Source organism: Streptomyces sp. NBC_01298 (genome assembly GCF_035978755.1).
Taxonomy (GTDB): domain Bacteria; phylum Actinomycetota; class Actinomycetes; order Streptomycetales; family Streptomycetaceae; genus Streptomyces.
The window spans coordinates 4,730,443-4,957,987 of sequence record NZ_CP108414.1; the positions used below are offsets into that span (position 1 = coordinate 4,730,443).

Sequence of the window (227,545 nt, forward strand, 5' to 3'; positions counted from 1 at the left end):
GCTCTCCTCCGCGGCGGCGCGTGCCGCGACACGCTTGCGACTGGCGTACATCTTGATGCCGGCCAGCACGAGGAGGAGGACACCGCCAGCGATGACGAGCATGACGGTCGGGGTCACCTCGGTGGCTTCGACGGTGAACTTGCGGGCCTTGCCGTAGGGCACGCCGTCGGTGGTGAAGAGCTGGGCCGTCACCTCGACCGGGCCGCTCGCGGTGGCGTTGGCGGGGAACTTCACGGTCTGGCTGTGCCCGCCCTGGATCGCGACTTCCTGCTGGGCCTCACCGCTGTCGCCGAACATCAGCCGGGTCGGGTTGGCGGACCGCAGCCGCAGGACCAGGTTGTGGGTGTCCTGGACGAGGCTGTTCTGGACCGTGACCGGGATGGTCGCGCTGTGTCCGGAGAGCGTCGCGTCGGACTTGGGGATGATCTTGACCTTCTCGGTGAGCCGGATCAGGTACTCCTGCACCTGGTCCCGGTACTCGCGCGCCGCGTCGGGGCGGCCGCGCCACGAGGAGGACATCTCCCGGTTGGTGGTGTTGCCGAAGGGGATCTCGACGCGGTCGGGCGCCGTCAGGATCACCTTGAAGTGGTCCAGGGTGGTCTCGGTGGTGCGGATCTTCTCGAAGGCGGAGACCGGCAGTTCCTGCTTGCTCAGCGCTTCGGGGTACTGGCCGGCTCCGGGCACCTGGGTGGCGGCACGGGGGTCGGGAGTCGCGGCGGCGGCCGCCTCCAGGTCCACGGCCTGGCTCCAGCGGCCCGACTGCAGACCCCGGATGGCGGCGGCCATCGTCTGCGCCTGGCTGGCGCTGGGCATGCGCTGCGGGGCGACGACGAAGCTGCGCTGGCTGTCGGCCTCCTGCAGGTTCAGGGCGAGGGACTGGGCGAGGAACTGCTGCACCGCGGCGGTGGAGTTCCCGGCGCGGAGCATGTCGCCCTGGAAGGCGGTGGACAGGTCGGCGTCGGCGACGACGGCCGTGGTGCCCGCGCCGATGGGCCGTGCGGCCGACGGGGTGTAGCCCAGGGAACCGGTCTCCTGGAGGCTGTCGCTGCGGGTGAGGACGTTGTGGGCGCCGGCCGACGTCGCGACGTTCACGATCGACGGGTCGATCGCCCCGTCGACGGGCCAGGAGAAGTCGGTGGTCGCGGGGACGTGCAGGACCGTCTCGACGGCGTCCTTCGCCTTGTCGGTGGCGGGCCGCAGCTGTCCCAGGGTGCCGGAGACGTCCTTGCCGCGGTGGGCGAGCGAGGCGATGTCCGGGTCCGCGAAGGGCAGTGCCACGACCTTCTTGCCCTGGACGGCGCTTTCCAGGGCGCTCAGCCACTGCTCGGCGATGGCCTTGTTCTTGCCCTGGACGGTCCGGCCGTCGGGGGTGCGGACCCGGTAGCCCTTGGTCATGGCGTCGACGGTGTAGAGCAGGTCCGGGTCGATCACCCAGGTGATCGGAAGGTCCTTGCCGAGAGCGACCATCTGCTCCAGGCGGCCGCCGGGCCTCAGCTCGTCGGCGAGGCCGTCGTCGAGGAAGACGGGGGTCTGCAGCTCGTCCGAGCCGGTCTCCGAGGTCAGGTGAGTGGTGGAGATCAACGGCCAGACGTACGCGAGCTGGGAACGCTTGGCGGCGGCCTCCGGCTGCCAGGGCAGGAAGGTCCGCTTGATGCCGAGGACCTGCTCGTACTGGCGGCTCTCGGTCTCCCCGGACAAGGAGACGCCGAGCTGGTAGACGCCGTCCTCGTCCAGGTCCAGCTTGTTCACCGGCACCTTGAGGGTGAAGGGCTGGCTGACCTTGGAGGGCAGCGAATCGATCTTCACGGCGAATTCGGCGCCGACCTCCGCCGGGTCGGCGCCGGCCCGGAACGCGCCGCGTTCCGCGGCCTCGTCGATGGAGCTGCGGTCCCCCAGGGCCGGCCCGACCCGCAGACCCACGTGCGCGTCGGTGATCTTCTCGGAGCCGTTGTTGACCACGGTGCCCGTGATGGTGAGGGTGTCGCCCTTGACCGGGGCGGTGGGAGCCAGGCCGTCGAGCTGGATGTCGACGGCGGCTGCCGCCGTGTCGGTGGCCTGCGCTTCGGGAGCGTGCGAGTAGACCAGGCCGGCGAGTACCGGCGTCCCGGCGAGCAGGACGACCGCGCGCCGCAGCCAGCGTCGCCGGGCAGGAGCGGGCGCCCCCTGGATGTCTGCCGCCTCGGCCAACGCGCTCGCCCGTCCCTCGGAGTGTCAGTGGTCGTCGTTTGTGCGTCCACGCATGGTAACGAGGCCCGCTGTGCGCGAGTGCCGCGCCTTGCTCCACATGATCGGGTCCGCCCCGGAGCGGCCGTGGGCCGGGGTGGCCGCAAAACACGGGCGCTCATGGCGGGCCGGGCACGTACCCTTTTCTGTTGTGCCGAACGCCAACGAAGACAACCCCAGTGTCCTGAATCACGGGCAGGCCCGCGCAGTGAGCGAACTGCTGCGGATCGCCCCTGTCGCCGACGAGCTCGGCCGCCGTTTCCAGGAGGCGGGTTTCCGTCTCGCCCTGGTCGGCGGGTCCGTCCGCGACGCGCTGCTCGGGCGCCTCGGCAACGACCTCGACTTCACCACCGACGCCCGCCCCGAGGACGTCCTCAAGATCGTCAGGCCGTGGGCCGACTCGGTCTGGGACGTCGGCATCGCCTTCGGCACGGTCGGTGCGCAGAAGGAGGCCCGCGTCGGAGACGCTGATAAGAGCTTCCAGATCGAGGTGACCACCTACCGCTCGGAGTCCTACGACCGGACCTCGCGCAAGCCCGAGGTCTCCTACGGCGACTCCATCGAGGAAGACCTCGTCCGCCGCGACTTCACGGTGAACGCGATGGCCGTCGCGCTTCCCGAGAAGGAGTTCATCGACCCGCACGGCGGTCTGGAAGACCTCCGGGCGGGGGTGCTGCGTACTCCTGGCACCGCCGAGGACTCCTTTTCCGACGACCCGCTGCGGATGCTGCGGGCGGCGCGGTTCGCCGCCCAGCTCGACTTCGAGGTCGCCCCGGACGTGGTGACGGCGATGACGGAGATGTCCGGCCGCATCGAGATCGTCTCGGCCGAGCGGATCCAGGGCGAGCTGAACAAGCTCCTGCTGTCCGCGCACCCGCGCAAGGGCCTGGGCCTGCTCGTGGACACGGGACTGGCCGAGCACGTGCTGCCGGAGCTTCCGGCGCTGCGCCTGGAGAGCGATGAACACCACCGGCACAAGGACGTCTACGACCACTCGCTGATCGTGCTGGAGCAGGCGATCGCGCTGGAGGAGGACGGCCCGGACCTGGTCCTGCGGCTCGCGGCCCTGCTGCACGACATCGGCAAGCCCCGGACCCGAAAGTTCGAGAGCGACGGACGGGTCTCCTTCCACCACCACGAGATGGTGGGCGCGAAGATGACCAAGAAGCGCATGACCGCGCTCAAGTACTCGAACGACATGGTCAAGGACGTGGCCCGGCTGGTGGAGCTGCACCTGCGCTTCCATGGCTACGGGGACGGGGAGTGGACCGACTCGGCCGTGCGGCGCTACGTCCGCGACGCCGGTCCGCTGCTGGACCGTCTGCACAAGCTGACGCGTTCCGACTGCACCACGCGCAACAAGCGCAAGGCGAACGCGCTCTCCCGCACCTACGACGGGCTGGAGGAGCGCATCGCCCAGCTGCAGGAGAGGGAGGAGCTGGACGCGATCCGGCCCGACCTCGACGGCAACGAGATCATGCGGGTCCTCGACGTGGGACCTGGACCGGTGATCGGCAAGGCATACGCGTTCCTGCTGGAGCTGCGGCTGGAGAACGGTCCCATGGAGCACGACGCGGCGGTCGCCGCGCTCAAGGAGTGGTGGGCCGCACAGGCCTGAGGGGCTCCGCGCCGCGATGTTTCACGTGAAACATCGCGGCGCGGAGCCGGTCGTACCGCGATCAGGGCGATGTTTCACGTGAAACATCGCCCTGCCTCATGAGGAGTGCCGCGGTCGCGGCGTAGAGCATCGCCACCCCGAGGATCAGGGGGACGGAGTGCCCGTCGAGGGGGAGCACGAGAGCGGCCACCCCGGCGGCGCCGACGAAGGCGGCGTTGAAGAGCACGTCGTAGACCGAGAAGACGCGGCCGCGGAAGGCGTCGTCCACCTGGGACTGCACGATGGTGTCGGTGGAGATCTTGGCCCCCTGGGTGGCCAGGCCCAGCACGAAGGCTGCTGCCAGCATCGGTCCGGGCGCGAAGAACAGGCCGAGCGCCGGCACCAGCACCGCGGCGCCCGCGGCGCACAGGGTGATGGCGCCGAGGGAGCCCAGCCGGCCCACCAGCCAGGGAGTGACGACGGCGGCCGCGAAGAATCCGGCGCCGGAAACTCCGACCGTGATGCCCAGCAGCGCCAGCCCGTCGGCCTCGGTGTCCGACCAGGCGTAGCGGCAGAGCATGAGCAGCGTGACGAACAGGGCCCCGTAGCAGAACCGCATGACGGTCATGGCGGTGAGCGCCCGGGCCGCCTCGCGCCGGGAGGCCAGGTGCCGCAGTCCCTCGATCAGGCCCCGTACGGTGAGGGCGATCCCCTGCCGGACCGTCGGGTTGATCCGGCCGGGAGGATGGTCGGGCCCGAGCAGGTCCAGGGCGAGGCGCAGGGAGGCCAGGGCCGCACAGAGGTAAAGGCCGGCTCCGAGGAGCACGACCAGGGCGTCGGACTCGTCGGCCAGGATCCGGACGAGGAAGGCCAGGCCCCCGCCGGCGACGGCGGCGAGCGTTCCCGCGGTGGGTGACAGGGCGTTCGCGGTGACCAGCTGGTCGGGTGCGACGACCCGCGGCAGGGAAGCGGCCAGCCCGGCCAGGACGAAGCGGTTGACCGCGGTCACGGACAGGGCCGAGGCGTAGAAGAGCCAGTCGGGGACGTGCGCGACGATCAGCATGCCGGTGATGCAGGCGAGGAAGGCGCGCAGCAGGTTGCCGTAGAGGAAGACCTGGCGGCGGCGCCAGCGGTCCAGCAGGACTCCGGCGAAGGGGCCGATCACCGAATAGGGCAGCAGGAGGACCGCCATGGCCGAGGCGATGGCCGCGGGTGAGGCCTGCTTCTCCGGGGAGAAGACGACGTAGGCGGCCAGCGCGACCTGGTAGACGCCGTCGGCGGCCTGGGACAGCAGCCGTACGGCGAGCAGGTTGCGGAAGTCCCGCAGACGCAGGAGTACGCGCAGATCACGTACGACAGCCATGAGGGAAAGGGTCACATACGCGGAGGGTCCCCGGGCATATTGCCCGGGGACCCTCCGCGGAAGAACTGCCGAAGTCCAGGTGTCCTCGCGGACGCCGGGTTCGACTAGCGCTCGACCTCGCCCTTGATGAACTTCTCGACGTTCGCGTAGGCCTCGTCGTCGAAGTACTGCACCGGCGGGGACTTCATGAAGTAGCTCGAAGCCGACAGGATCGGGCCACCGATGCCGCGGTCCTTGGCGATCTTCGCGGCGCGCAGGGCGTCGATGATGACACCGGCGGAGTTCGGGGAGTCCCACACCTCGAGCTTGTACTCGAGGTTCAGCGGGACGTCGCCGAAGGCGCGGCCTTCGAGGCGGACGTAGGCCCACTTGCGGTCGTCGAGCCACGCCACGTAGTCCGAGGGACCGATGTGGACGTTCTTCTCGCCGAGCTCGCGGTCGGGGATCTGCGAGGTGACGGCCTGAGTCTTGGAGATCTTCTTCGACTCGAGGCGGTCGCGCTCCAGCATGTTCTTGAAGTCCATGTTGCCGCCGACGTTGAGCTGCATGGTGCGCTCAAGACGGACACCGCGGTCTTCGAACAGCTTCGCCATCACGCGGTGCGTGATGGTGGCGCCGACCTGCGACTTGATGTCGTCGCCGACGATCGGGACACCGGCCTCGGTGAACTTGTCCGCCCACTCCTTGGTGCCGGCGATGAAGACCGGGAGGGCGTTGACGAACGCGACCTTGGCGTCGATGGCGCACTGGGCGTAGAACTTCGCCGCAGCCTCGGAACCCACCGGCAGGTAGCAGATCAGGACGTCGACCTGGCGGTCCAGAAGGGTCTGGACGATGTCGACCGGGGTCTCGGCCGACTCCTCGATGGTCTCGCGGTAGTACTTGCCGAGACCGTCCAGGGTGTGGCCGCGCTGAACGGTCACGCCCGCACTCGGGACGTCGCAGATCTTGATGGTGTTGTTCTCGCTGGCGCCGATGGCGTCCGAAAGGTCGAGGCCGACCTTCTTCGCGTCGACGTCGAACGCGGCGACGAACTCGATGTCGCTGACGTGGTAGTCGCCGAACTGGACGTGCATCAGACCGGGGACCTTGGCCGCCGGGTCGGCGTCCTTGTAGTACTCGACGCCCTGCACCAGCGAGGCGGCGCAGTTGCCTACGCCGACGATGGCTACGCGAACCGAACCCATTCCGGTTGCTCCCTGTTTGTTCTCGGAGGAGGCCTGCGAGATGCAGACCTCACTTTGCAGTTTCGTCGGACGGACCGGGTCGTCTCTGATCCCGTCCCGCCCGCTCACTCTCAATGAGCTCGTTCAGCCAGCGCACTTCGCGCTCCACGGATTCCATGCCGTGGCGTTGCAGCTCGAGCGTGTAGTCGTCGAGCCGCTCGCGTGTGCGAGCCAGCGAGGCGCTCATCTTCTCCAGGCGCTCCTCAAGGCGGCTGCGACGGCCTTCCAGCACCCGCATGCGTACGTCTCGTTCGGTCTGACCGAAAAAGGCGAAGCGGGCGGCGAAGGACTCGTCCTCCCAGGCATCGGGGCCCGTGTGGGAGAGGAGCTCCTCGAAGTGCTCCTTACCTGCGGCCGTCAACCGGTAGACGATCTTGGCGCGGCGCCCTGCGAGTGAAGCGGCGAGAGCGTCCTCCGGGGCATTGCCCGGCTCTTCGATCAACCAGCCGTTGGTGACGAGCGTCTTGAGGCAGGGGTAGAGCGTCCCGTAGCTGAACGCTCTGAACACCCCCAGCGAGGTGTTGAGCCGCTTGCGCAGCTCGTAACCGTGCATGGGGGATTCGCGAAGCAGGCCGAGAACAGCGAACTCAAGAATGCCTGAGCGCCTGCTCATCAGCTTGCCCTTCCCCTGCCTCGGAGTCTTTATGTCGAGCTGATGTATCGACTCGATACATCCAGACGATAGAACGGGTAGCCCTCAGCTACAAGTGGTGACACGGTGACCGGCGTCACATCGTCGATTTGGGTGAGGCAAGTTGCCTGATTTGGGGTGAACTTCGGCACTGATTCGCTTTTGCGCGTGCGTAGTCTGTGCGCCATGACACCGGGGGGACCGGAACTCACCTGCCGCTTCCAGGCCACTCGCCTGCCCGAGGAGTAGTCGTTCGATGAGCGAGCACCGCCGCAAACCGCAACAGCCCCAGAGCGGTGGCCGCGCCGCCGCCCGTAGGGCTGCCCAGCAGCGCCCGTCCAGGGGCGCCGGGCGCGACGTCCCCACCGCGTCACCCAGCGGGTCGTACGGGCAGCAGCCGGGCCACGGCAGCCGGGCGGACGCCCGGAGGGCCGCCGGCCGCGCCCCGGCGGGACGGGGCCGTGGCGCCGCGGGCGCCGGCCGCCCCAAGCGGTTCATCAACTACCCGCGGGGCGAGAAGACCGGCTGGCAGCGCTTCGTCCCCTCCTGGAAGCTCGTCTGCGGCAGCATCCTGGGCTTCTTCGCGATGATCACGGCAGGCGCCGGCATCGGCATCGCCATGGTGAACACGCCCGACGTGAACAAGACGGCCAAGGCGCAGAACAACGTCTTCTACTGGGAAGACGGCACCCAGATGGTCGCGACCGGCGGCTCAGTCAACCGCCAGATCGTCCCCATCGACAAGATCCCCCGGTCCATGCAGAACGCCGTGATCGCGGCGGAGAACGAGTCCTTCGATTCGGACAAGGGCGTCGACCCGATGGGCATCGCCCGCGCCGTGTGGAACATGGCCAAGGGCGGCTCCACCCAGGGCGGCTCCACGATCACCCAGCAGTACGTGAAGAACCAGTACCTGGACGCGGACCAGACGCTCAAGCGCAAGGTCACCGAACTCTTCATCTCCATCAAGCTGGGTACCACCGAGGAGAAGAACGTGATCCTCGCCGGCTACCTGAACACCGCCTACTACGGCCGTGACGCCTACGGGATCCAGGCGGCCGCGCGCGCCTACTTCGGCAAGGACTGCAACGACCTCACGCCCTCCGAGAGCGCCTTCCTCGCGGCCGTGCTCAAGGGCCCGAACCTCTACAACCCCGACGGCGGCATCGGCTCCGCGGCCACGCCCGAACAGAACACCAAGCGGGCCCAGGACCGCTGGACCTGGGTCCTGAACCGCGAGGTCACGGTCGGGCGCATGCAGCAGGCCGAGCGGGACAAGTACAAGACCTTCCCCACCTTCGTCGAATCCGCCCAGGCCGCCGGCATGACCGGGCAGATCGGCTACCTGGTCGACACCGCCAACCTGTACCTGGCGAAGAAGGGCGTCAAGGCCGAGGACCTGGCCAAGGGCGGCTACCAGATCCACACCACCTTCAAGAAGAGCAAGGTGGATGCGCTGGTAAAGGCAGTCGAAAACACCCGCGACGGGCTGCTCGACGAGAAGAAGCGGCCCAAGACCGACACCTTCGTGCAGTTCGGCGCGGCCTCGGTGGACGTGAAGACCGGAGCCCTCGTCGCCCTGTACGGCGGTCCCGGCATCGACAAGAAGCACTTCAACAACAACGCCAACACCTCGGGCGTCCAGGTCGGCTCGACCTGGAAGCCGTTCGTGCTGGCGGCGGCCATGGAATACGGCACCCAGAACTCCAAGGGCCGGGGGATCTCGGCCGACAGCAAGTATCAGGCGAACGACCTCACGGTGATCAACAACCGTGCGGGCGAGCCGCTGCGCGACGGCTCCGGCAAGCCGTTCCGGCAGAAGAACGAGAGCCCGACCGCTTACGGCTACGTGACCCTGAACGAGGCGATGGAGAAGTCCATCAACGTCCCCTTCGCCCAGCTCGTCTTCGACGTCGGACACGACAAGGTGAGGGACGTCGCCGCGGCTGCCGGCATCCTGCCGGACTCCATGGACCCGAACCCCAACGCCTCCTTCGCCCTGGGCACCTCGACCCCCAGCGCCATCCGGATGGCCAACTCGTACGCCACCTTCGCCGCCTCCGGCGTTCACCACGAGCAGTACTCGGTGACCAGCGTCCAGAAGATGGGCAAGGACCTGCCGGACTTCGGTCCTCCCAAGGGCAAGCGGGCCATGGACGACTCGATCGCGGACAACATCACCAAGGTCCTGGAGAACGTCGTCGAGAACGGCACCGGTACGAAGGCCAAGAAGCTCGGCCGGCCGGCCGCGGGCAAGACCGGTACCACCGACAAGAACATGTCGGCCTGGTTCGTCGGCTACACCCCCGAGCTGTCCACCTCCGTGGCGCTGTTCCGCTCGGACCCGAGCGCGAAGAAGAAGGAACTGATCTCGATGGAGGGCGTGGCGGGCATTCCCTCCGTCCACGGTGGCGACATCCCGGCCGAGATCTGGACCAAGTACATGAAGGAGGCGCTGAACGGCGTCAAGGAGTCGAAGTTCCCGGAGCCCGAAGACCTCGGTGTCGTCGCGGACGCCTCCGGAGCCCCCTCGCCCACGCCGTCCCCCTCCCCGTCCCCCTCCCCTTCGCCGTCTCCGTCGAACTCGCCCTCCCCGAGCCCGTCCCCCAGCCCGAGCCCGTCGCGCGGCGGCAAGCCGACCTGCAAGCCGTGGGCCATCTGCGACCCGGACCCCAGCCCCAGCTCCTCCAAGTCCCCCTCGCCCTCACCCAGCAAGTCGAGCGGCGGAGGCCGGCCGGGCGGCGCGACGAACGGCGGCGGTGACGGCTTCCCGATAGGGGGCTCCACGGGCGGCTGACCGGCCGCCCCAGGACACGGCAGGAGAGGGCCGTCGCACCGAGTGCGGCGGCCCTCTCGCACGCTGTCCTGGGAGGGGGCGGCGCCGTACGGCAGGATGTGCGCATGACGAAGGTGCACGAGGACAGCCCCGTACTGCCCACCCAGCAGGACGAGGTGGCCGCCGCGGGGAGCGAGCTCATCGGCGGCCCGCTGGGCCGCTACGCCCGGCTGGGCGGCCATTGGCTGAACCCGGTACGGGTCGTGGTCCTCGTGACCCTGGGGATGTTCGCGCTCGGCATGGCGCAGAAGCTGCCCTGCTACAACTGGGCGTGGTTCCGCGGGGCCGGCTCCCAGTACACCCACGCCTGCTACTCGGACATCCCGCACCTCTTCGTCGTACGCGGCTTCGCCGACGGCCTCGCCCCGTACTTCGACCGGATCCCCGGCGACATGCCGTTCCTGGAGTACCCGGTGCTCACCGGGCTCTTCATGAAGGTCGCCTCGTGGATGACCCCCGGCAGCGGCTCCATGCAGCACCGCGAGCAGATGTACTGGATGGTCAACGCGGGCATGCTGATGGTCTGCGCCGCCGTGATCGCGGTGTGCGTGGCCCGCACCCACCGCCGCCGGCCGTGGGACGCGCTGCTCTTCGCCCTCGCGCCCGGTTTCGCGCTGACCGCGACCATCAACTGGGACCTGATGGCGATCGCGCTGACCGCCGCAGCGATGCTCATGTGGTCGCGGAGCCGGCCGCTGGCCTTCGGCGTGCTGCTCGGCCTGGCCACCGCCGCCAAGTTCTATCCCCTGCTGCTGCTCGGGGCCGTGTTCGTGCTCTGCTGGCGGGCCGGGAAGTGGCGTGCCTTCGGCGCGGCGGTCGGCGGCACCGTGGCCTCCTGGCTCGTGGTGAACCTGCCCGTCATGCTCTTCGCCTGGGAGGGCTGGCAGAAGTTCTACACCTTCAGCCAGGAGCGGCCGATCGACTTCGGATCCGTGTGGCTGCTGATCTCCCAGCGCTCCGGGAACCCGCTCGAAGACGCCAACACCTATGCGACGGGCCTGACGCTCCTGCTGGGCGCGGCCATCGGCCTGCTGGCGCTCACCGCGCCCCGCCGCCCCCGCTTCGCCCAGCTGGCCTTCCTGCTGGTGGCCGCCTTCATCCTGGTCAACAAGGTCTACTCGCCCCAGTACGTGCTGTGGCTCATCCCGCTCGCCGCGCTGGCCCGGCCGCGCTGGCGGGACATCCTGATCTGGCAGACCGGTGAGGTCATCTACTTCCTGGGCATCTGGTTCTACCTCGCCTACACGACCAGCGGCGACAAGCACCAGGGCCTGCCGCTGGAGGGATACCAGCTGTCGATCGCGGCCCACTTGCTGTGCACGCTCTACCTGTGCGCGGTGGTCGTACGCGACGTCCTCCTGCCCGATCGGGACGTGGTGCGGCGCGACGGCTCGGACGACCCCTCGGGGGGCGTCCTGGACGGCGCGGAGGACGTGTTCACGCTCTCGCAGACGGCGAAGGCGCCGCAGGACGCGGCGCCTTCGGAGGGTCAGCGGGTCGACTGGGGGGCACGCCCCGGGGAGTGACTCAGGCGTCGAGCACCCGGTCGAACTGCGTGGTGGTGTGGCGCAGGTGCGCCACCAGCTCGTCGCCGACCTTCGGCTCGGGAGAGTCCGACGGCACGAACAGGATGGACACCTGCATGTGCGGCGGCTCGGCGAACCAGCGCTGCTTGCCCGCCCACACGAACGGCGACAGGTTCCGGTTGACGGTGGCGAGTCCGGCGCGGGCGACGCCCTTGGCGCGCGGCATCACCCCGTGCAGGGCCTTGGGAGCCTCCAGGCCGACTCCGTGCGAGGTGCCGCCGGCGACGACGACCAGCCAGCCGTCGGAGGCGGCCTTCTGCTGCCGGTAGCCGAACCGGTCACCCTTGGCGACGCGGGTGACGTCGAGGACCGCGCCGCGGTACTCGGTCGCCTCGTGGTCGCCCAGCCACAGCCGGGTGCCGATGCGGGCCCGGAAGCGCGTCTGCGGGAACTGCTGCTGCAGCCGCGCCAGCTCCGAGGCCTTCAGATGGCTGACGAACATCGTGTGCAGCGGCAGCCGGGCCGCGCGCAGCCGGTCCATCCAGCCGATGACCTCCTCGACGGCGTCCGAGCCGTCCGGGCGGTCCAGCGGCAGGTGCAGGGCGAAGCCCTCCAGCCGGACGTCCTCGATCGCCGAATGCAGCTGGCCGAGCTCCTGCTCGGAGATGCCGTGTCGGCGCATCGAGCTCATGCACTCGATGACCACCCGGGCGCCGACCAGGCCGCGCACCCCGTCCAGCGAGGACACCGAGCGGATGACCCGGTCCGGCAGCGGCACCGGCTCCTCACCGCGCCGGAACGGGGTGAGGACGAGCAGGTCACCCCCGAACCAGTCCTTGATGCTGGCGGCCTCGTAGGTCGTGCCGACCGCGAGGACGTCGGCACCCATCCGGGTGGCCTCCTCGCAGAGCCGCTCGTGACCGAAGCCGTAGCCGTTGCCCTTGCAGACGGGGATCATCCCCGGGAACTGGTCCTGGATCTGCTTCTGGTGCGCACGCCAGCGCGCGGTGTCGACGTAGAGCGTGAGCGCCATGCCCGTCCGGAGCCTTTCTCGAAAAGCTGCGTGGTGCAGCGGTGCGGTGTGTGTGGATGGGGCGGGGTCAGCGACGCGACATGTAGATGTCGAGCGCCTTGTGTAGCAGCTTGTTGAGCGGGAAGTCCCACTCGCCGACGTATTCGACGGCCTCGCCGCCCGTGCCGACCTTGAACTGGATCAGCCCGAACAGGTGGTCGTTCTCGTCCAGGGTGTCACTGATGCCGCGCAGGTCGTAGACGCTTGCGCCGAGCGCGTAGGAGTCGCGCAGCATGCGCCACTGCATCGCGTTCGAGGGACGGACCTCGCGCTTGTGGTTGGCGGAGGCGCCGTACGAGTACCAGACGTGCTGGCCGACGGTGAGCATCGTGGCGGCGGCCAGCGGCTCCCCCTCGTGCGTGGCGATGTAGAGCCGCATCCGGTTGGGGTCCTCGGAGTTGAGGGCCGTCCACTGGCGCTGGAAGTAGCTGAGCGGGCGCGGGCGGAACTTGTCGCGCTCGGCCGTGACCTCGTACAGCTTCTGCCAGGTCGGCAGGTCCTCGTAGCCGCCCTGGACGACCTCGACGCCGGCCTTCTCGGCCTTCTTGATGTTGCGGCGCCACAGCTGGTTGAAGCCCTTGAGGACGTCGTCCAGCGAGCGGTTGGCCAGGGGGACCTGGAAGACGTACCGGGGCTGGACGTCGCCGAAGCCGGCGCCGCCGTCCTCGGCCTGCTGCCAGCCCATCCGGCGCAGCTTGTCGGAGACTTCGAAGGCGCGGGGCTCGATGACGGAGGCCTCCACGTCGCGCAGGCGCTTGACCTCCGGGTCCTGGATCCCGGCCTTGATGGCGGTCGAGTTCCAGCGGCGGATGACGACGGGCGGGCCCATCTTCACGGTGAAGGCGCCCTGCTGCTTGAGGTGCGCCAGCATCGGCTGGAGCCACTCTTCGAGATTGGGGGCGTACCAGTTGATGACCGGGCCCTCGGGGAGGTACGCGAGGTACCGCTTCACCTTGGGCAGCTGTCGGTACAACACGAGTGCGGCGCCGACGAGTTCGCCGGACTGGTCGAACCATCCGAGGTTCTCGGAACGCCACTCGTTCTTCACGTCGGCCCACGCCGGGACCTGGCAGTGGCTAGCCGACGGCAGGCTCTGGAGGTAGCCCAGGTGCTGCTCTCGGCTGATGGTCCTCAGGGACAGGCTCATGCGGGGCGTCTCCTCGGCGGCTTCGCTGGCTATGGCGCGAAGCCTACTGCGACGGGGGCGCCACCCATCTGGGGGACAGGCCGTGCCTGGGCCGGTGGGAGGCCGGCGCCCCGTCGCGGAGCACCCGGTCAGCCCAGCCAGCCGCCGAAGAGACCGCCGTGCGCCATGCCCAGGAAGAAGCCGATGGCCGAGGCTCCGAGGCCGATGATCAGTGCTGTGCGTTCGCGTGTCGTGACGGAGATGAACTGGCCGTAGAGCCCGGTGGCGATCCCGATCAGCCCGGTCCACGAGCTGAGCAGGTGCAGATGGTGGAAGAAGCCCGTGACGAACGCCACGGCGCCGAGGACCAGGGTGACGGCCACCAGGGTGTCCTGGAGCGGATGGGGCTTGCCGTCGGTCGCGAAGAGCGAGATGGAGGACTGAGGACGCATTGCCTGTGCCATCGGAAGGCACCTCCTGGCTGCAGCAGAGCGGTGCTGCGGGCTTCCTGCGGCAGGAGCCGAAGGCATAGCACCGAGCACACCCGATGCATACAGATTGTGGCCTCCTGCTGCCGGATTTCAACCGGAAGGAGTCGAGGAGGTAGTCTGTACAGCTGCGCGGTGTCTGCTCTGCAGATGCCGTGCGCACGCATCACGACCCTCCTGCCACGGAACGACCGTGGCCGCTGAGTCCAAAGGAGGTGGGTTCCACATGCGTCACTACGAAGTGATGGTCATCCTCGACCCCGATCTCGAGGAGCGCGCTGTCTCCCCGCTGATCGAGAACTTCCTTTCTGTCGTCCGTGAGGGCAACGGAAAGGTCGAGAAGGTCGACACCTGGGGCCGTCGTCGTCTCGCTTACGAGATCAAGAAGAAGCCCGAGGGCATCTACTCGGTCATCGACCTCCAGGCCGAGCCTGCGGTCGTCAAGGAGCTTGACCGACAGCTGAACCTGAACGAGTCGGTTCTCCGGACCAAGGTCCTCCGCCCCGAGACCCACTGAACTTCGGTTCAGCGGTAATCGGGACCGAGTAGCACAGCAGCCCAGCAGCAATCCCCGCCGAGAGGTTCATCCATGGCAGGCGAGACCGTCATCACGGTCGTCGGCAATCTCGTCGACGACCCCGAGCTGCGCTTCACCCCCTCGGGTGCGGCGGTCGCGAAGTTCCGTGTCGCGTCCACTCCCCGCACCTTCGACAAGCAGACCAATGAGTGGAAGGACGGCGAAAGCCTGTTCCTGACCTGCTCGGTCTGGCGTCAGGCGGCTGAGAACGTCGCCGAGTCCCTTCAGCGGGGCATGCGCGTCATCGTGCAGGGCCGGCTGAAGCAGCGGTCGTACGAGGACCGTGAGGGTGTCAAGCGCACGGTCTACGAGCTGGACGTCGAGGAAGTCGGCCCCAGCCTGAAGAACGCCACGTCCAAGGTCACCAAGACCACTGGTCGCGGTGGTCAGGGTGGATACGGCGGCGGTGGCGGCGGTCAGCAGCAGGGCGGCGGCGGTGGCAACTGGGGCGGAGCCCCCAGTGGCGGCGCTGCTCCCCAGGGCGGCGGAGCACCCTCCGACGACCCCTGGGCGTCCAGTGCGCCGGCCGGCGGCCAGCAGCAGGGCGGCGGCGGTGGCGGTTGGGGCGGAAGCTCCGGCGGCTCCGGCGGTGGCTACTCGGACGAGCCGCCCTTCTAGGGCAGCTCGCACCCCCACTTCTTGATTTCACAGGAGAGACACAATGGCGAAGCCGCCTGTGCGCAAGCCTAAGAAGAAGGTCTGCGCGTTCTGCAAGGACAAGACCGCGTACGTGGACTACAAGGACACGAACATGCTGCGGAAGTTCATTTCCGACCGTGGCAAGATCCGTGCCCGCCGCGTCACCGGCAACTGCACGCAGCACCAGCGTGACGTCGCCACGGCTGTGAAGAACAGCCGTGAGATGGCACTGCTGCCCTACACGTCCACCGCGCGATAAGGAAAGGGTGACCGAATAATGAAGATCATCCTGACCCACGAGGTCTCTGGCCTCGGCACCGCTGGCGACGTCGTCGACGTCAAGGACGGTTACGCTCGCAACTACCTGGTCCCGCGTGGTTTCGCGATCCGCTGGACCAAGGGTGGCGAGAAGGACGTGGCGCAGATCCGCCGCGCCCGCAAGATCCACGAGATCGCGACCATCGAGCAGGCCAACGAGTTCAAGGCCAAGCTCGAGAATGTCAAGGTCCGTCTGGCCACCCGCGCGGGTGACGCCGGTCGTCTCTTCGGTTCCGTCACGCCCTCCGACATCGCCACGGCGATCGAGGCGTCCGGTGGCCCGAAGGTCGACAAGCGCCGCGTGGAGCTGGGCTCCCCGATCAAGACCCTCGGCTCGTACCAGGTCTCCGTGCGTCTGCACGCTGACGTGGCCGCGACCGTCGGCATCGAGGTCGTCGCCGCCTAAGGGCTGCGCATGAAGGGCCGCACCCCTGTGGGGGTGCGGCCCTTCTTCGTTGTTTCACGTGAAACAGAGCCGCCGAGCCGCTCATGTTTCACGTGAAACAACGCCTCGGGGCTCTTACGGGCTACCGCGTGGCCCCGGCGACCAGCCAGCGGCCCGAGCGGGCACGCAGCTGGAGGGTGACCATCCGGACCAGCATCATCAGGGTCATGGCGCACCAGAGGGCCGTCAGACCGCCGCCCAGGGCCGGTACGAGCAGGGCTGCCGGGGTGAAGACCGCGAGGGTCAGGAGCATGGCCCAGGCCAGGTAGCGTCCGTCGCCCGCGCCCATCAGGACGCCGTCCAGGATGAAGACGATTCCGGAGACGGGCTGCGAGACGGCCACCACGAGCAGGGCCGGCAGCAGGGCGTCCTCGACGGCGGGGTCGCTGGTGAAGAGCGGGATGAACACCGGTCGGGCCGCGATCACGAGGAGTCCCAGGACGATGCCGGAGACGATCCCCCACTGCACCATGCGGCGGCAGGCGGCCTCGGCCCCCTCGGTGTCGCCCGCGCCGAGGTAGCGGCCGATGATGGCCTGCCCGGCGATCGCGATCGCGTCGAGCGCGAAGGCGAGCAGGCTCCACAGGGAGAGCAGGATCTGGTGGGCGGCGATGTCGGCGTCCCCGAGGCGTGCGGCCACGGCGGTCGCGATCAGCAGGACGGCCCGCAGGGACAGGGTGCGGACCAGCAGCGGTGCACCGGCCTGAGCGCAGGCCCGGATGCCCTCGGCGTCGGGCTTCAGGGAGGCGCCGTGCTTGCGGGCGCCCCGGACGACCACGATCAGGTAGGCGGCGGCCATGGCGCACTGGGCGATCACCGTGCCCCAGGCGGAGCCCGCGATGCCGAGGCCGGCCCCGTAGACGAGGGCGACGTTCAGGCCTCCGTTGAGGGCGAAGCCGCCGATCGCGACGTAGAGCGGGGTACGGGTGTCCTGGAGGCCGCGGATGACGCCGGTGGCGGCGAGGACGATGAGCATCGCGGGGATGCCGAGGGCTGAAATCCGCAGGTAGGTGATCGCGTACGGGGCGACGGTGTCGGAGGCCCCGAAGAAGGAGATCAGGGTGGGTGCCGTGGGGAGCACGACGGCGACGACGGCCGCGCCGAGGAGCAGGGCGAGCCAGATGCCGTCCATGCCCTGCCGGATGGCGGCCTGGAGGTCGCCCGCACCGACGCGGCGGGCCACGGCCGCGGTGGTGGCGTAGGCGAGGAAGACGAAGATGCTCACGGCTGTGGTGAGCAGTGCGGCGGCGATGCCGAGACCGGCCAGCTGGGGTGTGCCGAGGTGCCCCACGATGGCGCTGTCGGCCATCACGAAGAGGGGTTCGGCGACGAGGGCGCCGAAGGCGGGGACGGCGAGTGCGAGGATCTCGCGGTCGTGCCGTCTCGGGGCAGCCTTCGGTGCGGTGGGGGCCTGTCTCATGTGCTCAATCTAATCTTCCACAGGTAATAGACGCAAGGCCTCTGGGATCCTTACCGATACGCCGATTCGCGCGTTCGTCCCACCTCGTTGGAGGCGATCTCGAGACAGTGGCGAAAAATTTTCTCCCCCACAGGCGGTGGAGGGGGAAATCCCAGGTCAGATGGGGTATCTGGGTAGGGCAGGTGATTTTGTCCACAGCACCGTCCCCCGGTCCGTGCACAGCTTCCGGGGAGTTACCCACAGCATTGGCGCCGTCATCCACACCTCATCCACACAGCCTGTGGATAACAAGATTGGCTGACGTCGCCGACGGCCCTACCGTTGGTCGTTGTCCGACTCGCCGAGAGCCGATTCGGGTGCCCCAAATGTCAGAGCCGTGTCGTAGAAAGAGTGACACGGCAAGGTCCGCGTTGCGGACGGGAGGAGGCGGCCCGGTGAGCATGTCCGAGCCCATGGACGACCCCTGGGCCGACAGCGGTCCAGGTGACCGTCTGCCCGCCCGCCCGCGCCGCAACGGCGAAGGCCGTGGCCGCGGGGACGAACAGAGCGATCGGGGCCGTGAGGGCGGCTCCTGGGACGGTGGTGGCGGCGGCTTCGAGCGGGTCCCGCCCCAGGATCTCGACGCCGAGCAGTCCGTCCTGGGCGGCATGCTGCTGTCCAAGGACGCCATCGCCGACGTGGTCGAGGTGCTGAAGGGCCACGACTTCTACCGCCCGTCGCACGAGACGATCTACCAGGCCATCCTTGACCTCTACGCCAAGGGAGAGCCGGCCGACCCGATCACCGTCAGCGCCGAGCTCACCCGGCGCGGTGAGATCAGCAAGGTCGGCGGGGCCCCCTACCTGCACACCCTGGTCCAGTCGGTCCCCACGGCGGCGAACGCCGAGTACTACGCGGAGATCGTCCACGAGCGGGCGGTCCTGCGCCGGCTGGTCGCCGCGGGCACGAAGATCACGCAGATGGGCTATGCCGCCGACGGGGACGTCGACGAGATCGTCAACAGTGCCCAGGCAGAGATCTACGCCGTCACCGAGCAGCGGACGTCCGAGGACTACCTGCCGCTCGGCGACATCATGGAAGGCGCCCTCGACGAGATCGAGGCGATCGGTTCGCGCAGCGGCCAGATGTCGGGCGTCCCGACCGGGTTCACGGACCTGGACTCGCTGACCAACGGTCTGCACCCGGGCCAGATGATCGTCATCGCGGCCCGACCCGCCATGGGTAAGTCCACCCTCGCGCTGGACTTCGCCCGTGCCTGTTCCATCAAGGCCAACCTGCCCAGCGTCATCTTCTCCCTCGAAATGGGCCGCAACGAGATCGCGATGCGCCTGCTCTCGGCGGAGGCCCGGGTGGCCCTGCACCACATGCGCTCCGGCACGATGACGGACGACGACTGGACCCGGCTGGCCCGCCGGATGCCGGACGTCTCCGCGGCCCCGCTCTACATCGACGACTCCCCGAACCTGTCGATGATGGAGATCCGGGCGAAGTGCCGCCGGCTCAAGCAGCGCAGCGACCTGTCGCTCGTCGTCATCGACTACCTCCAGCTGATGCAGTCGGGCGGCTCGCGCCGGCCCGAGAGCCGCCAGCAGGAGGTCTCCGACATGTCCCGAAACCTCAAGCTCCTGGCGAAGGAGCTGGAGGTCCCGGTGATCGCGCTGTCCCAGCTGAACCGTGGTCCCGAACAGCGCACCGACAAGAAGCCGATGGTCTCCGACCTGCGTGAGTCCGGTTCGATCGAGCAGGACGCCGACATGGTGATCCTGCTGCACCGCGAGGACGCGTACGAGAAGGAGTCCCCCCGGGCGGGTGAGGCCGACCTGATCGTGGCGAAGCACCGTAACGGTCCGACGGCGACCATCACCGTGGCCTTCCAGGGCCATTATTCGCGGTTCGTGGACATGGCCAACACGTAGCATCCGCAGCATGGATGCCGCGTTGAATGATCTTGTCCTGCTGCCCGCGACCAGGCGTGCGCTGAGTCATCGAATCGCGGTGGCGCAGCGCGAAGGCCGCGCTCCGTCCCTGGTGGCGTCCGTGGTGAGGGGCGGAGAGGTGGTCTGGGAGGGGTCCCGGACCATGGTCGAGGGGCATGGCCCCGACGGAAACGTGCAGTACCGGATCGGGTCGATCACCAAGACGTTCACCGCCGTGCTCGTGATGCGGCTCCGGGACGAGGGCCTGCTCGAACTGGGCGACCCGATCGAGAAGTTCCTTCCGGGTACGGGCGTCGGCGAGGTGACGGTGGGGCAACTGCTGTCCCACACCTCCGGACTGGCGGCGGAGACGCCCGGCGAGTGGTGGGAGCGCACGGCGGGCACCTTGCGGCCCGAGCTCTCGGACGTCCTGGGCGAGCGCCCCTTCCGCTTCGAGCCCGGACGGCGCCACCACTACTCCAACCCGGGCTACACCCTGCTCGGTTCGCTGGTGGAGGCCGTCCGCGCGAGGCCGTGGGAGGAAGCGCTCCGCACCGAGGTGCTGGAGCCGCTGGGGCTGGAGCGCACCACCGCGCAGCCGGTGGCCCCGCATGCCGGCGGCTGGGCGGTGCACCCGTGGGCCGACGTGATGATGCCGGAACCCATGGAAGACCTCGGCCTCATGGCCCCGGCCGGCCAGCTGTGGTCCACGACCGGCGACCTGGCGAAGTTCGCCGCGTTCCTCGTACGGGGCGACGCGCGCGTGCTGAGCGCCGGGTCCGTGCGCGAGATGCGGACGGCGGCCACTCCCCCGGAGCCGGGCATCGCCGACCTCGGATACGGGCTCGGGATGCAGCTGACGCTGAACGGCGGGCGCCGGCTCGCGGGCCACAGCGGCTCGCTGCCGGGGTTCGTCGCCGGGCTGTGGCTGAGCGAGGAAGACGACGTGGCCGCGGTGGTGCTGGCCAACTGCACCTCGGGGCTGCCCGCTTCGGCCCTCGCGGCCGATCTGGTGGGCATCGTCGCCGAGGCCGAGCCGCGGATCCCCGAGCCGTGGCGGCCGCTGCGGGAGGCCGATCCCGTCGCGCTGGAGCTGTGCGGCCCCTGGTACTGGGGCACGTCCGCCCAGGCCGTACGGCTGACCTACGACGGGTTCCTGGAGCTGGGCCCGGTGGGCGGGAGCGGCCGGTCCGCGCGTTTCCGGCCCGAGCCGGACGGCAGCTGGACGGGACTGGCCGGCTACTACGCGGGTGAGTCGCTGCGGGCCGTACGGCGGCCGGACGGATCGGTGAGCCACCTCGACCTGGGCTCGTTCGTGTTCACTCGCGAGCCCTACGACCCCCAGGCACCGGTGCCCGGCGGGGTCGACCCGCAGGGCTGGCGGGGCATCGGCTAGCGGAGCGCCCTCATCCCGCTACGAGTTGACGCTCCAGCGGGGTGCGGAAGCGGGGGGTGACGCGGGCCTCCCCCAGCCAGGCGGCGAGCCGGACGCCCTCGGCGGCGATGGCCTTCGCGGCTTCGCCGCCGGGGTCGCCCAGCAGCCGGTGGACGATTTCTCCGTCGCCGCGCTGGGCCCAGCCGCCGACGATCTCGCCGTTCCACCACACGGTGGGGCCGATGTTGCCGGAGTGGTCGAAGAGCGGCGGGCGGTGGGCGGGGTCAAGGTGGAAGCCCCGGTCCGCCCAGCCCATCGCACTCGGGTCCAGGGCGGGCAGCAGGGCGGCCCAGGGCTCCTGCTCGGGTTCGGGCCCGGTGTCTCCGGGGCAGACCAGCGCGGTGGCGCCGTCCTCGAGCCGGACCTCGTCGGGGCCGACGGCCGCGAGCGCCTTGCGTACCTCGGTGAGGGTCCACCCCGTCCACCACTTGAGGTCGGCCTCGGTGGCCGGGCCGTAGGCGTGGAGCCAGCGGCGGGCGATCTCGGCGCGGGCCTCGGCCGCGAGCGCGGCGGGCCAGGGTTCGGTGTGGATCCAGCGGTATTGGCTGGAGGTCCACGATCCCCGGGGCCGGTCCCTGCGGATCCTGCCGTCGGCGGCCAGCAGCCGGATGACACGGGTGGCGACACCCGTCTCGGTCTCGTACTTCTTGCCCCGGCCGTAGACGAACTTCCGGCGCAGGGCGGGGACGGCCGAGGAGAGCTGGCTTCCGGTGGAGGGGCCGTGCGCGTCGAGCGCGTCCAGCACGGCGGCCTCCACCTGGGCCAGCCACTCCGCGTCGAGCCCCTGACCGTCCTCGTCGAGGTGCTTGAGGAAGGTGCGGCGCTCCTTCACGGCGATCCCCCGGGCCGTGGAGGCGTCCACGTACGGGGCGAGCTCGGCGGAGACGGCGAAGAGCGTGTTGCGCATGCTGAGCAGCCGTACGAGGGTCACGTCCTCGTACAGGGCCCGCTCGATCGTGGCGGGCGTGCCTTCGCGCAGTCGGGCGCGGGCGGAGAGGAAGACGGTCGCGGCATCGGTGGCGTGCAGCGCGACGACGGAGTCCGCGGCCTCGGACACGGTGGCGGCGCGCGCCGACGGGGCCAGGCGGTGCCGGCGGCCGAGGCGCCGGCGGCGCTCCGCGGTGGTGACGAGGGGAAGACTGCTCATCCTCCCGATCGTAGGCCGGGCCGCCGACGGCGACCCGGCCCACACGGGATCTCAGAGCTGGAGCTTGAACCCGACATGGGAAGCGGTGAAGCCGAGCCGCTCGTAGAAGCGGTGGGCGTCGGTGCGGCTCACGTCCGAGGTGAGCTGGACGAGCGCGCAGTTCTCGGCACGGGAGCGCTCGATCGCCCATTCGATGAACTGAGTGCCCAGTCCGCTGCCGCGTTCGTCGGCGTGGACGCGTACGCCCTCGATGATCGAACGGGTGCTCCCCTTGCGGGAGAGCCCGGGGACGATCGTCAGCTGGAGGGTGCCGACCACGCGGCCCGCGCGGACGGCGACGACCACGTGCTGGTGCGGATCGTCCGTCAGCCGCTTGAGCGCCGCGACGTACGGGCTGAGATCGTCCGGGGACTCCCGGGTGGCGCCGAGCGGGTCGTCCGCGAGCATCGCGACGATCGCGGGCAGGTCCTCCTCGGTGGCGGGACGGATGAACAGCCCGGAGGTGCTGTCGGCCATGGTCTGGTGCTCCTTGCTCAGCCGGCCGCGACGGTGAGCGGGGCCCAGCGGCGGGTCCAGTCACCGGGCGGACCGGGGATGTCCCGGGTCATCACGGCATTGAAGGCCACGGAGCCGAGACCGCGGTCCTTGAGCCAGCCGAGCAGCTCTTCGTGGCGTACGTCGACATCGGTGCGCAGGTCCCGGTCGGTGGTCGCCGCGAGGGCGGTGACGAGGGCCTGGGCCGCGCCGGTGTCCTGGGCCACCAGCGGTCCGATGACATGGGTGTCCATGTTCGGCCAGATGGCTCCGTAGCCGATCAGTTCCCCTGAGGGGTCCTCGGCGACGAGCAGCCGGTCCGTGAAGGCGGGCAGCCGGGTGACCAGATGGGTCCGGTCGGCGCCGAAGACCTCGGCGTCCAGCCGGAGGATCCGGGGGATGTCCCCGGCGCCGGCGGGCCGGACGCGGACGGTGTTCCGTGCGGGAGCCGCGGCATCCGGGCTGAAGGAACCGCGGAGCATTTCGGCGCGGCCGGTGGTCTCGAAGCCGAGCTCCTCGTAGAGGGGCCGTCCGTACGGGGTGGCGTGCAGGGTGAGCGGAACGCCCTTGAGGACGTCGTCGCAGATGTACGTCATCAGGCGCCGGCCCAGACCCTGGCGGGCGTAGCGCTCGGCAACCAGGACCATGCCGATCGCGGCGAGTTCCGGACCGGCCTGCGGAGGCCCGTAGTGGGTGACCACGCAGGCGGTGGCGAGTCCCCGGCCGTCGGGGGCGTCGATGCCGTAGCCGTGTCCTGCGGCGAGCAGCAGGCCCCACTTGTGGTCCTCGCGGGGCCATCCGCGGTCTTCGGAGAGATCAGCGCAGTGGTGGAGGTCGTCCACGGTCAGTGCGCGAATGGGGAGGTCGGTGAGATGGGGTGGTGTCACGGCCTCAGACTGGTTCATCGAACCGGGCCGGGTCCAGGGGATTTGGGGTGCATGTTTCACGTGAAACATCGACGCGTCCGCGGCCCACTGTTTCACGTGAAACCAACGCACTAACCTCGTTGGCTATGACCCTCCTCCACCTGTTCGACCTCGACGGGACCCTGATGTACGGCTCGGCCTCGCCGGTCGAGATCTCCCGGCAGCTCGGGCTGTCCAGTGAGATCGCCGAGCTGGAGCGGGCCTTCATGGCGCAGAAGCTCCAGCCGCACCAGTTCGCACTGGCGGTGCAGGAGCTCTGGACGAACCTGACTCAGGCCCATGTCCGGGCGGCGTTCGACGGGGCTCCGTGGCTGTCAGGGATCCGGGAGGTCTGGCAGGAGATCCGGGAGCGCGGGGACTACTGCGCGGTGATCTCGCTGTCGCCGTCGTTCTTCGTGGAGCTCCTGCTGGAGTGGGGCGCCCACGCCGCGCACGGCTCGGTCTTCCCGGAGGTGCCCTTCACCCGGCTGGTGGACGTGGCCGGGATCCTGACGCCGGCGGCGAAGGTCACGGTCGCCGACAGGCTGTGCGCGCAGTTCGGTGTGACCCGTGCCGACTGTGTCGCGTACGGGGACTCCAGCACCGACTTGGCGCTCTTCGAGGCGGTCCCGCTCTCGGTCGCGGTGAATGCCCGGCCGTACCTGGTGGAGCGGGCGACGCACGTCTACGAGGGCCGGGACCTGCGCGAGGCATACCAGCTGACAGGGGTGGCGCGCACGGGAGTTGAGGCATCTTAAGGGGAAAGTGGGTTCGAAACGCGGATTTCCCGCATTTCCCCGCAGGCTCTGGGGCGGACTGGCACGCTGTGAAACCCGGAACCACGGATTCGAAGGCCGTGGCGTGTGCAGACCTACCGAGATGCTCGAAGCGAGGCACCGCATGGACGCTCCGCCCACCAGATCGGCAAGACGGGGGCCGTCCCGGATACCGTCCGGGGGCGGTGAGCCCGAGACCTCTCCCGAACCTTCCCCCGAGCCCTCCCCGGACGCCGTCCTCATCCGCCGGACCCTCGCGGAGATCGCACCCGTCGCCGACAAGGTGACCTCCTACTTCTACGCCGTCGTCTTCACCGGACATCCGGATCTGCGGGGGCTGTTCCCCGCCGCGATGGACGTGCAGCGCGATCGGCTGCTGAAGGCACTGCTCACGGCCGCGGAGCACATCGACAACCCCGAGGTGCTCACCGCCTACCTGCGCAGGCTGGGTACGGGGCACCGCAAGTACGGAACCCGGCCCGAGCACTATCCGCCGGTGGGTGAGGCCCTGATCGGGGCGCTGGCCAGGTACGCGCAGGACACCTGGGGGCCGGAGACCGAGGCCGCCTGGGCCCGGGCGTACACCGCGATCTCCCAGATCATGATCGACGCGGCGGCAGAGGACGAGCCCAAGGCGCCGCCGTGGTGGCACGCGGAGGTGGTCTCGCACGATCTGCGCACCTCCGACATCGCGGTGATCACCGTTCGCCCCGACCAGCCCTACCCCTTCCTCGCGGGCCAGTACACGAGCCTGGAGACCCCGTGGTGGCCGCGGATCTGGCGGCACTACTCCTTCGCCTCGGCCCCGCGTGCGGACGGACTGCTGTCCTTCCACGTCAAGGCCGTTCCCGCGGGATGGGTCTCCAACGCGCTCGTGCGGCACGCCCGGCCCGGCGACGTGCTGAGGCTCGGTCCCCCGACGGGTTCGATGGTGGTCGACCACAGCACCGACAACGGAATGCTGTGCCTGGGCGGCGGCACCGGCATCGCGCCGATCAAGGCGCTGATCGAGGACGTGGCTGAGCACGGGGAGCGGCGACCGGTGGAGGTCTTCTTCGGGGCGCGCAGCGACGACGACCTGTACGACAAGGACACCCTGCTGGGGCTGCAGCGCTCGCACCCCTGGCTGTCGGTGCGTCCGGTGGTCTGCGACGAGGGCCTTGCCGGGCAACTGCCGCAGGCCGTCGGCACCCACGGGCCGTGGAGTTCGTACGACGCGTTCGTCTCGGGGCCGGCCGCGATGATCCGCAGCGGGGTGGACGCGCTGAAGAGGATCGGGATCCCCGATGAGCGGATCCGCCACGACGAGGTCGAGGAACTGGCGGGCGTCGCCGGCTGATTGCGGCGGCGCCCGCGTGCGGTGGGTCAGCCCAGGTCGGGGGCGTGCATCGCGCGCACGCCCTCGATGTTGCCGTCGAGGTAGTGGCGCAGGGACAGCGGGACGAGGTGCACCGCGGCGATGCCGACGCGGCTGAAGGGCACGCGGACGATTTCGTACTCGCCCTCGGGCTCGTCGATTTCGGGGCCGTGCCGCCGGCTGGGGTCCATGGATTCGAGATGGCAGACGAAGAAGTGCTGCACCTTGACGCCGGTCACTCCTCTGTCGGCGATGTGCTCGACGGTGTCGACGAAGCAGGGCACGACATCGGTGATCTTCGCGCCGAGTTCTTCGTCGAGCTCTCGGTGGAGGGCGTCGACGACGGTCAGGTCCGAGGGCTCCACACCCCCGCCGGGGGTGAGCCAGTAGGGGTCGACGCCGGGTTTGGTCCGCTTGATGAGGATCAGGTCGCCACCGTCGAGCAGGATCGCGCGGGCGGTGCGTTTGACCACTGGACGTTCGGTCATGGGAGAAGAGTGGCCCAGACTTCCGCTTCTGAAACGCCTGCCGGTGAAACCCGCCGGGCGGGGCACCGGGCGGGCCGAGCCGCCCCAGGGCGTGCTCGGACCGCCGTCGGCCGGCCGGTCAGCTCTTCCGGGACGCCAGCTCGAGCGCTCGCAGCACGTCCGCGACCAGGTCCTCGGTGTCCTCGGCCCCTGCGGAGAAGCGGATGAATCCCTCGGGCACGTCGTCGCCGCCCCACCGCCGGCGGCGCTCCGCGGTGGACCGGACGCCGCCGAAACTGGTGGCGTCCTCGACGAGCCGCAGGGCGGCCATGAACCGTTCCGCGTACGCGCGGTCGGCCAGGGTGAAGGAGACCACGGAGCCGAAGCCGCGCATCTGCCGTGAGGCCGTCTTGTGGGACGGATCCGACGGCAGGCCCGGGTAGCGCAGCCCGGTGACGTCGGCGCGGTCGCGGAGGGCCTCGGCGACGGCGAGCGCGTTGGCCCACTGGCGCTGGGCGCGCAACTGGATGGTGGACAGGGACCGGTGGGCGAGCCAGGCCTCCATGGGGCCGGGGATCGCGCCGACCACCTTGCGCCAGCGGCGGATGCCCGCGGCGAGTTCGGCGTCGCGGCAGACGACGTAACCGAGCAGCAGGTCGCCGTGGCCGGTCAGCCCCTTGGTGCCGCTGGCCACCGAGAAGTCGGCACCCAGTTCGAGGGGGCGCTGGCCGAGCGGGGTCGCGAGGGTGTTGTCGACGGCGACGAGGGTTCCGCCGGCGTGCGCCGCGTCCACGAGGCGTCGTATGTCGCAGACGTCGAGTCCGGGGTTGGACGGGGTCTCCAGCCACAGCAGGCGGGCTCCGTCGAGGACCGAGAGCTGGGCGTCCTCTCCGGTGGGTGCGGTGCGCACGTGGACCCCGTACGCCTCCAGCTGCTCCCGTACGAGGGGCAGCACCTGGTAGCCGTCGTCGGGCAGGACGACGGTGTCGCCGGCACGTGCCTGGGAGAGGAGTACGGCGGAGACCGCGGCCATGCCGGAGGCGAAGACGACCGTGTCGATCCCGTCCAGGCCGGGGGCCTCCAGCTCCCCGATGGCCTGCTCCAGCAGGGTCCAGGTGGGGTTGGTGTCGCGGGCGTAGGCGTAGGGGCCCTCGACGTCGCCGGGCAGGTGGAAGTGGGCGGCGAAGACGGGGCCGGGCAGCGGCGGCTCGTTCTTGACGGGCTCCGGCAGACCGGCGCGGACGGCGACGGTGCCGTCGCCGAGCCGCTCCCGTCTCGGGGTCGCGGGGTCGGGGGCGCTCATGGGGTGTGCTCCTTCACGGCTTCGCTTACGGCGGCCAGCAGGCCGGGGCTCGCCGCCTCGACCAGCTGCAGGCACTCCTCGAATCCGTCGAGGGAGCCGTAGTAGGGGTCCGGTACGTCGGTCTGGCCGGCGGAGGCCGCCGGGTCGTAGGACCGCAGCAGCCGGACCTTGGCGGCGTCCTGTGGGGTGGGGGCGAGCGCCCTCAGGTCGCTCAGGTGCCCGGCGTCGAGCGCGATGACGAGGTCGAGGCCGGCGAACCAGGAGGCCCGGAACTGCCGGGCCCGGTGGCCCGACTCGTATCCCGCGGCCTCCAGGACGGCCGCGGTGCGCGGGTCGGCCCCGTCCCCCTCGTGCCAGCCGCCGGTGCCGGCGCTGTCGACCTCGACCAGGCCCGAGAGCCCGGCGTCGGCCACGTGGGAGCGGAAGACCGACTCGGCCATGGGCGAGCGGCAGATGTTGCCGGTGCAGACGAAGCACACGCGGTACATGGGCCCCTGCTTCAGTTCTTGTCGGGCAGGACCATGTTCAGGGCCCAGGAGACGACGGAGATGATCAGGGCGCCGACGATCGCCGACCAGAAGAAGTCTTCGACGTGGAAGCTGAGGTCGAACTGCTTCGCCAGCCATGAGGTCAGCAGCAGCATCGCCGCGTTCACCACGATGGTGAAGAGGCCGAGGGTGAGGACGAACAGGGGCAGCGAGAGCAGCTTCACCACGGGCTTGACGATGAGGTTGACCAGGCCGAAGATCAGCGCGACCAGGATCAGGGAGAGCGCTTGGTGGCCCGTGCTGCTGTCGTCCTCCAGCGTGATGCCCGCGACGAGCCAGATGGCGACGCCCAGGGCTGCCGCGTTGGCGAGGGTCTTGACTACGAAATTCGTCATGTGTCTGATCGTTGCAGAGATGGTCGCGGTGGAACATCTGCTGATCTGCGGATGCTTGCCGGACGAGAGAGCACAAGGGGTACGAAAAGATGAAGGCCTTCCGGCTGGACGCGCTAGAGGCCGAGCGGGCCGCGAACGAGGGTGCCTACCTTCAGTTCCTGCGCGAGCGGAACATGTCGGTCGGGCTGTACGCACTGGACGCCGGGCAGAGCGACCCCCAACAGCCCCACGGCCAGGACGAGGTGTACTTCGTGGTGAGCGGCCGGGCCTCGATCACCGTCGGGGAAGAGACGACGACGGTCGCCAACGGGAGCGTGGTCTACGTGCCTGCCGGGGTCCCGCACAAGTTCCACCACATCACCGAGAACCTGAAGGTCATGGTCGTCTTCTCTCCGCCGGAAGGGTGAACGGCTCCCCTGGGCCTGAGGGGCCTGAGGGTCCGCGGCATCCTCCCCCTAGGGGGAGGATCAGGGGAGTACAGGGGCTCGCGGGCCCCCGCCGGGCGCCGCGGCCTCCTAGCATCGAGAGCAGGAAGTCACGGACCGTACGCACTAGGAAGAAGAGGTCGAGGACATGGAAGGCATCCGAGGGATATTCGAAGGCATGCCCTGGTGGGTCAAGTGGGTCGCCGTTCCGCTGCTGGTGCTGTTCGTCTTCGGTGGTGTGATCACCAGCATCATCGGTGCGCTGATCGGCTTCCTCTTCAAGGCGCTGCTCCTCGTGGCCCTCGTCGGCGGTCTGATCTTCGTCGTCAGGAAGTTCAAGGGCACCGAGTCGAAGTCCTCCGCCGGGGAGTGGTAGAACTGGCGCAACCAGGGTCACACCGGGATTAACCCAGCTGAGGGAACGTGAAGCCCTAAACCGCTCACAGCCCGGGAATCGGCGGATAGAGTGGCAATCTGTGCTGTTCCCTGGGCACCGAACGCCGGTAGTGCCGCTCTGACCTGCGGTTCTGTGTTAAAGCCACCGAGCACGACCCCCAGGAGTCACGGCGCACGCGGGGGCGGCCCCCGCAGGGCGGGCCCCCCCACGGCCCGCCGCCACGCCTGGGGGTGAGCTTTGTCTTCGGTTCACAATGCCGGTGTGCCGACTCTGATCGGTTCGGTGCAGCGGGCGCTGAGGCTGCTCGAAGCGGTGGGCTCCCATAGTGAGGGAGCCCCGGCGAAACAACTGGCGCGCGAGGCCGGGCTCCCGCTTCCCACCGCGTACCACCTGCTGCGCACCCTGACGCACGAGGGCTATCTGCGACGGGAGAGCGGAGTCTTCGTTCTGGGCGACGCCGCCGGCCGACTGGCCGGTGGGGGGCTTCAGCAGAAACGTCGCAGCATGATCCTCGACTCCCTCGCGCACTTCCGCGACGCGGTCGGGGCCCCCGTCTACTTCGCGGTATACCGCGAGGGTGAAATCGAGGTCGTCGGTGTCTCGGACACCCCGGCGCACCCTGCCTGCGAGGAGTGGGCCGATTTCCGCGAGACCGGCCACGCGCACGCCATCGGGCAGTGCCTGCTGGGCCAGCTCGACGAGAAGACGCGCAAGGACTACTACGACCGGCACCCGGTCGAGGCCATCACCCAGTACACCGTGCGGGATCTGCAGGCTCTGGAGCAGCGGATCGGCTCCATGGAGCGGATGCAGCCGGTGACCGAGCGGCAGGAATACGCCCTGGGTACGGTGTGCGCGGCCATCCCGATCACGGCCGGCGACACCGCCGCGACCATGGCGATTTCTCTCCCTCTGCACCAGGAAAATCGATTGCTGTATGCGGTCGATCGGCTACGGAGTGAAGTAGGCGCGCTGTTGAGCACCCTCTCGTTCTCTATCAGTATCTGAAAACTCACTCCTTGTGATCTGCAAGCGCTTCCACCACTCTTGTCAAGAGGGCCTTGGGGGATCATTCCTGGCCACTTCCACTACAGCGGGGTAGGCAATGCGCGAGTCGGTACAGGCAGAGGTCATGATGAGCTTCCTCGTTTCCGAGGAGCTCTCGTTCCGGATTCCGGTGGAACTCCGGTACGACGCTCGTGACCCCTACGCAGTCCGCCTGACCTTCCACCTTCCCGGAGATGCGCCCGTCACCTGGGCGTTCGGCCGGGAGCTCCTTCTGGACGGCATCAACAAGCCGTGCGGCGACGGCGATGTCCACATCGCTCCGACCGACCCGGAGGAGCTGTCCGATGTCCACATCCGGCTGCAGGTAGGCGCAGACCGGGCACTCTTCCGCGCGAGCGCGGCGCCACTCGTGGCGTTCCTCGACCGTACCGACCGGATCGTTCCGCTCGGCCAGGAGCGCAACCTCGGGGACTTCGAGGAGAACCTCGACGAGGCGCTCGACAAGATCCTCGCGGAGTCGCAGCAGAACGAGCAGAACGCGGGCTGACCGAAGCCCGGCCTTACGTCCGCTGACCAGGGCGTGCCGGCAAGCAGTACGGCACCATCCGCATCAACGCATCAACGCATCAACGCATCAACGCACCATCCGCATCACCACGCACCACGGCTCAGCGTGCCGACGCGCTGAGCGCTCCACCCTGCCGTTCCTCACGACCGGCCGCGTGCGCGAACTGACCGGCCGCGCCCGCCGGTCCGCCATTCAGCGCTTGCGTCGCCGGCCCCGGCCGCCGCGGAGCGGCCCCGAGGCCGCTGTGGCCGCCGGGGATTCCGCGCGGTCGGCGGACACCACGAGTGCGGCCAGCGCCGTCGTCACGGGTACCGAGGCGACCAGTCCGATCGAGCCCACGAGGGTACGTACGATCTCCTCCGCCACCAGCTCGCTGTTGGCCACCGAACCCATGCTGCTGTTCGCGATCGAGAACAGAAGAAGCAGGGGCAACGCCGCGCCCGCGTACGCCAGTACCAGGGTGTTCACCACCGAGGCGATGTGGTCGCGCCCGATGCGGATGCCTGCCCGATAGAGCCCGCGCGGGCCCATCGACGGGTCTGCCTGGTGGAGTTCCCAGACCGCCGAGGTCTGAGTGACGGTCACGTCGTCGAGTACGCCGAGCGATCCGATGATGACACCCGCAAGCAGCAAACCGCTCATGTCGATGTTCGGGTAGAGCCCGTGGATCAGCCCGGTGTTGTCGTCCGTGTTGCCGCTGAGGAACGCCCAGTCGATGAACAGGGAACCCAGCAGGCCGATCAGCAGCAGCGAGATGATGGTGCCGAGGACCGCGACCGAGGTACGGGCCGTCAGCCCGTGGCACATGTAGAGCGCGATCAGCATGATCGCGCTGGCTCCGACCACGGCCACGACCAGAGGATTCGACCCCTGCAGGATCGCCGGGAGGATGAACAGGGTCAGCACAGCGAAGCTGACGACGAGGGCGATGAGCGCGAACAGCCCGCGCATCCGCCCGACGAGGACGACCGCGAGGGCGAAGATGCCGGCGAGCAGGGCCATCGGCAGCTTGCGGTTCACGTCGATCACGGAGTACTGGAGATCCCGGGGCGCGTCGGGGGCGTAGGCGACCACCACGTCCTGGCCGTCCGTCAACTGTCGTGGTGCGCCCGGCTGGACGATCTCGAAGAACTCGCGTCCCTTGTCGGGACCGCTGCCGACCCTGATGGTGGCCTTCTTGCACTCGCCGTTCTGTTCGGCGAGAGCCTCGCGCCCCTCGGGAGTGGAGGTGTCGCCGGTGGCGGGCACCTGAGCGGCGTTCACGGATTTGCAGTCGACGTGCTGGAGCGCGACGACCGTTCCCTGCTGGGTCTGCCGGTCGAAGCCCACTCCGGTGCGCGCGTGGTCCGGCGCACCGCCGGGCCAGAGCACCGCCATGCCGATCACGACGGCGGCCGCGAAGGGGATCAGGACGGCCGCGATCACCTTGCGCAGGTGCTTCGAGACGGGGGCCGCCGGGCCATGGCTGTGCGTGTGGCCGTGGGAGTGTCCGGGAGCGTGGCCGGGCGAGTGACCGGGATCGGCGTGCGCGTGGCCCGAGTGGTCGGTGTGACCGGCGGGATCCGTGGGGTCGGTGGGGGGCTGCGGCGAGGACGTCACTGGCTGATCATCGCAACAGATGAGGGGGCCCACTGTTCAGCACGCCACACATGACGCTAGCGTGGGGGCTACTTTGCACAACGCGGGAGCTCGGAGCACCGGGCTGAGAGGGCGCTGATCACCGTTCGCATTCGAATATGCGTACGGGAGGAGGCTGCGTCGACCGCCGAACCTGTTACCGGGTAATGCCGGCGTAGGGAGATTAGGTCTCATGACCATTCAGGACGCACGCACGCCTGCCGTCAGCCAGGACGCCGACGGCCAGACCGAGCGCCAGCCCGGCTGGCACAAGGGATACGTGGCGGGCTCCCGCCCCGACATCCGGGTGCCGGTTCGTCAGGTCCACCTCACCAACGGCAAGGACGTGACGCTCTACGACACGTCCGGTCCGTACACCGACCCGCAGATCGAGACCGACGTGCGCCGGGGCCTGCCGCCGCTGCGCGAGAACTGGATCATCAGCCGCGGTGACACCGAGGAGTACGCGGGCCGCCCCGTGCGCCCCGAGGACGACGGCATCAAGCACACCTCCCCGCGCGGTGGCCTCAAGAACCTCGACGCGGTCTTCCCGGGCCGTCCGCGCCAGCCCCGCCGCGGCCGTGGCGGCGCCGCGGTCACGCAGCTCGCGTACGCCCGCCGCGGCGAGATCACCCCGGAGATGGAGTACGTCGCGATCCGCGAGAACGTCTCCCCCGAGGTCGTCCGCGAGGAGATCGCCGCAGGTCGCGCGGTCATGCCGGTCAACGTGAACCACCCCGAGATCGAGCCGATGATCATCGGCAAGCGGTTCCTGGTGAAGGTCAACGCCAACATCGGCAACTCCGCGGTCACCTCCTCGATCGAGGAGGAGGTGGACAAGATGACCTGGGCGACCAAGTGGGGCGCCGATACGGTCATGGACCTCTCCACCGGCCGCAACATCCACACCACCCGCGAATGGGTGCTGCGCAACTCCCCCGTGCCGATCGGCACCGTGCCGCTGTACCAGGCGCTGGAGAAGGTCGACGGCCGCGCCGAGGACCTGACCTGGGAGATCTACAAGGACACGGTCATCGAGCAGGCCGAGCAGGGCGTCGACTACATGACGGTCCACGCCGGCGTGCTGCTGTCGTACGTGCCGCTGACCGCCCGCCGCAAGACCGGCATCGTCTCGCGCGGCGGCTCGATCATGGCCGCCTGGTGCCTGGCGCACCACAAGGAGAACTTCCTCTACACGAACTTCGAGGAGCTCTGCGAGATCCTCGCGGCGTACGACGTCACGTACTCGCTGGGTGACGGCCTGCGCCCCGGTTCCATCGCCGACGCGAACGACGCGGCGCAGTTCGCGGAGCTGAAGACGCTGGGCGAGCTGAATACGATCGCCAAGCGCCACAACGTGCAGACGATGATCGAGGGCCCCGGGCACGTCCCGATGCACAAGATCAAGGAGAACATCGACCTCCAGCAGGAGATCTGCGAAGAGGCGCCGTTCTACACGCTCGGCCCGCTGACCACCGACGTCGCGCCCGCGTACGACCACATCACCTCGGGCATCGGTGCCGCGATGATCGCCTGGTGGGGCACCGCGATGCTCTGCTACGTCACGCCCAAGGAGCACCTGGGCCTGCCGAACCGCGACGACGTGAAGACCGGTGTCATCACGTACAAGATCGCGGCCCACGCGGCGGACCTGGCCAAGGGCCACCCGGGCGCCCAGGAATGGGACGACGCACTGTCGGACGCGCGGTTCGAGTTCCGCTGGGAGGACCAGTTCAACCTGGCCCTCGACCCGGTCACGGCCCGCGAGTTCCACGACGAGACCCTCCCGGCCGAGCCGGCCAAGACCGCGCACTTCTGCTCCATGTGCGGTCCGAAGTTCTGCTCGATGAAGATCTCCCAGGACATCCGCCGCCAGCACGGCGGCGACCTGGGCGCCGAGGAGATCGAGGCGGGCATGGCGGAGAAGTCCGCCGAGTTCGCGGCCGCGGGCAACCGCGTGTACCTGCCGCTGGCGGACTGACCCCCCGTCCCGGCACATACGGACGGCCCGCGACACCGAGGGGGGAGTCGCGGGCCGCCGTTGCGTACGTCGTGTCGTGTCGGGCCGGGCAGGTACCGGTCCGGCGCGCGAGGTCAGGCGAAGGCCCGGGAGCCCACGCCCAGCTTGCGGCGGGCGAACTCGAGGTTCGCGAGGACCCGGTCCTGCTGGTCGTCGGGCAGTTTGCCGTCCTGGAGCAGGAGTTCGCAGCAGTCCAGGGACTCCTGGTACTCGCCGGCCCAGTAGGCGGCCACCGCGAGTTCGTCGAGCGCCCGCCAGTCGTGCCACGCGAACTCGACGAAGAGGATGTCGTCCGGGCGCGGCACCCTCACCGCTTGCCGGGCGAACAGGTAGGCGAGGGGCCAGCGGTTTTCGAGGCGGCAGAGCCGGGCGAGATCGCCGAGCGCCTCGACGCGTGAGGGGCGGCTCTCGTGTGCGCGGAGGTAGCGGTCCATCACCTCGGCCGACGGCCTGTCGAGGGTGACCGCGAGCCGTGCGGCGTAGAGCCGCGCGCAGTAGGTCTCCTCGGCCCAGCCGCCCATGGCGACCCGGTGGTCGTAGGCGTCGAGTGACTTCTCCGGCTCGCCCGCGTCGCGCCAGCTCTGGGCCAGGTAGAAGGCGTACCGGGTGTTGTCGGGCTCCTTCGCGAGGCCCTCGGTGAGGACTTCCGCGTCGCGCAGGTACTTCGCCCGCTGGCCCTCTTCCCGGAAGCGGGCCCCACCGCCGACGGAGAGGATGTTGAAGCCCTCGATCACGTCGCGGCCGTACTCGGTGCCGCAGTCGATGTACTCGTGGAGCACGCCCACGTACCGCCAGGGCAGCCGGGTGGAGACCAGCGCCGGCCGCCAGTGGACGATCGGACCGTCGTGCAGCGCGACCTGGTACGCGTCGTGCGTCAGGTCCGGCATGCGGAACCCGGGCCGGATCTGCATCTCGTCGTCGCCGTCGATGAACAGAAGGTAGTCCGCGCTGGAGCGCGCGAGTTCGACCGCCTCGCTGCGGCTACCGTCGAAACCCTTCCACGGCCGCTCGTGAAGGGTGCCGGGCAGGTCGGCGAAGCAGTCCCGGATGACGTCCTGGGTGCCGTCGGTGGAGCCCGTGTCCACGATCACCCAGGTGTCGATCAGAGGGCGCACCGACTCCAGGCACTTCCGGATCGTGGGCGCCTCGTTCTTTACGATCATGTTCAGGCAGATGGTCGGCCTCACCGCAGCACCCTCTCGTCGGACGGATCGCGGGCGACGTTAGGGAGTGCGGCTGCCGATGGGTCGGCGGCACGCCGGTGGCGCTACCACCCGGTGGGCGGCGGAGCAGCCGTTCGGGGGCGTCTGATAAGCCGTCCTGCTGATAAAAACCCCGGCCATCTCAAGATTCGGGCGGCGCCGTCCGTAAGTCCCAAGGACGTTCGAACTCGCAGCCGGGGCGGCACCCGTTCCGGCTCGCATTCCGTTCCGAAGGAGCGCTGCAGATGAGTCGTGAGCACCAGACCAAGCTTCAGCTTGGTCCCGTCCCCCGCAACCGCGCCTGGATCGCGGGAGGTGCCCTGGCCTCGCTGTCCCTCGTACTCGTGGGCATGGCCACCCCCGTCGTCGCGGTGGCCAAGCCGACGCTCACTGCGGTGAGAGCCGCTGTCCCGTCGGGCGGGGGCGGAGGCGAGGACTGTGAGCCGCACGACGGGCCGCCGCAGGACAGATACCGCGGCGGCGGTGGTGGGGACGAGGACGAGCACGAGCACGGCGGCTGGGGGGACGACGAAGGCCGCGAGCACCACGACGGTCACGACCACGGGTGTCCGCCGGCCGGCCCGACCGGGCCAACGGGACCCACGGGACCGGCAGGACCCTCTGGCGCGACGGGCGCCACCGGCGCCACCGGCGCGACGGGCGCGACGGGCGCGACGGGCGCGACGGGCGCCACGGGGGTTGATGGTGCGACGGGTCCGACCGGCCCGACGGGTCCGGCGGGTGTCGATGGTGCGACGGGCCCGACGGGCCCGACGGGCCCGACGGGTGCTGACGGGGCGACGGGTCCGACGGGTCCGACGGGTCCGACGGGTGCCGATGGTGCGACCGGTGCGACAGGCGCTACGGGTGCTGACGGTGCGACCGGCCCGACGGGTGCTGATGGTGCGACCGGCGCTACGGGTGCGGACGGTGCCACGGGCGCTACGGGTGCCGATGGTCCGACCGGCCCGACGGGTGCTGATGGCGCGACCGGTGCTACGGGTGCGGACGGTGCCACGGGTCCGACGGGTGCTGATGGCCCGACTGGGGCGACGGGTGCTGATGGTGCGACCGGTGCCACTGGCGCGACGGGTGCCACGGGTGCGACCGGCGCCACCGGTCCTGTCTCGCAGTGCAACGCCATCGCCGCCTACAAGCCCAGCGCCTCCCGCGAGATCAAAGCGGTGATGATCAACGGGATCGCGCACGTCGGTATCCGAGGTCTCGGGAACCCCAACACGCCCTTCGACTGGCACAACTTGACCAACGCCGCGCGCAACCCGAACTACCCGTCCGGGATCGCGTGCGGCATCGCCGTCGACGAGCACGCCAACGGGGCGAACATCGAGATCTCGACCACCACCGGGCAGGTATGGGAGACCTTCTGCGCGATCGATAACCCCACTCCGTCCCTGGATTGCGGGACCGCGGCGCCGGGAACACCGCACCCGTGGGTGCAGATCACCCCCGGCCCCACGAGCGCCCCCGCGCGGACCGTGGCGGCCAGGGACATGTTCCTCCAGAAGCCCCAGGCGATGAAGCCCGACTTCAAGAACAAGGTCGCCAAGAAGCCGGCGGCGAAGACGCCGGCCGCCAAGCACACGGCGCCGAAGGGCAACAAGCACCGCGGGTAGTCCCGGACCGGTGAGCCCGGTGTAAGCAGCAAGCGGCCCGGAGCGCCGCCGGACCTCGGTCCGGCCGGTGCTCCGGGCCGCCGCACGTTCGGTACCCACAAGGGGCTTGGCGGGGGCTTGCGCTCGAGCGCGCTCCAACTTTTACAGTGCGGCCCATGAGCATGCGATACCGAATTCTGGGTGGGACCGGCATCGAGGTCAGCACGCACTGCCTCGGCACGATGATGTTCGGCGCGGTCGGCAATCCGGATCACGGGGACTGCGCCCGGATCATCCATGCCGCGCTCGATCACGGGATCAACTTCGTGGACACCGCGGACATGTACTCGGCCGGGGAGTCCGAGACGATCGTGGGCAAGGCCCTCAAGGGCCGGCGGGACGACGTCGTACTCGCGACCAAGGTGCACTTCCAGATGGGCGAGGGGCGCAACCGCAGCGGGAACTCCCGGCGCTGGATCGTGCGTGCCGTCGAGGACAGCCTGCGCCGGCTGGACACGGACTGGATCGACCTCTACCAGGTGCACCGCCCCGACCAGGGCACGGACGTCGAGGAGACCCTGTCCGTCCTCGGTGATCTGGTCCGGGCCGGCAAGATACGCGCCTTCGGCTGCTCCACCTTCCCGGCCGAGGAGATCGTCGAGGCGCACCACGTCGCCGAACGGCGGGCTCTGCCGAGGTTCCGGACCGAGCAGCCGCCGTACTCGATCCTCGCGCGCGGGATCGAGAGCAGTGTGCTCCCGGTCGCCCGGAGATACGGGATGGGCGTCCTGACCTGGAGCCCGCTCGCGTCGGGATTCCTGAGCGGGAAGTACCGGCTCGGCAACGCCATCGACATGACCTCGGGGCGTGCGGCTCTGGCGCCCGCCCGCTTCGACCCCGCGATCCCGGGCAACGTCGCGAAGCTGGAGGCCGTGGAGCAGCTGGTGGAGCTCGCCGACTCCATTGGCTGCACGCTGCCCGAGCTGGCAGTGGCCTTCCCGCTGGCGCATCCCGCCGTCACCTCTGTGATCACGGGGCCGCGGACCATGGAGCAGCTGGAAGCCCTGGTGAAGGGCGCGGCACTGGTCCTCGATGACGCGACCCTCGACCGGATCGACGAGATCGTGGAGCCGGGCCGGAATCTGTACCACCCGGACGGCGCGTGGCGCTCCCCGGCGCTGGCGGACGTCACGCAGCGCAGGCGGCTGCCGGGAGACCGGTCCGCCGGTTGATCGGGCAGCCGCTCCGATGTTTCACGTGAAACAGCGACGGGTGTTTCACGTGAAACATGGCGTATGCGACGCGGCCCCGGGTGGCCGTGCGGCAGGCCGCCAAGTGGCCGTGTGCGCTGCGCCGTTCCGCTGACAGATGGGCGCGCCGGTCGGACTCGAGGCGTCGGGGTCCTCAAGATGGCCCGCGGAGACCGGTCGTACGTCCGGGCTTCGCAGGTCGATTCGATCCGGTGTGTGCGAGGAGCGGTACATGAGTTCTGAGAACAAGGCCCGCGTCTACCTGGGGCCGCTGCCCCGACGAGCCGGCTGGCTGACGGGAGGCACGCTCGCCACGGTGGCGCTCGTGCTGGCCGGTCTGGCGACCCCGGCGGTCGCGCTGGCCGAGGCGCCGGCGGGAGGGGACCACTGCAAGGCCCAGCGCCACCGAGCGGGCGTACCGGCGCAGGCGCCGGTGGCCGGTGGTGGTCACGGAGACGACTGCAAGGTGGGTCCGACGGGCCCGCGCGGCCCGCGCGGACCCAAGGGTGCGACGGGTCCCACCGGCCCCCGGGGCGCGACCGGAGCGACGGGCCCGACCGGGCCGCGCGGCTACCCCGGTGCCACCGGCGCGACGGGAGCCACCGGTTCCACGGGCGCCACCGGTCCGACCGGTCCGACGGGTCCGACGGGTGCGACCGGCGCCTCGGGTACCAACGGGGCGACGGGCGCGACCGGACCCACCGGTCCCTGCAGTGACATCGACAGCTACTCGCCCTCGAACACCGAGGACTTCCACGCCGCCCTCACGGGCGGCGTCGCCTACGCCGGGCGGGCGTCCACGCCGGGCGGCGTGCCGGTCTGGCAGAACATCAGCGACGCTGACGACAATCCGGGCTTCCCCGTCGGAATTGCCTGCGGCATCTCCATCGCGGCCCAGGGCAATGACGCGTACATCAAGGTGCTGACCACGACCGGTCAGGTGTTCCAGACGCACGGTGACACCATGGGCGGCACCTTCGTCTGGGACGAGGCCTGGACCCAGCTCCTGCCGGCGCCGAACCCGGCGATCGGACTGCGCGGCAAGAGCGTCGAGTGGAAGGGCGACCTGGCCTACTCGGGCTCGCCGAACGGCCAGTAGCGCTCACTTCGGATCGGTCTCCGGGCCGCCGAAGTCCGGACTGGTGAAGTCCGGAGACGAGTAGCCGGGACGGGGCCCCTCCGCTGGGGCGCCCGGACTGGTGAAATCGGGCCGGGTGTATCCCAGGTTGGGGATGCGCCCGGCTCCCGGCTTTCTGGGGGCCGGGAGGCCGGCCCCGGCGCTGGGATCGGCCAGCGCGTCCCGGAGGAACGGCACGATGCCCCGCTCCAGCAGGGCGTTGCGCCAGGCTTCCCGGGCTCGTGCCACTTCGTCGGGTACCGCCTCGGTCTCGTCCGCAGCCACCTCGGTGGAACTGTTGCGGACGGCCGTGACGAGCAGTCCGATCACGGCGAAGAGCAGCGCGGCGGCGGTGAGCCCGCCGAACAGCCAGCCCGCCGTCAGCATCGTGTCGGCGAAGGCGGGTTCGGGTTCGATCATCTTCAGGATGTAGCCCACCAGCAGGAAGATCAGCATGGCGGTGCCGGCCAGGACCGGCGCGAGGACCGCGACCACGGCGCTGACGCCCGCGCCGCCGCCCTGCCCGTCGCCCTCCTCCCCCGTGCTTCCGGGGGTGGACAGGATCTCGTTCTGCCGTTCTTTGCGGACCTTCACGTAATGGTCGTACTCGGCCGCGGCCGCGGCTGTCAGCAGCCCGGTGGCCCCCATGGCCATGGTGCGCAGCTGTTCGGCGTTCAGCCGTTCGCCGAGGGCGGCGAGCTCGGGCCTGGCGTTCGCCGTGCGCAGCGCCTCGTCGAGGAGCCGATCGAACTCCGGTCGGTCTTCGGTGAGCAGGTGCGGAGCGCTGGTCATGTGCATCCCCCGATGCTCCGTAGGGACCGGTATGCCCGCGTAGAACGGGGCGCCGGCACAAACGGAGGAGAGCCTGCTACGGATAGAGCGATGGTAGAGCGCCCACGCCGTACGTAGACAGGGGCTTTCCGGAAATACCCAGCTCCGGGAAGCCTCAGTCGTTCAGCGGGAGTTGCACGACGAGCAGTTTGCCCGCCATCGTCACGCCACCATCCATCGCGATGGCCAGGCCTTCCGCGTAGACGTGCGGGCCGACGACGGCCTCGGGGCCGTGTGCGCCGTCACCGTCCTCGGTGCCCACCTCGCCCAGCAGGTACGGGATGGGGCTGTGGCCGTGTACGACGCGGCTGCCGCCGTAGGTGCCGATGAGTTCGCGGACGGCCTGGGGGCCGGTCTCCTCGTCTCGGAAGGCGAAGCGCTTGGTGAACTTGCGGAACAGGTCCCAGGTGATGTCGGCGTCGTTGCGGTTGAGCAGCTCGTGGATGGTGTCGTTGACGTCCTCGACCGAGTCGCCGTAGTCGAGGTAGGCGGTGGTGTCCGAGTGGAGGAGCAGATGGTCCTCCACCAGGACCGCCGCGTCCAGCCGGGACATCCACTGGAGGTGGACGTCCTGCAGCCGGTCCATGTCGGTGCGCTGGCCGCCGTTGAGGAGCCAGGCGGCCTGGAAGGTGGCGGTGCCGGCGCCGGAGACGATGGGAGTGTCCCCGAACCGCTTGGCGCCGATGAGCAGCAGCTCGTGGTTGCCCATGAGGGCCTTGCAGTAGCCGCCCGCCGCGGCGGCTTCGGCGGAGAGCCGCATGACGAGGTCGATGACCCCGATGCCGTCGGGGCCGCGGTCGGTGAAGTCGCCGAGGAACCAGAGCCGGGCGTTGCCGGCGGACCAGTTGCGGTCGGCGTCGATGAGCCCCTGGAACTGCAGTTCGGCGACGAGTTCGTCGATGTAGCCGTGCACGTCGCCGACGACGTAGAGCGGGCCGGGACCCTCGCCGGGCGTCTCCTGCGGTACGTACTGGATCTGGACGGTGTCGCCGGGGCCGCCGAGGGCGCCGCGCCCGATGATGGGGAGGTCGCGCTGGGTCGGCGTGTACTCCTCGGGGTCGCTCTCCTCGGAGACGTGACCCATCGGGCGTCCGACGGGCTCCCCGTGGGCGCCGTACGGGGCTTCGTGGCCGTATCCGTGCTGCGCGGGAACGGGAAGCGGGACGGGAGCCGGCACGGGAGCCGGGCCCGCGTCGTAGTACGCGGGGTACTCGCCGTAGACGGGGGCGTCCGCCCCGAGCCCCGCGGAGCCCGCCGCCGCGATTGCTGCGGATCCCGGGAGCGCGGTATGCGAGGCGGGTTCGGCGACCGGCAACCGGAAGTCCCGCTCGGTGTCCGTCCGCACCGCGGGTCCCTGACCGGCCCCCTGAGTCATCGACCCCTCCACCACCGTCGCGCTGCCGTACACCTGCGGACCCTCCCGCTACTGGGCGGAGGGTCCGTGATGTCGTGCGCCCATCATAGGAATGCAGCTCGCGCTCTGTGACGCACCAGGGGTGGTGAATCCTGGCGGGCGCCGGTCTTTCCTGCTGGTTTCTCCCGATATGGGTGTTGCTGAAATCCTCGGCGGGACCTGCGGCCCCGCCGTTGGGCCGGCGCGGGGGTCAGTCCTGGGCCGGGGATCGGGGCGGGCTGACGGTCGTACGGGGCTGCCTGCGCTGGGACGAGGTACGAATGATCAGCTCGGTCGGGATGACCTGTTCGACGGGTCCGTCCGTGTCGACGCCCTCGATGGCGTCGATGAGCAGCTGGACGACGGCGGTGCCGATGCGGCGCGGTTTGAGGGACAGGGTGGTGATGGGCGGCTCGGTGGTGGCGTACACGGTGGATTCGCTGCAGCACACGAGCAGCAGATCCTCGGGAACGCGCAGGCCGTAGCGCCGGGCGGCGGCGAGCAGGTCGGTGCCGTTGGGGTCGAACAGGCCGTAGACGGCGTCGGGCCGGTCGGGCCGGGCCAGGAGCCGGTCGGCGGCGACGGCGCCGGCGCACGGATCGTGGGCGGGGTAGGACTCGTAGACGGGGTCCTGGCCCACGCGCTCGCACCAGCGCAGGTAGGCCGTCGTGGAGAGGCGGGTGTAGGTGTCGGTGGTGGTGCCGGTCAGGAGCCCGATGCGGCGGGCTCCGGCGGCGGCTAGGTGGTCGAGGAGTCCGAGGACGGCGGCCTCGTGGTCGTTGTCGACCCAGGCGGTGACGGGGAGTGAGCCGGCGGGGCGTCCGTCGGAGACGACGGGCAGACCCTGGCGGACCAGTTCGGTGACGACGGGATCGTGGTCGGAGGGGTCGATGACGACGGTGCCGTCGAGGGCCACGTTGGACCAGACGTCGTGTCGGGAGGTGGCGGGGAGGATGACGAGGGCGTAGCCGCGAGCGAGTGCGGCGGAGGTGGCGGCCCTGGCCATCTCGGCGAAGTACGCGAATTCGGTGAAGGTGAAAGGTTCATCCCCGTACGTGGTCACGGTCAGGCCGATGAGGCCCGACTTGCCGGTACGGAGGGTGCGGGCCGCCGCGGAGGGGCGGTAGCCCAGTCGGTCCGCGACTTCGCGGACGTGGCGGCGGGTGGCGTCCGGCAGCCGTCCCTTCCCGTTGAGGGCGTCGGAGACGGTCGTGATCGAGACGCCCGCCGCGGCGGCCACGTCCCTGATGCCCGCCCGGCCTTGTCGGCCGGCGGCCCGCCGGGTGGTCTCGGTCCGGCTCACCTGATGCTTCCCTGCTGCTGTCATGGCGAGCCGATAGTAGGGCTCGGTGGGCAGGGCGGTCCGGATGCATATGCACGCGTTGACAGGCACGATTCTGCATGGTTCGCCACCCCCAATGACCTTGGAAATGAAGGCGATTGGTCACGAGGGGTGTCTGGTGCCCTTGTCGACGGGACCGTGCATGCCAAAACGGAGCGCTCTCGTGCTCGGCTCAACTCACCTGTACGAGGGACGCGCGCCACGGCGCAGGCCACCGGCGCACGCATATATGCGTGCGCTCTCCCGCATTCCAGGCGCCCGCCGTTCTCGGATGGACGGAATCCTCATAAGGTGAGGAGTATTGAGTCGACGGCGACGTCGTACGGGACGGTCGAGGAGGACCTGCGGTGAGCGAGAAGAGCCCGAAGCTGCGCGCCGAGCTGGACGGCATCCCCACCTACAAGCCCGGGAAGCCCGCGGCAGCGGGCGGCCCGGTCGCGTTCAAGCTGTCCTCGAACGAGAACCCGTACCCGCCCCTGCCTGGGGTGCTGGAGAGTGCGGTCGCCGCGGCCGGCCACTTCAACCGGTACCCGGACATGGCGTGCACGGGTCTGGTGAACGAGCTCGCCGAGCGGTTCGGGGTCCCGGTCGAGCACATCGCCACCGGCACCGGCTCGGTCGGGGTCGCGCAGTCGCTGATCCAGTCGACGGCGGGCCCGGGCGACGAGGTCATCTACGCCTGGCGGTCTTTCGAGGCTTATCCGATCATCGTGCAGATCTCGGGCGCGACCTCGGTCCAGGTCCCGCTGACCGAGGGGGACGTGCACGACCTGGACGCGATGTTCGAGGCGATCACGGAGCGGACCCGCCTGATTTTCGTCTGCAACCCCAACAACCCCACCGGTACCGCTGTGCGCCGTGCCGAGCTGGAGCGCTTCCTGGACCGGGTGCCCTCCGACATCCTCGTCGTCCTCGACGAGGCCTACAAGGAATTCGTCCGCGACGTCGAGGTTCCGGACGGCATCGAGCTCTACCGCAACCGCCCCAACGTCGCCGTGCTGCGCACGTTCTCCAAGGCGTACGGCCTCGCCGGCCTGCGCGTCGGCTTCGCGGTGGCGCACGAGCCGGTGGCCGCGGCGCTGCGCAAGACCGCGGTGCCCTTCGGTGTCAGCCAGCTCGCCCAGGACGCGGCGGTCGCCTCGCTGCGGGCGGAGGACGAGCTGATGGGCCGGGTCGGGTCGCTGGTGAGCGAGCGCGCCCGGGTCTACGGGACGCTGCTGGCCCAGGGCTGGACCGTGGTGCCGCAGACGCAGGCCAACTTCGTGTGGATGCGGCTCGCGGAGCGCACCGCCGACTTCGCGGCGGCCTGCGAGAAGGCCGGCGTGGTGGTCCGGCCCTTCGCGGGCGAGGGCCTGCGGGTCACGATCGGCGAGCCCGAGGCGAACGACCTCTTCCTGCACACGGCGGAGGCGTTCTTCAAGGAGCTCTAGGGCTCCAGGGGACCGGCCGGGCCGTGTGCGGTCAGGCCAGTTCCACGCGGATGGGGTCACCGTCGCGGACGGTGGCCAGCAGGCGGGGGTCGCCGTCGAACGAGCCGAGGACGTTGCACGGGCTCGCCAGGCGGCTCTCGCCCCCGCGGGAGATCGGGGTGGGGCCGTAGGGGAGCGCGAGCGCGTCGCCCTCGGTCCAGAACGCGACCGTGCCGGGCTCGACGACCTGCTGGGCGTCGTGCTCCAGGGCCACGGAGACGCCGGTGTCGAAGTAGACCTCCTCGCCCCAGGTGTTCGCGGAAGCGGAAATGGGGAGCGCGTCGGCCAGGGCCTTGGCGGTCGGGGTCTCGTCGAGCGTTGCGGTGAGCTGGCCCGCGGGCCACAGGAATCGAATCTTCATGGGTCGCATTCAACAATCTGTTGAATTTATTCGCTAGGGGGGACCCCCCTGAAAGATGCCGACAGCGGTACGACATAATGCTTGTGAATGTGAACGCGTTCACAAGCGTGTCCTGCTTCCTCCCGGATTGAGTGGGATACAAGAGGCAAACTGCGGCTGTGACCACGGCGAAACGAAGGAGACGACGACGTGGACCTAGCTTTGGCGCCAGAGACCCTGGCGCGATGGCAGTTCGGTATTACCACCGTCTATCACTTCCTCTTCGTTCCCTTGACGATCTCGCTGGCCGCGCTCGTCGCGATCTTGCAGACCGCCTGGGTGCGTTCGGAAAAGGAGAAGTACCTCAAGGCCACCAAGTTCTGGGGCAAGCTCTTCCTGATCAACATCGCGATGGGTGTCGTCACGGGCATCGTCCAGGAGTTCCAGTTCGGCATGAACTGGTCCGACTACTCGCGGTTCGTCGGTGACATCTTCGGAGCCCCGCTGGCCTTCGAGGCGCTCATCGCCTTCTTCTTCGAGTCGACCTTCATCGGCCTGTGGATCTTCGGCTGGGACAAGCTGCCCAAGAAGATCCACCTGGCCTGCATCTGGATGGTCTCGATCGGCACCATCCTGTCCGCGTACTTCATCCTCGCGGCGAACTCCTGGATGCAGCACCCGGTCGGCTACCGCATGAACCCCGAGCGCGGCCGGGCCGAGCTCACGGACTTCTGGCTGGTGCTCACGCAGAACACCGCGCTGACCCAGTTCTTCCACACCATGACGGCGGCCTTCCTGGTCGGCGGCGCGTTCATGGTGGGCATCGCGGCCTTCCACCTCGCCCGCAAGAGGCACATCCCCGTCATGCGGACCTCGCTGCGACTCGGCCTGGTCGTCATGATCATCGCCGGTCTGGGCACCGCCATCAGCGGAGACCTGCTCGGCAAGGTCATGTTCAAGCAGCAGCCGATGAAGATGGCCGCCGCCGAGGCCCTCTGGGACGGCGAGGCGCCCGCGCCCTTCTCCGTCTTCGCCTACGGCGACGTGGAAAAGGGCCACAACACGGTCGCCATAGAGATCCCGGGCCTGCTGTCCTTCCTGGCCAACGACGACTTCAGCTCGTTCGTCCCGGGCATCAACGACGTCAACAAGTCCGAGCAGGAGAAGTTCGGGCCCGGTGACTACCGGCCCAACATCCCCGTCGCCTACTGGGGCTTCCGCTGGATGATCGGCTTCGGCATGGCCTCGCTCGGCGTCGGCATGCTGGGGCTCTGGCTGACCCGCAAGAAGTTCATGCTGCCGCCGGGGCTGCGCACCGGTGAGGAAGAGGTACCCCACCTGGTCCTCTTCAAGAAGGCGCTGAGCCCCAAGTTCACGAACTGGTACTGGATCATCGCGCTCTGGACCATGGGCTTCCCGCTGATCGCCAACTCCTGGGGCTGGATCTTCACCGAGATGGGCCGTCAGCCCTGGGTGGTCTACGGGGTCCTGCGCACCCGGGACGCGGTCTCGCCGAACGTCTCCCAGGGCGAGGTGCTCACCTCGATGATCGGCTTCACGCTGCTCTACGCCGTGCTCGCCGTGATCGAGGTCAAGCTCCTAGTGAAGTACGTCAAGGTCGGCCCGCCCGAGCTCACCGAGGCCGACCTCAACCCGCCGACCAAGATCGGCGGGGACGACAAGAACCCCGACCGGCCGATGGCCTTCTCGTACTGAGGCTGAGGAGACCACACCATGCAACTCCACGACGTCTGGTTCGTGCTCATCGCCGTTCTGTGGATCGGCTACTTCTTCCTGGAGGGCTTCGACTTCGGAGTCGGCGTCCTGACCAAGCTGCTGGCCCGCGACCGCACGGAGAAGCGGGTCCTGATCAACACGATCGGGCCCGTGTGGGACGGCAACGAGGTCTGGCTGCTCACGGCCGGCGGTGCGACGTTCGCCGCCTTCCCCGAGTGGTACGCCACCCTCTTCTCCGGCTTCTACCTGCCGCTCCTGCTCATCCTGATCTGCCTCATCATCCGCGGGGTCGCCTTCGAGTACCGGCACAAGCGGCCCGAGGACAAGTGGCAGACCAACTGGGAACACGCGATCTTCTGGACCTCGCTGATCCCCGCGTTCCTGTGGGGCGTGGCCTTCGCCAACATCGTGCGCGGCGTGAAGATCGACCAGGACATGGAGTACGTCGGAAACTTCTTCGACCTGCTCAACGTCTACTCGATCCTCGGCGGCCTGGTCACCCTGACCCTGTTCACCTTCCACGGCGCGGTGTTCACCTCGCTCAAGACGGTCGGCGACATCCGGGACCGCTCGCGCAAGCTGGCCATGCGGCTCGGGGTGGTGACCGCCGTCCTGGCGCTCGCCTTCCTGATCTGGACCCAGGTCTCGCGCGGTGACGGCTGGAGCCTGATCGCCATGATCGTGGCGGTACTGGCCCTGGTGGGTGCCCTCGGCTTCAACTTCGCCGGCCGGGAGGGATGGGCGTTCGGCCTGTCGGGCGTCACCATCGCGGCGGCCGTCGCGATGCTCTTCCTGACGCTGTTCCCGAACGTCATGCCGTCCTCGCTGAACGACGCCTGGAACCTCACGGTCACCAATGCCTCGTCCAGCGCGTACACCCTGAAGATCATGACCTGGTGCGCGGCGGTGGCGACCCCGCTCGTCCTGCTCTACCAGGGGTGGACGTACTGGGTGTTCCGCAAGCGCATCGGCACGCAGCACATCGTCGACGCGCACTGAGTCCGGCCCCGCCCGCCTCGCCTGCTCCGCTCCGCCTGCTCCTGCCTGGGGGATGTTTCACGTGAAACCGATCGACCCGCGCCTGCTTCGGTACGCCCGGTCCACCCGACTCTTCCTGGGAGCGGTGGTGGCCCTCGGGCTCGCCGGGGCGGGGCTGGTCGTCGGCCAGGCCATGCTGATCGCCGAGATCGTCGTCGGTGCCTTCGAGGACGGGCTGGACGGCGGAGCCCTGCGGACGCCCCTGCTGCTGCTCGCGGCGGTGGCACTCGGCCGGGGCCTGGTCGCCTGGCTGACCGAGCTGGCCGCGCACCGGGCGAGCGCGGCGGTCAAGTCGGAACTGCGGGGCCGACTGCTGGAGCGGGCCGCCGACCTCGGGCCTGGCTGGCTGAGCGGACAGCGGACCGGCTCTTTGGTGGCCCTGGCCACCCGGGGAGTGGACGCCCTCGACGACTACTTCTCGCGGTACCTGCCCCAGCTGGGGCTCGCGATCGTCGTCCCCGTGGCGGTGCTCGCGCGGATCGTCACCGAGGACTGGGTGTCGGCGGCGATCATCGTGGTCACGCTTCCGCTGATCCCCCTGTTCATGATCCTGATCGGCATGGCCACCCAGTCCCGGATGGACCGCCAGTGGCGGCTGCTGTCCCGGCTCTCGGGGCACTTCCTGGACGTGGTGGCGGGCCTGCCGACCTTGAAGGTCTTCGGCCGCGCGAAGGCCCAGGCGGAGTCCATCCGCAAGATCACCGATGACTACCGGCAGGCCACGATGCGCACGCTGCGCATCGCCTTCCTGTCCTCGTTCGCCCTCGAACTGCTGGCGACCCTGTCGGTGGCGCTGGTCGCGGTGACCATCGGCATGCGGCTCGTCCACGGGGAGCTGGACCTCTACACCGGGCTGGTCATCCTGGTCCTGGCGCCCGAGGCGTACCTGCCCTTGCGTCAGGTCGGGGCGCAGTACCACGCGGCGGCGGAGGGACTGGCCGCCGCGGAAGAGATCTTCGAGGTGCTGGAAACCCCGGTCACCGCATCGCGGGGGACGGCCGCCGTTCCGGCGTCCGAACTGCGGATCGAGTTCGACGCGGTGGCCGTCCGGTACGAGGGCCGGGGCGAGGACTCCCCCGGACCCGTCTCGCTGACGGTGGAGCCGGGTGAATGCGTGGCCCTCACCGGGCCGAGCGGCGCGGGCAAGTCCACGCTGCTGCAGGTGCTGCTGGGCTTCGTCACGCCGAGCGAGGGGCGCGTCCGGGTCGGGGGCGCCGACCTGGCCGGGCTGGCGCCCGAGCAGTGGCGGGAGCGGATCGCGTGGGTGCCGCAGCGGCCGCACCTGTTCGCGGGGACGATCTCGGAGAACGTACGGCTGGCGCGGCCCGGCGCCGACGATGCCGAGGTGACCGCCGCGCTGGTGGACGCCGGGGCGTGGGAGTTCGTACGGGCCCTGCCGCGCGGGGCGGACACCCCGCTCGGTGAGGGCGGGGTCGGACTGTCCGCCGGACAGCGCCAGCGCCTCGCGCTGGCGCGGGCGTTCCTGGCCGACCGGCCGGTGCTCCTGCTCGACGAGCCGACGGCGGCACTGGACGGCGAGACCGAGGCGGCCGTGGTCGAGGCGGTACGCCGCCTCGCGGTCGGGCGGACCGTCCTGCTCGTGGTGCACCGGCCGGCCCTGCTGGCGCTGGCCGATCGGGTCGTACGGGTCGGGGCCGGCCCCGCCGGGCCCTCCCCCGCCGCCCCCCTTCCCGCCGCGCGGGCGGGGCAGCCGGCGCCGGGACCGGCGCCGCGCGATCCCGGTGAATGGATCCTTGGAGACGCCCCGGAGCGGGCGGGCGGCCCGGGCGGCGGCGACGCCGGCGGCGGCGATCCGCTGAAGCGGGTAAGGGGTGTGGCCAAGGCCTGGCAGGGACGGTTCCGGCTCGGGCTGTTCCTCGGGGCGCTGGCCGTCGGGTGCAGCGTCGGGCTGATGGCCGTCTCCGGATGGCTGATCTCGCGCGCCTCCGAACAGCCGCCCGTGCTGTACCTGATGGTGGCCGTCACCGCGACGCGGGCGTTCGGCATGGGCCGGGCCGTCTTCCGCTACGCGGAGCGCCTCGTGTCCCACGACGCGGTCCTGCGGATGCTCGCCGACCTGCGCGTCTCGGTGTTCCAGCGGCTGGAGCGCATCGCGCCCGGCGGGCTGCGCACCCACCGGCGCGGGGATCTGCTGACCCGGCTGGTGGCCGACGCCGACGCCCTTCAGGACTACTGGCTGCGCTGGCTGCTGCCCGTCGGCACCGCGGTGCTCGTGGGCACCGGTTCGGTGGCCTTCACCGCCTGGCTGCTGCCGGGGGCCGGCGTGGTGCTCGCCGTCGGGCTGCTGGCCGCCGGTGTCGGTGTACCGCTGGTCAGCGCGGTCTGCGCACGCCGCACGGAACGCCGCCTCGCGCCCGCCCGGGGAGAGCTCGCCACCCGTGTGGCGGATCTGCTCACCGGAACCGCGGAGCTCACCGTCGCCGGAGCGCTCGGCGGGCGCCGGGCCGCCGCGAAGGAGAGCGACCGCACGCTGACCGGGATCGCGGCCCGCGCGGCCGCCGTCACCGGGCTCGGGAGCGGGCTGTCGGCCCTGGTGACCGGAGTGACCGTGGTGTGCGCGGCCGCCGTCGGGGCGGACGCCGTCGCCGGGGGCCGGCTCTCCGGGGTGGCCATGGCCGTGGTCGTGCTGACACCGCTGGCCGCCTTCGAGGCCGTCAGCGGGCTTCCGCAGGCAGTCCAGTACCGCCAGCGGGTCCGGCGCAGCGCCGAGCGGGTCTACGAAGTCATCGACGCACCCGTCCCGGTCACCGAGCCGGAGCGGCCCGAAGCCCTGCCCGCCTCCCCCTTCCCGTTGCGGCTGACGGGGCTCGCCGCCCGCCACCCCGGGCAGGAGAAGGAGGCGCTGAGCGGGCTCGACCTGACCCTGGAGGCGGGCCGCCGGATCGCGGTCGTCGGGCCTTCGGGGGCCGGCAAGACCACGCTGGCACAGGTCCTGCTGCGCTTCCTGGACCAGCACGAAGGCTCGTACACCCTGGGCGGGACCGACGCGCGCGCCCTCGACGGGGACGACGTGCGCCGGGTGGTGGGCCTGTGTGCCCAGGACGCGCACATCTTCGACAGCTCCGTACGGGAGAACCTGCGCCTGGCCGCCCCGGGGGCGAGCGAGGCACGGCTGCGCGAGGCCCTCGCCGCGGCCCGGCTGCTGGAGTGGGCCGACGGGCTCCCGGACGGGCTGGACACGCTGGTCGGCGAGCACGGCGAGCGGATCTCCGGGGGACAGCGCCAGCGCCTCGCCCTGGCGCGGGCGTTGCTCGCCGACTTCCCGGTCCTCGTCCTGGACGAGCCCGCCGAGCACCTGGACCTGGCCACCGCCGATGCGCTGACCGCGGACCTGCTGGCCGCGACCGAGGGCCGTACCACCGTGCTGATCACGCACCGGCTCGCCGGTCTGGAAGAGGTCGACGAGGTGCTCGTCCTGGACGCCGGCGCGGTGGTCCAGCGCGGTGCCTACGCGGAGCTGGCGGCGGCCCCCGGCCCGCTGCGCGCGCTGCTGGAGCGGGAGCGGGAAGCGGACGAGACGGGCAGCTCAGTGCAGGCTCGACTTTCCTCGCCAAACGGGACTAACTAGGCTCAAGGGCATGTCAGCGCAGGAGTCCCAGGAATCGCCCGAGTACCCGCCGGAGTCCTCGGCGCAATCGCCCGACCCGATGGAGGCCGCGACGGCGGCCACCCGGAGCCTCCAGGGGCTGTCCACCGAGCTGACGGCCCGGGTGCCGCAGCTGCTGGAGGCCATGCGGTCGGTCGGTACCGGCCTCGAACTGCACTCCACGCTGGACCGGATCTGCGAGACGGCCGCCGAGCTCGCGGACGCCCGCTACGCGGCCATCGGCGTGGTCGACACCGAGGGCCCGGGGCTCTCGGACTTCGTCACCTTCGGGATCAGCGACGCGCTGGCCAGGAAGATCGGGCACCGGCCGGACGGGAAGCGCGGCCTGCTGGGCGCGCTGATCTCGAACCCGGACCCCGTGCACCTCGCCGACCTGACCAAGGATCCGCGCTCGTCGGGCTTCCCCGCCCATCACCCGCCGATGAAGACCTTCCTCGGCGTGCCGATCCGGGTCCAGGGCGAGATCTTCGGGAACCTCTACCTCGCGGAGAAGAACGGCGGCGGCGAGTTCAACGACTACGACGTCCACATGGTCCGGGTGCTGGCCACCGAGGCGGGCATCGCCATCGGCAACGCCCGGCTCTACGAGGCCGCCACCCAGCGGGAGCGCTGGATCGACGGTTCGGTCGCCGTCACCACGGCCCTGCTGTCGGGCGGGGACGCGGACGACGCGCTCGCGGTCGTCGCCGAACAGGCACGCAGGCTCGCCGATTCGGCTGCCGGGATCGTGATGCTGCCGGCTGAGGAGGGCGGGATGGAGATCGTCGCGGTCTCCGCCGAGAACCCGGCTACCTCGCTCGGCATCGTCATCCCGGCCGAGAGCCCGGTGGTGGCCAGGCTGCTGGAGGGCGAGCCGGTCTTCGTGGACGACGCCGCCTCCGACCCGCGCATGATCAGCCGCCTGACCAGCCAGTACGGGGCCTGCATGATGCTTCCGCTGCAGAGCGGGGGCCGGGTGCTGGGGGCTCTCGTCACGCCGCGGGCACGCGGAAAGCGGCCCTTCACCGAGGCGGAGCGGACCCTGGCCACCCAGTTCGCCTCGCAGGCGGCCCTGGCGCTGATGATGGCGGAGGCCCAGCGGGACCGGGAGCGCCTCGCGGTGTTCGAGGACCGTGACCGGATCGCCCGGGACCTCCACGACCTGGTCATCCAGCGGCTGTTCGCCACCGGGATGATGCTGGAGGGCGCCCAGCGCCGTTCCATCGTCCCGGAGGTCCGCGACGGCGTCGGCAAGGCCGTGGACGAGCTCGACGTGACGATCCAGGAGATCCGCACCGCGATCTTCGCGCTCCAGCAGGGACCGGCCGAGGCCCCCTCGGGCCTGCGCACCCGGGTGCTGCGGGAGATCAACATGGCCGCCGTGCCGCTGGGCTTCAAGCCCGCGCACCGCTTCCTCGGACCGATCGACGCGGTCGTCGGCGAGCTCGTCGGCAAGAACCTGATCGCCGCCCTGCGCGAGGCCCTGTCGAACGCGTTCCGGCACGCGGAGGCGTCCCGGATCGAGGTGGTGCTCGACTCCACCGTCAGCCTGGCCGACGGGCGGCCCGGGGTCCGGCTGGAGGTGGCCGACGACGGAGTGGGCATCCCGGAGGGCGGGCGGCGCAGCGGGCTGCGGAACCTGCGCCGGCGGGCCGAATCGCTCGGCGGCTCCAGTTCGTACGGCCCCGGCCTGGGCGAGGAGGGCGGCGGGACCACCCTGGTCTGGGAGGCCCCGCTGTAGCCGAGGCTGTGGCCACCGCTGTGGCCACAGCGGTGGGCTACGCCTCGGTGCGGGACGTGCGGTCGGCCAGGATGCGCTCGATGACCAGGGCGACGCCGTCCTCGTTGTTGGCGACCGTACGGCCCGACGCGGCCGCGATCACATCGGGATGGGCATTGCCCATCGCGTACGAGGTGCCGGCCCAGCCGAGCATCTCCACGTCGTTCGGCATGTCGCCGAAGGCGACCACCTCGGCGGGCGAGATGCCGCGCTCCTCACAGCACAGTGCGAGGGTGCTCGCCTTGGAGACGCCCGGGCCGCTGATCTCCAGCAGGGAGGTCGGGCTGGAGCGGGTGATCGAGGCGTACGCGCCGGCGACGGAGCGCGCCAGCGTCAGGAACTCGTCCGGAGCCAGCTCGGAGTGGTGCGCGAGCACCTTGAGCACGGGCGCCGCATCGTCGTCCGTGGCCTCGTGGAGCAGCTCCTCGGCGGTGGCGACATTGGCACCGGGGTCCTGGAAGAACGGCGGGTACTGGGGCTCGTAGTTGATGCCGGTGGTCAGCTCGACGGCGAAGGAGGTGCCGGGGGCGGCGGCCCGCAGGGCCTCCACCACCTTGAGCGCGGTGATCCGGGGCAGCGGCCTGACCTGGACGAACTCCCGGCCCGCAGGTTGCCGTTCGGAACTGTGCCGGTCGGCGGTGTGTCCGTCGGCGGCGTGCCGCTCCATGGCGTGCAGGTCGACGACGGCGGCGCCGTTCGCGCAGATGGCAAGGCCGTGGCCCTGAACGTGGTCGCTGACCACACCCATCCACCGGGCCGGGCGTCCGGTCACGAAGAACACCGCGATGCCGGCCTCCTCAGCGGCGGCGAGTGCGGCGACGGTGCGTTCCGAGACGGATTTGTCGTCGCGCAGCAGGGTGCCGTCGAGGTCGGTGGCGATGAGCCGGGTCGCGGGGGTTGGCCCGTCCGGGCGCTGGGGAGCCGAGGTCACGGCTCCATCTTCGCCCATGCCGGCGGTCGGCGATGTTTCACGTGAAACATCGCCACATGGTTGTCAGTGGGCGGTGGAAGGATCTCCTCGCCGGTTCCGCCGGTGTTCGCGCCGCCGGCTCGGTGCCGGTTCCGACGACCTCACTCGGGGGCGACGTGCTCATCCCTTCAGCCCGTACGCGGGACTGCGACGCCTGTGGCGGCCCGCACGCCAAGTGGGTCCCGAGTCTGACGATGGCCCTGTGCTCGGTGTGCGAGCGGGAGGGCACCCACCATCCGGAGCGGGAACCGGTCCTGGTGGGCGAGGTCCTGCGCGTCCTCCTCTTCACGCCGTAGCGACAGCATCGGGCGTAGGGTCCGTGCACACCGAAGGAACGTGACGACGCCGGGGGTTTGCATGGGAGGTCTGGTCATCGATACGCGATCCGACCAGGAGGGTCCGCGGGGCGAGGGCGGTCCCGCGCGGGAGGACGCACCTGTTTCCGGTCGGGGGTCGAAACGGCGCCGCCCCTTCTGGACGGAGCTGCCCCTCCTCGTCGGTGTCGCGCTGGTGCTGGCCTTTCTGATCAAGACGTTCCTGCTGCAGGCGTTCCTGATCCCTTCGGGCTCCATGCAGAACACCTTGCAGAAGGACGATCGCGTTCTCGTCGACAAGCTCACCCCGTGGTTCGGCGCGAAGCCTGCCAGGGGCGAGGTCGTGGTCTTCCGTGATCCGGGCGATTGGCTCGCGGGGCATCCGGTGGAGAAGCCCAACGTGGCGCAGAAGTTCCTGAGCTCTGTCGGGCTGATGCCCGCGGCCGGGGAACAGCACCTGATCAAGCGAGTGATCGGGATCGCCGGCGACACGGTCGAATGCGAGGGCACGGGACCACTGAAGGTGAACGCCAAGCCGCTCGCCGAGCCGTACGTCTTCGCCGGGAACACCGCTTGCAGCACGGACGCGGGCGGTCAGTTCAAGGTGACGGTGCCCAGCGGCCACATCTGGGTGATGGGCGACCACCGGCAGAGTTCGCAGGACTCCCGCTACCACCAGCTCGACCCCCGCGGGGGCATGGTGCCCCTGACGGACGTGGTGGGCCGTGCCGTGGTGCTCGCCTGGCCGGTCGACCGCTGGACGACCCTGCCCGTGCCGGACACGTTCGACCAGCCGGGTCTCTCTCCCACACCGTGACACCCGGATGTGCCGGGGATCGCCGTCGCGTCCCCGGCCTCCTGGCGGTCAGCCCAGCTGGGCGAGCGCCTCGGTGGCGATCTCCTCGAAGACGCCGGGGTCGGTGGCGAAGTCCGAGTCGGGGATCGGCCAGTGGACGACGATCTCGGTGATGCCCAGGTCCCGGTGGATGCCCGCGAAGTCCACGAAGGCGTCGAGGGATTCCAGGGGGCGGCCCGGCTCCGGCGTGAAGCCGGTGAGGAGGATCTTGTCCAGCTCGTCCACGTCCCGGCCGATGTCCGCGCAGGCCTTGCCGAGCCGCTGGATCTGGCCGCGGATGGCCTCCGCCGACTGCTCCTGAGTGCCTGCCTCGAACAGCTTCGGATCGCCGGTGGTCACCCATGCCTGGCCGTGCCGGGCGGCGAGCTTCATGCCGCGCGGCCCGGTGGCGGCCACCGCGAAGGGCAGCCGGGGGCGCTGGACACAGCCGGGGATGTTGCGGGCCTCGTCGGCGGAGTAGTGCGTGCCCCGGTGCGTTACGGAGTCCTCGGTGAGGAGGCGGTCCAGCAGGGGCACGAACTCTGCGAAGCGGTCGGCGCGCTCGCGCGGGGTCCACGCCTCCTGGCCGAGGGCGGTGGCGTCGAAGCCGTTGCCGCCGGCCCCGATGCCGAGTGTGATCCGGCCGCCCGAGATGTCGTCCAGGGACATCAGATCCTTGGCGAGCGTCACGGGGTGCCGGAAGTTCGGCGAGGTGACGAGCGTGCCCAGGCGCAGGCGCTCCGTGGCCGTCGCGGCGGCAGTGAGCGTGGGCAGCGCGCCGAACCACGGACCGTCCCGGAAGGTTCGCCAGGACAGGTGGTCGTAGGTGTACGCGGTGTGGAAGCCCAGCTGTTCGGCCCGCTGCCAGCGGTCACGGCCTCCCTCGTGCCAGCGGGTGAGGGGAAGGATCACGGTGCTCAGGCGCAGGGTCATACCCACGAGCCTACGACCGTCGGGCAGGGTCCTCGCATGACCGCCGGCCCGCGTCGCCCGGCGTAGCCGCTGCCGCCGCCGTCGTCCCGGGCCTCGGGGCGACGGCGGCGGGCCGCCTCAGGAAGAGGTGCGCAGCAGGTGCTCCGTGGTGCGTTCGGCGCTCTCCAGGAGCCACTCCGGGGCCACGCCCTCGGGCAGCGCGCGGACCTCGGCCGCCAGGGCCGAGACCCGGGCGGCGCCGGCCTCGGGCCGGCCCAGCTCGTGCTCGGTCCAGGCGGCGTTGTTCACGCACTGGAACCGGGCCTGCAGGTGCTCCGGGCCGAGTTCCGCGTGGAGGGCGGCGGCCCGCTCCCAGAGCAGGATCTCCTCCAGCCGCAGCGCCTCCAGCTCCGCCGCGCCCAGCGGTTCGGCGTACCCCGGGCCGCGGTTCTCCGCTTCTCCGTCCTCCGCTTCTCCGTCCTCCGCTTCCCTGTCCTCCGCTTCCCCGTTCTCCTCCCGCGCCTCCTCGTCGGCACGCACCCGGCGGTCGAGCACCTGGGCGAGCTGGTTCCAGGTCTCGGCGAGTTCGGCCCGTGCCTCGGGGGCCCCGGGGCCGTCGGGGGCCTGCGCGAGCGCGGCGGTCAGCACCTCGGCCGCCTCGTCCATCCGGGCCCGGGCCCCGGCGACCGCCGCGTCGGTGACCTCTTCGCGCAGCCCCAGCCAGGCCAGCGACCGCAGGATCCGTACCTCGGCGACCGGTGCGTCCTTCGACCGCCTGCGCAGCTCCAGGGCACGCTCGTACGCGGCGACGGCCTCCGGTACCAGCCGTGCCTCGGAGAGCTGATCGGCGGCGGTCTGGGCGAAGCTCGCCTGCGGACGCGGGTCCTCCCAGTCCTCGGCGAGCTCCGCCGCCAGCAGGTACTGCTCGGCCGCGCCCCGGGGGTCGTGCAGTTCGCGCAGCAGGTCGCCCAGGAACTCCCGTACCGAGACGGCCTGGCCCGCGCCGTGCTCCAGCAGGTCCGGCAGCGTCGACTGCAGCACCTCGGCCGCTTCGGCGGTACGGCCCTCACGGGCGTGGCACCGGGCGAGCAGCAGCCGCGCCTGGGCGCCGCCGTCGGCGGTGAGCCCGGCCCGGTCGAACCAGTGCGCCGCCTCCAGAGCGAGCCGCGCGGCCTCCGCGTCGGCCTCGCCGCGTCCCAGCAGGATGTCGGCGAGGGTCAGCCGTACGAGGCCCTGTGCCTCGGGGTCGGTCACCTCTGCGGCATGCGCCAGCCCGGCGCGGGCCGACTCCTCGGCCTCCGCCGCACGGTCCAGCGACATCAGTACGCCGGCCCGCAGCACGAGCGGGTCCACGGCGAGCCACGGCCGGGCCAGGGCCACCGACCGCCCGGCGGATCCGGCGAGCAGCGTCACGGCACGTTCCGGCTCGCCCTGCGAGAGGGCGAGCCGGCCCAGCATCTCCTCGGCCTCCGCCGCCAGGTCGGGCAGGACCGCGCCGTAGGCATCGGCGAAGGCGGCCAGTTCGGCGGCCAGCTCGCCGTGCCCGTGCTCGGTGTCGTGGCCGTTCCCATGATCGTGCCCGTGGCCGTCGCCGTGCCCGTGTTCGGGGTCCTCGGTGGCCTCGACCGAGCGCAGGTACGACTCCACCCGGATCCCGGTCAGCTCCGCCAGGGCGATCCGCCGGGTCCGCAGTGGCTCGTCCGGGTCCAGCGCCTCGGCGGCGCGCAGGGCGACGGCCAGCAACTCGCGCAGCTGCCCCGCCCCGGCGCCCGACTGCGCGGCCACGGTCGCCAGCCGCAGCTCGGCCAGCGCGGCACGCTGCGCGAGCCCCAGCTCCCGGTAGCGCTCGCGTACGGCGGCCAGCAGTTCCGGCGCGTTCGCGGCGCCGGCCCGAGCGGCCGTCAGGGCCTGGTGGTCCGCCACATCGGCGGTGGCCAGCGGATCGGACCCCTCCGTCGCCTCGGGGCGCAGGGCGACCCTCGCCCACAGGGCATCCGCGCCGGGGTGCCCGATGTCGCGTGCGGCCCTGGCCCGTTGCACGAGTTCCGCGAATTCCTCGGCCGGGGCCGCCTCGGGGACCGGGACCCGGGCCGGGCCCTGCGGGAGCGCCGCGAGCGCGGAGCTCCGTACGCCCAGCGGCAGGACCTCGGTCACCGGGGCCGCGCCGATCCGCGCGAGGAACCGCTCGGAGACGCGCTTGGAGCCGTTGCGCGCGTCGAACCACATGGCGATGTCGAGCGAGCCTGCGTGCAGCACCTCGTACAGCTCGGACACGGTGCACGGGCTGCCCTCGAAGGCGACGGTGGGGTTCTGCCCGTGACCCAGTTCCGTCAGCCGGCGCAGCAGGACGAGGACTCCCCCGTGGAAGGCCAGCTGGTCGGAGAGGTTGGCGAGCGGGGCCACGTGCACCGCGTGCTCGGCCAGGATCTCCAGGCCCCGGGACTCGTTCCCGGTGAGGGCGCAGAACTCGATGTGCCGCCCCACCGAGGGCAGCAGGCTCTCCTTGTCCCGGGCCAGGCGGTATCCGCGCAGATGGGCCGAGCGGGCCTCGTCGAACCGGCCGAGCCGCAGCAGCGGCAGCAGCGAGGCGGCCAGGACCCGGTGGGGTTCCTCGGCGCAGGTCTGCTCGCCGGACAGCACCGGCTGCCAGACCTCCAGGGCCTCGGCGTCGTCGCCGCGCAGTGCGGCGTACTGGCCCTGGCCGTTGAGTTCGCAGGCGTGGCAGTCGCTCATGTCGTCGCGCTCGGCGGCCTGCCAGCGGGCGTACGCGCGTCCGGCCCGCGCGTCGTCGCCGATGGCGTCGGCGAGCCACAGTTCGGACTCGCGCACGGGACGCTCGCTGTAGCCGGCGATCCGGTAGCGCCGCTCCATCTCGTCCAGCCAGCCGGCGGCCGACTCCAGCGAGATCTCCGGCGAGTTGCCGATGGCGCCGGCGATCCACTTGAACTGCCAGAACAGCGAGTGGGTGTCCCACTCGTCGAAGGCGCCGGGGTCCTTGTCGTACTCCTGGAGCAGCCGGGCGAAGGGGACGAGCATCTTCGTCGATTCGGAGCTGTACAGGTAGGCGTTGATCAAGTTGTCCAGAGCCGCACGGAACAGCGGACGGTCCCCGGTCGCCTCGGCGGCGGTGCACAGGGCCTCGGCGTGCGCGTTGCGTGCGGTCCCGCCCGGAGCCTGGCGGTTCTCGGCCAGTGCGTGCTCGATCTCCTCGCGGGTCATCGTGCTCACTTCTGCTCCTCCTGGGTGCCGGTGCCGGTGCTGTCCGTGCTGCTGACGGGGTGCGTCGCCCATTCCAGGAGTCCGAGGAAGGCCCGGTTGAGCAGGGTGGTGTCGGCCGCGCGCAGTGGCCGCTGCGACCTCAGCAGGGCCTGGCCGTACAGCGATTCGACGGCGGTGCCGGTCAGGGCCTCGTCGGGGAGGGCGGCGATCCGGCGGATGAGCGGGTTGTTGTGGTTGAGCACGAGGCGGGCGCGCGGGGCGGAGCCGCGCAGCGAACCGAGGATGCCGCTCCACAGCGAGTCGGCGCTTTCGAGGGCGGCGGTGCGGTCGCGCTCCTGACGGGCCTGGCGGTCGTCGAGGTAGAGCGCGGGGACGGCTGCGGGCTGGAAGGCGCGCAGGACGACGTCGCAGCTCTGCGGTTCCAGGCGGGTCCGGGCGGTGGCCAGGAAAGGGGTCAGGGCCAGTTCGGCGGAGGTCGGCACCGGATCGAGCCGTTCGGTGACGGCTCCCGCGTCGAGCTCGGTGACCTTGAGCTCCGGCCGGACGGCGGGCAGCAGCGCCAGCAGGTCGGCGTCGTAGGTGTAGCCGGCGTTGATGACTCCGAGACCGTGGGCCGCCGCGATCGGGGCGATCTGGCGGAACTCCTCCACGGTCCGGGTGAAGTGGATCTCGGTGTGCGCGGAGGCGAACTGCTCCAGGCTCATCGAACCGTCGCTGGTCTCGAACGGCAGCCAGGGCAGCATCAGGCCGAGCAGTTCGGCGTCGTGCCGGGCCAGCGATTTCACCCCGAGGTGGTGGACGGCGAGGAAGGCGGCCAGCCGCTCGGGTTCGCTGGTGGCCAGCTCTGCGAGCCAGGCGCGGACTCGGGCACCGAGGGCCTCGCGGACGGCGGCCAGGGTTTCGTCGTCGTACAGGTTCTCGCGGGAGGCGGTGGGCCGCAGGGTGTCGGTGTCGAGGACGGCGCGGACGAAGAACGCCCAGTCGGGCAGCAGGTTGTCGGCCTTGTCGGTCAGCAGCATGCCCTTGAGGTGGACGCGGTGTCCGGACCGGTGGGCGGGGCTGGTCGGCTCGGGCAGGACGTACGCGACTCCGCGCACTCCCGCCACGGGAAGGTCGAGGTCGATGCTGTCGAGGGGGGTGAAACCGAAGAGCCGCGCGCAGTGCCCGGCGAGCGCGACGCGGCGGGCCGCGGGGGTCGGGAAGGGCCGGTCCCAGACGGCGGGCCGGTCGGTGACCGGGCGGGGCCCGGTGGCGGAGCCGTCGTCGAAGGTGATGTCGTAGGGCAGCAGGGAGCCGTAGTCGCGGGCCAGCCGCTCGACCTTGGCCGGGACGGTCCACTCCTCGGCGCCGGGGCGGGCTTCCAGGACGACGGTGGTGCCGGGCTCCGGGCGGGCGTCGGAGGGGAGTTCGCGGACGGTGTAGGAGCCGTCGTCCGTGGCCAGCCATTCGACGGGCGCGGCCAGCGGATCGCGGGCGGAGCGGGTGACCACGCGGATCTCGCGGGCGACGACGAAACAGGCGAGCAGTCCGATGCCGAACTGGCCGAGGAACTCCTGGCGGGTGGTCTCCAGGCCGTGTGGGCCTCCGCGCTTGGAGCTGCGGCCGATGGTCGCGAGGAGGGAGTGGGCCTCGTCGGCGGTCAGGCCGATGCCGCTGTCCTCGATGGTCACCCGGTTTCCGGTCGCCGACAGCCGGATGCGGATCTCGGCGGCGGGGTCCAGGGCGTGGCGGGCGGTGACGGCGTCGACTGCGTTCTGGAGAAGCTCGCGGACGTACACGCGGGGGCTGGAGTAGAGGTGATGGGAGAGCAGGTCGACCAGGCCGCGCAGGTCGACCTGGAAGGTGTTCGGATGGGGCTCTTCGGACGTCATGGGGTGTCACCTCGCGTGCTGGTACGGGTTGTTCGGCGACCGCGAGGTACCCCCCTCACAGATCCCGGAGTGAGGAACAGCGTAGGGGGATGATCTGACAATCCCTCCGTGAATTCCGGGGCCTTCGGGGCTTCTCCGAAGCCCGCCGGAGCTTCTCCGAAGATCATTCCGCTTATTGGAACCGAAGGAATTGCGGCGGCACCGCGTCCGCCAGCCACACTCCATTGGCGCTGATCCGAAAGACGTGCCCCGCGGCGCGCATCGCTCCCGCGTCCACGGCGAGGACGACCGGCCGGCCGCGCCGGGCGCCGACGCGGGTCGCGGTCTCCCGGTCCGGGGAGAGGTGGACGTGGTGGCGGGCCATCGGACGCAGTCCCTCGGCGCGGATCGCGTCCAGGGCGGCGGCGACGGTGCCGTGGTAGAGGTACGCGGGCGGTTCGGCCTCCGGCAGGCCCAGGTCCACGGCGACGGTGTGCCCCTGGCTGGCGCGGATCCGGCTGCCGTCGACGGCGAAGCGCTGCTTGTCGTTGGCGGCGACCACGTGGTCGAGCTCGGCCCGGCTGATGGGGAAGCCGTGGGCGGCGGTGGCGTTCAGAAGCTCGTCGATCTCCACCCAGCCCTGCGGGTCGAGCACCAGTCCGATGCGTTCCGGCTGATGGCGGAGGTGTTTCGAGACGTATTTGGACACCTTGACGGTGCGCTTGTCATCCATTCGCCCAGCGTGACGGCTCGGCCGGGTCCGGCGCAGCGATTTTTCGCCCTTCTTCCGAACCTGGACTCCCTCTATCGCGTTTCCAAGATACGGAATACATTTTCCGCTGAACTGCCACTCAAGGGGAAGAAAAGTATGACAAACAGTGCGTCTCTGTCTCTGTCTCGGCGGGCCACCGCCGAGCTCGTCGGCACCGCCGCCCTCCTCGTGGTCGTCATCGGATCGGGAATCCAGGCCGCGGCCCTCACCTCCGATACGGGCGTCGCCCTAGTCGCCAACTCGCTCGCCTCGGCCATCGGGCTCGGGCTGATCATCACGCTCTTCGGGCCGCTCTCGGGCGCCCACCTCAACCCGGTGGTCACCCTCACGGCCTGGTGGGGCCGGCGCAGCGGTGGCGAAGGAGTCGGCGGCCGGGAGGCCCTGGTCTACGTGGCGGCCCAGACCGCCGGGGCCATAGCCGGCGCGGTCCTCGCGGAAGCGATGTTCGGCCGCGTCCCCGGAGCCTTCTCCACCCAGGTCCGCGACGGCGGACACCTGCTCGTCGGGGAGGTCGTGGCCACCGCCGGGCTGGTCCTGGTGATCCAGGGCCTCGGCCGCATCGGCCGGCCGAAGCTGATCCCGGCCGCGGTCGCCGCCTACATCGCCGCCGCGATCTGGTTCACCTCCTCCGGGTCCTTCGCGAACCCGGCCGGCACCATCGGGCGCAGCTTCAGCGATTCCTTCACCGGCATCGCCCCGCAGTCGCTGCCGGGGTTCGTCGCCGCCCAGCTCGTCGGCGGGATCCTCGGCCTGATCCTCGCGGCAGTGCTCTACGGGACCATCGGCCGGGCGGCCGCCGACGCGACCGCCGAAGCGGCTGACGCCACGGGCACTGCCAACACCAGCAGCACCGTCGGTACCAGCAGCACCGTCGGTACCAGCAGTACCGTCAGCACTGTCGGCACCGTCAGCACCAGCATTCCGGTGGCCGAAACCAGCACGCCCGGACCGGCGTTCCAGACCGCCGTCTGACGCTCCGGGACAGGTTCCCCACAGGTCTGGCTGACTTGTCCACAGCCCTTTGTGTCGGTTTCGCCGACAAAAGTGCGATCCGGCCTGTGGACTACTGAGCGAGCACTACCGGCCTCCGCGGTTGGCCAGATCGTTCATCGTCCGGGCCTGCAACTCCCGCTCCGTGGCGGCCCGGACGAACTCCGCCACATGGTCGGGCCCCACCAGCTCCTGCACCGCCCGTACGGTCTCCGCGGGCAGGGCCACCGGAGCCGGCCCGGACGGCTGCGGGGTTCCGACGGCCCCGAGGTGGCGCTGCAGGTGCCGGGTCGCGAAGAGGCGCATCGCCCGGGCCAGTTCCGCGTCCACCGTCTGCTGCGCCAGCGGCCGCAGTCTGCGCACCATCGTCGCCGCCTCGGCCGCGTCGGAGTCCGTGGGGGGCACGGCCCCCAGGTACCGGGCGAAGACGTGCTCCGTGGTGAACTCCAGGAAGCGCGAGGCGATGAGCTCCACCTGGCCGCGCAGCTCCCGCAGATGACCGGTGATCGCGGGCAGCGGGACCCCCGCGGCGTACAGCTCGGCCGCCACGGACAGTTCCTGCGGAGACGGTACGAGGAACTGGTCCGGTCGATCCGGGATCCGCTCCAGCACGCCCAGTTCGCACGCCTCGCCGACCGCTTCGTCGTCGGGCATGCCGCCGAACCGTTCGTTCAGCTCGTCCCGGCTTATCCGGGCCGCCTCCTCGTCCGTCCACGGCCCGTGCACCTCGGCCACCAGCCCGAGGACCCCGCCGAGCCCGCGGCCCGCGTCCCAGGCCTCCAGCAGTTCCTTGATCGAGGCCAGGGTGTACCCGCGGTCCAGCAGGTCGGCGATCTGGCGCAGCCGCGCCAGATGCGTGTCCCGGTAGACGTTGGAACGGCCTCGCCGCTCCGGCTTCGGCAGCAGACCGCGGTCCTGGTACGCCCGGATCGTGCGGACGGTCGCACCGCTGTGGTGCGCCAGATCCTCGATCCGGTACTCGGCTACTGCCTGCTCGGACAATCCCGGCTCCCTACGACATGGCGGCTCGGCCGACCGCGCCCGCAGCTGACCGGGCGGCAGGTGAAGCCGCGAGGTACTCGACCGCCCTGCGCAGCGAGCCCTCCTGCGAGGGATGGTACGACCGCCGCAGGTAGCGGGGTATGGCCGCGGCGAGCTCTCTCCAAGTGGGCAGCAGACCCTTGGCCACGGACCGGTTGTGCTCGCGCAGCGCATAGCGGGTCCGTCCGCGCAGTTCGGGGTCGTTGCGCAGGAGGTACGAGGCCCCCGCGATCCACAGCCAGCCCATGACCGGCGCGACCACGGCCATGCCCCCGACCCGGCGGGCGTAGCGGGGCAGGCCGGCTCCGCCGCAGTGCTGGTACATGTCGAAGGCGACCGAGCGGTGCTCCACCTCCTCCGCGCCGTGCCAGCGCAGCAGGTCGAGCATGACCTCGTCCGCTCCGGCCGTGTCCAGCCCCTCGGCGCCGAGCACCCAGTCCCCGAGGACCGCCGTGAACTGCTCGATCGCGGCGACCAGCGCGAGCCGGAAGCGCAGCCACTCCTGCGCGGTGATCGGGGCGCCGAACGGCGGGGTCTCCCCCAACAGCCTCTCGAAGAGGAAGTCCACGTACTTCGTGTACGCCTCGGTGGGCAGCCGCTGTTCGGAGAGGTGGTCCAGGACGTAGGAGTGCTGCACGCTGTGCGTGGCCTCCTGGCCCATGAACCCCTTCACGTCGCCGCGCAGCCGCGGGTCCGTGACCAGGGGCAGGGCCTCCTTGAAGACCTTCACGAACCACCGCTCACCGGCCGGCAGCAGCAGGTGCAGCACGTTGATGACGTGGGTGGCGGTGGGCTCGTCCGGTATCCAGTGCAGCGGGGTGGTCTTCCAGTCGAAGGCCACCCGGCGCGGTGCGATCGGGCCCTGGGCAGCCCTGCCCAGGGCCGCCCCGCTCACAGCTTGGGCTCCAGTTTCGCGAACCGCCGCAGGGCCCCCGGCGCGAACCGGGACATCCACAGGGCGCCCTTGGACTCGGGGGTCACCGGAACCACGGCCTGGTTCTTCACGACCGCGAGCAGGATCGCGTCCGCGACCTTCTCCGGCGGGAAGTTGCGCAGCCCGTAGAGGCGCGAGGACTTCTGCTGGCGCCGCTTCTCCTCTGCCTCGTCCACTCCGGCGAAGCGGGAGGTGGCGGTGATGTTGGTGTTGACGATGCCGGGGCAGATCGCCGACACCCCGATCGACTTCGAGGCCAGCTCGGCCCGCAGGCATTCGCTGAGCATCAGCACCGCCGCCTTGGAGGTGCTGTACGCGGGCAGCGTCTTGGAGGGCAGGTAGGCGGCGGCGGAGGCGGTGTTGACGATGTGCCCGCCCTGGCCGCGCTCGGCCATCTGCCTGCCGAAGAGCCGGCAGCCGTGGATGACGCCCCACAGGTTGACGTCGAGGACCTTCTTCCAGTCCTCGGCGGTCGTGTCCAGGAACGGTCCCGACAGGCCGATCCCGGCGTTGTTGACCAGGACGTCCACGATCCCGTACTCGGAGGCGACCTTCTCGGCGAGCTTCTCCATGGCCTGTTCGTCGCTGACGTCGACGCACTCGCCCCAGGCCTGCGGGGAGCCGACCAAGCGCGCCATGTCGGCGGTACGGGCGGCGCCGTCGGCGTCCCGGTCCACGCACACCACACGGGCGCCGGCCTCGGCGAACGCGAAGGCGGTGGCCCGTCCGATGCCGCTGGCGGCTCCGGTGACCAGGACCAGCTGGCCACCGAAGCGGTCCGCGTACCGGCCCGGGGCCTTCTGCTCCGGTGCCCGCGTGGCGGGCTCCTCCCGGGAGGTGACGAACTCGGTGATCCACGCGGCCAGCTGGTCGGGCCGGGTCCGCGGCACCCAGTGCTTGGCCGGCAGGGTGCGGCGCACCAGGTCCGGGGCCCACAGATCCAGATCGTCGTAGAGCCGCTCGGAGAGGAAGGCGTCCCCGGTGGGGGTGATCAGCTGCACCGGTACGTGGGCGTACGCGTCGGCGCGCGGCCGGCGCATCCGGGGCCGGACGTTGTCCCGGTAGAGCCAGGCACCGTGTGCGGCGTCGGAGGGCAGGGAGGCCGTGGGGTAGTCCCCGGCCGGGACCTTCTCCAGCCGCTCCAGCATCTTCGGCCAGCGCTTGCCGAGCGGACCGCGCCAGGCCAGCTCCGGCAGTACGGGCGTGTGCAGCATGTACACGTACCAGGACTTGGCGCCCTGGTTCAGCAGCTGGGCCGCCCGGCGCGGGGTGGGCCGGGCCATCCGCTTCTTGATCCAGTGCCCGAAGTGGTCCAGGGAGGGCCCCGACATCGAGGTGAAGGAGGCGATCCTGCCCTCGGTCCGGGCGACCGTCGCGAACTCCCAGCCCTGTACGGAGCCCCAGTCGTGGCCGACCAGGTGCACCGGGCGGTCCGGGCTGACCGCGTCGATGACCGCGAGGAAGTCGTCGGTCAGCTTCTCCAGGGTGAACCCGCCGCGCAGCGGCTGCGGCGCGGTGGAGCGCCCGTGGCCCCGTACGTCGTAGAGCACGACGTGGAAACGGGAGGCCAGCCGCTCGGCGACCGGCGACCAGACCTCCTTGCTGTCCGGGTAGCCGTGCACCAGGACCACGGTCGGCCGGTTCGCGTCGCCGAGTTCGACGACGCACAGCTCGACCCCGCCGGTGCTCACCCGGCGCTCGCGCCCGCCCGCCAGGCCCGCGTCCGTCATTGCGCTCATGCCGCCTTCTCCTCAGCCCAGCGCCGCACGTGCGGCAGATCGTCGTCCAGCCAGTACGCGCTCTCCTCGGGGTCCCGGGAGTCGGTGACGACCAGGATCTCCTCGAACTTCGCGCCGGTGCCCCGGAAGCCCAGGTGCGGCTCCACCGCCCACAGGCCGGGTTGCGGCGGGTGGTCGGAGAAGCGGTACGGGCTCCACAGCGGGGACCAGCCCTCGCGGTGGCCGCGCAGGGCGTCGGAGGCCAGCCCCTTCAGGGCCTGGGTGCCGAACCCGAACGCGGTCGGGGCCCAGCTCCGCTCCTTGACCCGGTCTATTTTGTGCGCGATGACGCCGAACGGGTAGGCCCGGTGCCGGTTCGTGTACCCCTGGGCGATCATCAGCCGCTCCACCTCCTCGTAGATGTCGCGCAGGGAGCGGCGCTCGCGGACCTGGTCGAGGATCAGCACGCGGTGCGCCTGCAGATCTGACATGAGCCGGTCCTGCACCGGGTTGAGGCCGAGGCTGCCCGAGTACCCGATGTCCGCGGTGTGGCCCTTGTAGACCGGGGCCATGTCGAGGATGAACGGCATCCCCGGCTCCAGGGCCCGGTTCGTCGGGAAGAACTGCAGGGGGATCTTGAAGCCGGTGAAGGCGGTCCGGTCCCCGAACCACGCGAACGGCATGTGGAACCAGTCCCGCACCCCCCGCTCGCGCAGCCAGTCGCGCTGCATCCGCGCGGCCTCGCGCTCGGTCACGCCGGGGCGCAGCTGCGCCGCGACGGCTTCCGCGCACTCGTAGGAGAGGCGCTGCACCTCCTTGAACCCGCGCAGCTCGGCGGAGAGCTCCGTGGTGCGTCGCTTCGTGCGTTGCCTGGTGTCCCCAGCCATGCCAGCCGTCCGTCCATGTAGCCGTACGCGCCCGTAACTTGACACTGATGAATGTGACAATGACCGGAGATCACGTCAAGGCCCGTGCACGGACCTGTGGACAAACTTGTCCGGTACGCATCAGCCCTACGTCAGCCTTATGTCGGGGTCCGTAGTCCTGAAGGCGGAGAAGGGATCCAGCTCCAGGTCTGACGATCCGGGCCCGGTGCGCCACTAACGTCGTTCACGTGACTGTCATCGCGACCGAAAGCCTGAGCAAGCGGTACCCCCGAGTGACCGCCCTCGACCGGCTCTCCCTGGACATCGGACCCGGAGTTACCGGGCTCGTGGGTGCCAACGGAGCCGGCAAGTCCACGCTGATCAAGATTCTGCTGGGACTGTCCCCCGCCACCGAGGGCACCGCCGCCGTGCTCGGACTCGACGTAGCCACCCATGGCAGCGCGATCCGCGAGCGCGTCGGCTACATGCCCGAACACGACTGCCTGCCCCCCGACGTCTCGGCCACCGAGTTCGTCGTGCACATGGCGCGCATGTCGGGGCTCCCGCCGACCGCCGCCCGCGAGCGCACCGCGGACACCCTGCGCCACGTGGGGCTGTACGAGGAGCGGTACCGCCCCATCGGCGGCTACTCCACCGGCATGAAGCAGCGCGTCAAGCTCGCCCAGGCGCTGGTCCACGACCCGCAGCTGGTCCTCCTCGACGAGCCCACCAACGGCCTCGACCCGGTCGGCCGTGACGAGATGCTGGGCCTGATCCGCCGCGTCTACACCGACTTCGGCATCTCGGTCCTGGTCACCTCCCACCTGCTCGGCGAGCTGGAGCGGACCTGCGACCACGTCGTGGTCGTGGACGGCGGCAAGCTGCTGCGCTCCAGCTCCACCAGCGACTTCACCCAGATCACCACGACCCTCGCGGTCGAGGTCACCGACTCCGACACCCACCCGGACGGCACCGCCGCCCTGCGCAAGGCGCTCACCGAAGCGGGAGTGACGCTGCACGCGGGCGAGGAGGCGGGCCTGCCCGGAGCCGGCCACATCCTCCTCGTCGAGGCCGACGGTGAGGCCACGTACGACATCGTCCGCGACACGGTGGCCGATCTCGGCATCGGGCTGGTCCGCATGGAACAGCGCCGCCACCACATCGCGGAGGTCTTCCGCGACAGTGACGCGGCGGCCGCCCGGGCCGAACAGTTCGCAGCCCAGTCCGCCCAGGCCGCCGCCTGGGCCGCCACCCAGCAGAAGGGAGCCGGTTCCGATGGCGCCTGACACCTCGACCCAGATCCACAACATCGGCTACCGGTCCTACGACGGCCCCCGGCTCGGCCGCTCCTACGCCCGCAAGTCGCTCTTCGCGCAGTCGCTGCGCGGCGCCTACGGACTCGGCCGCTCGGCCAAGTCCAAGGTGCTGCCGATGCTGCTCTTCGCGGTGATGTGCGTCCCCGCGCTGATCATCGTCGCGGTGGCCATCGCGGTACCCGGCTCCACCTCGCTGCCGATCAAGTACACGACGTACGCGATGACCACGCAGGTGATCGTCTACCTCTACCTGGCCTCCCAGGCCCCGCAGTCCGTCTCGCGGGACCTGCGGTTCAAGACGGTGCCGCTCTACTTCTCGCGGCCCATCGAGCGCGTCGACTACGTCCTGGCCAAGTTCGCGGCCATGGCCTCGGCCCTGTTCATCCTCACCGCCACCCCGCTGCTGATCATGTGGATCGGCTCGCTCCTGGCGAAGTTCGACTTCGGGGACCAGACCAAGGGATTCGGGCAGGGACTGGTGTCGGTACTGCTGCTGTCACTGCTGTTCTCCGGCCTCGGCCTGGTCATGGCCGCGCTCACCCCGCGCCGCGGCTTCGGCGTCGCCGCCATCATCGCCGTGCTCCTGATCCCCTACGGCGCCGTGTCGGCCGTCCAGGCCATCGCCGACTCGACGGGCTCGACCGGGGTCATCGAGTGGCTGGGCCTGTTCTCCCCGATGAGCCTCATCGACGGCCTGCAGACCGCCTTCCTCGGCGCCGACTCCGGCTTCCCCGGCGGCGCGGGTCTCTCGGGCGCCGCCGGCTTCGTCTACCTGCTCGTCATCCTCGGCCTCATCGCCGGCTCCTACGCCGCCCTGATGGCCCGCTACCGGAAGGCCGGGCTGTGAGCATCATCGACATCGACCACACCTCCCGCTGGTTCGGGAACGTCGTCGCCGTCAACGACGTGACCATGCGCATCGGTCCCGGAGTCACCGGCCTGCTCGGCCCCAACGGCGCCGGCAAGTCCACCCTCATCAACATGATGGGCGGCTTCCTCGCGCCCTCCACGGGCACCGTAACCCTCGACGGCACCGCGATCTGGCAGAACGAGCAGGTCTACAAGCAGATCGGTGTCGTGCCCGAGCGCGAGGCCATGTACGACTTCCTCACCGGCAAGGAGTTCGTCGTCGCCAACGCCGAACTCCACGGTCTCGAAGAGGCGGCCGCCCAGCGGGCCCTGGCCACGGTCGAGATGGAGTACGCGCAGGACCGCAAGATCTCCACGTACTCCAAGGGCATGCGCCAGCGCGTGAAGATGGCCTCCGCCCTGGTCCACGACCCCTCCGTGCTCCTGCTCGACGAACCGTTCAACGGCATGGACCCGCGCCAGCGCATGCAGCTCATGGAGCTGCTGCGGCGGATGGGTGACGACGGCCGCACCGTGCTGTTCTCCTCGCACATCCTGGAGGAGGTCGAACAGCTCGCGTCCCACATCGAGGTGGTCGTCGCCGGCCGGCACGCCGCCTCCGGCGACTTCCGCAAGATCCGCCGCCTGATGACGGACCGCCCGCACCGCTACCTCGTCCGCTCCTCCGACGACCGGGCCCTCGCCGCGGCCCTGATCGCCGACCCCTCCACCGCCGGGATCGAGGTGGACCTCAAGGAAGGCGCCCTGCGCATCCAGGCCGTCGACTTCGGGCGCTTCACCGAGCTGCTGCCGCGGGTCGCCCGCGAGCACAACATCCGGCTGCTGACGGTCTCGCCTTCCGACGAGTCCCTCGAGTCGGTCTTCTCCTACCTCGTCGCGGCCTGAAGGAGCTGGCACCCATGTACAACCCCACCGTTGCCCGGCTCACCTACCGGGCCCTGCTCGGCCGCCGCCGCGCACTGATCCTCTGTGCGCTGCCGGTCCTGCTGATCGCCATCTCCATCGCCGTGCGCGCCTTCACGGGCCTCGACGACAAGGTCGCCGCCGACCTCCTCGGCGGCTTCGCCCTGGCCACGATGGTCCCGCTGATCGGCGTCATCGCCGGCACCGGAGCCATCGGCCCGGAGATCGACGACGGCTCGATCGTCTACCTGCTCTCGAAGCCGGTGAAGCGCCCGACGATCATCATGACGAAGCTGACCGTCGCGATCGCCGTCACCATGGTGTTCTCCGCGATCCCGACCCTGATCGCCGGCTACATCCTCAACGGCAACGGCCAGCAGATCGCCGTCGCCTACACCGTCGCCGCCCTCGTCGCCTCGGTCGCCTACAGCGCCCTGTTCCTGCTGCTGGGCACCATCAGCCGGCACGCCGTCGTCTTCGGCCTGGTCTACGCCCTGATCTGGGAGTCGCTCTTCGGCAGCCTGGTCGACGGAGCCAAGACCCTCAGCGTCCAGCAGTGGTCGCTGGCCCTCGCGCAGAAGGTCGCCGGTGAGGGGTACGTGGACGCCACCGTCGGGCTGCCCACCGCGGCGATCCTGCTCGTCGCGGTCACCGTCGGCGCCACCTTCTACGCCGGACAGAGGCTCCGCCGCCTGACCCTGGCGGGCGAGGAGTAGGACGTCCGCACCGGCGTCCCCGGGGGCTCCGTCCGCGGATGTTTCACGTGAAACAGTGCCCCGCCCGGCCCACCGGCCAGGCGGGGCACAGCTTTGCGCGAGATCATCGGTGCATGATCGAGTACACCGAGCCCGAAGCGTCCAGGCCGGTACGGTCCTGGATACGTTCCGCGCCCGGTACCCACATATGGCTGCTGATCATCGCGGTCACCAGCATCGTGGTCGTCATCGTGCCCGACCATCTCGAACACGTCCTGCTCCACCGCAACAGCAGCAATATCCACGAGCTCGCCCGCCACCCCGTACGGGCCCTGCTCAGCAGCGCGTTCTGGATCGAGGACCCGGCCTCGCTCCCGCTCTACTTCGTCCTCTTCGAGGTCTTCCAGGCCAACGTCGAGCGCTGGCTCGGCACCCTGCGCTGGCTCTTCATCATCGCGACCGGACACATCACGGCCACGCTGATCAGCCAGAAGCTGGTCCTGATGGCCATCCAGGACAACCGAGCCCCGCGCAGCATGGTCCACGTCGTCGACATCGGCGTCAGCTACGGACTCGCGACCGCCGTCGGAGTGCTCACGTACCGGCTGCCCGGCCCCTGGCGCTGGCTCTACCTGGCCGGGTCCGTGGCCTTCTTCGGGCTCCCGCTCGTCAGCGGCGGCACCTTCACCGACTTCGGCCACGCCATCGCGCTCGCCGTCGGCCTCCTCGCATGGCCGCTGACCCGCCACCCGAACCCGCACCGCGACCTCCGCTGACGCAGGGAAATTCACTGGTACGAGGCGTGCGGCAGAGGCAGAGTGAGCCGTGCGGGGAGCAACAAGAAGGTCCGGAACAGCCACTTCGAGCGCGCCTCGCGGCGCGGGCCGTTCCGGACCTTCCGTTCGTCTTCCGCCTGGTTACGCGGCGCCCAGCAGACGCTCCAGGACCACGGCGATGCCGTCCTCCTGGTTGGAGGTGGTGACCTCGTCCGCCACCGCCTTGAGCTCCGCGTGCGCGTTGGCCATCGCCACTCCGTGCGCGGCCCAGCCGAACATCGGTATGTCGTTGGGCATGTCGCCGAAGGCGATCGTCTCCGCCGCCTTCACCCCCAGCCGGCGCGCGGCCAGCGAGAGGCCGGTGGCCTTGCTCAGCCCCAGCGGCAGGATCTCCACGACACCCGGACCGGCCATGACGATGCCGACCAGGCTGCCCACGGTCTCCCGGGCCACCCGGACGAGGGCGTCCTCGTCCAGCTCGGGGTGCTGGATGTACAGCTTGTTCAGCGGAGCCGACCAGACCTCGGCGGTGTCCTCCAGGTAGATCGCGGGAAGGCCCTCCTGGACCTGGTAGCCGGGGCCGATGAGCACCTCGCCCTCGACTCCGTCCCGGCTGGCGGCGATCGCCAGCGGACCCACCTCGGCCTCGATCTTCTCCAGGGCCAGCGCGGCCAGCTTCCGGTCGAGCGTCACCGAGGTCAGCAGCCGGTGCGCGCCCGCGTCGTAGACCTGCGCGCCCTGGCCGCAGACGGCGATGCCCTTGTAGCCGAGGTCGTCGAGGACGTGCCGGGTCCACGGCACGGCACGGCCGGTGACGATGATGTGCGCTGCGCCCGCCGCGGTGGCCGCGAGGAGGGCCTCACGGGTGCGCTCCGAGACGGTGTCGTCGCCGCGCAGCAGCGTCCCGTCGAGGTCGGTCGCGACGAGTTTGTACGGGAACGGGGCCGTGCTCACTTGGCGATCGGCTCCAGGATTTCCCGACCGCCCAGGTAGGGCCGGAGCACCGGGGGAACGTGGACCGTGCCGTCGGCCTGCTGGTGGTTCTCCAGGATCGCGACGATCGTGCGCGGGACCGCGCACAGCGTTCCGTTCAGGGTGGACAGCGGAGCGGTCTTCTTGCCGTCGCGGTAGCGGATCGACAGGCGGCGCGCCTGGAAGCCGTCACAGTTCGAGGCGGAGGTCAGCTCGCGGTACTTGCCCTGGGTGGGGATCCACGCCTCGCAGTCGAACTTGCGCGAGGCGGAGGTGCCCAGGTCTCCGGTGGCGACGTCGATGACCTGGAACGGCAGCTCCAGGCTGGTCAGCCACTGCTTCTCCCAGTCCAGGAGGCGCTGGTGCTCGGCCTCGGCCTCCTCCGGCGCGACGTACGAGAACATCTCGACCTTGTCGAACTGGTGGACGCGGAAGATGCCGCGGGTGTCCTTGCCGTACGTGCCGGCCTCGCGGCGGAAGCACGGGGAGAAGCCGGCGTAGCGCAGCGGCAGCTTGTCCGCGTCGATGATCTCGTCCATGTGGTACGCGGCGAGCGGTACCTCGGAGGTGCCGACCAGATAGAGGTCGTCGCCCTCCAGGTGGTACACGTTCTCCGCGGCCTGGCCGAGGAAGCCGGTGCCCTCCATGGCGCGCGGGCGGACCAGCGCCGGAGTGAGCATCGGGGTGAAGCCGGCCTCGGTGGCCTGGGCGATGGCCGCGTTGACGAGCGCGAGCTCCAGCAGGGCGCCGATGCCCGTGAGGTAGTAGAAGCGCGAGCCGGACACCTTGGCGCCGCGCTCGACGTCGATGGCGCCCAGGGACTCGCCGAGCTCCAGGTGGTCCTTGGGCGCGAAGCCCTCGGCGCCGAAGTCGCGGATGGTGCCGTGCGTCTCGAGGACGACGAAGTCCTCCTCGCCGCCGACGGGCACGTCCGTGTGGACGACGTTGCCGAGGCGCAGGAGCAGCTGCTTGGCGGCTTCGTCCGCCTCGTTCTGCTCGGCCTCGGCGGCCTTGACGTCCTGCTTGAGCTGATCGGCCTTCTTCAGCAGCTCGGCCCGCTCCTCCGGAGAGGCCTTGGGGATGAGCTTGCCGAGCGACTTCTGCTCGTTGCGGAGTTCGTCGAATCGCATGCCGGAGGACCTGCGGCGCTCGTCGGCGGAGAGCAGTGCGTCGACGAGGGCGACGTCCTCTCCACGGGCGCGCTGCGAGGCGCGGACACGGTCAGGGTCTTCACGGAGCAGCCGGAGGTCAATCACCCCTCCAGGCTACCGGGCCGGGCTTCGGGGGATCGCACCGATATCACGCTGCGTGTCGCTTTGTCCTAATTGCCGCGAATGGAAAACTTCGGGCGGGAGAGTGGAAGCACCCCTTCCGCGGGGCCCGATAAAACCGGCCCCATTCCCCGAAAAGGGGCGCCCCGGCAGCGATCGGGCAGCCTCTGAGCAGGGTGGAAGGGTCTTCCTTGTCCACAGGAATTCCCCAGGCGACCGGCTTATCCACAGGCTGTGCGCGGGATCTGTGGACACAGGAATAGATCAATCCCGGCTGTGGAGCGAGCGGGCCCAATCAGGGTTCAAACCACCCTCACACACTCATTCGGGTGGGAATGACTCGCCCCAAAGAGTTGATCGGTGATACAGGGGTGACGCCGTTCACCTCCCGCTCGTCAGCGCGAAACCTGCGCCACCCGACCGATTTGTCGACCTTGTCGTGTTGCTCTGTCGACTTGTCCCCAGGTCCGCACCGATACCTGTGGATAACTCTGTGGACAGTGGACAGAGCGTCAGGGGCGCCCGTCGAGGCAACGCGTCAGCCAGTCCGAGGCCGCGGTGAACTCGCTGTCGGAGGTGCCGGCCCGGGCGGCCTGGACGTCACCCTGAGCGACACCGGCGCGCGGGTAGGAACCGAGGAACCGGATCTGGGGGCAGGTGCGCTTGAGGCCCATGAGCGCCTCGCCGACCCGGCGGTCGGAGATGTGCCCCTCGGCGTCGACGGCGAAGCAGTAGTTGCCGATTCCCGCACCCGTCGGACGGGACTGGATCAGCATCAGGTTGACCCCGCGGACGGCGAACTCCTGGAGCAGCTCCAGCAGCGCGCCGGGCCGGTCGTCGCCCATCCACAGCACGACGGAGGTCTTGTCGGCGCCGGTCGGCGCGGCCGGACGGGCGGGACGCCCGACGAGCACGAAGCGGGTCTCGGCGTTCTGCGCGTCGTGGATCTCGGTGACCAGCGGGACCAGTCCGTAGGTGGTGGCCGCGAACTCACCCGCGAAGGCGGCGTCGAAGCGGCCCTCCTGGACCAGCCGGGCACCGTCGGCATTGGACGCCGCCGACTCCCACAGGGCGTCCGGCAGGTTGGACCGCAGCCAGTTGCGCACCTGCGGCTGGGCGACCGGGTGCCCGGTGACGGTCTTGACGTCCGACAGCTTGGTCCCGGGACGCACCAGGAGCGCGAACGCGATGGGGAGCAGCACCTCGCGATAGATCATCAGCGGTACGCCGGCGGCCAGCTCGTCCAGGGTCGAGGTGACCCCGCCCTCCACCGAGTTCTCGATCGGGACGAGGGCCGCCGCGGCCTCGCCGTTGCGCACGGCGTCCAGAGCGGCCGGGACCGAAACCATCGGGACGAGCTCCCGGGTCGCGGCTTCGGGCAGGGTGCGAAGGGCGGCTTCGGTGAACGTGCCTTCGGGACCGAGATAGGTGAAGCGGGTGGCCGACATGCGATCAGCCTAATGCCGGGGCCCGGACGCCACCCGGGCTGTTCACCCTTCGAGCAGCCGCTGCCCCACGTACTCCCCGGCGCCCGCGCCCGGCGGCACCGCGTACAGGCCGCTCGACTCGTGCCGGATGAATTCCGACAGGGCGTCGCCGCGGTCGAGCTTGCGCTGAACGGGGACGAAACCGCGGGACGGGTCGGCCTGCCAGCAGATGAAGAGCAGCCCGGCGTCGGGGGTTCCGTCGGCGGCGATCCCGTCGTGGAAGGAGAAGGGGCGCCGGAGCATGGCCGCTCCGCCGTTCTGAGCGGGAGCGGAGATCCGGGCATGAGCGTTGGAGGGGATCACCGGCTTCCCGTCGGCGCCGATCTTGTCGAAGGCCGGGGCGGTGGTCTCGTCGCCGCCGGTCAGTGGGGCGCCGGTGGCCTTCGTACGGCCGATGACCTGTTCCTGCTGGGCGAGCGACCGCTGGTCCCAGTGGTCGAGGAGCATGCGGATGCGGCGTACGACGGCGTACGAGCCCCCGACCATCCAGGCGTGCTCCGGGGGCACGGCGCCCTGGACGAAGATCCGCCGGTCGAAGTCGGCTTCTGTGGGCTTCGGATTGTTGGTCCCGTCGACCTGACCCATGAGGTTGCGGGCGGTCATGGGCGAGGCGGTGGCACCGGGAGAACGGTTGAAGCCGTTCATCTGCCAGCGCGGCCGGGCGGCCTCTCCGGCGTCCTTCTGCAGCGCGCGCAGCGCGTGGAAGGCGACCAGCGCGTCGTCGGAGCCGATCTGGACCCAGAGGTCGCCGTTGCTGCGCTGCGGGTCGAGCCGGTCGGCGGAGAAGTCCGGCAGCGGGTCGAGGGCGGCCGGACGGCGCGCGGCGAGGCCGGTGCGCTCGAAGAAGGAGTGCCCGAAGCCGAAGGTCACCGTGAGGGAGGAAGGGCCGGAGCCGAGCGCGATGCCGGTGTCGGCGACCGCTGCGGTCTCGCCCGCCGTCAGCCGCCGCGCGGTATCGGACCAGCGCCGCATCAGTGCGGCGGCCTCGGTGCGCCCGGCACCGGGCGCCAGATCGAAGGCGAGTACGTGTCCCTTGGCTTGGAGGGGTGTGGTGATGCCGGCCTGGTGATCCCCGTCGAAGGCGACCCGGGTCGCGCCGAGGCTGCCGGAAGCGCCGCCGGAGCCGGTCGTACGGGACCCCGTGACCCCGGACTGGACGAGGGCTCCGCCGGCGGCGCCGAGTGCGAGCCCGGCGGCGCCCGCGGCGCCGACCGTGCCCAGCAGACGGCGCCGGGAAATCTCGATGCCGGGGAGCTCCGTGCCGGTCCCGACGTTCTCGACGCTCTCGCCGGTCTTGGTGTTCTTGGTGCTCTCGGTCGTCTCGCTGTTCTGGGTCACGCTGGTCAGCCGATCTTCACGTTCTTCTGGACGGTCGTCTGGTCGATGTCGGAGGTGCGGACCGTCACGTCGATCCGCCAGTCGCCGGTCAGCGGCAGCTGGACGCCCGACGCGGTCCAGTGACCGGGAGCCGCGCGCTCGGGCAGGACCGGAAGGGGGCCGATCTCCTTGGCCTCCAAGGTGAAGGACACCCTCAGCTCGGGCAGGTCGAGCGGCTTGCCGTCGGGGGTCTCGGCCCACACGTGGAGCGTGTTCGCACCGACGCGGCCCGGGTCGAGCTGGAGCCGGACCGAACCCTGGCCGTTCTGGCCGCCGGTGTCGAAGGGCAGCGTGACCTTGACCGCGCGGTCGGGAACGGCGGTGGCGGTGGAGCCCCGCCCGGCCTCCAGCTCCGCGGCACGGCCGGGCTCGGTACTGGTGAGGATGGTGGTGACGGCCAGCAGGACCACGGCGACACCCGCCTCGGCGAGGACGGAGCGGCGCAGGCCGGAGCGGTCCGGGTCGGCGTCACGGACCTGCTTCTCCCGCGCGGTGCGCCGGGCGGCGCTCTGGCGCGCGAGCTGCGCGGCGCGCCGGGGGTCGGAAGAGACGCTGTCGGACACGGCGGTGGTGTTCGGGGCGGCGGTCACGGGCGATGTTTCACGTGAAACATCGGAGGCGTGCTCCCCCACCCCCTCCCCTTCGCTCTCGCCCGGGCCCCCGGCCAGCCGTCCGGTCCACTTCCGGGAGGTATAGGCGATGGCGACGACGAGGGTGACGAGTCCGATCTTGACGAGCAGCAGCCGGCCGTAATCGGTCCCGGTCAGTGCGGACCAACTGCCGACCTGGCGCCAGGCCTGGTAGGTGCCGGTGCAGGCCAGGACCACAACGCTGGTGAAGGCGACGGTGGAGAAGCGCCGGATGGCCGTGCGCTCGATCCCGGGAACCTTGTGCAGCGCGACGAGCAGCGCGGTGAGTCCACCGAGCCACACGGCGACGGCCAGCAGGTGCAGGATGTCGACGGGCATGGCGAGGGCGGGCTGGATGCCGGTCGAGGCGTGCTCGGACAGTGCCCAGGTGGCGGCGATGCCGCCGGCGACGACGGTCCCGCCGATACCGAGTCCGAAGACGAGGTCGCTCTCCCCCTTGGCGTCCTCTTCGGAGGTCTCGGAAGCAGCGTCCGTGCCGTCCGATCCTTCCGTGTCCGCCGTGTCCGCCGTGTCCTCCGTGTCGTCCGCACTAGCGTCGCCGTCCGTGCCCGCCGACGTATGACGCCGGGCATAGGAGCCGAAGAGCACGGTGATGAACAGTGCGGCGGCGCCGAGGAGCAGCAGCCGCGAGACGAGCGAGGCCCCGGACTTCGTCTCCAGGACGGCCTTCAGCCCGGCGAGGTCGAAGGCGTCGGCGAAGTTCCCCGACCCGGTGTACGGGTTGCGGAGCAGCAGCATCACCAGGGTGGCCACGGTGAGCGCGACCCAGGCGCGTACGACCAGCCTCTGCATCGGCCGCTGCGCGGCGCCCCGGCGCCAGCACAGAAGGATGAAGGCGGCGGCGCCGACGAGCACGGCGAACCCGGCGTAGGCCACGTAGCGAGCGATGCCGTAGGCGACGGCGACGGGACCGTCGCCCGCCGTCCGCGAGGGCAGCGAGACGTCGGTCTCGGAGGGGGCTCCGATGGAGAAGGTGAAGGCGCCGGAGACCGGGTGGCTGTCGGCGGATATGGCCTGCCAGGCGACGGTGTAGGTGCCGTCCGGCAGTCCGGGGCGCAGGGCGGTGCCGTAGCGGATGAGGTTCCCGCTGCAGAGGTCGCGCAGTTCACCGGTGTCGACGCGCTTGCCCCGGGGGTCCAGGACGCGGATGGAGTCGCCGTTCATGGCGACCCCCTCCGAGAAGGAGAGGGTGATCTGGGCGGGCGCCGTGGCGACCACCGCCCCGTCCGTGGGGTCGCTCGCGGTCAGCGCGGCGTGTGCCGAGGCCGGCGCGGCAGCGGCGAAGAAGGCTGCCAGCAGTGCGGCGAGGACCAGCGTGAGCCGCGGCAGGAGTGCCGTGGCACGGACGCGGGCCGTGGATGGGGTCGGGGCGGTGGCCGTCATGGCGTGTCAGTCCCTCGGTCCGTCAGTGGGCGGTGCCATCGGTGGATGTCGGAGCCTTGTACGTCCGCTCCTTGACGTCCAGCTCGACCTTGACCGGGCCGGACTTCTCGAAGCGCAGTTCGACGGTGACCTTGTCGCCGACCTTGGGGGTGTTCTTGAGCCCCATGAACATGATGTGGTTCCCGCCGCGCGCCAACTTCAGCTCGCCGTTCCCGGGCACGTCCATGGAGTGCACCTGCTGCATCTTCTGATCCTTGGTCGCGTGGACCTGGAGATCGTCGGAGAGCGGGCTCGTGGCACCGGTCAGCTTGTCGGCCGTCTTGGAGTCGTTCTTGATGACCATGAACGCGCCGGCCATCTGGTCGTTCACGGGCTCCGGCATGTAGCCCCCGCTGACCGTCAGCTTCGGAGCGTCGCCCGAAGCCGAGTCGGAGTCCGAGGAGCAGCCGGATATGGCGAGCGCGGCCGTCAGGGAGAGGGCGGCGGCGAGGGTGCGGGTGGTGCGGGCGTTCACGGGTTCTCTCCCTTGACGACCTTCGGCAGGTCCTTGGTGTAGTCATCGACGGTGGTGCTCTCGCCGTAGAGGAGGTACCCCTCGTCGGTCTTGGGCGAGAAGGCGATGACCTGGGCGCCGTGCATGGAGACGACGTTGCCGTTGGCGTCCTTCTTGGCTGCCTCGATACCGATGCCGAGCGTGCGTGCGGCCGCCTGGATGGTGGCGAAGTCCCCGGTCAGCCCGGTGAACGCCGGGTCCAGGCCCTTGAGCCACGAGCCGAGGGACTCGGGAGTGTCCCGTTCCGGGTCGGTGGTGATGAAGACGACCTGGAGCTTGTCCTGGTCGGCCTTGGGAAGTGCCTTCTTGGCGACGGCGAGGTTGCTCATCGTCAGGGGGCACACGTCGGGGCAGTGGGTGTAGCCGAAGTAGATGAGCGTCGGCTTGCCCTTGGTCTGCTCGCGCAGGTTCCACGGCTTGCCGGTGGTGTCCGTGAGGACGACGTCCGGCTTGTCGAAGGGGCGGTCGAGCACGGTGGCGGACCCGGCTTTCGCCTGGCTCTCGCTGATCTGGGTGACCTGGCCGGTCGTGGCCGGTTCGCCACCGCAGGCGGTGAGGGTGAGGGCGGCCGCCGCCACGAGGGCGGCGAGCGTCACACGTGTGGTGCGCATGGGAAAGTCCCTGAGATCGGGGGTGGTACGGGTGGATCCACGAGCCCGGCCGGCCCGGTTGGCCGACCGGCTGCGCGGGATCGTCGGTTCAGGAGGTCGTGCGGGTCAGGAGGTGCGGCGGCGCGAGGCGACGCCGAAGGCCACGCCGCCGAGCCCGATGACGATGCCGGCGACGCCGAGGGCCCGCGCGGTCGTGTCGGATCCGCTCTTGGCGGCGGCCTCGTGGCCGTCCTTGTGGTCGGCGTCGGAGTTCTTCGCCTCGTCCGCGGGCTTCTTGGCGGCCTCGTCGTGGTGGTCGGCGCCGGCGGCGGTCAGCTTCAGGACGGGCGCCGGGTTCTGCGGTTCGGCGGCGCCCTCCTTGGGCTCCTCGATCCAGCGGACGACCTCGCCGTTGTCGTAGGTCTGGATCGCCTTGAAGACCATCTGGTCGGCGTTCTCGGGGAGCTTGCCGACGGAGACCGGGAACTGCTGGAACTTGCCCTTCTCGATCTTGCCGCCGGACCAGGTCACCTTGGTGACGACCTCGTTGACCTGCTTGCCGTGCACGGTCAGCGGCTTGTCGAGCTTGGTCTTCTCGACGGTGGACGTCCAGCCGGGGATGTCCTGCGGCATGACGGACGTCAGCGGCTGGTCCACGGGGAAGTTGACCTCGAGCTGCGTGGTCGCGGCGTTGTCGCGCTCGTTGGGGACCTTGAAGTTGAGCGTCGCGTAACCGCCCTTGGCGGCCTCCCCGACGGGCTGCACGCCGACGTGGGCGAAGGCGGTACCAGAGAGGAGGAGGACGGAACCGGCGGCGAGGGCGGCGGCGAAGGAGACGCGAGAGGTCTTCACGGCAGAAACACTCCACGGAAGCTGTGGTGACGATGGCTCCGCGCGCGGCGCGCACGGAGTTCGCGGCACCGGTGCTCCCGTCGTGAGTCCCGGGGAGGAGAGGTGCCGCTTCAGGCTGCGAGGGCGAATGCCGTGGGCGGCCCGCGCCTGGTCACCGTGTGCTGGAGTGCGTCCCGGCCCGTGGAAAGGGCGGGACCGGTACCGTCGCCCGCTGCCCGGGGGGTCCTGGCGGGCCGGTCCTGAAGGCCCGCGCCGAGGGCTCGTACGTAGGCCAGCGCGGCGCGCAGCGGGCGCACCGGCCCGGCTCCGGCGGAGAGCCTGGACAGTTCGAGGAGGCGGAACAGCGCGGCGTCGCCGCGTCCGAGCAGCCAGCCGGCGGCGAGTGCGGCCAGCAGGTGCCCGATCAGCATGGCCGGGCTGAGCAGCCCCACCAGTCCGCCGGCCGGTTCCACCAGGCCCTGCCCCATGTGGGCGTGGGCCATGTGTCCCTGAGCCCCGGCCTGCGCGGCCACGGCATCCGGGTCCAGCCCGGCGCTCTCGACGATCCGCCGGGCATCCGCCGGGAGGAGCGGGACGGAGTTGCCCCCGCACACCAGTTGGGCGGCCAGCGCCGCGAGCGAGGTCTCCGAGGAGGTGCCGCCGCCCGCCGACGTGTTGTGCTGGCCGAGGCCGAACAGCGTGTGCAGTGCGAGCTGTCCGCCCGCCAGTGCGGCGGCGATGCCGGGCAGCGAGCGGCGCCGTCCGGCGAGCGCGGCCGCACCCGCGAAGACGGCGAGGAAGCCGGCGCAGAGGGACCACCAGGGCACCGTCGCGCAGGAGGCCAGTGCGTGCCCGGCCGCGGACAGCACGACACAGACCGCGGTGAACACCGCGGCCCGGATCAGCCTGAGGCCGGGTCCGGCCTGCGTCGCGTGGGGGGCAGTCATGGCCGGGCCATCATCGCACTGGGCTTAGACGACGCATACGGCAGGTGCGACAGCCGGTTTGCATTCCCGCGCACGGATGCCCGGCGTGTGTCCGCATACACCGCCGCCCGGGAGCGCCGCATCGGCCGAACGAGGGCTCTGTCGGCCTTCGGGGGCTTAGCCCCGGCCCCTGGCGGCAATAGGTAACCGTATGAGCATCTGGTGGTCTCTCCACTTGAGGCGCGAAGCAGCGAGTGTGCCCCTGGCGAGGCGACTGCTGTTGGGGACGATGGAGACGGCGGGGGTCGACCCGGACATCTCCTTCGACCTGTCGGTGGCGCTGAGCGAGGCGTGCGCGAACGCCGTGGAGCACGGCGGTCGCGAAGCCGTCCCGTGCTCGGGTCGCACGGACGACGCGCCCTCGGGCGGCGGATCCCCGGACGGGACCGGGGCGTACCACGTCACGGCCTATCTGGACGGGGACCGCTGCCGCATCGAGGTCAGCGACTCGGGGCCGGGGTTCCCGGCCGCGACGGTGGCCCGCCGCAGACCGGCCCTGGCCGAGCACGGCCGGGGCCTGCACCTGATCGAGGAACTGGCCGACCACGTCCGCTTCCGCAACCGGCCGGGCCGGGGCGCCGTGGTCAGCTTCGACAAGATGCTGAAGTGGCGGGACGACTCCCTGCTGAAGGTGTCGTAGAAAAGAAGTCGTAGGTGTCGTGGACGCGCCGATGGGCGGAACCCGTGGAGGGTTCCGCCCATCGGCGCGTACGAGCGGTGGCGTCAGCCCTTGAGCCGCGCCATCCAGGCCTCGACCTCGTCCGAGGTGCGGGGCAGGCCGGCCGACAGGTTCCGGTTGCCGTCCTCGGTGACGAGGATGTCGTCCTCGATCCGGACGCCGATGCCGCGGTACTCCTCGGGCACGGTCAGGTCGTCGGCCTGGAAGTACAGACCGGGCTCGACCGTCAGGCACATTCCGGGCTCCAGCGTGCCGTCCACGTACGCCTCGGTGCGCGCCGCGGCGCAGTCGTGGACGTCCATGCCGAGCATGTGACCGGTGCCGTGCAGGCTCCAGCGGCGCTGCAGACCGAGCTCCAGGACGCGCTCGACCGGTCCCTCCAGCAGGCCCCACTCGACGAGCTTCTCGGCGAGCACGTGCTGCGAGGCGTCGTGGAAGTCGCGGAACTTCGCACCCGGCTTCACGGCGGCGATGCCGGCTTCCTGGGAGGCGTACACCGCGTCGTAGATCTTGCGCTGGATGTCGGTGTACGTGCCGTTGATCGGCAGCGTGCGCGTGACGTCGGCGGTGTAGAGGGAGTGGGTCTCCACACCGGCGTCGAGCAGCAGCAGGTCGCCGGAGCGGACGTCACCGTCGTTGCGGACCCAGTGCAGGGTGCAGGCGTGCGGGCCGGCGGCGCAGATGGAGCCGTAGCCGACGTCGTTGCCCTCGACACGGGCGCGCAGGAAGAAGGTGCCCTCGATGTAGCGCTCAGAGGTGGCCTCGGCCTTGTCGAGCACCTTCACGACGTCCTCGAAGCCGCGGACGGTGGAGTCGACGGCCTTCTGCAGCTCGCCGATCTCGAAGGCGTCCTTCACGGCGCGGGCCTCGGAGAGGTAGACGCGCAGCTCGTCGTCGTGCTCCTTGGTGACCTTGTCGGTCAGGGCGGTCTCGATGACGGAGTCGTGACCGCGCACGGCGCGGACCGGGCCCTCGGACTCGGCCAGCTCCTCGGCGAGCTTGCGCACGTCCTTGGCCGGGATGCCCAGGAGCTGCTCGGCCTCGGTGAGGGAGTGGCGGCGGCCGACCCACAGCTCGCCGCTGCCGGAGAGCCAGAACTCGCCGTTCTCGCGGTCGGAGCGGGGCAGCAGGTAGACGGTGGCCTGGTGGCCGGTCTCCCCCGCGGGCTCCATGACCAGGACGCCGTTCTCGGTCTGGTCGCCGGTGAGGTACGCGTACTCGGTCGAGGCGCGGAAGGGGTACTCGGTGTCGTTCGAGCGCGTCTTCAGCCGCCCGGCGGGGACGACGAGGCGCTCACCGGGGAAGCGCCGGGACAGCGCGGAGCGGCGGGCGGCGGTGTGCGCGGCCTGAGCGATCGGCTCCAGCCCGCGCAGCTCGGTGTCTGCCCAGCCCGTGCGCATGCTCGCGGCGAGCTCCTCGCTGACACCCGGGTACAGCCCGTTCTTGCGCTGCTTGTGCTTCTTCTTGGGCTGCTCTTCTTCCGGGGTCTCCGGGGTGAGCTCGTCAGCCACGTCTTCTCCTCAGTACGACGGACACGGACCGGGTATGGACCTCTTCCATCGTATGTGTGAGCGGACGCCCCCCGAGAGGTCGTGTGACAAATCAGCTAAACCCGGCCACACCACCACACGCCCCGTCTCCTATGCCTTCGTCACTCCGTCCGCGTCACTCGAACCGTGCCGCGAGCAGCACGATGTCCTCGGAGGAGTCCGCCGGTGCGGCGGGCCCGTCCCCTTCGCCGTCCGGGAGCACCGTGCGCAGGATGTGGTCGCAGATGGCGCCCGGGTCCTCACGGGCGCTACGGGGGATCCCCGCGGCGGCGGCGTGCAGCCGCGCGTATGCCCGGTCCATCGGGTCCCCGGTGCGCCGGAGCAGCCCGTCCGTGTAGAGCAGCACCGTTTCTCCGGGCGCGGGCTCGATCTCCACGCTCGGCGCCTCCCAGCAGGACAGCATTCCGAGGGGCGCGGAGAGGGTGGTCTCCACGTACTCGGTGCGCCGCTCGCCGATCAGCAGCGGCGGGGTGTGCCCGGCCCCGGCGAGGATGAGCTTCCTGCCCGGGCCGTTCGAGTTCGGGCCCCCGGCGGGCTCGCAGTAGGCGAAGAGCGCGGTCGCCGAGCGCGCGGGCTCGGTCAGGCGCAGCAGCAGTTCCAGGTCGGAGAGCACGGCGACGGGGTCCTCGCCCTCCATGACGGCGTACGCCCGCAGCGAGGCGCGCAGCCGGCCCATCGCGGCGACGGCGCTCGGTCCCGAGCCGGTGACGGAGCCCACGGCCAGGCCGAGGGCGCCCTCCGGCAGCGGCAGTGCGTCGTACCAGTCGCCTCCGCCGTGCGGGCCGGTGTGGTGGCGGGCGGCGAGCTGGACCCCGGAGATCCGGGGGAGCCGGCTGGGCAGCAGTTCCTCGGCGACGGTGGCCAGGCTGGAGCGGGCGCGCTCCACCTCCAGCATCCGGGCCAGGTGTTCGGCGGCGTGCCGGACGTACAGCCCGGCCAGGTCGCGCTGGCGGTCGCCCGGCTCGGCCTGTTCGTCGTAGAGCCAGACGGCCGCGCCGAGCCGGCCGGTGGCCTCGGCCGTCAGCGGCAGCGCGTAGCTGGCGGCGTAGCCGAGGCGGGCGGCGACCTCGCGGTGGCGGGGGTCGACGGGGGTGGCGTAGCCGCCGGCACCGGGGCCGGGGACCGCGCCGGGCTCGGGCAGGAACTCCGAGCCGCCGTGGGCGTCGGGCAGGCCGTCGAGGATGCGGCCGTAGGAGGTGGCGCTGCGCGGCACGGTCTCGATGTGCCCGAGGTCGGCGTGGCCGAGGCCGAGGCCGATGGTGCTGGTGGGGCCGAGTCCGTCGGAGGGCTCCAGGACGATCAGGCCGCGCCGGGCGCCGACGAGGGCCGCGCCCGCCCGCAGGAACTCCTGGAGGGAAGAGGTGAGGTCACTGGCGCGGGCGAGCCGCTCGGTGAGCTCGTGGAGGGTGGTGAGGTCGGAGACCATCCCGGCGAGACGGTCCTGAATGACCGAGCTCGCGGCGGGGTTCTGCGCCGGCGCGTGGGCCGATCGCGGGCTCGTCGAGGTGGACACGGCCGTGGGCGCCGGTGTGGGCGCCACAGTGTGCGGGGACGCTGTGACAGCTGGATCGATTCCAGCCACTTTCGGCAGATGCGGGGCGCTCATGGCGTCCGCCTTTCCAGCTGGTGCGATTCGCCATATAGCATCGCAAACCCCCAGATCATGCTGCGCCGCTATCAATGAATCCACATCTACACGCACACGAGGAGCGATGTCCAGCATTGCCCAGGTGGGAATCCTGGTGTCCGTGGGACGGCAACTCACTGTCCGGTCAGGGCTAGAACTTGGCCGGAAAAAGCGGGAAGCGGACGGTTTTTGCGGTCGACTGGGCGAGTCCGTCGGCCGGTCCGGGTACGTAATCCGTTGCACCCGGGGAGAGTTGGCGCATCCCGGCACCCGTCGGGAACCGCCGGGCGCGGCCCGTCGTCCCCATCGACGACAGCCGTCCCCCGCACGGTCCCGGGTCGCGCACCGCCCCCGACGGACGTTTCATGGACCCGTAAGAAAACTGCACGAACCGTGTGAACCTGCTTCAGGCGGACAGTGACGCGAAACGTGTACGTGTGGTGAACCACCGCTTACATGGTGTGATGTGGCCCTCGGCGTTCAACGGAAAGGAACGAGCGCTCATGCGCGAGATCCTCGGAAGGCGTCTCCAGCGGCTCCGCAATCGCTTGCAATCCCTGCGCCCCGCCCCGCCGCAGGGTGATGCGCCGGACCTCCTCGACGCGGCGCTGACCTGCGCCGCCACCTGGCACTGGCCCGTGCTGCCGGGCGTCGGACGCTCCGGCGCCGACAGCGCGCGGTGCGCCTGCCCCGACCCCGACTGCGTCGTACCCGGCGCGCACCCCTTCGATCCCGGGCTGCTCGCGGCCACCACCGACCCCCGAATGGTGGCCTGGTGGTGGGCCAACCGGGCGGGCGCCCCGATCCTGCTGGCCACCGGCGGGAGCGCGCCCTGCGCGGTGAGCCTGCCCGCCGCGGCGGCCGCGCGCGCCGTCGTACGACTGGACGCCGAGGGGATGCGGCTCGGGCCGATCGTGGCCACGCCCACACGGTGGTCGCTGCTCGTGGCGCCGTACTCACTGGAGCGGCTCGGCGAGATCCTCTACGCCAAGGACCACGTGCCCTCCTCGCTGCGTTTCCACGGCGAGGGCGGCTACTTGCTGCTCCCGCCCTCCCCCGCGGTGGGCGGCGGTCAGGTGCGGTGGGAGCGCGAACCGGCGGGGTCCGGGGAGATCTGGCTGCCGGAAGTGGAGGCGGTCGTGGACGCGCTGGTGGAGGCGAGCAGCGGGGCGCCGGGCGGCGGGAGCCGACTCGCTTACTGAGCTCGTGCGCTGACGGATCACTCGTACGGGTGCCAGCGAGACGAGTTTCCAAGGGAATTGGGCGCGGGGATCTCCGCGCCCCATTCCCGCATCGCTATCTTCGGCGAATGAATCTCCGCCTGATCGGTATCGGCGCCGGTGTGTTGATCATCTTGTCGCTCCCGCTGGCGGGAGCGATCGCCGGGCCGGATTTCGCCGGTCAGAGCGATGGAAAGGGTGGCGGGTTGCTCTCCACCTTCGGCCTCGGGCACGCGCCCGAGGACGCCCCGGGAAGATCCGGTTCCGGGGATCACGCCGATTCGGCGGGCTCGGGCGCGAGTTCCGCCCACGGCCGGTCCCGTACGCCGGCCCCCGCCGCGGCGCCGGCCCGCCCGGGCCCGGCCGAGCAGCCGCGCACGGACGCCCGCTGCGGACCCGAACTGTCTTCCCCGCAAGGGGTGGAGGCGCAGACCTGCGTCCTGTCCGGCGAGGGCCGGACGTGGGGGCGCAGCTACTACCGGAACACCAGCGGCCGCGCGCTCGACGCGGTGCTCACGGTGATGGGTCCGGCGGGGCGCACGGTGCAGATCCGCTGTGCGGTCGGCGCGGGTGACGAACCGGGGCTGTGCGAGACGCCGGGGGAGGAGTCGGCCGGGGTTCCGGCGGACTACTCGGCCGTAGCGGAGTTTGCAGTTCCGGATGATGAAGGAGCGCTGCTCCTGCGGTCCGGGAGCAACTCACCGGTCCGGGGTGACGGTTGAGCGTCACCGGAAAATCAAGGGCCCGGTCGCTGGCGACGGGGGATGCACCAGCGACCGGGCTACAAGAACGGTAACAAGAGATCGCCTGTTCGCAAATTCGATCTCTAATATTCGGACACCGATTTGCAGGCGATTAGCGGGAGTTGTGACTCCGATCACCGGTGGCCGGCCCGCGAACGGGCCGGCCGCCCGGTCAGCTGAGCGTGACCTGGCGGTTGGTGAGTCCGCCGCGCGCCCGGCGCTCCTCCGTGGTCAGCGGCGCGTCCGTGGCGAGTGCCGCGGCGAGCCGCTCCGCGAGCTCGGCCGCGGGCTTCTCCACGTCGTCGGCCGAGACTCCGGTCGGGAGGTCCCAGACGGGGACCATCAGGCCGTGGGCGCGGAAGGAGCCGACCAGCTTGGTGCCCTCGCCGAGCGAGGACGTGCCCGCGGCGGACAGGCGCGCGAGCGCGTCGAGCAGCTTCTCCTCGGGGTGCGGCATGACCCAGCGCAGGTGGTTCTTGTCCGGGGTCTCGCACCAGTAGGCGGCATCCACGCCGGTCAGCTTGACGGTCGGGATGGCGGCCGCGTTGGCGCGCTCCAGGGAGGCGGCGACCTCCGGGGAGGCGTTCTGGGCGTTCTCCGCTTCCGGAATCCAGAATTCGAACCCGCTGTGGACAACCGGCTCGAAACCGCCGTCCACGGACAGGAGATCCTGAAGTCGCGGACCCTCGGCCGGAACCCGGCGGGCGGCGACGACGGTGCCGGGCTCGGCCACGAGGGCGCGCTCCAGGGTGTCGGCCATGTCCCGGGCGAGGTCGCCGCTGGTCGAGTCGTTCTGCAGGCCGAGCAGGACGGAGCCGTCCTCGCGGCGCAGCGCCGGCGAGGCCAGCGGGAGCACGGTCACCAGAGTGACGGAGGGGACGCCCTCGGGCAGTCCGTCCTTGAGGGTGAGCGGCACGGTGGCGGCGGGGACGAGCTCGCGCAGTGCCACCCAGTCGCACTCGCCGGGCAGGCCTTCGAACGGGCGGGCCACGTGCTCGGTGACGGCGTGCGCGGCGGCCGCGCCGTGGCAGGCCTTGTAACGGCGCCCGGATCCGCAGGGGCAGGGCTCGCGGGCGCCCACCACCGGGATCTCCCCGTTGTTGAGCTGCGGCTTTGCGGACTTCGCGGCGGGGCGCTTCTTGGCCATCGTGGGTGTCTCCCGGTTGCGGCGGTACGGCGTCGGTCTGGGCGCGAGCCTAGCCGTTCGTACCGCCACAACCGGTGGGGTGCGGCCGGGAGCACGGTCGGCGTGCGCTCCCGGACGGCCGCCATCCGTCCACCCGCGGTCGGGGACCGGTCGGATCAGGGATCCAGATCGCCGAAGGCCGTACTGAAATCGATCGCCGGGGACGCGACGCGCGTAGCGAAATCCTCGTGCCGGGTCCCACAGGCAACGGTCGCCCATACGGTGACCTCACCCGCCGCTCCGTCCCGGACACCCCAGTCCTGGGCCAGGGCGCTGATGATGTTCAGCCCCCGCCCGCCCCGTGCGGTGACCGAAGGCTTGGCCGGGATGGGGCGGGTGGGCCCGCCGCCGTCCGTGACCTCGACCGTCAGCCGCCCCGCCTTGTCGACGCGCCACGACGCGTGTATCCCGCCGTCGCCGATCTCCCGCGTGCCCAGTGGTCTGCCGTGCCGGCAGGCGTTGCTGAGCAGTTCGGAAAGGATCAGTACGGCGTCATCCACGATCGATTCGGACACCCCGCTGATGCGCAGCTGCTCGCGCATCCGGTGCCTCGCCTCGCCCACGCCCGCAGGACCATGGGACACGTCCATGCACGACGACGTGGGCACTTCTTGTGCCACCATCAACGCCACCCCCGGAACCTCCTTAGCCCCACGCATGGTCTGGATGCCCCAATGGCCTGGACCGGAAACCGTCGGACCGGCGCCCTCTGACGCATTCACGGCGACCGAACGCGGAGTGGATGCGCCGGTGCACACCCTGTAACGGGTGGTTCGCGTGGGACGGATGCGCAAAACGGGATGTCAGCGGCCCAGCTGTGACAAAACTTGTCGAGGTCGGTTCGTGATGATCGCTTCCACACCCAGATCAGCGCAGAGCTGAACGTCTTCCGGATCGTTCACGGTCCATACGTGAACGGAGTGCCCCGCGGCCTGAAGTTTGCGGATGAAGCCCGGGTGGTTGCGCACGATCCGCATCCCGGGCCCGGCGATCCGCACTCCGGCGGGCAGCCGCCCGTCTCGCATCCGGGGCGAGATGAACTGCATCAGGTACACGGTCGGGACCGTCGGCGCGGCCGCTCGCATCCGGTGCAGGGAGCGCGCGGAGAAGCTCATCACCCGGACCGGGTGCGGCCCCTCGGCGGGCGGGGCGTCCAGCGCGAAGCGCTTGAGGAGGAAGAGCAGGCGCTCCTCCACCTGTCCGGCCCAGCGGGTCGGGTGCTTCGTCTCGATCGCCAGCTGTACCGGCCGCCCGGCGTCCGCGACCAGCTCCAGCAGGCGCTCCAGGGTGAGCACGGAGGTCCGCTCGGGGTCCGCGTCCCAGTCGGGAGACTCCTCCCGGTCCTTCCACGAGCCGAAATCGAGGGCGGCCAGATCGGCCAGCTCCAGGGCGGAGACGGCGCCGCGGCCGTTGGAGGTGCGGTTCACCCGCCGGTCGTGGACCAGGACCAGGTGGCCGTCGGCCGTGAGCCGGATATCGCATTCGAGGGCGTCGGCCCCGTCCTCGATGGCCTTGCGGTAGGCGGCCAGCGTGTGTTCGGGGGCATCCTCCGAGGCGCCGCGGTGGGCGACGACCTGGATGGGGCGCGGCGTTGCGTGGGTCACCGGCTCATGGTGCCACCGAGAGGGCCCCGGGTGTCGCGGAGGGCTCGGCGGGTGCTTCTGGGGATGCGCCCGAAATGTCGCAGATAAAGGATGGGGGAGACTCACAGGTCCGGCTTACAGTGCTCTGACGGGTCATGGGAAAGGCTTTGCCCAGGAACTTGTACGGCACGTCGAACGTTCAGTCGGACCGATATCGCCCGTATTTCTGAAGCCGTGTGTGACGAGGAGAGAGCGCTGTGAGCACCGAGAACGAGGGCACCGCGGCCCCGACGCCCCCCGCGGCTCCGCCCGTACCCCCGGTGGCCGCGCCCGTCGACGCCGCGCCGGCCGCGCCCGCCGCGCCGACGCCCGCGGAGCCGGTGACGCAGCAGCTGCCACCGACGGCCGCGCCCGGCGCCGAACCGACCCAGCAGCTCCCCCGGACCCCGGCGGCCCAGCCCGCGCCGGTCCAGCCCGCGCCGGTCCCGCCCGCCGCGGCCGCCCAGCCCCCGGCCCCCGCGCCGGCTCCGGCCCCGTACCCGGCTCCCGCGTACGCCGAGAGCCCGGTCCCGCCGGTCACCCCGGCCTACGCCGAGGCCCCCGCTCCCGCGCCGCAGGCGATGGGCGCCGAGGGCTGGCCGCCCCCGCCGCCGGCGGCTCCCGCGTACGGGGCCGGTGACGGCCAGGGCGGTGGCGGCTGGGGCGTGCCCCTGGCCACCGACGGCGCCCCGCAGCCCAAGCGGAAGGGCAAGGGCGGCCTGATCGCGGGCGTGCTCGCGGCGGCCCTCATCGCGGGCGGCGTCGGCGGCGGAGTCGGCTACTGGGCCGCCGACCGCAGTGCCAACGGCTCCGGCTCGACCACGGTCAGCGCCGGCAACACCCCCAAGGACCTCAAGCGCGATGCCGGCTCCGTCGCCGGCCTGGCCGCCGGCGCGCTGCCCAGCGTCGTCACCATCGAGGCCTCGGCCGGCGACGGCGAGGGCGGCACCGGCACCGGGTTCGTCTACGACCAGCAGGGCCACATCCTCACGAACAACCACGTGGTCGCCTCCGCGGCCAACGGCGGCAAGCTCAGCGCGACCTTCTCCGACGGCAAGAAATACGAGGCCGAGGTCGTCGGCCGGGCCCAGGGGTACGACGTCGCCGTCATCAAGCTGAAGAACCCGCCGTCCGGACTCAAGCCGCTGCCCCTCGGCGACTCGGACAAGGTCGCCGTCGGCGACTCGACCATCGCCATCGGTGCTCCGTTCGGCCTGTCCAACACGGTCACCACCGGAATCGTCAGCGCCAAGAACCGCCCGGTCGCCTCCGGTGACGGCTCCGGCGGGAAGAACTCGTACATGAGCGCCCTCCAGACGGACGCCTCGATCAACCCGGGCAACTCCGGCGGTCCGCTGCTCGACAGCCGCGGCGCGGTCATCGGCATCAACTCCGCGATCCAGTCGGCGGGCAACGGCGGCTTCGGCGGCGGCCAGGCCGGCTCCATCGGCCTCGGTTTCGCCATCCCGGTCAACCAGGCGAAGAACGTCGCCGAATCGCTGATCAAGACGGGCAAGCCTGTCTACCCGGCGATCTTTGTCTCCGTGGACCTCGCGGCCAAGACCGAGGGTGCCAAGATCTCCGAGACGGGTGCCTCGGCCAACGAGCTGGTCGAGCCGAACGGTCCGGCGGGCAAGGCGGGCCTCAAGCCCGGCGACGTCATCACCGAGTTCGGCGGCAAGCCGATCGACAGCGGCCCGACCCTGATCAGCGAGATCTGGACGTACAAGCCGGGCGACACGGTGAAGCTGACCTACCTGCGCGGCGGCAAGCCGACCACGGTGGACATCACGCTCGGCTCGCGGGTCGGCGACAAGTAGCGGCGGGACCAACTGGCTTGATGGTGAGGGGCCGTAGGCGCGATTGTGCCTGCGGCCCCTCCCAACGTCCGCTTATGCTTCAACCGTGTTCGATTCGCGGCACATACGGACGTTCCACGAGGTGGTCGCCTCGGGGTCCTACTCGGCCGCCGCCCGGGTCCTCGGGTACACCCAGCCCGCGATCACCCAGCAGATGAAGGCCCTCGAACGCGCCGTCGGCACCCCGCTGTTCACCCGCGTGGGACGCCGCATGCAGCTCACCGAGGCCGGGGAATCGATGGCCCGGCACGCGGAGGCCATCCTCGGCAGCCTCTCCGCCGCAGAGGCCCAGCTGAAGGCGTACGCCCGGTTGCGCACCGGCCGCGTCCGGCTGTGCGGCTTCCCCAGCGCCAACGTCACCCTGGTCCCCGAAGCGCTGAGCAGCCTGGCCAAGGAGCATCCGGGCATCCAGGTCGAGCTGCTGGAGGGGGAGCCCCCGGACTCCTTGCGCAGGCTGGAGCGGGGCGAGTGTGACATCACCCTGGCCTTCACCTATCCCGGCCTGCACGAGGAGGTCCCGGAGGAGGTCGCCGAGGTCAGGCTCATGGAGGACCAGCTGACGGTGCTGCTGCCGACCGGGCACCCGCTGGCCCGGCGGCGGGCCGTGCACCTCGCGGACCTCTCCGAGGAGCGGTGGATCGCCGGCTGCCCGCGCTGCCGGGCGAACCTTCTGCACGAATGCGCGGGGCTCGGCTTCGTCCCCGACATCCGCTTCGCCACCGATGACAACCTGGTGGTCCAGAGCCTGGTCGCACAGGGCCTGGGCGTGGCCATGATGCCCGCGCTGGTGCTGCCCTCGCTCTCGCTGAGCAAGGTGTGCGGTCGGGCCCTGCTGCCGGCCGCGCGCCGTCACATCGCCGCACACGTGTACCGCGACCATCTGCGGGTCCCCGCGACGGCGGTGGTGCTGGAGGCCCTGAGGCAGGCGGCCTCGAACCGCGTCGGCTGCTGAACCGGTCCGCCGGAGGCTCTCCCTCCTCCCCCAACCCATAAGCCGGGCTTGGGATTTCAGCTCATAACTGTCGTTGGACGTGATGGGTGGGTTCCTCGACGCTCCCCCTATGACCACCACCACGCCGGCCCGCACGACCGCGAGGACGGCCGCCCTCGTCAGTGAGATCCGTACGGTCGTGGAGCGGGGACTGGCCCCCGACCTGACCGCCTACCTGGTCGGCGAACGCCTCGCCCCGCATCTGGCAATGCCCGGTCTGCTCACCGCCGGGCAGCGCGAGGGCCACCCCGACCGCTACCGGCAGCACGTCCTGCACGCGGAGCCGGACGGGAGCTTCTCCGTGGTGGCCCTGGTGTGGCTGCCGGGCCAGGAGACCGCCATCCACGACCACGTCTCGTGGTGCGTGGCCGGGGTGCACGAGGGCGAGGAGAGCGAGCTCCGCTACCGCCTCGCCCCCGCCACGGCCACCACCGGAGCCCGGCTGGTAGCGACCGAGCACGTGGTCAACGGCCCCGGCGACGTCTGCGGGTTCGCCCCGCCCGGCGATATCCACAAGGTCCGCAACTCCTGTCGCACGAAGGCGATATCCCTGCACGTCTACGGGGCGGACGTCATACGCCTCGGCAGCAGTGTCCGCCGCGTCTACACGCTGCCGACCGACTGATGGCCATCCTCAACCGCCCGGTGCGCGGGGCGGGATCCTTGGTTCCGGTCGATGTTTCACGTGAAACAACGTCATCGCGGCCCGGGTTGGCCCTCGCGGCGGCCGGAGTCCTGATCGCCTGGTCGGTGCACCGGCTGGTGCCCTGGGCTCCGATGCTGACGGTGTCGGTGGTGCTCGGCATCGCCGCGGCTCACCTGCCCGGCCTACGGGGCTTCGTACGGGGCCCCGCGCGCCCGGGACTCTCCCTGGCCGGGCGTCGCCTGATGCGGATCGGCATCGTCCTGCTGGGCCTGGCGCTGGGGCTGGACGAGGTGCTCGGGCTGGGCTGGGCCACCGTGACGATGGTGGCCGGGGTGGTGGCGGCGACCTTCCTCGGCACCCTCTGGCTCGGCCGGCGACTCGGACTCCCCGGGGACCAGCCGTTGCTGATCGCCACCGGGTACTCGATCTGCGGGGCCTCGGCCATCGGGGCCGTCAGCCAGGTGTCGGGCAGTGACGAGGAGGACGTGGCCTCCTCGGTGGCCCTGGTCACCCTGTGCGGGACCCTCGCCATCGCCGTACTCCCGCTCCTCCAGTCCCCCCTCGGCCTCTCCGACCCGGAGTTCGGCCGCTGGGTGGGCGCGAGCGTCCACGACGTCGGCCAGGTGGTGGCGACCGCCCAGACGGCCGGCCCCGGCGCCCTCGGCGAAGCGGTGCTGATCAAGCTGATGCGCGTGGCGCTGCTGGCCCCGCTGGTCGCGGCGGTGGCCTTCTCGGTACGGGCCCGCCGGCGCGGAGCACGCACCTCCTCGGGGCGCCGACCGGCTCCGGTGCCGCTGTTCGTCGCCGGGTTCCTCGCGGCGGCCGCGCTGCGCGCCACCGGCATCCTGCCCGAGGTGGCGCTGGAAGGGGCGCACACCGCCCAGGAACTCCTGCTGGCCGCCGCCCTGTTCGGTCTGGGCAGCGCGGTCCACCTGCCCACCCTGTCCCGTACCGGCGGCCGGGCGGCCCTCCTGGGCCTCGCGGCCTGGGTGGTCGTGGCCGGAGCCTCGTACGCGGGCGTCCTCCTCACCACCTGACGGCAGCGCACCCTCACGAAGATCGCCCCGCCCCTCTCATCCCCAGCGCCGCCCACCCCCACCGCCCGGTACTCTGTACCCGCCAGGTGGGTTGCCCGAGCGGCCTAAGGGAACGGTCTTGAAAACCGTCGTGGCGCGAGTCACCGTGGGTTCAAATCCCACACCCACCGCCAGGTCAGAGAAGTAGCAGCTCAGAGGGCGGGTACCCGAATCGGGTGCCCGCCCTCTGAGCTTGGGTTCTCAGTCCTTGGCCAGGGCGTTCGCGGTGGCCAGGGCGAAGCCCTCGGGGTTGTCGAGCATGATGTTGTGCCCGCAGTCCGGGATGGGGACGACCACCACTCCGGCCGCCTCCAGGGCCTCGGTCCCGGGGAGGACGCCGTCCTCGGCCGGGAGGAGGTAACTGCGCGGGATCTTCAGCTCCAACAGCAGCTCCCGCATCGTCGGCGTCGTGCCAGCCGCCAGGTGGACGGCGCTGCGGTGCAGGGCGACGCGGCCCGCCAGCCGCATCGTGGACCACCAGTGCGCGCCGACCCGGTCGCGCACCTCGGCCCAGCCACCGGCCAGGAACTCCTCCTCGGTGTAGGTGGCGAGCCCGCTGCTGCCCGCGACGGCGGGGTCGGGCGGGGCGGGGTCCAGATTGGCGTCGACCAACACCAGCCGGGACACGAGGTGGGGGTGCCGGTCGGCCAGCACGATGGCGACCGCGCCGCCCATGCTGTGTGCGATCAGCTCGGCGGCGCCGGTGCCGGCCTGCTCCAGTACGGCGGCGAGAGCGTCGGCGTGGGCCTCCAGCGTGTACGAGAAGTCCTCGGGCCGGTCGCTGTGCCCGTGCCCCAGCAGGTCGACCAGCAGGGAGCGCCGCCCCGCGAGCAGCGGATGCACGGCGCTCGCCGCGAAGTACGCGGGCGAGGTGGATCCCAGCCCGTGCAGGTAGACCCGAGCCGGCCCGGCCCCGGGCAGTTCCACCCAGCGGATCCGGTCACCACCCGCTGTGACGACGGCACTTTGCATCCCGAACTCCCCCAAGCCGATGTGAAGCACGAGCGTAATGGCTCCGCCTCACCCGCGAGCCGTGGAGTCAGCCGAACCGGACGACCAGGCGGACGCCCTCGTCCCCGTGCAGGCCGGCCAGGGTCCGCATGACGGACCAGACGGCGCCCCAGTCGCTGTCGGGCACGGCGTCCCGGCGGCACAGTCGGCAGGACGAGCCCCTAGAGTCCACTCCCCACGCCTCGAAGGCGACGTAGGAACGGCCGTTGTAGAGGTCCGCGATGTGGGCGGCCTTGCTCCAGCCGCGGTCTTCCTCGTCCAGCTCGTCCAGCCAGCGATCCCAACGACACTCGATGAAGCCGTGGATGTCGGTTCCCATGACCGGTCTGCGTGGCGGGGCAGGGAGGAGCGAGCGGATTTGTGGCGTGCCGGCCGTCGGCAGGGGTGGGTGCCCGGCTGGGTACCCACCGTCCGGACCGGTCAGTAGTCCTTGAGGGTGATGGAGTTCGCGGCCTTCTGGATGGGCTCCATGACCTTGTTCATCATCCGCTCCTTGCCCGGCAGGCGGCCCAGGAGGGAGAGCAGGGTCAGCTGGATGGAGATCTGGCGCTTGGTCCGCATGACCATGTGCTTGATGTTCGAGGGGCCGAGCTTCTGGTTCTCCTCCGCGAAGTGGCGCATCTCGCGCTCGTACGCCGCGAAGGCGGTCGTGTGGTCGCCGCCCGCCGCGGCGAGCTCGCCCGCCAGGACGTAGGCGCCGACCAGGGCCAGGCTCGTGCCCTGTCCGGAGGCGGGCGAGGCGCAGTACGCGGCGTCGCCGACCAGGGCGGTGCGGCCCTTCGACCAGTGGTCGAGGTGGGCCTGGCTGAGGGAGTCGAAGTAGAAGTCCTGAGCCCCGTCCAGCGCCGCGAGGAGCCGGGGCACCTCCCAGGACTCCCCCGCGTACGCCTCCGCGAGCAGCTTCTTCTGCTGGGTGACGTCGTGGTGGTCGTACTCCAGCGGCTCCGAGGCGAAGAAGAACATCGCCTTCGCGCCCGTGTCCTTGGCCGTGCTGTACGTCAGGGCCGTGCGCAGGGGGGAGACGTAGGTCAGCTCCCAGCGGTCGAGATCGAGGTGGTTGGGGACGCTGTAGATCGAGACGTAGTAGCCGAGGTCCCGGATGAACCGCTCCTCCGGGCCGAAGACCAGGGCCCGGGTGTGGGAGTGCAGCCCGTCGGCGCCGATGACCAGGTCGAAGACGCGGCGCGCCCCGCTGTCGAAGGCCACCTCGATGCCCTCGGCGGTCTCCGCGGCGGAGGCGATGGAGTCGCCGAAGAGGTACTCGACGCCGTCGGCTCCGTCGACGGTGAGGTCGTAGAGGATCCGGTTGAGGTCACCGCGCAGGATCTCCGCGTCGTGGCCCGCGCGGCCGCCGAAGGTGTCCCCGTCGAGCGTCGCCACCCGCTTGCCCGTCGCGTTGACGATGGAGCCGCCCTGGACGTCGGTCCGCTGGGCGCGAACCGCGTCGAGGACCCCGGCACGGGAGACCACGTCGAGCGCGGCACCCCGGATGTCGATCTTGTAGCCGCCCTCCCGGAGGGCGGAGGCGCGCTCGACCACGGTGGGCCGGAAGCCGTGGTGGCGCAGCCAGTGGGCCAAAGCGGTGCCCGCGATGCCTGCGCCGGAAATCAGTACGTCTCGGTTCTGCATGGAAACCTGGTCCCCCGACCATGAGAAGAAGATCCGCCGCGCCGTCGGTGGAGCATGCTGGGCGGGCTGAGCGAATGTCAACATCCTTCTGGAGATGGGGAGATGGCATTCCTCCGGCGGGAGTCCGGCCCTGGTCCGCTGAAGGTTCCAGGGGTGGGCCCACGGGGGGTCGGCGGGGGATCCGTGGGGGGATTCAAGGGGCGGGAATTATGCGATTAGCCCCTTTGGGTGGTGTTTGTCGGAAGATCGGCGCGCGTCGTGGAGGTGTTCCGGTTGCGCCCGCATCATCACGAATGTAGTCAGATCCACCCGTCGGAACATCGCGAAAAGAGGGACCCGTCATGGCTCACCGCAGCACCATCACGTCGATCTGGACCACCGTCCTCGCGGCCCTCGTAGCCGTCCTCGCCTCCTTCGGCTTCGGCGCCAAGGTCGCCCAGGCCGCCGCCACCCCGCTCTCCTCCTCCCCCGCCGCCGCCCCCGCGGCCGTCGCGGTGAACCGGCCGGCCTTCATGGCCCGGCGGACCTGGAGGGCGATGATGCGCGGTGGTTCGCTCCCGCCCACCATCAAGCAGCGCATCCGCGCCGAGGCCCACGGCAAGACCCCGTCCGTCCGCCGCTCCACCACCGCCCTCGCCGCCGGCTCCGGATCCGAGTCCGCGTACGGAGTGGACGAGAGCGTCCGTAGCGCCACGCTCGCCGCAGCGGTCCGCGTCGGAGCCGCCCGCCGTGAGATGGCGCTCGCCGCGTAGTGCGCGGCACGGAGCGCTCGTACCGCGCAGACGCGGGACCCGATGACTGAGGGAACGGTTGGCCACGGAACCACTGACCGTGTGATCCGTTGATCGCAGGACGCAGGACGCAGGACGCAGGACGCAGGACGCAGGACGCAGGACGCAGGACGCAGGACGCAGGACGCAGGACGCAGGACGCAGGACGCAGGACCCCTTACCCGCAGGACGCAGTGCGCGCAGGTGCAAGCAGTAGGGCCCAGTGCGCGGCGCCCCGTAGGCACGACACGACAGCACCCGGTACGCCTACCCGGATCGGCACCCAGGTCCGCCGATACGCCGCGGCACGCAGGAGCACGCAGGAGCACCGCAGGACAGACGCAGCAGAACGCGAGAGCAGCACAGCGCACAGGCGCTGGAGCCCGGTCGGTCGGTGTGAGCAGGCCGCGACCGCGGATCGCGCCGTGAAGGTGCCCCGGAGCGGGGCACAGTGGGAAGGCCCCGGCGAGCGCCGGGGGCGTGCGGGGGGCGTGAAGCTTGGCAGCGCAGGGCCGCAGGCCCGGGAGACGGTGGGGTTCCCGGACGGCGCGGCCCTCTTCGGCATGTCCGGGGCCGGCCGGTTTGGCGGAACGGTTCGCCCCTTGCCCGGCAGGGGTTTCAGCGGGTCTCAAGACGCTGACCTGGGGTGTCGGGGGCGCGAATGGGGTTTATCCGATGTTGGTCATGCTTGCGGGGGAATCGGGGACTCCGGGGTGGTTCGCCGGGGATTCGGTGGGCAACTCTGGTGTCGCGACGTCGTCACCACACGGAACGACCGAGGCGGTCGGCCAACTGCCTTGGAGTGAACCCCACTTCGGTTTTCTGGAGGATACAGACATGGCAAGCATCCGTACCGCCCGCGTCATCGCCGCCGTCGCCGCTCTCCCCCTCGCCGTCGCCCTCTTCGGCGGGGTGGCATCGGCCGACAACGGCTCCTTCGCGAACGACGGATCGAATGCGAGCGTCGCCAGCATCATCGGCAGCGGCGTGGGTGGCAGCAATCACGGCAACTCCTCCACCTCGCAGCAGGTGGCCACCGGATCCGGCGCGTCCAACCAGAACAACACCGCGCAGGTCAACGGCTCGGCCTTCACGGCGATCGAACAGCACAACTCCAACGTCGCCGTGAACTTCTACCCCTGGTGGTAGCCGCGGCCTGAGTCGCACCGACTGCTGAGGGCGCCCGCGCGACCGGACCGGCTGGGGTCCGGTAGTGCGGGCGCCCCCGTGCGTTTACGTGCTCCGTCACAGCGCCCCGGCCTTGACATCCACCTGGAATCTGACGGACAGTCAGGTCCATTCGATGATGTGATGCCGGGAGGCCAGCGCCGTGCACCTCGCCCCGACCGAAGGCCAGTTGCTGCTCCGCTCCGAGCTGCGGGAGTACTTCGGAAACCTGCTGCCGGACGGGGTGCCCGCGGACCCCGCCGAGCAGCGCGCACTACTGCGCCGGATAGGCGCCGACGGACTGCTCGGGCTCGGCTGGCCCGTCGAGTACGGAGGCCAGGGCCGCGGCCCGGACGAGCAGTTCGTGTTCTTCGACGAGGCCTACCGGGCCGGCGCCCCCGTCTCCATGGTCACCCTCAACACCGTGGGCCCGACCCTGATGAAGTACGGGACGCAGGAGCAGAAGGATTTCTTCCTGCCCCGGATCCTCAAGGGCGAACTCGTCTTCGCCATCGGCTACTCCGAGCCCGAGGCGGGCACCGACCTGGCCTCCCTGCGTACGAGGGCCGTCCGTGACGAAGAGGGCTGGCTGATCGACGGCCAGAAGATCTTCACGTCCAACGCCCAGAACGCCGACTGGATCTGGCTCGCGTGCCGCACCGACCCGGAAGCCCCCAAGCACAAGGGCATCTCCATCATCCTGGTGCCCACCGAGGCCCCCGGCTTCGCCTGGACCCCGATCGACACGGTCGGCGGCCTGACCACGACCGCCACGTACTACGACTCCATCCGCGTGCCGGCCGGCAACCTGGTCGGCCCCGAGCACGGCGGCTGGGGACTGATCACCAACCAGCTCAACCACGAGCGCGTCGCCCTCGCCGCCATCGGCATGCAGGCCGAGGACTTCTACCAGGGCGCGCTCGACCACGCCCGCACCCCCGACCCGCTCACCGGTGAGCGCCCCGCCGACCGTCCCTGGGTGCAGTCGCGGCTCGCGGAGGCCCACGCGCGGCTCGCCGCCGTACGCCTCCTCAACTGGCGCCTCGTCCAGGACGTCGGCGCCGGCACCCTGGCGCCGGGCGACGCGAGCGGCGTGAAGTTCCTGGGCACCGAGTCCACCGTCGAGGTGTACCGGATCTGCCAGGAGGTGGTGGGGGAGGAGGCGCTCATCCGGGGATCGGGCCCCGAGGTCTTCGCGGGCGGCGAGCTGGAGCGGATGAACAGGGCCGCCCAGATCAACACCTTCGGGGGCGGCGTCAGCGAGGTCCAACGGGAGATCGTCGCCATGATGCGGCTCGGTATGAAGGGAAGGAAGCGATGACCGCCAGGCCCGCCACCGACGTCGCCGCGGAAGCCGCGGCACCAGCCGAAGAGACGGAAGCGGCGCGCTTCCACACCCTCCTCGCGTCCTTCGAGGGACAGCCCGCCGCCACCGCGGGCCGGGGCAAGGACCCCGTCAACGAGCCGATGATCCGCCACTGGTGCGAGGCCATGGGCGATGCCAACCCGGCCTACACCGGGCCGGAGGCCATCGCCCCGCCCACGATGCTCCAGGCATGGACGATGGGCGGGCTCTCCGGACACACCGGCCGCTCCTCGGCCTACGACGAGCTCCTCGCGCTGCTCGACGGCGCGGGCTGCACCTCCGTCGTCGCCACCGACTGCGAGCAGGAGTACCTGCGACCGCTGCGCCCCGGCGACGCGATCACCTTCGACGCCGTGATCGAGTCGGTGTCGCCGCGCAAGACGACCAAACTGGGCACCGGCCACTTCGTCACCACGCGCATGGACGTCCGGGCGAACGGCGAACTCGCCGGGACCCACCGCTTCCGGATCCTCAAGTACGCCCCGGCGGCGAAGAGGGCCACCGAGCCGGCGAAGGCCACCGAGGCGGCGAAGCCCGCCCAGCCCGCCCGGCGCCCCCGCCCCGTGATCAACCGCGACAACCAGGGCTTCTGGGACGGCGTCCGCGAGCACAAGCTGCTGATCCAGCGCTGCACCGCCTGTGCGACGCTCCGTTTCCCCTGGCTCCCCGGCTGCAATACCTGCGGGGGCCCGGACTGGGACAGCGTCGAGGCGTCCGGCGCCGGCACGGTGTTCAGTTACGTGGTCATGCACCACCCGCCCTTCCCCGCCTTCGACCCGCCCTACGCGGTGGCCCTCGTCGAACTCGCCGAAGGGGTCCGCATGGTCAGCAACATCACCGGCGTCCCGTACGACAAGGTCCGCATCGGGCTGCCCGTGCGCCTGGAGTTCCTGCGCGTGGACGAGGAACTGGAACTGCCCGTCTTCCGGGGGAGCGAGGCCTGATGGACTTCCACCCCACCGAGGAACAGGCCGCCGCGGCCGGACTCGCCGCCCAGATCTTCGGCGACCTCGCCACCCACGACCGCCTCGGCGCCGCGGGCACCGGCAGCGACGCCGAGCTGTGGAAGGCCCTCACCACCGCCGGACTGACCGCCGCCGTCGAGGACGTCGGCCTGCTCGGCCTGGTGCTCCTGCTGGAAGAACAGGGCCGCACGACCGCGCAGGTCCCGTACGCCGCCACGTGCGTGTACGGGATCCTCGCCCTGGCCCGGCACGGCACCGACGAGCAGCGTGCCCGGCTGCTCCCGGCGCTCGGCTCCGGCGACGCGGTCGCCACCGGAGCCTTCCCGAACCGCGGCCGGATCACGGCCTCGCCGGACGGCCGGCTGAGTGGCACCGCCCCCACCGTGCCCTGGCTGCGCGAGGCCACGCACGTCCTGGTCCCGGACCGGACGGGAGCCCTGTGGCTCGTACGGACGGACGCGCCCGGGGTGCGTACGGAGCCGGTGGAGACCACCGCTCCCTGGTCGGCCGGAGGCCTGACGCTGACCGGCGCCGAGGCGGAACGGGTCGGGGCGGAGGGCGCCTACGCGGACGTACTGGCCGTCGCCCGAACCGCCTTCGCCGGACTCCAGGCGGGCGTCTGCGCGGGCTCGCTGGCCCGCGCGGTGGAGTACACCTCCACCCGCGAGCAGTTCGGCCGGCCGCTCTCCACCAACCAGGGGGTCATGCTCCGCGCGGCCGACGCCTACATGGACACCGAGGCGATACGGGTCACCGCGTACGAGGCGGCCTGGCGCGTGGACGAGGGCTTGCCGGCGGGGGAGCACGCGCTGACGGCGGCCTGGTGGGCCTCGGAAGCGGGCAAACGGGTCGTCCACGCGGGCCAGCACCTGCACGGCGGGATGGGCGCCGATCTCGACCATCCCGTCCACCGGCACTTCCTGTGGGGACGCCAGCTCGACGCGTACCTGGGCTGCGGCAGCGAACTGCTGGCCGAGCTGGGCGCGGTCCTGTCCGAAGACACGCCCGAGGGGGACGAGGCATGAACATCGGCGACACGCTGCCGCCGCTGGAGATACCGGTCAGCCGCACCCTGATCGTCGCGGGCGCGATCGCCTCCCGGGACTACCAGGACGTGCACCACGACGCGGAGCTCGCGCGGGAGAAGGGCTCCCCGGACATCTTCATGAACATCCTGACGACCAACGGCCTGGTCGGCCGGTACATCACCGACCACCTCGGCCCGCGCGCGGTCCTGCGCAAGGTCGCGATCCGCCTCGGTGCCCCGAACCACCCCGGCGACACCATGACGCTGACCGGCACCGTCATCGCCCTCGACGGGGACACGGCCGAGATCCGCGTGGTCGGCGCCAACGGCGTGGGCCACCACGTCACGGGCACCGTCACCGTCACCCTCGCCGCCCCGGAGGGCACCGCATGAGCGTCCGCACCCGTGACCAGCTCGGCGGCCGCGCCGCCATCGCCGGCATCGGCGCGACCGAGTTCTCCAAGGACTCCGGCCGCAGTGAGCTCAAGCTGGCCGTCGAAGCCGTGCACGCGGCCCTCGACGACGCCGGGCTCACCCCCGCCGACGTGGACGGCATGGTCACCTTCACCATGGACACCAGCCCCGAGATCACCGTCGCCCAGGCGGCCGGGATCGGTGACCTCTCCTTCTTCTCCCGCATCCACTACGGCGGCGGCGCCGCCTGCGCCACCGTCCAGCAGGCCGCGCTCGCCGTGGCCACCGGGGTCGCGGAGGTCGTGGTCTGCTACCGCGCCTTCAACGAACGCTCCGGCCGCCGCTTCGGCTCCGGCGTCCAGCAGCGCGAACCCTCGGCGGAGGGCGCGGCGCTCGGCTGGTCGCTGCCCTGGGGGCTGCTCACCCCCGCCTCCTGGGTGGCCATGACGGCCCAGCGCTATCTGCACGCCTACAACCTGACCCCGGAGGCCTTCGGTCACGTCGCGGTCACCGACCGCCGGCACGCCGCGAACAATCCGGCCGCCTACTTCTACGGCAAGCCCATCACCCTCGCCGACCACGCGGCCTCGCGCTGGATCGTCGAGCCGCTGCGGCTGCTCGACTGCTGTCAGGAGACGGACGGCGGCCAGGCCATCGTCGTCACCACCGCCGAACGGGCCCGTGACCTGCGGCAGAGACCCGCCGTGATCACGGCGGCGGCGCAGGGCGCGGGCCGCCGGCAGGAGGCCATGTCCTCCTTCTACCGGGACGGTCTCACCGGGCTCCCGGAGATGGACGTGGTCGCCCGCCAGCTGTGGCGGACCAGTGGACTGCGGCCCTCGGACATCGACGTCGGGATCCTCTACGACCACTTCACGCCATTCGTCCTGATGCAGCTGGAGGAGTTCGGCTTCTGCGCACCGGGGGAGGCGGCCGATTTCGTGGCCGCCGACGCGCTGCCGCTGAACACTCACGGAGGCCAGCTCGGGGAGGCGTACCTGCACGGCATGAACGGCATCGCCGAGGCGGTCCGCCAGTTGCGCGGCACCTCCGTCAACCAGGTCTCCGGCGCCGCCCACGCCCTGGTCACAGCCGGTACCGGCGTCCCGACCTCCGGCCTGATCCTGGGCGCGGACGGCTGATCCGTCCCTTTTGGGAAGCACCGGTGAAGCACCGGGGAAGCCTCGCGGAAGCCCCGCCTCCTCCACCTTCAGGAGGTGGGGCGGGCCCCGCCCCTACAACCTGAGGGGGATCCCGCTTCGGCACTTGCGGCCGATCCGGTGGGGCCGCTCCGCTCCTAGCGTGGAGGCATGACCACGCCTGTGTGCACGCTCGCCTCGAATCCGACGCCGTACCCGTCGTTCTCGGCGTACGTCCGGACCCGCGGCACGGTCCTGATGCGCACCGCGCGCTCGCTCACCGCCAACCCCTGCGACGCCGAGGACCTCCTCCAGACGGCGCTGGCCAAGACCTACGTCGCCTGGGACCGCATCGAGGACCACCGCGCCCTGGACGGGTACGTCCGCCGGGCCCTGGTCAACACCCGCACCAGCCAGTGGCGCAAGCGCAAGGTCGACGAGTTCGTCTGCGACGAGCTTCCCGAGGCCGACGAGCCGCCGGCCGCCGATCCCGCCGAGGCGCAGGCGCTGCGCGACGCGATGTGGCGCGCGGTGACCCGGCTGCCGGACCGGCAGCGGGCGATGGTCGTCCTGCGCTACTACGAGGACCTGAGCGAGGCCCAGACCGCCGAACTGCTCGGCGTCTCCGTGGGCACGGTCAAGAGCGCCGTCTCCCGGGCACTGGTCAAGCTCCGCGAGGACCCGGAACTGGCTCCCGTCCGCTGAGCCGACGCGAGCCCGGCCCCTCCCGGCCGATGTTTCACGTGAAACAACGCCCGCGTTTCTACTCTTGGGTAGTGACAGACCGAGCGGTACGTGCGCAGAATCGCAGCATCCGTAGCCGCCGCAGCGCCGCAGCGCTCACCGGGAGGACGCTTTGCTGAGCACCATGCAGGACGTACCACTCCTCGTCACCCGCATACTGCAGCACGGGATGACGATCCACGGGAAGTCCCAGGTCACGACCTGGACCGGGGAGGCCGAGCCGCACCGCCGCAGCTTCGCCGAGATCGGGACCCGTGCCACGCGCCTGGCCAACGCCCTGCGCGACGAGTTGGGCGTCCGGCAGGACGACCGTGTCGCGACCTTGATGTGGAACAACGCCGAGCACGTCGAGGCGTACTTCGCGATCCCGTCCATGGGCGCCGTCCTGCACACGCTGAACCTGCGGCTCCCTCCCGAGCAGCTGGTCTTCATCGTCAACCACGCGGCCGACAAGGTCGTCCTGGTCAACGGCACCCTGCTGCCGCTGCTCGTCCCGCTCCTGCCGCACCTGCCGACGATCGAGCACGTCGTGGTCGCGGGCATCGGCGACCGCTCCGCCCTGGAGGGCCTCGGCGTGCGCGTGCACGAGTACGAGGAGCTCCTGGCGGGCCGCCCGGACACCTACGACTGGCCCGAGCTGGACGAGCGCCAGGCCGCGGCCATGTGCTACACCTCCGGCACCACCGGGGACCCCAAGGGCGTCATCTACTCCCACCGCTCGATCTACCTGCACTCGATGCAGGTCAACATGACCGAGTCGATGGGCCTGACCGACAAGGACACCTCCCTCGTCGTCGTCCCGCAGTTCCACGTCAACGCCTGGGGCCTGCCCCACGCCACCTTCATGACCGGCATCAGCATGCTGATGCCGGACCGCTTCCTGCAGCCGGCCCCGCTCGCCGACATGATCGAGCGGGAGAAGCCCACGCACGCCGCGGCCGTCCCCACGCTCTGGCAGGGACTGCTCGCCGAGGTCACCGCCAACCCGCGCGACCTGACCTCGATGAAGCAGGTCACCATCGGCGGCGCCGCCTGTCCGCCGGCCCTGATGGAGGCGTACGACAAGCTGGGCGTGCGCCTCAACCACGCCTGGGGGATGACGGAGACCTCCCCGCTGGGCACCATGGCCCACCCGCCGGCCGGTCTGACTCCCGAGGAGGAGTGGCCGTACCGCATCACCCAGGGCCGTTTCCCCGCGGGCGTCGAGGCCCGTCTGGTCGGCCCCGGCGGTGACCTCCTGCCCTGGGACGGCGAGTCGGCGGGCGAGCTGGAGGTCCGCGGCAGCTGGATCGCGGGCGCCTACTACGGCGGCGCGGCCGGCGAACCCTTCCGCCCCGAGGACAAGTTCAGCGAGGACGGCTGGCTCAAGACCGGCGACGTCGGTGTGATCAGCACCGACGGCTTCCTCACCCTCACCGACCGCGCCAAGGACGTCATCAAGTCCGGCGGGGAGTGGATCTCCAGCGTGGAGCTGGAGAACGCGCTGATGGCCCACCCCGAGGTCGCCGAGGCGGCGGTGGTCGCCGTACCCGACGACAAGTGGGACGAGCGCCCGCTGGCCACCGTCGTCCTGAAGGAGGGCGCCACCGTGGACTACGCGGGACTGCGCGCGTTCCTGGCCCTTTCGATCGCCAGGTGGCAGCTGCCGGAGCGCTGGGCGATCGTCGAGGCGGTGCCGAAGACGAGCGTCGGCAAGTTCGACAAGAAGGTGATCCGCAGGCAGTACGCGGACGGCGTCCTCGACGTCACCAAGCTCGACTGATCCACCGGCCCCGCCGGGGGCTACTGGCCGCGCGTGAGCCAGGGCCGCAGCACCTTGCTGATCGCGGGCATGGCCACGTAGGTCATCAGGGTGCTGAAGACGACGGCGAACGCGGCCGTCCGCAGCACGAAGTGCAGGTTCACCAGGTACGGCCCGAGCAGCGCGTTGCCCGCGAGCGAGATCGGGAAGATGGCCAGCCCCGAGCTGATCGCCATCTTCCACCGCGGCGGCGCGGGCCGGGCCGTACCCGGCTTCGCGAACCAGGTCTCCATGCCGTGCAGTTCGCGCCGGGCTATCTCGGTGTGGTGGTGCCCGAGGCAGTTGGAGAACCAGGCGGCGCGCTCGGCGGAGTCCTGCCAGCGCTGGAAGGCCGCCTGGTTGCGGAACCGGTGCACCAGGAACCAGGGCCCGCCCTCGACGGCCGGGCGGAACAGGCCGTACCCCAGGTGGTCGGGGAAGGCCGCGGCCGTCTCCAGGATCCCGTGGGCCCAGGCCTCGAAGTTCTCCTCGTGGCCAGGATCAACCTGTCGCGCGATGAGCAGGCTGACCTCCCCGTTGTCGGCGGGGACGGTCTGCTCGCTCGTGTCGATGATGGCCATGCGGCCAGAATGACTAGTTGGTGCCGATCTTGGCCAGCAGGTCCACGATGCGGCCCTGCACGTCCGCCGTGGTGGACCGTTCGGCGAGGAACAGCACGCTCTCGCCCGAGGCCAGCCGCGGCAGTTCGGCCGGCTCGATCCCGGTGGCCGTGTAGACGACCAGCGGGGTGTGGTTCAACTGCCCGTTGGCGCGCAGCCAGTCCACGATCCCGGCCCGGCGGCGGCGCACCTGCATCAGGTCCATCACCACGAGGTTCGGCCGCATCCGGGTCGCCAGTTCCACGGCGTCCGTATCGGCGTCGGCCCGCGCGACCTGCATGCCGCGCCGTTCCAGGGCGGCGGTCAGCGCGGTCGCGATCTCGTCGTGCTCCTCGATCAGCAGCACCCGGGAAGGGTGCTGCTCGCTGTCGCGCGGCGCGAGCGCCTTCAGGAGGACGGCCGGATCGGCGCCGTACGCGGCTTCGCGCGTGGCGTGCCCCAGCCCGGCCGTGACCAGTACGGGCACCTCGGCGGCCACCGCGGCCTGACGCAGCGACTGCAGGGCGGTCCGGGTGATCGGCCCGGTCAGCGGGTCCACGAACAGCGCGGCGGGGAACGCGGCGATCTGCGCGTCGACCTCCTCGCGGGAGTGCACGATCACCGGGCGGTAGCCGCGGTCGCTGAGCGCGGCCTGCGTCTGTGCGTCCGGAGCCGGCCACACCAGGAGCCGGCGCGGGTTGTCCAGCGGCTCGGGCGGCAGTTCGTCGTCCACGGGACGCGGCACGGTCCGGTTGACCACCTCGACTGCGCCACCGGGCCCGTCCAGCGGCTCCGGGCCCTCGGCGGAGCCCTCCTCGGGGGCTCCTATGGCGAAGGCACGGCCCTCGGGCGCGGGCTCCGCGAGCCGGCGCCGCCGGCCGGAGCCGTTGGTGTCGGTGGACCCGCCGCCCTGGCCGAGGCTGCCCAGCGCGCGGACGCTGATCGGCGCCCCGGTGGCCTCCGCCGGGGTGTCCTGCGGCTGCCGGGCTCCGGGTACGGCGATCTGCCCGCTGCCGTCGGAGTCCTCGGGCGCGGTACGGGCCGCCGGAACCGGCCAGGCCGGGGTGGCGGGCAGCGCACGCCGCCGCCCGGTGGGATGCGTCTCGGGGCCTACGGGGCCCTGCGCGCCCGCGTCGGGCCGCCCGGCGGCGGCTTCGCCGCCCTCGGAGTCCGCGACGGGCGGTGCCCCCAGTACCCGGCGCCCGCGCCGCCCGCCCGAGGCGTCGGCGTCGGCCTCGGCGGAGCCGGCCATGGCGGGAGCCTGCGGCGGCTGCGGAGCCGGCGTCGGCCCGGCGGGCAGTGCGAAGCCGCCCTCGGGGGCGATGGGCCGTGCGGGAGCGGGGGAGGACGGAGCGGAGGGCACCGGAGCCGGCATCGGCGCGGGCGTCGGCCCGAGCCCGGTCGCCGGCACCGGGCCGCCGGGCTGCGCCGGTCCCGCCGTGCCCAGGGCACGCCGCCGCCCGGCGGGGTGCTCCGTCAGCGGAACGGGAAGCCCGGGGAACGGGGGCACCGGCACGGGAGCGACCGGCATGGGCGGGAGCGCGGGCACGGCGGTCCCCTGCGGGGGCACGGGCCGCCCGGGGCCGCCCGGACGGTCGTTGCCGCCACCGGAGTCGTTGTTGCCGTTGCCGTTGCCGTTGCCGTCGCTGCCGTCGCCGTTCTGGCCGCGCCGCCGTCCGGTGCCGCTTCCACCCAGACCCGCCGGGTTCACGGGGGACTGGGCGAGCTCCGCGGGAGCGCCGTCGCCGGGCCGTGCCACGGCCGCGGCCTCGCCGCCCCTGCGCCGCCCGGACGGCAGCGCGAGCGCGCTCCCGCCGTCGGCCGCCTGTCCCGCCTTCGCCAGGCCGGTGCCGCGGTCGGCTCCCTTACCGCCGGCCGCCTCATCGGCGTCGTCGGTGAGGAACGCGTCCACGCCGCGCCGGGCCCGCCGGCCGCCGGAGACCTGCCCCGGGCCGCCCTCGGTTCCGGGCTCGGTTCCGGGCTCGGCCGGGGGAGCCTCCTTCGGCTCGGGCAGGGTGACCGCCCCGGCTCCCGCGCCCAGCGGCAGCTCCAGTACGTACGCCCCGCCGGGAGCGCCGGGTACCTCCACCGTCTGCAGCACACCGCCGTGCGCCTCCACGATGCCCCGCACGATCGGCTCGTGCACCGGGTTGCCGCCCTCGTACGGGCCGCGCACCTCGATCCGTACGACCTCGCCGCGCTGCGCGGCGGCCACGACGATCGTCGAGTCGCCGTACCCGCTGCCCTGGCGGGTCTTGCCGGTGGCGTCCACTCCGGCGACGTCCGCGACCAGGTGCGCGAGGGCGGTCGCGATCCGCTCCGCGTCCACCTCGGCCTCGATGGTCGGGGCGTGCACGGCGAACTGCGCCCGCCCGGGGCCGATCAGCTCGACCGCGCCGTCGACACCGGCCGCGACGACCCCGTCGATCAGCACCTTCTTCTTGTCGAGCTTCTCGCCGCCCGCGTCGAGGCGCTGGAAGGAGAGCACGTTGTCGACCAGCGTGGTCATCCGGGAGTAGCCGGCGGCCAGGTGGTGCAGGAGCTGGTTGGCCTCGGGCCACAGCTGTCCCGCGTCGTCGGCGGCCAGCGTGGCCAGCTCGCCGCGCAGCTCCTCCAGCGGTCCGCGCAGGGAGTCGCCGAGGACCGACAGCAGCTGGGCGTGGCGCGCGGCCAGCGCGTCGTAGGAACGCCGGTCGGTGAAGGTCATGACGGCGCCGACGAGCTGCTCCCCGTCCCGTACGGGAGAGGTGGTCAGGTCCACGGCGACGGGCTGCCCGGCCTTGTTCCACAGCACCTGGCCGCGGACCCGGTGCTTGCGTCCGCTGCGCAGGGTGTCGGCGAGCGGGGACTCCTCGAAGGGGAACGGCGAACCGTCGGCGCGCGAGTGCTGGACCAGCCCGTGCAGTTCGCGGTTGCCGAGGTCGGTGGCGCGGTAGCCGAGGATCTGGGCGGCGGCCGGATTGACCAGCACGACCCTGCCGTCGGTGTCCGTGCCGACGACGCCCTCGGCGGCGGCGCGCAGGATCATCTCGGTCTGGCGCTGGGAGCGGGCCAGCTCGGCCTCGGTGTCCACCGTCTGCGAGAGGTCCCGTACGACGAGCATCAGCAGCTCGTCGCCGGTGTACGAGGGCTGCGGCTCGCGGTAGGCGTCACGGCCGTCGAGATGGGCCGCGGTGACCTCGACCGGGAACTCGCTGCCGTCGGTGCGGCGGGCGACCATCCGTTTCGGGCGGGCCCGTCCGCCCTCGTCCTCGCCGGGCCGGCGCATGGAGCCGGGGATCAGCTTGGAGTCGAACTCGGGCAGGAGGTCGAGCACGCCCCGGCCGACGAGCCCGGTTCCGGGGCTCTCCATGACCTCTAGGGCGATCGAATTGGCGTTGACGACCGTGCCGTTGGCGTTGACGAGCAACAGCGCGTCCGGAAGAGCGTCGAGTATTGCTGCGAGGCGAGCAGCGCCTCGGGATGGCCTGCTGCTCACGACGAGCTTCCTCCCTGACCACAACTACCGGCATGTCACGGGAGGAGTCTATGCGCACGGGCTCCCGGTGAGAGGGCGGATGTCCGGCGCATACCGCCCGAGCGGTGCATCCTCCCAGGTCAGGCACGCCCACTCGGAAGCACAGGTTCCAAGTCGTTCCACCGGCGGATCTCGCATCCGTTCGTCCGGCGGAACCGGGAATCCACCCTGTGGCCGTGCCAGGTTCCGGTGATCCGGGCGGTGGCGCGGCCGCCGTCCTGCAGGGTGCACAGCTGGTTTCCGGGCTCGGGAGCGAAGGGGTCCTTGCCCTCGCGCGCGAGGGCTTCGAGGCGGGCACAGGCGTCCTGGGCCTGCGGGTGGTTCCCGCCGGGCGGGGCGCACTCCAGCCGGTACTCGCCGTCCGCCCGCGGGTTGCCCGTGTCGGCCACCACGATGGTGAGCCGGTCGGGGGCCGGGGCGGGGGCGGGGGCGGTCAGGAGCCGGCTCAGGGGTGGCAGCGGGGGCAGGGGGCCCGCCGGGCCCGCCGCCGCGGCGGCCAGAGCGGAGGTGACGGCGAAAGCGGCGAGACGCAGCATGGGGAACTCCAGGTCGTCCGTACGTCGTACGACAGACCAACGACGAGCAGGCGCCGACGTTTCGCACATGAGGGTGCTTAAGGCTTTGCTCTGCGGGCCGCCCTCCTTGTACCGTGGGAGCGGATTGGTGACCAGCCCCTGGCCTGTGTCATCATCTGCACGCACCTTCGTACGCGGGGGTGTGCTGGAGGCGTCGCCTAGTCCGGTCTATGGCGCCGCACTGCTAATGCGGTTTGGGGTTTACGCCCCATCGAGGGTTCAAATCCCTCCGCCTCCGCACTTCACGAAGCCCCGGTCCTTGCGGACCGGGGCTTCGGTGCGTTCGGGGTCCGGTGCGTTCGGGGTGCGGGCCGTTCGGGGATGGCGGGTTCGGGGGATGGCGGGATCTGCCCGGGCAGAGCTGCCCCGAGGGCGCCGCGGCACCCAACCGGATGATCTTCTTCCAGGCCGTTTCCGCAGGTCAGGGCGGGTGGGACTAATGGATTTCGCGTCCCGGCGAGGTCCATGTATTGTTGTTCTCGCAAGGCCAACGGGGCGCAAAACCCCGGCCAGCCAAGCACTCGTAGCTTAACGGATAGAGCATCTGACTACGGATCAGAAGGTTGCAGGTTCGAATCCTGCCGAGTGCACAGCCCAAGAGGCCCCCCGGTTCACCGGGGGGCCTCTTGCGTTGCTCTTCCTCTTCTCCCCTTCTCCTCTTCTTTCCTTCCCCTCCGTCCCTGCCTCCCCCTCTCCCCTCCTCCTCAGTGATGAGACCTGGCTCCGGGGGGTTACGGGGTGAGATGGCTCTGCCGGGGGACGCGGGGCAAGGCCGGGCGAGGCTACGGTTTCTTGGAGATCGACTCGCCAGGGACCGGCTCACCGGGAAAGCAGGGGGAACGCACATGGGACTGTTCGGGAACGCGCACGCAGTGGATCCGGAGTCGGCTCACCGCGAGTACGCGCGGCTGCTGGGGCAGGGGGAGCAGGTGCACGCCGCGTACCTGCTGATCCGCGACACGATCCTGTTCACCGACCGTCGGCTCGTGCTCATCGACAAGCAGGGGCTCACGGGCAAGAAGGTCGAGTACCACTCGATCCCGTACCGGAGCATCACGCACTTCTCCGTGGAGACCGCCGGACACTTCGACCTGGACGCGGAGCTGAAGATATGGCTCTCCGGTAGCTCGGCGCCGATAGCGAAGACCTTCACCAAGGGCGTCGACATCTATGAGGTGCAGGCGATCCTGACGCAGTTCGTCGCCCGCTAGCCGGGCGGGGGGAGGGAAGCAGGGAAGAGCCGGCCGAATGCTGTTCGGCCACAGGGGGTGAATTCAGGATCAGGTAGCGTCTCCGCCAGGGCGTGCAGGGACGTAGGAGGAGTTCGGTGGACGACATCGACCGGGCGCTGATCCAGCGCCTCCAGGATGACGCGGGCCAGTCGTACGCGGCGCTGGCGGCCTCCGTGGGGCTCTCCGCGGGCGCCACCCACGAGCGCGTGCGCAAGCTGCGCGAGCGGGGGGTCATCCGGCGGACCACGGTCGAGGTGGATCCGGCGGCCGTCGGCAGCGGGGTCCTGGCCTACGTGATGGTCGACTCCACGGCCTGGATGGGCGACTCGCGGGCCGCCTTCGAGGGCATCGCGGAGATTCAGGAGGCGCACATCATCGCCGGCAGCGCCTCGGTGATGGTCAAGGTCCGCACGGCCACCACCGAGCAGCTGCAGGACGTGCTGCGCCGCCTCTACGCCATCGACGGTGTCAGCGGGACGCAGGCCACCGTCGTCCTGGAAACCTTCTTCGAGCGACCGCTTCCCCTGTGACCTGGTGGTGCACCGGGCTTCGGTGGAACGACGGCCGGCCCGCCATGGGCTGGTACGGGCCGGGACCGGGACGGGGCGAGCGCACCAGCCTCCTCGGGTACGGGCAGCCGCTCGCCTTCGCCGCCCGGGGAGAGCGCCGCTGCCTCGGCATCCGGCGGGCCGGACGGCGGACGCCGTGCCCGACGGGGCGGACCGTGCCCGGCCGGGCCGGGAACGCCCAGTGCCCCGAGTGCGCCGGCCTGGACCGCTCCTTCTCGGTGGCGGCCGACACCAACGCCGGTGATCCGCGTACCTACCGGGTGTACCTCGCCTGGTTCGGGGCCGGACTGGTCAAGGTGGGCATCACCGCCGAGGAGCGCGGGTCCGTCCGGCTGCTGGAGCAGGGCGCGGTGGCCTGGGCCTGGCTGGGGCGCGGGCCGCTGATGGCGGCCCGTCGGACCGAGGAACTGCTGCGGGCCGCGCTCGGAGTGCCCGACCGGATCGCCTATGCCCGTAAGCGGGCCGTGCGGGGGGACGTGCCGCCGGTGCCCGAGCGGGCGGCGGAGGTCGCCGCCCTGCACGCGCGGGCGGCCGCGCTGGAGGGGTGGCCGGAGTCGCTGGAGAGGCTCGAGTGCGAGGTGACCGACCACGCGGGGGTGTTCGGGCTCGACGTGCTGCCCGCCCCGGCCCGGGTGATCACCGAGATGGTGCCCGGCGGAAGCGTCGCCGGCCGGCTCGTCGGCGCGGCCGGGCCCGATCTGCACTTCGCCGACGGGCTGGTCGTGGACACCCGGCTGCTCGCGGGGTGGGAGCTGGTGGCGCCCGGGGAGGGCAGGGAGGGCGGTGCCACCGACGTGCCCGTGGCGGGGATCCCGGCTCCCGGGCGGGACGCCGCGGTCGCGCAGGACGGGCTGTTCTGATCCGACCGGCGCAGGAGGGGGGGCAAGGTCAAAACTTGGATCCCTTTGGTGCTCCGGGCCGTTTTCCGGTGGACATGCCACGTACCGGCCGCAGAGGGTGGTGGGCATGAGCATCCAGCCCGTACAGGCCTTCGAACCGCCTTATGTCATGAGCGTGTTCACCAGCGTCCGGACCGCCGAGGACGGCGGATACCCCGAGACGCTCGAGCGGATGGCCGAGCTCGTCAGCGGCAATCCGGGGTTCCTCGGCTACGAGTCCGCGCGCACCCCCGGCGGGCTCGGCATCACCGTCGCCTACTTCCGCGACCACGAGTCCATGGCCCTCTGGCGCAAGGACATGGAGCACCAGGCGGCGATGAAGCAGGGCCGCACCGACTGGTACGAGAGCTACACGCTGCACGTCGCGACGGTCGAGCGGAGCCACGGCTTTGTCCGCGAAGACGGCTGAGGCCGTCCGGGCGTTCCGGGAACGGCTCGGGGTGCCCGGGCTGGTCGACGTACACACGCACTTCATGCCGGAGCGCGTGCTGGACAAGGTGTGGGACTACTTCGACGCGGTCGGACCGCTGACCGGCGTCGAGTGGCCCATCACGTACCGGCACGAGGAGGAGCAGCGGGTCGCGCTGCTGCGGGAGTTCGGGGTCCGGGCCTTCACCGCCATGCTCTATCCGCACAAGCCCGCCATGGCCGCCTGGCTCAACTCCTGGTCCGCCGATTTCGCCGCGCGCACCCCCGACTGCCTGCACACCGCGACCTTCTTCCCGGAGGACGGGGTGCGGGAGTACGTCGGCCAGGCCGTCGCCGCGGGGGCCCGGGTCTTCAAGGCCCACCTCCAGGTGGGCGGGTACGACCCCACCGACGACCGGCTCGATCCGGTCTGGGGGCTCCTCGCCGAGGCCGGGATCCCGACGGTCGTGCACTGCGGTTCGGGGCCCGTCCCGGGGAAGCACACCGGACCCGAGCCGATCGCCCGGCTGCTGGCCCGCCACCCCCGGCTGCCGCTGATCGTCGCGCACATGGGGATGCCGGAGTACGCGGACTTCCTCGACCTCGCCGCCCGGTACTCCGAGGTCCGCCTCGACACCACCATGGCCTTCACCGACTTCTCGGAGCAGTTCAGCGGCTTCCCGCCGCAGGACCGCGGCCGGCTCGCCGACCTCGGCGACCGGATCCTGCTGGGCACCGACTTCCCGAACATCCCCTACCCCTACGAGCACCAGCTCGAGGCCCTGGAACGCCTCGGCCTCGGCGACGCCTGGCTGCGCGCCGTCTGCCACGACAACGCCGCCCGGCTCTTCCGCCTGGCCTGAGGGGCGGGAGGGGTTTCTCAGGGAATTCACAGCTTCAGGCAAGAGGGCTCTCACGGGCGGCGGCCAGCGTGTACGCATGACTGCGACGACCACATCCCACGCGTCCACGTCCACCGGCAACCACGCGGCCCTCGTCCGGCCCGACGGCAGCCCGTGCCGGGTCCTCGTCGTGGACGACGAGGCCGCCCTCTCCGAGCTGCTCTCCATGGCCCTGCGCTACGAGGGCTGCGAGGTCCGCAGCGCGGGTGACGGTGCGGGGGCGGTGCGCGCGGCACGGGAGTTCCGGCCCGATGTCGTCCTGCTCGACATCATGCTCCCCGACATGGACGGGCTGGCCGTCCTGGGCCGCCTGCGGCGGGAGCTCCCGCACGTCCCGGTGCTGTTCCTGACCGCGAAGGACTCGGTCGAGGACCGCATCGCGGGTCTGACGGCGGGCGGCGACGACTACGTCACCAAGCCGTTCAGCCTGGAAGAGGTCGTGGCCCGGCTGCGCGGCCTGGTCCGGCGTTCCGGGGCGGCGCAGGCCGCGCGCGGCGGGTCGGTGCTGGAGGTCGGCGACCTGCGGCTCGACGAGGACAGCCACGAGGTGAACCGGGGCGGTCAGGACGTCCACCTGACCGCGACCGAGTTCGAGCTGCTGCGCTACCTGATGCGCAACCCGCGCCGGGTGCTGAGCAAGGCGCAGATCCTGGACCGCGTGTGGTCGTACGACTTCGGCGGGCAGGCCAACGTCGTCGAGCTCTACATCTCCTACCTGCGGCGCAAGCTGGAGGGCGGTACCGGCCTTCCGCCGATGATCCACACCCGCCGCGGCGCGGGCTACCTGATCAAGCCGGCCGACTAGTGGCGGCCGGCGAGCCCCGGGGCTCCCGCCGCCCGCGCCGGCCGGGCCGCCCGGCGCGTCCCCCCGGACCCCGCCGCCCCCGGTGGAGCCGGCGGCCCTGGTCGCTGCGGACCCGGCTCGTCGTCTCGGCGGTGGCCCTCATCGCCGTCGTCGGCGCTGCCATCAGCACCGTCACCACCGTCGCGCTGCGCTCGTACCTGGTCGACAAGGTCGACGAACAGCTGCGCGCCTCCGTCGAGATAGCGAGCCACCCCGGCGCGGGCAAGTTCCCCCGGGCGAACGACCTCGGCGTCGTCATGGGACCCGGATCCCCGCTGGCCGCCGTCGGGGTCCGCCTCGACGCCGCGGGCAAGACCGTCGACAGCCTCCGCAGCCAGCGCAGCGCGGCCATCGGCGGTTCCGGTGACGGGTCCGGGTCCAGCGGCCGCCTGCCCCTCACCACGGAGCAGGCCTCCGTCCTCGCCGCGGCCGCGCACAAGGCCGCCGACGGCAGTCCGCGCGATCCGGGTGATCCTGGCGATCCGGTCGAACTGCAGCTGCCCGGCCTCGGCGGATACCGGGTGCTGACGTCGCCCGACGCGAGCATCGTGATCGGCTTCCCGCTCACCGAGGTCGACTCCACCGTGCACACCCTGATCGCGGTGGAGGTCTTCGTCACCCTCGCCGGGCTGATCGCGGCCTCCCTCGCCGGACAGGCCCTGGTCGGTGTCGCCCTGCGCCCGCTGCGCCGCGTCGCCGCCACCGCCACCCGGGTCTCCGAACTCACCCTGGACAGCGGCGAGCCCGCCCTCCACGAGCGGGTACCCGAAGCGGAGGCCGACCCCCGTACCGAGGTCGGGCAGGTCGGCGCCGCCCTCAACCGGATGCTGGGCCACGTCTCCTCGGCCCTGACCGCACGCCAGCAGAGCGAGACCCGGGTCCGCCAGTTCGTCGCCGACGCCAGCCACGAGCTGCGCACCCCGCTGGCTTCCATCCGCGGGTACGCCGAACTGACCCGCCGGGGCCGCGAGGAGCCCGGCCCCGACACCCGGCACGCCCTCGGGCGGATCGAGTCCGAAGCCACCCGGATGACCGGTCTGGTGGAGGACCTACTGCTGCTGGCCCGGCTCGACGCGGGCCGCCCGCTGTCCACCTGCGACACGGATCTGGCCCCGCTGGTCGTGGACGCCGTCAGCGATGCCCGGGCCGCCGGCCACGACCACCACTGGCGCCTGGAACTGCCCGAGGATCCGGCGCCCGTCCACGCCGACCCGGCGCGGATCCAGCAGGTGCTGGTGAACCTGCTGGCCAACGCCCGGACCCACACCCCGCCCGGCACCACCGTCACGGCGCATGTTTCACGTGAAACATCCGTCGTCCGGCTCCGGATCGAGGACGACGGCCCCGGCATCCCGCCCGAACTGCTGCCCCACGTCTTCGAGCGCTTCGCCCGCGGCGACGCCTCCCGCTCCCGTTCGGCGGGCTCCACCGGCCTCGGCCTGGCCATCGTGGCCGCCGTGGTCTCGGCCCACGGCGGCCACGTCGACGTCCGCAGCGCCCCCGGCCACACCTCCTTCGAGGTCCTGCTCCCCCTGGCCGACCCCGCCGCTCCCGTTCCGGCCGCGCAGCCGCACTCACAGACGGGCCACAGGGTCAGCACACAGCGGTGACAGCCCGCCCCGGGAGGGTCGGGTCATGCCTACCGACACCTCTTCCGGAGCGCTCCCGGTCCGGTCGCCCCTCGCGCCCGTACCGGGTGAGCCCGTCCTCGACGTGGTGATCCCGGTCTACAACGAGGAGACGGACCTCGGCCCCTGCGTGCGCAGGCTGCACGAGCACCTGACCCGGACCTTCCCGTACCCCTTCCGCATCACCATCGCCGACAACGCGAGCACCGACCGCACCCCCGAGGTCGCGGCCGCCCTCGCCGCCTCCGTGGCCGGCGTACGCAGCACCCGGCTGGAGCAGAAGGGCCGCGGCCGGGCCCTGCGCACGGTGTGGGGGGAGTCGGAAGCACCCGTCCTGGCGTACATGGACGTGGACCTCTCCACCGACCTCAACGCCCTGCTCCCGCTGGTCGCCCCGCTGATCTCCGGCCACTCCGACCTCGCCATCGGCACCCGCCTGGCCCGCTCCTCGCGGGTGGTCCGGGGAGCGAAGCGGGAGTTCATCTCCCGCGCCTACAACCTGCTCCTGCGCTCCTCGCTCTCCGCCCGCTTCAGCGACGCCCAGTGCGGCTTCAAGGCGATCCGCCGCGAGGTCGCGACCCGGCTGCTGCCGCTCGTGGAGGACTCCGGCTGGTTCTTCGACACCGAGCTGCTGGTCCTCGCCGAGCGGGCCGGGCTCCGCATCCACGAGGTCCCGGTGGACTGGGTCGACGACCCCGATTCCACCGTGCACATCGCCCGCACCGCCGCCGAGGACCTCAAGGGCGTCTGGCGGGTGGGCCGGGCCCTGGCCGTCGGCGCGCTCCCGCTGGACCGGCTCGCCCGCCCCTTCGGGGACGACCCGCGCGACCGCACCGCCCTGCCCGGGGTCCCGCGCGGGCTGGCCCGCCAGCTCCTGGGCTTCTGCGCGGTCGGCGCCCTGTCCACCCTCCTCTACCTGCTCCTCTACTCCGCGGCACGGAACGCCGCCGGCCCCCAGCTCGCCAACGCCGCCGCGCTGCTGCTCTCCGCCGTCGCCAACACCGCCGCCAACCGCCGGCTCACCTTCGGCGTCCGCGGCCGGGCCCGCGCCGTCCGCCACCAGGCCCAGGGGCTCGTGGTGTTCGCCATCGGACTGGCCCTGACCAGCGGATCGCTCGCCGCCCTCGGGGCCGCCAACTCCACACCGGGGCACAGCACCGAGCTGGCCGTCCTGGTCACCGCCAACCTCGCCGCCACGGTGCTGCGGTTCCTGCTCTTCCGCGCCTGGGTCTTCCCCGAACGGCGCGCCACTCCCGCGAAGGACCACTCCTGATGACCACGGCAGCCCTACCGCTCCACCCGCCCTCCCCGGCCGCCCCGTCCCCCAGGACGGCCGGGGCGCACGCCGCGCGCCCCGGCTGGGAACGCCCCGCGTTCCTCGGGCTGCTCCTCGCCGCCGCCGTGCTGCTGCTCTGGGACCTGGGTGCCTCCGGCTACGCCAACTCCTTCTACTCCGCCGCGGTCCAGGCGGGCGGGGAGAGCTGGAAGGCCTTCTTCTTCGGCTCCTCCGACGCCGGTAACTCCATCACCGTCGACAAGCCCCCGGCCGCGCTGTGGCCCATGATGCTGTCCGTCCGGCTCTTCGGGCTCGGTGCCTGGCAGATCCTCGTCCCGCAGGCCCTGATGGGCGTCGGCACGACCGCCGTGCTCTACGCGGCCGTGCGCCGCCAGTTCGGCCCGGCGGCGGCCCTCATCAGCGGAGCCGTCTTCGCGCTGACGCCCGTGGCCGCGCTGATGTTCCGCTTCAACAACCCCGACGCGCTGCTGACCCTCCTGATGACCGTCACCGTGTACTGCGTGCTCCGGGCCCTGGACGGCGCGCACACCACATGGCTCGTCTGGGCCGGGGTCGCGGTCGGCTTCGCCTTCCTGACCAAGACCCTCCAGGCCTTCGTCATCCTGCCGCCCCTCGCCCTGCTGTACGCGGTCTGCGCGCCGACCCGGCTGCGCAGGCGCCTCGGACAACTGCTGCTCTCCACCCTCGCCATGGTGGCGGCCGGCGGCTGGTGGGTGGCGGTCGTCGAACTGTGGCCCGCCTCCTCCCGCCCGTACATCGGGGGCTCGCAGACCAACTCCTTCCTGGAACTGACCCTCGGCTACAACGGCCTCGGCCGGATCAACGGCGAGGAGACCGGCAGCGTCGGCGGCGGAGCCCGCACGGCGGCCGCCGAGGGCATCGCCGGCGCCCCCGGAGCCGGTGGTGGCGGCGGTGGCGGAATGGCCTGGGGAGAGACCGGCATCGACCGGCTGTTCTCCTCGAACATCGGCGGTCAGATCGGCTGGCTGCTGCCCGCCGCGCTGATCCTGCTCGTCGCGGGCCTCGTGGTCACCTGGCGGGCCCGCCGGGCCACCGACACCCTGGAGGGCATGGCCCGCGCGGCCTTCCTGGCCTGGGGCGGGGCGCTGCTGATCACCGCGGTGGTCTTCAGCTTCATGCAGGGCATCTTCCACGAGTACTACACCGTCGCCCTGGCTCCGTACATCGCCGCCCTGGTCGGCATGGGCATCGCCGTCCTCTGGGAGGAGCGGGGCAGCCGGGCCGCCTCCCTCACGCTCGCCGGGACCCTCGCTCTCACGTCGTACTGGGCCTTCGCCTTGCTCGGTCGCTCCGCGGAGTACGTGCCGTGGTTGCGCTGGTTGGTCCTCGCTGTCGGACTCGGCACGGCCCTGCTGCTGCCGTTCACCGCGCGGCTGGGCCGCCGCACCGCACTCGGCGTGGCGGCAGTCGGCCTGGGCGTGGCCCTGGCCGGACCCCTCGCGTACTGCCTGACCACGGTGACCACCCCGCACACGGGCTCGATCGTCACGGCGGGCCCCGCGGTCGCGGGCGGCCGGGGCGGTCCCGGCGGCGGGATGCGCGGCTTCGAGATGCCGGGCGGCGGCGGGATGCCCGGGGGCGGTGGCGGAGCCGCACCGCAGGGCATGCCCCCGGGCGGAGCACCCCAGGGCGGCCAGGCCCCCGGCGGGACCGGCCCCACCGACGGCGGCCGGGGCACCCGGACCGGCGGCGGACCGGGCGGTGGCATGGGCCGGGGCACGGGCGGCGGCGGCACCGGCGGCGGCATGGGCGGCCTGCTCGGCGGGACGCGGACCAGCGCCGAGGCCACGGCCGCGCTGCGCGCCGACGCGGACCGGTACACCTGGGCGGCGGCGGCCATCGGCTCGCAGAACGCGGCGAGTTACCAGCTCGCTTCGCAGCAGCCGGTGATGGCCCTCGGCGGCTTCAACGGCAGCGACCCCTCCCCGACCCTGGAGCAGTTCAAGGCGTACGTGAGCGCCGGGAAGATCCACTACTTCATCGGCCAGAGCGGCGCGGGAGCCGACGGCGCCGTGGCCGACGGCGCCGCGGCCGGCGGCGAAACCGGCGGCGGCGCGGAGACCGGCACCGCGGCACGCGGCGGGGGCGGCCCCGGCGGGGGCGTGAGCAGCTCCATCGAGACCTGGGTCAAGGCCAACTTCAAGGCCTCCACCATCGGCGGAGCCACCTTCTACGACCTCACCGCGCCGACGTCACCGGCATCCTGAAACCCGCCGGACCCGGTCCCACTAGCATCGAGGGGGCGGACCGGGCATCGCGGGCCGGTCCCGTGCGCGTGAGGAGGATGCCTCCATGGCCACCCCGGCGGATCCCGGCACGGCCCGGACCAGCGTCTGGCTGGCGGTACGGCCGGCCGCACGCGCCCGGCGGCGCAGCGAGGCCCCCGCGGGACTGGACCGGGAACGGATCACGGCCGCGGCCGTACGGCTGCTGGACGCCGACGGGCTGGCCCGGTTCTCCATGAGGCGGCTCGCCGCCGGGCTCGGGGTCACCGCGATGTCCCTGTACTGGTACGTCGACACCAAGCACGATCTGCTCGAACTCGCCCTGGACAGCGCCCTGGGCGAGCTCGGTGAACGGCAGGAGCCGGCCGGGCCGCCCGTGGAGGGCTGGCCCGGCCGGCTCCGTTCGCTGGCCCGGGGCTACCGGAGGCTGCTCGCGGACCATCCGTGGGTGGCTCCGCTCACCGCCGCGTATCCGAACATCGGCCCGCACGCCCGGGCCTTCGACGCAGCCCTGCACCGGCTGCTGGAGGCCACGGGCCTGCCGGACGCCACCCGTGCCGGGGCCCGGCTGGCCGTCTCCCAGTTCCTGCACGGCTGCGGGGGCACGGTCCGGCGGCCGGCCGACGGGGAGTTCTGCCTCGCGCTCGACGTCCTGATCGCCGGGATCCAGGCGCACACCGGGCGACCGGCGGCCGGGGCGCCCACCGCGCCCGCGCCCCCCGCCGCCACCGCGCCCGGACACCTCACCGCCCCCGCCGCGCCCGCGGCCCCGTAGACCGCCCGGCTACTCCGCCGCGGCGGCCGCCGGCTCGTGGGCCGCCGGCTTCGACCTCAGGGCGACCTCCTTGATGAACACCACCAGCACCAGCGCCAGCAGCGCGGTGGGGGCGGCGTAGAGGAAGACGTCGCCGACCCCGTGCCCGTACGCGGACTCGACGACCGTGCGGAAGGGCTCGGGCAGCTGGGCGAGGTCGGGGATCGCACCCCCGCCGGTACCGCCGTGGCCCATGGCCGCCGCCTTCGGGCCGAGCTCGGCGAGGCCGTCCTTGACGTAGTGGGTGACCCGGTTGGCCATGACCGCGCCGAGGGCGGAGACGCCCATCGCGCCACCGAGCGAGCGGAAGAAGGTGACGACCGAGCTGGCGGCGCCGAGGTCCTCGGGGGCCACTTGGTTCTGGGAGGCGAGGACCAGGTTCTGCATCATCATGCCGAGGCCGAGGCCGGTCAGCGCCATGAAGATCGCGATGTGCCAGTACGGGGTGTCGTACCGCAGGGTGCCCAGCAGGCCGAGTCCGGCCGTCAGGAGCACGCCGCCGGAGACGAGCCAGGCCTTCCACTTACCGGTCTTGGTGATCACCTGACCGGAAACGGTGGAGGAGACGAAGAGCCCGCCGATCATCGGAATCGTGAGGATTCCGGACATCGTGGGGGACTCGCCGCGGGCCAACTGGAAGAACTGGCTGAAAAACACGGTGCCCGAGAACATCGCGATGCCGACGAAGAGCGAGGCTGCCGAGGCGAGGCTGATGGTCTTGTTGCGGAAGAGGCGCAGCGGAATGATCGGGTCGCTCGCCCTGGATTCGACCAGGAGGAAGAGCAGGCCGAGGACGAGGGCGCCGCCGGTCATCGCCGCGCTCTGCCAGGACATCCAGTCGTACGAGGTGCCGGCCTGCGTCACCCAGATCAGCAGGGCCGAGACGGCGCCGCTGATCAGGAAGGCGCCCAGCCAGTCGACCTTGACCTCGCGGCGCACGACGGGCAGGTGCAGGGTGCGCTGGAGCACGATCAGGGCGATGACGGCGAAGGGGATGCCGACGTAGAAGCACCAGCGCCAGCCGAGCCAGCTCGTGTCGGTGATGACCCCGCCGAGCAGCGGGCCGCCGACGGTGGCGACGGCGAAGACCGCGCCGAGGTAGCCGCTGTACCGGCCGCGCTCGCGCGGGGAGATCATCGCGGCCATCACGATCTGGGCGAGGGCGGAGAGCCCGCCGACGCCGATGCCCTGGACCACGCGGCAGGCGATGAGCATGCCGGTGTTCTGGGACATGCCCGCGACCATCGAGCCGAGGACGTAGATCACCAGGGATATCTGGACCAGCAGCTTCTTGCTGAAGAGGTCGGACAGCTTGCCCCAGAGCGGGGTGGCCGCCGTCATCGAGAGCAGGGCGGCCGTGACCACCCAGGTGTAGGAGGACTGGGTGCCGCCGAGGTCGCCGATGATCTGGGGCAGGGCGTTGGAGACGATCGTGGAGGACAGGATCGCCACGAACATGCCGAGCATCAGCCCGGAGAGCGCCTTCATGATCTGCGGGTGGGTCATGGGCGCGCTGTCGGACGTGGTCTCCGGCCGGCCGCCTCCCCGCACACCGGTGGGTGTGGTCGTAGCCATGTGTTTCCTTCGGTCTAGCTGTCTGGAAGCGTGAAGCCCGACCGGAGCCGGGCCAGCAGGATGTTGAGGTGGTCGACGTCCGCGTCGGACCAGTCGGCCAGGGCCTTCGCCAGCGCGGTGGTGTGGCGGGTGCCGAGCTCGGTGAGGAGCGCGCGGCCGGCCGGGGTCAGGCGCAGGATCCGGCAGCGGGCGTCGACGGGGTCGGTGTCGCGGGTGATCCAGCCGCGGTCGGTGGTGTGCGCGACGTGCCGGCTGGTCACGGAGATGTCGATGGCCAGGTACTCGGACAGGCGGCCGAGCCGCATCTCGCCGTGCCGGTCGAGCACGGTGAGCACGGCCGCCGAACCGGGCGGGCAGTCGGAGGGCAGGAGGCGGGCGAGGTCGCGCTTGACGGCGCCGATGCCGGTGAGCTGTCGGGCCAGTTCGGCGTAACGCGTTGCGGGTGTGGTCACTGCGGGCGCTGTGGTCACCGGGACCCCCCTCCGAATGTCGTTGCTTCGGGCAACCATAGAAGCAGATGGTTGTTACAGGCAAATGAATCGGAGGCCCGGGCGGTAAAGGAATCGGAAAACCCGCTAGGGTCCTGCGCATGGCTGCGAATCACGACTCGAACCACAACTCACAGGCTCCCGAGGGTGACTACGACCCCGCGGGCAGCACCCAGATGTTCCGGGCGTTCGTCGACGAGCCGGTACCGGCCCCCGCCGTCCCCGGTTCGCGCATGCAGAACCGTGCCGCGCGCAAGTCGGGCCCGGGTGCGGGCCTGTGGATCGGCGTCGGCCTCGCCGCGGTGGTCCTGATCGCCGTGGTGGCCTGGCTGGCGCTCTGAGGCCCGGCCCGCGCGGCGACGGCCGTCAGTTCCCGACCGCCGTCAGTTCCAGGTGGCCGTGACCCTCTGGGTCTCCACGTGCATGCCCAGGGGGACGCGCCAGGCCTCGACGCAGATCCGGTAGGTCCGCGTCTTCGTCGTGCCGCCCGCGATCGGGGCGGGCAGCGGCTGGGTCGAGATGATGGTGTTCCAGTCGACGCCCAGGGCGCCGATGATGTGCGTCGCGAAGCTGACCGTGCCCGAACGGGCCGCCGTGCCTCCGGTGTTGGTGAAGGGCACCGCGACCTGCTCGCACCAGCGTTCCGCGGCCGCGGTGCGGGTCGGCGCGCCGATGCTCAGCTTCGCCGGCGTGGCCGGAGGCGGCGCGGGCGTGGACGGCCCGGGCTTCGGCGGCGGGCTGGACGGGCTCCCGGGCTTGCCGCCCGGGGCGGTCGGAAGCGTGGTGCCGGGTGCGGTGGCGGGCGGGTTCCCGGAGCCGCCGGGGGGTGTGGCCGCGCCTCCGCCCGAGGCGGAGCCGGCCGGGGGCCGCGATCCCGGGGCGCCGGGCGGCGTACCGCCGGGGCCGCCCGATGTCCCACCGGAGACTCCGCCCGTGACTCCGCCCGAGCTTCCGCCCGGAGTACCGCCGGGCGTGCCGCCCGGGATGTCCGCCGAGGCGCTCCCCGACGTGCCGTCGCCGGCCGCGGAGGAGCCGGGCGACGCCTGCGGGAGCGACTGGAACTCGACCCCGGCCCTGGGTGCGACGTTCTCCCCGGCGCCCCGATCCGGGCCGGGGGCGGCTGCGCCCACGGCCACGTAGGCCTCGCGCGCGGGGCCGCCGCAGCCGGTCAGGGCGACGGCGGAAGCCGTGGCACACAGGGCGAGGACGGCGGCCTGCCGGGATACCTTTCGCATCCCGGCAGTTTTACTGACGTGCCGTCAATTGTGAAGCCGCTGCGGAGGATTGGCCGAGCGTGCTCGTGCCGGTCCGCGCGGCCGCATCCCGGTGGCCGCGGAGGCTACTCGCCGATCAGGCCGACGCGGAGCTGCGCGAGCGTGCGCGTGAGCAGCCGGGAGACGTGCATCTGGGAGATGCCGACCTCCTCGCCGATCTGCGACTGGGTCATGTTCGCGAAGAACCGCAGCATGATGATCTGCCGTTCCCGGGGCGGGAGCTTGGCCAGCAGCGGCTTGAGCGACTCGCGGTACTCGACGCCCTCCAGCGCGGTGTCCTCGTACCCGAGCCGGTCCGCGAGCGAGCCCTCGCCGCCCTCGTCCTCGGGGGAGGGCGAGTCGAGCGAGGAGGCGGTGTACGCATTGCCCACGGCGAGGCCGTCGACGACGTCCTCCTCCGAGACCCCGAGCACGGCCGCGAGCTCCGGCACGGTTGGCGAGCGGTCGAGCTTCTGGGCGAGCTCGTCGCTGGCCTTGGTGAGGGCGAGCCGCAGCTCCTGGAGCCGGCGCGGGACGCGCACGGACCAGGAGGTGTCCCGGAAGAACCGTTTGATCTCGCCCACGACGGTCGGCATGGCGAAGGTCGGGAACTCCACCCCGCGCTCGCAGTCGAACCGGTCGATGGCCTTGATCAGCCCGATCGTGCCGACCTGGACGATGTCCTCCATGGGCTCGTTGCGGCTCCGGAAGCGGGCCGCGGCGTAGCGCACGAGGGGGAGGTTCAGCTCGATCAGGGTGTCGCGCACGTAGGTCCGCTCGGGACTGTCCGCGTCGAGGCCTGCGAGCCGCTTGAAGAGGGAGCGGGAGAGGGTGCGGGTGTCGATCCGGGTGTCGATGGCTTCCGAGCGGTGGGACACTGCCGGCACTTCACGCTGCTTGACGAGCGTGAGCACCTGTGAGCTGCCCTGGTCTACGGACATGCCACCCCCTTGAGGTCGCGGACGGTCGCGCTTCATCTGCGCGCCCGTCGGAGGAACGCAGCCTCCACCTGAATACCGGAGGCGGGGCTGCGGCAAACGCGGTTCCAGCAGAATGTCACATGTCGGCAACACGCTGTAGCGCCATGTCGACAAGTATCTCCAGCGACAGAACCCGATAGGCCTGCTCTAGGGCGGGAATCTGCCGCTCTGTCAGGAAACGCGGAGAATGATCTCCACTCGATTCGGTTAGGCCTCGATCCTGTTTGCGGATCTCAGCCGGGCGAAGCTCCGGGCGAGGAGTCGGGAGACGTGCATCTGGGAGACGCCGAGCTCGGCGCTGATCTGCGACTGGGTCAGATTGTTGTAGTACCGCAGGAGCAGGATCCGCTGCTCGCGTTCGGGCAGCTGTACGAGCAGGTGGCGGACCAGGTCGCGGTGTTCCACGCCGGCCAGCTCGGGGTCCTCGTAGCCGAGGCGGTCGAGCAGGCCGGGGAGCCCGTCGCCCTCCTGGGCGGCCTCCAGGGAGGTCGCGTGGTAGCTGCGGCCGGCCTCGATGCAGGAGAGCACCTCGTCCTCGCCGATGCGCAGCCGCTCGGCGATCTCGGGGGTGGTCGGGGTGCGGCCGTGCAGGGTGGTGAGGTCCTCGGTGGCGGCGTTGACCTGGACCCACAGCTCGTGGAGCCGGCGCGGCACGTGGACGGTGCGGACGTTGTCGCGGAAGTACCGCTTGATCTCGCCCACGACGGTCGGCATGGCGAAGGTCGGGAACTGCACCCCGCGCTCGGGGTCGAACCGGTCGATCGCGTTGATCAGCCCGATCGTGCCGACCTGGATCACGTCCTCCATCGGCTCGTTGCGGCTGCGGAAGCGGGCGGCCGCGTACCGGACGAGCGGGATGTTGGCCTCAATGAGGGCCCCGCGGACCCGCGCGTGCTCGCTGGTGCCCGGCTGCAGGTCCTTCAGCTGCCCGAACAGGACCTGGGTGAGGGCCCGGGTGTCGGCGCCCCGGCTCTGCGGCCTGGGGGCGACCGGAGGCTCCTCGGGAGCCTCCTGCTGGGGCGGTACGTGGGACTCCTGCGGCTGGGGCTGCGGGGAGACCTGCGACTGGCCCTGCGGGGTCACCTGCGACTGGCCCTGCGGGGTCACCTGCGGCTGGCCCTGGGGGGACACCTGCGGGGAGGCCTGCGGGGACACCTGCGGGGAGGCCCGGTGCGGGGCCTGCGCGGAGTTCCCGCGGGGTTCGTGCGGATGGTGGGGCTGCTCCTGCTGTGGGTCCTGCTGGGGCGGCACCTCAGGCGCAGTACTGGCCGGCACGGTCACGCCACCCCTTCACTTCACGTCATCAACTCATCCGTCAAAAGCGGTCATAGCATCACAAGACATGTGCACTGTGTGCAAGCACCGTATAACGCCGTGTTGGGAGTAACTTGGGCATAACAGGGCATCTTGCCCCGTCTGCGCGAACGCGAAAAGCCCCCCATCCGTCGGAGTGGGGGGCCGGGAAGTCCGGAAACCGCTTCAGCGTACGGGTTCAGCGCACCAGTTCGGTCATGAACTCGCCGATCGCCGTTGCGGCATCCGAGATCCCCATGAAGCCTATTTTGACCATGTCGGCGGCTTTTTCGGGCTGGGTGATGATGACGAAGAGGACGAAGACGACAAGGGCGCCCGAGATCAGCTTCTTGGTTTCCACGTGCGCTGTCGGCCTCCCCAACCGGTCCTGCAAGGTCGGCAGAGTCTAGCCCGTCGTGTTCGAACACTCACCCGGCCTTTAGGGACCAATGACCTGGCGGCACAGGCCCTTTGCCGGTGTGCCGACGGCCCCGGAAGGCGCAGGATTGAACACAAGCCCACCGGTTCTGGCAGGAAATCGGTGAGCGAGGGACAGGACCTCACTGCGGGGTCCGAGCCGCAAGCTTCCCCCCTGACTGCGGCTTGGACTGGCAGGTTCCGTCCTCATCGGGGGAAGTGGCTTGTCCCCCCGATGCCACTTCCCCCGTCCCAACCGTTGAAGGTCCCGACTCAGGTCGGGGCCTTCTTCGCGTTTGGCGCCTTCCGGGCCGGGGGAGCGCCTACTCCAGCCCGCCGGCCAGGTCGGCGATCGGCTGGACGGGGGCGATCACGGGCGCGAGCTGGTTCGGGAGCTCCATCAGCTGGTTGAGCTGGTTCAGGCCGCCGCTCACCTGTCCGCCGATCTCCTGCACCGAGGACGGGCTCGCCCCCTCGGGCATGCCCTGCGGGGCCGGCAGGTCCGGAAGGGTGAGTGGGGAGACCGGGGCGGCGGAGGCGGCGGGAGCCGCGAGGCCGGCGGCGGCCCCCGCGAGGGCGAGGGCGGCGAGGATGCGCTTGGTCTTGGTCATGCCGTGACAACGGCCCAGGGCGCGGGCAGTCACGCGGATGTCCCTCGGACGCCGGAACCCCCGGAACCCCCGGAACCCCCGGAAACACCGAGAGCCCCGACCCTTGCGGGGCGGGGCTCTCGATCAGAGCGGTAGCGGTGGGATTTGAACCCACGGATAGCTTGCACCATCACACGCTTTCGAGGCGTGCTCCTTCGGCCGCTCGGACACGCTACCGAGAGAGAGCTTAGCCCAAGGAGAGCCGTGCTCTGAAATCCATCCGCGCGACAGCGCTCAGAGATCGCGGAAGAAGTCCGTGAGCTGCCGCGCGCACTCCCCCGCGAGCACGCCCGCGATCACCTCGGGACGGTGGTTGAGCCGGCGGTCCCGTACGAGGTCCCACAGCGACCCCGCGGCGCCCGCCTTCTCGTCGGCCGCCCCGTAGACCACCCGGGCCACCCGCGACTGCACGAGGGCGCCCGCGCACATCACGCACGGCTCCAGGGTCACCACGAGGGTGCACCCCGGGAGCCGCCATTCCCCGAGGGCGGTGGCCGCCCGGCGCAGCGCCAGTACCTCGGCGTGTGCCGTCGGGTCGCCGGTCGCCTCCCGTTCGTTGTGCCCGGTGGCCAGGAGCGTGCCGTCCGGGCCGAGCACCACGGCGCCGACCGGCACGTCGCCGGCCGGCACCGCCCGGGCGGCCTCCCGGAGCGCGAGGCGCATGGAGTCCTGCCACGGGTCCCGTACGGGATCGGGCGTGTACGGGGTGGTGTGCGGGGTGTGGTGGTGCTCGGGGATCACTAGCGGACGGCCTCCAGGACCTCGGTGGCGCCGAGCGAATCGGCGATCTCCGAGAGGGCGTCCCCGTCCAGGGTCATCAGCTGTTTGTGGCTCACCCCGAGGTCGTCGAGCAGCCGGGGGTCGCCGAGCGGGCCGGCGGGTGCCGGTTCGGCGCCGGCCCGTACGTCGTGGCCGTCGTCCGCGTCAGCGTCGTCCTCCTCGTCTCTGTCGGCGGATCCGCCGTCCGAATAAGAGGCGATGACCTCGTCCTCGCCGTCCTCGGTGCCGTCGAGGTCCAGCTCGTCGAGTTCGTCGTCCTCGTCGTCCTTGCCCAGCAGCTCGTCGGTCAGCATCGAGCCGTAGGAGCTGCGGGAGGCGGCGGAGGCGTTGGACACGTAGTAGCGCGGGTCCTCCTCGCCGTCCACCCGGACGACCCCGAACCAGGTGTCCTCCTGTTCGATGAGGGCTACCACCGTGTCGTCGTCGACAGAGGCGGAGCGGGCGAGATCGATCAGATCACTCAGAGACTCGACATCGTCGAGTTCCATGTCGCTCGCTTCCCACCCGTCTTCGGTGCGCGCGAGCAGTGCGGCGAAATACACCGTGACTCTCCCACTGGTCATAGGTGTGCCGGTTGGAGTTCCCCCCGGCCGGAGGTGGGTGGGGGTGGAACGGTCGCCGTGCTCACCGTTTCGTACCCCGCCCAGTCGGCATCGTGGCAGAAACGGAGCCATTGCGAGAGGTCTTCGGCGCCGTGGCGCTGGCCGCGCGTGTTGTACGGGGTCTCGTGCCGGGGGCGCGGTGGCGGCCGGACGGCGTCACGGGCGGCGTTTCGGGCGGGGGCCCGACGGGGGCCCGACGGGTGCCGCGCGGCAGCCGGGAGGCACCCCGCCGGGGCCGAAGGCGGGGCTCACCAGCGAAAGGTGCGCATGCGCATCTGCTGGCGCATGCGGGCGGCGCGGGCGCGCCTGGGCTGGACCCGGTCGCGCAGTTCCCGGGCCTCGTGCAGGTCACGGAGGAACTGCGCGCGCCGGGCTCTGCGCTGCGCCGTCGTCTCCAGTGGCTCGTGATCGTCGTCGGGCATGGGTCACCGCCCCTGGCTGGTCCGGTCCGGTCCGTCCCCCCGAATCCCCACCTTCCCCCGGACCAGCCGTTTGATGCCACCTTCTGTCACGACTCCGCAGGAATTCAGTCGGATTCCGACAAACCCGGCTACGCGGACTCCTCGGTCTCCTCGGTCTCCGACAGCGTCGGGACGATCGCCACCGGCCCGTGCGCGTGCTGCAGCACGGCGTTCGCGACCGAGCCCATCATCAGGGACCGGATGTGCCGGCGCGGGTGGTGGCGGCCCACGACGACCAGCGCCGCCGAGTTCGAGGTGGCGACGAGGCGCCCGGCCGCGTCCCCGGGCACCGCGGCCTGCTCGACGGGCACGGTCGGGTACCTCGCCCGGAACGGTGCGAGCCGCTCCGTCTGGGAGCGGAGCATCTCCCGCTCGGCCGGCACCGCGTTCTCGTCCTCCCCCACCAGCGCCTCCGGCGGGATCACCGCGAACGGGCTGTCGATCACCATCGTCGGCGACGGCGGGATGCTGTACGCCGAGACCACCTGGAGCGTGGTGCCCCGCGCGGCGGCCTCCGTGAACGCGAAGTCCAGTACGTTGTCGGGCGTCTCCGCGGCGTGCAGCCCCAGCACGACCCGCCCGGCCGAGGCCTGGGAGGCCGCGTCCACTCCGCGCGCCTCGTGCGCGACCACGACCACGGGGCAGCCGGCGCTGGTGGCCACGGCCCGGCTGTTCGAGCCGAGCAGCAGCGCGGCGAAGCCGCCGCGGCCCCGGGAGCCCATCACCAGCATCCGGGCGCCCTCCCCGATGTCCCGCAGGGCCTCCGGGACGGAGCCCTCCAGGGACGCGTAGCGGACTTCGGCGGGCAGTTCGCCCCCGGTGGCCAGATGGGCCCGTATGCGCACGCTGACGGGGTCCTCGGCCTCCTCGGGCTCGCCGCGGTCCTGGAGGGAGGAACGGCGTGCCGCGTACAACTGGACGCTGTCGGACAGCACGTGGGCGACGACGAGCCCGGTGCCGTGGCGCACTGCCGCAGCCCTTGCCCACTCCAGGGCCTTGAGGCTGTGTTCGGATCCGTCTACGGCGGCGATCACCATTGCGTGGCTCATCAGTCCAGCGTGCTGGGGGTCCGGGCGGGTCGCATCTCCAGGGCTTTCCGGGCGTGGCCGCCGCTTCGGGCGCGAAGGGGTGGGCGCAGCGCGTAGCCTTTTGGATGTGGGTCGCGTGTTTGCGGCCGTTTTCGCAGGTAGCGGCGTCGCGGGCCGTGGCTTTTGCTGCGGCAGTCAAGTCTTGGAGGATGTTGTGCGTTTGCAGGTAGTGGATCACCCCTTGGTGGCGCACAAACTCACCACTCTGCGCGACAAGCGCACCGACTCCGCCACCTTCCGGCGGCTCGCCGACGAGCTGGTGACCCTGCTCGCGTACGAGGCCACCCGGGACGTGCGCACCGAGCAGGCCGACATCGTCACCCCGGTCGGCCCGACCACCGGCGTGAAGCTCTCCTACCCGCGGCCGCTGGTCGTACCGATCCTGCGCGCCGGTCTCGGCATGCTCGACGGCATGGTGCGGCTGCTGCCGACCGCCGAGGTCGGCTTCCTCGGCATGGTCCGCAACGAGGAGACCCTGGAGGCCTCCACGTACGCGACGCGCATGCCGGAGGACCTCTCGGGCCGCCAGGTCTACGTGGTGGACCCGATGCTCGCCACCGGCGGCACGCTCGTCGCGGCGATCAAGGAGCTCATCAAGCGCGGTGCGGACGACGTGACCGCGGTGGTGCTGCTGGCCGCGCCGGAGGGCGTCGAGGTCATGGAGCGCGAGCTGGCCGGCACGCCGGTGACGGTGGTGACGGCCGCGGTGGACGAGCGGCTCAACGAGCAGGGCTACATCGTGCCGGGGCTGGGCGACGCGGGCGACCGCATGTACGGCTCGGCGGAGTAGCGGAGTATCGGCGCAAGCTCGAAGAAGCCCGGCCTCCCCCAGGGGTAGGCCGGGCTTCTTCATGCGGTCAGCACTTCTTGGCGGGCGCGGGCTGGGGGTTGGCCAGGGCGGCGAGGGCCTTGTCGGCGTCGGCCTTCGGCGTGAGCGTCTGGAAGGCGTCGCCCAGGATCAGGTCGATGTCCGCGGTCTCGCGGGCGTCGGTCTGGTGGGTGGCGCCGGCGAGGTTGGTGCCGAGGACGGAGAAGGCGGCCTTGTCCGTCTGCGGCGAGCCGACCAGTATCCCGGCGCCCGGGACCTTCTTGTCGAAGTCGGCGGGGGCGTTGCCGACCTTGCCGATGGCGAAGCCGCGGCTCTTGAGCTCATCGCCCACGGCCTTGGCGAGGCCCGCGCGCGGGGTCGCGTTGTAGACGTTGACCGTGATGCCGCCGGGCGCCGGGAGGACGACCTTCGGCGCGGCGGCGGGGGTGGCGGCGGAGCCCGCCTTGGGCGCGGGGGTGGCGCAGTCCTTGGCCGCGGCGGCGGTCTTGCGTTTGTCGGCGTCACCGCCGAACACGTCGATGAGCTGCACGGCCCCGTAAGCGATCAGGGCGAGCCCGATGATCGATCCGAGCACCACGAGGACGATCCGGCGGCGGCGTCGAGGGCGGGTCATGCGGGGGTAAGCCGCTCCCGTGACCTTGTACTTTCCGCCCATGCCAGGGGGAGTGAGCATGCTCATGTGCGCAGCGTAATGCCGACCGCTGCCGATGCCCACCGAATCATCTGTTGATAGGGCAAGGCTGACCCGAAAGGCGCAACCGGGACCTATCCGACACCGGCCGGAGCGGGTCAGCCCAGTTCGAGGACGCGCGCGTGCAGGACCTGGCGCTGCTGGAGCGCGGCCCGGACGGCGCGGTGCAGACCGTCCTCCAGGTACAGGTCGCCCTGCCACTTCACGACATGGGCGAAGAGGTCCCCGTAGAAGGTCGAATCCTCGGCGAGCAGCGTTTCGAGGTCGAGCTGGCCCTTGGTGGTCACAAGCTGGTCGAGCCGGACCGGGCGCGGGGCGACATCCGCCCACTGACGGGTGGTTTCCCTGCCGTGGTCGGGGTACGGCCGCCTATTTCCGATGCGCTTGAAGATCACACGGAAAGCCTACCGGGCAGGGGCCTGCGGGCGCAGCCTTGCGATGACGGTGCAAAGGTGGCGAATAGTGCTATTTCGGGAGTGATATATGAGTCAGAGCACCGACCCCGCGTCCCCTGCCGAGTCCCCTTCCCCGTCCCCCGCCCCGTCCCCTGCCGACTCCCCCGCCGGCCGGATCGCCGCCGGGTACGCCTTCACCGGACCCGCGCTCGATCTGGGGGCCCTGCTCTGGGACGGGGCCTGCCTGCCGGAGCATCAGATCCGCATCCCGCTGTCGATGCTCAACCGGCACGGCCTGGTCGCGGGCGCCACGGGAACCGGCAAGACCAAGACGCTGCAGCTCATCGCCGAACAGTTGTCGGCCAACGGCGTCCCGGTCTTCCTCGCGGACATCAAGGGCGATGTCTCGGGCATCTCCGCCCCCGGCGCGGCCAACGAGAAGATCGGGGAACGCGCCAAGGACGTGGCCCAGGAATGGGAGGGCGCCGGATTCCCCAGCGAGTTCTACTCGCTGGGCGGGATCGGCCCCGGAATCCCGCTGCGGTCCACCGTGACGAGCTTCGGCCCGGTCCTGATGTCCAAGGTGCTCCAGCTCAACCAGACGCAGGAGCAGTCACTGGGGCTGATCTTCCACTACGCCGATACCAAGGGCCTGGAGCTGATCGACCTCAAGGACCTGCGGGCCGTCGTCGCCTTCCTCGTCTCGGACCAGGGGAAGCCCGAGCTCAAGGGCATCGGCGGACTCTCCACGGTGACCGCCGGAGTGATCCTGCGGGCGCTCACCGCCTTCGAACAGCAGGGAGCCGCGGAATTCTTCGGCGAGCCCGAATTCGACACCAGTGAATTCCTCCGGACGGCGGCGGACGGGCGCGGACTGGTCTCCGTACTGGAGCTCCCGGCGGTCCAGGACAAACCGCAGCTCTTCTCCACTTTCCTGATGTGGCTGCTGGCGGACCTGTACACCGACCTGCCGGAAGTCGGTGATCTGGAGAAGCCCAAGCTGGTCTTCTTCTTCGACGAGGCGCACCTGCTGTTCAACGGGGCCTCGAAGGCCTTCCTCGAAGCCATCACGCAGACGGTCCGGCTGATCCGATCCAAGGGCATCGGCGTCTTCTTCGTCACCCAGACCCCCAAGGACGTGCCGGCCGACGTGCTGGCGCAGCTCGGCAACCGGGTGCAGCACGCCCTGCGCGCCTTCACCCCGGACGACGCGAAGGCGCTGAAGGCGACGGTGAAGACCTTCCCGAACTCCCCCTATGACCTGGAGGAGCTGCTGACCCAGCTGGGGACGGGCGAGGCGGTGATCACGGTGCTCAGCGAGAACGGCGCGCCGACCCCGGTGGCGGCGACCCGGCTGCGGGCCCCCCGGTCGCTGATGGGGCCGATCGACGCGGCCGCGCTGGACCAGGCGGTGAAGTCCTCGCTGCTCTACTCGCGCTACGCGGAGCCCATCGACCGGGAATCGGCGTACGAGAAGATCAGCGCCGAGCAGGCGGCGGCGGAGGCGGAAGCCGAGGCGGCGGCCGCGGCGGCGGAGGCCGAGAAGCAGGCGAAGGCGGCCGCGAAGGCCGCTCCGAAGCCGGATCCCTCGCTGGCGGAGCAGGTGGTGGGCAGCGGGCTCTTCCGCTCCCTGGCCAGGTCGATCGGCACGCAACTGGGCCGCGAGATCTCCCGGTCCATCTTCGGCACGGCCAGACGGCGCCGCTGACCCCGCACCGGGGCCCCCGCACCGGGGACACCGCACCCGGGACACCGCACGCCGGAATGCGTACCTGAGGCCCCGTCCGGCCTGCGAGACTCGGAGCATGCGGACCGAACTCACCGATACGACCTCCAGCAAGGTCAACCGGGCCCTGCTCGACGCGCGACGGGCCATCGGGAGCCCCACGATGGGGCTCGTGCTCAACCTCCTCGTCGCCACGGACGAGGAGAACGCCTACGACGCCGTCCGCGCGGCCTCCGAGGCCTCGCGCGAGCACCCCTGCCGGATCATCGCGGTGATCAAGCGCACCGCGCGCGGCTCGCACCGGCTGCGTCAGAACCGGCTCGACGCGGAGCTGCGGGTCGGCGCCGACGCCGGGTCCGGGGAGATCGTGCTGCTCCGGCTGCACGGGACGCTCACCGAACACGCGGGCTCCGTGGTGCTCCCGCTGCTGGTGCCGGACGCGCCCGTGGTGGCCTGGTGGCCCGCCGAAGCCCCGGACGCGCCCGCCCGGGACCCGCTGGGCGCGCTCGCGCAGCGCCGGATCACGGACGCCGAGGCGGCCCCCGACCCGGTCGCGGCGCTCGACGCCCGGGCCGGCGCCTACGAGCCCGGGGACACCGACCTGGCCTGGACCAGGGTCACCCCGTGGCGTTCGCTCCTGGCCGCCGCCTTGGACCAGAAGCCGCTCCCGGTGACGGGCGCGGCCGTGGAGAGCGAGCCCGGCAACGCGAGCTCCGAGCTGCTGGCCCGCTGGCTGGAGGACCGGCTGGGCGTGCCCGTGGAGCGGGTGGCGACCGGGGGCCCGGTCATCACCCGGGTCCGGCTGACGACCTCCGCCGGGGAGATCCGCGTGGACCGCCCGGACGGTGTCCTGGCCACCCTGCTCCTGCCGGGCAGCCCCGACCGCAAGGTCGCGCTGAAGATCCGCAGCAGCGCCGAGCTGATAGCGGAGGAACTGCGAAGGCTCGACGCCGACGAGATCTACGCTTCGGCGCTGCGCTTCAGGCGGCCGGCCCAGGCGTCGCTCTCCGCGTAGTGGTTGTCGTAGACGGGCTGGCTGTCGATGATGTCCTGCACCGTGGCCTCGCCGGCCCGGACCCGGCCGAGCAGCCGGTAGTAGTCGAAGCGGCCCATGCCGGGGGTGAAGCCGACGAAGACCTCGGCCGTACTGTCCGCGGCCGGGGCGAAGGCGTGCTTCACGCCGGGGGGCACGGCGAGGAAGTCGCCCTTGGTCAGGGTGTGTATCTCGTCGCCGAGCAGGACGTCGAGCGTGCCGTCCGTGACGTGGAAGAACTCGGTCGCCTTGGTGTGGAAGTGCACCGGGGCACCCGCGGCGCCGACCTCGAAGGTGGCCGTGTTGCAGGTGAGCTCGGCGGTGTCCGTCAGGAGCGTGATCAGGCTGCCGGGGCCGTCGGAGATGATCTCGGCGGTGGCGGCGCGGGTCAGGTTCTCAGTCATGATCACGAGCTTATAGGCCGGGTCTGACAACGGGCCCGGCACTCGCCCGAACGGTCAATTCCGCTTGCCGTCACCGGTATTGGCCGCTTTCCCGGTCGTCGTGGCCGCCTTCGCGGCGGCCTTCGCCTCCTGCTTGTGCGCCCGCACCTTGGCCAGCGATTCCGGGCCCGTGATGTCCGCCGCCGACCGGTAGACGTTCGCCGGCCCGTACCCGCCGGCCGCCTCGCGCCAGCCGCGCGGCCGCACCCCGAACCGCTTGCCGAGCAGCGCCAGGAAGATCTGCGCCTTCTGCTCCCCGAAGCCGGGCAGCGCCCGCAGCCGCGCCAGCAGCTCGGCGCCGGTCCCCGCGTCGGTCCACACGGCCGCCGCGTCCCCTCCGTAGTGCTCCACCAGGTACGCGCACAGCTGCTGCACCCGCTTCGCCATCGCGCCCGGGTAGCGGTGCACGGCCGGTTTCTCGGAGAGCAGCGCGGCGAAGGCCTCCGGGTCGTAGGCGGCGATCGCGTGCGCGTCCAGGTCGTCGGAGCCCAGCCGCCGGGCGATCGTGTAGGGCCCCGAGAACGCCCATTCCATGGGCACCTGCTGGTCCAGCAGCATCCCGACCAGTGCGGCGAGCGGGCTGCGCCCGAGCAGCTCGTCGGCCTCCGGCTGCTGGGCGAGACGGATGGTGACGCTCTTGTCCTTGTCGTCCATGGCTCCAGGGTCCCGCGCGCGGGCGCTCCCCGCGCGATTGTCGGGGCCCCCGCCTAGCGTGTGTACCGAGACGGGTCACGTCGTACACGACACAGGAGTCGATCGATCATGGCTGAGTTCACGGAAGGCGCGCCCTGCTGGGTGGACGCGATGTTCTCCGATCTTGAGGGCGCGAAGACCTTCTACGGCGACGTGCTGGGCTGGACCTTCGGGGAGTCCAGCAGCGAGTACGGGAACTACACGCAGGCCTATTCGGACGGCAAGGCCGTCGCGGCCGTGGTGCCGCCGATGCCCGGGGCGGAGGGCCAGTCTCAGTGGTGCCTCTACCTCGCCTCGCCCGACGCGACCGCCACGGCGGCGAAGATCAAGGCGGCCGGCGGCGAGGTCCTGATGGAGCCGATGCAGGTCGGCTCCTTCGGCACGATGGCCATCGCGAAGGAGCCCAGCGGCGCCGTCTTCGGCGTCTGGCAGCCGGGCGACCACAAGGGCTTCGAGAAGTCCGGAGAACCGGGCGCGTACTGCTGGGCCGAGTTCTTCTCGCGCGACGTGGCCAAGCCGGACGCGTTCCTCCCGCGGGTCTTCCCGTACGGGACCCGGCAGATGGACCTCGGCGACGACCCCGAGGCGGCCGGCATGGACTTCAAGGTCTTCAGCCTGGGCGGCCCGGAGAACCCGGTGCTGGGCCGGATGAACATGGGCACCGACTTCCCGCCGGAGATCCCCTCGTACGTCCAGGTCTACTTCGCCGTCCCGGACTGCGACGAGGCGGTCGCGAAGACCCAGGCCCACGGCGGCAAGCTGCACTTCGGCCCGATGGACAGCCCCTTCGGGCGCTTCGCGGCGGTGGCGGACCCGCAGGGCGCGGCGTTCGCCGTGATCGACATGGCGAAGACGGTCGGCGAGATGCCGAAGTTCGCCTGACGAGACGACGAGACGACGAGACGACGAGACGACGAGACGGCGGGACGGCGGGACGGCGGTGCGGGCCCCGCCCTACAGGCCCAGGCTCGGCGGCGACAGCGCGCCGAACCACACGTGCGTGACCGCGCTGACGTAGCGCGCCCCGCACCGGTCCGAAGGGACCACCAACTGCGCACCCGTCTCGTCGAGGTCCTCACCGTCGAGGCGGGTCGCCAGCAGCACCGGGCTCGCGCCGAAGTCGGCGTCCAGCTCGGCCCAGGACAGCATCGAATGGTGTCCGTCCCCGCCGGTCACGGCGAGCAGGAACCGCGAGCGGTCCTTGCGACGGCGGGCGTCGAAGGCCGGGCCGGCGTCCGCGATGACCTCGCGGAGCAACGGGCCCTCGAACACGTGGTGCTGCGGCCCGTTCGTCGCGCAGTCGAACGTGACCGCGGCCCGGTGCTGTGCCCAGTCCCGAAGGTCCGCGACGCTGAGCGCAACCGGGTGGTCCAGGTCTCCGTGCAGCATGAGTTTGGCCATGGCTCACTCATGCCCGGCACGAGGCTGTCCAGAACCTCATCTGCAAGGTTGGTGACATGATATGAGCCGCAACTGTGCCCATGTTTGTCGTATCTGCCTGGCAGATCGTGCGACCTTCAGGATCGCCCCCCGCCCCCCGCTTCGTGGATCTTCTGCCAGACCACGTCCCGCGTCACCGGCAGCTCCGTGAAGCGGATCCCCGTCGCGTCCCGCAGCGCGTTGGCGAAGGCGGGGGCCACCGGGTTGAAGGGGCTCTCGGACATGGACTTGGCGCCGAGGGGGCCGATCGCGTCGGAGGTTTCCATGAAGTGGACCTCGGTGCGCGGGACATCGGCGTACTGCGGGAGGCGGTAGCGGCGGAAGGCGGCCGTGGTGACCTCCCCGCGCTCGTCGACCCGTACGGTCTCGAAGAGGGTGGCGCCCAGGGCCTGGGCCACGCCGCCCTCGACCTGGCCGCGGCACTGCATCGGGTTCATGACCTTGCCCGCGTCGGCCGCGTGGACGCTGCGCAGGATCCTCATCTCGCCCGTGCCGGGGTCGACCGCGATCCGGAACCACTGGGCGTTGAAGGCCACCGAGCGCGGGGAGCCGCCCCAGTGGCCGTCGGCGGCGGTCTCCTCCAGCTCGCCCTTGTCGTACGCGGCCTCGTAGAGCTCCTTGAGGGTGACGACCCGGCCCGCGCAGTCGAAGGCCTCGGCGGACAGCTCGCACAGGTGCCGGGCCACGTCCGTGTGGCGGGCGGCGAAGGTTTTGAGCCGCTCCGCGAGCGAGTCGGCGGCCAGCAGTACGGCCTTTCCGGCCACCACCGTGCCGGCCGAGCCGAAGGCGCCGGTGTCGTGGCGGACGACGTCGGTGTCGGACTGGCGGACGGTGATCCGGTCGACCGTGGTGTTCAGGGCTCCGGCGGTGATCTGCCGGTGGACGGTGGTGGTGCCGTTGCCGAACTCCGCCGTGCCCACCGCGATGTCGTACGTCCCGTCCCGCAGCAGGCTGACCCGGGCGTCGGCGTAGTGGCCGCCGGGCGGACCGGTCGCGATCATCGCGACGGCCGTGCCCGTGCCCGTGAGCCAGCCCTCGGGGACGTCCTCGTGGCTGCGGTCCTCGGCGATGGCCTTGCGGACGACGTCCATGCACTGCTTCATCCCGTAGGAGGCGATGAAGAGGTCCTCCTCGTGACCGATCGGGGTGACCATGGGGTCGCCGGGGCCGATGACGTTCTTCTCGCGCAGTTCGAGCGGGTCCATGCCGAGCCGGACGGCGAGCTCGTCCATGACCGATTCGAGGGCGAAGAGGACCTGGCCCAGGCCGTAGCCGCGGAAAGCGCCCGCCGGTACCCCGTTGGTGTAGACGGAGTACGCCTCGACCTCCTTGTTCGGCGCCTTGTACACCGCGAAGGACTCGCCGACGCTGTGGAACATGACGGCCGGGCCGTGGTTCCCGTAGGCCCCGGTGTTGGACACGACCCGGATCCTGAGCGCCGTGAGGGTGCCGTCCGCCTTCGCCCCGATCTTGATGGTGATCTTGAAGGGGTGGCGGGTGGTGGCGCCGTAGAACTGCTCGGCGCGGGTGAATTCGAGCTTCACGGGGCGCCGCAGCTTCAGGGCGGCGAGGACCACGATGTCCTCGGTGAGCATTTCCTGCTTGCCGCCGAATCCGCCGCCCACGCGGCCGGCGACCACACGGACCTCGTCCTCGCCCAGGTCGTAGAGGGCGCACAGCGCCCGCCGGGTCAGGAACGGCGCCTGGGTGGAGGAGCGGACGGTGATGCGCTCGCCCGGGGAGCCGTCCTCCTTGGGTTCGAAGTACGCGACGCTGCCGTGGGTTTCGAGGCTGGCGTGCTGCACGCGCTGGGTCAGATAGGTCTCCTCGTGGACGACGTCGGCCTCCGCGTACCCCTGCTCCATGTCGCCGAGGGTGTGGTGGACCTCGCCGCACACGTTGTTCTCGGCGCGGAAGATGCCTGACTCGGGTCCCTTGGGGTGGAGGACGGGCGCGCCGGGCAGCATCGCCTCCTCCGGGTCGATGACGTACGGGAGTTCCTCGTACGTGACCACCACGCGCCGGCAGCCCTCCTCGGCGGCCTGCTCCGAGTCGGCGACGACCGCGGCGACGCGCTGGCCGACGAAGCGGACCACGTCGTCCAGGACACGGGTGTCCATCGGGTCCTCGGTGGGGTGCTCGTGGCGGGCACTCGAATAGAGCCGGTCAGGGGCGTCGTGGTGGGTGAAGACCGCGTGCACGCCCGGGACCTGGAGGGCTTCGCGGGTGTCGATGGAGACGATCCGGGCGTGCGGGTGCGGGGAGCGCAGCAGCTTCATGTGGAGCAGCCCGGGCACCTCGACGTCGAAGGTGTAGCGGGCCGTGCCCGTGACCACCTGGGGGCCGGCCGGCGCGCCGAGGGATGTACCGACGGCCTGACCCGCCTCGGGGGTTTCGACGTGCTGCACGCCGCGTACGGCGTCCTCGATGGCGCGGTAGCCCGTACAGCGGCAGATGTTGCCCTTGAAGGCGCGGGGGAGGTCGTCGAGCTTGCCGTCGTCATGGGCGGTGCCCCGCTCCGCCTGGAGGGCGGAGGTGGTCATCAGGAACCCGGCGGTGCAGAAGCCGCACTGGAAGCCCTGGGCGTCGAGGAACCGCTGCTGGACGGGATGGAGCTCGCCGCCGGGCGAGCAGAGTCCCTCGACGGTGGTGACGGAGCGCCCCTCGGCGCGGACGGCCGGGTAGAGGCAGCTGTGGACCGGTTGCCCGTCGACGTGGACGGTGCAGGCGCCGCAGTCGCCCTGGTCGCAGCCCTTCTTCACGCCGAACCAGCCGCGCTCGCGGAGGTAGGTGCGCAGGCACTGGCCGGCGCGGGGCTCCTCGGTGAAGTGCTGCTCGTTGATGTCGATCCCGTAGCTTCCGCCGCTCATCGCCGTTCCTCCGGAGCGTCCGCGTCCGTCAGTTCGCGGCGGACCTCCTCCGCCAGGCGCAGGCCCATGTGGCGCCGCCAGGCGGGCAGGCCGTGGATGTCGTCGTACCACTCGTCGGGCCGGACGGTGTCGTCGATCGCCCGGCGCAGCTCGGCCGCCGTGGGCGGCAGTGCGAACCAGAAGCGGAAGGGGCGGGTGGTCGCGGCCGACACGGTGACGGCGAGCGAGCCGTCCCGGGGGTCGTGGGCGCCGATGACGAGGGCGCCGGAGCGGCCGAGACCGTAGAGGGAGGCCTGCCGGAAGGCCGTACGGGAGTCCAGGGCGCGGGCGGGCAGCCGCACCGAGCGCAGCAGCTCTCCGTCGCGCAGGTCCTTGGCGCCGGCTCCGCGGATGAACTCGGTGACGGGCAGGCGCCGGGTGGCGCCGTCCTGGCCCTGGAGGAGGAGCGTTCCGTCGAGGGCGGCGGTGAGGGAGATCATCGGGCCGGCGGGGAGGCCGTTGCAGAGGTTGCCGCCGACGGTCGCCATGTTCCAGATCTTGAAGCTGGCCAGGAAGGCCCGGCAGCACTGCTCGAAGAGAGGTGCGGCCGTGGCGGGCAGGGTCCGGGCGAAGCGGGACAGCTCGGTGATGGTGCAGGTGGCGGCGATGTCGAGGGAGCCGTCGGGCAGCCGGGACAGCGGGGGCCAGCCCATGCGGGAGAGATCGACGAGACGGCGGACGTGGGGCTGGGGCTCGGAGAAGAGGTACGTCCCGCCGCCGAGCCAGGCGTCACCCGGACGCCAGGGTTCGCGGCGGCGTGCGTCGCGTACGTCGAGCACCGTGTTGAGGTCCATTTCCCGCCATCCTTTCCGTCTTCCGTCGTTTCGGCCGTTCGGCTCCTTCAGTGAAACAACGGGCCGGGCGCCGGGACGACTGGTCCCTGGCACGGAAAAACACCAGGGCCGACGGGGCCTCCCTGGTGAATCATCCAAGAGGCTGTTCGAGTGGTTGCCCTTGCATTTACCATGGCAACCCTCATATTCGCCTCGCGATTGTGGGCTGCCACCCGCCGCAAGGAGTCCCCACCATGCACGTCCTCGACCTGCTCCAGTCCGACAACCTCGGCCTCACCCTGCTGTGGGGCGAGCAGTCCCTTCTCGGCCAGGAGGTCAGCGGGGTGACCGCCATCGACCTGGAGGACCCGGGCCGGTTCCTGGGTCCCGGAGAGCTCGTGCTCAGCGGCCTCGTGTGGTGGCGTCCGGGGGCATCGGCCGCCGCCAGGACCGACCGCTTCGTCGCGGCCCTCGCCGACGCCGGAGCACGGGCCCTGCTGGCCGGCGAGGAGACCCACGGAGGGCTGCCGGAGGAGCTCGTCGCCGCCTGCCGGGCCCACCGGATGCCGCTCGTGGCGGTCCCCGCGCGGACCAGCTTCCGAGCCGTCACCGAAGCGGTGTACCTGCGCCAGTGGGGCGACCTCAGCAGGCGCCCCACCCGGCACTTCGCGCTGCCCGAGAACGTGCGCGCCGAGCTCAGCCGGCTCCTGGAGGGCGGGGCCGGGCCGGCGGAGCTGCTGGACCGGGCGTGCGCGCACCTGGGCCGGCTGCCCTGCTACCTGCTGACCGCGAGCGGCCGCACGGTGGCCCGTACCCCGTCGGCGCCCCCGATCCCGGCGCGGCGGGCCGCCTCCGCCGCCAAGGGCGGGGTCTCGCTGGGGGTGGAGAGCGAGAGTTCCCCGTACGACGCCTGGCTGCTGCACGTCCCGGACGCGGACGCGGCGCCGCCCCGGGTGCTCCACGAGATCGCCGAGGTGTTCGCGCAGTACCGCGACGGCCGGGCCCGCCGGGCGGCCGCGCGGCGGGCCGCCGCGGGGGACCTGCTCGGCCTGGTGGCGGCCGAGGCCGAACCGGACCTCCTCGGCGCCGCGCTCCATGCGGCGGGACTGCCCGCGGGGGGCCCGTACCGCGTGGTGACGGCGACCGACGGGGACGCGCTGGCGGAGGCGCTGGGGCACCTGGAGGGCGCCCGATGGGCGGCGGGTCCGGGCGGGGCGGTGCTGTACGAGGGCCCGGCCGACGGGGGCGGTGCGGACGCCCCGGATGGCGCGGGCGACGCGGCCGATGCCGCCGGGGCGGCCACCACCCGCCTCACCGACCGGCTGCGCGCGGTGTGGCCGCTGCTGCGGGCGTGCGCCGAACCGGGGACCGACCTGCGGCTCGGCGTGGGCGCGCGGACGGCTTCGGCCGAGGGGCTACGCGCGTCACTGTGCCAGGCGAACTTCGCGCTGACGGCGGCGGACGCGGAGGTCGCGGTCCGCGGGGTCGAGCAGCTGGACACCCTCGCCGAACTGCTGTCGGGGGTCCCGCCGGAGGTCCGGGGGGTGTTCGGGGCGCGGACGCTGGGCTCGCTCGGGGACGGGATGCTCAGGGAGACCCTGGAGGTGTTCCTCGCGAACAACTGCTCGTGGACGCGCACGGCGGAGGCGCTGCACCTGCACGTGAACACGGTCCACTACCGGATCGAGCGCGTGGAGGCCCTGACCGGCCGCGACCTGTCCCGCCTCGACCACAAGCTGGACCTGTACGCGGCACTGCGCTGCTAGTGGGAGCAAAATGCTCCTAACGGGGCAAAGAGCTCAATTGGCGTAGCGTCGTAGTCGTAGTCGTAGTCGTAGTCGCAGTCGCAGTCGCAGTCGCAGTCGCAGGAGCGACCGGAAATGTGAAAGAAGGGTGCCGCCGATGTCCGTCCCGTCCGCCCAGCCCGAACCGCTCACCCCTCCCGCCCCGCCCGCGCTCCCCCTCCTCGTCGGGTTCGACGGTTCGCCCCGGAGCGTCGCCGCCGCCCGCTGGGCCGCCCGTGAGGCCCTGGCGGCCGGGGCGCCGCTGCGGCTGCTCCACGTGGGCCAGGCCTGGCCGACCGTCCAGCCGATCTCCATGGAGTTCCAGCCCGTGCTCGGCGCGAGCGAGCACGTGGCGAGGACCGCGCTGGCGGCCCTCGCCGAGGAACTCCGCACCACCCACCGGGGCCTGACCGTCGAGACGGCCACCGCCGAGGGCGGACCCGGCAACGAGATCCCGCGGGCGGCCGCCCAGGCGGACGCCGGGCTGATCGTGCTCGGTGCGAGCGGCGAGGACCGCCACGTGCTTCCGCGGCTCGGCTCCACCGCGCTGCACGTCGCGGGGCGCGCCGAGGTCCCGGTCGTCCTGGTACGGGACCCCGTCGCGCGCGCACCGCACGGACGCGGGGTCGTCGTCGGGGTGGACCCGGCGGGCGACCACGGCGCGGTGCTCGACTTCGCGTACGCCTGGGCCGCGCGGCACGCCCTCCCGCTGCGCGCGGTGCACGCGGCGGCGTCGGGCCCGGCGGCGCCGGAGCCGCTCGAAGCGGCCGTGGCCGCGGTCGGCGCGCGCTACCCACAGGTCCGGGCCGAGTGCGTGACCCGCTCCGGCGACCCGGCGAAGCTCCTGCTCGAAGAGGCCGCCGAGGCCGACCTCCTGGTCGTGGGGCGCCGCCACCACCGCCCCCTCCACGGCATGGGCCCCACGGACCACGCGGTGGCCCACCATGCCCACAGCCCGGTGGCCCTGATCCCCCACGGCTAGCCGGCGTTTCCCCCTCCGTGGAGGCGGTCCGCCGTCGCTACTTCTCGGCCGTCGGGCCGTACCACTGGAGGGCCTGACCGGTGACGGCTGCGATGCACTCGAAGTCGCGGTCGCGGTGCAGGAGGGTCAGCCCCTGCAGTTCCGCGGTCGCGGCGACGATGAGATCCACGGCGCCCGCGTTGCGGTGCTGCCCCCGCCGGGTCAGCAGCTCCTGCACCTGCCAGGCCCGGTCGTAGGCGCGGTCGTCGATCGGCACCCAACCGAACAACAGGCGCATGTCCTCGATCCCGCGGATCCGGTCCTCGGCGGACCGGGCGCCGTAGAAGAACTCCAGCTCGGTGATCGGGCAGGTGGCGATGAGCCCGGCTGCCGCCGCCTGGTCCCAGCCGTACTGTTCCGAGTCGCCCCGCATGAGGCGGGCCAGGGCACTCGTGTCGATGAGGAATTGGGCAGCGCTCACCGCCGGTAGTTCCCCTTGTCGTCAAAAAGGTCCAGGTCGAAGGCGCCATCGGTGGCAGCCGCACGGAGACGTGTCAGGGCGAGCGCTCGGCGTCGGGTTTCCAGCACCTCGCGCAGGGCGGTGTTGACCGTGTCCCTCTTGGTGCTGGTGCCAAGGGCCTGGGCGACGTCGGCAAGCAGCTCATCGTCGAGATCAATCACGGTTCTACTCACGAGGCACCTCCGTTGATATCAACTCGGATGCCGATTATATCTTCGAAGGTATCTGCCGGGGAACCCTCGCGGGACGTACTCACCGCCGCAGCAGCACGATCACCGACCCCCACATCGTCAGCAGTACGTTGCCCAGCGCGTACGGGACCGTCGTCCCCAGGGCCGGGATCTGGCTGCGGGCGCGTTCCGTCAGGGCGCCGAGGGCGGCCGTCGTGGTCTGGGCTCCGGCCAGGGCGCCGAGCAGGATCGGGAGGGGGAGGCGCTGCACGAAGTGCCCGTAGGCGAATCCGGCCAGCAGTGGCACGGTCGTCACGGCGGCGCCCCAGAGCAGCAGCGGCCAGCCGGCTTCGCGCAGGCCCGGCACGAAGCTCGGGCCGGCGTTGAGGCCGACGACCGTGACGAACACGCACAGCCCGAGCGTGCCCATCAGCCACTGCGCCGCGGACGGCAGGTTCCCGTACGTGGGGTACTTGCTCCGGATCCAGCCGAAGACCAGCCCCATCAGCAGCGCCCCGGTGGAGGTGGACAGCGACAGCGGAGCCCCGGCCGCGTGCAGCGCCGGGATGCCGAGGCAGCCGCCGAGGAAGAGCCCGAGCGCGATCCACACCATGTCCGTCGCGAAGCTGGTCGGCACCGGCTTGCCCAGCGCCGCCGCGGCCGCCTCCACCCGGCTGCGCGGCCCGGTCAGGACCAGGGTGTCGCCCCGCTCCACGGTGCTGTCGAGGCGGACCCGCAGGTCGGCGCCGGCCCGCCAGTGCTCGTCGACGAAGACGCCCCGCATGAACTCCTCGTGGCGCAGGGTGCGGATGGTGCGGCCGCTGAGGTTCCGGTCGGTGATGACCACGTGCAGGGACTCGGTGCGGTAGGCGAGCAGCTCGAAGTCGTCCGTCTCCATCCCGATGTGCGTGCGCGCGTCGTACGCGACGAGGTCGCCGCGGACCGCGCTGACGGCCAGGACGTCCCCGATCTCGACGCGGGTGTCCGCGGTGTGCTCCAGGATCTTCCCGGCGCGGCGCAGCCGGGTGATGTAGAGCCGCCGGCCGGCGGCCTTCTGCTCCGCCTCGAAGTCCCCGATCGTGCGCCCGGCGAAGGCGGCCACGTCGACGGCGTACGCGCGCAGCACGTGCTTGTAGTAGCCCTCCCCGGCGTCGGGGTCGTCCTCGGCGGCCTCCAGGTCGGCGGCGAGCACGGCGCTCTCCTCCGCGAGGTCCCGGCGCAGCAGGCGCGGCAGGATCCCGGCGAGGAGCAGCGCGGGCAGGACCGTACCGAGGGGGTACGTGACCGCGTAGGCGACGGCGATCAGATGCGACTGGTCCCGGGCCTCGGCCGCGCTGACGCCGGGCAGGTGGGCGATGGCGTCGGAGCCGACGCCGATGACGGCGGACTGGGTGAGGCCGCCGCCGAGCAGGCCGGCGGAGAGGCCGGTCCCGTAACCGGCGAGGGTGGCGAAGGCCCAGGCGGAGGCGAGTCCGGTGACGCAGACGATGAGGGCGAGGACCACCTGGGGGAGGCCGTCCTTGCGCAGGGCGCGGAAGAACTGCGGGCCGACGTCGTAGCCGAGGGCGAAGAGGAACATGAGGAAGAAGACGGACTTGATCGGACCGTCGATCTCGACCTTCGCCTGGGAGCCGATGACCAGGCCGGCGACGAGGCATCCGGTGACGGCGCCCAGCGCGATGGACTTGTACCGGACGCGGCCGAGCAGGAAGCCGACGGCGATGGTCAGGAAGATCAGCAGCTCGGGGTAGGGCTGGAAGATCTCGTCCCGGAGCCAGTCCATCCACACCTCCTCGGCCGTCTCGGGAAACGGTATGTGCCGGTATGCCCGCCCGCACGTTCAGGGCGATGCCCTGATCCGTCGGCCGGGCCCACCGGCCGGAGGCGGGGTCAGCGGGCGACCCGCTCGGCGAGGTACTGCTCCCAGGTGCGCCGGCCGAGCGCGTGGCCGGGGGCGGTCAGGTGGCCGGCGCGCCAGGCGGCCCCGATCCTGCCGGGGACCCGGACGGGGAGGACCGGGCGGCGCTTGCCGGCGGCGCGCAGCCAGTCCCTGGCGAGGCCGGCGGCCGGGTACACGGTCGGGCCGGCGAAGTCGGGTACCCGGCCGGCCGGCTCGCCGAGGGCCAGCTCGACCAGCCGGTCCGCCACTTCGCCCGGGTCGACCGGCTGGCAGTGGGTGCCGGACGGGACGAGGACCACCGGGAGCTTGGACAGGGCGCCGAAGGCGAGGTCGAGGAGCGCGGGGAACTGGGTGGCCCGCAGGTTGGTCCAGCCGATCCCCGAGCCGGCGAGCAGTTTCTCGCCCTCCAGCTTGACCCGGTAGTACGGGTAGGGGGTCCGGTCGACGCCGACGATCGAGATGTTGACGACGTGCTCGACCCCGGCCCGCTTCCCGGCGTCCAGCAGGTGCCGGAAGCCGGGGAGGTCGTTCGTGAAGTGCCGGATGTCGCTCGCGCAGTGGATGACCGTGCCGACGCCCGCGAGCGCCTCGTCGAGTCCGGCGCCGGTGGTCAGGTCGCCGGTGCGCCAGTCGGCCCCCGCGTCGTCCGGGAGCGCGGTCCCGCGCGTGAGCGCACGGACCGGGCGACCGGTGCGGCGGACCCGCTCCAGCACCTCGCGGCCGAGCATGCCCGTCGCCCCGGTCACCATGATCGTGTCGTTCTTCATCAGTCCCAGCCTTCCGAATCCGCGCTTGCCGTCACGGATGAAGACCGGCGGGTCAGCCGTTCTGTGACAGCTCCCGGAGCTGAATCGCGAGGAAGGCGAGTTTGTCCGGGTTCAGGACGAGCCGGACGCCGGTGATCCCGCCCTCGCCGAACTCCAGCGCCCCGAAGGCGGTCAGCTCGCCGTCCGCCCAGCCGACCACTGCCGGAACGCCGTTCACCTCGGCGAAGGAGATCCGCGCGCCGTTGACCCACCGTGCGAAGAGACCGGCCAGGAAACGGGCCGCGTTGTCCCGCCCGGCCACCGGCCGGCTCGCCGCGCTCGCCTTGCCGCCGCCGTCCGACCAGACGACCACCTGCTCGGAGAGCAGCTGCTCCAGCTGGTCCATCGCGCCCTCGGACGCGGCGGCCAGGAACCGGGCGAGCAGCTCGTCGTCCCGCTCCCGCGAGGTGGTGAACCGGGGCCGCCCGTCGGCCAGGTGCTGCTTGGCCCGGCGGTAGAGCTGGCGCGCGTTCGCCTCGGAGCAGTCGAGTACGCCCGCGATGTCCCGGTGGGAGTAGTCGAAGGCGTCGCGCAGCACCACGGCGGCCCGCTCGGGCGGCGACAGCCGCTCCATCATCGTCAGTAGGGCGAACGACACCGAGTCCCGCTGCTCGGCGGTCTCCATGGGTCCCAGCACCCCGGCGCCGGTCCCCACCGGCTCCGGGATCCAGGGCCCGAAGTACTCCTCGCGCCGCACCCGGGCGGAGGTGAGCCGGTTCAGGCACAGGTTGGTGACCACCTTGGCCAGCCATGCCCCCGGCGCCACCACCTGCTCGCGTTCGGCCCCGTGCCACCGCAGGTACGCGTCCTGTACGGCGTCCTCGGCCTCGGCTGCCGAGCCGAGCATCCGGTAGGCCAGCGAGAACAGCCGTGGTCGGTGGGCCTCGAACTCCTGTGCCGTGTCCATGGCCCCACGCTAGGCGCGGGCCTCCGGCGGACCCCCGGCAGGCCGCTACGCGAGCCCCGTGAGTTCCGTGTATTCCCTGCGCTCCGCGCGTTCCGTCAGCAGGCCGAGCACCTGTCGGGGTGTCCAGTGCCCGGCCGCGCCCGGGCAGGCGGACAGGTAGTCGGCGATCTCCCGCTCCGCCCACGGTCCCGACTCCAGCAGGCCGGACGCCAGGTGCCGCAGGTACGCGGCCGACGGCACGAGCGGCTCGACGTCCCCGACGGACCACGGTGCGGTGAACGTCAGCACGGGGATGCCCTCGACCGTCCCCGGGCAGACCAAGGTCTCGTACCGGCCGCCGCCCGCCTCGTCGCGGCCGTGGCGCAGCACCCTCGCGAGGTCGAGGTCCGCTCCCGGTTCCCGGTACATCTCCTGTGCGGCGATGTCCGACAGCTGGCTCACGGTCAGGAGGTGGGCCCGCCCCAGCAGGCGGCCCGGCGCCGACGGGTCGTAGAAGCCCCTGCCTCCCTTCCACACCGGGGACTCGGTGGCGAAGTAGAGGCACCCGGCGAGCCGGACGGCGATGGACCGCTCCGGTGCCCGGCGGTCCCGGCAGCCGGGATACGAGCGCGCCGCGCCGGGCGGCGTTCCGCCGGCGATGTAGGCGGCCAGCCGGCCCATGTGCATGTTGGACCCGTACGAGGCGTACCAGACCCGGCCGTGAACGGCCGGAGCCTCGACACCGAGCGGAACGGCGGTGTGGACGACCATGCGGTTCCTCGCCTGGGGGACCGTACGTGCGGAGAAAGTCGAAGAGCCCCGCTGCAAGCAGCGGGGCTCTTCGACTTATTGCCCGGTGAGAGCAATGGCGGAGGATACGAGATTCGAACTCGTGAGGGGTTGCCCCCAACACGCTTTCCAAGCGTGCGCCCTAGGCCACTAGGCGAATCCTCCGGGGCAAACAATACAAGACGTTGAGGGGTGCTCGCGAACGTGATCGTCGGGAGCCCATGGCGGGGGTCCGGGCGGGGGTCCGGGCGGAGATGCGGGTCGGGGTGCGGGTCGATTCCGGGGCCCCGCATCCGCTAGGGTGGGGCCCAGCCCCTCACGTGGCGCTATCTCACCCAACTCCCCCAGGGCCGGAAGGCAGCAAGGGTAAGTGGGCTCTGGCGGGTGCGTGGGGGGCGCTTTGCGTTCCCGGAACGGGTCGGGCCGGCCGGGCCGCTCAGCGGGAGCGCGCGCGGAGCACGGTGGACCGGGCGGGTCTGCGGGCCACCGTTGTCGGTGCGCCCGGATAACCTCGTATACGTGTCGTCCCTTGCGCTGTACCGCCGCTACCGCCCCGAGTCGTTCGCCGAGGTCATCGGGCAGGAGCATGTCACTGACCCGCTGATGCAGGCCCTGCGCAACAACCGGGTCAATCACGCGTACCTGTTCAGCGGGCCGCGAGGCTGCGGCAAGACCACCAGCGCGCGCATCCTCGCCCGCTGCCTGAACTGTGAGCAGGGCCCCACGCCCACGCCCTGCGGCGCATGCCAGTCCTGCAAGGACCTCGCGCGCAACGGGCCGGGGTCCATCGACGTCATCGAGATCGACGCCGCCTCGCACGGTGGTGTGGACGACGCCCGTGACCTGCGCGAGAAGGCCTTCTTCGGCCCCGCCTCCAGCCGGTACAAGATCTACATCATCGACGAGGCGCACATGGTCACCCCGGCGGGCTTCAACGCCCTGCTGAAGGTGGTCGAGGAGCCGCCGGAGCACCTCAAGTTCATCTTCGCCACGACCGAGCCCGAGAAGGTCATCGGGACCATCCGGTCCCGGACGCACCACTACCCCTTCCGGCTCGTGCCCCCGGGCACCCTGCGGGACTACCTCGGCGAGGTCTGCGGCCGCGAGGGCGCGCACGTCGAGGAGGGCGTGCTGCCGCTCGTCGTGCGCGCCGGCGCCGGATCCGTCCGTGACTCCATGTCCGTCATGGACCAGCTCCTGGCCGGCGCCGCCGACCAGGGTGTGACGTACGCCATGGCCACCTCGCTCCTCGGGTACACCGACGGGACCCTCCTGGACGCCGTCGTGGACGCGTTCGCCGCCGGGGACGGGGCCGCGGCCTTCGAGATCGTGGACCGGGTGGTGGAGGGCGGCAACGACCCGCGCCGCTTCGTCGCCGACCTGCTGGAGCGGCTGCGCGACCTGGTGATCCTGGCCGCCGTGCCCGACGCCCGGGAGAAGGGGCTCATCGACGCCCCGAACGACGTGGTCGAGCGGATGCAGGCCCAGGCCTCCGTGTTCGGGGCCGCCGAGCTGTCCCGCGCCGCCGACCTGGTCAACACCGGGCTCACGGAGATGCGCGGAGCCACCTCGCCGCGGCTGCAGCTGGAGCTGATCTGCGCCCGCGTGCTGCTGCCCGCGGCCTTCGACGACGAGCGTTCCGTGCAGGCGCGGCTCGACCGGCTGGAGCGCGGCGGCGCGGCCCAGGCCGCCGCCGCCTTCGCCCCCGCCCCCGCCATGGGCTACGTACCCGGGCCGGAGGCCCACGCCATGGCCCCCGCGGCCGTACGGACCCCCGCGCAGCCGGCTCCGGCGCACCAGGCTCCCGCCCCCGTGCACCAAGCCCCGGCCCAGGCCCCGGTCGCGGCCCCGGCGGCCCCCGTGGCCCCGCCCGAGCCGGTGGCCCCGGCCGCCGCCGCTCCCGGCGCCTGGCCCGGCGCCGCGCAGCCCGGCGGCGGCGCCCCCGGTGCCTGGCCCGGCGCGGCCACCCCCGGCGTCCCCGCGGCCCCGGCTCCCGCCCCCGCCCCGGCCGCCGCCCCCGCCGCGGGTGCCTGGCCCGGCGCGGCCACCCCCGGCGTCCCGGCCGCCCCCGCGGCTCCCCCGGCGGCGCCCGCGGCCGTCCAGGCCTCCGCTCCGGCGGCGCCCGCCGCCCCGAGCCCCGGCATGGCCGCCGGCGCCGGGCAGATCCAGGCGATGTGGCCGGCCGTCCTGGACGCCGTCAAGAACCGCCGCCGCTTCACGTGGATCCTGCTGAGCCAGAACGCCCAGGTCGCCGGTTTCGACGGCACGACCCTCCAGCTCGGCTTCCCCAACGCCGGAGCCCGCGACAACTTCGCGAGCAGCGGCAGCGAGGACGTCCTCAAGGCGGTGCTCGCCGAGCAGTTCCAGGTCACCTGGAAGATCGAGGCCGTGGTCGGCGGGGGAGCCCAGCCCATGGCCCCGGTGTCCGCGTCCTCCTACGGGGCTCCGCCCGCGCCGGCCTCCAACCAGCCGCCGGCCCAGCAGGCACCGCAGCAGCAGCCCCAGCAGTCGTACCAGCAGCAGCCCCAGCAGCCGACGCAGTCCCAGCAGCCGCAGCAGTCGTACCAGCAGCACCAGTCCCAGCAGCAGCACCAGCCGCCCACCCACCAGGCGCCCCCGCCGGTGGCCCCCGAGGACGACGTCGCGGAGGCCGACGACCCGGACCTGGTCGACACCGCGCTGAGCGGACACGACCTGATCGTGCGCGAGCTCGGAGCCACCGTTGTGGAGGAATATACGAACGACTAGGGGGTCCGACTTGGGTGCCCGCACGAAGGGCATCCGGTAACGCGGGCTAGTCTTCTTCGCGTGAAGGTCCTCGTCATCGGCGGCGGCGCCCGCGAACATGCCCTGTGCCGCTCTCTGTCCCTCGATTCCGACGTCAACGCGCTGTACTGCGCTCCCGGCAACGCCGGCATCGCCGAGGTGGCCGAGCTCCGCCCCGTCGACCCCCTCGACGGCGAAGCCGTCGCCCGCCTCGCCACCGAGCTCCGCGCCGACCTGGTCGTCGTCGGCCCGGAGGCCCCGCTCGTCGCCGGCGTCGCCGACGCCGTCCGCGCGGTGGGCATCCCCGTCTTCGGCCCGTCCGGCGAAGCCGCGCAGCTGGAGGGCTCCAAGGCCTTCGCCAAGGACGTGATGGCCGCCGCCGGCGTCCCCACGGCCCGCAGCTACGTGTGCACCACCCCGGAAGAGGTGGACGAGGCCCTCGACGCCTTCGGCGCCCCGTACGTGGTCAAGGACGACGGCCTCGCCGCCGGCAAGGGCGTGGTGGTCACCGACGACCGGGCCGCCGCCCGCGCCCACGCGCTGGGCTGCGACCGCGTGGTCATCGAGGAGTTCCTCGACGGCCCCGAGGTCTCCCTCTTCGCCATCACCGACGGCGTCACCGTGCTGCCGCTCCAGCCCGCGCAGGACTTCAAGCGCGCGCTCGACGGGGACGCGGGTCCCAACACCGGCGGCATGGGCGCGTACTCCCCGCTCCCCTGGGCCGACCCGAAGCTCGTCGACGAGGTCATGGCCTCCGTCCTCCAGCCGACCGTGGACGAGCTGCGCCACCGCGGCACCCCCTTCTCCGGGCTGCTCTACGCCGGCCTCGCGATCACCTCGCGCGGGACCCGGGTCATCGAGTTCAACGCCCGCTTCGGCGACCCCGAGACCCAGGTGGTCCTGGCCCGGCTGCGCACCCCGCTCGCCGGCGTGCTGCTGGGCTCCGCCAACGGCACCCTGGACGCCCTGCCCCCGCTCAGCTGGCGCGAGGACGCGGCCGTCACCGTGGTCATCGCCTCCCACAACTATCCGGAGACCCCGCGCACCGGGGACCCCATCACGGGCCTGGCCGACGTGGCCGAGCAGGACGCCCCGCACGCGTACGTCCTGCACGCGGGGACCCGCACCGAGGGCGACGAGGTCGTCAGCGCCGGCGGCCGCGTGCTGTCGGTGACGGCGACCGGTTCCGATCTGGCGGAGGCCCGGGACAGGGCGTATAAGGCGGTCGCGCGGATCGGGCTCGACGGCTCGCAGTACCGCACGGACATCGCGGCGAAGGCGGCCGAATCCCGCTGACCGGCGGCATTCAGGCGGATTCCACGGAAGCGGGCCCGGTGCGCACTCGGTGCGGCCGGGCCCGCGCGCATGCTCGCGTGCGACTGCATCCGGCCGCGTTCGAACGCACCCAGCTTTACCCAAAGCCATTCCATCGGGTGATCGTCACCCGGACTGCCTGACGTCCGCCTCCGCCCCAACTATGGTGCGGCGCAAGCATTCCGGCTCTCATTCCGGCACATGGCCCACCGGCATTGCGATGTCAGTGGCTGGTGTCACAGTGGGGGAGTGAGCAACGCCGCCGCATGGCAGAGGGGGTGAGGTCCGGCCGTGTCCGGAACCGGTTCGATCGCTGAAGTGGGTACGCCGTCCGCGCGTTCCCGTGCCTTGGCCGTGCTGCGTGTGCGCAGCAGGGCACTGGCCGTCGGGCTGCTGCCCGCCGCCGTGGCCGTGGTGCTGGTGAGCGCCCGTACGACGGGCCGGCTCGCCGGTGACCCCTGGCCGGCCGTGACCCTGGCCGTGTGCGCCGTCGCCGCGTTCGTCCTGCTCGTCGGCGGGATCTTCGCCGCCGTCGTGCTGCGGGCCGGCCCCGCCATGACCCCGACCGTGCCGCTGTCGGAGTCCGCGGCCCCCGATCTCTACCAGCTCGTACGGGACCTGGCGGACCGGATGGACGTTCCGGCGCCCTCCGCGATAGCCCTGACCCCCGACTGCGACAGCTGGCTCGAGGACCGCACGCACCCGGCGCACCGCCGTGCCCGCGGCCGCGCGCTCATATCGGGCGGGGCCGCCGGAGCGGGCGGCCCGGAGTGCGAGCCCGGCGCCGCCCCGGTGCTGGTGATCGGCTCGCCGTTCCTGTGGTGGATGCGGGTCGCCGAGCTCCGCGCCGTCCTCGCGCCCGTCGTCGCCGGTACGGGACCCTCCGCGCACCCGGACATAGCCGACGCGCGCGGATTCGTACGGGGCCTGGACGCCGCCGTGGACGTGGGCGGCCGGCGCTTCCTCGGCTGGATCGCCGCCCCCGCACGGCTGCTGCTGCGGCTGTGCCGGGTGGACGCCGCCGAGATGGAGCGCGGGGTGGCCGCCGCCGCCTCGGACCGTGCACAGGGTGTGGACTACGCGCTGCGGATCGTCGCCCAGGAGCAGGTCGGGCTGGCGTACGCCGGCTGGGACCGGCTGCTGACCCGCGTCGCCCTGCCCGCCTGGCGGATGGGCCGCTGGCCCGCGCACCTGGACGCGGGCGTCGTCTCCGCGCTGACCGAGCTGTCCCGGCGCGACCGGCTGGCCGACGGGTTCACCTCCCGGCTGGGCGAGCGCCCGGCCTGCGATCTGCTGGACCAGCCGGGTGCGGTGGACGAGGCCGCCTCGCTGCTGGCCGCGCGGCTGTTCCACGGCGGTCCCGCCGAGGCCGGGCCGGACTGGTCGCCGGTGGACTGGGCGGCCTATCCGGAGGAGGTCGTCGACCGCAAGTGGCGCACGGAGGCGGCCCGCCTGCTGGCCGCCCTGGACGCGCTGTCCGCTGCGCCGGGCCCCGCCGCCTCCACGGTGGAGCGGGTGCTGACCTATCTCGCTGCCGACGCCGCCACCGACGCCGACGCCCTGGCGGGCCGGCTGAGTGGTGACCTGGCGCGGGAGGCCGTACCCGCCGCGTCGGCCGCCGCCGCGGGAAGCGGGGCCGACGCGCTGCCGCTGTTCCCGCTGGAGGCCCCGCGCAGCGGGCGGGACCTGCTGGCGGACCACGTCGTGGCGCTGGTGTGCTGCGCCGCGGTCGACTCCGCGGGAGGCGAGCCCGGGCTGGACTGGCTGGACGGGCCGGTCCTGCTGGTCGCCGGGGTGCGGCGGGCCGATCTCGCCGGACCGGTGCTCTCGCTCGTGGAGGACCGGGACCCCGGCCCGCTCCGGGACTGGCTCGCGGAGGTCGGCGTACGCCCCGAGAAGCCGGTCCGCCTGGTCTAGGCCCGAGACGGGCCTGGACCTCCGGCCCCACCGGCCCCGTCAGCCTCGCCGGCCCCGCCGGCCCCCCTGGTACCGGGTCCGGGCCCCACCGGGATCCCCGTTGAAGTTTTCGCGACGAACGGTGACGGAGTGCGTGCGTTATGTGATGTGCTGGGGACCGGTCGCGGCGTTCGGGGGAGCGAGGGAGGGGAACAGGGGTATGGGTGCGGAGCAGATCAGGCGTTGGGAGTCGGGTGCGCTCGCGCACGCGGTGACCGATCCCTTCGGCCAGGGCCCCCTGCCGTGGTTCCGGGGGAGCGAGCTCTACTACGACGACAACGGCCAGGTCGTGCCCTGGTACGTGGACCCGGCCGTGGCCGCCGGGCCGGGCCAGCAGATCCCGCGCGCCCGTGGCGCGGGCGGCCCCCGTACCGCCGACGACGTGCACCGGCAGATCAAGGGGTTCGCCTCCACCGGAGCCGTCTCGCCCGGTGAGGCCATCGACTTCCACATCACCGTGGACCCGCCCCAGCAGTTCTCCGTGGACGTGTACCGCATCGGGCACTACGGCGGCGACGGCGCCTCCAAGATCACCACCAGTCCCCGGCTCTCCGGCATCGTCCAGCCCGCGCCCCTGACCGCCGACCGCACCGTCTCCTGCCACCACTGGTGGCTGTCCTGGCGGCTCCAGGTCCCCTCGTACTGGAGCGTCGGCGCCTACGTGGCGGTCCTGACGACCGCCGACGGATACCGCTCGCACATCCCCTTCACGGTGCGCGACGACCATCCGGCCGATCTGCTGCTCCTGCTGCCCGACATCACCTGGCAGGCCTACAACCTCTACCCGGAGGACGGCAGAACGGGCGCGAGCCTCTACCACGCCTGGGACGAGGAGGGCCGGCTGCTCGGCGAGCGCGACGCCGCCATCACCGTCTCCTTCGACCGCCCCTACGCGGGCGCGGGCCTGCCCCTGCACGTGGGCCACGCCTACGACTTCATCCGCTGGGCCGAGCGCTACGGCTACGACCTCGCCTACGCCGACGCCCGCGATCTGCACGCCGGCCGCGTCGACCCCACCCGCTACCGCGGCCTGGTCTTCCCCGGCCACGACGAGTACTGGTCCGGCCCCATGCGCCGCACCGTCGAGCGCGCCCGCGACCACGGGACCTCGCTCGTCTTCCTCTCCGCCAACACCATGTACTGGCAGGTCGAGCTCTCCCCCTCGCCCTCCGGGGTCGACGACCGGCTCCTCACCTGCCGAAAACGCCGCGGCCCCGGCCGCCCCAGTCTCTGGCGCGAGGTGGACCGCCCGGAGCAGCAGCTGCTCGGCATCCAGTACGCGGGACGGGTCCCCGAGCCCGCGCCCCTCATCGTGCGCAATGCCACGCACTGGCTCTGGGACTCCACCGGAGCCGCAGAGAACGACGAACTCCCCGGCCTGGTCGCGGGCGAGGCCGACCGGTACTTCCCGCGCACGCAGCTCCCCGAGCACCAGAGCCGGATCCTGCTCGCGCACTCCCCGTACGAGGACGGCGACGGCCACCGCCGCCACCAGGAGACCTCGCTCTACCGGGCCCCCAGCGGCGCGCTCGTCTTCGCGTCCGGAACCTTCGCCTGGTCCCCGGCCCTCGACCGCCCCGGGCACGTGGACGAGCGGGTGCAGCGGGCCACCGCCAATCTCCTCGACCGGATCTGCAAGAGGGACTGACCGGACCCGTTGTCCGTGTTCGCGCACCGGTACGGGAGAATGGGCCGCGCGCTCGTACAGAACCACAGGGAGACTCCGTGCCCGGATTCGTCGAAAAGCCCGAGCCGGTCCAGGTGCCCGGCCTCGTCCACCTCCACACCGGCAAGGTCCGCGACCTCTACCGCGACGAGGACGGGAACCTGGTGATGGTCGCCAGCGACCGCATCTCCGCGGCCGACTGGGTGCTGCCCACGGAGATCCCGGACAAGGGCCGGATCCTGACCCAGCTCTCCCTGTGGTGGTTCGACCAGCTCGCGGACCTCGTCCCGAACCACGTCATCAGCACCGAGCTGCCCGCCGGCGCCCCCGCCGACTGGGCCGGCCGCGCCCTGGTCTGCCGGAACCTCGCCATGGTCCCCGTCGAGTGCGTGGCCCGCGGCTACCTGACCGGCTCGGGCCTCGCCGAGTACGAGAAGACCCGTACGGTCTGTGGCCTCGGCCTGCCCGAGGGCCTGGTCGACGGCTCCGAGCTGCCCGGCCCGATCTTCACCCCGGCAGCCAAGGCCGAGGTCGGCGAGCACGACGAGAACGTCTCCTACGAGGAGGTCGCCCGCACCCAGGGCGCCGAGACGGCCGCCCTGCTGCGCCAGACCACCCTCGCCGTCTACGGCCGGGCCCGGGACATCGCCCGCGACCGCGGGATCATCCTGGCGGACACCAAGTTCGAGTTCGGCTTCGACCAGGACGGCAGCCTGGTCGCCGCCGACGAGGTGCTGACCCCGGACTCCTCCCGCTTCTGGCCGGCCGACCTGTGGGAGCCGGGCCACAGCCAGCCGTCCTTCGACAAGCAGTACGTCCGCGACTGGCTGTCCTCCCCCGCCTCCGGCTGGGACTCCAAGGGCGAACTCCCGCCGCCCGCCCTCCCGCAGGAGGTCGTGGAGCAGACCCGGTCCCGCTACGTAGAGGCCTACGAGCGCCTCACCGGCCAGACCTGGGCCTGAGCCACACGGCCGAGAACGGCGAAGGGGCCCCGGAAACGGGCCCCTTCCCCCGGGGCGACGCCCCCCCCCGGGAACGAAAGAAGCCCCGGTCCGAGGACCGGGGCTTCTTCACTGCTGAGCGGACAACGCGACTCGAACGCGCGACATCCACCTTGGCAAGGTGGTGCTCTACCAACTGAGCTATGTCCGCAGGTGCGCCGTAGCGCGAGAACTACTATACCCAACCCCGGGCCCGTGCGAGACGCACCGCCGTGTGCCGGTTCTCGGCCCCCAGCTTGGTGGCCGCCGAGGACAGGTAGTTCCGTACCGTCCCGGGGGACAGCGAGGCCCGCTCCGCGATCTCCGCGATCGGTGCCCCGTCCCCGGCCAGTTCCAGCACCTCGGCCTCGCGGGCGGTCAGCGGGGAGTCGCCCGCGCTGATCGCGTCGGCCGCCAACTCCGGGTCCACGTAGCGGCCTCCGGCGTGCACGGTCCGGATCAGCTCGGCCAGCCGCTGCGCCGAGACGGTCTTCGGCGCGAAGGCCCGTACGCCCGCGGCCAGCGCCCGCTTCAGGTGCCCGGGCCGGCCGTGGCTGGTCACGATCATGGTCTTGCAGTCGGGGAGTTCGGCCCGCAGGGATGTGGCCACGCTCACACCGTCGGCCCCCGGCATCTGCAGGTCCAGCACCGCCACGTCCGGCCGGTGGGCCCGCGCCATCGCGAGCGCCTCCGGCCCCGAGGCGGCCTCGGCGACGACCAGCAGGTCGTCCTCCAGTCCCAGCAGCGCGGCGAGCGCGCCCCGGATCAGGTGCTCGTCGTCGGCCAGCAGTACGCGTACGGGGGTCATGCCCGCGCCTCCAGTTCTCGGATCGGACCGGCCGCCGGGCCGGGGATCCGCGCCCGCAGCCGGAACCGGCCGCCGTCCACCGGGCCGGCCTCCAGCGTGCCGTCCAGCACCGCGAGCCGTTCCCGCAGCCCCGCGAGCCCCGAGCCCGGCGGCCCGGCCGGGGCCTTGGGGGCCCCGTCGTTCTCCACCACCAGCGTGAGCGCGCCCGAGGGGCCCGCCGTCAGCCGGATCACGCAGCTGCGGGCGTCGCCGTGCCGCAGGACGTTCGTCGTCGCCTCGCGCACCACCCAGCCGAGCGCCGACTGGGCCTCGGCGGGCAGCTCGTGGCCCTGCTCGTACTCGACCCGGCAGTCCATCCCGGCGGCGTGCAGGACTCCGCGCGCGCCCTCCAGCTCCACCGCGAGGTTCGCCTCGCGGTAGCCGCGGACCACGTCGCGGACCTCTTTCTGGGACTCCCGGGCGATCCGCTGCACCTCGATCATCTGGTCGACGGCCTCGGGGCGTTCGCGCCGCGCGAGCTGCACGGCCAGCTCGCTCTTGAGGGCGATGACCGCCAGATTGCGGCCCATCACGTCGTGCAGGTCCCGGCCGAACCGCAGCCGCTCCTCGGCCACCGCGAGCTGCGCCTGGACCTCACGGGCCCGGTCCAGCTCGCACACGGTGTCGAGCAGCCAGCCGGAGAAGCCGCAGGCGAAGGAGAAGAAGGCGCTGCTCAGCAGCACTCCGACGGCCAGACCGGCGGACTCGCCCCCCGAGATGCCGAAGGCGAGGGACGCCAGGCCGGCGAAGACGGCCGCGGCCGGAGCCACGTAGCGCATCCGCCGGACCTCGCGCAGGCACAGGACGAGCGTGCCGCTGGTGAAGCAGGTCATGCCGGCGATGAGGGTGGGCGCCAGCTCCCGGTCGCCGGTGAGGCCGGCCGCGCGCAGGCCGAGGACGCCCAGGACGGCGGCGGCGGTGAGGCCGGCCACGGTGGCCGCGAGCCGCACGGGACGCTCGCGCCGCCCCAGGATCCAGTCGAGCGACCGGGAGGAGAGGAAGCCGACGACGAGCGAGTGCGCGCACACGGTCAGGAAGAGCGTGGCCGTGACCAGCGCGGGGACCTTTCCGGGGGCCGACCCCAGCACGGCCAGCCCGATCGACACGATCTCGAGGCCCACGAAGAGGTGGAACGACCAGCGCGTGTACAGCTCGACCTTCCCCGCACTGCTGCGGTTCTTCCACCAGCCGCTGAGTTTCATGGCCCCAGTCTCGCGGTCCGCGGGCCGGGGAGGCCATGACACCTGTCATGGATCCCGGAGCCGACGGATAACCACGATCGACAATCGCGATGGAGATACGACAAAGGCCCCGGTCGATGACCGGGGCCTTCATTCGCTGAGCGGACGACGCGACTCGAACGCGCGACATCCACCTTGGCAAGGTGGTGCTCTACCAACTGAGCTACGTCCGCATGCTTCCCACGACAAAACTGCCGTGCGATGCGTGCATCACTCTACCTGATCCACAACCGTGGTCGGTAAAGCGAGCAGAGCGGGTGACAGGGATCGCACACTGCGCCTTCCCCCTGGAAGGAGGATGTTCTGCTACTGAACTACACCCGCACGACTTCGGGGTCTGACCTGTGGCCTCGCCCCTTGGCGTGATCCACACACTAGCGGATCGGTGGGGGTGGATGGCAAATCGGCTCTCAGTGCGCGGCGTTGTACTCCTCGTAGACCTTCTTGGGGATCCGCCCGCGCGGCGGGACGTCGAGGTGGTTGGAGCGGGCCCAGGCCCGGACGACCGCGGGGTCGGGGGCGATGGAGGTGTGCTTGAAGGTCTTGCCGGAGCGGGCCTGCCGCCGGCCGGCGGCCACGAAGGGGGCGAGGCTCTTCCGCAGTTTCTTTGCGTTGGCCACATTGAGGTCGATCTCGTACGACTTACCGTCCAGCCCGAAGACGACCGTTTCCGATGCATCTCCGCCATCGATGTCGTCGGAGATCGTGACTACTACGCGCTGCGCCACGGATATCGGTCCCTTCGTGCGACGCCGCTCCCGCTGACGTGCGCGGACGGAGCGGTGATGTCGCCTGTGTGGATGTATCGGAAGAATGCATCTTTCTGGCGTCACCGTGCACCGGAAAATACCGGTGCGACGGAGGATTCCTTTGTACCCCGATTCTCATTGCATTGCGAAGCCCAGTTAATTGTCTCCGCGTGTCCCGCCGCAATGCCGGGCGCGTGGTTTTCCGGCGGATTTTGCGAAGCGTTGGTGAAGTTGAAACGGCGTGGAGGATCATACAAGAGAGATATCTACCCGCGTAGAAATTTCCTCCAGGTACGCTGAGGGAACCGCCTTCGCACCAACCACCTCATCGGGAGTGCCAGTGGCACGCGTCGTAGTCGACGTCATGCTCAAGCCGGAGATCCTCGACCCCCAGGGCCAGGCGGTGCAGCGTGCACTGCCGCGCCTGGGCTTCGAAGGGATCGCCGACGTCCGTCAGGGGAAGCGCTTCGAACTGGAGGTGGAGGGACCGGTCGACCAGGCCGCCCTCGACCGCATCCACAAGATGGCCGAAACCTTCCTCGCCAACACCGTCATCGAAGACTTCACCGTGAAGGTCGAGGCCTGACGGTGACCACTCGCATCGGAGTCGTCACGTTCCCCGGAACGCTCGACGACCGTGACTCTCTGCGCGCCGTGCGCCTCGCCGGAGCCGAGCCCGTATCGCTCTGGCACCGCGACAAGGACCTCCACCAGGTCGACGCGGTCGTCCTCGCGGGCGGCTTCTCCTACGGGGACTACCTGCGCGCCGGAGCCATCTCCCGCTTCTCGCCGGTGATGGAGAGCATCATCGAGCAGGCCAAGGGCGGCATGCCCGTCCTTGGCATCTGCAACGGCTTCCAGATCCTCACCGAGGCCCACCTGCTGCCGGGGGCGATGCTCCGCAACAACCACCTGCACTTCATCTGCCGCGACCAGAAGCTGCGGGTGGAGAACGCGGAGACCGCCTGGACCGGTGACTACACCGCCGGCGAGGAGATCTCCGTACCGCTCAAGAACATGGACGGCCGCTACGTGGCCGACGAGCGGGTGCTGGACGAACTGGAGGCCGAAGGCCGCGTGGCCTTCCGGTACCTCGACGTCAACCCGAACGGCTCGCTGCGCGACATCGCCGGCATCACCAACGCCGCGGGCAACGTCGTCGGCCTCATGCCGCACCCCGAGCACGCGGTCGAGCCGCTGATCGGGACGGGCCGCACCGACGGCCTCCCGTTCTTCACCTCGGTCCTGAAGAAGCTGGTCAGCGCATGAGCCTCGACACCGTCAAGAACGCCACCGAGACCCCGGACGCCTCCCAGCCCTGGAAGGAACTCGGCCTCAAAGAGGACGAGTACGCCCGGATCCGCGAGATCCTCGAGCGCCGTCCCACCGGCGCCGAGCTCGCCATGTACTCCGTCATGTGGTCCGAGCACTGCTCGTACAAGAGCAGCAAGGTCCACCTGAAGCAGTTCGGCGAGAAGGTCCCGCAGAACGACGCCATGCTCGTCGGCATCGGCGAGAACGCCGGAGTCGTCGACGTCGGCCAGGGTTACGCGGTCACCTTCAAGGTCGAGTCGCACAACCACCCGTCGTACATCGAGCCCTACCAGGGCGCGGCCACCGGCATCGGCGGCATCGTCCGCGACATCCTCGCCATGGGCGCCCGCCCGATCGCCGTCGTCGACCCGCTGCGCTTCGGCGCGGCCGACCACCCCGACACCAAGCGCGTCCTGCCGGGCGTCGTCGCGGGCATCGGCGGCTACGGCAACTGTCTCGGCCTGCCGAACATCGGCGGCGAGGTCGTCTTCGACGCCTGCTACCAGGGCAACCCCCTCGTGAACGCCGGCTGCATCGGCGTCATGAAGCACGAGGACATCCACCTCGCCAAGGCCTCCGGCCCGGGCAACAAGGTCATCCTCTACGGCGCCCGCACCGGCGGCGACGGCATCGGCGGCGTCTCGGTCCTCGCGTCCGAGACCTTCGACGACACCAAGCCCACCAAGCGCCCCGCGGTGCAGGTCGGCGACCCCTTCCAGGAGAAGCTCCTCATCGAGTGCACCCTGGAGATCTTCAAGGAGAAGCTGGTCGCGGGCATCCAGGACCTCGGCGGCGCCGGGCTCTCCTGCGCCACCAGCGAGCTGGCCTCCGCGGGCACCGGCGGCATGCGCGTAGACCTCGACACCGTCCCGCTGCGCGACGCGACGCTCTCGCCCGAGGAAATCCTCATGAGCGAGTCGCAGGAGCGCATGTGCGCGATCGTCGAACCGCAGTACGTGGACCGCTTCATGGAGATCTGCGAGAAGTGGGACGTCATCGCCACCGTCATCGGTGAGGTGACCGACGGCGACCACCTGGAGATCTTCTGGCACGGCGAGCTCATCGTGGACGTGCCCCCGGGCACCGTCGCGCACGAGGGCCCGACCTACCACCGGCCGTACGCCCGCCCCTCCTGGCAGGACGCGCTCCAGGCCGACGACGCGGGCAAGCTGCCCCGCCCGCAGACCTCCGAGGAGCTGCGCGCGCAGGTCCTGGCGCTGGTCTCGTCGCCGAACCAGGCCTCGAAGTCCTGGATCACCGACCAGTACGACCGCTTCGTCCAGGGCAACACGGTGCTCTCGCAGCCCGAGGACGCCGGCATGGTCCGCATCGACGAGGAGACCAACCTCGGCGTGGCCATGTCCACGGACGGCAACGGCCGCTACGCCAAGCTCGACCCCTACACGGGCGCGCAGCTCGCGCTGGCGGAGTCCTACCGCAACGTGGCCGCGACCGGCGCCAAGCCGCTGGCGATCTCCGACTGCCTGAACTTCGGCTCCCCCGAGGACCCGGACGTCATGTGGCAGTTCGCCGAGGCCACCCGCGGTCTCGCGGACGGCTGCCTGGAGCTGGGCACCCCGGTGACCGGCGGCAACGTCTCCCTCTACAACCAGACGGGCGACATCGCCATCCACCCGACCCCGGTCGTGGCGGTGCTCGGCGTGATCGACGACGTCAACCGCCGTACGCCGATGGCGTTCGCGGAGGCCGGCCAGCTGCTGTACCTGCTCGGCGACACCGCCGAGGAGTTCGGCGGCTCGGCGTGGTCCGAGGTCGTCCACCAGCACCTCGGCGGCATGCCGCCCAAGGTGGACCTGGGCCGCGAGAAGCTCCTCGCGGAGATCCTGATCTCGGCCTCGCGCGACGGCATGATCGACGCCGCGCACGACCTGTCCGACGGCGGCCTGATCCAGGCGCTCACCGAGTCCTGCCTCAAGGGCGGCAACGGTGCGCGGATCGTGGTGCCCGAGGCGCTGGACGCCTTCACCTTCCTGTTCTCCGAGTCCGCGGGCCGGGCCATCGTGGCCGTCCCGCGCAGCGAGGAGCTCCGCTTCACCGACATGTGCGGTGCGCGGGGCCTGCCGGCGACCCGGATCGGTGTGGTGGACGGCGAGGAGATCGAGGTCCAGGGCGAGTTCACCCTCCCCCTGACCGAGCTCCGCACCGCCCACGAAGGCACGATCCCGGCGCTGCTCGCCTGAGCGGCCGGTCTGTACGAACCGCGCAGCCCCCGTCCGGAACCGTTCCGGGCGGGGGCTCGTCCGTTCCGGCAAGGAGCCCGCGCCGACGGCGGCGGCGGGTCCGGCGGGGGAACGGGGCGCAGATGGAGCGGAGTCGGAGACGGTGGCTCCTCGGGGTCGGGATGCCGGTGATCGTGGCCGCCGTGGGGCTGGGCGGCTGGTTCCTCTACGACAACTCCGGGGACCGCGCGCGAAGCCGGGCGGAGATCATCGAGAACTGCCGGGGCCTGGTCGATCCGGACGCGGTGATGGGCTTCGGCATGCGCAGGGTGGAGGCGGGCGCCACCGCGGACCAGGCCTGTGTGCTGCGGCGTGCGGTGACGTTCGAGGGACAGGAGCAGATGGAGGAGTTCGCCTCCGTCGCGGTGGTGGCCTCCAAGGACGCCGAACCGGGCGGAAGCCGGTTCGACTACGGCACCTTCAGCGTCACGGCGATCGCGAAGTGCGCCGACCCGGCCGGGGCCGGCGGAGTGACCGCCCTGCGGGCGACCGCCGCCGGCGAGGGCGACGGCCGGGGCAGCAGGGGGCGCGGCTTCCTGTCGGGGCTCGCCCGGGAGGCGGCCGTGCGCGCGGCGGCGAAGGCGGGCTGCGAGACCAGCCTGCCCCCGGCCCCGAAGGACTGAGGTGCGCCGCCCGGCCGGTCCGGGCGGCGTAAGGTCGGCCCCATGCCTCCCGCGAAGAAGAAGCCGCGCACCTACGACCACGCCAGGACCCGTACGGCCGTCCTCGCGCAGTTCGGGCATGTACGGGACGCGGTACGGGAGTTGGACGCCGAGCGGCTCGCGCTGCCCAGCGGGGTCGGGGACTGGTCCGTCGCCGAGCTGGCCGCGCACATCGCGTGGATCGCCGACTCGCTGGCGGGCGGCCTGGCCCGGCCGCCCGCCGCCGTCGCCGAACTCTCGGCCGCCGAGTGGCCGTTCGCGACGGCCTCGCTCGCCGGGAAGATCGCCGAAGCCGCCAAGGAGACCCTGGAGGGGGCCCCGCTCGCCGAGCTCTACGACCGGGCAGGCGCCCGGCTCGCCGAGGCGCTGGACGCGAACCCCGGCAGCCGCGTGCTGGACCTGTGGATCGGGGACATGACCCTCGCCGACTTCCTGGTCACCCGCACCGTCGAGCTCGTCGTCCACACCGACGACCTGCGCCGGGCCACCGGACTGGACATCCCCGTGGACCGCCAGGCCCTGGCCGCCTGCACCCGGCTGCTCGCGGACGCCCTCGCGCTCAAGGCTCCGGGCGGGGCGGTGGAGTTCCGCGTCCCGCCGTTCGCGGTGGTGCAGTGCGTCGAGGGTCCCCGGCACACCCGCGGCACCCCGCCGAACGTGGTGGAGACCGACCCGCTGACCTGGATCCGGCTCGCCACCGGCCGGACGAACTGGGCCGAGGCGCTGGACGGGGCCCGGGTCAGGGCCAGCGGCGAGCGCGCCGACCTCTCGGGCCTGCTCCCCCTGATGAGCTGACCCGGGGAACCGGTTCGCGGCCGGCCGCGTCCCACCGGCATGCGTACGCTGCCGCTCCTCCCCGCCGCCCTGGTCGCCGTGCTCGCGCTGTCCGCCACCGCCACCGCCTGTGGTGACGGCGGGGGCACGCCAGGGACGCGCCCGTTCCACGGGTTCACCGGCCCCTGGACGGTCGAGAGCCTGACCGTCGACGGAAAGAAGCTGTCGGCCCCCGCTTCCGCCGCACGGTTGACCGTGGAGCGCGGCAAGGGCGACGAAGCCGAGGCCACGGGCAACTACGGCTGCAACGGCTTCACCTCCGCGGTGGTCTTCGACTCGGCGTCCACCCTGCGCGTGACCCCGGGCGCGACGACCGAGATGGCCTGCGACGACCTGCCGTTCGAGACGGCCTACCGCTCGCTGTTCCGCGGCACGCTGACCGTGGAACGGAGCGGGGAGACGATCACCTTGAAGGCCCCGGACGGGAACCTGATCGCCCTGAGCTCGAAGCCCCCGGCCCCCGACGCCCCGCTCGTCGCCACGCGGTGGACCGTCGATTCCCTGATCAAGGGGGAGACCTCCTCCTCGGTCCCGGCGGGCGCCGAAGGTCGGGCCCGCTTCACGGTGGCCGCGGACGGGAACGTGAGCGGAAGCCTCGGCTGCAACCGCTTCAACGCCTCGGCCGCCGTCGAGGGGAACCGGCTCACCGTCGGGCCCCTCACCACCACCCGGATGGCCTGCGAGGGCGGCCCCGGAGAGGTCGAGCGGGCCCTCACCGATCTGTTCGCCTCCCCGCTCAACTGGAAGATCAGCGGGGATGCCCTCACCCTCACCGCGAGCGACGGCAGGGCCGCCACCGCGAAGGCGGCCTCCGCCGTCGAGTGACCCCCGGCCTCAGACGAGCGCCTCAGACGTGCGCGGTCCCGCCGTCCTTCGCCATCGCCGTGGCGATCCGGCGCGCGGCCTCGGCCCACACCTCGGCGGGGAGCTTCGGCAACACGTCGTCCCACAGCGGCAGGCAGCTCCCGCGCAGCTGGAGCATCCCCTCGGGCCGGGCCATCAGGAAGAGGTGCAGGTGGGCGCCCCCGTCACCGATCTTGCTGACGTGCACGCGGCCGATGCCTCCGAGCGTGCGGATGGCCCGCTCGATCCGCTGCGCCATCCCGCCCAGCTCGGCGGCCCGCTCGGCCGGCAGGTCCAGCAGGTCGTGATGGCCGCGCGGGATCAGCATGAGGATGGCCGGCAGCGAGCCGTGCAGGCCCTTCAAGCGCCAGTGCTCGTCCGTCCACAGGAAGTCTGAGTCCGCCGGCTCGCAGCCCTCGCACCCCTCCGGCCCGGCCTCCCCGTTGCGGGGCGGCTCGGGCAGGACGGGCGCGTCCAGCGGCCTGACCAGCAGCTCACCCTCGAACGGGAAGGTGTCCCACATCGGGATGCCCTCGGAGGAGAAGTCGATCCGTTCGCCGATCGGCAACCGGCGTACGTACTCACTGGGTTCAGGTATCAGATCCGTCATGATCCACAGCCTTCCACAGGCTGTGGACCACGTCACCGACCCGCCGACCGATCAGCCCGGGTACGGCAGCAGCCCCGCGTCCGTCTTCTCCCAGGCCGCCCGCAGTTCGGCCAGCCGGGCCGGCTCCAGCGCCGCCTTGTCGGCCTGCTCGCGGATGTCGCCGGCCAGGTTGAAGAGCTGGTCGCGGCCCGCCTTGCCGCGGTAGTACTTCCAGTCGCCGCGCCGCAGCGCCCGCTCCCCGCGCACCCGCCAGAAGAGGTTGCGCTCGGCGACCTTCTCGCCGCGCAGCAGGTACCCGGCCAGGCTGACCCCGTCCAGCGGGTACGCCGGGTTCGCGCGGGCGCCGGCCAGTTCCAGCAGGGTGGCCGTCCAGTCCGGGGTGAAGACCGGCACGTGGCTGACCTGGCCTCCGTCGAGCCGGGCGGGCCAGCGCACGATGTTCGGGACGCGGATGCCGCCCTCCTGGAGGGAGGCCTTGTTGCCGGAGAGCGGCCAGTTGTGGGAGAAGCGCTCCCCGCCGTTGTCGCTGGAGAAGAAGACCAGGGTGTCCTCCTCCTGCCCGGAGCGCTTCAGCGCCTTCAGCACCTCGCCGATCGAGCGGTCGAGGTCCTCCACCATCTCCTTGTACTTCTCGATGGACCCGCCGTCCTCGTGCCACAGGGCCCGCTTGTCACCGGCCTTGATCCGGCGCGTGACCTCGGCGCTCGCCTCGGTGTCCCCGTCGGCGGTCCACGGCCAGTGCGGGGTGGTGAAGTTGAGGTTCAGCAGCCACGGCTTGTTCCCGTGGTCGCGGGAGACGTATTCGCTCGCCCGCTCGGTCAGGATCCGCGTGTAGTAGCGCAGGTCCTTGTACTCGGCGTCGCCCTCGTAGAGGTCGTACGAGCCGTCGCCGCCCAGCTTGGAGTAGTACTCCAGCGCCCCGCCGAAGTTGCCGAAGAACTCGTCCCAGCCCGACTTGGTCGGGCTGTAGTCGGGCAGGAAGCCGCAGTGCCACTTGCCTATGAGCGCGGTCGCGTACCCGGAGCCGCGCAGCAGCGAGGCCAGCGTGGGGTGGGTCGGCTCCAGGCCCGCCGTCTTGTCGGCGATGGGCTCGGCGAGCCCGCCCTTGGCGCGGCCCGGGTAGCGGCCGGTGTACAGGCTGAAGCGCGTCGGGGAGCAGGTCGCGGAGCCCGAGTAGGCGTCGGTGAAGCGGACGCCCTGGCGGGCGAGCCGGTCCAGGTTCGGGGTCTTGATGTGCGGGGAGCCGTAGGAGGACAGGTCGGCCCAGCCGAGGTCGTCCCCGAGGATGAACAGGATGTTCGGGCGGCGGGAGCGGCGGCCCCGATCGGCGTGGAACTCCCGTTCCTGCGCGCTCGCGTGCTGCGCTTCGGCGGCGGGCGCCGCCTGGGCCGGGGCGGCGGCGCCCAGCCCCACCGCCGCGGCGGCCGCGGTCGCGCCGACCGCGCCGCCGAAGGCGCGCCGGGACAGGTTGGGTTCGTTAGAGGTCACGGGTACTCCAGAGCAGGGCCCGCCGGCCTTCCGGCGCGGGCCGGCTCCGGGCGGCGCGGGACGGCGCGGGGCACGGCGGAGCGGGGCACGGACGGAAAGGGGCGGGGAAAGGAGAAAAAGAAAAGGAAAAGCGCGTGTGACTACGCAGAACAGCGACAGATGGCGCTGGCGACACGGACGAGGTCCACGTGTCGGCGCGCGACGAGGGTGACGGTGCGGTCACCGAGAGGCTGCATGGGCCGGAGCTTGTACGAAACGACAGGCGACTGTCAACCAGGGCAATCCGGATATCGAGACGGCCGGGCCCCGAACAGGTTTCGTCACCCTGCGTGCTGTGACATTTCCCGGGCATCCCCAATTCGGACCAGTGGTCGATCTCGCCTACACTCGGGGGCGTGCCTCGTGGTGATGGACGACTCAACCACGACCTGCTCCCCGGCGAAAAGGGCCCCCAGGACGCTTGCGGCGTCTTCGGTGTCTGGGCTCCGGGTGAAGAGGTCGCCAAGCTCACCTACTTCGGACTGTATGCATTGCAGCACCGCGGACAAGAGTCCGCGGGCATCGCTGTGAGCAACGGTTCCCAGATCCTCGTCTTCAAGGACATGGGCCTCGTTTCCCAAGTCTTCGACGAAACCTCTCTCGGCTCGCTCCAGGGTCATATCGCGGTCGGTCACGCCCGCTACTCGACCACTGGCGCCTCCGTCTGGGAGAACGCTCAGCCGACCTTCCGCGCGACCGCCCACGGCTCCATTGCCCTGGGTCACAACGGCAACCTGGTGAACACCGCCGAGTTGGCCGAAATGGTCGCCGACCTCCCCCGTCAGGACGGCCGTGCCACCCAGGTGGCGGCCACCAACGACACCGACCTGGTCACCGCCCTGCTGGCCGGCCAGACGGACGACGACGGCAAGCCCCTGACCATCGAGGAGTCGGCCACCAAGGTCCTCCCGAAGGTGAAGGGCGCCTTCTCGCTCGTCTTCATGGACGAGGGAACGCTCTACACCGCCCGTGACCCGCAGGGCATCCGCCCGCTGGTCCTCGGCCGCCTCGAGCGCGGCTGGGTGGTGGCGAGCGAGACCGCCGCCCTGGACATCTGCGGCGCCAGCTTCGTCCGCGAGGTCGAGCCGGGCGAGCTCATCGCGATCGACGAGAACGGCCTTCGGACCTCTCGCTTCGCGGAAGCAAAGCCCAAGGGCTGTGTCTTCGAGTACGTCTACCTGGCGCGCCCGGACACCGACATCGCCGGCCGGAACGTCTACCTCTCGCGCGTCGAGATGGGCCGGCGCCTGGCCAAGGAAGCCCCGGCCGAAGCCGACCTGGTGATATCGACGCCGGAATCGGGCACGCCCGCCGCCGTCGGCTACGCCGAGGCCAGCGGGATCCCGTACGGGGTGGGCCTGGTCAAGAACGCCTACGTGGGCCGGACCTTCATCCAGCCCTCGCAGACGATCCGCCAGCTCGGCATCCGTCTGAAGCTCAACCCCCTCAAGGAAGTCATCCGGGGCAAGCGCCTGGTGGTCGTCGACGACTCGATCGTCCGCGGCAACACCCAGCGCGCCCTGGTCAAGATGCTCCGCGAGGCCGGCGCGGCGGAGGTCCACATCCGGATCTCCTCGCCGCCGGTGAAGTGGCCGTGCTTCTTCGGCATCGACTTCGCCACCCGGGCCGAGCTGATCGCCAACGGCATGACGGTCGATGAGATCGCCACGTCGCTGGGCGCGGACTCGCTCTCGTACATCTCGCTCGACTCGATGATCGAGGCGACGACCATCCAGAAGCCCAACCTCTGCCGTGCCTGCTTCGACGGCGTGTACCCCATGGAGCTGCCCGACCCGCAGCTCCTGGGCAAGCAGCTCCTGGAGACGGAGCTGGCCGGCGGCACCGACGCCGCCGACGCCCTCCGGCGCCCGTAGGACACGAGGCGGCATCACGGTCCGCGGGCTCGCCCGAGCCCGCGGACCGGGCCCCTGACTCCCCCCACCTCCTGCTCAACCTGCGCGGGGCCTTCCTTTCAGGCTTTTCCAGGGCCCCGCACCACACGCAGCAACGACACGAAAGCTCTCTCCTGTCATGACAGAGAAGACCACCGGTGCCAGCTACGCAGCCGCGGGCGTGGACATCGACGCGGGAGACCGCGCCGTCGAGCTGATGAAGGAGTGGGTGAAGAAGACGCAGCGCCCCGAGGTCCTGGGCGGCCTCGGCGGTTTCGCCGGCCTCTTCGACGCCTCCGCCCTCAAGCGCTACGAGCGCCCCCTGCTCGCCTCGGCCACCGACGGGGTCGGCACCAAGGTGGACATCGCCCGCCGCATGGGCGTGTACGACACCATCGGCCACGACCTCGTGGCGATGGTCATGGACGACATCGTCGTCTGCGGCGCCGAACCGCTCTTCATGACCGATTACATCTGCGTCGGCAAGGTGCATCCCGAGCGTGTCGCGGCCATCGTCAAGGGCATCGCCGAGGGCTGCGTCCTGGCCGGCTGCGCCCTGGTCGGCGGCGAGACCGCCGAACACCCCGGCCTGCTGGGCCCGGACGACTTCGACGTGGCGGGCGCGGGCACCGGCGTCGTCGAGTACGACCGGCTGCTGGGCGCGGACCGCATCCGTACGGGCGACGCCGTCATCGCGATGGCGTCCTCCGGTCTTCACTCGAACGGGTACTCGCTGGTCCGCCACGTCCTCTTCGACCGGGCCGGAATGTCCCTGGAGGGCCACGTCGAGGAGCTCGGCCGGACCCTCGGCGAGGAGCTGCTGGAGCCCACCAAGATCTACTCGCTGGACTGCATGGCCCTCACCAATGCGGCCGACGTGCACGCGTACTCCCACATCACGGGCGGCGGCCTCGCGGCCAACCTCGCCCGGGTGATCCCCGACCACCTGCACGCCACCGTCGACCGCTCGACCTGGACCCCGGGCGCGATCTTCGACCTGGTCGGCAAGGCCGGTCAGGTGGAGCGCCTGGAGCTGGAGAAGACCCTGAACATGGGCGTCGGCATGATGGCCGTGGTCCCGCAGGAATCGGTGGACGTGGCCCTGACCGCCCTGGCAGACCGGGGTGTCGAGGCCTGGGTCGCGGGAGAGATCCTGGACCGCGGCGACCACGCCGAGGGCGCGACGATGACCGGCGACTACGCGGTCTGACGGGCTCGGGGAGCCGGCCACCACCGGCTCCCGTCACCGGCTCCCACCTGTGCGAACAGCACGGAAACCCGGCCCGGGGCGATGCCCTGGACCGGGTTTTCGTGTATGTGAAGCTGTGTGCCGCTGCTGAGGATGAGGATCAGCGCACCGCGTGTCCGACGCCGAGTGGCGCGTCAAGCACCGCGACGGTAGACGGACGGACCGGACTCTTCGTCCTCGTCCTCGTCATCGCTGTTGTAGCGCTCCGCGTACTTGGCGTACGGGTCGTCCTCGTCATCATCATCAAGCTCGTCATCGACGACCGGCTCGCTGACAGGCAGCGGTTCCGTGTGCGATGCGCCCAGCTCATTGGCCAGACGCGACAAGTCAGTCCCGCCGCTGCTGTACTTCAGCTGGCGGGCGACCTTCGTCTGCTTGGCCTTTGCCCGGCCGCGCCCCATGGCTCGACCCCCTCGGTGACGGGGCTCGACGGCCCCAGAGTCTGACACGCGTTCATGGTTCGGAGCGGGCTCTCCGTGGAGAGACCGTCCGTAGGGGTTTAACGGTACCTGCTTCCGCGGCCATACGGTACGCCGCCCGCATGACGCGCCCCGGTGCAGTACCAGCAAGGCGCCCCGTCCTCGCTGGTCAGCTGCGATTTTAGCCGTTTCCTGACGAGCGACCCGCCGAAGCGCAGTGAGTTCCGTCTCGCTGCGCCCCGACGGGCCGCCCAGAAGCCCCATGAGGGCCCCGTGAGGGTCGGGAAGGTCAGACGGCGCGTGCCGCGGCGCGGGCGTCCGACATCCGCTGCTCGGCGATGCGGTCGGCCGCCGCGGCCGGCGGAATCCCGTCCGTCTTCGCACGTGCGAAGATCTCCAGCGTGGTGTCGAAGATCTTCGTGGCCTTGGCCTTGCAGCGGTCGAAGTCGAAGCCGCGCAGCTCGTCGGCGACCTGGATGACCCCGCCCGCGTTGACCACGTAGTCCGGCGCGTAGAGGATCCCGCGGTCCGCGAGGTCCTTCTCCACGCCCGGGTGCGCGAGCTGGTTGTTCGCGGCGCCGCACACCACCTTCGCGGTCAGGACCGGCACGGAGCTGTCGTTCAGGGCCCCGCCGAGCGCGCAGGGGGCGTAGATGTCCAGGCCCTCCACGCGGATCAGCGCCTCGGTGTCGGCGACGGCGGTCACCTTGCCCGGGTGCTTGTCGAGGATCCTCTGCACGGACTCGGCGCGGACGTCCGTGATGACGACCTCGGCGCCGTCCTCCAGCAGGTGCTCGACCAGGTGGTGGCCGACCTTGCCGACACCCGCGACGCCGACCTTGCGGCCGCGCAGGGTCGGGTCGCCCCACAGGTGCTGGGCGCTGGCGCGCATGCCCTGGAAGACGCCGAAGGCGGTGAGGACCGAGGAGTCGCCGGCGCCGCCGTTCTCGGGGGAGCGGCCGGTCGCCCAGCGGGTCTCGCGGGCCACGACGTCCATGTCGGCCACGTAGGTGCCGACGTCGCAGGCGGTCACGTAGCGGCCGCCGAGGGACTCCACGAACCGGCCGTAGGCCAGCAGCAGTTCTTCCGACTTCAGGACGTCGGGGTCGCCGATGATGACGGCCTTGCCGCCGCCGAGGTCGAGCCCGGCGAGCGCGTTCTTGTACGACATGCCGCGCGAGAGGTTCAGCGCGTCGAGGACGGCCTCCTCGTCCGAGGCGTACGCGTGGAACCGCGTACCGCCGAGGGCGGGGCCCAGGGCGGTGGAGTGGATCGCGATGACGGCCTTCAGGCCGGAGGCTCGGTCCTGGCACAGCACGACTTGCTCGTGGCCGCCCTGTTCGCTGCGGAACAGGGTGTGCAGGACGCCGTCGGTCATTTCGGTCACGGTGGTGACTCCCATGGAAGAGATGCGGCGGGAAAGACGCCCGCCCTGCGGGTGGGGGAGGGCGTGCTGGGAGCAGCGTAAGACCTCCGGAGCTCCGCGCCCCTCCCGGTCCGTAGATCGGGACACTCAAGGGTTAGAGAAGGGTTGGAGGAGGGGCGGGGAAGGGCCGGGGAAGGTTCGGGGAAGGGGGTGGCGCCGGGCCGGGGGCCGTCCGCCGGAGTAGCGCCGGGCGGGGCGGGGGAGTACGAGAGCGTGAGCGAATCCCCCGATCCCCGGCTGCCGTCCGCCCGCTCGGCCCCCGTCGTCCCGTACGCCTCCTACCTGCGCGTCTACGAGCCCCTGACGGCCTTCCCTGAGCCCGAGCGCACCCACTGGGCCGACTACGCCCGGCGCGGGGCCACCCCGACCGCCCAGGACGAACTGCGACGGTCGCTGGTGGACTTGGTGCGGGTCCCCGTGGTCGGTGTCCCGGCGCACGAGAGCGCGGACGCCTTCACCGCCGAGGTCGGCGGGGTCCTGCTGGTCTGCCCCTGGCGGACGAGGCTGCGCGGCTGGCTCGCGCTGGAGGAGCTGGTGGCCGAGTTCCCGCTCCCGGTGCTGGACGCCGCCCTGCCCGCGGCCGCCCGCCGCCGCGCGGCCGAGGAGTACGAGGCCTGGCGCGGGCGCAATCCCGACGCGCGGCCGTGGATCCGTACGGGGGTCTGGCAGGTGCCCCTGCGCTGGTTCGTGCTGGTGTCCGACGAGGAGCGGGAGTACGTGCCGGGCGAGGGGCTGCGCTACCGGACGCCGATGGTGCAGGCCCGGCGCCGGCTCGCGCGGGCGCTGCGGACCCTGCGGGAGGCGGAGGGGTACGAGATGCTCGCCGAGGGGCTGGTGGAGGTCGGGAGCTGGCTGGAGGAGTTCCACCCCCGCTCGATGGTGGAACTGGACTACGGAGGGCTGCTGCACGCCCTGCCGGCCGACCGGCTCGACGCCGACCACTCGGCCGCGGACCTGGCGGCGGGGCTCGCGGCCCTGCGGGCCGGGGACCGGGACGGGGCGGCGCGGACGTACGGGGCCCTGGCGGAGCGGTGGCGGGCGGTGCGGGAGAGACTCTTCGCCAATTGAGCCGAGTGACCTACGTGACCCGATTAGCGACTCCGGGCCCGGTTGTCCATCCGCCGATCGGCCGAGCACGGAAGGGAACGGCCAGCTCAAGGCCGTGATGCCCTCTTTTGGGTCTTTGTTCCGGGACCTTCGTCCCGATACGGGCCATTGGCCCAAGCGTGACGGACCGCACTTTCTACACCCTTGCGCCCTTCCCCTACCCTCGTGCCAAAATAGGACAAGGAGTCCGGGGAGGGTTCCTTCCGTCCAACTAAGGGCGGAATGCTCGGTATTGCACTCTACGGGGGGTCTGACGACTCCTGATCGCTCTGTGACTGATCGTCACAGTGGGGTGACTGTCCGTTATGGGACGGTCCATCGGCTTCCGCCGCTGATGAGCACCTCGGAGGGCAATTCCATCGGTTTGGCCGTCGAGGCTGGACGGATGGTGTAGTTGTAGTGCCGAGGACAAGCCGTTCGTCCTATAACCGACTCGGCCCGCGTATGTCCATTTCGGGCAACGTGGGCCAAGGTGCAGAATTTAGAGGAAAGAACCGAGATGGTTCGGTTCTCCCGAGGAGGCCGCTCATGACCGCTCGCACCCCTGATGCCGAGCCGCTGCTGACCCCGGCTGAGGTTGCCACGATGTTCCGCGTGGACCCGAAGACGGTCACCCGTTGGGCCAAGGCTGGCAAGCTCACGTCCATCCGCACCCTGGGTGGACACCGCCGCTACCGCGAGGCTGAGGTCCGCGCACTGCTTGCGGGAATTCCGCAGCAGCGCAGCGAGGCCTGAGGTTCCGCAGCACCACTTATTGCCGGGTCTATATCGGGTCCCCCAATCCGATGAGCCCCACATAGCTTCAAACGGCCGGACCTGCCCCAACAGGTTCATCAGTCGTTCGATCGCGCTGGACTCCGCCGGGTCCAGCGCGATCTTTTTTTATGCCCTGGTCAGGGCGTTGTCGCGCTGATGTGCGGAGCCGGCCGGGGTGGGTGCAATGGCACATATAAAATCGAGTGGGCGTATGAGCACCATAAAAGCGTGCGTCTCAAAAACACGTTGGGTGACTCCCGTCACAGATGATCACTCTTGTGGATCAGGCAATGCACCCCGTAAAGGGACGTGTCGCGCAGACCGCATCATCCGAACGGGCGGTTTCCCGGGCCGCGGGCCGGCGGGTCGCGAGGGGGGCCGCGGGATGGCTCGCGGCCGGGTCCGGAGCCGGCCGCGGGCAGGCCGCGCGAGGCCCCGGCGGGGCTTCGGGCGGCGTGGGGGCGGGAGTTTGCCCGCAGGGCCCGCCGGGCGCCTCCAGGAGGGCTCCGGGGCGCCGTGAGGGCCCGGGTGGGGCTTCGGGTGCTCCAGGGGGCCAATCGGGGCCGTGGGGCGGGCTGGTGGGCCGATGGGCCGCGCCCGTACGCGTGTGCCCGTACGCGGGCGCCCGTAGAAGAAGCGGGAAACGCGTCAGGGCCCGCATCCCTGGGGATGCGGGCCCTGACGATCTTGCGAACCTGACGGGACTTGAACCCGCGACCTCCACCTTGACAGGGTGGCGAGCTAACCAACTGCTCCACAGGTCCTTGATTTGCGGCCGCTGGGCGGCTGCGAATCAGACTGTACCGCAGCTCAGGGGGTGTAGTCGAACTCGATCACCGAGCGGGCCCCGGGGCGGCCGCGTCCACCGCCTTCACGATGCGTTTGTCGGAGACCGGATAGGCCGTGCCGAGGGCGTGCGCGAAGTAGCTGACCCGCAGTTCCTCGATCATCCAGCGGATCTCGGTGACCTCCGCCGGGACCGGCCGACCCTTCGGCAACTGCTCCAGCAGCCACAGGTACTCGTCCCGCATCTCGTGGACCTTCTCCATGCGCGTGGTGTCGCGCTGGACGCCCGTGGGCATCTGCTGGAGCCGCCGGTCGACGGCCACCAGATAGCGCATCAGGTCCGGCAGCCGGCGCAGTCCGGTCAGCGTGACGAAGCCGGCCGGCATGAGGGCCGCGAGCTGAGTCTTGGCGTCCTGGACGTTGGCCACCAGGGCGAGGCTGGCCGTGGTCTTCAGGCGGCGTTCGCAGGCCTGCCAGGCGGCCAGCACCTGCTGCACCTGCGTGATCGTCCGTACGGTCGTGTCCACCAGGTCGGTCCGCACGGCCTCGTAGAGCTTGCGGAAGCCCGCCTCGTCCCAGGCCGGGCCGCCGTGCCGCGCGATCAGGTGGTCGGCCGCCGCGGTCGCGCAGTCGTCGAACAGCGCCTGGATGGAGCCGTGCGGATTGCGCGACAGCGCCAGCTTCTGCTGGTTGCTCAGGTGGTCCGAGGCGAACTTCGCCGGGTTCACCGTGATGCCCAGCAGGATGAGGCGCCGGGTGCCGAGCCGCATCGCCTGCTGCTGCTCGGCCTCGGTGTCGAAGAGGCGTACGGAGACGCTCGTACCGGCGTCCACGAGCGCCGGGTACGCCTTCACCGGCTGGCCGGCCCGGCGGGTCTCGAAGACCTTGGTCAGCGTCCCGATCGTCCAGTCCGTCAGCCCGGTCTTCTCCACCGACTCCCCGCCCTCGCGCTCGGCGCTGGCCGCGGCGGCCTGCGAGAGGGCCTGGCGGGCCTTCGGCTTGAGCTGGAGCCGCAGGCCCTCCAGGTCCTTGGCCTCGGCGAGGTTCTTGCGGCGTTCGTCGACGATCCGGAAGGTGATCTTCAGGTGGTCCGGGATGCGGGTCAGGTCGAAGTCCTCGGCGCTGACCGGGACCCCGACCATCCGCTGGAGCTCCCGGGCCAGCGTCACGTGCAGGGGCTCCCGCAGCGGGTGCGCGGTGGCCAGGAAGCGGGTCGCGTAGTTCGGCGCGGGCACGTAGTGCCGGCGGATCGGCTTCGGGAGGGACCGGATCAGCTCGGTGACCACTTCCTCGCGCAGCCCCGGGATCTGCCAGTCGAAGCCCTCGTCCGTGACCTGGTTCAGCACCTGGAGCGGGATGTGGACGGTCACGCCGTCCGCGTCAGCGCCGGGCTCGAACTGGTAGGTCACCCGGAACTTCAGCCGGCCCTGCGTCCAGGAGTCCGGATAGTCGGCCTTGGTGACCCCGGCCGCCTTCTCCGTCAGGAGCATCTCGCGCTCGAAGTCGAGCAGTTCGGGCTCGTCGCGCTTCTTGTGCTTCCACCAGGAGTCGAAGTGCGCCCCGGAGACCACGTGCTCGGGGATCCGCTGGTCGTAGAAGTCGAAGAGCGTCTCGTCGTCGACCACGATGTCGCGGCGCCGGGCCCGGTTCTCCAGCTCCTCCACCTCGGTGAGGAGCTTGCGGTTGTCGGCGTAGAACTTGTGGTGGGTCCGCCAGTCGCCCTCGACCAGGGCGTTGCGAATGAACAGGTCGCGCGAGACCTCGGCGTCGATCCGGCCGTAGTTGATCTTCCGCTGGGCGACGATCGGCACGCCGTACAGCGTGACCTTCTCGAAGGCCATCACCGCGGCCTGGTCCTTCTCCCAGTGCGGCTCGCTGTAGGTGCGCTTGATCAGGTGCTGGGCGAGCGGCTCCACCCACTCCGGCTCCACCTTGGCGTTCACCCGGGCCCACAGCCGCGAGGTCTCCACCAGCTCGGCGGACATCAGGAACTTGGGCTGCTTCTTGAAGAGGGAGGAACCGGGGAAGATCGCGAACTTGGCGGACCGCGCCCCCAGGTACTCGTTCTTGTCGGTGTCCTTCAGCCCGATGTGCGACAGCAGGCCGGCCAGCAGCGAGATGTGCACGCTCGTCTCGGGGGCGTCGGCCTCGTTGACGTGGATGCCCATGGACTTGGCGACCGTACGCAGCTGCGAATAGATGTCCTGCCATTCGCGGATCCGCAGGAAGTTCAGGTACTCCTGCTTGCACATCCGGCGGAAGGAGGAGGAGCCGCGCTCCTTCTGCTGCTCCCGGACGTAGCGCCACATGTTCAGGAACGAGAGGAAGTCGCTCGTCTCGTCCTTGAACCGGGCGTGGTTCTGGTCGGCCTGCGTCTGCTTGTCCGAGGGCCGCTCGCGCGGGTCCTGGATGGACAGGGCCGCCGCGATGACCATGACCTCGCGGACGCAGTTGTTCTTGTCCGCCTCCACCACCATGCGGGCCAGCCGGGGATCGACCGGCAGCTGGGAGAGCTGGCGGCCCATGGGCGTGAGCCGCTTGTTGTGGTCCTTCTCGTCCGGGTCGAGCGCGCCGAGCTCCTGGAGCAGCTGCACGCCGTCACGGATGTTGCGGTGGTCCGGCGGGTCGATGAAGGGGAACTTCTCGATCTCGCCGAGGCCGGCCGCGGTCATCTGGAGGATGACGGAGGCGAGGTTGGTGCGCAGGATCTCCGCGTCCGTGAACTCCGGACGGGTCAGGAAGTCGTCCTCCGAGTACAGCCGGATGCAGATGCCGTCCGAGGTACGGCCGCAGCGGCCCTTGCGCTGGTTGGCGCTGGCCTGCGAGATCGCCTCGATCGGCAGCCGCTGGACCTTGGTGCGGTGGCTGTAGCGGGAGATGCGGGCGGTGCCCGGGTCGATCACGTACTTGATGCCGGGGACGGTCAGCGAGGTCTCGGCGACGTTCGTCGCGAGGACGATCCGCCGGCCCGTGTGCTGCTGGAAGACCCGGTGCTGCTCGGCGTGCGAGAGGCGCGCGTAGAGGGGGAGCACCTCGGTCAGGCGGAGCTTGCGCTTCTCCAGCGCGTCCGCGGTGTCGCGGATCTCGCGCTCACCGGAGAGGAAGACCAGGATGTCGCCCGGCCCCTCCGCCTGGAGCTCGTCCACGGCCTCGCAGATCGCGGTGATCTGGTCGCGGTCGGAGTCCTCGGAGTCGTCTTCGAGGAGGGGGCGGTAGCGCACCTCCACCGGATACGTGCGGCCGCTGACCTCGACGATCGGGGCCTCGCCGAAGTGCCGGGAGAAGCGCTGCGGGTCGATGGTCGCCGAGGTGATGATGACCTTGAGGTCGGGGCGCTTGGGCAGCAGCGTGGCGAGGTAGCCGAGCAGGAAGTCGATGTTCAGCGACCGCTCGTGGGCCTCGTCGATGATGATCGTGTCGTACGCGCGCAGCTCGCGGTCCGTCTGGATCTCGGCGAGCAGGATGCCGTCCGTCATCAGCTTCACGAAGGTCGCGTCCTGGTCCACCTGGTCGGTGAACCGGACCTTCCAGCCGACGGTCTGGCCGATCTCGGACTTCAGCTCCTCCGCGATGCGCTCCGCGACCGTGCGGGCCGCGATCCGGCGGGGCTGGGTGTGACCGATCATGCCCCGGACCCCGCGCCCCAGATCCATGCAGATCTTGGGGATCTGCGTGGTCTTGCCGGAGCCGGTCTCGCCCGCGACGATCACGACCTGGTGGTCGCGTATCGCCTCGGCGATCTCGTCCTTCTTCTGGCTGACGGGCAGGTTCTCGGGATACGTGACCTCGGGCTTCCGCGAGGCGCGCCCGGCCAGTCGCACGGCGGCCTTTTCGGCCTCCGCGCGGATCTCGTCGAGTACGGCCTGCTTGGCCTCGGGCTTGCGGATGCGGCGGGCGCCTTCGAGGCGGCGGCCGAGGCGGTGCGCGTCACGGAGGGAGATCTCACCGAGAAGCGTCTGCAGGGCGGCGAAGGAAGTAGACATACCTGGTCGAGGATCTCACCCGTAGGTGCCGGGTGGCGAACGCATTTGTGGGGCCGACCCGTACCATTTCGGGACGAGTCCACCGAGCGTTACCCCGATGTGTCCCCCCGACGTGTCCCGAGCGACGTCCCGCGCGACGTCCCGGCGACGTCCCCCGTGAGATCCAGTGAGAGGCCGCCCACGATGTCCCGCAGCCGCCGCCTCCGGTGCGTGTTCGCGGTACTGCTGGGCTGGGCCCTGGTGTTCACGGCGGTCCGGGCCGTCCCGGCCGCCGCGGCTCCCGCGGCCACCGGGGAAGCGTCCGTGCGGGCGGCGGCCCCCGCGGAGCCGGGTTCCTCCGCTCCCGTCGCGGCCGCTGCTCCCTCCGCTCCCGTCGCTCCCGCTCCCGTCGCGGCCTTCGCCGCCTCCGCCGGGCCGGCCGGGCCCGCCTGCGCTCCGGGGTCCCCGGGGCGGGACGGCGTACCCGCCCTGCCGGCGCGGGCCGGGGCCGACCAGGCGCAGCCCCAGGCGCCGCCCGCGCGGCAGGGGCCCGAGGTGGCGGTGCCGTCGCGGGCCGTACCCGTACGGGTCCCCGTACGCGGGCCCGGGCAGCCGGCGCCGTCCCTGCTGGAGCTCTCCGTGATGCGGGTCTAGGAGGACCGGCCGCGTCGGCCGCCCGGTCCGTCCCCTCCCGTCCGCACCGCTCTGGAGCACCCGCATGCCCGCTTCCCCCTCTCCCTCCTCCTCTTCCTCCCGCAAGCCCCTGCTGATCTCCGCCGGGGTCGCCCTCGCGGCCGTCACCCTCGGCCTCGTCTCCTGGCAGGCCACCAAACCCGACAACGGCACCGACACCGCCGCACGGCCGTCCGCGGCTTCCTCCTCCGATGCTCCGGGGGCCGAATCAGCCACCGATCCCGCCGCGCAGCTCAAGGCCCTGGCCCGCCGCGAGTCCGGCGACAAGCTCGCGGCCGGGCGGGCCGACGCCCCCGTGGTCCTGATCGAGTACTCCGACTTCCAGTGCGGCTACTGCGGAAAGTTCGCCCGCGACACCGAGCCCGCGCTCGTGAAGAAGTACGTGGAGGACGGCACCCTGCGCATCGAGTGGCGCAACTTCCCGATCTTCGGCGCCGACTCCGAGGCCGCCGCCAAGGCCGCCTGGGCGGCGGGGCAGCAGGACAGCTTCGCGCGGTTCCACGCGGCCGCGTACGCCGAGGGCGCCAAGGAGAAGGGCTTCGGCGCCGAGCGGCTGACCGAGCTGGCGCGCGAGGCCGGGGTCCCGGACCTCGAGCGCTTCAAGACGGACATGGCCGGGGAGCGGGCCGCCGCCGCTCTGGCGAAGGACCAGGAGGAGGGGTACCGCATCGGCGTCACCTCCACCCCGTCCTTCCTGATCAACGGGCAGCCCCTCGCGGGAGCCCAGCCCCCGGCGGCCTTCGAGGCCGCCATCGCCAAGGCCAAGGCGCAGGCGGCCGCGAAGTGACCGACGCCGGATACCTGGCCGCTCTGCTCGGCGGCCTCCTCGCGCTGCTCAGCCCGTGCAGCGCACTGCTCCTGCCCGCCTTCTTCGCGTACTCCATCGACTCCACCTCCCGGCTGCTGGCGCGCACCGGGATCTTCTACGCGGGCCTCGCGAGCACCCTCGTACCGCTGGGGGCCGCCGGTTCGTACGCCGGACGGTTCTTCCACGGCAACCGCGAGGCCCTCGTCCTGTTCGGCGGCTGGCTGATCATCGGGCTCGGCCTCGCCCAGATCCTCGGCCTCGGCTTCGCCTCGCGGCGGCTCTCGGAGCTGTCGGGGAGGATCCGGCCGACCACCGCCCTGTCGGTGTACGCGCTGGGCGCGGTCTACGGCCTGGCCGGCTTCTGCGCCGGACCCATCCTCGGCAGCATCCTGACGGTCGCGGCCGTCAGCGGCAGCCCGGTCTACGGAGGCCTGCTGCTGGCGGTGTACGCCCTGGGCATGGCGGTGCCGCTGTTCGTACTGGCCCTGCTCTGGGAGCGCTTCGACCTGGGACGCAGGCGCTGGCTGCGCGGCCGGGCCTTCTCGCTCGGCCGGTTCGAACTGCACACCACCTCGCTCGCCTCGGGCCTCTTCTTCATCCTGCTCGGCGCGCTCTTCCTGGCCTACGACGGGGCGAGCGCCCTGCCGGGGCTGCTGGACGTGGACGATTCCTTCGCGGTGGAGCAGCGGGTGCAGGCCGTGGCGGACGCGGTTCCGGATTGGGCGCTGCTCGGGCTGGTGGCCGTGGCGGCGGCGGGCGTGGGCCTGGCGCAGTGGCGCCGGCGGGCCCGGGCGGCGCGGGCCGGCGGGGAATGACGAAGAAGGCCCCGTCCGATGGACGGGGCCTTCTTGTTCTCCGGTGGCTGGGGCCGGGGTCGAACCGGCGACCTATCGCTTTTCAGGCGATCGCTCGTACCAACTGAGCTACCCAGCCACGAAACCGTTTCCGGCTTCAGCGAACCTGACGGGACTTGAACCCGCGACCTCCACCTTGACAGGGTGGCGAGCTAACCAACTGCTCCACAGGTCCTTGCAATGTGCGAGAACAAGTCTCGCACACGGTATTGCGTACCCCCAACGGGATTCGAACCCGTGCTACCGCCTTGAAAGGGCGGCGTCCTGGGCCACTAGACGATGAGGGCTAAAGGCCCGCCGGGCACTTTCCAGCGCGTCGGGGACGTGAGAAGCATATGGGATCCCGGCGGCGATCGCCAAAACGATTCCCGCGGACGGGTCCGGGGCAGGTCCGGGGCACTCCCGGCGCGGGTCCGGGGTGACCGGGCGCACCCCGGGAGATCAGCCCCAGCCGAGTTCGTGGAGCCGCTCGTCGTCGATGCCGAAGTGGTGGGCGATCTCGTGGACCACCGTCACGGCGACCTCGTGGACCACCTCGTCCGTGCTCGCGCACATCCGCAGGGTCGGCCCCATGTAGATCGAGATCCGGTCGGGCAGGACCCCGGCGTACCACTCGCCGCGCTCGGTGAGCGGGGTCCCCTCGTAGAGGCCGAGCAGGTCGGGGTCGTCGGCGGCGGGTTCGTCCTCCACGAAGACGGCCACGTTGTCCATGACCCGGGTCAGCTCCTCGGGGATCGTGTCCAGCGCCTCGGCCACCAACTCTTCGAACGCGTCACGCGTCATCTCCAGCACGAGGCCATTCTCCCGTGCCGAGGCCCGATTGCGGCTGCTCGTGCCCGGCGGGCCGGGACCCGCCGGGCGAGAATGGCGCGGTGGCAACAGTGGCGACAAGCGGAGCGGAGCGCCGGGTGCTCGCCGCCGTGGCGGCCGGCGGGGCGGTGGGCGCCGCGGCGCGGTACGGGGTCGGGCTGCTGTGGCCGGCGGCGCCCGGGGCCTTTCCGTGGGGCACCTTCTGGATCAACGTGTCGGGCTGCGCGCTCATCGGCGTCCTCATGGTGCTGATCGGCGAGGGCGGCCGCTCGGCGCGTCCCCTCGTACGGCCCTTCCTCGGGGTCGGGGTCCTCGGCGGGTTCACCACCTTCTCCACCTACGCCGTGGACTTCGCGCGGCTGCTCGACGCCGGAGAGGCCGGTACCGCGCTGGCGTACGCCGGGCTCACGGTGGCCGGGGCGCTGGGCGCGGTGTGGGCGTCGGCCGTGATCACCCGGCGCGCGGTCGGCGACGGCCCCGGGCGGGGCCCGGGGCAGGGGCAGGGGGTGGGGCGGGGATGAACTGGCTGATCGTCATGGTGGGAGCGGCCGTCGGGGCGCCCCTGCGGTACCTGACCGACCGCGCGGTGCGGGCGCGGCACGACTCGGTCTTCCCCTGGGGGACCTTCGTCGTGAACGCGGCCGCCTCCCTGATGCTGGGCGCGCTGACCGGTGCGGTGCTGGACGGGGCCGCCTCCTCGCGGCTGAACCTGCTGCTCGGTACGGGACTGTGCGGGGCGCTGAGCACCTACTCGACGTTCTCCTACGAGACGCTGCGGCTGGCCGAGCGGGGCTGGAAGTTCCTGGCCGCGGCCAACGTGACGGCCTCGGTGCTGGTCGGGCTGGGTGGGGTCACGCTCGGTCACCAGGTCGCGGGACAACTGTTCGCCTGAGGGTGCGCCCCTCGTCCTCCTCGGGGCGTGCTGGGGCGTGTCCCATACGGGGCGCGGGGAGTTGGGCACACTGACCCGCTCACCGCGGACCCTTGCCAGCGTTCCGGAGGTGCCCCGTGCGCCAGTTGTCCGCTTCCCTCCGCTCCTCGCGTCCCTCCCGCTCGCTCCGCCTCGCGGTCGCCGCCTTCGCTCTGGCGGCGACCGCGGGCTGCATGAGCGTCGGGGAGGACGCGGCCAAGCCCGGGCCCTCCGCGCCGACGGGCCTCCAGGGCGGCACGTCAGGCGGCGGCTCCTCGTCCGGCAAGAGCGCCGGAGGCCAGGGCGGCGGCCACGGCGCGAAGGGCGGTACGGGGAACCAGGACGGCAAGGCCGGGGGGCCCGGGACCACCTCCGGCGCGGTCGGGGCCTCCCCCAGCCCGGGCGCGCCGGCCGGTCCGCCCGGGGCTCCCTCGCCGTCGGCCGGTCCGGGTGGCGGCGCGGGCGGCCAGGGGCCCCAGCAGCCCCCGACGGGCGGCACCGGTCCCGGCTCCGGGTCGGGCTCCGGCGGAGCCGGCGCCTCCGGGGGCGGCCAGCCCGCCTCCCCGACACCGGAGCCGCCGAGCCCCGCCCCGCCGGTCTCGCCCCCGCCGCCCGTGACGGAACCCACACCGAGTCCGGAGCCCCCGAAGCCGGAGCCGACGGAGGTGACGGGCGGGCAGTCGTAGGCCCGGCACCGGCTCGGCCGCGTCGCCATCCGCCTGCCAGGGTCTGCCGGGCGGATGGCGTTTGCGCAGGTCAGCGGCTTCTTTGGGGGAGCGACTTGCCAGACCCCGGGGAGGGTGCGTATGGTTATAGATCGTTTGATCCCATTGCCCGGCGCCGACTCCGAAGAGCGCCGCGTGGCGCGTACTCTCCCCAACCGTGGCTGACCGCATTGAGGCGGTCGATTTGCGATTCACGGAGTTTGGGCGCGTGCCGAGACTCCGGAAGGTTTCGCATTTCGCATGTCCATTTCCAGTTCTGACCGTTCCGTCATGCCCGAGAACGACTCCAACGAGATCGTCGACGCCGAGACCCTCGCGGTCACCGAGGCCCTTGAGGCCGTCGTCACCGACGAGATCATCGAGGCCCTCGAGGCCGACGTGACGAACCACGAGTCCGACGAGTCCGCCGAGTCCAGCGACTCCTTCGAGGACTCCACCGAAGACTTCAACGACGACGACGCGGCCGACTCCGCCGACGCCGAGCCCACCCTGACCTTCGGCGACCTCGGTCTGCCGGACGGCATCGTGCGCAAGCTCGCGCAGAACGGCGTCACCGCGCCCTTCCCGATCCAGGCCGCGACCATCCCGGACGCCCTGGCCGGCAAGGACATCCTCGGCCGTGGCCGCACCGGCTCCGGCAAGACCCTCTCCTTCGGTCTGCCGACCCTGGCCTCGCTGGCCGGCGGGCACACCGAGAAGAAGAAGCCCCGCGCGATCATCCTGACGCCGACGCGTGAGCTCGCGATGCAGGTCGCCGACGCTCTCCAGCCCTACGGCGACGTCCTCGGCCTCAAGATGAAGGTCGTCTGCGGCGGTACCTCCATGAGCAACCAGATCTTCGCTCTGGAGCGCGGTGTCGACGTCCTCGTCGCCACCCCGGGCCGTCTGCGCGACATCATCAACCGCGGCGCCTGCTCCCTGGCGAACGTCCAGGTCGCGGTCCTCGACGAGGCCGACCAGATGGCGGACCTGGGCTTCCTGCCCGAGGTCACCGAGCTGCTCGACCAGATCCCCGGCGGCGGCCAGCGCATGCTCTTCTCCGCCACCATGGAGAACGAGATCGGCACCCTGGTCAAGCGCTACCTGACCAACCCCGTCACGCACGAGGTCGACAGCGCGCAGGGCAACGTCACGACCATGACGCACCACGTCCTCGTCGTGAAGCCGAAGGACAAGGCGCCGGTCACGGCCGCCATCGCCGCCCGCAAGGGCCGCACCATCATCTTCGTCCGCACCCAGCTGGGCGCCGACCGCATCGCCGAGCAGCTCATCGAGTCCGGCGTGAAGGCCGACGCGCTGCACGGCGGCATGACGCAGGGTGCCCGTACCCGCGTCCTCGCCGACTTCAAGGACGGATACGTCAACGCGCTCGTCGCCACCGACGTCGCCGCCCGCGGCATCCACGTCGACGGCATCGACCTGGTCCTGAACGTGGACCCGGCCGGCGACCACAAGGACTACCTGCACCGCTCGGGCCGTACCGCCCGCGCCGGCAAGTCCGGTGTCGTCGTGTCGCTGGCGCTTCCGCACCAGCGCCGCCAGATCTTCCGCCTGATGGAGGACGCGGGCGTCGACGCCTCGCGCCACATCGTCCAGGGCGTCGGCGCCTTCGACCCCGAGGTCGCCGAGATCACCGGTGCCCGTTCGCTGACCCAGGTTCAGGCCGACTCCGCGAACAACGCCGCGAAGCAGGCCGAGCGTGAGGTCGCCGACCTCACCAAGCAGCTGGAGCGCCTCTCCCGCCGTGCCGTCGAGCTGCGCGAGGAGGCCGACCGCCTGGTCGCCCGCTCCGCCCGCGAGCGCGGCGAGGACCCGGAGGCCGCTGTCGCCGAGGTGGTCGAGGCCGCCGAGGCCGAGGTCGCGGCCGCCGTGGCCGAGCCCGTCGCGGAGGAGCGCCCCGCGTTCCAGAGCCGTGACGACCGTGGCAACTACGAGCGCCGTGACAACCGTCGCGACGACCGTGGTGACCGTGGCGGCGACCGTGGCGGCTTCCGCCGTGACGACCGTGGTGACCGCGGTGGCGACCGTGGCGGCTTCCGCTCTGGTGGCGACCGTCCGACCGGTGGTGGCTTCCGTCGTGACGACCGCCCCTCGGGTGGCTTCAACCGTGACGACCGTGGTGGCGACCGTGGCGGCTTCCGCTCGGGCGGCGACCGCCCGACCGGTGGCTTCCGCTCCGGTGGCGACCGTCCGGCCGGCGGTGGCTTCCGCTCTGGTGGCGACCGTCCGACCGGTGGTGGCTTCCGTCGTGACGACCGCCCTTCGGGTGGCTTCAACCGTGACGACCGTGGTGGCGACCGTGGCGGCTTCCGCTCGGGCGGCGACCGTCCGACCGGTGGTGGCTTCCGTCGTGACGACCGTCCGTCCGGTGGCTTCAACCGTGACGACCGTGGTGGCGACCGTGGCGGCTTCCGCTCCGGTGGCGACCGTCCGGCCGGCGGTGGCTTCCGCTCTGGTGGCGACCGTCCCGCCGGTGGTGGCTTCCGTCGTGACGACCGCCCCTCGGGTGGCTTCAACCGTGACGACCGTGGTGGCGACCGTGGCGGCTTCCGCTCCGGTGGCGACCGTCCGGCCGGCGGTGGCTTCCGCTCCGGTGGCGACCGTCCCGCCGCCGGTGGCTTCCGCCGCGACGACCGTCCGTCCGGTGGCACCGACCGCCGCGACGACAAGCCCCGCTGGAAGCGCAACGGCTGATACCAGCCGCTGAACTGACCACCTGACAGGGCCCCCACGACGGAAGTCGTGGGGGCCCTGTCGGCGTTGCGGCGACCGGTTCCACCGGCCGGGTGCCGGCTCCGCCAACACCGTCGGGGCCGGACAGCGGATTTGAGATCGGCTGTCCGGTCCTCTCCGGCTATGCTCTGGGGTGAGCACGTCGAGGGCCATTAGCTCAATTGGCAGAGCAGCGGACTTTTAATCCGTTGGTTGTCGGTTCGAGTCCGACATGGCCTACTGCTCGCAGGTAGGGGTTAGCCCCTCTGACCTGCTACTGAGCGCCCCACCCGGTTCCGATTGGGTGGGGCGCTCAGTCGTTTCCGGGCCCGTGCGTGAGCGATGCGTGAGCGGACGGACCGTCATCGCCTGGTCAGGAGGCGGACGAACGGGCACGAGGTACCAGCTGGGCCGCCGCTTCTGCGGCTGCCTGGTCTACCTCGGGGAGCAGGCTCGTGTACGTGTCCGAGGTCAGCGTGATCGTGGAGTGCCGGAGCGTCTCCTTGATCGTGTGGAGGTCGCCGCCACCGCCGTGGGTGAGGGTGGCCGAGACGTGGCGTAGATCACGAAGGGTGATCGGCGGCAGATCGGTGCGGGCGAGTATCTGCCGGAAGGTCTCCGACGCCGTGCCGGGGTGGAGCCAGGAGCCGTCCTCCTGGGTGAAGACCTTGCCTGTGTCCTGCCAGGCCGGACCCCACTTCTTCCGCTCCGCGAGCTGGCGTACGCGGTGCTCCCGCAGGGCGGCCACGTTCAGGCTGTCCAGCGCGATGGTGCTGGCGCTGCCGTCCGTCTTCGGTGCGGACTCGTACGGGTCCCAGCCGTCCACCACGATCTCCTTGGCCGGCGTGATCTGCCCGCCTTCCAGGTCGACGTCGGACCAGTCCTGGCCGACGCACTCGCCGCGACGCAGACCGCGGGTACCGGAGAGGTGGAAGAGGGCGTACAGCCGGTCGCCCTCGGCCTCGTCGAGGAAGGCACCGAACTGGGCCGGGGTCCAGACCATGACGGGGGAGGGCTTCTCGCCGGTGAGGCGCCACCGGGCCACGCGGGCGTCTGTCCACAGCAGGGGCTTCGGGCGCTTGCCGGACTCCAGCTCTACGTGGGACGCCGGGTTGAAGATGATGAGCTGCTGGCGTATCGCTCCGTTCAGCGCCGCCCGCAGGGTGCGGCGGATGCTCTGCCGGGTCGCGGGCCCCGTGGGCTTCCGGAAGGGCTCCATCGCGGCGAGCTTGGCCCGCTCGGCGGCCAGGAGTGCCCGCTCGGCCGCGACCGGCCTGCCGGCCTTGCTCGGCTTGCAGCGGGCGATCTGCTCGCGCCGGGCCAGGTTGTGGGCCTCGATCGCCTCGTTGGCATCGGCAAGGGCGTCGAACATCTCGACCAAGTGGGCGACGTTCAGCCGGTCGAGGCGGAGATGCCCGATGCGGGGCCGGAGGTGGACGCGGATGTGGGAGGCGTAGCCGTTCGTCGTGGTCTTGCGCGTCTTCTTCGACGCGAGCCAGCGGTCCAGCCATTCGCCGACGGTGATCGACCCGAGGAGCGAGGTTCCGGCCCGCAGTCGGCGCCGGGTCTCCTCGACGTCAGGGAGCGGCGCCTTCTCATCGGCCACTTGCTCCAGGAGTGCCGCGATGCTGGCGACGCTCTCGGGGTCGTCCGCCGCCGGTATGCCCAGGAGAGCACGTGCGTGGTCCAGGTCGGCCTGCGCCGCCTTCAGGCTCTCGTACCCGGCGCGGTTGAAGGAGCGGCGGGTGCCGTCCTCGCGGGGCGGGAGTTCCTGGCGTACGGAGTAGGAGCCGTGCTTGCGGCTGGACAGCTTGGGGCACGTCTTGCCAAGCGGCTTGCCGGTCTTCGGGTCGCGGCAGTAGCAGCGGCGGTGGGTGGAGCCCTTCAAATGTCGTCCTCTTCGTCGGTGCCGTCATCGGGTGGGTCGATGTCGGCGAGTGCTGGTGGCAGTTCTGGCGGGGTGGCGGCTTCGTCGCGGATCTGTCCGCGGACCATCTGGAGTTGCCAGGTGGCCTCTTTGACCTGTGCGTTGTAGCTGTCCCTCTTGCGTTCGGCTTCCTCGCGCTGGGCGGGGTTGGCCGCCGTCTCGGCGGCGAAACCGGCTCGTTCCGCTTCGCGCAGGGCGGCCTCGATGGTGCGGACCAGGCTGGCGTGGCGGTTGAAGTCGGGGATCAGCCCGGCGTCGGAGTAGTAGCCCGGTTCCTCGCCGGTGAACATCCGCATGGCGTCCCAGGTCGAGATGGGGTGGCGGAAGGGAAGTTCCTGGGTCTCCTCGACGTAACCGATGGGGAAGATCAGGCAGATCGGGGACGTATACAGGGCGGCGGCCAAGATCATGACGTCGACCAGGGGCAGGTTGGCCCTGCGGCCTGATTCCAGGTTGGCGATCACGTTGCGCGGGATGGGATGGCCGAGCTCCTCACATCGCTCTGCCAGCCGCTGCGCGCTCCATCCCATCTCCTTCCTTCGCCGCCGCACTTCGCCGGCGACGTTGTTCTTGATGCGGTCGACCCATTCGGGGAAGTCGTCCTCGTCTTCATCATCCAAACGATGTTGTGTCACGAAGACACAATAACTTTCTTACCGTGGAAGTCATACGCCTGGAGCCGGACGCGATGACGTGTTCGCCGTGGGCTGTGACGAGAGGAGCGCCTCGTGCGCGACGAAAGGACCGCAAGCCGGGTGAAGGGGATGGGCCGGGAGGAGCTGATGGCCCTTCCCGTGGCCGTTGACCTGGACACGGGCAACCGGGCTCTGGGTCTCGGGCGGAGCAAGGGGTACGAGCTGGCGAAGCGAGGCCAGTACCCGTGCAAGGTGCTGCGGATGGGCAACGCCTACCGAGTGGTGACCGCCGACCTGCTGGACCTGCTCGGTCTGGCCGCTTGAGGGGGCGGCACGTTAGCAGACGATTCTGCGCGGAGCTGACACAGAAACGCTGGACTGTGCCCGGGGCCGGACGTACTGTTCGTCTTCCCCCGCCGCAGCTGACTGCCCGCGAGCGAGGGCGAAACGCCTGGCGGGCCAACGCCACAGGCGGCCCCCGTCACCTCCCCCACCCGCGAACCACCCGGCAACCCGGTGCCCGGCCGCTGCCGCATGCCCGCAACCACCCAACAAGGAGCTGCCACTTGGAACCCACCACCCCCGACGCCGAGTCCGCACCCACGCCCGCCGCTACCAACGAGCCCTGGCCCGTGACCGCGATACCCGGCCGCCCGGGCTCCCACCTCCAAGACCCCCGGCCTGTGGAGGCGGCAACACCCCAGCCCCCCGCAGCACAGGACCGGCCTGCCGAGGCGAAGCCACGCCCGATCGGGCCGCTTCGTGAGGGCGAGCAGGTGCTGGCGGAGCTGCGGGGCCAGCTTCGGCGGTATGTCGTACTGCCCAGCGAGGACGCCTTCACGGCGGTGACCTTGTGGGTAGCGGCCACGCATCTGCAGACCGCTTGGCAGCATGCGCCGCGTCTGGCGGTGGTCGGTCCGGCGAAACGCTGCGGGAAGTCGCGGCTGCTGGATGTGGTCACGGAGACGGTCCACGATCCGCTGGTGACGGTGAACGCCTCGGCTGCCGCGATCTTCCGGTCGATCAGCGAGACGCCGCCCACGCTGCTGGTCGATGAGGCCGACACGCTGTTCGGGTCGGCGAAGGTGGCCGAGAAGAACGAGGAGATGCGCGGCCTGCTGAACGCGGGCCATCAGCGCAACCGCCCGACCCTGCGCGTGTCCGGCCCGAACCATGAGGTGTCGAAGTTCCCCACCTTCGCCATGGCTGCGCTCGCCGGCATCGGCGACCTCCCCGACACGATCATGGACCGGTCGGTGGTGATCCGGATGCGGCGGCGCGGGCCGGGCGAGAAGGTCGCCGAGTTCCGCAGCGCCCGCGACATCCCCGCCCTCCACGCCCTGCGCGACCGACTCGTGGCCTGGCTGGCCCCGCTCCACGCCGCGGCGATGGAGCTGGCACCGCCGATGCCGGTGGAGGACCGGGCCGCCGATACGTGGGAGCCGCTGGTCGCCGTCGCCGACCTCGCGGGCGGCGAATGGCCGATCCTGGCCCGCACCGCCTGCGCGGTGATGACGAGCCATGAGGCGCAGCGGGACCAGGACAGTGGCGGTACGGGCATCCGCCTCCTCGCCGACATCCGACGCGCCTTCGCGGGCGAGGGCGATCCGCCGGTGATGCGCACCGCCCGGCTGCTGGACATCCTGAACCAGGACGAGGAAACGGCCTGGGAGCAGTACACGGCCAAGGGCCTGACCGCCCGGGGCCTGGGGATCCTGTTGCAGGACTACAACATCAGCTCGGCCAACCGCCGTTTCCACAACGGCGACCAGGCCAAGGGCTTCACCCGCGAGCAGTTCACCGACGCCTGGGCGCGCTACTGCCCCCAGCCAAAGCCGGCACCCCAGCCGGGGTCCGCCACCGGCGCCTGACCCGGCACGACCCGTCGCGTCCCGTCGCATCGCAGGTCAACCCAGGGACGAGTGGCAGGCCCGCAACGAGTCGACTCGACATCAAGACTCGACCCGTACCTGCTCTGACCAGCCCGGCGACGAGTCGCAACGAGACCGCGCCACCCCGAGTTGCCCCTCACCCAGCCCTGCCCTGCCCCGGTACGGGTGAGGCCGCCCCATCCCTCCGTCGCGTCCCGTCCCACTCGTCCCTGCGCGACCCGGCGCGGGGACGAGCGGGAAGACGACGACGAGCCGAAGCGACATCAGCAGGCCTCTGACCTAGCCAAACCCGCCAGCCATGGCGTGCGGCCACCGGTAAGGGACTCCCCGGAGCTGGTACGGGTCGGTATCCGTCCCGACCCGTACCCCACTCGTCTCACCGGCCCGGCACGCAGTATCGGGCCGGTGAGACGAGTCGACTCGACATCAGGACTCCACCCGTACCTGCGCTGACCAGGCCTGCGACGAGTCGCAACGGGACCCGCCACCCTCAGGCGGCCCAGCCCAGCCCTGCCCGGCCCTGCCCCGGTACAGGTGAGGCCGCCCCCATCCCTGCCCTTGGAGTACAGCCGCTTGTCCACACCCACCGCGGATGCGCCGCGCGGTCATCGCGTGAACCACAAGGGACGCATCACCCTCGTCATCGGCCTGGTGGCCGTCGTCCTCATGGCCTTCCGGGTCTCGTGGAACGCGCTGTCCGACGTGGCCCGCGCCATCGGCGCAGACGCCACTGCCGCCCTGCTCTACCCGATCGTGGTCGACGGGCTGATGGCCCTCGCGCTGGTCGCCGCGCTCGTGCTGACCGGCGCCGACCGCAAGTTCGCGCTGCGGGTCCTGGCTGCCTACACGATCGCCAGCCTCCTGTTGAACTACGTGCACGGCCTCGTTCCGGCCCTGCACACGGCGTCGGTTCAGTGGGGCCGACTGGCCAACTGGGATCCCGCGAACTGGGCCCTCGTACTGCTGGCGACCTCACTCCCGGTCGGGTCGATCTACTTCGGCTCGGACCTCGTGGCGAAAGTGCTGCACCACAACCCAGAGTCGGCCGACGCTGCCGAAGTGGCCTCTGACCAGTCGGTTAGCCCGCAGGCTGACGAGTCGGCCAGCGAGCAGGCCGCACAGTCGAGGTCTGACCAGGCCGAGTCGGCCCCCGAGCAGCCGACCGAATCGACCCCCACGAAGGTCGCCGAGGCGCCCTCGACGGGGCCGACCGAGGCCGACGAATCGGCTCCCGCTCCCCCTGCCCGACCGCCCCGGTCGGCTGCCGTGGCGGAGTCGACCGGAGCCGCCCCGCGTCGGGCGACCGGTCGGGTCCCCGCCGCCGCCAAGTCGACCACCGACCGCACCCGCACAGACGCCGAAATTCTCGCCGAGGCTCAGCTCCTGACCGCCGACTGGAGCGACGACCAGCTGACCGCCGAGCGTCTGCGCAGCGAACTACGGATCGGCCAGATCCGCGCCCGCAGCCTGCGCGACCAGCTGCAGGCCGAGCGGACCGGCCAGGCCGGGCCACTCGACGGACTCGACGAAGCCGCCTTCCCCACCAGCGCCGTCTGACCCCCGTAAGGGCACCGACCGCCTGGCCCTTCCGGCTCTTCCCGTGACCCCGTGCAACCGAGCACGGGGCCGCGCACAGCCAACCACCCGGCACCAGCACCCCACGGAGAACCGATCCATGCACGATGCGCACCGCGAACTTCCCACCACCCAGAATGAGATGATCACCGGCCTCAACAGCCCAGCAAGGTATGGCGTTGGACCGTCCAAGGGCCGGTCCAACGCAGCCTCCGCCCCGGGGGTGGCGGAGACAGAACCCCGGCGCGAGGGCGCACCGGGGCAGGAGGGGGCGGTCCTCGACGCCGGACTACCGGTCGTCGTACGTGCCGCTGACACGGCCGCGCTGTACCGCGTCGCCCGCCGCCGTGCCCGTCAGGAAGTCCAGCGCACCCAGCGTGTCGACGTCCGCTACAGCGCCGACGAGAAGACGGAGATCCTCGCCGAGGCCCGTCGCCTCGGCCTCGCCGGCGCGCACCTCGTCGGCGCGATCGTCATGGCCTACCTCGACGGCCACTTTGAGATCCCCGGCCAGCGCACGTCCCACGACGACCTGATCGACGAACTCGTCGCCCTGCGCGCGGAGATCGCCCCGATCGGCAACAACGTCAACCAGATCGCCTTCAAGCTCAACTCCGGCGGCCGTCCCCACCCTGTGGACAGTGCCGTCCTGGCCCAGGCCGAACGTGTCCTCGCCCTCGCCCGGACTGCTGCCGAAGCGATCGAACTCGCCGCCGGCCGGACGGCCATCGCGAAGCGGGCGGCCTGATTGATCGCGAAGATCGGCAAGGCCGGCGCCAACACCCGAGGCGTCCTGAACTACCTCTACGGACCCGGCCGCGCCAACGAGCACACCGACCCCCACCTCGTGGCCTCGTGGGACGGCTTCGCCCCCGACCCCGGCCGCGACGAGACGGCCACCCTCGCCCGCCTCGCCAGCGCCCTCGACCTGCGGGTGAAGCAGGCAGGCGACCGCGCCCCGGAGAAGCACGTGTGGCACTGCTCGGTCCGGGCCGCGCCCGAAGACCGAACCCTGTCCGACGACGAGTGGGCCACGATCGCCCGCCGGGTCCTCAACGCCACCGGCATCGCGCCGGCAGGCGACCCTGACGCCTGCCGGTGGGTCGCGGTCCGCCACGCGGAGGACCACATCCACATCGTGGCCACCAAGGTCCGAGGCGACCTCACCAAACCCCGCAACTGGAACGACTACCTCCGCGCCCACAAGGAACTGGCCGCGATCGAGAAGGAGTACGGCCTGCGCCAGGTCACACTCGGCGACCGCACCGCAGCCAAGAAGCCGACCCGCGCCGAACAGGAGAAGGCCCGCCGCACCGGTACGGCCACTACGCCCCGCGAGAGGCTGCGCGCCACCGTCCGTACCGCGGTAGCGGCTGCCACCAGCACCGAGGAGTTCTTCACCATCCTCCGCAGCACCAAGGTGCTGGTGGACATCCAGCACTTCCCCTCCGGCGACATCCGCGGCTACAAGGTCGCCCTCCCCGGTGACACCAACGCCCAGGGTGAGCCCGTGTGGTTCTCCGGTTCCACCCTCGGACCCGACCTGTCCTATCCGAAGATCAGCGAACGCCTTGCGCCCACCGAAACCGCTTCCACAGATCGGCACCCTGGGCGTCGGCGTACGGCGTGGCAGCAGGTCACCGCAGCGGCCGACCGTATCCCCGATCTGCTGACGGAGACCGATGACCCTGCGGGCCAGGCGCACATCACCGTGCTCGCCGAAACCCTCGACGTCCTCCCCCTGATCGCCCCCGCCGCGTACAAGCCGCAGCTCGCTCAGGCAGCGGCCACATTCGAGCGGGCCAGCCGTTCCCGCATCCGCGCCCGCCACCAGCAAGCGCGGGCCACACGCCGGGCCATCAAGGCGATCGTCCGTGAACCCGCGCCCAAGGACGGAGCCCTCCTCGCGATCCTCCTCGACGCCGTCCTTCTGGCCGTCGTCGCAGCACAGCACTGGCACCACACCCGCCACCACGACCAGCAGGCCGAAGCCGCCCGCCAGACAGCCGAACACCTGCACGCCGTCTACCAGGCAGCCACCAGCCAGCCCCTGACCGCGATCCACCAACGCGGCCTGCGCCTGGCTCTACCCGTGCAACAGAGGCAGGCCGTCCTCGTCAGCCAGGCCCTGCCGGACCTGGCTGAGCAGATCCTCGCCGAACCCGGCTGGCCCGCCCTCGCCGCCACCCTCACCAACACGACAGCCGCCGGCCACGACCCCGCCGCCCTGCTCACCCAGGCCGCCCGTCACCGGGAGCTCGACACCGCCGGCTCCCTCAGCGAAGTCCTCGTCTGGCGACTGCACCGCATCGCCGACCTGAACCCCCAACCCGCCACAGGTGCCGCACGCAGGTCAGCCCCGCCCCGGGTCACCAAACCTGCCACCTCCGCCGACCGCCCCCGCAGGACCCGATGACACCAGCCGCCCCACCGCGTCCCTCAGCCCGAGCTCCCCCAGCAACGGCATACCTCAGCCCGCACCCGCCGCACCCTCCCGGGCCTGCAGCAACACCAGCCGACAAGGAGCCACCCCTGAAGATCCACCCCTACGCCGACACCTTCCCGATGCTCACCGAGGGCGAACTGCACGACCTCGCCGAGTCCATCAAGACCGAGGGCCAGCACAAGCCGATCATCCTCGACCGCGACGGCGTCGTCCTCGATGGCCGCAACCGCCTCGTCGCCTGCAAACTCGCCGGCATCGAACCCCGTTTCACCACATACGACGGCGGCAACCCCACCCGCCTGATCTTCAGCAACAACATCGTCCGCCGACACATCAGCAAGGGCCAGCAGGCCATGATCACCGCCATGGCGTGTTCCGTTTCGGGACACTCCTTGCGGACCCAGGCCAAGCTCCACGACATCAGCCGCAGCCGCCTCTCCGCCGCCAACGTCGTACTCCAGCACGCCCCCGACCTCGCCGAACGAGTACGCCTCGGCACACTCGGCCTCGACGCCGCCCACGACCAGGCCCGCGAACGCAAAACCCACACCGAGGCCCTCCTCGCCCAGAACGAACGCCTGCAACAGCACGCCCCCGACCTCGCCGAGAATGCAGCCGAGGGCCACCTCACCCTTGACGCCGCCATCGCCGCCCTCGACAGGCGACTCGAAGGGGAACGGCTCCGCCAGCTCGTGAGGGACTGCGACGCACTCCTCCTCGCCGACCGCGACGCCACACCCGCCTTCAGCCCGCTCGCCGACCGCGGCGACATCACCTGGGGGCAGGCAGCCCAGCTCGCCGAGGAACACCTCACCTGTCGGCACGAGGCCATCCTCCGCACACAGCAGGCCCTGCAACTGATTGCCGAGAACTGGACCGCCGTCCACGACCTCGCAACCCGACCCGACACCCCCTACACACAGGAGATACTCGACGGCCTCACACCAGAAGCACGCGCTCTCGTCGCGCGACTGATGGCCCGAGGCTGACAACGTGAACGTGCCTCAGGGCCAACGTTCGACGCGTTGGCCCTGAGGCGGCACTCGTAGCCGAAGGCTTGGGCGAGGGTGGCTTGCGCGTGGTCAGCGCTGAAGAGCGGAGTCCAGGTGCTGCTGGACCGGGTCGAAGAGGCCGTACGGGACGTACTGCGGGATCTCGGCGTGGGCAACCCACGCGAGCTCCGCCAGCTCGTCGGTGTCCGCTACGTAAGCACTGCCACCGACCACCTCGCAGGCCGTGTAGGACATCAGCCGACCCGTGGCCGGGTGGACCCGCTCACCGAGCAACTTGACGGCCTCCACGTCCAGGCCCGTCTCCTCCTGGGTCTCACGGACAGCGGCTGCCTCGCGGGCCTCGCCCGGCTCGACCTCGCCGGCCGGAAACTGCCAGGAGAGCTGGCCCTCGCTGACCCGGCGCCGCACCATGAGCACACGTCCCTCATGCACCACGATGGCTGCGGCGATGCCCGGTCGCTCCTCAGCGTTCTGCTGCGTCACGTCTGCTCCTCCAGGACTGCCAGGATGGGTGGGAAGATCGTATCGACGGGGATGAACCGGGTCAGGGAGTTTTTCGGAACCCACATGACGTCCGCGTTCTCCTCGACGTCGGCGTTGGCAGCCTCTCCCGCCAGGTACTCGCATAGGAAGTAGTCGCAGAGCACTCCGGTCACCGGGTGGAGGCGGCTGCCCAGGTGCTCGCGCACGGCGCAGTGGACCCCTGTCTCGTCCAAGGTTTCCCGCACCGTGGTGGTCTCGGCCTTGCCTCCGGGCTTGATCACACCGGCGGGGAACTGCCAGGTGATGCCCGATGCGTCGTCGTGCCGTCGGCACACCAGCAGGACCTGATCGTCACGAGTGACCACGGCGATAGCGACCCGGAGCGCCTGGGCGCCGACGGGGCTCGGCGCGGCAGGTCGGTGCTCGTTCGCGACCACGAGGGAGAACCGCTGACGGGCTGCCGACGGGGCCTGCTCGTGGGCTGAGTCCAGGAGTTGTTGCATCTCCTTACGCGGCACGACGGCGGGGTCGGCGTGCCAGGCCGCGACGGTTCGGACGGCGATGCCGAGCTGGGCAGCGAACTGCTCGTTGGTGAGCCGGAGCGCGGACTGGAGCATGCATGCGTACCGCCCGTTCCAGAGCTCGATGACCTCCACGCGCCGCCCCTTCGTCGTCGCCGCTCTCGGTGCAGGAACCCGTGTGCCGAAGGTGCACTCCAACTGCACTGGCGCTTCATGGTCGCGCAGCGCGCACCCCGGAAGAATCGGAGTCACCGGGGCAAGGAATCACCTGATCGACGTTCCGGATCCAGAGCCCAATCGAGAGGCGCAAGGCCGCCGGACGACCACAGGGAGATATTAGATGCGCGCCTTCTTCGGATAGGAGGGACAGAGAAGTTGGCTGAATTCGATTCCTTGATCCAGTCTCTGCAGAGGCCCCATCCACCTCTGATCGCCACGGGACACCGCTGCTCGTCCCAGCCGCTTCACCGACGCCGGTAACCTCAGCAGGTGACGGCTGATTGCCCGTCATCTCCGGTTGCTAGCAAGGCGAAAGGGAGACAATGCCCGAGGATCAGGCACACACCGTGGAGCGCACGCTCGTCCTACTGAAGCCCGATGCGCTGGCGCGTGGCCTGGCAGGCAGGGTCATCACGCGGTTCGAGGACGCCGCACTGAAGATCGTCGGAACGAAGATGAAGTGGATGGACGAGGAATTCACTCGCCGCCACTACTTCGACCTGGAAGAACGGCTCGGATCGGAGGTCTATAACGTCACCTCCACATTCATGCAGCAGGGGCCGGTCATCGCCCTGGTGCTGGAGGGCTACGACGCCATCGCCACGGTCCGCAAGATCGTCGGAAGCACCTATCCGAACCAGGCCCCCGCCGGCACCGTGCGAGGCGACCTGTCGCACTACAGCGCCGCGGCCAGCGTCGCCTCCGGCAAGGCGGTCGCGAACCTCGTGCACGCCTCCGGCAATGCGGAGGAGGCCAAGCAGGAGGTGGAGCTGTGGTTCGAGAAGGACGAGCTGCAGGACTACAAGACGCTGGCCGAGATCTACACGTACTGACGGCGGAGTGCGGCGTCACCGGTGGGACGCCGACGCGTTGAACACCACTGGGGTACGAACGTCTGACCTGAGAGGGCACCATGACCAACCAGACCCGCCTGGCCTCCACCGACGAGCTGGAGTCGATCTTCCAGCGTGAGCTGGTGAGCGACCGCTGGGCGGCGACCGAGACCGCCTATGCCCTGGCGGTACGCCACCGCGACCTGGGCGACTGGCCCGCGTCCCGTGAGTGGGTCCAGCAGTGCCTCCGCCTCCTGGAGGGCTTCCCCAGCGAGACGGAGGAGCAGGTCGCCACGAGCCGCTCGTCGGTGGGCGGCGTCCAGCTGCCCACGTACCTGCACTCCGGTGTGGTCCAGGCCCGCTTCGGCGACCTGGGCTGACACACGAGCGGCGGGGCCCCGGCCCAGCCGCACCACCCTGAGCACCAATTTCACAGCGCGTGGCCAACCGGACAGGCCCCCACGGCAGGGTCCGGCTGGCTTCGCCATGCCTGAAACGAGGAGACACCACCCCGTGGCCATCGAGATCGAGATGCGGGCCCGCTTCCCCAAGGAGTCCCACGACCAGCTGGTCGCCCGCCTGAAGGAGGATGGCGAGGACCTCGGCAACGACGACAAGCACATCTACTTCTACGTGCTGCCCGACCAGCTGCTGAAGGTCACCGACAACACCGCCGCCGGCACCGCCAAGATCACCCTCAAGGGGAGCAAGATCGGACAGGGCTCCGCATTCGCGGAGACGGAGTTCGCGATCGCCCCCGCCGACGTGTCCGCCGCGGTGAAGGTGTTCAACAGTCTCGGCTTCGAGGCCGCCATGCACGAGGCTTTCAACTTCCGGCACAACTACCGCTTCGACGGCATCGAGATCGCGGTCAAGTGGAGCGAGGCATGGGGCTACCACGCCGAGTTCGAGCTACTGCTCGACGACGAAGCCTCGGACGCCACCCGCGACGAAGCAACGGCCAAGATCATGGATGTGGCGGCGGAGCTGGGCATCACGCTGATGACCGAGCGGGAGCTGGCCGACTTCACCGCTGCCTTCGAGGCCGCCGAGCAGGAGCGGAAGGAGCGCGAGCAGCAGGCCGCGCCCCTCAGGTAGGAGCACGTCACCGCGGAGACCACCAAGGGGGTGGGCACACATGAGCACGACCCCAGCAACCGCAACCCTGATCGACCAGGCTGCCCGTCGGCAGCTGCCGCTCCACCAGTACATGGACCGGGCCACCGTCGAGTGGATCGAAGAGAACCGGCCCGACTTCACGAAGACAGCGCAGCCGGCCTTGGCTTCGACCGCGCGGGTTCTACTGAAGCAGTCCGCGCTGCCAGCCGCCTGGATGGCGACGCCTCGCCTGTACACCTCGATCCACGGCGTCCGTCACAGCATGCGTACGGCCGCGCTGGCTGCCGTACTCGCCGACAGCCACGGGCTCGACGATGCCGACACCGCCACGGTGGTCGTGGCCGCGGCCGTCCACGACTGCCAGCGCCGTCACGACAAGGACGACCAGGGGCACGGCGCCCGGGCGGCCATCTGGCTCGCCGCGAACGCGGACACCGTGTGGGGCCACTTCGACCTCACAGCCACCCCCCGCCGGATCGTGCAGGCGGCGACCGCCGTCCGCCTTCACGACGTCCCGTACGACGCTTTCACCGTCGACGACTGGCACGACCACTCGAAGGCGGAGTCGCTGGCGGACATCCTGAAGGCCGCCGATGCCCTTGACCGGTATCGGCTGCCGAAGGCCACCTGGTGGCCGGACGCCCGGCACGTCCGGGAGCCGGCCTTCGACCGGCACCGGGGCCTGGCCTTCGACCTGGTCCTCACCTCCGAGAAGGCCCACCTGGCAGGGGCCAGCAGCCCCGAGGCCGTCCGCTTCGCGCTGGCCCAGGCAGGGCTGGTGTGACCATGGACTTCCTCGACGCCTACCACCTGTGGGCCGATGCCCACGCCTTCTACGGCAGCGGCCTCATCCCCAGCCCTGCCGACCCCGTCGACCCACTCGCGGCCCAGTCCGCCGCATGGGACCACCGCCTCGCGGAGGACACCCCGAACGGCCAGCTGCTGCGCCGCAACGCCCTCTTCGACGCCCTGAGCGGCGAGGGCAAGCTGCACCTCCTCCACGTCACCCACGCACTGGAGGAGATCAACCAGGAGGGCATGCTCTACCCCTCCGGCGGCTGCCTCGTCGGAAGCATCTACTGCGCCCCGCTCACCCCGACCGAGCAGGGCTTCCGCATGCACAACCTGGCCTCGTACGTCCTGACCAGGGAGGCGCCGGCCTTCCTGGCCAAGCTCGGCATCACCGACCGCAGGCCCACGCCACTGATCATCGAGATCGACACGCCGCCGGAGTCGTACCGGGGGCTGGCCGGCATCGACTACCTCCGGCTGGGCCTCATCCATCTGCAGATCTACAGCCACCTCGAATACCTGCTCAGCAAGAACGAGCGGCACCAGCTCCGCGAGACCGTCGTGGCCCGCGTCAAGAACTCGGCCGCCTTCCTCGCCACCGCCGCCGCCGTGGCCTACCAGGGCACAGCCATCGCTCCGAAAGCCTTCCTCCGGCAGCTCGACGAGACCATCCCCCGCCTCCCGATCCTCGGCTACCTCTACTTCGAGGCCTTGGCGGAGTACCTGATGCTCCACTCCACCTCGCGCCACACCCGCCGCCTGGCGGAACTGGGGGAGCTGAACAACTGGCTCTACAAGGACCTGCTGTTCGCCTCCTTCCCTGCCCTGTCCGGCAAGTTCGACCTCGCGAAGTTCCGCCCCCGGCCCGACCAGCTGGCCGCGCTCCTCCGCCGTGTCGATCCCGCCATCGACCCCGAGCACGCCGCCACGTACCTCGTCGAGCGCATCAGCCACCTCGTGGCCGCACGGCTCTTCACCCCTGGCGAGATCCCCGAAGCCTGGCACCACACCCGCTGGGAGTTCGACGCCCTCGCCACCCAGCTCGGCCCGCTCCTGGGCCACCTCATCCACCGGGAGCTGCGCACCTTCGGCCGTTACCCCGACTTCTACTTCTACTTCGACCAGTACAAGGCGCTGCAAGCCTGGAACTACTGGAACCACATGGACATCGTCGCCCCGTTCAACGGCACGATGCCCAAGGGCGAGATCGGCATCAACCCGGCCTACCCCAACCTGGCATACCGCATCTGGCGCGCCGAGCAGGACGACACCGGCCACCTCCACCCGGCCGAGGAGCTCTCCCTCACCATCGCCCCGCGCCTCGTGGACATCAAGTACACGCTGATGCGCAACAAGCAGTGGGCCCCGGCCCCCAGCGCCGCGTAACCCACCACCTCACCCAAAGCACCACCTCACCCCAACCCCTTCATGATCAGGAGTCCTGTCATGAGCAACTCCGGCATGCCCTCAGTCGACCTCCTCGGCGAGCAGATCGCCTCCCTCCTCGACGACCCGGCCACCACCCACGGGCTGGCCCGCGGCCTACGCGCCGCTGCCCGCGAGATCGAACTCCACCGCTACCACCACACGAGCCGGCGCGCCTGGCCCAACGGCCGCATCGACCTCAAGCCCGCCAAGGTCCAGATCGGCGGCGGCGCCCACCGGATCGACGGCTTCTTCAACATCGACGCCGTCCCGCCGGCCGACCTTCTCTGGGACGTCCGCGAGGGCATCCCCCTGCACGACAACACCGCCCAGACGCTGTTCTCCGAGCACTTCCTGGAGCACATCGACTACCCCCACTCGGCTAAGCAGTACGCCATCGAGGCCCACCGCGTCCTCGCGCCCGGCGGCCAGATCATCACGGGCGTCCCCGACGCCGCTTTCGCCCTCAGCCACTACCCCGGCTCCCTCGACGCCTCCGCCGAGATGATCGAGCGCTGGTACGCCAAGCGGAATTGCCTTGGGGACATCAACACCCAGCTCGACCTCGTCAACCTCGTCTTCCGCGACCAGGACGACGACCCCACGTACACCCAGCACCTATGGGCCTACGACCACGAGAAGCTCGTCCAGCTCTTCACCGAGGCTGGCTTCACCACCGTCGAGCCCTGGACCTTCGACCCCACCATGGCCAACCCGAAACGCCGCTGGGGCAGCGTCTACGTGATCGCGACGAAGTAGCCCGAGAACCGGCGAGCCCCCGGGAGGCACCCCTCCCGCCGCCCGGAGGCCGCCCCTCAGCCCACGGCACACCGCACGCCACCCGGCCACGCCGTCGAGGAAGCCACCCGCATGAGCCAGCCCTTGCCTCCCGTCAGCGATCTCGCGCTCGCAGCCATCCCGAACGCCGTCTACTGGGCCCGTTGCCACACCGTCGACGTACTCCAACGCTGGCACTTCCCCGCCGAAGGCACCGAGGTGGCCCGTCTTCTCGTCTCGGAGCTCGCAACCAACGCCATCCAACACGCACGTCCACTGGGGCCACCAGACGCCGCACTGCCCGCTCCGGACACAATCCTCCTGCGCCTCTGGCCAACCCCGACGGGCGTCGTCCTCCAGGTCGGCGACAACGACCCCCGCCCGCCGACGCCCCAGTCCCCCAGCGACGGCGCCCTGGGCGGCCGTGGCCTCCTGCTCACCGCAACCATGGCCACCCGCTGGGGCTACCACCCCCGCCGTCCCTACCCTGGCAAGTTCGTCTGGGCCGAGGTATCGGCCCGCCCTACGACCGCCCTCACTGAACTGGCTGATGGCCGACTCGATACGACCCCGCTCCTCCTCGGACAAAGTCCTGACCGCCCTGCGGGAGCTCTAGAAGACTGCTGGGGACTGTAAAAGGAACGGCCCTGTCTCACATCCGGTGGTAACCGACGGCGAGGTCGATGGGCAGGCTCGCTGCTGCTAACGGAGTCGCAGGTCCGTGGGTTGGCGCGGTCGCTCTCAGAACTGGCTGTCCTGTAGAGGTGATGCCAATGCGTACCCGGCGCACCCTCGTCGAGACAATCCCGCGGCACCGTCCGGTTGTGAAGACATCGAGGTCAGGGCGCCCACGGCAGTCGGTGCGTTCAGCTACAGCCGATTTTCACGATCCGTTTCCACCGGGTGTGAGGCGGATCCGGTTACTGGGCAGACCTGGCTGAAGGCCAGCCACGAAGGCCGCTGCCCACCCATAGGGCCTCCACACGTCCCACCGCACGCACTGCGCTCGCATGGCCGTGACGGCAGAGGGGGTCGCGGGGCCCATAGCGCCGGCCTTCTGGGGCCACCGGCGGCGCGGTCGAGGGCTTGAGCAGGCCCAAATGGTCGACTCGGCGTGGCCATCATGGATGCGAGCTCGCCAGGATTCTGCGTGGCGTAGCCGTGCAACAGGCTTTGAAGTTCTATTGTGGGAAATGCTTTGTGCGTTTCTAGGCGAACGTGATCGATCGGGATGTTCTTCTTGCGCAAGATACGAGTGTGATTTCAGCACTGGGCGCCACCCTCTGTGCGTCCACCAGTCTCGGCGGGTCGAAGTTGCAGGCCATTTTCCGGCCCGAGCCACGGCCCGATGGGAAACTCATGCCTCTTCTCCTCGGGCACGCCCGTATCCGGGCGCAGCCGGTATCGTTGGGAGGGCGTGCATACGTATCCCCCGCCTGGCCGTCAGCCCTATCAGGCCGCCATCCCCTCCGCGCGCCCAGTGCACTATTGGGAAAATCCCACTGCTGGCTCGCTGACTCCGATCTACGATGCGCTGTACGCAGAGCACGTTCATTCCTTCCGTGCCCTTCCCGGCGATCGTTCCGGTGAGGAGCATTTGCGATTCCGGCCCTTTTCCCCTGTGCAGGCGAGCCCGTACGGACACGTAGGCGGATACCCAGCCACGGCTGGCTGGCAAGGCGCGTACCGAGCGGGTTGGGGCGCACCCCAACCCCCTCTGCCCTACGCATGGCAGGCCGAGGCGTCTGCCATGGCTTTTATGCCACCTGCTCCCCGAAGAGGGGCGTGAGACAGACCCCTAACCGGAACGGGAACCCACCAGGTAAGGACTGACGCAACAGTCAGCCGCAGACGACTGCGCCTTCACCGCACGCGCTGTCGCAGCCACCCCGGCGCCCCATCTCCGGCAACACCAAAATTGGGGACGGGAGACCGGCCGGTGCCCAACCAAAGTCCGGCCAGTCCGCCGCCGACGGAGCCCTCGGCCGTCGTGCCTTGATCAACGCATGAGATTCCTCCGGGTTACGGCACGAATACGGCGTGCTCCCGATGCAGGCCCTGCGCACCAGAGGCATGAGCGTTGGGACGGTTCTATCCGCCGGTTGGGCCTGCGTTGCCGCGGGTTTCGGTGTGGTGGCGGTCCCTGCGTAGGTCGAGGGTGGCGCAGTGGAAGGAGCCTCCCAGCGCCTGGACGTTGCGGAAGGGCACGGCCAGCGGAGTCATGCCGTAGGAGACGAGCAGTGCCTGGAGCTTTTCGTCGCGGGCCTCGGTGAGGACGTGCTGGTGGTCGACCACGAGCAGGTTCATGCTGACCCAGGGGCTGGTCATGTAGAGCGGGGGGCTGTCGCGAAGCTCGGGGACAGGGGCGGGGACCAGCTCCCAGCCGTCCATCGGGGAACCGGCAAGCTGGGCGGGATCGAGCCGCTCCGGGTTGTACAGGGCCAGCCCCTCGCGCAGTGGGCACAGCGTCGCGTCGATGTGCATGGCGTGCGGATCGTCCGGCTGGATCAGATGGACGCGGGTGTCGGGGCCGAGTTGGGTGCGCAGGTGTGCGATACCCGAGCGGTTGGTGACGTGGCTGAGCTGGCCCACGAGGGTACGAGGCCCCAGGCGGAGGAAATCGGCGGCGTCCCAGGCTGGTCGTCCCTCGCCGATCACCCAGTGGCCCGAGCGGGACGGGCCACTGGTGAGGGGGTCGACGGCCAGGTCCACCGCTGACGGCAGCCAGCGTGCACCCGATTGGCGGAATTGTTGAAGGAGTGGCCAGTAGGCGAGCAGTTCGTGGCGGCGGCTGCGCCAGGCCATCGGTGCCTCGATGACACGGTTGCCCATGACGAGCAGTGAGTCGCGCGGCATGGCGGCGCAGTAGCCGTCCAGGCCCGACCAGGGCACGCGACGCGGCCGGTGCACTACTGAGCCCAAGCTCTCCAGCAGTTCCGCGAGGGCTTGCAGCTCCTGCTCCGCGGCTTCCACGATCCAGGACGGGAAGGGGTGGCCGGGCCGGAACTCCGCCCAGTGCTCGCGGGGCATGGTCGCCTCGATCATGCGGGGGTCCTCGTTGGGGAACATCGCCCCGTACGCCGTGCCGACCACCACTTCGCGCAGCGGACTCCACTCGTCGCACGCGTCCACCACGATCATGACGGCTCTCCCGGGCGGCCAGGGCATCGCTGCCCCCACAGCGGTGCGGTCCGGGCAGCCCACCGATTCAGCCGGTGATGCGCCCTGGCCATCATTAGCCGCCAGCAGCGGGCAAGGCGATGCCTTCGCTGAGAGTCCACTCGAATCGGGGAAGCTGTGTTCGCCCGACAGCCCACAGCGCGGCCCCCCATACGCGAAGTGGTCTGCTCGGCCAAGTGTCTGAGCCTGAAGCTCGACCTGCCGATATAGAGGTCAGACTCTCCGAGGGACTCGCGTCGATCAGACCGATGGGCCGAGCCCCCTGATGGTCAGGCGGCTGGAACCCCACCGGTCGCTCGCCCCGGCCGGCGCGCGGCTGGACGAGCTGCTGTGGCAGACGTTCGACGCCATCGGGCCACAGGGTGCCACGGTGACCACGCGGGTGATCGCTGACCGCGGGCGGGCGTGGAACGATCACCGCTCCTGAAGGTGAAGATCGGCGAAGCGGCCACATGCCGCCGGCCGCTCCGAGGATGATCACCGGGTTACGTGCGCGGTCCGCGCACCCCTGTGGGAAGGCACCGTCATGGCCGAGGTAGTCGAGTTCACCTACGAAGCCCCCGAGATCTCCGAGGAGGGGGACATCGTCACCTGGCACTGGGCCATCGTCAACAACGGCACCCAGCCGGTCACCAAGGTGGTGCTCACGCACCGTGTGACGCCGACGGTGATGTTCGACCGCCTGACCGGGCCCTCCGAGGTCGTCGGCGAGGTCGTCAAGAGCCGATGGGAAACGCTGGGGGCCGGAGAGAAATCCGAGGGCACGATCACCGCCGTCCTTCCCGAAGACCTGACCGGTACGGTGCAGATCAACGGGCGGGTCGTCTGGCAGAACGCCCAGGCGAACTGAGATCTCGCCCAGGCCGCGCCGGGGCCCTCGGCGCGGCACGCCCTGTCCTGCTCGCCAGGCCGGGCGACAACGCTCGTGCTCGCGGAGTTGTGCGGGCAGGACGTGCACGTGCTGCCAGTAACAGACGAGGCTGTGCCGGGCCACGGCGCGAATGCCGGGGACCGCGTCCACCATGCTCGTCCTCCAAGTCGACGGCAAGGCATCGCCCTGCGGCCCGAGGCCCTGCGGCCGATGACCCGTCGCTGAGTCGCTGTCCGCCTGACACCAACATGCGGTGGGGTCCCGTCGGCACACAGCCGGACGGCGCCTGAGCGGGTCCATCCCACGGAACTCCGCCCGCGCGGCCGTAGCGAACGGCGGGTTGTGACGTGGATGTTCAGCGCGGCCTACGCCCGTGTGGCGCCTGCAGCTCCTACTGCCCCAGGCGGGCGTTGATCAGGTATGCGGCTTCCTCGGAGAGCCTTTGGCGCCGCTCGTCCTCGTTCACCTGCCGCAGTTCGCCGCGCAGTGCGAGCTCGGTGCGCAGGATCGTCGCTCTGGGCACGGGGACCCGCTGGCCCGGCTTTTCCGTGAACGGCTGAAGTTCTGCCGCCAGGGTGTGTGCGTCGTCCGACGTGCCACGCCGCAGTGAGAGGAACACCCGGGCAAGCCAGTCAGCAGGAATCTGCACCATGAAGTCGGTCATGCCGAGGCAACGATCCACGTCCTCGCTCGTGACGGCTGACGACCCCCACGGCCCACGATGGCCGCCATCCGGCCGCGCCGGCGGCGGGGCGGCCCGGACTCGTCAGGTGTGAAGGCGGCTGTTGGTGCCCTCATGGTCCCCGTGGCTGTCGTCGTTGAACCAGTAGTCCCCGGCAGCCAAATAGCGAAAGGAGTGCGTGCTGCTGCTGGGCAGTTCCACGGTGACAGCCTGCTTGCCGTCCTTGCGGGGCACCGGGGCGTGGATGCCGGGTGCCAGTCATTGAGGCGGGAAGAATAAGACGGCCCCGCGCCCGCAGGGCCGTCTCCCGGCCCCCGGGCGACGTGACATCTTCCACGGCAAGGAGACGGCCTGCTGCGGCCGTCGTTCGGGACGGCCGCGACCCTGGGGCAGAGCCATCCCACCCCGATCCGCGCGCGGGCACCACCCACGACACGGCCCTGGCGTCCTCCGCCACCCAACCGGACCAAGACCTACATCGAATCGGCGTCCGAAGAGGGCGGGCAGACGACCTGAGAAGGGCTCGGGTGGCCGGCTCAGGAGCGGCAGCCACCCCACCCCAGCAGGACACGTCCGGCTTCCGCGACACCAACCTGTTCGCGCCTGTTCGCGTTTTCCTTCGCGACCGACCAACGGCTGGCTTTGTCCACGGGAACGGGAACGGCCAGCACTTGGTCAGTGGATTGGGAGGCGGTTGGCGACCGTGGCCCGCGCTGAATGTCACGAGTTCCGACAGCACCAGGCCTGCTGGGCAGGGTCAGAGGGGCCTGACAGTGGCCAAGATCCTTTCCCCACGTACGGCCACCGATTCCCCGGTGACGGCCCCCACCTGCGGGCAGTTACGTTCCCCACGCCCCTACGCGCTGAACACGAGCAGTAACCGCTGATGGGGCTGCCGCTGCGGCCGAGTGCTCTCGTTAACCGCACAGCGTGCCGTCTGGCGAGTTGCGTGCATGGTTGGCCGGAAACCGTCTGACCTGTGTTGATGTGTGATTCCTAGGCTGGCTTGATCCACTTGAGCGTGCGCAACTCATCCGCAAAGGAAAAAATTATGGACTCTCGCCTCATCTTCGAGAATGACTACAACCTGGTCGCGAACCCTGATGGGGATGGGTGGCAGTGGGGCGTGAAGAACACGGCGGACGTGCCGCTCGTCTGCGACACCTATACGTGGGCCTTTGCCCCAGCGTTCAACATCCTTTCCGCGTCGGAGAACGTCACCGTCATCGAAACTAACGGGGAGGACGTAACCCGGTTCGCCTTGGTGTTCGGCACGGTCCCGCCGGGAGAGACGGTCTACGCAACCATCCAGACCGACGTGACGCAGGCGTACTTGGACGCAGGAGCAGAGATCAGCACCACACTGGTCGACGCGGACGAGTAGGGCGCCCCCGCCCCGCCAGCTCGCCGCACAGTACGGCCGCACGCTGCTGGTGCAGGCTGCCCACGGCCTTGGGAGGCGAGCCAAACCGTCTTGCGGATTCGTGTACCGGCCGACTCGAAGATCGGCCAGGCGTCGTCACTGACTGTGATTTCAAGCGTGGCCACGTGACTCCCCACCAGGAGGCCGCGGGTGGGGAGTTCCAACTGGCCACCGACAGGGGCCGGGTCGAATCCGGTGGTCGGAGATCCTGACAAGTCCTGGGCGGGTATCCGGTGGTTTTCCCCGAAGGCGGGGTGGGTCTGTAGCGGGCGGGTTCGTGACCAGCGAGGATGCCCGTCATGCGCACAGACCAGAACCTTGCCTCCCTCGGCTCGATGCGATCGGCGCCCGTCGTCTTCGGTGCGGGAGCAGCCATCGGCGTTCTGGGCGGGATGATCGGTCTGGGCGGCGCGGAGTTCCGCCTGCCGCTGCTGATCGGCCTCTTCGGGTTCGCGGCGCTCTCTGCGGTCATCTTGAACAAGGCGATGAGCCTGGTCGTGGTCCTGGTCGCGTTGCCCGCCCGGCTGGCTGCGGTCCCGGCCGCCGAGGTGGCCGCACGCTGGCCGGTCGCGGTCAACCTGTTGGCCGGCAGCTTGGTCGGCGCCTGGGTAGGAGCCACCTGGGCAGTACGAATGCGCTCCGCCACCCTGTACAAGGTCCTCGCGGCGTTGATGGTGCTCATGGCCGCCGCCCTGGTGGTCACGCACACCACCGCCCTGGACGCGCTCGCGCTGCCGCTGTGGGCGCAGGTGCCTGCTGGTGTCGTGGCCGGGTTCGGGATCGGCGTAATCGCGGCGATCATGGGCGTGGCGGGCGGTGAGCTGCTGATCCCGACGATCGTGCTGCTGTTCGGGGTAGGCATCAAAACCGCCGGAAGTCTCTCCCTTCTGGTCTCCCTGCCAACCATGCTGGTGGCCTTCGCTCGCTACAGCCGCGACGGCAGCTTCGCCGTCCTCGGCGCCAACCTCCGTTTCATCGCGGTCATGGCCGCAGGCTCGATCGCCGGCGCCGTTCTGGGCGGGGTACTGCTCGGCGTGTTCCCGGACCTGATCCTCATCCCCCTGCTGGCCGTGATCCTGCTTGTCTCCGCGGTCAAGCTGGCCCGTCACGACTGACTGCGACGAGCCTCTCCCGACCCTCGCCGGGTGCCTCGCGTTCTCGTGATCATCGACGCCGACCTCCCACGCGCCTGACCTGTCAGACACCGCCCTGCGTGCAAGCGAGCGGGAAGAGGCCTGGTCAGCGCCGCAAAATGCGTGAGCGATGCGTGAGCGGACGTGCTGGCACGGCCCGGTCTGGCGCGGATCAAACGACATGGTGCAGCTCTCTGACCAGGCATCGCCGGACCCCGGCGGACCGAGCGGGATGGCCTGGCATGATCTTGCCGGGACTTTTAATCCGTTGGTTGTCGGTTCGAGTCCGACATGGCCTACTGCTCGCAGGCGGGGGACACCTCCTCTGACCTGCTCCTGAGCGCCCCACCCGGTTCCGACCGGGTGGGGCGCTCAGTCGTTTCCGGGCCCGGCCCGTCGGCCTGCCGGCTTCCGTCGCGCGCGCACCCCTCCTCGGTCTGGTGACCGGAGTCCCGGTCGGCCTCTACCCGGGCCGTCGGCAGGCCGGTTTAACGCCTCTGACCTGCGGTGATGTGCTGATCGGGGGTGGCGCGGGCGGTAATTGGCGGGGGGCTCCCCCCGGATGGCGTAGAGTTGGGTTTACCGACGCGGGGTGGAGCAGCTCGGTAGCTCGCTGGGCTCATAACCCAGAGGTCGTAGGTTCAAATCCTGCCCCCGCTACTCAGTACGAAGACCCGGTCCCCTTTGGGGGGCCGGGTCTTCGTCGTTTCCGTGGTGCGCGGTTTCCGTGGTGCGGCTCCCCGTCACTCGAACGGTCGCGCCCGAGTCGCCGTACGGGCCCTCGTGCCGCCAGCCTTGGGGGGCGAGGCGGACCGGGCGGCAGGAGAGCAGCGTGGTGGGGCTGGGCCGGCAGGGCAGGGGCGAGCGCGTCTTCGGCGCGGTCGCCGGCAGCGCCCTGATCCGGCGGATCGTCAAAATGCTTCCGGGCACCCTGATCGTCCTCGGCTTCCTCTTCGACGTGCTGACCCCGCCCAGCTTCACCGGCTCCCCCTTCTTCTCCGCCGCCCCGCTCATCGCGGCCCCGTTGTTCAGCCTCCGGGCCACCGTCCTCACCGGGATCCTCGCCACCCTCGCCGTGGTCGTGCTGCACCTCTACAACGGCACCACCTTCAAGGTGGAGGCCATGACCGAGCTGGCCACCGTCCTGACCGTCTCCGGGCTGGCCACCCTGATCAACATCGTCGTGCGGCGCGGTACGGAGCAGCTCGCCTCCGCGCGCGGGATCGCCGAAGCCGCTCAGCGCGCCGTACTGCCGACGCCCGCCGAGCGGATCGCGGGCCTCCAGGTCTCCGCGTCGTACGAGGCCGCGCAGGCCGACGCGTTCATCGGCGGCGACCTCTACGCCGTCCAGGACACCCCCTACGGCGTGCGCCTCGCGGTGGGCGACGTACGGGGGAAGGGACTCGGGGCGGTCGAGGCCGTGGCCGTGGTGCTCGGGGCGTTCCGGGAGGCGGCCGAGAGCGAGCCCACCCTGGAGGGGGTGGCGCGGCGGCTGGAGCGGGCGCTGGCCCGGGAGGGGAACCGGCGCGACAGCCTGGACGCGGTGGAGGGGTTCACCACGTGCGTGCTCGGTGAGATCCCGGCGGGCGCCGGCCTGCTGCGGCTCGTCAACCGGGGCCACCCCGAACCGCTGCTGCTGTACGCGAACGGCGGCCTCGCGGAGCTGGCCCCCGTCGAGCCGGCGCTGCCGCTGGGCATGGGGGAGCTGGGCGGCTGGCCCGACCGGGTGCAGGAGTGGCCCTTCCCGGAGGGGGCGACGCTGCTCCTGTACACGGACGGGCTGACCGAGGCCCGGGACGGCAGCGGGGCCTTCTACGATCCGGCGGTCCGGCTGCGCGGTCGGGTGTTCCCCGGGCCCGACGAGTTGCTGAGCGCGCTCGCCACCGATGTCCGCCGGCACACGGGCGGCGCGGCGACGGACGACATGGCCCTGCTGGCGGTGGCCAGGCCGGGGGCGGGGCAGCCGAGCCGGCGGCGGACGGTTCGGGTGGTCCCGAAAGGGGACTGAGTCCGAAAGGGAACGCAGCGTGACCGAACCGGCGCGCTCGGCAAGCAAGCTGACGAACCATCATTGTGAAGATGTGGCGCAAGGGGCGGCAGGGAGGGCTGATTTTTGCCCGAGTTGGTCCCTGAGTGTGGCGAGAAGTCCTGGCCAGAGTTGTGCGGGCGGTGGCTGATTGTCGTGAACGATCAATCGCAACTGCTTGGAATCACTCCCCCTTCTCTATTACCGTTCGATAACGCAGAGCGGTCGTCCCAGCCGTCGCAAGAGACGGCACCGTGCGCGTGCTCGCCCATGAGGAGTGTGCCCCGGTGGCCTCCAACTCGCCTGCCCCTGAAGGCATCGACGTCCAGGAGCAGCCCACCGCCGGAGCCTGGGGAGAGTGGAACCCCACCGAGGACTCCGCCCGGCCGCCGCGCGGCAAGCACCGCGTGCTCAAGCAGCGCGGAGGACTGGCCCGTTCCTCCACCGTCCTCGGCGTCGGCGTGATCGCCGCGGTCGGCGCGGGCGGCATCGCCACCGCGCAGGACCGCCCCCAGGTCGCCATATCGCTGCCGTCGCTGCCGGCCCTGCCCGATCTCCCCGATGCCCTGGGCGACCTCCCCGAGGCCCTGGGCGGCGCGGACCACTCCACCGCGGACTCCGACACCGCCACCGCGCGCTCCGCCGAGCCGGCCCGGTCGGGGATCATCCCGCAGCAGGCCGACCGCCGCTCCGACGCGGGCGAGCTGCTGCGCAGCCGGATCCTCCAGCAGGCCGACTCCCAGCACGAGGCCGCCGCGGCCCAGGAGCGGGCCGAGGCCGAACGGGTGGCGCAGGAGACGGCGGCCCAGCAGGCCCGCGACGCCCAGGCCGCCAAGGAGGCGGCGCGGAAGGCGGCCGCGGCAGCCGCCGAGAAGGCCGCGGCCGAGGAAGCCCGCAAGGCGCAGGAGGCCAAGGAGGCCGCCGAGGCCAAGGCCAAGGCGGAAGCGGCCGCCCGGTCGGCCGGCTCCTTCTTCCTGCCCACCTCGGCCTACACCCTCACCTCGCACTACGGCGACTCCGGCTCGATGTGGTCCTCCGGGCACCACACCGGCCTCGACTTCGCCGCCCCGACCGGCACCCCCGTCAAGGCGGTCGGCGCCGGCAAGATCATCTCGGCCGGCTGGTCGGGGGCGTACGGCTACCGCATCGTGCTGGAGCTCCCCGACGGCACAGAGATCTGGTACTGCCACCTGTCCTCGATGTCGGTGACCGGAGGCTCCGTCGCCGGGGGCGACACCATCGGCCGGGTCGGCGCGACCGGCAACGTCACCGGCCCCCACCTCCACCTCGAAGTCCGCCAGGGCGGCGTCACGGTGGACCCGCTGACATGGCTGAAGGCACGGGGCCTGAACGTCTAGGACCCGGCACCCCGTCCGCTACGAGGGCCAGCGCCGGCCCGCCCGGCGAGCCCGGGGGACCCGGCGGCCGCAGGGGGTCGAACCAGGGCGGGAGCAGGTCCTCCAGCACCGCGGCCCGCGACAGCGCCGGGCCCGCCGTCGCGCGGCGCAGCCAGAGCCGGCGCAGCAACTCCCGCTCCCGCCACGCGAAGTCCGGCTCACGGCCGGGGCCGCCGCTGCGCGCCCGGTGACGTAGCAGGGCCAGGGCCGCGGCATCGGCCTCGTACAGGGCGACCGCCCGCCCCGCCGCCCGGCCCCCGGTGCTCCGGGCCAGCGCGCGGGCCAGGGAGCGCGCGGGCATCGACACCAGCGCGGGGACCTCGGCCGGGTTCAGCCAGCCGGCGGCCGCGTACACGGCGAGCTCCCCGGCGACGGCCCGCAGTCGGCGGCGCCGTATCCACACGGCCAGCCAGGCCAGCAGCCCGAACACCGGGACCATCACGCACCCGTAGACCACGTAGAACCCGGACTCGCCCAGGTCCGAGGAGCTGTTCCACAGCGCGTGCAGCCCCATGGCCGAGGCGAGGCCGAGCAGCGGCAGGCCGATCCGGCGCGTCCGGCGCACGGCGAGCGCGGCGGCGCCGAAGCCGAGACCGGTGGCCACGGTGAACAGCGGATGCGCGAAGGGGGACATGACGCCCCGCACGAAGAACGTCGCGGCCGTCACGGAGTTCAGCACCCCGGTGCCGTTCCGGGCGTCCTGGCCGAAGGCGTTGCCGAGGTAGAGGATGTTCTCGGTGAAGGCGAAGCCGGTGGCGGTGAAACCGGCCATCACGAAACCGTCGGAGGGGCCGGTGAACTGGCGTCTCCTGAACAGGAACACCAGCAGCAGGGCGGCCGCCTTGGCGCTCTCCTCGACCACCGGGGCGATCGCCACCGAGCCGAGCTGGTCGGCGTCGGAGGGATCGGCGGTGGCCGCAGCTATCCACTGGGTCGCGAAACTGTTGGCCAGTATGGCGATCAGCGCCGCGGCGCAGGCCCCCCAGCCGAAGCAGAACGACAGCTGCGCCCACGGATGCGGCGCGGCCCGCCCCACCCAGCGGAACGCGGCGACGAGCGGAGCCACCGGCAGCAGGGCCAGACCCAGACCGACGAAGAAGCCGGGCGTACCGGTCTGTTCGCGCACGAGCTCCAGGATCGCGATGCCGCAGGCACCGAGCAGCGCGACGAGCACGTACGTGCGCACGGCGCCGGCGGTACGCGGCACGCGGTGCGGCAGCCGGGGCGGCCAGGTCGCTCGGAGCACATGATGACTCTACCGAGCGGACCCGACACGCGGAGTGATGTCCTCAGTTCTGGGCGTTACCGGTACGCCGGAACAGCAGATCGTGTACGACGTGCCCCTTGTCGAGGCCCTGCCCCTCGAAGCGGGTGAGCGGCCGGAAGTCGGGCCGCGGTGCGTAACCGCCGTCGGCCTGCGTGTTCTCGAACTCCGGCTGGGCCGTCAGTACTTCGAGCATCTGCTCGGCGTACGGTTCCCAGTCGGTCGCGCAGTGCAGGATCGCCCCGGGCGCCATGCGGGTGGCGGCCAGCGCGAGGAACTCGGGCTGGATCAGGCGCCGCTTGTGGTGGCGGGCCTTGGGCCACGGGTCCGGGAAGTACACGCGGAGCCCGGCGAGGGAGTCCGGGGCCAGCATCTCGCGGAGCAGGATGATGGCGTCCCCGTTCGCGACGCGGACATTGGTCATCCCGCCCCGCTCGGCGAGGGCGAGCAGGTTCCCCTGCCCCGGGGTGTGCACGTCGGCGGCCAGGATCCCGGTGCCCGGGTCGGCGGCGGCCATCTGCGCGGTGGCCTCGCCCATGCCGAAGCCGATCTCCAGCACGACGGGGAGCCCGTCGAACATCTCCTTCAGATCGATCACGTCATGCCCGTCGATGTCGAGCCCCCAGGTGCGCCAGAGCCGCTTCAGGGCTTCGCCCTGCCCGGTGGTCACCCGGCTGCGGCGGGGCTGGAAGCTCCGGATCCGCCGCTCGTGATGCGATCCCGCCGGGTCGGGCGCGGGCCCGTCGGGGAACCGGGGCTCGGTACGCCACTTCGGAGGCACGTAGGCGGAGGTGGCCTCCGGCGCGGGCTCGGCGGCGGGATTCTGGGGACTCAGAGACTCAGACACAATCCCCGGATTCTACGCGCGCCCCGCCGACGCGGCCGTTCGCGTGCCGTGCGGCGCCGTTGCCTGGGTTTGGTCATTTCAGCCGTCCGGCGTTTGAGGACCGGGGTCTGGGGCGGGAGCCCCAGGGGCTTTCCGGGGCAGGGCAGAGCCCTGGGAACGGTGGAAGGGCGGGTAGGGGACAGCCCCGCGCAGCGGCACACCCGCAGCCACGCTCCGGCGCAGGCGACAGCCCCGCGCAGCGGTGAACCGGGTGCCAGCCGGTCGGGACCGAGGCCAGCCCCCGCAGGGCTACGCGCCGCGCAGGGACTTGAGCGCCCGCCCGGCGATCTCCCGCCCGATGGGCAGCGAAGCGGTGGCCGCCGGCGAAGGCGCGTTCAGCACGTGCACCGTCCGCTCCCCCTCCCGGATCAGGAAGTCGTCCACCAGCCCCCCGTCCCGCAGCACGGCCTGCGCCCGCACCCCCGCCGCCGCGGGCACCAGATCCTCCGCGCGCACCGCCGGCAGCAGTCTCCGTACCGCCTCGACGAACGCCGCCTTCGACAGCGACCGCCGCACCTCACCGGCTCCGTACCGCCAGTGCCGCGCGGCCATCCGCCAGGATCCCGGCCAGGCCAGCTCGTCCGCGAGGTCCCGCGGCCGGACCACGCCCCAGCCGTACCCCTCGCGCGCCAGCGCCGGCACCGCGTTCGGCCCGACGTGGACCCCGCCGCCGATGCCCCGGGTCAGGTGGACACCGAGGAAGGGGAATGCCGGGTCGGGCACCGGATAGACCAGCCCGCGCACCAGCTCGGGCCGGGCCAGGTCGTAGTACTCGCCCCGGAACGGCAGGATCCGCATCCCCGGGTCGTCGCCGGCCAGCCGCGCGATCCGGTCGCACTGCAGCCCCGCGCAGTTCACCAGCACCCGCGCGCGCACGACCAGCCCGCTGCTCGTCCGCACCGCGATGCCCGAGGCCCGCCGCGAGATCAGATCGACGGCACCGCCGTAGACGATCTCCGCACCCGAGGACTCCGCCAGCTGCTGCGCGACCCGTCCGTAGTCCACGATCCCCGTGGTCCCCACGTGGATCGCCGCGAGCCCGCGCACCTCGGGCTCGTACTCCGAGATCTGCGTCGGCCCCAGCTCCCGCACCGGGATGCCGTTCTCCCGGCCCCGCTGCACGAGCGCGTGCAGCCGCGGCAGCTCGTCCCGCCCGGTGGCGACGATGAGCTTGCCCGTCACCTCGTGCGGGATGCCGTGCTCCGCGCAGAACTTGACCATCTCGGCCGCGCCGCGCACCGCGAAGCGCGCCTTGAGGGAGCCCGGCTTGTAGTAGATCCCGCTGTGGATCACACCGCTGTTGCGGCCCGTCTGGTGCCGCGCGGGGCCGTCCTCCTTCTCCAGGACGACCACCCGGGTCCCCGGAGCGAGCCCCGCGAGGGCATGCGCCGTCGACAAGCCGACGATCCCGCCGCCGATCACCAGCACATCGCAGTCCAGCCTGCCCAGTCTGCTCATGCCGTCCACGCCGCCGCCCACACTGACACCTCCCACCCCTGCATAGTGCACCCCGCCACTGACAGCGGGGCCACGCGGGGCCTATGCCGGGGTTACCAGCAGAGGCCTGGCCCGCTCGCGCAGTTCGGCGACGCGCGGTTCGTGCCCGTACGGTTCCAGCCGGTGCAGGAGGTCCCGTACGTACTCCGTCGTCCGGGCCGACGAGATCCGCCCGGCGACCTCGACCGCCCGGGTTCCCGCCGCGCACGCCGCGTCGAGGTTTCCGGACTCCAGCTCGGCCACCGCGCTCACGACGAGCCGCAGCCCGTGTGATCGTACGTACTCCTCCGTCGGCCGGGACAGTGCCTGTTCCGTGAAACGCCTTACCTGGCGCGGGAGTTTGAGGTCGCTGTAACACTCGGCCGCGTCCGCCGCGAAGCGGTCGTACGAGTAGAAGCCCAGCCAGGTCGGGTCGGCGTCGCCGTCACGGGCCCGTTCCAGCCAGCCCTCGGAGGCCCTCAGCGCCGCCCCGGCGGCCACCGAATCGCCCGCCTTCGCGTGCGCGCGGGCCTCGACGAGGCGGAAGAAGCTCATCGTCCGCGCGGTGGCCAGGCCCCGGTTGCGTTCCACGGCGGCCTGCGCGAGGTCCACGCCCTCGTCCGGGAAGTCCCGGTAGGTGGCCTGCAGGGACATCGACGCCAGCACGTACCCGCCGAGCGGTACGTCGGCCGCGGCGCGGGCCAGGCGCAGCGCCTGGATGTAGTAGCGCTGGGCGGCTTCCTGCTGTCCGGTGTCGAAGGCCATCCAGCCGGCCAGCCGGGTCAGTTCGGCGGTGGCGCCGAAGAGCGCGCGGCCCACTTCGTCGGTGTAGGAGCCGAGCAGCAGGGGCGCGGCGTCCACCCGGAGGCACTCGGGCACCATCGAGGAACGCCAGTCGCCGCCGCCGTACTTGGAGTCCCAGCGGCGGGCGTCCTCGGCGGCCTCGCGCAGCTTGGTCACATCGCTGTGGCCCACGCGCTGCGGGCCCCCGGCGTCGGGCGCGGCCGGAGCGCCCTGCGGGGTCGCGCGCACGGTCGGCGTCGTCGCGCGCACGGCAGGCGTCGTCGCGCGCTCGGCAGGCGTCGTCGGGCGCGCGACCGTCGGCGTTTCGTGCGAAGGCTGGGCGGGCACACCCCCGACACGGGCGCCGGGCGGCGCCGGAAGGCCTTCCGGCGGGGCCGCGCCCGGGACCGCTTCGCGCGCCACCGGTTCGCGTGCCACCGAGCTGTCGGCGGGAGATATCAGCCACCGCGAGGCCGGCGTCGCGTAGGCCGATACGGAGAAGGAACCGGCGAGCGACTGCCAGATCCCGCCACCCCCGCGGCGGCCGGCGAGGTCGAGCCGGTAGAGGTCCGTGGCCGAGCGCACGGCCGCGCCGACGTCGCGCGGGAAGGCCAGCCCCACTTCGGGCGCCGGGTCCGCGTCCGCGAGCCCGATCTCGTGCAGCGGCACGGGCCGGCCGAGCTTCGCGCCGATGGCGGCCGCGATCAGGTGCGGGGCGGCACCCTGCGGCACCATCCCCTTCGACACCCACCGGGCCACCGAGGTCTTGTCGTAGCGGAGGGTCAGGCCGCGCTGAGCGCCGAGGTCGTTGACCCGCCGGGCCAGCCCCGCGTTGCTGATGCCCGCGAGGGCGAGGACGGCGCCGAGCTTCTCATTGGGCTCGCGGAGCTCCCTGGACATGCGCCACCCCTCGTCACACGCGGAACGCAGACGCCGCCGGGGCATAGGCGCCCGGCATTTCGTAAACCCAGCGTAGTTCCCCGCCTCCCAAGCGTTAAGGGCTCCTGTTCCGTATGGCGGGATTGTTGTCCGTATGCACAGTCGGGCGGGTGCCCGGGGCCGGGCGCACGTGTCAGCGCGTGCTCCACCCGTGTGGCCGTGCGCCCGCCCGTGCGCTCTGGCCGCTGCGGGGGCCCGGCGATTCGATGTGCGGTGCGTGGGTCGGCCCGCCGCGTGGACCGGGCGGGCCGGGGGATGCCGCTGCCTCAATCCCCGCGGGTGGCGGAACGGCCCGGGGGGTGGATCCCGCCCCCCGGGCCGCGCACCGCCGGGCGGGCCGTGCGGTTGGCCCGCGGGGCCGCGCGCGGGGCTCCGCGCAGGGCTCTCAGTACGGCCGAAGAATGGCCGAAACCGACCTATGGGGCGGTCGGAACGGAACGCCAAATACCGCATGGCCGGGGCGTGTTCGTTTATACGTGCGCCCCCCTTACCCACTCCCGCACGCCTGTCTCGTGGCAGCATGGACCCCGAGCCACCCGGGGTCCCTCCGGCCCGCGCCCAGAGCGCCGGCCGCGCGGTTCGCACCCCGGTCAGGTGCCCACGGGCTGGGGAGGCGGCGGTGCGCTGGTTGGTGGGTTGGAGCAGTATCGCCGCGAGCTTCGGCACGGCCGGACGGGTCGCGGGGCACGGCGCTGCGCACGCCTCCGACCAGGGCGCATACGGCTCGGGGAACGGGTCGGGCAACGGCTCGGGCAACGGATACACCTCCGGGAACGGCTACGGCTCCTACGGCTCGGGTTCCGCCCCCGACGCGTGGGGCGACGGCCCCGTCCGCGGCGGCCTCGCCGACGCCGGCCACCCCGACGAACCGGGCGCTGCCGACGCCGACCGCACCGTGGTCCCCGTGGGCGCCCAGCTCCTCTGGGGCGACCCCGACCCCCTGTGGGCCGTCGGGGACTGGCGCCCGGACGAGATCCGCACCCTCACCGCCGATCCCGCGGACCCCTTCACCCGCCTCGCGGTCCTCGGCTGCTGCGGCGCCACCGACGCGGAACTGCGCCGCGCGCTCTACGCCGCCCGCGGCGGCGCGCTGCGCCACCTCACCCAGTGGCCCGGCAGCTACACCACCGTGGTCCAGGCCGGCCGCCGCATCACGGTCGTCGGCGACCTGGCCGGCGCCCGGCCCGTCTTCTACACGCCCTGGGCGAGCGGCACCGCGTACGCCACCGCCGCCCTCCCACTCGCCGACCTGATCGAGGCGCAGCTCGACATCGGCCATCTCGCCGCCCTGCTGGCCTGCCCCGACAGCCCGGAGGCGCTGGGCGACGGCACACCGTACGTCGGCGTACGCCGCATCCCGCCCGGACACGCGCTGATCCTGCGCGAGGGCTCGCGGGAGATCACCGGGTACGAGCCGGTGGCCTCCCTCGCGGTGGCCGCCCCCACCGCCGACCCCGAGCTCGCGGTGGAGGGCGTACGGGAAGCTTTGGTCGACGCGGTGCGCGCCCGGCTCACGGCTCCGCGGCATGCTCCCGAGACGCTGCCCTACGACCCCGGACCCGTCCCCGGAATGGGCCCGGCCGACCGGCGGGCCGCGCGCGGCGCCCCCGCGCCCGTCCCCGGAGTCGGCGCGGACCTCTCCGGCGGCAGCGCCTCCGCGACCCTCGCGCTGCTCGCGGCCGGCCTCCCGGGCGCACCCGGAGCCCTGCTCGGCCGCACCGGGGAACGCCTCCTCGCCGTCACCTTCAACGACCTGGCCACCCCCCGGGGCCGCGAACCCGAACTGGAACGCGCCCACGCGATCGCCTCCGACCCCCGCCTGCACCACGTGGTCGTGGCCGCCGCCGAGGAAGCCCTCCCCTACGCCGACCTCGAAGGCCCGCTCACCGACGAACCCGGCCCCTCCCTCGTCTCCGCCGCCCGCGAGCGCCGCCGCCTCGCGGCCGGCTCGGCGGACCACTTCACCGGACACGGAGCCCGCCAGGTCCTCGACGCCCACCCCGCCCGGCTCGCCGACCTCCTGCTCGACCGGCGCCGGCGCCACCTGCTGCGCCCCACCCTGGCCCTCGCCCGCTCCGCCCCGTCCGAGGGAGACTCCCCCCTCGTCCCCTTCCTGGTCCCCCTCACCGTGTACGCGGCCGCCCGCCGCCTGGCCCGTACGCCGTACCGCGCCGGCATGGAGGCGGCGGCGGCCCGGCTGCGCGACGGCATCCCGGCCCCGGGCCACTGTTCCCCGGTGGACGCCTCGCTCGCGGCCCTGACCTGGTCCCGGCCGGGCCCGGCGGCGGCCTGGCTGACGGGCGAGGCACTGGCCGAGGTATCGATCCGCCTCAGCGCCGCCGCGGGCCGGCCTCCCCTTTCCCTCCGCCCCGGGGAGGCCCGGGCCCGCGCCGTCCTGGCCCGGCACGCCGCCGACCACCGGGTCTTCGAGCAGGCCGTGGAGGTGCGCAGCCAGCGACTGCACGCCCCGTTCCTGGACAACCAGGTCGTACGGGCCGCCCGGGCCCTGCCCGAATCCCTGCGCGTACAGCCCGGTGCCCGGGCGGCGGTCCTGCGCGGGGTCCTGTCCTCGGCCGGGGTCCGGGACCTCCCCGCGGGGTGGGGCGCGACGGCCCACGCCCCGAACGAATCGGCGACCCGCCTGGGGCTGCGCGCGGCCCTCCCGCACCTCCTGACCCTCTTCGCGTCACCGCTCCTGGCGGACGCGGGCCTGATCGAAGCCCGGGTCGTCCGCCAAGCCCTCATGGACGCGGCCGACGGCCGCCCGGTCCCGCTCGACGGCATCGCCGAACTCGTCTCGATGGAACTGTGGCTGACCCGCCTCCTGGCCCGCCGAGGCACCTGCTGGACCGGCACCTCCACCCCCCGCCGCAGAGCGGTCCCCACAGGCGTCCCCCTCCGCCGCCCGGCCCTGTCCTAACCCCCAGCCCCGAACCCCGCCCCACCCCCGCCGCAGACCGTGCCCCGGCCTTCGGCTCCGACTCAGGCCTGCCCCGGCTCGCGCGGTGTCCCCGGCGGGGCCCCGGGCCGGGCTTTGGCCCTGCCCTGCCCCGGCTCCGGCTGTCCCCGGGCCTGGCCCGGTCTTCGCGGGTCCGGCCCTGTCTCCGGCCGCCAGGCCTCGAGTCCAGCCGTGCCCCCGGCTGCACGGTCCTTGGGGTCCGGCCGCGCCCGGGCCCGACTCTGCCCCCGGCCCAGCCTTCGGATCCGGGTACGCCCACCCGGCCTTCGGCCTGGCTCCGTCACTACCGAGGCTCCGGCCGCCTGGCCTTCGGTCCAGCCGTGCTCCGTCCCTGCCTCCGGCCGTCCCTGCCCCCGGCCTCGGGCCCGGCCCAGCCCCCGGCCCGGCCTGCGGCTCCGGTCCTGCCTTCGGGTCGGCTTCGACTCTGCCCCCGACCCACCCTTCGGATCCGGCCCCGGCTCTGCCTCCGGTTGTCCGGCCTTCGGTCCAGCCGGGCCCTGTCCCTGGCCCGGCCTGCGGGTCCGGCCCAGCCTTCGGACCCGGCCCGGCTCTGGCTCCGGACTCGCCCGGCCTTCGGCCTGGCTCCTGCCTTACCCCGGCTCCGGCCTGATCCGGCCCGGCTTCGGGCCCCGGCCTGAGTCCGCTCCGGCTCCCGCCGGGAAGCTGCCGGGCCCGCCTCGCGGCCTGCGCCGGTCCGGGCGGCCCCGCCGGCCGTGAGCTCGGCACTGTGGTCGGGCCCGCAGGCGGCGCCCCCGGCCGGGGTAGCGGCACGGACGGCGCGCACCGCTCCCCGCCCATGGCGGTCGTGACCGCCATCGCCTCAGCGGCAGCTGATGACGGAGTCGGCCCAGCTCGCCAGCGCCGGCAGGCGGCCGCCCTCCGCGCGTTCCACGACCAGGCGCAGCGTCTTGTGCCCGGCGAGGGAGACGGACACGTTCGCCGCCGGGTCCTCGTACCCCAGGGCGCGGGACTGCCACAGCCGCCGCCCGTCCGCGTACACGGAGAAGCGGAGGGTGCCGTCCGTGAGCAGTGACATGCCGTCCACACCGGCCCGTGCCGAGAAGACGGAACAGCTCCGGTTGAGGGTGATCTCCACGGAGGACCGGGAGTTGACCGTGATCCCGTGCGTGTAGCGCTGTCCGCCGATCACCGGCCCCCATCGCTGCCACACCCAACTGCTGCGCCAGGTCTCGATCTCGGGGCCGTCGTGGCTCCCGTAGGCGGACTGCCCGAGGGAAGAGAGCCGGAACCCCTGCGGGGCCTGCGGCGGCTTGGGCGGCGTCGGCTTGGGGGGCGGCACAGGACTGGGCGTGGGGCTCGGAGTGGGACTCGGCTTCGGCGTCGGGGCCCGGCTCGGACTCGGAGCGGGCGAGGACCGCTGCGGACTCCGCGAGGGCGTCGGCGCGGCCGGCGCCGCGGCCACCGGCGGCGTCTGCTTCCTCGGGGGCGGTACGGATCCCCGCGCCGCCGGCGGCTCCGCCCGCGACGGCCCGGGCTCCGGCGCGGCGGGGGCCGGAGCCCGCGGCACCGGTACGGCCACACCCGGCGCCGGGTTCGCGCGCACGGCCGGGGCGGTGTCGTCACCGGCCAGTGCGAACACCACGCCGGCGGCCGCGGCCACCACGACCCCGGCGGCGATGGCCGCCTTGGCGGGCAACCCCAGCCCCTCCGAAACCGCGGCTCCGCCGACCCCGCCGGCCCCGCCCCCACCAGCAGCCCCACCGGCGGCTCCGGCCCCGGCGGCACCGGCTCCGGCCGTCGACCCGCCCGCACCGGCGGCCGCGGCAGCGGCCCCGGCACCACCCGCGGCGACGGCCCCGCCGGCCACCACTCCTGCCGCCTTGGCCGCGTACCCGGCGGCGAACCACCCGATGACGGCGACCGGCAGCAGCGCGGGAATGCCCGCGTTGACGTCCTTGAGCTCACCCGCGGCGAGCCGGCACCGGGCGCACTCTTCGAGGTGCTTGCGCAGCCCCCGCTCGGCCCGCATCCGCAAGCCGCCGCGGGCGTACGCCCCCAGCCGGTCGGCGTACCGGGCGCAGTCCCCGCCGGAACTCAGCGCGGTGCTCACATGGGCCTGGAGGTACGCCTGCTTGAGGCCCTCGCGGGCCCGGCTCGCCAGTACCGCGGTGGCGTTCGCGCTCAGCCCGAAGAGCGGGGCGATCGCGCTCGGCGAGGCCTCCTCGACGGTGGTGTGCCAGAGCACGGCCTGCCACCGCTCGGGCAGGCTGCGGAAGGCCTGCATCGCGAGGGTCTGCTCGGCCTCGTGCATGGCCCGCACATCGGCGCCCAGTTCGAGGGTGTCGTCGCCCGCGCGGCCGGGCAGCCCGACCGCGCTGTCGCCGGAGCCGGAGGCCTGCTCCGCGAACAGCGCGAAGTCCTCGACCAGATGCTCCCGCTTCGCTGTCTTCGCCCAGGCGGCGGCGACCCGGCGCACGGTGGTCAGCAGGTAGGCGCGCACCGACTGGTCCGGACCCGCCCCGCCCCGTACGGCCTGGAGGGTCCGCGCGAACACCTCGGCCGTAAGGTCGTCGGCGGTGTGCCCGTCGCGGCAGCAGGTACGGGCATAGCGGCGCACGGCATCGGAGTGGCGGCGGAACAGTTCCTCGTAGGCACCGTCGTCGCCCCCTCGCATGCGGGCGATCAAGTCCCCGTCGGACGGTGGGAGTTCGCCACTCGCCCCGGCGGCGTGCCGGCCGCCCGATTCGCGCTGCGCCGGGACCTGTCGCGCGGGCAGGCTGCCCGCATCGACCTCGCCGCCGGCGCCACCGTGTGGCTCTTCCCGCCCGTCAACGCTCATCGCGGAGGCCCTCGCACGACACACTCAACCGGTACACCGATCCAGCGTGTCACACGGCGGGCACGCGCCGAACCGGTCTCCACACCTTCCACTCATCCGGGCAAGCCCCGACGAATTGCCGTACGGAGCCTCACCCGTTCGAGCGAGAGTCCCGGGCAGGGAACCGGTTGACGCCCACCACACCCGCCGGGCCACCCGGTCCGCGAACCACACGTCCCGGGCGCCCGCCGCTCCGACCTAAGCCGCTCCGACCTCAGCCGCTCCGACCCAAGCCGCTCCGACCCAAGCCG

General features: G+C 71.4%; 202 protein-coding genes, 14 tRNA genes, 1 other RNA gene and 1 pseudogene (1 of these 218 cut by a window edge). 113 read left to right on the forward strand and 105 right to left on the reverse strand.

Annotated elements, in window-relative coordinates:
* Positions 1-2,187, reverse strand: the 5' portion of a protein-coding gene (locus tag OG730_RS21405; protein WP_327305757.1) for a DUF6049 family protein. The gene continues 81 nt to the left of window position 1, outside the view; only the first 2,187 of its 2,268 coding nucleotides appear in the window; its start codon is at positions 2,185-2,187; its stop codon lies off the left edge, out of view.
* A 187-nt stretch (positions 2,188-2,374) separates the two neighbouring features.
* Between OG730_RS21405 and OG730_RS21410 the strand changes: the two genes are divergently transcribed.
* Positions 2,375-3,841, forward strand: coding sequence for a CCA tRNA nucleotidyltransferase (locus OG730_RS21410; protein ID WP_327305758.1), 1,467 nt, complete (start codon positions 2,375-2,377; stop codon positions 3,839-3,841).
* Between the two features lie 61 nt (positions 3,842-3,902).
* Here OG730_RS21410 and OG730_RS21415 read toward each other — a convergent pair whose 3' ends face one another.
* From OG730_RS21415 to OG730_RS21425, 3 genes are all read right to left on the reverse strand, one after another.
* A complete protein-coding gene (locus OG730_RS21415; protein WP_327305759.1) occupies positions 3,903-5,183 on the reverse strand; it encodes an MFS transporter in 1,281 nt (426 codons plus the stop codon).
* A 104-nt stretch (positions 5,184-5,287) separates the two neighbouring features.
* Positions 5,288-6,370, reverse strand: a complete 1,083-nt coding sequence (locus OG730_RS21420) for an inositol-3-phosphate synthase (protein WP_250738618.1) — start codon at positions 6,368-6,370, stop codon at positions 5,288-5,290.
* 49 nt (positions 6,371-6,419) lie between these two features.
* Positions 6,420-7,022: a PadR family transcriptional regulator gene (locus OG730_RS21425; protein WP_250738617.1), complete on the reverse strand. Its 603-nt coding sequence runs from the start codon at positions 7,020-7,022 to the stop codon at positions 6,420-6,422.
* A 274-nt stretch (positions 7,023-7,296) separates the two neighbouring features.
* Between OG730_RS21425 and OG730_RS21430 the strand changes: the two genes are divergently transcribed.
* A complete protein-coding gene (locus tag OG730_RS21430; RefSeq protein WP_327305760.1) occupies positions 7,297-9,837 on the forward strand; it encodes a transglycosylase domain-containing protein in 2,541 nt (846 codons plus the stop codon).
* Positions 9,838-9,941: 104 nt separating this feature from the next.
* Complete coding sequence (locus tag OG730_RS21435) at positions 9,942-11,402, forward strand: glycosyltransferase family 87 protein (RefSeq protein WP_327305761.1); 1,461 nt, start codon at positions 9,942-9,944, stop codon at positions 11,400-11,402.
* 1 nt (position 11,403) lies between these two features.
* Here the strand turns inward: OG730_RS21435 and OG730_RS21440 are convergent, their stop codons facing one another.
* The 3 genes from OG730_RS21440 to OG730_RS21450 all read right to left on the reverse strand — a co-directional run bounded on the left by OG730_RS21440 (position 11,404) and on the right by OG730_RS21450 (position 14,064).
* Positions 11,404-12,435, reverse strand: coding sequence for an alanine racemase (locus tag OG730_RS21440; RefSeq protein ID WP_250738614.1), 1,032 nt, complete (start codon positions 12,433-12,435; stop codon positions 11,404-11,406).
* Between the two features lie 67 nt (positions 12,436-12,502).
* On the reverse strand, positions 12,503-13,621 hold the full coding sequence (locus OG730_RS21445; RefSeq protein WP_243331146.1) for a lipid II:glycine glycyltransferase FemX: 1,119 nt from the start codon (positions 13,619-13,621) through the stop codon (positions 12,503-12,505).
* A gap of 128 nt (positions 13,622-13,749) precedes the next feature.
* Positions 13,750-14,064 carry a hypothetical protein gene (locus OG730_RS21450; protein ID WP_327305762.1) on the reverse strand — a complete coding sequence of 105 codons (315 nt, stop codon included), beginning with the start codon at positions 14,062-14,064 and terminating at the stop codon, positions 13,750-13,752.
* A 250-nt stretch (positions 14,065-14,314) separates the two neighbouring features.
* Between OG730_RS21450 and rpsF the strand changes: the two genes are divergently transcribed.
* From rpsF to rplI, 4 genes are all read left to right on the forward strand, one after another.
* Positions 14,315-14,605: a 30S ribosomal protein S6 gene (rpsF, locus tag OG730_RS21455; RefSeq protein ID WP_015034882.1), complete on the forward strand. Its 291-nt coding sequence runs from the start codon at positions 14,315-14,317 to the stop codon at positions 14,603-14,605.
* 72 nt (positions 14,606-14,677) lie between these two features.
* Positions 14,678-15,283 (forward strand): single-stranded DNA-binding protein, encoded by a 606-nt coding sequence (locus OG730_RS21460; protein WP_327305763.1) that lies wholly within the window; start codon positions 14,678-14,680, stop codon positions 15,281-15,283.
* A 43-nt stretch (positions 15,284-15,326) separates the two neighbouring features.
* Entirely contained in the window at positions 15,327-15,563 is a 237-nt protein-coding gene (gene rpsR, locus OG730_RS21465; RefSeq protein ID WP_005315025.1) for a 30S ribosomal protein S18, read from the forward strand.
* 18 nt (positions 15,564-15,581) lie between these two features.
* Entirely contained in the window at positions 15,582-16,028 is a 447-nt protein-coding gene (gene rplI / locus OG730_RS21470; protein WP_243331152.1) for a 50S ribosomal protein L9, read from the forward strand.
* Positions 16,029-16,149: 121 nt separating this feature from the next.
* On the opposite strand, the gene OG730_RS21475 is transcribed toward rplI, so the two are convergent.
* Complete coding sequence (locus OG730_RS21475; protein WP_327305764.1) at positions 16,150-17,487, reverse strand: MATE family efflux transporter; 1,338 nt, start codon at positions 17,485-17,487, stop codon at positions 16,150-16,152.
* Between the two features lie 452 nt (positions 17,488-17,939).
* On the opposite strand from OG730_RS21475, the gene dnaB reads away from it, so the two are divergent.
* Entirely contained in the window at positions 17,940-19,403 is a 1,464-nt protein-coding gene (gene dnaB / locus OG730_RS21480) for a replicative DNA helicase (RefSeq protein ID WP_266882008.1), read from the forward strand.
* 10 nt (positions 19,404-19,413) lie between these two features.
* Positions 19,414-20,799, forward strand: a complete 1,386-nt coding sequence (locus OG730_RS21485; RefSeq protein WP_327305765.1) for a serine hydrolase domain-containing protein — start codon at positions 19,414-19,416, stop codon at positions 20,797-20,799.
* Positions 20,800-20,809: 10 nt separating this feature from the next.
* Here the strand turns inward: OG730_RS21485 and OG730_RS21490 are convergent, their stop codons facing one another.
* From OG730_RS21490 to OG730_RS21500, 3 genes are read right to left on the reverse strand one after another with little or no spacing between them, the layout of a single operon-like run.
* Positions 20,810-21,985 carry a winged helix DNA-binding domain-containing protein gene (locus OG730_RS21490; protein ID WP_327305766.1) on the reverse strand — a complete coding sequence of 392 codons (1,176 nt, stop codon included), beginning with the start codon at positions 21,983-21,985 and terminating at the stop codon, positions 20,810-20,812.
* A gap of 51 nt (positions 21,986-22,036) precedes the next feature.
* A complete protein-coding gene (locus OG730_RS21495; protein WP_327305767.1) occupies positions 22,037-22,501 on the reverse strand; it encodes a GNAT family N-acetyltransferase in 465 nt (154 codons plus the stop codon).
* A 17-nt stretch (positions 22,502-22,518) separates the two neighbouring features.
* A complete protein-coding gene (locus OG730_RS21500; RefSeq protein ID WP_327305768.1) occupies positions 22,519-23,406 on the reverse strand; it encodes a GNAT family N-acetyltransferase in 888 nt (295 codons plus the stop codon).
* A 125-nt stretch (positions 23,407-23,531) separates the two neighbouring features.
* On the opposite strand from OG730_RS21500, the gene OG730_RS21505 reads away from it, so the two are divergent.
* Together OG730_RS21505 and OG730_RS21510 are read left to right on the forward strand one after the other, a co-directional pair.
* The gene (locus OG730_RS21505) at positions 23,532-24,182 is read left to right on the forward strand and encodes an HAD family hydrolase (RefSeq protein ID WP_327305769.1); all 651 of its coding nucleotides are present in this window, start codon (positions 23,532-23,534) and stop codon (positions 24,180-24,182) included.
* Between the two features lie 121 nt (positions 24,183-24,303).
* Entirely contained in the window at positions 24,304-25,539 is a 1,236-nt protein-coding gene (locus tag OG730_RS21510; protein ID WP_327305770.1) for a globin domain-containing protein, read from the forward strand.
* Positions 25,540-25,565: 26 nt separating this feature from the next.
* On the opposite strand, the gene OG730_RS21515 is transcribed toward OG730_RS21510, so the two are convergent.
* The 4 genes from OG730_RS21515 to OG730_RS21530 form a co-directional block, all read right to left on the reverse strand.
* On the reverse strand, positions 25,566-26,045 hold the full coding sequence (locus OG730_RS21515) for an NUDIX domain-containing protein (RefSeq protein WP_327305771.1): 480 nt from the start codon (positions 26,043-26,045) through the stop codon (positions 25,566-25,568).
* A 118-nt stretch (positions 26,046-26,163) separates the two neighbouring features.
* Positions 26,164-27,327, reverse strand: coding sequence for a cystathionine gamma-lyase (locus OG730_RS21520; protein ID WP_327305772.1), 1,164 nt, complete (start codon positions 27,325-27,327; stop codon positions 26,164-26,166).
* Positions 27,324-27,815 (reverse strand): low molecular weight protein-tyrosine-phosphatase, encoded by a 492-nt coding sequence (locus OG730_RS21525; RefSeq protein WP_327305773.1) that lies wholly within the window; start codon positions 27,813-27,815, stop codon positions 27,324-27,326. Before OG730_RS21525 ends, OG730_RS21520 begins: the two co-directional genes overlap by 4 nt.
* A gap of 11 nt (positions 27,816-27,826) precedes the next feature.
* Entirely contained in the window at positions 27,827-28,210 is a 384-nt protein-coding gene (locus OG730_RS21530; RefSeq protein WP_327305774.1) for a phage holin family protein, read from the reverse strand.
* Positions 28,211-28,299: 89 nt separating this feature from the next.
* On the opposite strand from OG730_RS21530, the gene OG730_RS21535 reads away from it, so the two are divergent.
* The 4 genes from OG730_RS21535 to OG730_RS21550 all read left to right on the forward strand — a co-directional run bounded on the left by OG730_RS21535 (position 28,300) and on the right by OG730_RS21550 (position 30,587).
* A complete protein-coding gene (locus OG730_RS21535) occupies positions 28,300-28,617 on the forward strand; it encodes a cupin domain-containing protein (RefSeq protein WP_327305775.1) in 318 nt (105 codons plus the stop codon).
* A 175-nt stretch (positions 28,618-28,792) separates the two neighbouring features.
* On the forward strand, positions 28,793-29,011 hold the full coding sequence (locus OG730_RS21540; protein WP_243331368.1) for a DUF5326 family protein: 219 nt from the start codon (positions 28,793-28,795) through the stop codon (positions 29,009-29,011).
* 291 nt (positions 29,012-29,302) lie between these two features.
* Positions 29,303-30,040, forward strand: coding sequence for an IclR family transcriptional regulator (locus OG730_RS21545; RefSeq protein ID WP_327309354.1), 738 nt, complete (start codon positions 29,303-29,305; stop codon positions 30,038-30,040).
* Positions 30,041-30,137: 97 nt separating this feature from the next.
* Positions 30,138-30,587 (forward strand): SsgA family sporulation/cell division regulator, encoded by a 450-nt coding sequence (locus OG730_RS21550; RefSeq protein WP_243331178.1) that lies wholly within the window; start codon positions 30,138-30,140, stop codon positions 30,585-30,587.
* A 213-nt stretch (positions 30,588-30,800) separates the two neighbouring features.
* On the opposite strand, the gene OG730_RS21555 is transcribed toward OG730_RS21550, so the two are convergent.
* Entirely contained in the window at positions 30,801-32,207 is a 1,407-nt protein-coding gene (locus tag OG730_RS21555) for a YibE/F family protein (protein ID WP_327305776.1), read from the reverse strand.
* Between the two features lie 211 nt (positions 32,208-32,418).
* Between OG730_RS21555 and thiC the strand changes: the two genes are divergently transcribed.
* A complete protein-coding gene (thiC, locus tag OG730_RS21560; RefSeq protein ID WP_327305777.1) occupies positions 32,419-34,206 on the forward strand; it encodes a phosphomethylpyrimidine synthase ThiC in 1,788 nt (595 codons plus the stop codon).
* Positions 34,207-34,319: 113 nt separating this feature from the next.
* Here thiC and OG730_RS21565 read toward each other — a convergent pair whose 3' ends face one another.
* Complete coding sequence (locus tag OG730_RS21565; RefSeq protein ID WP_327305778.1) at positions 34,320-35,408, reverse strand: tetratricopeptide repeat-containing glycosyltransferase; 1,089 nt, start codon at positions 35,406-35,408, stop codon at positions 34,320-34,322.
* 1,226 nt (positions 35,409-36,634) lie between these two features.
* On the opposite strand from OG730_RS21565, the gene OG730_RS21570 reads away from it, so the two are divergent.
* From OG730_RS21570 to OG730_RS21580, 3 genes are all read left to right on the forward strand, one after another.
* The gene (locus tag OG730_RS21570) at positions 36,635-37,081 is read left to right on the forward strand and encodes a hypothetical protein (protein WP_327305779.1); all 447 of its coding nucleotides are present in this window, start codon (positions 36,635-36,637) and stop codon (positions 37,079-37,081) included.
* Between the two features lie 161 nt (positions 37,082-37,242).
* The gene (locus tag OG730_RS21575; RefSeq protein ID WP_327309355.1) at positions 37,243-38,292 is read left to right on the forward strand and encodes an aldo/keto reductase; all 1,050 of its coding nucleotides are present in this window, start codon (positions 37,243-37,245) and stop codon (positions 38,290-38,292) included.
* Between the two features lie 250 nt (positions 38,293-38,542).
* Positions 38,543-39,409, forward strand: coding sequence for a collagen-like domain-containing protein (locus OG730_RS21580; protein ID WP_327305780.1), 867 nt, complete (start codon positions 38,543-38,545; stop codon positions 39,407-39,409).
* A gap of 3 nt (positions 39,410-39,412) precedes the next feature.
* On the opposite strand, the gene OG730_RS21585 is transcribed toward OG730_RS21580, so the two are convergent.
* The 3 genes from OG730_RS21585 to OG730_RS21595 all read right to left on the reverse strand — a co-directional run bounded on the left by OG730_RS21585 (position 39,413) and on the right by OG730_RS21595 (position 42,978).
* A complete protein-coding gene (locus tag OG730_RS21585; RefSeq protein ID WP_327305781.1) occupies positions 39,413-40,225 on the reverse strand; it encodes a hypothetical protein in 813 nt (270 codons plus the stop codon).
* Positions 40,226-40,373: 148 nt separating this feature from the next.
* Positions 40,374-41,648 carry a metallophosphoesterase gene (locus tag OG730_RS21590; RefSeq protein WP_442815205.1) on the reverse strand — a complete coding sequence of 425 codons (1,275 nt, stop codon included), beginning with the start codon at positions 41,646-41,648 and terminating at the stop codon, positions 40,374-40,376.
* A gap of 214 nt (positions 41,649-41,862) precedes the next feature.
* On the reverse strand, positions 41,863-42,978 hold the full coding sequence (locus tag OG730_RS21595) for a LacI family DNA-binding transcriptional regulator (protein WP_327305783.1): 1,116 nt from the start codon (positions 42,976-42,978) through the stop codon (positions 41,863-41,865).
* 362 nt (positions 42,979-43,340) lie between these two features.
* Here OG730_RS21595 and hisC point away from each other — a divergent pair, with 362 nt between their 5' ends.
* Positions 43,341-44,423, forward strand: coding sequence for a histidinol-phosphate transaminase (hisC, locus tag OG730_RS21600; RefSeq protein WP_327305784.1), 1,083 nt, complete (start codon positions 43,341-43,343; stop codon positions 44,421-44,423).
* A gap of 31 nt (positions 44,424-44,454) precedes the next feature.
* Here hisC and OG730_RS21605 read toward each other — a convergent pair whose 3' ends face one another.
* Positions 44,455-44,823: a cyclophilin-like fold protein gene (locus OG730_RS21605; RefSeq protein ID WP_243331197.1), complete on the reverse strand. Its 369-nt coding sequence runs from the start codon at positions 44,821-44,823 to the stop codon at positions 44,455-44,457.
* A gap of 189 nt (positions 44,824-45,012) precedes the next feature.
* Between OG730_RS21605 and OG730_RS21610 the strand changes: the two genes are divergently transcribed.
* The 4 genes from OG730_RS21610 to OG730_RS21625 all read left to right on the forward strand — a co-directional run bounded on the left by OG730_RS21610 (position 45,013) and on the right by OG730_RS21625 (position 52,925).
* Positions 45,013-46,518 (forward strand): cytochrome ubiquinol oxidase subunit I, encoded by a 1,506-nt coding sequence (locus OG730_RS21610; protein WP_327305785.1) that lies wholly within the window; start codon positions 45,013-45,015, stop codon positions 46,516-46,518.
* Between the two features lie 18 nt (positions 46,519-46,536).
* Positions 46,537-47,538 carry a cytochrome d ubiquinol oxidase subunit II gene (gene cydB, locus OG730_RS21615; RefSeq protein WP_327305786.1) on the forward strand — a complete coding sequence of 334 codons (1,002 nt, stop codon included), beginning with the start codon at positions 46,537-46,539 and terminating at the stop codon, positions 47,536-47,538.
* A 61-nt stretch (positions 47,539-47,599) separates the two neighbouring features.
* The gene (gene cydD / locus OG730_RS21620) at positions 47,600-51,166 is read left to right on the forward strand and encodes a thiol reductant ABC exporter subunit CydD (protein WP_327305787.1); all 3,567 of its coding nucleotides are present in this window, start codon (positions 47,600-47,602) and stop codon (positions 51,164-51,166) included.
* Between the two features lie 79 nt (positions 51,167-51,245).
* Positions 51,246-52,925, forward strand: a complete 1,680-nt coding sequence (locus tag OG730_RS21625; protein ID WP_327309356.1) for a sensor histidine kinase — start codon at positions 51,246-51,248, stop codon at positions 52,923-52,925.
* 37 nt (positions 52,926-52,962) lie between these two features.
* Here the strand turns inward: OG730_RS21625 and OG730_RS21630 are convergent, their stop codons facing one another.
* Entirely contained in the window at positions 52,963-53,913 is a 951-nt protein-coding gene (locus tag OG730_RS21630) for an HAD hydrolase family protein (protein ID WP_327305788.1), read from the reverse strand.
* 38 nt (positions 53,914-53,951) lie between these two features.
* On the opposite strand from OG730_RS21630, the gene OG730_RS21635 reads away from it, so the two are divergent.
* Together OG730_RS21635 and lepB are read left to right on the forward strand one after the other, a co-directional pair.
* Positions 53,952-54,230 (forward strand): hypothetical protein, encoded by a 279-nt coding sequence (locus OG730_RS21635; RefSeq protein WP_327305789.1) that lies wholly within the window; start codon positions 53,952-53,954, stop codon positions 54,228-54,230.
* A 61-nt stretch (positions 54,231-54,291) separates the two neighbouring features.
* A complete protein-coding gene (lepB, locus tag OG730_RS21640) occupies positions 54,292-55,065 on the forward strand; it encodes a signal peptidase I (RefSeq protein WP_327305790.1) in 774 nt (257 codons plus the stop codon).
* 48 nt (positions 55,066-55,113) lie between these two features.
* Here the strand turns inward: lepB and OG730_RS21645 are convergent, their stop codons facing one another.
* The 4 genes from OG730_RS21645 to OG730_RS21660 all read right to left on the reverse strand — a co-directional run bounded on the left by OG730_RS21645 (position 55,114) and on the right by OG730_RS21660 (position 61,797).
* A complete protein-coding gene (locus OG730_RS21645; RefSeq protein WP_327305791.1) occupies positions 55,114-56,016 on the reverse strand; it encodes an LLM class flavin-dependent oxidoreductase in 903 nt (300 codons plus the stop codon).
* Between the two features lie 117 nt (positions 56,017-56,133).
* Positions 56,134-59,223 carry a tetratricopeptide repeat protein gene (locus OG730_RS21650; RefSeq protein WP_327305792.1) on the reverse strand — a complete coding sequence of 1,030 codons (3,090 nt, stop codon included), beginning with the start codon at positions 59,221-59,223 and terminating at the stop codon, positions 56,134-56,136.
* Positions 59,220-61,085 carry an HSP90 family protein gene (locus OG730_RS21655; protein WP_327305793.1) on the reverse strand — a complete coding sequence of 622 codons (1,866 nt, stop codon included), beginning with the start codon at positions 61,083-61,085 and terminating at the stop codon, positions 59,220-59,222. Before OG730_RS21655 ends, OG730_RS21650 begins: the two co-directional genes overlap by 4 nt.
* A gap of 172 nt (positions 61,086-61,257) precedes the next feature.
* Positions 61,258-61,797 (reverse strand): RNA 2'-phosphotransferase, encoded by a 540-nt coding sequence (locus OG730_RS21660; RefSeq protein WP_327305794.1) that lies wholly within the window; start codon positions 61,795-61,797, stop codon positions 61,258-61,260.
* Positions 61,798-61,932: 135 nt separating this feature from the next.
* On the opposite strand from OG730_RS21660, the pseudogene OG730_RS21665 reads away from it, so the two are divergent.
* Positions 61,933-62,637, forward strand: a pseudogene (locus OG730_RS21665) (aquaporin); the annotation flags it as partial.
* A gap of 276 nt (positions 62,638-62,913) precedes the next feature.
* On the opposite strand, the gene OG730_RS21670 reads toward OG730_RS21665, so the two are convergent.
* From OG730_RS21670 to OG730_RS21685, 4 genes are read right to left on the reverse strand one after another with little or no spacing between them, the layout of a single operon-like run.
* On the reverse strand, positions 62,914-63,828 hold the full coding sequence (locus tag OG730_RS21670) for a MerR family transcriptional regulator (protein ID WP_327305795.1): 915 nt from the start codon (positions 63,826-63,828) through the stop codon (positions 62,914-62,916).
* Between the two features lie 10 nt (positions 63,829-63,838).
* Complete coding sequence (locus OG730_RS21675) at positions 63,839-64,762, reverse strand: metal-dependent hydrolase (protein ID WP_327305796.1); 924 nt, start codon at positions 64,760-64,762, stop codon at positions 63,839-63,841.
* Entirely contained in the window at positions 64,759-66,531 is a 1,773-nt protein-coding gene (locus tag OG730_RS21680; RefSeq protein WP_327309357.1) for an SDR family oxidoreductase, read from the reverse strand. Before OG730_RS21680 ends, OG730_RS21675 begins: the two co-directional genes overlap by 4 nt.
* Positions 66,532-66,536: 5 nt before the next feature.
* A complete protein-coding gene (locus OG730_RS21685; protein ID WP_327305797.1) occupies positions 66,537-67,406 on the reverse strand; it encodes a M24 family metallopeptidase in 870 nt (289 codons plus the stop codon).
* Positions 67,407-67,633: 227 nt separating this feature from the next.
* Between OG730_RS21685 and OG730_RS21690 the strand changes: the two genes are divergently transcribed.
* From OG730_RS21690 to OG730_RS21710, 5 genes are all read left to right on the forward strand, one after another.
* Positions 67,634-68,671, forward strand: coding sequence for an ABC transporter ATP-binding protein (locus tag OG730_RS21690; protein WP_327305798.1), 1,038 nt, complete (start codon positions 67,634-67,636; stop codon positions 68,669-68,671).
* Positions 68,661-69,548, forward strand: a complete 888-nt coding sequence (locus OG730_RS21695) for an ABC transporter permease subunit (RefSeq protein ID WP_327305799.1) — start codon at positions 68,661-68,663, stop codon at positions 69,546-69,548. Before OG730_RS21690 ends, OG730_RS21695 begins: the two co-directional genes overlap by 11 nt.
* The gene (locus tag OG730_RS21700; RefSeq protein ID WP_327305800.1) at positions 69,545-70,456 is read left to right on the forward strand and encodes an ABC transporter ATP-binding protein; all 912 of its coding nucleotides are present in this window, start codon (positions 69,545-69,547) and stop codon (positions 70,454-70,456) included. Before OG730_RS21695 ends, OG730_RS21700 begins: the two co-directional genes overlap by 4 nt.
* A gap of 14 nt (positions 70,457-70,470) precedes the next feature.
* On the forward strand, positions 70,471-71,190 hold the full coding sequence (locus tag OG730_RS21705; RefSeq protein WP_327305801.1) for an ABC transporter permease: 720 nt from the start codon (positions 70,471-70,473) through the stop codon (positions 71,188-71,190).
* 113 nt (positions 71,191-71,303) lie between these two features.
* Entirely contained in the window at positions 71,304-71,945 is a 642-nt protein-coding gene (locus OG730_RS21710; RefSeq protein WP_327305802.1) for a rhomboid-like protein, read from the forward strand.
* A 141-nt stretch (positions 71,946-72,086) separates the two neighbouring features.
* Here OG730_RS21710 and OG730_RS21715 read toward each other — a convergent pair whose 3' ends face one another.
* The 9 genes from OG730_RS21715 to OG730_RS21755 all read right to left on the reverse strand — a co-directional run bounded on the left by OG730_RS21715 (position 72,087) and on the right by OG730_RS21755 (position 82,006).
* Positions 72,087-72,899 (reverse strand): HAD family hydrolase, encoded by an 813-nt coding sequence (locus OG730_RS21715; protein WP_327305803.1) that lies wholly within the window; start codon positions 72,897-72,899, stop codon positions 72,087-72,089.
* The gene (serS, locus tag OG730_RS21720) at positions 72,896-74,173 is read right to left on the reverse strand and encodes a serine--tRNA ligase (RefSeq protein WP_327305804.1); all 1,278 of its coding nucleotides are present in this window, start codon (positions 74,171-74,173) and stop codon (positions 72,896-72,898) included. Before serS ends, OG730_RS21715 begins: the two co-directional genes overlap by 4 nt.
* Before the next feature lie 527 nt (positions 74,174-74,700).
* Positions 74,701-75,636, reverse strand: coding sequence for a prephenate dehydratase (gene pheA, locus OG730_RS21725; protein WP_327305805.1), 936 nt, complete (start codon positions 75,634-75,636; stop codon positions 74,701-74,703).
* 42 nt (positions 75,637-75,678) lie between these two features.
* On the reverse strand, positions 75,679-77,022 hold the full coding sequence (gene efeB, locus OG730_RS21730; protein ID WP_442815206.1) for an iron uptake transporter deferrochelatase/peroxidase subunit: 1,344 nt from the start codon (positions 77,020-77,022) through the stop codon (positions 75,679-75,681).
* Entirely contained in the window at positions 77,019-79,085 is a 2,067-nt protein-coding gene (locus OG730_RS21735) for a copper resistance CopC/CopD family protein (RefSeq protein ID WP_327305806.1), read from the reverse strand. Before OG730_RS21735 ends, efeB begins: the two co-directional genes overlap by 4 nt.
* A gap of 22 nt (positions 79,086-79,107) precedes the next feature.
* Positions 79,108-79,599, reverse strand: a complete 492-nt coding sequence (locus tag OG730_RS21740) for a copper chaperone PCu(A)C (RefSeq protein WP_327305807.1) — start codon at positions 79,597-79,599, stop codon at positions 79,108-79,110.
* A complete protein-coding gene (locus tag OG730_RS21745; protein WP_327305808.1) occupies positions 79,596-80,249 on the reverse strand; it encodes an SCO family protein in 654 nt (217 codons plus the stop codon). The genes OG730_RS21740 and OG730_RS21745 overlap by 4 nt, the downstream gene beginning before the upstream one ends.
* 105 nt (positions 80,250-80,354) lie before the next feature.
* On the reverse strand, positions 80,355-81,080 hold the full coding sequence (locus OG730_RS21750; protein WP_327305809.1) for a YcnI family copper-binding membrane protein: 726 nt from the start codon (positions 81,078-81,080) through the stop codon (positions 80,355-80,357).
* Positions 81,081-81,190: 110 nt separating this feature from the next.
* A complete protein-coding gene (locus OG730_RS21755) occupies positions 81,191-82,006 on the reverse strand; it encodes a hypothetical protein (protein WP_327305810.1) in 816 nt (271 codons plus the stop codon).
* A gap of 190 nt (positions 82,007-82,196) precedes the next feature.
* Between OG730_RS21755 and OG730_RS21760 the strand changes: the two genes are divergently transcribed.
* Positions 82,197-82,685, forward strand: coding sequence for an ATP-binding protein (locus tag OG730_RS21760; RefSeq protein ID WP_327305811.1), 489 nt, complete (start codon positions 82,197-82,199; stop codon positions 82,683-82,685).
* An 83-nt stretch (positions 82,686-82,768) separates the two neighbouring features.
* On the opposite strand, the gene OG730_RS21765 is transcribed toward OG730_RS21760, so the two are convergent.
* The gene (locus OG730_RS21765) at positions 82,769-84,235 is read right to left on the reverse strand and encodes an aminopeptidase P family protein (RefSeq protein WP_327305812.1); all 1,467 of its coding nucleotides are present in this window, start codon (positions 84,233-84,235) and stop codon (positions 82,769-82,771) included.
* A gap of 154 nt (positions 84,236-84,389) precedes the next feature.
* Positions 84,390-85,997 (reverse strand): PP2C family protein-serine/threonine phosphatase, encoded by a 1,608-nt coding sequence (locus OG730_RS21770; RefSeq protein WP_327305813.1) that lies wholly within the window; start codon positions 85,995-85,997, stop codon positions 84,390-84,392.
* 407 nt (positions 85,998-86,404) lie between these two features.
* Between OG730_RS21770 and OG730_RS21775 the strand changes: the two genes are divergently transcribed.
* The gene (locus OG730_RS21775) at positions 86,405-87,103 is read left to right on the forward strand and encodes a bifunctional DNA primase/polymerase (RefSeq protein ID WP_327305814.1); all 699 of its coding nucleotides are present in this window, start codon (positions 86,405-86,407) and stop codon (positions 87,101-87,103) included.
* Between the two features lie 107 nt (positions 87,104-87,210).
* Complete coding sequence (locus tag OG730_RS21780) at positions 87,211-87,843, forward strand: hypothetical protein (protein ID WP_327305815.1); 633 nt, start codon at positions 87,211-87,213, stop codon at positions 87,841-87,843.
* A 193-nt stretch (positions 87,844-88,036) separates the two neighbouring features.
* Here the strand turns inward: OG730_RS21780 and OG730_RS21785 are convergent, their stop codons facing one another.
* The 3 genes from OG730_RS21785 to OG730_RS21795 all read right to left on the reverse strand — a co-directional run bounded on the left by OG730_RS21785 (position 88,037) and on the right by OG730_RS21795 (position 90,654).
* On the reverse strand, positions 88,037-89,011 hold the full coding sequence (locus tag OG730_RS21785) for a DUF5926 family protein (protein ID WP_327305816.1): 975 nt from the start codon (positions 89,009-89,011) through the stop codon (positions 88,037-88,039).
* 155 nt (positions 89,012-89,166) lie between these two features.
* Positions 89,167-89,640 (reverse strand): ATP-binding protein, encoded by a 474-nt coding sequence (locus OG730_RS21790; protein ID WP_327305817.1) that lies wholly within the window; start codon positions 89,638-89,640, stop codon positions 89,167-89,169.
* 213 nt (positions 89,641-89,853) lie between these two features.
* Complete coding sequence (locus tag OG730_RS21795; protein WP_327305818.1) at positions 89,854-90,654, reverse strand: glycerophosphodiester phosphodiesterase; 801 nt, start codon at positions 90,652-90,654, stop codon at positions 89,854-89,856.
* A gap of 236 nt (positions 90,655-90,890) precedes the next feature.
* Here OG730_RS21795 and OG730_RS21800 point away from each other — a divergent pair, with 236 nt between their 5' ends.
* The 5 genes from OG730_RS21800 to OG730_RS21820 all read left to right on the forward strand — a co-directional run bounded on the left by OG730_RS21800 (position 90,891) and on the right by OG730_RS21820 (position 95,378).
* Positions 90,891-92,492: a S1C family serine protease gene (locus tag OG730_RS21800; protein WP_327305819.1), complete on the forward strand. Its 1,602-nt coding sequence runs from the start codon at positions 90,891-90,893 to the stop codon at positions 92,490-92,492.
* 85 nt (positions 92,493-92,577) lie between these two features.
* A complete protein-coding gene (locus OG730_RS21805; protein ID WP_266907002.1) occupies positions 92,578-93,483 on the forward strand; it encodes a LysR family transcriptional regulator in 906 nt (301 codons plus the stop codon).
* Between the two features lie 109 nt (positions 93,484-93,592).
* Complete coding sequence (locus OG730_RS21810) at positions 93,593-94,147, forward strand: cysteine dioxygenase family protein (RefSeq protein ID WP_327305820.1); 555 nt, start codon at positions 93,593-93,595, stop codon at positions 94,145-94,147.
* The gene (locus tag OG730_RS21815) at positions 94,147-95,205 is read left to right on the forward strand and encodes a YeiH family protein (protein ID WP_327305821.1); all 1,059 of its coding nucleotides are present in this window, start codon (positions 94,147-94,149) and stop codon (positions 95,203-95,205) included. Before OG730_RS21810 ends, OG730_RS21815 begins: the two co-directional genes overlap by 1 nt.
* A gap of 85 nt (positions 95,206-95,290) precedes the next feature.
* Positions 95,291-95,378 (forward strand) — tRNA-Ser (locus OG730_RS21820).
* Positions 95,379-95,445: 67 nt separating this feature from the next.
* On the opposite strand, the gene OG730_RS21825 is transcribed toward OG730_RS21820, so the two are convergent.
* From OG730_RS21825 to OG730_RS21835, 3 genes are all read right to left on the reverse strand, one after another.
* On the reverse strand, positions 95,446-96,216 hold the full coding sequence (locus OG730_RS21825; RefSeq protein WP_327305822.1) for an alpha/beta fold hydrolase: 771 nt from the start codon (positions 96,214-96,216) through the stop codon (positions 95,446-95,448).
* Between the two features lie 67 nt (positions 96,217-96,283).
* Entirely contained in the window at positions 96,284-96,574 is a 291-nt protein-coding gene (locus OG730_RS21830) for a hypothetical protein (RefSeq protein ID WP_327305823.1), read from the reverse strand.
* 101 nt (positions 96,575-96,675) lie between these two features.
* Positions 96,676-97,884, reverse strand: coding sequence for an FAD-dependent monooxygenase (locus OG730_RS21835; RefSeq protein WP_327305824.1), 1,209 nt, complete (start codon positions 97,882-97,884; stop codon positions 96,676-96,678).
* Between the two features lie 341 nt (positions 97,885-98,225).
* Here OG730_RS21835 and OG730_RS21840 point away from each other — a divergent pair, with 341 nt between their 5' ends.
* From OG730_RS21840 to OG730_RS21880, 9 genes are all read left to right on the forward strand, one after another.
* A complete protein-coding gene (locus OG730_RS21840) occupies positions 98,226-98,636 on the forward strand; it encodes a DUF6344 domain-containing protein (protein ID WP_327305825.1) in 411 nt (136 codons plus the stop codon).
* Positions 98,637-99,491: 855 nt separating this feature from the next.
* Positions 99,492-99,803 carry a hypothetical protein gene (locus OG730_RS21845; RefSeq protein WP_112446768.1) on the forward strand — a complete coding sequence of 104 codons (312 nt, stop codon included), beginning with the start codon at positions 99,492-99,494 and terminating at the stop codon, positions 99,801-99,803.
* Positions 99,804-99,984: 181 nt separating this feature from the next.
* Positions 99,985-101,142, forward strand: coding sequence for an acyl-CoA dehydrogenase family protein (locus tag OG730_RS21850; RefSeq protein ID WP_327305826.1), 1,158 nt, complete (start codon positions 99,985-99,987; stop codon positions 101,140-101,142).
* Complete coding sequence (locus OG730_RS21855) at positions 101,139-102,131, forward strand: bifunctional MaoC family dehydratase N-terminal/OB-fold nucleic acid binding domain-containing protein (protein ID WP_327305827.1); 993 nt, start codon at positions 101,139-101,141, stop codon at positions 102,129-102,131. Before OG730_RS21850 ends, OG730_RS21855 begins: the two co-directional genes overlap by 4 nt.
* Positions 102,131-103,177, forward strand: a complete 1,047-nt coding sequence (locus OG730_RS21860) for an acyl-CoA dehydrogenase family protein (RefSeq protein WP_327305828.1) — start codon at positions 102,131-102,133, stop codon at positions 103,175-103,177. Before OG730_RS21855 ends, OG730_RS21860 begins: the two co-directional genes overlap by 1 nt.
* Positions 103,174-103,572 (forward strand): MaoC family dehydratase, encoded by a 399-nt coding sequence (locus tag OG730_RS21865; RefSeq protein WP_327305829.1) that lies wholly within the window; start codon positions 103,174-103,176, stop codon positions 103,570-103,572. Before OG730_RS21860 ends, OG730_RS21865 begins: the two co-directional genes overlap by 4 nt.
* Positions 103,569-104,735, forward strand: a complete 1,167-nt coding sequence (locus OG730_RS21870) for a lipid-transfer protein (RefSeq protein WP_327305830.1) — start codon at positions 103,569-103,571, stop codon at positions 104,733-104,735. The genes OG730_RS21865 and OG730_RS21870 overlap by 4 nt, the downstream gene beginning before the upstream one ends.
* A 168-nt stretch (positions 104,736-104,903) precedes the next feature.
* Positions 104,904-105,437 carry a SigE family RNA polymerase sigma factor gene (locus OG730_RS21875; RefSeq protein WP_327305831.1) on the forward strand — a complete coding sequence of 178 codons (534 nt, stop codon included), beginning with the start codon at positions 104,904-104,906 and terminating at the stop codon, positions 105,435-105,437.
* A gap of 151 nt (positions 105,438-105,588) precedes the next feature.
* Positions 105,589-107,238 (forward strand): long-chain fatty acid--CoA ligase, encoded by a 1,650-nt coding sequence (locus OG730_RS21880; RefSeq protein WP_327305832.1) that lies wholly within the window; start codon positions 105,589-105,591, stop codon positions 107,236-107,238.
* Between the two features lie 20 nt (positions 107,239-107,258).
* Here OG730_RS21880 and OG730_RS21885 read toward each other — a convergent pair whose 3' ends face one another.
* From OG730_RS21885 to OG730_RS21895, 3 genes are all read right to left on the reverse strand, one after another.
* On the reverse strand, positions 107,259-107,837 hold the full coding sequence (locus OG730_RS21885; protein ID WP_327305833.1) for an antibiotic biosynthesis monooxygenase: 579 nt from the start codon (positions 107,835-107,837) through the stop codon (positions 107,259-107,261).
* A gap of 13 nt (positions 107,838-107,850) precedes the next feature.
* A complete protein-coding gene (locus OG730_RS21890) occupies positions 107,851-111,333 on the reverse strand; it encodes a PAS domain-containing protein (RefSeq protein WP_327305834.1) in 3,483 nt (1,160 codons plus the stop codon).
* 119 nt (positions 111,334-111,452) lie between these two features.
* Complete coding sequence (locus tag OG730_RS21895; protein WP_327305835.1) at positions 111,453-111,908, reverse strand: SSI family serine proteinase inhibitor; 456 nt, start codon at positions 111,906-111,908, stop codon at positions 111,453-111,455.
* Positions 111,909-112,094: 186 nt separating this feature from the next.
* Here OG730_RS21895 and OG730_RS21900 point away from each other — a divergent pair.
* From OG730_RS21900 to OG730_RS21955, 12 genes are all read left to right on the forward strand, one after another.
* A tRNA-Ser gene (locus OG730_RS21900) sits at positions 112,095-112,185 on the forward strand.
* Between the two features lie 279 nt (positions 112,186-112,464).
* Positions 112,465-112,537: transfer RNA gene (locus OG730_RS21905), tRNA-Arg, on the forward strand.
* Between the two features lie 255 nt (positions 112,538-112,792).
* Positions 112,793-113,158 carry a PH domain-containing protein gene (locus OG730_RS21910; RefSeq protein WP_327305836.1) on the forward strand — a complete coding sequence of 122 codons (366 nt, stop codon included), beginning with the start codon at positions 112,793-112,795 and terminating at the stop codon, positions 113,156-113,158.
* Positions 113,159-113,274: 116 nt separating this feature from the next.
* Complete coding sequence (locus OG730_RS21915) at positions 113,275-113,709, forward strand: Lrp/AsnC family transcriptional regulator (protein WP_327305837.1); 435 nt, start codon at positions 113,275-113,277, stop codon at positions 113,707-113,709.
* Positions 113,706-114,608 (forward strand): DUF2797 domain-containing protein, encoded by a 903-nt coding sequence (locus tag OG730_RS21920; protein WP_327305838.1) that lies wholly within the window; start codon positions 113,706-113,708, stop codon positions 114,606-114,608. The genes OG730_RS21915 and OG730_RS21920 overlap by 4 nt, the downstream gene beginning before the upstream one ends.
* Before the next feature lie 106 nt (positions 114,609-114,714).
* Entirely contained in the window at positions 114,715-115,056 is a 342-nt protein-coding gene (locus tag OG730_RS21925) for an antibiotic biosynthesis monooxygenase family protein (RefSeq protein ID WP_327305839.1), read from the forward strand.
* Positions 115,037-115,918, forward strand: a complete 882-nt coding sequence (locus tag OG730_RS21930) for an amidohydrolase family protein (protein WP_327305840.1) — start codon at positions 115,037-115,039, stop codon at positions 115,916-115,918. The genes OG730_RS21925 and OG730_RS21930 overlap by 20 nt, the downstream gene beginning before the upstream one ends.
* Before the next feature lie 76 nt (positions 115,919-115,994).
* Positions 115,995-116,762, forward strand: a complete 768-nt coding sequence (locus OG730_RS21935; protein WP_327305841.1) for a response regulator transcription factor — start codon at positions 115,995-115,997, stop codon at positions 116,760-116,762.
* A complete protein-coding gene (locus OG730_RS21940; protein WP_442814978.1) occupies positions 116,762-118,411 on the forward strand; it encodes a sensor histidine kinase in 1,650 nt (549 codons plus the stop codon). Before OG730_RS21935 ends, OG730_RS21940 begins: the two co-directional genes overlap by 1 nt.
* A 25-nt stretch (positions 118,412-118,436) precedes the next feature.
* On the forward strand, positions 118,437-119,702 hold the full coding sequence (locus OG730_RS21945; protein ID WP_327305843.1) for a bifunctional glycosyltransferase family 2/GtrA family protein: 1,266 nt from the start codon (positions 118,437-118,439) through the stop codon (positions 119,700-119,702).
* Positions 119,702-121,954, forward strand: coding sequence for a glycosyltransferase family 39 protein (locus OG730_RS21950; protein ID WP_327305844.1), 2,253 nt, complete (start codon positions 119,702-119,704; stop codon positions 121,952-121,954). Before OG730_RS21945 ends, OG730_RS21950 begins: the two co-directional genes overlap by 1 nt.
* An 85-nt stretch (positions 121,955-122,039) precedes the next feature.
* The gene (locus OG730_RS21955) at positions 122,040-122,747 is read left to right on the forward strand and encodes a TetR/AcrR family transcriptional regulator (protein ID WP_327305845.1); all 708 of its coding nucleotides are present in this window, start codon (positions 122,040-122,042) and stop codon (positions 122,745-122,747) included.
* 9 nt (positions 122,748-122,756) lie between these two features.
* Here the strand turns inward: OG730_RS21955 and OG730_RS21960 are convergent, their stop codons facing one another.
* Together OG730_RS21960 and OG730_RS21965 are read right to left on the reverse strand one after the other, a co-directional pair.
* Positions 122,757-124,361, reverse strand: a complete 1,605-nt coding sequence (locus OG730_RS21960; protein ID WP_442814980.1) for an MDR family MFS transporter — start codon at positions 124,359-124,361, stop codon at positions 122,757-122,759.
* Positions 124,362-124,375: 14 nt separating this feature from the next.
* Positions 124,376-124,813, reverse strand: coding sequence for a MarR family winged helix-turn-helix transcriptional regulator (locus tag OG730_RS21965; protein WP_327305846.1), 438 nt, complete (start codon positions 124,811-124,813; stop codon positions 124,376-124,378).
* 137 nt (positions 124,814-124,950) lie between these two features.
* On the opposite strand from OG730_RS21965, the gene OG730_RS21970 reads away from it, so the two are divergent.
* Positions 124,951-125,190: a hypothetical protein gene (locus OG730_RS21970; protein ID WP_327305847.1), complete on the forward strand. Its 240-nt coding sequence runs from the start codon at positions 124,951-124,953 to the stop codon at positions 125,188-125,190.
* A 42-nt stretch (positions 125,191-125,232) separates the two neighbouring features.
* Here OG730_RS21970 and OG730_RS21975 read toward each other — a convergent pair whose 3' ends face one another.
* The 10 genes from OG730_RS21975 to OG730_RS22020 form a co-directional block, all read right to left on the reverse strand.
* Entirely contained in the window at positions 125,233-126,084 is an 852-nt protein-coding gene (locus tag OG730_RS21975) for a hypothetical protein (protein ID WP_327305848.1), read from the reverse strand.
* 104 nt (positions 126,085-126,188) lie between these two features.
* Positions 126,189-127,043, reverse strand: coding sequence for an RNA polymerase sigma factor SigF (locus OG730_RS21980; protein ID WP_243341827.1), 855 nt, complete (start codon positions 127,041-127,043; stop codon positions 126,189-126,191).
* Positions 127,044-127,289: 246 nt separating this feature from the next.
* Complete coding sequence (locus OG730_RS21985) at positions 127,290-128,165, reverse strand: RNA polymerase sigma factor SigF (RefSeq protein WP_327309359.1); 876 nt, start codon at positions 128,163-128,165, stop codon at positions 127,290-127,292.
* A 409-nt stretch (positions 128,166-128,574) separates the two neighbouring features.
* Entirely contained in the window at positions 128,575-128,736 is a 162-nt protein-coding gene (locus tag OG730_RS21990) for a hypothetical protein (protein WP_327305849.1), read from the reverse strand.
* A gap of 379 nt (positions 128,737-129,115) precedes the next feature.
* The gene (locus OG730_RS21995; RefSeq protein ID WP_327305850.1) at positions 129,116-129,436 is read right to left on the reverse strand and encodes a hypothetical protein; all 321 of its coding nucleotides are present in this window, start codon (positions 129,434-129,436) and stop codon (positions 129,116-129,118) included.
* Between the two features lie 96 nt (positions 129,437-129,532).
* Positions 129,533-129,619, reverse strand: a tRNA-Ser gene (locus OG730_RS22000).
* A 57-nt stretch (positions 129,620-129,676) separates the two neighbouring features.
* On the reverse strand, positions 129,677-130,105 hold the full coding sequence (gene tadA, locus OG730_RS22005) for a tRNA adenosine(34) deaminase TadA (protein WP_327309360.1): 429 nt from the start codon (positions 130,103-130,105) through the stop codon (positions 129,677-129,679).
* A gap of 77 nt (positions 130,106-130,182) precedes the next feature.
* Positions 130,183-130,764: a tRNA adenosine deaminase-associated protein gene (locus OG730_RS22010; protein ID WP_327309361.1), complete on the reverse strand. Its 582-nt coding sequence runs from the start codon at positions 130,762-130,764 to the stop codon at positions 130,183-130,185.
* 308 nt (positions 130,765-131,072) lie between these two features.
* Positions 131,073-131,246 (reverse strand): hypothetical protein, encoded by a 174-nt coding sequence (locus OG730_RS22015; protein WP_243341832.1) that lies wholly within the window; start codon positions 131,244-131,246, stop codon positions 131,073-131,075.
* Positions 131,247-131,374: 128 nt separating this feature from the next.
* Positions 131,375-132,334, reverse strand: coding sequence for a universal stress protein (locus OG730_RS22020; protein ID WP_327305851.1), 960 nt, complete (start codon positions 132,332-132,334; stop codon positions 131,375-131,377).
* Between the two features lie 193 nt (positions 132,335-132,527).
* Between OG730_RS22020 and upp the strand changes: the two genes are divergently transcribed.
* Positions 132,528-133,163, forward strand: a complete 636-nt coding sequence (gene upp, locus OG730_RS22025; protein WP_327305852.1) for a uracil phosphoribosyltransferase — start codon at positions 132,528-132,530, stop codon at positions 133,161-133,163.
* A gap of 67 nt (positions 133,164-133,230) precedes the next feature.
* On the opposite strand, the gene OG730_RS22030 is transcribed toward upp, so the two are convergent.
* Positions 133,231-133,881, reverse strand: a complete 651-nt coding sequence (locus tag OG730_RS22030; protein WP_327305853.1) for a LytR C-terminal domain-containing protein — start codon at positions 133,879-133,881, stop codon at positions 133,231-133,233.
* A 110-nt stretch (positions 133,882-133,991) separates the two neighbouring features.
* The gene (locus tag OG730_RS22035; RefSeq protein ID WP_112446725.1) at positions 133,992-134,288 is read right to left on the reverse strand and encodes a type II toxin-antitoxin system VapB family antitoxin; all 297 of its coding nucleotides are present in this window, start codon (positions 134,286-134,288) and stop codon (positions 133,992-133,994) included.
* Between the two features lie 88 nt (positions 134,289-134,376).
* Between OG730_RS22035 and OG730_RS22040 the strand changes: the two genes are divergently transcribed.
* On the forward strand, positions 134,377-135,996 hold the full coding sequence (locus tag OG730_RS22040) for a helicase HerA-like domain-containing protein (RefSeq protein ID WP_327305854.1): 1,620 nt from the start codon (positions 134,377-134,379) through the stop codon (positions 135,994-135,996).
* Between the two features lie 97 nt (positions 135,997-136,093).
* Entirely contained in the window at positions 136,094-137,029 is a 936-nt protein-coding gene (opcA, locus tag OG730_RS22045) for a glucose-6-phosphate dehydrogenase assembly protein OpcA (RefSeq protein WP_327305855.1), read from the forward strand.
* Here the strand turns inward: opcA and OG730_RS22050 are convergent.
* Both OG730_RS22050 and OG730_RS22055 read right to left on the reverse strand, forming a co-directional pair.
* Positions 136,975-137,451, reverse strand: coding sequence for a cupin domain-containing protein (locus OG730_RS22050; protein ID WP_327305856.1), 477 nt, complete (start codon positions 137,449-137,451; stop codon positions 136,975-136,977). The genes opcA and OG730_RS22050 overlap by 55 nt on opposite strands.
* Positions 137,452-137,505: 54 nt before the next feature.
* Positions 137,506-138,144 (reverse strand): HhH-GPD-type base excision DNA repair protein, encoded by a 639-nt coding sequence (locus OG730_RS22055; protein WP_327305857.1) that lies wholly within the window; start codon positions 138,142-138,144, stop codon positions 137,506-137,508.
* Between the two features lie 108 nt (positions 138,145-138,252).
* Here OG730_RS22055 and OG730_RS22060 point away from each other — a divergent pair, with 108 nt between their 5' ends.
* On the forward strand, positions 138,253-139,065 hold the full coding sequence (locus OG730_RS22060; protein WP_327305858.1) for a VOC family protein: 813 nt from the start codon (positions 138,253-138,255) through the stop codon (positions 139,063-139,065).
* A 72-nt stretch (positions 139,066-139,137) separates the two neighbouring features.
* On the opposite strand, the gene OG730_RS22065 is transcribed toward OG730_RS22060, so the two are convergent.
* From OG730_RS22065 to OG730_RS22075, 3 genes are all read right to left on the reverse strand, one after another.
* The gene (locus tag OG730_RS22065) at positions 139,138-139,584 is read right to left on the reverse strand and encodes a molybdopterin-dependent oxidoreductase (RefSeq protein ID WP_327305859.1); all 447 of its coding nucleotides are present in this window, start codon (positions 139,582-139,584) and stop codon (positions 139,138-139,140) included.
* 116 nt (positions 139,585-139,700) lie between these two features.
* Positions 139,701-142,493, reverse strand: a complete 2,793-nt coding sequence (locus OG730_RS22070) for a molybdopterin-dependent oxidoreductase (RefSeq protein WP_327305860.1) — start codon at positions 142,491-142,493, stop codon at positions 139,701-139,703.
* Positions 142,490-143,326, reverse strand: a complete 837-nt coding sequence (locus OG730_RS22075) for an FAD binding domain-containing protein (protein WP_327305861.1) — start codon at positions 143,324-143,326, stop codon at positions 142,490-142,492. The genes OG730_RS22070 and OG730_RS22075 overlap by 4 nt, the downstream gene beginning before the upstream one ends.
* Positions 143,327-143,559: 233 nt before the next feature.
* Between OG730_RS22075 and OG730_RS22080 the strand changes: the two genes are divergently transcribed.
* Positions 143,560-145,071 (forward strand): helix-turn-helix domain-containing protein, encoded by a 1,512-nt coding sequence (locus OG730_RS22080; RefSeq protein ID WP_327305862.1) that lies wholly within the window; start codon positions 143,560-143,562, stop codon positions 145,069-145,071.
* Between the two features lie 136 nt (positions 145,072-145,207).
* Complete coding sequence (locus tag OG730_RS22085) at positions 145,208-146,071, forward strand: universal stress protein (protein ID WP_327305863.1); 864 nt, start codon at positions 145,208-145,210, stop codon at positions 146,069-146,071.
* Positions 146,072-146,108: 37 nt separating this feature from the next.
* Here the strand turns inward: OG730_RS22085 and OG730_RS22090 are convergent, their stop codons facing one another.
* The 7 genes from OG730_RS22090 to OG730_RS22120 form a co-directional block, all read right to left on the reverse strand.
* Entirely contained in the window at positions 146,109-146,531 is a 423-nt protein-coding gene (locus OG730_RS22090) for a PIN domain nuclease (RefSeq protein WP_327305864.1), read from the reverse strand.
* Positions 146,528-146,743 (reverse strand): type II toxin-antitoxin system VapB family antitoxin, encoded by a 216-nt coding sequence (locus OG730_RS22095; protein WP_327305865.1) that lies wholly within the window; start codon positions 146,741-146,743, stop codon positions 146,528-146,530. The genes OG730_RS22090 and OG730_RS22095 overlap by 4 nt, the downstream gene beginning before the upstream one ends.
* Positions 146,744-146,822: 79 nt before the next feature.
* Entirely contained in the window at positions 146,823-148,523 is a 1,701-nt protein-coding gene (aspT, locus tag OG730_RS22100; protein WP_327305866.1) for an aspartate-alanine antiporter, read from the reverse strand.
* A 107-nt stretch (positions 148,524-148,630) separates the two neighbouring features.
* The gene (locus tag OG730_RS22105) at positions 148,631-149,407 is read right to left on the reverse strand and encodes an SDR family oxidoreductase (RefSeq protein WP_327305867.1); all 777 of its coding nucleotides are present in this window, start codon (positions 149,405-149,407) and stop codon (positions 148,631-148,633) included.
* A 52-nt stretch (positions 149,408-149,459) separates the two neighbouring features.
* The gene (locus tag OG730_RS22110) at positions 149,460-150,353 is read right to left on the reverse strand and encodes an RNA polymerase sigma-70 factor (RefSeq protein ID WP_327305868.1); all 894 of its coding nucleotides are present in this window, start codon (positions 150,351-150,353) and stop codon (positions 149,460-149,462) included.
* A 45-nt stretch (positions 150,354-150,398) separates the two neighbouring features.
* Positions 150,399-151,103 (reverse strand): histone deacetylase, encoded by a 705-nt coding sequence (locus OG730_RS22115; protein WP_327305869.1) that lies wholly within the window; start codon positions 151,101-151,103, stop codon positions 150,399-150,401.
* Positions 151,104-151,198: 95 nt separating this feature from the next.
* Positions 151,199-151,286: transfer RNA gene (locus tag OG730_RS22120), tRNA-Ser, on the reverse strand.
* Positions 151,287-151,428: 142 nt separating this feature from the next.
* Between OG730_RS22120 and ffs the strand changes: the two genes are divergently transcribed.
* From ffs to OG730_RS22150, 6 genes are all read left to right on the forward strand, one after another.
* Positions 151,429-151,527: signal recognition particle sRNA small type (gene ffs / locus OG730_RS22125), an RNA gene on the forward strand.
* Between the two features lie 113 nt (positions 151,528-151,640).
* Complete coding sequence (locus OG730_RS22130) at positions 151,641-153,869, forward strand: DNA polymerase III subunit gamma and tau (RefSeq protein ID WP_327305870.1); 2,229 nt, start codon at positions 151,641-151,643, stop codon at positions 153,867-153,869.
* A 60-nt stretch (positions 153,870-153,929) separates the two neighbouring features.
* Positions 153,930-155,183, forward strand: a complete 1,254-nt coding sequence (purD, locus tag OG730_RS22135; protein WP_327305871.1) for a phosphoribosylamine--glycine ligase — start codon at positions 153,930-153,932, stop codon at positions 155,181-155,183.
* Between the two features lie 309 nt (positions 155,184-155,492).
* Complete coding sequence (locus OG730_RS22140) at positions 155,493-157,118, forward strand: hypothetical protein (RefSeq protein WP_327305872.1); 1,626 nt, start codon at positions 155,493-155,495, stop codon at positions 157,116-157,118.
* A gap of 199 nt (positions 157,119-157,317) precedes the next feature.
* Entirely contained in the window at positions 157,318-158,805 is a 1,488-nt protein-coding gene (locus OG730_RS22145; protein WP_327305873.1) for a N,N-dimethylformamidase beta subunit family domain-containing protein, read from the forward strand.
* Positions 158,806-158,882: 77 nt separating this feature from the next.
* On the forward strand, positions 158,883-159,785 hold the full coding sequence (locus OG730_RS22150) for a phosphoribosylaminoimidazolesuccinocarboxamide synthase (RefSeq protein ID WP_327305874.1): 903 nt from the start codon (positions 158,883-158,885) through the stop codon (positions 159,783-159,785).
* Positions 159,786-159,902: 117 nt separating this feature from the next.
* Here the strand turns inward: OG730_RS22150 and OG730_RS22155 are convergent.
* From OG730_RS22155 to OG730_RS22180, 6 genes are all read right to left on the reverse strand, one after another.
* A tRNA-Gly gene (locus OG730_RS22155) sits at positions 159,903-159,975 on the reverse strand.
* A 24-nt stretch (positions 159,976-159,999) separates the two neighbouring features.
* Positions 160,000-160,611, reverse strand: coding sequence for a response regulator transcription factor (locus OG730_RS22160; protein WP_250751962.1), 612 nt, complete (start codon positions 160,609-160,611; stop codon positions 160,000-160,002).
* Positions 160,608-161,852: a sensor histidine kinase gene (locus OG730_RS22165; RefSeq protein ID WP_327305875.1), complete on the reverse strand. Its 1,245-nt coding sequence runs from the start codon at positions 161,850-161,852 to the stop codon at positions 160,608-160,610. The genes OG730_RS22160 and OG730_RS22165 overlap by 4 nt, the downstream gene beginning before the upstream one ends.
* 139 nt (positions 161,853-161,991) lie before the next feature.
* A tRNA-Gly gene (locus OG730_RS22170) sits at positions 161,992-162,064 on the reverse strand.
* Between the two features lie 79 nt (positions 162,065-162,143).
* A tRNA-Gly gene (locus OG730_RS22175) sits at positions 162,144-162,215 on the reverse strand.
* 86 nt (positions 162,216-162,301) lie between these two features.
* Positions 162,302-162,619 carry a histone-like nucleoid-structuring protein Lsr2 gene (locus tag OG730_RS22180; RefSeq protein WP_327305876.1) on the reverse strand — a complete coding sequence of 106 codons (318 nt, stop codon included), beginning with the start codon at positions 162,617-162,619 and terminating at the stop codon, positions 162,302-162,304.
* Between the two features lie 355 nt (positions 162,620-162,974).
* Here OG730_RS22180 and purS point away from each other — a divergent pair, with 355 nt between their 5' ends.
* The 6 genes from purS to OG730_RS22210 all read left to right on the forward strand — a co-directional run bounded on the left by purS (position 162,975) and on the right by OG730_RS22210 (position 168,515).
* On the forward strand, positions 162,975-163,226 hold the full coding sequence (gene purS / locus OG730_RS22185; protein ID WP_008740952.1) for a phosphoribosylformylglycinamidine synthase subunit PurS: 252 nt from the start codon (positions 162,975-162,977) through the stop codon (positions 163,224-163,226).
* A 2-nt stretch (positions 163,227-163,228) separates the two neighbouring features.
* On the forward strand, positions 163,229-163,909 hold the full coding sequence (gene purQ, locus OG730_RS22190; RefSeq protein ID WP_266907118.1) for a phosphoribosylformylglycinamidine synthase subunit PurQ: 681 nt from the start codon (positions 163,229-163,231) through the stop codon (positions 163,907-163,909).
* Complete coding sequence (purL, locus tag OG730_RS22195; protein ID WP_327305877.1) at positions 163,906-166,155, forward strand: phosphoribosylformylglycinamidine synthase subunit PurL; 2,250 nt, start codon at positions 163,906-163,908, stop codon at positions 166,153-166,155. The genes purQ and purL overlap by 4 nt, the downstream gene beginning before the upstream one ends.
* A gap of 161 nt (positions 166,156-166,316) precedes the next feature.
* Positions 166,317-166,817 carry a hypothetical protein gene (locus OG730_RS22200; RefSeq protein ID WP_327305878.1) on the forward strand — a complete coding sequence of 167 codons (501 nt, stop codon included), beginning with the start codon at positions 166,317-166,319 and terminating at the stop codon, positions 166,815-166,817.
* A 42-nt stretch (positions 166,818-166,859) separates the two neighbouring features.
* Entirely contained in the window at positions 166,860-167,651 is a 792-nt protein-coding gene (locus tag OG730_RS22205; RefSeq protein ID WP_327305879.1) for a maleylpyruvate isomerase family mycothiol-dependent enzyme, read from the forward strand.
* A 39-nt stretch (positions 167,652-167,690) separates the two neighbouring features.
* Positions 167,691-168,515: an META domain-containing protein gene (locus tag OG730_RS22210; RefSeq protein WP_327305880.1), complete on the forward strand. Its 825-nt coding sequence runs from the start codon at positions 167,691-167,693 to the stop codon at positions 168,513-168,515.
* Between the two features lie 22 nt (positions 168,516-168,537).
* Here OG730_RS22210 and OG730_RS22215 read toward each other — a convergent pair whose 3' ends face one another.
* The 3 genes from OG730_RS22215 to OG730_RS44330 form a co-directional block, all read right to left on the reverse strand.
* The gene (locus tag OG730_RS22215; protein WP_327305881.1) at positions 168,538-169,143 is read right to left on the reverse strand and encodes an HIT family protein; all 606 of its coding nucleotides are present in this window, start codon (positions 169,141-169,143) and stop codon (positions 168,538-168,540) included.
* Between the two features lie 51 nt (positions 169,144-169,194).
* A complete protein-coding gene (locus tag OG730_RS22220; RefSeq protein WP_327305882.1) occupies positions 169,195-170,631 on the reverse strand; it encodes a sulfatase-like hydrolase/transferase in 1,437 nt (478 codons plus the stop codon).
* 140 nt (positions 170,632-170,771) lie between these two features.
* Positions 170,772-170,867 carry a putative leader peptide gene (locus tag OG730_RS44330; protein ID WP_323187867.1) on the reverse strand — a complete coding sequence of 32 codons (96 nt, stop codon included), beginning with the start codon at positions 170,865-170,867 and terminating at the stop codon, positions 170,772-170,774.
* A gap of 159 nt (positions 170,868-171,026) precedes the next feature.
* Between OG730_RS44330 and purF the strand changes: the two genes are divergently transcribed.
* Positions 171,027-172,544, forward strand: a complete 1,518-nt coding sequence (gene purF / locus OG730_RS22225) for an amidophosphoribosyltransferase (protein WP_254381919.1) — start codon at positions 171,027-171,029, stop codon at positions 172,542-172,544.
* 157 nt (positions 172,545-172,701) lie between these two features.
* On the forward strand, positions 172,702-173,772 hold the full coding sequence (gene purM, locus OG730_RS22230; protein ID WP_327305883.1) for a phosphoribosylformylglycinamidine cyclo-ligase: 1,071 nt from the start codon (positions 172,702-172,704) through the stop codon (positions 173,770-173,772).
* 173 nt (positions 173,773-173,945) lie between these two features.
* On the opposite strand, the gene OG730_RS22235 is transcribed toward purM, so the two are convergent.
* Both OG730_RS22235 and OG730_RS22240 read right to left on the reverse strand, forming a co-directional pair.
* Positions 173,946-174,212, reverse strand: a complete 267-nt coding sequence (locus OG730_RS22235) for a DUF3073 domain-containing protein (RefSeq protein ID WP_243341155.1) — start codon at positions 174,210-174,212, stop codon at positions 173,946-173,948.
* Between the two features lie 307 nt (positions 174,213-174,519).
* Positions 174,520-175,617, reverse strand: a complete 1,098-nt coding sequence (locus OG730_RS22240) for a Leu/Phe/Val dehydrogenase (RefSeq protein ID WP_327305884.1) — start codon at positions 175,615-175,617, stop codon at positions 174,520-174,522.
* Between the two features lie 252 nt (positions 175,618-175,869).
* On the opposite strand from OG730_RS22240, the gene OG730_RS22245 reads away from it, so the two are divergent.
* Together OG730_RS22245 and bldC are read left to right on the forward strand one after the other, a co-directional pair.
* A complete protein-coding gene (locus OG730_RS22245; protein ID WP_327305885.1) occupies positions 175,870-176,724 on the forward strand; it encodes a DUF8083 family protein in 855 nt (284 codons plus the stop codon).
* A 567-nt stretch (positions 176,725-177,291) separates the two neighbouring features.
* A complete protein-coding gene (gene bldC, locus OG730_RS22250; RefSeq protein ID WP_003949541.1) occupies positions 177,292-177,498 on the forward strand; it encodes a developmental transcriptional regulator BldC in 207 nt (68 codons plus the stop codon).
* Between the two features lie 711 nt (positions 177,499-178,209).
* On the opposite strand, the gene OG730_RS22255 is transcribed toward bldC, so the two are convergent.
* Both OG730_RS22255 and hrpA read right to left on the reverse strand, forming a co-directional pair.
* Positions 178,210-178,283, reverse strand: a tRNA-Asp gene (locus OG730_RS22255).
* 69 nt (positions 178,284-178,352) lie between these two features.
* Positions 178,353-182,288 carry an ATP-dependent RNA helicase HrpA gene (gene hrpA / locus OG730_RS22260; protein WP_327305886.1) on the reverse strand — a complete coding sequence of 1,312 codons (3,936 nt, stop codon included), beginning with the start codon at positions 182,286-182,288 and terminating at the stop codon, positions 178,353-178,355.
* Between the two features lie 210 nt (positions 182,289-182,498).
* On the opposite strand from hrpA, the gene OG730_RS22265 reads away from it, so the two are divergent.
* From OG730_RS22265 to OG730_RS22275, 3 genes are all read left to right on the forward strand, one after another.
* Positions 182,499-182,921 (forward strand): hypothetical protein, encoded by a 423-nt coding sequence (locus OG730_RS22265; RefSeq protein ID WP_327305887.1) that lies wholly within the window; start codon positions 182,499-182,501, stop codon positions 182,919-182,921.
* A gap of 64 nt (positions 182,922-182,985) precedes the next feature.
* Positions 182,986-183,747: a DsbA family protein gene (locus OG730_RS22270; RefSeq protein WP_327305888.1), complete on the forward strand. Its 762-nt coding sequence runs from the start codon at positions 182,986-182,988 to the stop codon at positions 183,745-183,747.
* The gene (locus OG730_RS22275) at positions 183,744-184,583 is read left to right on the forward strand and encodes a cytochrome c biogenesis CcdA family protein (protein WP_327305889.1); all 840 of its coding nucleotides are present in this window, start codon (positions 183,744-183,746) and stop codon (positions 184,581-184,583) included. The genes OG730_RS22270 and OG730_RS22275 overlap by 4 nt, the downstream gene beginning before the upstream one ends.
* Positions 184,584-184,627: 44 nt before the next feature.
* Here OG730_RS22275 and OG730_RS22280 read toward each other — a convergent pair.
* The 4 genes from OG730_RS22280 to OG730_RS22295 form a co-directional block, all read right to left on the reverse strand.
* Positions 184,628-184,701, reverse strand: a tRNA-Phe gene (locus OG730_RS22280).
* Positions 184,702-184,723: 22 nt separating this feature from the next.
* A tRNA-Asp gene (locus OG730_RS22285) sits at positions 184,724-184,797 on the reverse strand.
* A gap of 39 nt (positions 184,798-184,836) precedes the next feature.
* A tRNA-Glu gene (locus OG730_RS22290) sits at positions 184,837-184,909 on the reverse strand.
* A 154-nt stretch (positions 184,910-185,063) separates the two neighbouring features.
* On the reverse strand, positions 185,064-185,414 hold the full coding sequence (locus OG730_RS22295) for a metallopeptidase family protein (RefSeq protein ID WP_327305890.1): 351 nt from the start codon (positions 185,412-185,414) through the stop codon (positions 185,064-185,066).
* 80 nt (positions 185,415-185,494) lie between these two features.
* Here OG730_RS22295 and OG730_RS22300 point away from each other — a divergent pair, with 80 nt between their 5' ends.
* The 5 genes from OG730_RS22300 to OG730_RS22320 all read left to right on the forward strand — a co-directional run bounded on the left by OG730_RS22300 (position 185,495) and on the right by OG730_RS22320 (position 190,019).
* Positions 185,495-185,953 (forward strand): FluC/FEX family fluoride channel, encoded by a 459-nt coding sequence (locus tag OG730_RS22300; RefSeq protein WP_327305891.1) that lies wholly within the window; start codon positions 185,495-185,497, stop codon positions 185,951-185,953.
* Positions 185,950-186,324: a fluoride efflux transporter FluC gene (locus OG730_RS22305; RefSeq protein WP_327305892.1), complete on the forward strand. Its 375-nt coding sequence runs from the start codon at positions 185,950-185,952 to the stop codon at positions 186,322-186,324. Before OG730_RS22300 ends, OG730_RS22305 begins: the two co-directional genes overlap by 4 nt.
* Before the next feature lie 116 nt (positions 186,325-186,440).
* Positions 186,441-187,028, forward strand: coding sequence for a hypothetical protein (locus OG730_RS22310; RefSeq protein WP_327305893.1), 588 nt, complete (start codon positions 186,441-186,443; stop codon positions 187,026-187,028).
* A 279-nt stretch (positions 187,029-187,307) separates the two neighbouring features.
* Positions 187,308-189,761 (forward strand): DEAD/DEAH box helicase, encoded by a 2,454-nt coding sequence (locus OG730_RS22315; RefSeq protein WP_327305894.1) that lies wholly within the window; start codon positions 187,308-187,310, stop codon positions 189,759-189,761.
* 185 nt (positions 189,762-189,946) lie between these two features.
* Positions 189,947-190,019, forward strand: a tRNA-Lys gene (locus tag OG730_RS22320).
* A gap of 133 nt (positions 190,020-190,152) precedes the next feature.
* On the opposite strand, the gene OG730_RS22325 is transcribed toward OG730_RS22320, so the two are convergent.
* Together OG730_RS22325 and OG730_RS22330 are read right to left on the reverse strand one after the other, a co-directional pair.
* Positions 190,153-191,667 carry a site-specific integrase gene (locus OG730_RS22325; protein ID WP_327305895.1) on the reverse strand — a complete coding sequence of 505 codons (1,515 nt, stop codon included), beginning with the start codon at positions 191,665-191,667 and terminating at the stop codon, positions 190,153-190,155.
* The gene (locus tag OG730_RS22330; protein WP_442814983.1) at positions 191,664-192,341 is read right to left on the reverse strand and encodes a helix-turn-helix domain-containing protein; all 678 of its coding nucleotides are present in this window, start codon (positions 192,339-192,341) and stop codon (positions 191,664-191,666) included. Before OG730_RS22330 ends, OG730_RS22325 begins: the two co-directional genes overlap by 4 nt.
* 129 nt (positions 192,342-192,470) lie before the next feature.
* Here OG730_RS22330 and OG730_RS22335 point away from each other — a divergent pair, with 129 nt between their 5' ends.
* From OG730_RS22335 to OG730_RS22360, 6 genes are all read left to right on the forward strand, one after another.
* The gene (locus OG730_RS22335; RefSeq protein ID WP_112453767.1) at positions 192,471-192,665 is read left to right on the forward strand and encodes a hypothetical protein; all 195 of its coding nucleotides are present in this window, start codon (positions 192,471-192,473) and stop codon (positions 192,663-192,665) included.
* Positions 192,666-192,907: 242 nt separating this feature from the next.
* A complete protein-coding gene (locus OG730_RS22340; protein ID WP_442814984.1) occupies positions 192,908-194,212 on the forward strand; it encodes a DUF3631 domain-containing protein in 1,305 nt (434 codons plus the stop codon).
* 633 nt (positions 194,213-194,845) lie between these two features.
* Positions 194,846-195,790, forward strand: a complete 945-nt coding sequence (locus tag OG730_RS22345) for a DUF2637 domain-containing protein (RefSeq protein ID WP_327305898.1) — start codon at positions 194,846-194,848, stop codon at positions 195,788-195,790.
* 241 nt (positions 195,791-196,031) lie between these two features.
* Positions 196,032-196,556, forward strand: coding sequence for a plasmid mobilization relaxosome protein MobC (locus OG730_RS22350; RefSeq protein WP_327305899.1), 525 nt, complete (start codon positions 196,032-196,034; stop codon positions 196,554-196,556).
* Positions 196,557-198,224: a relaxase/mobilization nuclease domain-containing protein gene (locus OG730_RS22355; RefSeq protein ID WP_327305900.1), complete on the forward strand. Its 1,668-nt coding sequence runs from the start codon at positions 196,557-196,559 to the stop codon at positions 198,222-198,224.
* A gap of 149 nt (positions 198,225-198,373) precedes the next feature.
* Complete coding sequence (locus OG730_RS22360; RefSeq protein ID WP_327305901.1) at positions 198,374-199,243, forward strand: ParB N-terminal domain-containing protein; 870 nt, start codon at positions 198,374-198,376, stop codon at positions 199,241-199,243.
* Between the two features lie 93 nt (positions 199,244-199,336).
* Here OG730_RS22360 and OG730_RS22365 read toward each other — a convergent pair whose 3' ends face one another.
* Positions 199,337-199,750 (reverse strand): NUDIX hydrolase, encoded by a 414-nt coding sequence (locus OG730_RS22365; protein ID WP_327305902.1) that lies wholly within the window; start codon positions 199,748-199,750, stop codon positions 199,337-199,339.
* A complete protein-coding gene (locus OG730_RS22370) occupies positions 199,747-200,406 on the reverse strand; it encodes an NUDIX hydrolase (protein ID WP_327305903.1) in 660 nt (219 codons plus the stop codon). The genes OG730_RS22365 and OG730_RS22370 overlap by 4 nt, the downstream gene beginning before the upstream one ends.
* A 407-nt stretch (positions 200,407-200,813) precedes the next feature.
* Between OG730_RS22370 and OG730_RS22375 the strand changes: the two genes are divergently transcribed.
* The 7 genes from OG730_RS22375 to OG730_RS22405 all read left to right on the forward strand — a co-directional run bounded on the left by OG730_RS22375 (position 200,814) and on the right by OG730_RS22405 (position 206,072).
* Positions 200,814-201,323, forward strand: a complete 510-nt coding sequence (locus OG730_RS22375) for a nucleoside-diphosphate kinase (protein WP_327305904.1) — start codon at positions 200,814-200,816, stop codon at positions 201,321-201,323.
* An 80-nt stretch (positions 201,324-201,403) separates the two neighbouring features.
* Entirely contained in the window at positions 201,404-201,703 is a 300-nt protein-coding gene (locus tag OG730_RS22380) for a hypothetical protein (protein ID WP_327305905.1), read from the forward strand.
* A gap of 133 nt (positions 201,704-201,836) precedes the next feature.
* Positions 201,837-202,421 (forward strand): CYTH domain-containing protein, encoded by a 585-nt coding sequence (locus OG730_RS22385; protein ID WP_327305906.1) that lies wholly within the window; start codon positions 201,837-201,839, stop codon positions 202,419-202,421.
* A gap of 40 nt (positions 202,422-202,461) precedes the next feature.
* Positions 202,462-203,226: a hypothetical protein gene (locus OG730_RS22390; RefSeq protein ID WP_327305907.1), complete on the forward strand. Its 765-nt coding sequence runs from the start codon at positions 202,462-202,464 to the stop codon at positions 203,224-203,226.
* A gap of 2 nt (positions 203,227-203,228) precedes the next feature.
* Entirely contained in the window at positions 203,229-204,620 is a 1,392-nt protein-coding gene (locus OG730_RS22395; RefSeq protein WP_327305908.1) for a hypothetical protein, read from the forward strand.
* A gap of 60 nt (positions 204,621-204,680) precedes the next feature.
* Entirely contained in the window at positions 204,681-205,418 is a 738-nt protein-coding gene (locus OG730_RS22400; protein ID WP_327253762.1) for a class I SAM-dependent methyltransferase, read from the forward strand.
* A 111-nt stretch (positions 205,419-205,529) separates the two neighbouring features.
* Positions 205,530-206,072: an ATP-binding protein gene (locus tag OG730_RS22405; protein ID WP_327305909.1), complete on the forward strand. Its 543-nt coding sequence runs from the start codon at positions 205,530-205,532 to the stop codon at positions 206,070-206,072.
* A gap of 1,455 nt (positions 206,073-207,527) precedes the next feature.
* Here the strand turns inward: OG730_RS22405 and OG730_RS22410 are convergent.
* Positions 207,528-208,577, reverse strand: coding sequence for an amidinotransferase (locus OG730_RS22410; protein ID WP_327305910.1), 1,050 nt, complete (start codon positions 208,575-208,577; stop codon positions 207,528-207,530).
* Between the two features lie 304 nt (positions 208,578-208,881).
* Between OG730_RS22410 and OG730_RS22415 the strand changes: the two genes are divergently transcribed.
* A complete protein-coding gene (locus OG730_RS22415) occupies positions 208,882-209,043 on the forward strand; it encodes a hypothetical protein (RefSeq protein ID WP_327305911.1) in 162 nt (53 codons plus the stop codon).
* A 99-nt stretch (positions 209,044-209,142) separates the two neighbouring features.
* Positions 209,143-209,466 (forward strand): hypothetical protein, encoded by a 324-nt coding sequence (locus tag OG730_RS22420; RefSeq protein ID WP_327305912.1) that lies wholly within the window; start codon positions 209,143-209,145, stop codon positions 209,464-209,466.
* 412 nt (positions 209,467-209,878) lie between these two features.
* Here OG730_RS22420 and OG730_RS22425 read toward each other — a convergent pair whose 3' ends face one another.
* Entirely contained in the window at positions 209,879-210,151 is a 273-nt protein-coding gene (locus OG730_RS22425) for a hypothetical protein (protein WP_327305913.1), read from the reverse strand.
* 102 nt (positions 210,152-210,253) lie between these two features.
* Positions 210,254-210,403: an early set domain-containing protein gene (locus tag OG730_RS22430; protein WP_327305914.1), complete on the reverse strand. Its 150-nt coding sequence runs from the start codon at positions 210,401-210,403 to the stop codon at positions 210,254-210,256.
* Between the two features lie 817 nt (positions 210,404-211,220).
* Between OG730_RS22430 and OG730_RS22435 the strand changes: the two genes are divergently transcribed.
* The 5 genes from OG730_RS22435 to OG730_RS22455 all read left to right on the forward strand — a co-directional run bounded on the left by OG730_RS22435 (position 211,221) and on the right by OG730_RS22455 (position 216,109).
* Positions 211,221-211,553: a hypothetical protein gene (locus OG730_RS22435; protein ID WP_327253768.1), complete on the forward strand. Its 333-nt coding sequence runs from the start codon at positions 211,221-211,223 to the stop codon at positions 211,551-211,553.
* A 338-nt stretch (positions 211,554-211,891) separates the two neighbouring features.
* Entirely contained in the window at positions 211,892-212,707 is an 816-nt protein-coding gene (locus OG730_RS22440; protein WP_327305915.1) for a sulfite exporter TauE/SafE family protein, read from the forward strand.
* Between the two features lie 604 nt (positions 212,708-213,311).
* A tRNA-Met gene (locus tag OG730_RS22445) sits at positions 213,312-213,385 on the forward strand.
* A 172-nt stretch (positions 213,386-213,557) separates the two neighbouring features.
* Complete coding sequence (locus tag OG730_RS22450; protein WP_442814986.1) at positions 213,558-214,733, forward strand: PP2C family protein-serine/threonine phosphatase; 1,176 nt, start codon at positions 213,558-213,560, stop codon at positions 214,731-214,733.
* Positions 214,734-215,038: 305 nt separating this feature from the next.
* Positions 215,039-216,109 carry a M23 family metallopeptidase gene (locus OG730_RS22455; RefSeq protein ID WP_327305916.1) on the forward strand — a complete coding sequence of 357 codons (1,071 nt, stop codon included), beginning with the start codon at positions 215,039-215,041 and terminating at the stop codon, positions 216,107-216,109.
* Here OG730_RS22455 and OG730_RS22460 read toward each other — a convergent pair.
* From OG730_RS22460 to OG730_RS22475, 4 genes are all read right to left on the reverse strand, one after another.
* Positions 216,060-217,394: a PrsW family intramembrane metalloprotease gene (locus OG730_RS22460; RefSeq protein ID WP_442814987.1), complete on the reverse strand. Its 1,335-nt coding sequence runs from the start codon at positions 217,392-217,394 to the stop codon at positions 216,060-216,062. The two genes, OG730_RS22455 and OG730_RS22460, sit on opposite strands and share 50 nt — an antisense overlap.
* A 43-nt stretch (positions 217,395-217,437) precedes the next feature.
* Positions 217,438-218,259, reverse strand: coding sequence for a tRNA (guanosine(46)-N7)-methyltransferase TrmB (gene trmB, locus OG730_RS22465; RefSeq protein ID WP_327305917.1), 822 nt, complete (start codon positions 218,257-218,259; stop codon positions 217,438-217,440).
* Between the two features lie 288 nt (positions 218,260-218,547).
* Positions 218,548-219,756 carry an L-2-hydroxyglutarate dehydrogenase gene (gene lhgO / locus OG730_RS22470; protein ID WP_327309365.1) on the reverse strand — a complete coding sequence of 403 codons (1,209 nt, stop codon included), beginning with the start codon at positions 219,754-219,756 and terminating at the stop codon, positions 218,548-218,550.
* An 81-nt stretch (positions 219,757-219,837) separates the two neighbouring features.
* Entirely contained in the window at positions 219,838-221,457 is a 1,620-nt protein-coding gene (locus OG730_RS22475; RefSeq protein WP_327305918.1) for an NsdA family TPR-like regulatory protein, read from the reverse strand.
* A gap of 658 nt (positions 221,458-222,115) precedes the next feature.
* On the opposite strand from OG730_RS22475, the gene OG730_RS22480 reads away from it, so the two are divergent.
* Positions 222,116-224,416 carry an asparagine synthase-related protein gene (locus OG730_RS22480; protein ID WP_327305919.1) on the forward strand — a complete coding sequence of 767 codons (2,301 nt, stop codon included), beginning with the start codon at positions 222,116-222,118 and terminating at the stop codon, positions 224,414-224,416.
* Between the two features lie 859 nt (positions 224,417-225,275).
* Here OG730_RS22480 and OG730_RS22485 read toward each other — a convergent pair.
* A complete protein-coding gene (locus tag OG730_RS22485; protein WP_327305920.1) occupies positions 225,276-227,255 on the reverse strand; it encodes a sigma-70 family RNA polymerase sigma factor in 1,980 nt (659 codons plus the stop codon).
* Positions 227,256-227,545 lie beyond the last annotated feature (290 nt).

What these genes read in the sequence shown, in the direction of transcription:
- OG730_RS21415 (WP_327305759.1), bottom strand. Translation starts at nt 5,183, where the DNA reads ATGGCTGTCGTACGTGATCTGCGCGTACTCCTGCGTCTGCGGGACTTC.
- OG730_RS21420 (WP_250738618.1), bottom strand. Translation starts at nt 6,370, where the DNA reads ATGGGTTCGGTTCGCGTAGCCATCGTCGGCGTAGGCAACTGCGCCGCC.
- OG730_RS21425 (WP_250738617.1), bottom strand. Translation starts at nt 7,022, where the DNA reads ATGAGCAGGCGCTCAGGCATTCTTGAGTTCGCTGTTCTCGGCCTGCTT.
- OG730_RS21430 (WP_327305760.1), top strand. Translation starts at nt 7,297, where the DNA reads ATGAGCGAGCACCGCCGCAAACCGCAACAGCCCCAGAGCGGTGGCCGC.
- OG730_RS21435 (WP_327305761.1), top strand. Translation starts at nt 9,942, where the DNA reads ATGACGAAGGTGCACGAGGACAGCCCCGTACTGCCCACCCAGCAGGAC.
- OG730_RS21440 (WP_250738614.1), bottom strand. Translation starts at nt 12,435, where the DNA reads ATGGCGCTCACGCTCTACGTCGACACCGCGCGCTGGCGTGCGCACCAG.
- OG730_RS21445 (WP_243331146.1), bottom strand. Translation starts at nt 13,621, where the DNA reads ATGAGCCTGTCCCTGAGGACCATCAGCCGAGAGCAGCACCTGGGCTAC.
- OG730_RS21450 (WP_327305762.1), bottom strand. Translation starts at nt 14,064, where the DNA reads ATGGCACAGGCAATGCGTCCTCAGTCCTCCATCTCGCTCTTCGCGACC.
- rpsF (WP_015034882.1), top strand. Translation starts at nt 14,315, where the DNA reads ATGCGTCACTACGAAGTGATGGTCATCCTCGACCCCGATCTCGAGGAG.
- OG730_RS21460 (WP_327305763.1), top strand. Translation starts at nt 14,678, where the DNA reads ATGGCAGGCGAGACCGTCATCACGGTCGTCGGCAATCTCGTCGACGAC.
- rpsR (WP_005315025.1), top strand. Translation starts at nt 15,327, where the DNA reads ATGGCGAAGCCGCCTGTGCGCAAGCCTAAGAAGAAGGTCTGCGCGTTC.
- rplI (WP_243331152.1), top strand. Translation starts at nt 15,582, where the DNA reads ATGAAGATCATCCTGACCCACGAGGTCTCTGGCCTCGGCACCGCTGGC.
- OG730_RS21475 (WP_327305764.1), bottom strand. Translation starts at nt 17,487, where the DNA reads ATGAGACAGGCCCCCACCGCACCGAAGGCTGCCCCGAGACGGCACGAC.
- dnaB (WP_266882008.1), top strand. Translation starts at nt 17,940, where the DNA reads ATGGACGACCCCTGGGCCGACAGCGGTCCAGGTGACCGTCTGCCCGCC.
- OG730_RS21485 (WP_327305765.1), top strand. Translation starts at nt 19,414, where the DNA reads ATGGATGCCGCGTTGAATGATCTTGTCCTGCTGCCCGCGACCAGGCGT.
- OG730_RS21490 (WP_327305766.1), bottom strand. Translation starts at nt 21,985, where the DNA reads ATGAGCAGTCTTCCCCTCGTCACCACCGCGGAGCGCCGCCGGCGCCTC.
- OG730_RS21495 (WP_327305767.1), bottom strand. Translation starts at nt 22,501, where the DNA reads ATGGCCGACAGCACCTCCGGGCTGTTCATCCGTCCCGCCACCGAGGAG.
- OG730_RS21505 (WP_327305769.1), top strand. Translation starts at nt 23,532, where the DNA reads ATGACCCTCCTCCACCTGTTCGACCTCGACGGGACCCTGATGTACGGC.
- OG730_RS21510 (WP_327305770.1), top strand. Translation starts at nt 24,304, where the DNA reads ATGCTCGAAGCGAGGCACCGCATGGACGCTCCGCCCACCAGATCGGCA.
- OG730_RS21515 (WP_327305771.1), bottom strand. Translation starts at nt 26,045, where the DNA reads ATGACCGAACGTCCAGTGGTCAAACGCACCGCCCGCGCGATCCTGCTC.
- OG730_RS21520 (WP_327305772.1), bottom strand. Translation starts at nt 27,327, where the DNA reads ATGAGCGCCCCCGACCCCGCGACCCCGAGACGGGAGCGGCTCGGCGAC.
- OG730_RS21525 (WP_327305773.1), bottom strand. Translation starts at nt 27,815, where the DNA reads ATGTACCGCGTGTGCTTCGTCTGCACCGGCAACATCTGCCGCTCGCCC.
- OG730_RS21530 (WP_327305774.1), bottom strand. Translation starts at nt 28,210, where the DNA reads ATGACGAATTTCGTAGTCAAGACCCTCGCCAACGCGGCAGCCCTGGGC.
- OG730_RS21535 (WP_327305775.1), top strand. Translation starts at nt 28,300, where the DNA reads ATGAAGGCCTTCCGGCTGGACGCGCTAGAGGCCGAGCGGGCCGCGAAC.
- OG730_RS21550 (WP_243331178.1), top strand. Translation starts at nt 30,138, where the DNA reads ATGCGCGAGTCGGTACAGGCAGAGGTCATGATGAGCTTCCTCGTTTCC.
- thiC (WP_327305777.1), top strand. Translation starts at nt 32,419, where the DNA reads ATGACCATTCAGGACGCACGCACGCCTGCCGTCAGCCAGGACGCCGAC.
- OG730_RS21565 (WP_327305778.1), bottom strand. Translation starts at nt 35,408, where the DNA reads ATGATCGTAAAGAACGAGGCGCCCACGATCCGGAAGTGCCTGGAGTCG.
- OG730_RS21570 (WP_327305779.1), top strand. Translation starts at nt 36,635, where the DNA reads ATGATCAACGGGATCGCGCACGTCGGTATCCGAGGTCTCGGGAACCCC.
- OG730_RS21575 (WP_327309355.1), top strand. Translation starts at nt 37,243, where the DNA reads ATGCGATACCGAATTCTGGGTGGGACCGGCATCGAGGTCAGCACGCAC.
- OG730_RS21580 (WP_327305780.1), top strand. Translation starts at nt 38,543, where the DNA reads ATGAGTTCTGAGAACAAGGCCCGCGTCTACCTGGGGCCGCTGCCCCGA.
- OG730_RS21585 (WP_327305781.1), bottom strand. Translation starts at nt 40,225, where the DNA reads ATGCACATGACCAGCGCTCCGCACCTGCTCACCGAAGACCGACCGGAG.
- OG730_RS21595 (WP_327305783.1), bottom strand. Translation starts at nt 42,978, where the DNA reads ATGACAGCAGCAGGGAAGCATCAGGTGAGCCGGACCGAGACCACCCGG.
- OG730_RS21605 (WP_243331197.1), bottom strand. Translation starts at nt 44,823, where the DNA reads ATGAAGATTCGATTCCTGTGGCCCGCGGGCCAGCTCACCGCAACGCTC.
- cydB (WP_327305786.1), top strand. Translation starts at nt 46,537, where the DNA reads ATGCAACTCCACGACGTCTGGTTCGTGCTCATCGCCGTTCTGTGGATC.
- OG730_RS21625 (WP_327309356.1), top strand. Translation starts at nt 51,246, where the DNA reads ATGGAGGCCGCGACGGCGGCCACCCGGAGCCTCCAGGGGCTGTCCACC.
- OG730_RS21630 (WP_327305788.1), bottom strand. Translation starts at nt 53,913, where the DNA reads ATGGGCGAAGATGGAGCCGTGACCTCGGCTCCCCAGCGCCCGGACGGG.
- OG730_RS21635 (WP_327305789.1), top strand. Translation starts at nt 53,952, where the DNA reads ATGGTTGTCAGTGGGCGGTGGAAGGATCTCCTCGCCGGTTCCGCCGGT.
- lepB (WP_327305790.1), top strand. Translation starts at nt 54,292, where the DNA reads ATGGGAGGTCTGGTCATCGATACGCGATCCGACCAGGAGGGTCCGCGG.
- OG730_RS21645 (WP_327305791.1), bottom strand. Translation starts at nt 56,016, where the DNA reads ATGACCCTGCGCCTGAGCACCGTGATCCTTCCCCTCACCCGCTGGCAC.
- OG730_RS21655 (WP_327305793.1), bottom strand. Translation starts at nt 61,085, where the DNA reads ATGACGTCCGAAGAGCCCCATCCGAACACCTTCCAGGTCGACCTGCGC.
- OG730_RS21660 (WP_327305794.1), bottom strand. Translation starts at nt 61,797, where the DNA reads ATGGATGACAAGCGCACCGTCAAGGTGTCCAAATACGTCTCGAAACAC.
- OG730_RS21680 (WP_327309357.1), bottom strand. Translation starts at nt 66,531, where the DNA reads ATGACGGACGCGGGCCTGGCGGGCGGGCGCGAGCGCCGGGTGAGCACC.
- OG730_RS21685 (WP_327305797.1), bottom strand. Translation starts at nt 67,406, where the DNA reads ATGGCTGGGGACACCAGGCAACGCACGAAGCGACGCACCACGGAGCTC.
- OG730_RS21695 (WP_327305799.1), top strand. Translation starts at nt 68,661, where the DNA reads ATGGCGCCTGACACCTCGACCCAGATCCACAACATCGGCTACCGGTCC.
- OG730_RS21705 (WP_327305801.1), top strand. Translation starts at nt 70,471, where the DNA reads ATGTACAACCCCACCGTTGCCCGGCTCACCTACCGGGCCCTGCTCGGC.
- OG730_RS21710 (WP_327305802.1), top strand. Translation starts at nt 71,304, where the DNA reads ATGATCGAGTACACCGAGCCCGAAGCGTCCAGGCCGGTACGGTCCTGG.
- pheA (WP_327305805.1), bottom strand. Translation starts at nt 75,636, where the DNA reads ATGTCGGCCACCCGCTTCACCTATCTCGGTCCCGAAGGCACGTTCACC.
- OG730_RS21735 (WP_327305806.1), bottom strand. Translation starts at nt 79,085, where the DNA reads ATGACGGCCACCGCCCCGACCCCATCCACGGCCCGCGTCCGTGCCACG.
- OG730_RS21745 (WP_327305808.1), bottom strand. Translation starts at nt 80,249, where the DNA reads ATGCGCACCACACGTGTGACGCTCGCCGCCCTCGTGGCGGCGGCCGCC.
- OG730_RS21755 (WP_327305810.1), bottom strand. Translation starts at nt 82,006, where the DNA reads ATGACTGCCCCCCACGCGACGCAGGCCGGACCCGGCCTCAGGCTGATC.
- OG730_RS21760 (WP_327305811.1), top strand. Translation starts at nt 82,197, where the DNA reads ATGAGCATCTGGTGGTCTCTCCACTTGAGGCGCGAAGCAGCGAGTGTG.
- OG730_RS21770 (WP_327305813.1), bottom strand. Translation starts at nt 85,997, where the DNA reads ATGCTGGACATCGCTCCTCGTGTGCGTGTAGATGTGGATTCATTGATA.
- OG730_RS21775 (WP_327305814.1), top strand. Translation starts at nt 86,405, where the DNA reads ATGCGCGAGATCCTCGGAAGGCGTCTCCAGCGGCTCCGCAATCGCTTG.
- OG730_RS21780 (WP_327305815.1), top strand. Translation starts at nt 87,211, where the DNA reads ATGAATCTCCGCCTGATCGGTATCGGCGCCGGTGTGTTGATCATCTTG.
- OG730_RS21785 (WP_327305816.1), bottom strand. Translation starts at nt 89,011, where the DNA reads ATGGCCAAGAAGCGCCCCGCCGCGAAGTCCGCAAAGCCGCAGCTCAAC.
- OG730_RS21790 (WP_327305817.1), bottom strand. Translation starts at nt 89,640, where the DNA reads ATGGACGTGTCCCATGGTCCTGCGGGCGTGGGCGAGGCGAGGCACCGG.
- OG730_RS21810 (WP_327305820.1), top strand. Translation starts at nt 93,593, where the DNA reads ATGACCACCACCACGCCGGCCCGCACGACCGCGAGGACGGCCGCCCTC.
- OG730_RS21815 (WP_327305821.1), top strand. Translation starts at nt 94,147, where the DNA reads ATGGCCATCCTCAACCGCCCGGTGCGCGGGGCGGGATCCTTGGTTCCG.
- OG730_RS21825 (WP_327305822.1), bottom strand. Translation starts at nt 96,216, where the DNA reads ATGCAAAGTGCCGTCGTCACAGCGGGTGGTGACCGGATCCGCTGGGTG.
- OG730_RS21830 (WP_327305823.1), bottom strand. Translation starts at nt 96,574, where the DNA reads ATGGGAACCGACATCCACGGCTTCATCGAGTGTCGTTGGGATCGCTGG.
- OG730_RS21835 (WP_327305824.1), bottom strand. Translation starts at nt 97,884, where the DNA reads ATGCAGAACCGAGACGTACTGATTTCCGGCGCAGGCATCGCGGGCACC.
- OG730_RS21840 (WP_327305825.1), top strand. Translation starts at nt 98,226, where the DNA reads ATGGCTCACCGCAGCACCATCACGTCGATCTGGACCACCGTCCTCGCG.
- OG730_RS21845 (WP_112446768.1), top strand. Translation starts at nt 99,492, where the DNA reads ATGGCAAGCATCCGTACCGCCCGCGTCATCGCCGCCGTCGCCGCTCTC.
- OG730_RS21855 (WP_327305827.1), top strand. Translation starts at nt 101,139, where the DNA reads ATGACCGCCAGGCCCGCCACCGACGTCGCCGCGGAAGCCGCGGCACCA.
- OG730_RS21860 (WP_327305828.1), top strand. Translation starts at nt 102,131, where the DNA reads ATGGACTTCCACCCCACCGAGGAACAGGCCGCCGCGGCCGGACTCGCC.
- OG730_RS21865 (WP_327305829.1), top strand. Translation starts at nt 103,174, where the DNA reads ATGAACATCGGCGACACGCTGCCGCCGCTGGAGATACCGGTCAGCCGC.
- OG730_RS21870 (WP_327305830.1), top strand. Translation starts at nt 103,569, where the DNA reads ATGAGCGTCCGCACCCGTGACCAGCTCGGCGGCCGCGCCGCCATCGCC.
- OG730_RS21875 (WP_327305831.1), top strand. Translation starts at nt 104,904, where the DNA reads ATGACCACGCCTGTGTGCACGCTCGCCTCGAATCCGACGCCGTACCCG.
- OG730_RS21885 (WP_327305833.1), bottom strand. Translation starts at nt 107,837, where the DNA reads ATGGCCATCATCGACACGAGCGAGCAGACCGTCCCCGCCGACAACGGG.
- OG730_RS21895 (WP_327305835.1), bottom strand. Translation starts at nt 111,908, where the DNA reads ATGCTGCGTCTCGCCGCTTTCGCCGTCACCTCCGCTCTGGCCGCCGCG.
- OG730_RS21910 (WP_327305836.1), top strand. Translation starts at nt 112,793, where the DNA reads ATGGGACTGTTCGGGAACGCGCACGCAGTGGATCCGGAGTCGGCTCAC.
- OG730_RS21925 (WP_327305839.1), top strand. Translation starts at nt 114,715, where the DNA reads ATGAGCATCCAGCCCGTACAGGCCTTCGAACCGCCTTATGTCATGAGC.
- OG730_RS21935 (WP_327305841.1), top strand. Translation starts at nt 115,995, where the DNA reads ATGACTGCGACGACCACATCCCACGCGTCCACGTCCACCGGCAACCAC.
- OG730_RS21945 (WP_327305843.1), top strand. Translation starts at nt 118,437, where the DNA reads ATGCCTACCGACACCTCTTCCGGAGCGCTCCCGGTCCGGTCGCCCCTC.
- OG730_RS21950 (WP_327305844.1), top strand. Translation starts at nt 119,702, where the DNA reads ATGACCACGGCAGCCCTACCGCTCCACCCGCCCTCCCCGGCCGCCCCG.
- OG730_RS21955 (WP_327305845.1), top strand. Translation starts at nt 122,040, where the DNA reads ATGGCCACCCCGGCGGATCCCGGCACGGCCCGGACCAGCGTCTGGCTG.
- OG730_RS21960 (WP_442814980.1), bottom strand. Translation starts at nt 124,361, where the DNA reads ATGGCTACGACCACACCCACCGGTGTGCGGGGAGGCGGCCGGCCGGAG.
- OG730_RS21970 (WP_327305847.1), top strand. Translation starts at nt 124,951, where the DNA reads ATGGCTGCGAATCACGACTCGAACCACAACTCACAGGCTCCCGAGGGT.
- OG730_RS21975 (WP_327305848.1), bottom strand. Translation starts at nt 126,084, where the DNA reads ATGCGAAAGGTATCCCGGCAGGCCGCCGTCCTCGCCCTGTGTGCCACG.
- OG730_RS21980 (WP_243341827.1), bottom strand. Translation starts at nt 127,043, where the DNA reads ATGTCCGTAGACCAGGGCAGCTCACAGGTGCTCACGCTCGTCAAGCAG.
- tadA (WP_327309360.1), bottom strand. Translation starts at nt 130,105, where the DNA reads ATGCGCCTCGCGCTCCGGGAGGCCGCCCGGGCGGTGCCGGCCGGCGAC.
- OG730_RS22015 (WP_243341832.1), bottom strand. Translation starts at nt 131,246, where the DNA reads ATGCCCGACGACGATCACGAGCCACTGGAGACGACGGCGCAGCGCAGA.
- OG730_RS22020 (WP_327305851.1), bottom strand. Translation starts at nt 132,334, where the DNA reads ATGAGCCACGCAATGGTGATCGCCGCCGTAGACGGATCCGAACACAGC.
- OG730_RS22030 (WP_327305853.1), bottom strand. Translation starts at nt 133,881, where the DNA reads ATGAGCATGCTCACTCCCCCTGGCATGGGCGGAAAGTACAAGGTCACG.
- OG730_RS22040 (WP_327305854.1), top strand. Translation starts at nt 134,377, where the DNA reads ATGAGTCAGAGCACCGACCCCGCGTCCCCTGCCGAGTCCCCTTCCCCG.
- opcA (WP_327305855.1), top strand. Translation starts at nt 136,094, where the DNA reads ATGCGGACCGAACTCACCGATACGACCTCCAGCAAGGTCAACCGGGCC.
- OG730_RS22050 (WP_327305856.1), bottom strand. Translation starts at nt 137,451, where the DNA reads ATGACTGAGAACCTGACCCGCGCCGCCACCGCCGAGATCATCTCCGAC.
- OG730_RS22055 (WP_327305857.1), bottom strand. Translation starts at nt 138,144, where the DNA reads ATGGACGACAAGGACAAGAGCGTCACCATCCGTCTCGCCCAGCAGCCG.
- OG730_RS22060 (WP_327305858.1), top strand. Translation starts at nt 138,253, where the DNA reads ATGGCTGAGTTCACGGAAGGCGCGCCCTGCTGGGTGGACGCGATGTTC.
- OG730_RS22065 (WP_327305859.1), bottom strand. Translation starts at nt 139,584, where the DNA reads ATGGCCAAACTCATGCTGCACGGAGACCTGGACCACCCGGTTGCGCTC.
- OG730_RS22070 (WP_327305860.1), bottom strand. Translation starts at nt 142,493, where the DNA reads ATGAGCGGCGGAAGCTACGGGATCGACATCAACGAGCAGCACTTCACC.
- OG730_RS22075 (WP_327305861.1), bottom strand. Translation starts at nt 143,326, where the DNA reads ATGGACCTCAACACGGTGCTCGACGTACGCGACGCACGCCGCCGCGAA.
- OG730_RS22080 (WP_327305862.1), top strand. Translation starts at nt 143,560, where the DNA reads ATGCACGTCCTCGACCTGCTCCAGTCCGACAACCTCGGCCTCACCCTG.
- OG730_RS22085 (WP_327305863.1), top strand. Translation starts at nt 145,208, where the DNA reads ATGTCCGTCCCGTCCGCCCAGCCCGAACCGCTCACCCCTCCCGCCCCG.
- aspT (WP_327305866.1), bottom strand. Translation starts at nt 148,523, where the DNA reads ATGGACTGGCTCCGGGACGAGATCTTCCAGCCCTACCCCGAGCTGCTG.
- OG730_RS22105 (WP_327305867.1), bottom strand. Translation starts at nt 149,407, where the DNA reads ATGAAGAACGACACGATCATGGTGACCGGGGCGACGGGCATGCTCGGC.
- OG730_RS22110 (WP_327305868.1), bottom strand. Translation starts at nt 150,353, where the DNA reads ATGGACACGGCACAGGAGTTCGAGGCCCACCGACCACGGCTGTTCTCG.
- OG730_RS22115 (WP_327305869.1), bottom strand. Translation starts at nt 151,103, where the DNA reads ATGGTCGTCCACACCGCCGTTCCGCTCGGTGTCGAGGCTCCGGCCGTT.
- OG730_RS22145 (WP_327305873.1), top strand. Translation starts at nt 157,318, where the DNA reads ATGGGTGCGGAGCAGATCAGGCGTTGGGAGTCGGGTGCGCTCGCGCAC.
- OG730_RS22160 (WP_250751962.1), bottom strand. Translation starts at nt 160,611, where the DNA reads ATGACCCCCGTACGCGTACTGCTGGCCGACGACGAGCACCTGATCCGG.
- OG730_RS22165 (WP_327305875.1), bottom strand. Translation starts at nt 161,852, where the DNA reads ATGAAACTCAGCGGCTGGTGGAAGAACCGCAGCAGTGCGGGGAAGGTC.
- purL (WP_327305877.1), top strand. Translation starts at nt 163,906, where the DNA reads ATGAGCCTCGACACCGTCAAGAACGCCACCGAGACCCCGGACGCCTCC.
- OG730_RS22200 (WP_327305878.1), top strand. Translation starts at nt 166,317, where the DNA reads ATGCCGGTGATCGTGGCCGCCGTGGGGCTGGGCGGCTGGTTCCTCTAC.
- OG730_RS22205 (WP_327305879.1), top strand. Translation starts at nt 166,860, where the DNA reads ATGCCTCCCGCGAAGAAGAAGCCGCGCACCTACGACCACGCCAGGACC.
- OG730_RS22210 (WP_327305880.1), top strand. Translation starts at nt 167,691, where the DNA reads ATGCGTACGCTGCCGCTCCTCCCCGCCGCCCTGGTCGCCGTGCTCGCG.
- OG730_RS22215 (WP_327305881.1), bottom strand. Translation starts at nt 169,143, where the DNA reads ATGACGGATCTGATACCTGAACCCAGTGAGTACGTACGCCGGTTGCCG.
- OG730_RS44330 (WP_323187867.1), bottom strand. Translation starts at nt 170,867, where the DNA reads ATGCAGCCTCTCGGTGACCGCACCGTCACCCTCGTCGCGCGCCGACAC.
- purM (WP_327305883.1), top strand. Translation starts at nt 172,702, where the DNA reads ATGACAGAGAAGACCACCGGTGCCAGCTACGCAGCCGCGGGCGTGGAC.
- OG730_RS22235 (WP_243341155.1), bottom strand. Translation starts at nt 174,212, where the DNA reads ATGGGGCGCGGCCGGGCAAAGGCCAAGCAGACGAAGGTCGCCCGCCAG.
- bldC (WP_003949541.1), top strand. Translation starts at nt 177,292, where the DNA reads ATGACCGCTCGCACCCCTGATGCCGAGCCGCTGCTGACCCCGGCTGAG.
- hrpA (WP_327305886.1), bottom strand. Translation starts at nt 182,288, where the DNA reads ATGTCTACTTCCTTCGCCGCCCTGCAGACGCTTCTCGGTGAGATCTCC.
- OG730_RS22270 (WP_327305888.1), top strand. Translation starts at nt 182,986, where the DNA reads ATGCCCGCTTCCCCCTCTCCCTCCTCCTCTTCCTCCCGCAAGCCCCTG.
- OG730_RS22305 (WP_327305892.1), top strand. Translation starts at nt 185,950, where the DNA reads ATGAACTGGCTGATCGTCATGGTGGGAGCGGCCGTCGGGGCGCCCCTG.
- OG730_RS22315 (WP_327305894.1), top strand. Translation starts at nt 187,308, where the DNA reads ATGTCCATTTCCAGTTCTGACCGTTCCGTCATGCCCGAGAACGACTCC.
- OG730_RS22335 (WP_112453767.1), top strand. Translation starts at nt 192,471, where the DNA reads ATGGGCCGGGAGGAGCTGATGGCCCTTCCCGTGGCCGTTGACCTGGAC.
- OG730_RS22360 (WP_327305901.1), top strand. Translation starts at nt 198,374, where the DNA reads ATGCTCACCGAGGGCGAACTGCACGACCTCGCCGAGTCCATCAAGACC.
- OG730_RS22375 (WP_327305904.1), top strand. Translation starts at nt 200,814, where the DNA reads ATGCCCGAGGATCAGGCACACACCGTGGAGCGCACGCTCGTCCTACTG.
- OG730_RS22380 (WP_327305905.1), top strand. Translation starts at nt 201,404, where the DNA reads ATGACCAACCAGACCCGCCTGGCCTCCACCGACGAGCTGGAGTCGATC.
- OG730_RS22390 (WP_327305907.1), top strand. Translation starts at nt 202,462, where the DNA reads ATGAGCACGACCCCAGCAACCGCAACCCTGATCGACCAGGCTGCCCGT.
- OG730_RS22395 (WP_327305908.1), top strand. Translation starts at nt 203,229, where the DNA reads ATGGACTTCCTCGACGCCTACCACCTGTGGGCCGATGCCCACGCCTTC.
- OG730_RS22400 (WP_327253762.1), top strand. Translation starts at nt 204,681, where the DNA reads ATGAGCAACTCCGGCATGCCCTCAGTCGACCTCCTCGGCGAGCAGATC.
- OG730_RS22405 (WP_327305909.1), top strand. Translation starts at nt 205,530, where the DNA reads ATGAGCCAGCCCTTGCCTCCCGTCAGCGATCTCGCGCTCGCAGCCATC.
- OG730_RS22410 (WP_327305910.1), bottom strand. Translation starts at nt 208,577, where the DNA reads ATGATCGTGGTGGACGCGTGCGACGAGTGGAGTCCGCTGCGCGAAGTG.
- OG730_RS22415 (WP_327305911.1), top strand. Translation starts at nt 208,882, where the DNA reads ATGGTCAGGCGGCTGGAACCCCACCGGTCGCTCGCCCCGGCCGGCGCG.
- OG730_RS22420 (WP_327305912.1), top strand. Translation starts at nt 209,143, where the DNA reads ATGGCCGAGGTAGTCGAGTTCACCTACGAAGCCCCCGAGATCTCCGAG.
- OG730_RS22425 (WP_327305913.1), bottom strand. Translation starts at nt 210,151, where the DNA reads ATGACCGACTTCATGGTGCAGATTCCTGCTGACTGGCTTGCCCGGGTG.
- OG730_RS22435 (WP_327253768.1), top strand. Translation starts at nt 211,221, where the DNA reads ATGGACTCTCGCCTCATCTTCGAGAATGACTACAACCTGGTCGCGAAC.
- OG730_RS22440 (WP_327305915.1), top strand. Translation starts at nt 211,892, where the DNA reads ATGCGCACAGACCAGAACCTTGCCTCCCTCGGCTCGATGCGATCGGCG.
- lhgO (WP_327309365.1), bottom strand. Translation starts at nt 219,756, where the DNA reads ATGAGCAGACTGGGCAGGCTGGACTGCGATGTGCTGGTGATCGGCGGC.
- OG730_RS22475 (WP_327305918.1), bottom strand. Translation starts at nt 221,457, where the DNA reads ATGTCCAGGGAGCTCCGCGAGCCCAATGAGAAGCTCGGCGCCGTCCTC.
- OG730_RS22485 (WP_327305920.1), bottom strand. Translation starts at nt 227,255, where the DNA reads ATGAGCGTTGACGGGCGGGAAGAGCCACACGGTGGCGCCGGCGGCGAG.